We start from the raw sequence: 222,646 nt of genomic DNA, 5'->3' as shown, positions 1-222,646 counted from the left end.
CTCTGAGGCGGTCGCGATACTCGTCCGGTGCCACTTCGATGGGGGCTGCCAGCAGGGCGGCATCATCGGTCAGCAGCCGCTCGTACTCGCGGGCGAGCCGGCGAACCGACTCGATTTCGTCGGGAATCTCGCTCGCCCCGTCACGGCGGCGGTAGTAGAGCTTCCGCGGGCAGTAGGCGGCCGTTTCCAGTTCCCTGAACGTGTGGGTCGGCATGGCTCTGCGTGGTCGTGTTCCACTACAAGAAGGTTCGGCGCGCCGCTGGCTGTTGAAACAACTGCGCAGTTGGCTACCCCAGCCACGACTGGAGACGACTACAAAAGGTATCCGAGGGTCACATCGACACGTCAGCGCCGGAATCCAGCGAGTCGATGTCCTCGGTGGCCTCGTCAAGGCCGTCATTGCGGAGGGCGGCGGCGTGCTGTGTCGACAGCCCGGCGTCAGTAAGCACGTCCTCGAACTCGCTCTGGAACCGGTGGGAGACACGGCGGGCAGCGTCCTGTGCGGCGACGACGCGCCGGTAGTGGGCGGCCCAGGACTCGTCGATATCGAACTCGGCCGCGAGTTCGGCGACTGACGGGTCGTCGGCAGCGACGCGACGGCGGAACTCGGGCAGGTCAAACGGTGCCTCTGTGTCCGCCTCGCGGAGGAGATGCAAGTCCAGTCGCGCCTCGACCACGTCGGACCCGTCTACGCCGATTTCGGCTGCGATAGTTCCGTCGTCGCCGCCCTCGTAGAACAGTCGGACCACTGTTACCAGGGATTCGTCGTCGAGGTCAGTCCGGAACTCGTATCGCTCGCGCATCCGCGCGATGACATCACCGAGTCGATCCGCGACACCGGCCTCGTCAGTATCGGCCAGGGACCCTCTCGACGCCTCCTGAGACTCCGTCACAGCCTCCTCGTCGGAGACGTCCATGAAGATGTCACGGAGTTCTTCGGTCTTCTCGTCCATCGAACATGAGACTACTTCTGGGGAGTGATATATCTGTCGGATGGGTAACGTAACGTGAGGAAACTTTCAACAGTTGCCAAATTCTCGCAAGACTGCGACGGGGCGTGGCAAGATTTAAGCGGACACGCAGCACGTGTTAGCGTATGTCATCTATACTCCAGACGACCACGCGCCCGACGTTCTGGCGTATCGGCGACGTGGGGAAAGTGCTGTTCTACTATCTGGCAGCGCTCGCCGTCATCGTCTTTCTGTACGGTGTGTACAACCGTGTCACCCGCTATGCCCAGGGCAGCGAGGACCCTTTCGAGCGACTGGACGAACTGCCCCAGCGGACGGTTGCAGCGGCGCAGTTGGCGCTGTCAAATCGGAAGCAGTTGGACCGCGACACCGTCGCTGGCGTGATGCACGCGTTTGTCGTCTGGGGCTTTCTGACGCTGCTCATCGGAACGACGATTCTAGGTATCGATATCGACCTCTATCGACCGTTGACCGGTGAATCCTTCTTCGTCGGCCAGTTCTACCTCTCCTATTCGTTTGTCATGGACGCGATGGGGCTGCTGTTCGTCGTCGGCGTCGGTGTCGCGCTGTGGCGACGCTACGGCCGCAAGCTTGACCGCCTCCACGACCGCCACACCTCCCGCGAGGACGACCTGTTTCTGGGCGCGCTGTTCGTGCTGGGCGTCGGCGGCTACCTCACTGAGGGCATTCGGATTCTCGGCACCTCGACGGTCCGGGATGTCTCCTTCGAGACGGTGAGCTTCGTCGGCTGGTCAGTCAAGGAAGTACTCCTCACGGCTGGGATGACACCGGAGATGGCAGCGGGCGCGTACCCCTTTGTCTGGTGGAGCCACTCGCTCGTCGCGCTGTGGTTCGTCGCCTGGATCCCCTACGCGAAGCCGTTCCACATGCTCTCGTCGTTTGCCAACCTCGTCGCTCGCGACGAGAAGGCCGGGGTGCGACTACCCGGCGTGCCAAGCGACGCGAGTCCCGACGAGATCGGCCCTAGCGACATCGACGACTTCTCGTGGAAACAGTTGCTCGACCACGACGCCTGCACCAAGTGTGGCCGGTGTTCGTCCGTCTGTCCGGCGAAGGCATCCGGGCGGCCGCTGGACCCGCGGAACGTTATCCTCGACCTGAAACGCTACCGCGAGGAGCGCGATGCCGGTGGCGAGGACGTGCCGATCATCGCCGACGGCGGTACCTCGGTCATCGACGCCCACACGATGGAGTCCTGCATGTCCTGTATGGCCTGTATGGACGCCTGCCCGGTCGACATCGAACACGTCACGCAGTTCACCGAAATGAACCGTCGACTGACCGAGGCCGGTGAGATGGACGAACACGTGCAGGACGCGATGATGAACGTGTTCCAGCACGGCAACACCTTCGGCGATCCCGAGCGCGCCCGGCCGGACTGGACCGACGACCTCGATTTCGACGTTCCGGACGCTCGTGACGAATCGGTGGAATACCTCTGGTACGTCGGCGACTACCCCAGCTACGATGAGCGCAATCAGAAGATAGCACGCGCGCTGGCACGCGTCTTCGAGGCCGCCGACGTTGATTATGGCATCCTCTACGAGGCCGAACAGACCGACGGCAACGACGTGCGCCGCGTCGGCGAGGAGGGTCTCTACGAGATGCTCGTCGAGGACAACGCCGAAGCGATTCTGGACTGTGAGTTCCAGTCCATCGTCACGGCGGACCCCCACGCCTACAACACGTTCATGAACGAGTACCCCGAGTTCGAGGCCTGTGAGTGGGGCGAAGACGACGTGTTCCACTACACGCAGGTCGTCGCCGATCTCGCCAGTGCCGGCGCGCTCGGCCTCTCCGGGACTGAACTCGACTACACCGTCACATACCACGACCCGTGCCACCTCGGGCGGTACAACGGCGAGTTCGAGGCCCCGCGGGACCTCATCCGCGCGACCGGGGCCGACCTCCACGAGATGCCGCGCAACAGGGACGACTCCTTCTGCTGTGGCGGTGGCGGTGGCGGCCTCTGGATGGACCTCGAAGAGGAGTCGAAACCCAGCGAGGAGCGTCTGCGCGAGGCCCTCGAAGACACCGAGGCGGGCGCGGCCGTCGAGAAGTTCGTCGTCGCCTGCCCGATGTGCATGACGATGTACGAGGACGGGCGCAAGACCGGCGGGTACGAGGACGACATCGAAATCGTCGGTGTGACGGAGTTGCTCGCTGAAGCGGTCAGCGAAGAGAGAGTCTGATCGCTCGGATATAAATTTCCAAGTAGCTGAAATGAAAAGGCCCACCATGGCCTTCCTCCAGATCCCGGGATTGCCCGGCGCAACGGAACTTATCCTCATGGTAATCGTACTGGCGGTGTACATCGGACTGCCAGCCGCCGGCATGATACTCATCTACAACTTTCTCGACGGCAAACGCGGCTACGAGAAGCGCATTTCCGAACTCGAACGCCAGGTCGAGACACTCGAATCCGAGCTATCCGATGAGTAACGACTGACCCGGTATCTTCCATTTGTTGACTTCCTGAGACAGATACGAACGTCGAACTGATGCCATCGGCGTGACCGAACTGCTGACACAAGCGGGCAGCGAAACCTGAGTTACAGCCGTTCGCAGACCTGTTTCCCGCTCACCACCTCCGGGATTATCACCTCATCCGCCCCGACGCGGCGGGCCACGGTCTCGTCCTGCTGATCGCCGGCGCGAACGATGAGCCGGACCGTGGGTGCAAGCTGGCTCGCCAGCACCGCGATCTGGATGTTTGCGTTCGTGTCGTCGATTGCACCGATGACCGTGTCGGCTCGCTTGACACCCGCATCTGTCAGCGCGTCCTCGCGGCTCGCGTCGGCCTCAAGCGCGAGGTGACCGTCGTCGAGCGCCCGTTCGTACTGTTCCGACTGCTGCTCGATGACGACCACCCGGGTATCCGTATCGCCGATCTGCTCCGCGACGGTCTGTCCGAACGTCCCGTAGCCACAGACGACGACGTGATCGTGCAGGTCCTCGATTCGTTGAGCGATTTGCATGCGTGTGAGTTCCGTCTGAATCTGGCCGCCGAAGGCCGCCGACAGCGCTGTCTCACCAGTCCACAGACCGGCGACGACGAGACCGGTCAGCACTACGATGGCGTAGCCCTTGACCAGCCTCGCAGGCCCGTCGTGGTTCTGAAAGTGGAGTTCGATGCTCGTGGGGTCAAGCAGCCAGAACAGCGCGTTGACGACGCCAACCCCGCCGAACGTGACGAAACCGACCACGCCGGCGACGACGAGCGCGACGAACGCGAGAACCGGTTTCGAGAGTTGCCGGAGCAACGACCGGTCCGTGCCTGTACTGCTGTCGCTGCGTTCCATTGCTGTAGCTGTCTGTCAGATATCACGACACAGCGCCGCCAAACCCGGCGCTGACGTGGTTCGCCGCCGAGCTCAGTCTGTCAGTGTCTCGGCGGGGGATGTGTGTTGCTCCTCGACGGGCGCGGCGTCGCTGCGGTCCGTGTTCGCCGCGCGGTTCCGGTCCGGGTAGACCCGTTTGACACAGTCCGTACAATTGGTGACAAGTACCATACCCCGTGGTCAGGAGAGCTATCATATGTATGTTGCCGGAATATGGCTAGACTAAAATTAATGGCATAATATACCATTAAGATGTATCCAGGTTCAGGCTGGCGGTCGCGTCGATGACCCGATTCGTCGCTGCTTGCCAGCCAAACGCTTAACGCCACCAGACACCCACAGCGAAATAATGGAGGTCGCACTGGTCACTGTCGGTGACGAACTGCTCGCTGGCGACACGGAGAACACGAACGCGTCGTGGCTGGGCCGCCAGCTCACGGCCGCGGGAGCCACCGTCACCCGCGTCCTGACTGTTCCCGACGAGGAGGCGGTCATCGCCGACGCCGTGGCCCGATATCATGACGCCTTCGACGGGGTCATCGTCACCGGCGGTATCGGCGGAACGCCAGACGACATCACGAAAGCCGCCGTAGCACGAGCGTTCGACCGCGACCTCGTCGTTCCCGATGACGTGCGGGCACACCTCGAGGCGAAAGCCGAGCGCTTTGCCGACGATAACCCCGAGATGGTGGACCGGTACGACATGGACCTAGACCTCGATGCGTGGGCGTCGGTCCCCGAGGGTGGGCAGGCACTGCTGACCGACGAGAGCTTCGCCGCCGGCTGTGTCATCGACCGCGTCTACGTCCTGCCGGGTATCCCCGAGGAACTGAAGGCGATGTACGAGACCATCGCCGACGAGTTCGACGGTGACCGGACGACAGAGACGATCCACACACCTGCACCCGAAGGTGCGCTCGTCACCCACATCACGGCGGCCCGCGAGCAGTTCGCGGTTGCTGTCGGGAGCTACCCGCGCAAGGACGACGCACCGGGACGGGTGAAGATTACCGGCGACGACCCGGCGACCGTCGCCGACGCGGCGGCCTGGCTCCGCGAGCACATCGAGACGGAGTAGGTCGGTAAGCGGTGGGTTCATGCCGGCCACGGACTGAAGTGGCGGTATGAACCTGACACAGCGCCCGCGTCGCCTTCGAACCGATGGCGTACGACCGCTGGTGCGTGAAACGGAGGTCACAGCGTCGGACCTCATCGCCCCGGTGTTCGTCGACGCGACGACCGACGAGCGCGTCCCCATCGAGACGATGCCGGGCCACGAGCGCGTCCCCGTTGCGGACGCCGTGGATCGCGTCGAAGAAGTTCTCGAAACCGGCGTCGAAGCGGTGATGCTGTTCGGCGTCCCGGAGTCGAAAGACGAACGCGGGAGCCGGGCGTGGGCCGAGGACGGCGTCGTACAGGAGGCCACGCGCCGAATTACCGGCGAAACAGACGCCTACGTCATTACAGACGTGTGCCTCTGTGAGTACACCGACCACGGCCACTGCGGCGTCCTCGAAGACGATGCGGCCGAAGACCCGCGGCTGACGGTGCGCAACGACGAGACGCTCGACCTGCTGGGGAAAATCGCCGCGAGCCACGCCGCGGCCGGAGCCGACATGGTCGCGCCGTCGGGGATGATCGACGGCATGGTCGGCGCGATCCGGGAGGCACTGGACGCCCAGGGCGACACCGACGTGCCAATCATGAGCTACGCCGCCAAGTACGAGTCGGCCTTCTACGGCCCGTTCCGGGACGCCGCCGACGGCGCACCGGCCTTCGGCGACCGGCGGCACTACCAGATGGACCCCGCGAACGCACGCGAGGCCCGCCGTGAGGTCGACCTCGACGTCGAGCAGGGCGCGGACGTACTGATGATCAAGCCCGCGCTGCCGTATCTGGATATCGTCAAAGAGGTCCGAGAGTCCTACGACCACCCCGTCGCCGCCTACAACGTCTCCGGCGAGTACGCGATGTTACACGCCGCAGCCGAGAAGGGCTGGCTCGACCTCGAAGCGGTCGCTTACGAGTCGCTGCTGTCGATCAAGCGCGCCGGCGCGGACCTGATTCTGACCTACTTCGCCGAGGACCTCGCAGACGAACTATAGCTCGGTGACTTTCGAGTTAGTACGCTGTACACCCGGAAACCCCATCTGAAGCAGGCCGATCAATCTGGGATGGGTTGGACTGAAAGGGGCCGAGCGCTACGAGGGCGAACACAGTGAGCCCTCGCATCGCGTGAACGGGGGAACAAAGTGACCCGTGAACGGAGGGCGAGTCTGACGACAGTAGCACCGCAGCGAAGCAAGGAGCGCACCGAGTCAGACGAGTCGTCCGCGAGGGGGCTTTCTGGCTGTTCGATTCGGCGTTATCACGACCCGTGACAAGCGGCAGGTCCCTAACCTATTCATATGCCAGGGGCGGAGTGGCTGTATGCAGCGACAGTCCCTCCTCGTGGCGGTTGTCGCCGCGATTGCGCTGCTGTCGTTCAGCGTCGGGGCCGCGAGCCTCGACGCTGCCACCGGGTCCGATCAGGCGGAGATGACCCGGGACGACAGCGAGATCGACAACCCCGACGGACAGGGCCTCAGCGACCCGCCAGGTAGCATCGATCCGCCCGAGAGCGAGAACGGTGCCCGCGCGTTGCTGCCGAGTGTCCCCGCCCCGGCAGTCGGTGCGCTCGCCGTCGGCCTCGCGGTCGGGCTCGCGGTTCTGTGGCGACTGGCCGGCCAGAGCCGGACAATCGACGAAACGGGCGGCGAGACGCCGGCCGTCGCAACGGCGGAGTCCGCGAGGAGCCCGTCGCATAGCGCTGCCGAGATCGATATCCCGCTCACAAACGACGTGTACCGCGCATGGGCCACCCTCGAACACGCAGTAGCCCCGGACCGCAGTTCCTCCACACCGCAGGACATCGAGACAGCAGCAACGGGAGTCGGGGCCGACCCCGACGCTGTCGCCTCGCTACGGTCGGTGTTCGAGCGGGTCCGCTACGGCCGTGACCAGCCGGACGCAGATCTGGAATCACAGGCCCGCGAGGCGCTGGAACAGGCAACCGACGACGCGGACGACATCGCAGCGAATCCCGACGACCTCAGAGACGAGTCCGGAACGGAGGCCGAGACGTGACACTGCGGCGGGTTCCGCTGGCGCTCGGTCTCGTCGCGACAGCCGTCGGCGTCGGCCTCGCCGCTCTCGGCGCGCCGCTGTTGCCCGCCGGCGCTGTCTCGGACCTCCCGATACTCGCCGCCGCCGTCTTCGCCGGCGGTGTCGCGCTGCTGGCGCTCCTCGTTCGCTCTCTCGACAGCGAACGCGGGATGGCGCTGCCGGACACTGACAGCCAGTACGTCACCGTCCCCGGCGACGACATCGACGAAGCGCTTGCTGCTGGGGCTGGACAGGAAGCTATCCGACAACGTGTCGAGGGGGTCGCGGTCACCGTCCTCCAGCGCGACGGACTCTCGCCCGAGGAGGCAACGGATGCGCTCCGGGCCGGCGCGTGGACGGACAGGGAGCCGGCCCGGGAGCTGTTCGACGGGACGCCGATTTCCCTCCGTGCGCGGCTCTCCGGGTGGCTCTCGGGTACCCCTCCGTTCCAGCGGCGTGTCGCCCACGCAACGGCCGAACTCCGACAGCGCGACGAGGAGCGATGAGCGAGGTCCATCGCACCGGTCGCTGGTTCGGACTGGCCGGGGCCGCGCTGGTCGCCGTCGGCGTCGGGCTCGTGGGGCAGGTCCCAGCGCTCGTGTTGCTGGGCGGGCTCGGCGTCACGCTGAGCGCGTACGACCGCGTCGCCGTCCCGCCGGCGGCGGACGTATCGATACAGCGGTCAATCACACCGACCGAGCCAGCGCTCGGTGAGCGAGTGACTGTCGCGCTCACGGTCCGCAACGATGGGTCACAGACGATTCCGGACCTCCGGCTCGCCGACGGCGTGCCGGATTCCGTCCGCGTCGTCGAGGGGTCGGCGTCGCTGGGGACGGCGCTGCGCCCCGGCGCGTCGACGACGATCACCTACGAGATTACCGGCGGAACGGACCGCTGCGTGTTCGACCCGGCGACAGTCGTCGTCAGGGACGTGGTCGGCGTCGTCGCCCGACGAACGTCCGTCATGGCCGAACCCGACACCGTCACCTGGGAGCAGCCGGCCAGTTCGGCGCTGCTGCCGCTGGTCCCGGCGGTGGCCCGCCGACCCGGGACGGTGCCCGTCGATGAAGGTGGCGAAGGGGTCTCCTTCTACGCGGTCAGAGAGCACCGTTCGAACGACCCGCTCTCGCGCGTCGACTGGAATCAGTACGCCCGCACCGGCGACCTGCGGACCGTCGAGTTCCGCCGCGAACAGTCGGCGACGGTCGTCGTGGTCGTCGACGCCAGAGCAGCCGCCGCACTCGCGCCGCGTCCGGACGCCGAGACGGCAATCGAGCGGTCGACGATGGCCGCCGTTGCCCTCGTTGAGGGGCTCCCCGAGGACGGTCACGAGGTCGGCGTCGCGGCGTACTCGCCACATGGCGCGTGGCTCGCACCGGGCACGAGCGCCGCACACCAGCAACAGGCCCGTGACCTGCTCAGGACCGACCGCGCGTTCGCCGCGACATCAGTCACTCGAACGCCGGATACGACGAAGCTCATCGCGCAGTTGCCGACGGCGGCGAACGTCGTCTTCCTCGGCCCGCTGTGTGACGACGACAGCGAGGCGCTGGTCCGCCGACTCGCCGCCACCGGCCACCCGGTGACGGTCCTGAGTCCCGACCCGACCGCGACAGACACGGCTGGCCACCGGCTGGCGCGGCTCGAACGCCGCGAACGGCTCCGTCGACTGCGAGCCGCCGGCATCGCCGTCCACGACTGGCCCGCGGCGGAGCCGCTGGAACGAGTCACCGAACGAGTCCAGCGGGGTGGCCAATGATTACGCGAACTGGAGCCGTCTGCGGCGGTGCGGCGCTGGCGGCGGGCGTCGTGACGCTGTTCGTCGCCGGTATCAGCGCCGTCTCGACTGCCGCCGCCCTCGTCGGCGTGGTCCTGCTCGCTGGCGGCCAACTGATTCAGTCCGGACGGCTGGTCGACCTCGCCAGCGCGTCGCTGTTTCTGGCGCTGCTGGTGGCCGCCCTTCAGGGGGCAACGACGACGACGGTACTGGTCGCCGGGGGCGCGACGGTGCTGGCCTGGACGTTCGCACACGCGGCGATGGACCTCTATGCAGACCTCGGGACAGCGCCCGGGACACCAGTCGAACTCACCCACGTCGCGGGGACGACAGGGCTGGTCGGGGGAAGCGTCGTGGTGACGACGCTACTCTTTCAGCTCGACGTGCCGGCGCTGTCGCCGCTGGCGCTGGCAAGCGTCGTGCTGGGCGCAATCGCACTGACCGCGGCGCTCAGGCGATAATGTCCCGGGCTGCGTCGGGCTCGGCCGGCTGTGGCTACTGGAGGGACTTTTGAGGGCGTCGCAACGACTACCGCGTCGGCTCAACCGCTGATTCCGGGGCATCGACCACGGTAAGCACGTCCTCGGGATCGGCATCGGACAGCGGGAACCGGAGCGAGACGGTCGTCCACCCGTCGGTTCGGTCGTACTCGATGCCCCCGCCGGCCGTCTCGGCGACCCACCGGGCGAGCCAGATACCGAGGCCGCTCCCGTGCTGGAGGTTCGTGATGTCCGCGTCCTCGAACAGGACGGCCCGCTCGACGGCGGGAATACCGGGACCGTCGTCGAGAACACGGATGAACGCGTCGCCGTTGACCTGTTCGGCCGTGATCCGGACGGCCGTACCCGGTAGTGTGTGTTCGACTGCGTTCTCGACGAGATTGTCGATAGCGTCGTAGACGGCCGTCCCACCAGTGATGGGGAGTGTGCTCGGAAGTGCCGTTTCGACTGGTGCGTCGGGGCGGTAGCTGTCGGCGACAGACCGGGCCAGTGCCGCCGCATCGACCGACTGTTCGGCGTCCCCGTCGAGCGCAGTTTCTACGCTTCGGGCCTTTTCGCTGACAGCGGCAAGGCGGTCTGCCGCGTCGAGAGCGCGAGACGCAGCCAGCGAGACGGACGAGTCGGCTGCGTGGGCACGAACGTATTCGGACGTCCCGAACATGACAGAAAGCTCGTTCCGGAGATTGTGTCGCAGGACGCGATGGAGAACACTGAGTCGGCGCTTTTGCCGCCGGCTGTCCGTCACATCCGTGTACATCGCGAAGCCACAGCGACGGCCGTCGACCGTGTCGTACGGGACGCCGCGATAGATGAACTCGCGGCAACCGTCGGCTGTTTTCCGGGAGACGACAGCGTAGTTGACTTCCCCGGCGGCCGTTCGCTCGTCGTAGTTGACCGCCTCTTCGACGCGGTCGCCGGGAACGATGTACTCGTTGAGCGGTTCACCCACGATTTCCTCGCGGTCGTACCCGAAGGTCTCGACGAACGCGGGGTTGACTGTCCGCACAATCGGGACGAAATTGACGATTTCGAAGCCGACGACCGCGTCCTGAATGAGATCGAACAGGTGCTGAAACGGGTCGGCCGTTTCGGCCGTTCGGCAGCGCGAGCCGACCACGGACCCGTCGTCTGCGGTCGTGAGTTCAATCGTAACCGGGCGAGAGCGGTCGCTCTGGCGCAGTGTGACGTGGCAGGTCCGTGTCACCCGGTCTGAAGCACTGCTGACGGCCTGTCTGGCTTCGGTCAGTGTCTCGCGGTCCTCGGCCGCGACCAGCGCGTCGACGGGTGTGCCGACAAGTTCGGCAGGTGTTCGGTCGAGCAATGCAGCGAACTCCTCCGTCGCAAACGTAATCCGACCGGTGTCGTCGATACCGAACATCAGTTGTCTCTGAGCCGGAGGAAGGGTGGGCTCGACAGCCGTGAGACCGACTGTTTCGTCCCCACAGTGCCACGCGGCGAGGCCGTGAGCGTCAGGTACTCGCGGCCGTCAGTCTGTGTCAGCGTGAGTTCCTGATCGGCAGCACCCGAGTAGAACGCCGCAAGCGTGGCCGGGACCGTATCGTCGTCGATGACGTTGACCACGGTGTCGTGGGGTTCGAAGACGCCGTCGTCGTTCTCGTACCGGGCTTCTCTGGCGGCCTGTTCGCCCATCATCCGTATCTCGCCCTGAATGTTCCCGACGATAACCAGCGGGGCGTCCCGTCTGGTCGCCGTCGTCTCGTTGGCAGCACCGAGCGAGGTCCGGTCGAGGTCGAACACGTTGTACCGCGCGTCCCAGTGTCCGAACATATCGAGGACGAACAGGGCGTCGTCATCAAGCGCGTCTTCGAGCGAGTGGTTGGTTGCTGCGAACGCGGCGGCAAGCGTCGACCGGTCGAGGGACGGTGGTGGCGTCAGCGAGACCGCCCGGCCGGCGGCGACAGCCGTCGCGCACAGTTGCGCAACGACCCCGTCGACCTGCGCCCCGTCAGCGTACCGGAAGACAGCCTGGCCGCCCATGACGAGGCCACCGCCACAGAGGTCGTCGAGGCCGTCGATGCCGGTCGGGACCGTCGGCGCGTCCGCCAGTCGGTCCTGCCGGTCAGCCTCGGCAGCGGCGAGCACGTCGTCGATCTCGTCCAGCATCGCAGTCTGTTCGGAACGGGCGGCACGTATCTCCGAGAGGTCGTCTTCGATAGCAGCGGCGCGGTCCGACACCGTCTCACAACGCTGGGCGACCGCTTCGCTCGTCGTCGCCTGCTCGTCGGTCGCTGCCGAGACGGACGCGATGCCGTCGGCCGTTTCCGCGACAGTGTCGGCCACGTCGTCGAGGCGTGCCATCGCCGTGGTGACCTGCTCGGCCCCGGTGTCGATACCGTCGATAGCTTCGTTGAGTTGGGCAACGGTGTCGTCTGTTGCTTCCCGAACCGCCGTCAGGGTCGTATCGATTTCTTCGGCCTGCTGCTGTGATTCCTCAGCGAGCCCCTTGATTTCGTCTGCAACTACGGCGAACCCGTCCGTATCGGTGGTGCCGCTTGCCCGCGCTGCCTCTATCGAGGCGTTCAGCGCGAGCATGTTCGTCTGGTCGGCAATGCGGTCGATGCCGGCCAGCGCATCGGCAATACGGTCGACCTGGTCCTGCAGGGCGGCCACCTCTGTGGCGACCGCCTGGCCCAGTTCGCGGACCTCGTCCATCGACTCGATGGCGTCAGCCGCCGCTTTCCGCCCGTCGTTTGCCGCGTCCGTCGCCCGCTGGCTCTGCTCGCTGACCTCGGTTGCGGTCGCAGCGATCTCCTCGATTGTGGCTGAAAGCGACGACACCTCGTCGGCGATCCACTGTGCGTCGGTTGCCTGTGCCGTTGCACGGTCGTCAATCGCCGCAAGCTGCTCGCCGACGGTCACCGACGCCGCCTGAACGACATCGAGTGCGCCCTGTGCGTTCGCGACTGCGCGTTCCTCTGTCACGGCCGTCGACTGGTCCGGAATGGAGGGATAATGGTCCGAAGCCATAATCAGCTATGAACCCGCCGAAGCATAATCGACTTGTACAGTTTATCGGCACATTGTGCCACGTCTCCCCACTGTTTTCCGGACATTTATACTAAATCCGAATCTGTGGTCGCGAGGTATAACCCTGTTGTCGCTGGCAACACCCGCCAGCCGAGAGCGCGCGCAAGCAAAAACGGCCTATTTGGCCCCCTGTGGCCGGAACTGGGGTCGACAAACGTCCAAAATTCCAGTGTGCATATACGGACTTTCTTTACGGAGAACAACCTTATATCCATAATATCATACCCTAATCTGGACGGTCGTCTACCACATCCCCTCTAATTTCCGCATTCATAAAGGCAAACCTTATGTAGTGCTGTTACCAGAGCCTTTCTCGTGAAAGAGTTGAAGAAGTTGAGCCAGAATGGGGGAAAGTTGGACATGCAGACGGCAGTCGATAACAAAACGAAACAGGTGAACTAGAAATGAGCTACACTGCACTACAAGTAGATCCGACCGTACTCGCAGAGGGGGTTAACCTCCTGTGGGTCCTTACAGTATCGTTCCTGATTTTCTTCATGCACGCGGGCTTCGCCATGCTGGAGGCGGGCCAGGTGCGCTCGAAGAACGTCGCGAACCAGCTGACCAAGAACCTCCTGACCTGGTCGGTCGGTGTGACGGTGTTCTTCCTGATCGGCTCAGGAATCAGTGCGCTGGTCGGCGGTAGCGGGTTCTCTCCCGCCTTCGGTGCCGGGGCCGCAAACGATTACGTCGGCTGGCTGTTCGGTGCCGTCTTCGCGATGACGGCAGCGACCATCGTCTCCGGTGCGGTCGCCGGACGAGCCAAGCTCCGTGCCTACATCACGTACACGTTCCTGCTGGCGGCGGTCATCTACCCCGTCGTCACCGGGATCACGTGGGCCGGCGCGTACATTAGCTTCGGCGGCGAGGCGTTCCACGACTTCGCTGGCGGGATGATCGTCCACGGCATGGGTGGCATCGCGGGCCTCACGGCAGCGTACGTCCTCGGCCCACGCATGGGTCGGTACAACGAGGACGGCTCCGCGAACGTCATTCCCGGCCACTCCCTGACCTTTGCCGTTCTGGGAACGCTCATCCTCGCGTTCGGCTGGTACGGCTTCAACGTCGGTACGGCAGCGACCGTCTTCGTCGTCGAGGACGGATCGCTTGCCCTCGGCGCGTTCGCGACGGTCGGCCGTGTCGCGATGACGACGACTATCGCGATGGCCTGTGGCGCGATGGGTGCCGGACTGGTCGCGTGGCTGAAGACCGGGAAGGTCGACACCCTGTACGTGGCAAACGGGCTGCTGGCCGGGCTGGTCGGTATCACGGCGATCCCCGACACCACGACGTGGTGGGGCGCAATCATCGTCGGTGCCCTCGCAGGCGGACAGCTGCCGGTCGTGTTCAGCTTCATCGAGAACCGGATGAAAATCGACGACGTCTGTGCCGTCTTCCCGGTCCACGGGAGCGCCGGTGTGCTCGGCACGCTGCTGTTCCCGTTCGTCGCCACGCCCGGCACGGTCGGGTCGGTCGCTAACGCCTTCATCGCACAGCTGATCGGCGTCGTCGCCATCGCGGGCTGGACGATTGTCGCAACCGGGGTCGTCTGGTACGCGCTCAAACTGGCCGGTCAGGCCCGGGTTACGCCCGAGCACGAGCAGGAAGGGCTGGATGTCAGCGAACACGGCGTCGAGACCTACCCCGAGTTCGGTGGTGGCGAGAGCGTCGTCGCCGATGGTGGTAAAGTGAGCCCGAGCATGCGTACTGACGGAGGTTCCCAAGATGACTGAAACCGACGACTCAGAGATCAAGATGGTAGTGGCAATGGTTCGACCGGACAAACTCGGCGACGTAAAGAAGGCGCTGGCTGAGGTCGGCGCACCCTCGCTGACGGTGACGAACGTGTCCGGCCGCGGCTCACAGCCCGCAAAGAAGGGACAGTGGCGCGGCGAGGAGTACGTCGTCGACCTGCACCAGAAGGTCAAAGTCGAGACGGTGGTCGCCGACATCCCCGCAAAGGATGTCGTCGATGCCATCGCCGACGGTGCCCATACCGGCGAGAAAGGTGACGGCAAGATATTCGTCCTCCCCGTGGACAACGCCTATCAGGTCCGAACCGGCAAAGAAGGCCCAGAGGCAGTCTGAGCCGACGAAATGGTCGATGATACCGACAGACAGGTAGTGAACGCACTGCTCCAGGACGGCCGGGCCAGTGCCCGTGACGTCGCCGCCGCGACCGGAATCGCGGCGACCACGGTGTCGCGCCGGATAGACGACCTGGAGGCGACCGGTGTGATCGACGAATACACCGTCGACATCGATTACGGGGCGCTGGGCTACGACGTGACCGCCGTGTTCCAGCTCTCCGTCGAGGGCGACGGGCTCGGACGGGTGGTGGACCAGTTACGGGATCGACGCGAGATGATCGCGGTCTACGAAGTGACCGGCGACCACGACATCGTGGCCGTCGGGAAGTTCACCGACACGAAGTCGATGAACGAGCGGATAAAGACGCTGCTGACCGACGAGGATATCCGATCCGCCTCGACGTCAGTCGTACTGAACACGGTGTGTGAGCACGAACAGTTCCCGGTCGGCGGAACTGACGCCTGAGCCGACGCCATCTGTTTTCCGACTGCAATCACAGCAGTGAGTAGCGTCTCGTCTCGGTTTGGAGACCCATTGATCGATGAAGCAAGGCTTAATTACAGCAGTAGTAATATATTTTTCATCATGGATTGGGATGCTCGGGGGTCGACAGTGACGCGACGGGAGCTACTCGCAGCCGTCGGAGCGAGTTCGCTCGCCGGATTTGCCGGCTGCGGCGGGAGCAACCGTGCTGCGACACCGACAAGCAATGTCACAGGGTACGCGAATCAACCGGTCGACGACGACCAAGTGACGCTTGGCCTCACGATCCCGCAATCGGGATCGTTCTCGCCACTTGGTACCGGCCAGCAGCGTGGATTCGAACTGGCCATCGACCATCTTAACGAGGGCGGTGGCTGGGTCGACACCGACGCGTGGCAGGCGCTGTCCGGGGACGGCATTCTCGGCCGGACGGTCGAGAGCGTTATAGCTGACACGGAGTCCAGTTCGGAAACAGCCCGGGACGTGGCGGAGACGCTGGTTGAACAGGACGGGGCCGTAATGATCGCCGGTGGCGGGTCGACAAACACAGCCCGGGAGTTACTCAAGTACTGTCCGACCCGCGGCGTGGTCCATATGCTCGGGTTCGCTCCGGGGACGAACGTCACGGGGATCGACTGCTCTCGATACGGATTTCAGGAGATGCACAACGGTCGGATGGCCGCCAACGCGCTGGTCCCGGTGTTGACCGAGCGGTTCGAAGGACGAACGGAGTTCTACCAGTTGCACGCCAGTTCCGATTTCGGCTTCACGCAGTCCGAGCAGTTCAAGCGCCGGTTCCAGTCGGAGAACTGGAGTGAGATGGGCAAGACGAAGACACGGGTCGGAACGGAGAACTTCAGGCCGCAGTTGCGGGAGGCCGTGGACGCTGACGTCGACGCCATCGTGTTGTCCTACCGCGGGCGTGACGCAGTCACCGCGCTGAACCAAGCGACGGACATAGTCCCGGAAGAGATGGACATCGTCATGCCGATCGTGAGTCGGCAACTGGCCCGCGATGTCGGCGCCGACATGGCCGGAGTCGTCGGCACCATTTCGTGGGATTACAGCATCGATACACCGCTTTCAACGGCGTTTACCGAAGCGTTCGATGCGGCGTATGCCGCCGACGAGGTCCGGGTCCCATCGGACCAGGCCCGACTGGCCTACGCGCAGACGCTCCAGTACGCCGCAGCTGTCGAGCGCGCCGGCACGTTCGAACCGCCGGCCGTCATCCGTGAACTCGAAGGCACCACGTACCAGGCCGGACGCGGCGAGGCGACGTTACGGGCATGCGATCACCAGTCTATGGGGCCCGTTCCCGTCGTCGAAGGATCCAGTCAGGGCCCCGAGGTACTCGACGTCATCCAGATTTCGACTGACATCGCGTACGGCTGCGAGGAGTATCCGGCAAGCGAGTGTACCGATCTGGGACCGTACGAACCCGAGACGGCCGACAGTTGAAGGGCGGTGGCGTTAAGCCGCTTGCGCCGCTCCAGAAGATATGGGCTTGAAAGTCGACGTGCGGAAGCTGGACCTTTTCAACCAGATGGCGAAGGAGGGGTCCGGGACAGTCGCGGAGAACCTCGGTCAGTTGACCGGGCTCGACGCGACAGTTCGGACCTCACAGATCAATTTTCTCGACATCGAGGACGTCAAGACACACATCGGCGACGACAAGGGCGTCGGCATCTACGTCGAACTGAACGAACCGCCCTACGGCTACGTCCTGTTCCTGCTCGAACCAGAGGACAGCAAGCAGATGGCCAGCGCGATGATGGGCGGGATGGGCGAACCCAGCGAGGGCGAGGGGTTCTCCGACATGGAACGGTCGGCGATGCAGGAGATCGGCAACATCATGACCTCCGCGTTTATCGACGGGTGGGCCAACGTGCTGGAGACGACCATCGATATGGGGACCCCGAACTTCGTGTTCGGGCCGGCTGACGGCATCATCGACGAGATGGGCGGCTGGCCGGACTCGGATCTGGTGTTCGTCGTCGACTCGCGTATCACCGTCGACGACGGCGACCTTGGAATGACCGTGTACACGTTCCCCGAACTGGAGGACCTCGTTGCGCTTATTCAGGATATCGACCTCGACACCGACGTAGCGGTAGACACCGAAGCCAGCGACATTCTTGACTGACAGCGATACGCTGTCTCTGCTATCTCGTTCTATCGTACGGCCAGCGGTGCTGTAATCGGCGAGAAACCGATCAGAGGCTCGTTATCACCAGCTACTGTCATAGTCTGTCCCAATTAGCTGCATTATACTTGATAAAGTATTATATATATTTACCATCAAAAGAAGCGGTATGCGATTGGAAAGAGGGGGCGTGGCAGTTGACAGGCGGTCGCTACTACAGCTTGCCGGTGGGGTCGGTACCGCGGGGCTCGCCGGGCTGGCGGGGTGCCAGGGCGGGGGTTCGAAGGCCGAAAACACACCGGAGCACCCACCGCTCGGGAACTATCCGGTCAACGGCGACGCGGTCACGCTCGGCTTTAACGTCCCACAGTCCGGGACCTACGCCGCCGAAGGGCGCGACGAACTTCGGGGATATGAGCTCGCCGTCACGCATCTCAACGAGGGCGGTGGCTGGGTCGGCCAGGGCTCCTTTGACGTACTCAGTGGCGACGGCGTGCTCGGAAAGACCGTCGAGTACGTCACTGCAGACACGGAGACGAAGCCGGATGTCGCGACGGACAACGCCGAGGAGATGATCGAGCAGGACGACGTCGTCATGTTCTCCGGCGGCTCGTCCAGTTCCGTCGCCATCGCTCAGCAGGAGGTCGCACAGGCCCAGAAGGTCCCGTACATGTGCTGTCTGACCCACTCGAACGATACGACGGGAGCGGACTGTGTCCGGTACAGCTTCCGGGAGATGTTCAACGCATACATGACCGCACAGGCGCTGCTTCCGGTGCTCAAAGAACGGTTCGGCCGGGAGGCTCAGTACGTCCAGATCTACGCGGACTACAACTGGGGCAAGACCATGGAATCGTCGATCCGTGACTTCTTCACGTCGAGTGGCTGGGTCGAGCTCACGAGCATCCCGACGCGTCTCGGGACGACGGACTACGAGGAGCCACTCAAACAGGCCAGGGACGCCGGTGCGGAGGTCGTCTTCCTCGACCACTACGGACTCGACGCCGCGAACTCACTGACAACGGCGCAGGAAATTCTCCCTGACGAGGTGGGGATTGTGGTGCCGCTGTACAACCGCATCGTGGCACAGAACGCCTCGAAGGCGCTCGACGGTGTTGTCGGGACGGTTGCGTGGGACACCAGCGCCTCGTCCGACCTCTCGAACGAGTTCAAAAACGCCTTCACCGCCGAGTACGGGAACGCACAGCGGCCCTCCGGCGTGGCCCATCTGGCCTACGCACAGACGCTCCAGTACGCCGCGGCTGTCGAGCGCGCCGGTACGTTCTACCCGCCGGCGGTTATCCGAGCGCTGGAAGACCACGAATACTCGGTTGGGTTGGGCAGCCAGACGATGCGGCGCTGTGACCATCAGGCCCAGCGTGGCGTGCCAGTGGTCGAAGGGCTTCCCGAGTCCGAGCAGTCCCTCGGTCGGTTCTACGACCTGCTCAGTGTCACGAAAGCGGTCGGATACGACTGTGACGGTGGCCCGGCCGCCGAGTGCGATCTCGGAGACTACGGGGACTAGAGCCGGAGCTCGGCGACAACTATACACCCGAAAAATACGGCAAACGGAGAACCGAGTGGGGACATGGACACGAGCAGTCCCCGTCTGTCAGAGGCAGACGGACACGCCCTGAGAGAGGCGGGTCGCGTCGCCGAAACCGGCCGTTCGGAGCCGGGGCCGCGTTACTCCAGTAGCTCCGGTGCCGCGTCGTATGCCACCCCCGCAACCGCGGATTCCGACGAGTCGTCCCCGCCGTGGCCGGTCTGACGGTCTGTCTCAGCCATGGTCAGTCATCCGCCGAAATCGGCTGGCCTTCGGCGTCGGTCGGGGCCGGGCTGTCGCCGTCGTCGAAGGGATACCACGACTGCTTGCCGTCGGCCAGGCACGGGTCGGTGTACCCCTCGACCTCGTGGGGTTCGGCCAGTTCGACGATGGTCTCGTGGCCGGTGGCATCGACCCACTCCCGGAACGTCTGGCCCTCCGAGCGCAACGCGGCGTAGGCCTCGACGATGTTAGCGATCATGCCCGGCACTTCGTCGGCGGGGACCCGCTGGCGCACCCACTCGATGAACGTCGGCTCCTCGCCGATGCCGCCGCCGACGCCCACGTCGACGGCTTCGACCATCTGTCCGTCCTTGCGGGCGCGCATCCCCTGCAAGCCGATGTCGGCCGTCATCGCCTGGCCGCAGTCGGCCGTACAGCCCGAGAAGTGCATCTTGATGCGGTCTACGTCGTCGGGCACCTCGACGTTGTCGCCGAGCCAGCGGAGCAGGCGGGCCATCCGCGCCTTCGTCTCCGTGAGTGCCAGCGAGCAGAACTCCGTCCCCGTACAGGCCATCGCGCCCTGGACGAACGGGTTCGGCTCGGGCGAGTGCTTCTCCAGCAGCGGCTCGTTGAGGAGGTTCGAGAGGTTCCCGTCGGGTACGTCCATGATGATCGGGTTCTGCCGGCGGGTCAGCCGCACCTCGCCAGAGCCGTAGGCGTCGGCGAGGTCCGCGAGTTCGATGGCGTCCTCGGCGGAGAGTCGGCCGACCGGCACCGAGAGCCCGACGTAGTTCTTGTCGTCTTTCTGGTCGTACACCCCGACGTGGTCGTGGGCCCCGTGCTCGGCCGACTTGCCGGCGTTGTACGTGTACGCCCCGCGGAAGTCGGTGCCGGCGGTCTCGAACTCGAAATCAAGGCGCTCGTCGAGTTCCTCCCGGATAGCGTCGGTGCCGTGTTCGTCGACGAAAAAGCGCGCGCGGTTCTTCGAGCGGTTCTGACGGTTGCCTTCCTCGTGGTAGTACTCGACGAACGCCCGGACCGTCTCGACGGCGTGTTCGGGCCGAATGAACAGGTCGAGCGGACGGGCCTCGCGGGGTTCGCGGCCGCCGAGGCCGCCACCGACACGGACGTTGAACCCCTCGACTTCCTCGCCATCAATGATCTTGTGGGCTGGCTCCAGCCCGATATCGTTGATGCTGTCCTGGGCACACCCCTGCTTGCACCCCGTCACCGAGATGTTGAACTTCCGGGGCATATTGGAGAGGTCGTTGTCGTCGCGGATGGTCTCCTGAATCTCGTCGAGAATCGGGCGGGACGCGACGTACTCCTCGGCCTTGCCGGCGACCGGACAGCCGGAGATGTTGCGCATCGTATCCCCGCCGGCCGAGCGCGAGGAGACGCCGACGGCTTCGAGTTTCTCCCAGATCTCCGGGATGTCCTCGAGCTTGAGCCAGTGGAGTTGGATGGACTGGCGCGTCGTGAGGTCGATCCAGCCGTTCCCGAACTCGGGGTTCTCGGCCGGTCCCTTCGCGTAGTCGCGAGCGACCTCTCCAATGGCCCGGAGCTGGTCGGGCTCCAAGACACCGCCGCAGTTGGTCAGCCGCATCATGAAATACGACTCCTGCCCGCCGCGGTGGTGGAACACCCCCCAGAATTTGAACCGCGAGAACCACTTCTCGCGCTCGTCTTCAGGGATGGAATCCCACCCCTTCTCGGCAAACTCCTCTAGTTTCTCCCGTACTTCATCACCGTACAGCTCTGCCTTGTACTCCTCTTTCTTATGTGCCATCGTCAGTCATCCTCAATTATTAATGTATGTGCTGTTTTCTCGCTCATAGTTATCCGAACGTCCGCTAATTTACGCTTGAATACTGATGTTGGTTCCTTATAACCCTATTCGTTAAAGAAATAAAGAAGTGTGTCGCTTTCGACAACAGCCGTCCAGAATTATACCGTCTGAGAGGTGTTTAAGGAGGTAATACAGCAGGGCGGCGAGACGCAAGAAATCGCAAGCAGGCGACGTGATACGTCGGCAGACGACAGGGCTGTGACCTAGTTGTGGTGTGGGACCGTGATTCGGCTGCTGGGACGGCGGCTGCGGTTTTGCGGTGTCAGCAGCGCGCACCAGAGCAGCGTTTGTGCGCCCCGAGACATCGACTGTCGAGGGTCGGTCGAGCGGTTCGTGGGACGAGCCGGTTCCCACAGGAGTCGTATCACAGCCCCCGATACAGAGTCCGCGTGAGAAACCGACGGTCGTGGCTGCCATCTGACGGCCACGACCGTCCGAAGTTACAGACAGGGGGGTCAGTCGTCGCCGGAGGCGACGGTGGTGCCTTCTTGCGTGCTTCCGACGAAGCCGGCCGTGTTAGCGACTTTCGCGATTTCCGGCTGGAACACCCATGCGGACAGCAACACAATCGGAATCATGGTAACGCCAGCTACGGAGTACCCGATGTGAAGGTTCGCCAGCCACGGCGCGGAGTAAAACAGCGGGTAGACGATCCCGCCGACAGTGCCGACGCCGCCGACGACACCCGCGACCGAGCCCGAGTCGTCGGGGAACATCGCAGGTACCTGCGCGAATATTGCGCCTTCGGCCCACGCACAGCCCGTGCCCACCAAGAAGCCGATCACGACGGCGTTCAGCAACACCCCGGAAAGGCCGGCCAGCGTCATGGCGAACATCATCAGCACGATGAAACAGAGCCCGAGGAACGTCCACTGTTCGCGGTACTGGCCCTCGAAAAAGGGCAGGATGTTCTTCTCCTTGCGGGCCAGCAGGTCGCTGCCGTAGCCACCGAACGGCCGGAGCAGTCCCGCGGCAATCGAGAACGTTGCGGCGAAGGTGCTCGCGATGACGAGGTTGTCCTGATTGAACGCCTCGCGGTAGTAGGTGGCGAGCCACCCGTTCATCGACAGTTCGAGGCCGAAGGACATGATGTACGCAGCGGCGAGGACGACAGTGCCGTATCGCGTGGCCGTGTGCAGCCAGCCTTTGAAGTTGGTATCCTCCTTGGTCGCCTGACGTTTCGCCTCGGTCTTCGCGGCCTCGCCGAGCGTGTAGTAGGCGATTGCGAGGAGGATGGAGACGATGCCAGTGTAGAAGAACGCGGCTCGCCAGTTAGTCGAGAACAGCGGGCCGCTCCAGCCGGAGCCGAACACGCGGGGGAGAATCAGTGCGCCACCGGCGGCACCGGCGTTCCCGACGCCGGCGTAGATGCCCTCCGCGAGGCCGAGGTTCTCCTCCTCGAACCACTCGGCGACGTGCTGGATGCCGATGACGAACGTGATGCCGGCCGTCGCCACGATGAGTCGCAACACGAAGAACACGGAGTAGTCCTGTGCGAAGGCGCTCCCGATCGAGAACACGCCGACGTACGCCAGCACGATGGCGAAGATGGCCGGCGCGCCGAACTTATCGGAGAGCCAGCCGGTGAGCATCCGTCCGAACGGGGCCATCCAGATAGCCGAACTCGCCAGAATTCCGATCTCTGCAGTCGTGAGCCCGAACTCCTCGGCCATCGGGCCGGTAAACGGCGCAAAGGAGAACCAGATGAGAAACGAGAAATTGAACCCGATGGTCGCCAGCAGCAGCGTCCGGTACTTCGTCATCTTGATCAGTCCCATGCCGACACCTCGGTTACGGACTGACCATCATCCACGATTATTAACGAGTCTTTGTCCACCAATTCGATTTTATTTTGGATGTGTGCCCACATCAGTACATGAAGTCCGAAAGTCCCACCATTTAATAACAGTAACCCTTTACAGAACGGCTATTCCAGTCTGCCTGAGTGGATAGACCGCAAATATATCATCGGATATCCCCTGTTTAAGGACATTGAACGCCCAGCGGATGCGGGAATAACTGGACATATTTGGAGTGATTCGAGCGAGTTCCGAGAGCTGTGTGTTGGTTGCCCGTCAAGGCTGCGCCCGACAGACGCTCAGTCGGCCGTGGCCGGCGGCAGTTCGGCCTCTGGGGCGACGAGGCGAGCAGCACACTGCTTGAAGTTCGGCTCGTCGGACTGGGGGTCCCGGTCCGAAAGCGTCAGCCGGTTCGTCGCCGGATGGTGAATCGGGAGCCATACCATCCCGCGGGGGACGCCCTCATCGCGGTCGATGTCGATCGTCGCGGAGCCGCGGCGCGTTTCGATGGTCAGCGTCCCATCGGAGAGTTGTTCGCTGTGTTCCGCGACCGTTTCGGGGTGGATTCGGGCCACCAGCGGCCCAGCCTCGCCCCCACGGGACCGGACGCCGGTGTTGTACCCGTCGGCCTCGCGGGCGGTCGTCAGGGTCAGCGGGTAGTCCTCGTCGGTCGGTTCCGGGAGCGACCCTTGCCGGCCGGTCGAGAACTGTGCGCGGCCGGACGGGGTCGGGAACGACCACGACTCGTCGTCGTGGTAGCGGTAGCCACCGGCGCTTTCCTCGTCGGGCGAAGGCCACCGGACAGCGTGAACCTCGTCCAGTCGCTCGTAGGTGATGCCCGAGCAATCGGCGACCGTCCCCTCGGTGAGCGCGGTGAACTCGTCGAACACGGCCGACGGGTCCGGCGACGTGTGCTCGAACAGGCCGGGGAACAGCCGCGAACCGATGGTGGCGATGATGTCCAGATCCGGCCTGACGCCGCTTGGCAGGTCGGTCGCCGACCGGACCCGAGAGATGGTCCGCTCCATGTTCGTCGTCGTTCCGTCGCTTTCGCCCCACGTCGCGGCGGGCAGAACCACGTCGGCAATCTTGGTCGTTTCGGTGTGGAAAGCGTCCTGCACGACGACGAAGGCGTCTTCCAGTGTCTCGCGAACGCTCTCGGCCTCGGGCATCCCGGCGACGGGGTTCGTGGCAACGGCCCAGACGGCGTCTGGCTCGGCTTCGAGCATCCCGACCGGACCGGGACCGGTGTCGTCGGGGAGGCGGTCCACCGGCACATCCCAGTGGTCGGCGACGAGGCGGCGGTGGTCCGGGTCCTCGAAAGCCCGCTGGCCGGGCCAGGAGCCCTTCGAGGAGCAGATGCGGGTCCCCATCGAATTGGCCTGGCCGGTCAGCGAGAACGGGCCGCCGCCGGGCCGGAGGTTCCCCGTCGCCAGCGTCAGGTCGATGAGCGCCCGGGCGGTCTCGGTCCCTTGGACGTGCTGATTGATGCCCATGCCCCAGTAGATGAGTGCCCGCTGGTCGAGTGCGTCGGCCAGCAGGTCCACATCGGCCATCTCGACGCCGGCCTCGGCGGCCGCGTCCGTGGCGTCGGGCAGCGTCGCGAGCAGATCCTCGAACCCGTCGGTCGCCTCGTCGATGAACTCGCGGTCGACCCGGCCCGTTTCGACAATACGGGCGAGGACGGCCCGGGCCAGCGCGAGGTCCTTCCCCGGATCGGGCGCGACGTGGTGCTCGGAGTTCTCCGCCGTCTCGGAGCGGACGGGATCGACGACGATGATTTCGACGCCGTCTTCGTCAGCGGACTGCTGAATCCAGCAGAACATGACAGGATGGGCGACCGCCGGGTTCGCCCCCCAGACGACGTGGCGGTCGGCGTCGCTGATGTCGGCGTAGGTACACGGCGGCGCGTCGCTGCCGAATGCCTGGTAGTAGGCGGTGACGGCGCTGGCCATGCACAGCGTCGTGTTAGCATCGTAGTTGCGCGTGCCGAAGCCACCGCGGGCGACCTTCCCTAGCGCATAGGCAGCCTCATTTGTCTGCTGGCCGCTGCCCAGCACGGCGACGGAGTCTGGGTCCTGCTGGTGGGCGGCCTGGAGGCCCTCAACGGCGCGGGCCAGGGCCACGTCCCACTGGGTCTGGCGGAGTTCGCCATCACTGCGGACCATCGGCCGGGTGAGCCACTCCCCGTCGGGAGCCTTGCTCTCCCGGAGGCCGCGTGCACAGGCGAGACCCTGGCTGACTGGATGCGCGGCGTCGCCGCGAACAGCGTCGATACCGTACCCCTCGTCAGCGCCCTGATGCATGTGGCCACAGCCAACGGCACACCGCATACACGTCGTCGGCACCCAGTCGCTCACAGCCCCTCACGCGCCGTTCCGACGCCCGTCTGTCCACTGTGATATGATTTTTCGGTACGTTCGGATAGCATTATCGTATTTACGTAGATGAACACACACTGTATAACAGTGACTCTTTACGAAATACTTATTTCAACGGTAAGTCCGTGACGTACATCCACCAAGTCGATTGCACCGCCAGGTAACAACAGTTTCTTTCTGGCAGCGGTCAAACGGCAGCGTATGAACCACGAGCAGTCACGAGCGCTGTACGACCGCGCCCTGTCGGTGCTGTCGGGCGGCGTCAACTCCTCCGTGCGAGCGACGCGGCCCTATCCGTTCTTCGTCGAGAAGGGGGACGGCGGGCACGTCATCGACGCCGACGGGAACCGATACATCGACTTCGTCATGGGCTATGGTCCGCTGCTGCTGGGCCATAGTTTGCCCGAACAGGTCCAGTCAGCCATCCAGCAACACGCCGCCGAGGGGCCGATGTACGGCGCACCCACTGAAGTCGAGGTCGAACTGGCCGAGTTCGTCACCCGGCACGTCCCCAGCGTCGAGATGCTCCGATTCGTCAACAGCGGGACCGAGGCAACGGTCTCGGCGGTCCGACTTGCCCGTGGCTACACGGGACGGGACAAGATCGTCGTGATGCAGAGCGGCTACCACGGCGCACAGGAGTCCACGCTGGTCGAGGGCGAGGGGGACCACACCGCCCCATCCAGCCCCGGAATCCCCGAGAGCTTCGCCGAACACACGCTGACCGTGCCGTTCAACGACGAGGAGGCCGCCCACGAAGTGTTCGAGGAACACGGCGACGATATCGCGGCCGTCCTCACCGAACCCATCCTCGGGAACTACGGCATCGTCCACCCGATTGAGGGGTACCACGAGACCCTGCGCGAACTGTGTGACGACCACGGCTCCCTGCTGATCTTCGACGAGGTCATCACTGGCTTCCGAATCGGCGGTCTGCAGTGTGCGCAGGGCGCGTTCGACATCGACCCCGACATCACCACCTTCGGGAAGATCGTCGGTGGCGGCTTCCCGGTCGGGGCCATCGGCGGCAAAAGCGAGATCATCGAGCAGTTTACACCCGCCGGCGACGTGTTCCAGTCCGGGACGTTCTCGGGCCACCCCGTGACGATGGCGGCCGGCCTAGAGACGTTGCGGTATGCGGCTGAACACGACGTATACGACCACGTCAACGATCTCGGCGAACAGCTCCGAGCGGGCTTGCAGGACATTCTTGAAGACCAAGCTCCCGAGTACACCGTCGTCGGTCGGGATTCGATGTTCAAGGTCATCTTCACCCGTGACGGGCCGGATTCCTTCGACGGACATTGCGAGGCTGGCTGCCGGCAACAGGAGTCCTGTCCGCGCTTCGATTACTGTCCGAAGACTGGCCACGACGTGACACAGGCCGAGACCGAGCGGTGGGAGCGACTGTTCTGGCCCGCGATGAAAGACCAGGGCGTATTCCTCACGGCGAACCAGTTCGAGTCACAGTTCATCTGTGATGCCCACACAGGTGAAGACATAGAGAATGCGCTCGAAGCGTACAAAGAGGCGATATGAAGTGAGCGACGACGATATCGCGCTCTCGGAGAAGCGGATGTACGGGGCGAAACGTCCGGAGACCCACGCGTACGTCGCGTCGGGACTGGGCGTCACCCGCGTTGAGACGGCCGGTGGCCAGATCGGACGGTTCAGCCTGAGCGAACGGTGCAATGCCCGTGACGTGGCCGGCGCGAGCAGCGAAGTCGCGGTCGCCACCGACGAGGACGTACTCGTGTTGACCGACGACGGTTTCGTCCCGACCGGGTTCGGGCCAGCCACCGCGGTCGGCTACGACGGCGACGGACTGCTCGCAGCCGGCGACGGCCACATCGCTCGGTACGACGGTGAGTGGCGGGATATCGGCGCGGTCGCAGACGTCCGCGCCATCGACGGCGACCGCCTCGCTGCGGCCGAGGGCGTGTACGCCCTCCCGTCACTCGACCGACTCGGCCTCGTGGACGTGGCCGACGTGGCGGGCGACTACGCCGCGACCGAGAGCGGGCTGTACCGCTACGAAGGCGAGAGCGGCGAGTGGACCGAGGTCCGGTCGGGCCAACATCTGGCGGTTGCAAGCGACGGCGAGCAAGTCCACGCCGCCGCGGCGGACGGCTTGTACGAACTGGCAAACGGTGCGTGGGAGCCCTGTTCGTTGCCGGCCACCGAACGTGTCGTCGACGTGACGTACGGCGACGACACCTACGCTATCACCGAGAACGGGACCTTCCTCGTCGCGACCGCCGCCGAGGCGACCGCCGACGGACAGGGCGGCTGGCGACAGCGCTCGCTGGGCGTCCCCGATGTCGTCGGCGTCGCTGTAGCCTGAGTCGATCAGTAGTATCTAAGTGGGATGTCGCAGTTCTATCCGGCCTTCATAGTATCGACCGGCGTCCATGCCCTCTTACTGCGGTATTTGCTGTCTGTCGGCTTCTTTCAAGATGATCCCGTAGCCCCGGAGTGCTCCGGACTCGTCAAAGCTCGCAGAGAGCGTCATGTCTGTCCAGCAGCGCGTGCCGTCCTGGCGGATCTGTAACCCTTCATGGGAGACGGTCCCGTCTGTTTTCGCGGTATCGAGGAGTCGCTCGGGAAGGCTGTTCGCCGGATCAGACTCCTCGAAGAACGTCGAAACGTGCGCTCCGAGGATCTCGTCCACATCGTAGCCCGTGAATCGTCGGGCACCGTCGTTCCAGCGAGTGACGTAGCCCTCGTGGTCGAGGGTGAAGAAGGCGTGGTCGTCCATGGCATCGATAAGAACGTCGAACGGAGTGCTCTGTCCCGTCAACTGCGTCCGTTCGGGGGTGATGTCCCGCGCCGTACACACGATTACCCCGTCGTCAGCGTGAGCCAGGCGATGGTTCGTAACGAGCCTGTTTCCGTCTTTCATCAGTCGAACTGTTTCGCCCGACCAGTACTCGTTTTCTTTGACCGCTGGGATGATGTCGTTCTCTAGCCGGTCCGCTTCATCGTCGTGGTACAGAATTGTCCAGTGCTTGCCGGCCAGTTCATCCTGCTCGTAGCCAAATAGGTCCGCAAAGGCAGGGTTCACATACGAAAACGTCCCGTCCGGGTCGATGAGGCTGATCCCTTCGCTGGCAGTCTTCATTGCCCTATAGCTACGGTCGATTGTACGGACAGCACGGTACCGTTCGACAAGGTTCGTAATTCGATTGGCCAGGATTGCGTACTGTTCAGTCCCGTGCTCTTTCTGGAAGTACTCCGTCACGCCGGCAGTAATAGCTTCGCTCGCGATCTCTTCGCTCCCTTTGCCAGTAAAAAGGATGAACGGCAGGTCAGGATACTCTTCGCGGACTGCAGCCAAGAACTCCAGTCCGTCCATTACTGGCATATCATAGTCCGAGACGATACAATCGATGTCCTCTGCCCGAAGAATCGCAAGGCCGTCAGTTCCGCTGGTTGCCGTTTGAACTTCGAACCGTTCGTTTTCCTGTTCGAGAAACTGGGCAGTCAAATCCGCAAAATCGGGTTCGTCATCCAGATGTAATACCTTCATTATTTTGGAGGGACTGCTCTGTTCGTGCTTTGGAATCGGACAGAGATAAATACCTCATCTAGTTGTAAATAATATTATGGTAAGAGATCCTTGTGTCCCAGAATTGGCATGATCACACAAGCTACATGAATGTTGTAGCGATATATGTCAATTACAATATATTTGTCTGAGGGGGAGAGTCAGCCCCGGTGTCGGGGAATCGAAAAGAGGTTTAGCCCGGACAGCCACCCACCGCACATGATTATCCCCGGGGCGGACACGCAGGCGTTCGCGGCGACCCTCGCCGAGGCGACCGGCGAGCGGCTGGGACGGGTCGAGTACGAACGGTTCCCCGACGGTGAACACGTCGTCCGGGTCCCCGACGCGGTCGCCGGCGAGCGGGCGATCGTCGTCGCGTCGACCGTCGACAGCGACGCGCACCTCCAGTTGCTCCAGTTGCAGGACGCGGCCCGCGAAAGCGGCGCGAGCGAGGTCATCACCGTCATTCCGTACATGGGTTACGCCCGCCAGGACGAGGCGTTCAAGCCCGGTGAGCCGGTGTCCTCGCGGGCGATGGCCCGCGCCATCTCGACGGGAACCGACCGGGTGCTGACCGTGAATCCCCACGAGCCGGCCGTCTGCGACTTCTTCGACGTGCCAGCTACCAACCTCGACGCCGCAAGCGTCCTCGCGGACCCGCTGCCGGACACGCTCGACGACCCGCTCTTTCTCTCGCCCGACGAAGGCGCAATCGCCCTCGCGACGACGGTCCGGGACGCCTACGGCGAGGGCGAGACGGACTTCTTCGAGAAGGACCGGGACTACGACACCGGCGACATCGAGATCAGCCCCAGCGACGCGCCGGTCAAGGGCCGGGACGTGGTGCTTGTCGACGACATCATCGCCACCGGATCGACGATGAGCGAGTCCGTCGGTGTCCTCGACGACCGCGACGCCCAGCGTGTGTTCGTCACCTGCGTCCACCCGATGCTCGCCAGCAACGCCCTGACGAAGCTCAACAGTGCCGGTGTCGAAGCCGTCTACGGGACGGACACGCTCGAACGCGCCGTCAGCGAAGTCAGTGCCGCGCCGGTCGTCGCAGACCAGCTGTAATCACTCCTTGTTTTGTTTCAAGCGAGAGAAGTACTCCGACACTTCCGCAGCGGTCATAGCTCGTGGCTCCGCTTAGTCGTCGCTCGCCTGTTTTGAGGGTGTCCGCTGGTCGCGTGCCGGGCTAGTCCGACGCTTCGGCGGCCGCGACCGGAGCAATCGCAATCTCCATATCAGTTCCTTCGACGTCCCACGTTTTGCGGTGGCCGTCTTCAACGCCGTCTAACTCGTCAGCGCGGACCTCCTCTTTAATCAGTGCTTCGTGCTCTCTGACGAGCGAATCGACGCGCTCGTCGTCGATAGCCAGATCCACGACAATCCGCTCCTCGATGTCCAGTTCGAGGTCTTTACGCATCTCCTGGACCCGACGGATGACTTCGCGGGCGTATCCCTCGCTCTCGATGTCCTCGGTGAGCGTGGTGTCGACGTAGACGACGCCGCCGCCGTCGAGTGCGGTGAACTCCGTTCCGGTGACGCCCTCGGGCGTCTCGCGCCGGAATTCGACCATCTCTTCGGTGAGGTCAATATCCTCGTCGAGCGCGTCGTTCACTGTGTCTTCGAGGGTATCGAGTGACTGCTCGGTGACGCGGGCCTCGTTGAGCGCGTTCATGACGCGGCCGGCGTCATCGCCGAAGGCCGGACCGAGTTCGCTCATGTCGGCCTCGGCGGAGTACTGGAGTTCGCCCCACTCGTTGTCAGCGCCGACGACCTCGACGACGCGGGCATTGAGTCGGTCGGCGATGATTGCTTCTTGGGCGCGAACGGCGTCGGCCACGTCGTCGCTGTCCACGTCGACGACGACGCGGGTGACAGGCCAGCGGAGCTTGCGTTCGGCCTGCTGGCGGGCGTTCGAGCCCGCTTCCTCGACCTCACGGACGACCTCGATTTCCCGTTCGAGCGCGGGGTCGTGCAGGTCGGCGTCGACCTCGGGCCAGTCGCACATGTGGACCGTCGGGTGGCCGGCGTCGCCGGTGAGCGCACCGTACACCTGCTCTGCGACGAACGGCGTGAACGGGGCGAACAGCGCGGCCACGGATTCGAGCACGCGGTAGAGTGTGGCGTAGGCGGCCTGCTTCGAGGCACTGTCTTCCTCCTCCCACATCCGCTCGCGGACGACCTGAATGTAGAAGCGGGAGACATCCTCGACGACGAACTCGAGCAGTTCGTCGACCGCCTTGTCGTTCTCGAAGTCGTCCATCGAGTCCGTCATCGCCTCGGTCACGCTCTGGAGCCGGGAAAGCACCCACTCGTCGACGAGTTCGAGGTCGTCGCGGACGTCCTCGACGGTCGTTTCCTCGGGGTCGAAGTCGTCGGCCCGCATGTACGGCAGCGGGAACCGGGCGACGTTCCAGAGGATGTTCAGCCGGCGCTGCATCTCGGCGGTCTCCTCCCACGAGAAGTTCATGTCCTCGCCTTGGGCGGTCACCGACAACAGGAACAGCCGCATCGGGTCGCGGCCGTGTTTTTCAATGACCTCATGCGGGTCGATGAGGACGCCCTTCGATTTGGACATGCCGCGGCCGTCGGGCATGTTGGCGTAGCCGTGCATCAGCACCTGCTTGTACGGGATTTCGCCGGTCGCGGCGGTGCTCATACCCAGCTGGGACCAGAACCACCCGCGGGTCTGGTCGTGGGCCTCCATGATGAGGTCAGCGGGCCACAGTTCATCGAAGTCCTCGGTCTGCTCGGGGTAGTTGACGGTCCCCCACGTCGCGACGGAGGAGTCAAGCCAGACGTCGAACACGTCGCCGACGCGGGTGTAGGTCGTGCCGTCTTCGGTGATAGTGAGGTCGTCGACCGTGCCCTTGTGCAGGTCAACGCTCTCGGGGTCGATTTCCTGATCGACCCGTTCGGTGAGTTCCTCGCGGTCGCCGACGACGATGGCATCGTCCATGTCGCCGCTCCAGTCTTCAGGGAGCCAGATGGGGATCGGAATGCCCCAGTAGCGCTGCCGCGAGACGTTCCAGTCCGGTGCGTCCTCGACGAAGTCACGGAAGCGGTTGTCGCGGGCCCACTGCGGGTACCACTCGCTGTCCTCGATGTTCGCCAGCAGTTCATCCTTGATGTCGGTCACTGTGATGAACCACTGGTCGGTGACGATGCGGACGATGTCGGTGTCACAGCGCCAGCACTGCCCCTCGCGGACGGTGTGGCCCGCCTCGCTGGACAGCAGGAAGTCCTTGTCGTCGAGGTCGTCGATGACCTCGTCGTTGGCGTCGCGGACGAACGTCCCAGCGTACTTGCCCGCGTCGTTGGTGTAGACGCCATCACTGCCGACCGGACAGAAGATTTCGAGGTCGAGTTCCTGGCCGCGCTCGAAGTCCTCCTCACCGTGGCCGGGCGCGGAGTGGACAAGGCCGGTGCGGTCGGCCTCGACGTAGTCGGCGGTGTACACCTGCCCGGAGCCCTTGCCCTGTGCGTGGTCCGGCACTTCCTCAGCGAGCGGGTGGTCGTACGCCCAGCCGACCATCTCCTCGCCGGACAGTTGCTCGACGACCTCGTAGTCATCGTAGCGGCCGGCCTTCAGCACGTCCTCGACGCAGGCCTCGGCGAGATAGAGCCGTTCCGTCTCGCCGTCTTTCTCGGCGTCGACGCCCACGTATTCGAGGTCGCCGTCGGCGGCGACGAAGGTGTTGGCGACGATAGTCCACGGGGTCGTCGTCCAGATGACCAAACTGCCCTCCTGTTCCGCCAGCGGGAATTTCACGTAGATCGACGGCTTGCCGACATCGTGATACTCGACCTCGTTGTTGGCGATACCGGTCTCACACCGCGGGCACTGATTGATGGAGCGCTGGCCCTGCTCGACGAGGCCGCGCTCGTGAGCCTGCTGGAAACCCCACCAAGCGGCCTCCATGTACTCGGGGTTGACCGTCTTGTACGGGTCGTCCCAGTCCATCCAGACGCCGAAGTCCTGAAAGTCCGACTGGAGGCCGTCGAGTTGCTCCTCGGCGAAGGCCTTGCACTCCTCGATGAAGTTCTCCTCGCCGAACTGCTCGATGTCTTTCTTGTTCTCGAAGTCAAGGCGCTCCTCGACTTTCGTTTCGATGGGGAGGCCGTGCATATCGTAGCCCGGCCGGTCGGTGACATCGTAGCCCTGCATCCGCAGGTAGCGGATGTAACAGTCCTTCAGGGTCTTGTTCCACGTCGTCCCCATGTGGGCCGCGCCAGAGGTGTAGGGCGGCCCGTCAACGAAGAAGTAGTCCTCGCCGTCGGCCCGGTGGGCCTTCGTCTGCTCGTAGGCGTCGACATCGTCCCAGTACTCGAAGACGCCCTCCTCGACGGCGTCGGGGTCGTACTGGTCGTCGACAGCGGCGAAACGTTCCATACCGGCACATTCGCCGCCTCCAATAAAGGACAATCGGTTGTATGTGTGCGATTCAGATGGCACGGCACCAGTGTGGCGCTGGTCAGCGCTCGCGCTGGAGGAGCAACCCGGCTGTCTGGCCGCTATTTTCGGTTATCGGTGCGACGACTTCCCAGCCGTCGGCTCCGAGGGCGTTCAGTTCGTCCACGGGAACGCTGCTACCGCCGAACATCCCGGTGTCAACATCGAGCGCCTTGTACTCATAAGAGGGCATACATGCGTCGTGATAAGGGGCTGCCGGCAAACGCTTTGTGCTGCGCAGCGGCCGAGGCGTGTACTGACCGCCACCGATTTGCCACACACAGCCCTCAGGTTGCATGTGCCAACGTTTCCGGACGAAGCGGAGCGAAACGGCCTCGCTGAGGACTGCCAGCGCTGCCCGGAACTCGCCGACAGTCGGACCTGTATCTCGTGGGGCAACGGCCCGCTGTCAGCCGACCTCGTCGTCGTTGGCGAAGCCCCTGCCGAGGGGGACCCCGAGGCCGAGCACTGGCAGGGCGGCAACCTGACGGGAATGGCCTACACCTCGAAACGTTCCGGTCGGAAAATCCGCCAGGTGCTCGCCGACGCCGGGTTCGGCCACGACGACTCCTACTACACCAACGCCGTGAAGTGCCATCCGCCGGGGAACCGCGACCCGACCGATACGGAACTGGCAAACTGCCGGCCCTACCTCGTCGAGGAAGTCAGCGCGGTCGAGCCGGCGGCGGTCGTGACGACCGGAAAACACGCGACGAAGACAGTACTGGCACTGGACGACGCAGCCCCCGACAGCTTCCTCGACAGCGTGCTCGACCGCCGTCGGAGCGACGCGCTCGGCGTTCCTGTGGTCCCGCTGCTCCACCCGTCGTATCAGGAGGTCTGGCTCTCACGGCTGGGCTACGACTACGGGGGGTACGTCGCCGCGATCACAGACGCGGTCGCCGGTGTCAGCGACACCTAGAACCTTCTTGTGACCGCCGGACGCAGGGACGACTATGAGCGAGGACTGCATCTTCTGTCAGATCGTTGCCGGCGACATCCCCGGCCGCACCGTCTACGAAGACGACACCGTGCTGGCGTTTCTGGACGCCAATCCCCTCTCGCCGGGCCACACGCTCGTCATCCCGAAAGACCACCACGAACGGCTGAACAACACGCCTGCCGACGTGGCGGGCGAGGTGCTGTCGACCCTGCACGAACTCGTCCCCGCCGTCGAATCAGCGGTCGACGCCCCCGCTAGCACAGTCGCATTCAACAACGGTGAGGTGGCCGGCCAGGAGGTCCCCCACGTCCACGGCCACATTATCCCACGGTTCGAGGACGACGGCGGCCGTCCGATCCACGCGCTGGTCAACGACCGGCCCGACCTCTCTGAGGACGAACTGGACGCCATCGAGTCGGACATCGTGGCCGAGCAGGCGTAAAATTCCGCATCTTTTTACCGAAAGATACGCCAACAGCGACGCATGGGGGTTTCGACGCTTGCGTTTGTCGGGTGTACCGGTGGGGCTGGAACGACCAGATTGACAGTCGAGACGGCGGCGACGCTGGCCCGGAGTGGGCGGTCCGTCGCTGTCGTCGACGCGGCCTTTGGTACACAGGGGCTGGCAACGTACGTCGACGGGCGACTCGATGCCGACGTGACTGCGGTGGCCGTCGGCGACGCGTCGGTCGACGACGCGCTGTTCGAGTGGGGTATCGACGCCGACGGACGGGTCGCGATCTGTCCGTCCCACGCGCCGTTCGAGCGCCTCGCCCGGGCGAAGTCAGCCGAGAGCGCACAGACGCTCGAACAGGCTATCGAGGAGTTAGCCGGCCGGTTCGACCACGTCCTGCTCGATGTGCCACCAATTGCGTCGAATCAGGCCGTCGCCGCTGCCACGACCGCACAGCGGCGGGCGCTCGTAGTGCCGGCCAGCCAGCGCGGTAGCGACCTGCTTCCGCGACAGCAGGGCCGCCTCCGTGACATCGGAGCGCCGGCATCGGCCGTCATTGCGACCCGCGTCCACCGCGATACCGACGAATCCGTCGAGGATGCAGCGCATACGGTCCCACACATCGAACCGGGTGCGCCCAGACCACTTGCGACGGACCCAGATACCGATGTTGCGCCGACCGTCGCCGCGATGACTGAGGACCTACTCGATGTCGACCTCGGTCTGACCTTCGAGGACGACGGCCTGTTCTCCCGCTAGGGAAGCGGGAGGACGACGACGGGGCGGTCAACACGGGCGAGTAGGTTCCTGGCCGTCGGCCCGACGCCGTCGCCGTCGTCGGAACCGCGGTGGGGGCCAACGAGAAGCTCGTCCGGGTCGTGCTCGTCAAGCGCCGCCAGTATCTCCGTTACGGGCTCTCCCTCTCGCGTCTCCGTCGCGGGCATGAACGCTGCGAGCCGTGAGCGGGCGACGTTGACGGCGTCACCCGCGTCGCGGGACGGCGTATCGGGGTCGCGGACGGCGACCACGACGATGTCATCGTCGCCTGCCGGGTCAAGTCGGTCCTGCAGGTAGTCAGCGGCGGCCGCGGTGACGTGTACGGAACCGGTCGCAAGCAGAAACGTCGTCATGAGTGACTGTGTGGCGTGGCCCGGCTTCGGGCTTTCGTTCGCCTCAGACAGCCGCCAGCAAGAGCTGGATGGCTTTGGGGAGCATGACACCGACGACGAGCTGGGTCCACATCGTGAACGTCGCCGGGTACTCCTTCGTCCCAGTGACGAACTCGACCTGCTTGCGGTAGCGGCGGTACTCCGACGGCGGGTTCAGCGCGTCGAACGACTGGATGTCCCACGGCGCGTCGACCTGTTCTCTGGCCTGCCGGTCGAGGTCGTAGAGGCGCTCGCGCTTCTGTCGTGCCATGTGCTGGTGGAGGACGTAGATGCCGTAGGCCATGATTCCGACCGAGAGTATCCAGACGGCCGTGAACGCGATGTTGACGGCCAGGCCGGGCGCATCCAGCGCGCTGTAGCCGAGGGCACCGCTGAGGATGTGCGGTCCGTACGTCGCGATCGCGTACGCGACGAGCCCGACCATCAGGTAGTAGTACGCCAGTTTGACCAGTTCACCGATGGGGCGCATCCCGCCGAGCTGTTCCGGATCGAGGTAATCGAGTTCGATGTCCACGGCCGCGATTCGCCGCGGCAGCATCACCTCGACGGCGACATACGTCGCGAGAAACGTCGCCAGAATCGGGACGTATCCGAACGGCGTCACGACGAGAAAACGAAACACCCGCGTCGCGCCTCCCGCGGCGTAGAGCTGTTGAATCGTGAGAATGGCAACAGCGTTGACGAGTGTGAATCCGATGCCGAGCCCGACGAGCAGCCAGACGAGCCAGTCCGGAACGAGTCTGTCGAACCGCTCCGGCTTCTCGACGCGGTCCCCGATATTGCTCCGGGTGAGTGCCCTGTCGTAACGCCGGTACAGCGATTCAGTCCCGAGCGCAGCGCCGAGCAACACCAGCGGCCTGATGAGCCACAGCGGGTTCTGGACGAATGTCAACACCTGGCCCGTCAGAAGGCGATATCCCTGCAGCCCCACCAGCTCCACGGCGATGACGGCGACGGCGAACCACGCGAGCGGTCCCCAAGTGGTCGGTGTCCTGTTTGAGGCGTCGCCGTCCGCGGTCAAGCGACCGACCAGCCTGGCAATCGGGGATCGGCCGGCATGCGGCTGCTGGACTGAATTGTTACCATGTGTCATGCATCTACTGTCATGGTGAACGTTTAATCAAAGTGACGACGAACCCCACCCCGCCCATCTCGTCGAACACCCTATACAGATAGCGGCAGCACTACGGCCGTCGTATGCACATAGCGGACGAGTATTCGACGGCAGGTCACATTGTGTCGGTATGTCCAAACTTCACCCCCGCGGCACCTCTCAATTCGTCTGCCCGTTCTGTGAGCAGACCTTCGACCAGTCGCGAGCGGCGTGTGACAACTGCGACAGCACGGTCGTCGTGTCGCTGGAGAGTCGTTCCGTGTACGACACTATCCTTCCGATGTGTGGGCGGTAGGACAGGCGGGACGTGACTCACTGACTACCTGTCACTGGCACCGACGGGCTTACATATAACCCACCCTCTACCCGAGAGCGTGCGCGTCGAGAACAGTTTCATCGGAACCGACGGCGTCGGAGAGAAGACCGAGCGGTCCATCTGGGAACAGGGTGTCACCCACTGGGACGAGTTCGAACCGGCCGTCGTCGGCGGCCAGCGTGGCGACCGCATCCAGCAATTCATCGACGAAGGGCGCGAACGGATCGCTGAGACCGACGTTACATACTTCGATCACACGTTCCCCAACAGCGAGCGCTGGCGGCTATATGAAACCTTCCGCGAGCGGGCCTGTTTCTTCGACATCGAGACGACTGGACTCGACCAGGACCGCAATCAGGTCACAACGGTAAGCCTCCATCAGGACGGCGAAACACAGACGCTCATCGCCGACGACGACCTGACCACAGAGAACCTTCGAGCCGCGTTCGACGGCGCGGACCTGCTGGTGACGTTTAACGGCAAGCGCTTCGACGTCCCCTTCCTCGAAGCGAACTTCGATGTCGACCTCGACCGCCCGCATCTGGACCTGATGTACACCTGCAAGAAGATCGGACTCTCCGGCGGGCTCAAGCAGGTCGAGCAAGATATCGGTATCGAGCGGGATCGGCCGGACATTTCGGGCCGGGACGCGGTGCGACTCTGGCGGGAACACGAGCAAGGGCGAGACGGTGCACTCGAAACACTGGTGTCGTACAACCGAGAGGACACAGTGAACCTCAAGACGCTGGCCGAGACAGCCACCGAGCGGCTTGATGAACAGATTTTCGTTAGCTGATTCTAGGGACGAGAACCGTCACCACACCCCCATTGTTTCAAGTGGAACTGTGACAGGGGTGGATATCCCTAGAGTGTGAGCGGGAGGATCGCCGAGCTATCGACTCCAGAATGGCGTGTGCCCGTGTCCGAGGACGATAGAAGCCATGTGCCAAGCGACGAGGTCGAGGAACAGCGCCGTATCCTGCCCCGTCCCGACGCCGTAGAGCGAGGGCAGATACACCAACGGCAATATGACCGCTGCCCAGAACGCAAACGGTCGGACACTGGTGAGCGTCACGGTCCAGATCCCGCGAACCGCAAACACGAGCGTATCGAGATATCGACTGAGGTCCGTTGGTCGCAGTCTGTCAGCGTCGCTCTGGTGCGGAAGCGGCGGGCTATCGCTGTTCGATGACCCCACCGTCACTCCCCCTATCTGGCCTCGGTATCATTGGTTGAATCAACAGTATACCGCACCTAATCCGTGGTCGCTACACAGATAGGCGACTGCGCCAGCGTGTCTATGTGTATTCACGTTCTCAGATATTGTCATGTCTGTTCCGAGAGGCATCACACTGGGTTCACGGCGTCCTCACAATCCGGACACGTAGCGAGCATCCGCGGCCAGTCACCGACCATGTCGTACGCGATAACGAGGTTCGCTGCGGGAATCGTCACGTCACAGGCCGGACACTTCCCCAACGGTGGGTCTGCCGTTTCTATGTTACTCTCCCACATACACGGAGCTACACACTCAGGACATATTGTTACCAACCACCTACGGAGTGTGCAGCAGTCTCAGGTGTCGTCGTCGTCCTGCGGCGGCCGCTTCGATAACCGGTCGAACCGGCGCTGGGCCTCGCTCGCCCGATCGGCGGTTTCCTCCGGTTCAGGGCTTACATCCGCGAGCGCCGAGTCCGCAACGGTGATCTCCAGAACCACGTCGGCCGTCCGCGCATTGGCCGGCAGTTCGGCGGCCGCAATGTCGAGAGCGGACAGTCCATCCTCGGTGCGTACTTCCAGCGTGGCGATCCCGTCCTCGATTCGATCGACGATAGCGGTGTAGGTTCCGTCAGGTAGCATCAGTAACTCCGTTCCAGTACGGTCTCGTTGTTGGCATCGATCACGGTCACAGTGTCGCCGCCGTTGTTCCATATCGGACGCTCCGACCCCCAGTAAAGATCGGTGTCCGTGTCGGTACCGCTGCCGGTGTGGAGGGTCACGGTCTCGTCCGGGTCGAGCGTGAATCCGTCGGGGACGGTGTAGGTGTGGTCGGCTTCGTCGCTGACCGTCCAGCCGCCCATGTCCAGCGGCTCCGCGCCCGCGTTCCGGAACACGACGTACTCGTCGTTGAGGTTGTCCCAATCGTCGCCCGCCGCATCGGCGTGGACCCGGTCGATGATCAGGTCGCCACTCGTGTTCTCAGTGGGCGTTCCACCGTCGGTCACGGCTGGCGTGTCGGTCGCGGCCGGCGTATCAGTCCGTGGGGACGAGCGGGGCAGGTAGGTCGCTCGCTGGGTAACCGGTTCGGTCGTACCCGGCTCGATCGGGTCGCCGGATCGCAGTGACAGCGGGTCCGTCGGCGCTGCCCGCTGCGTGCCGACAGTCACGGCGGTCCCGTTGCTGGTCAGGACGGTATCCCCGTGGGTGGCGGTCCAGTACGTCGGAACCGAGCGCGCCGCGAGCCGCTGAAGGGTCTCGTTGTTCGGGTGGCCGTACTGTGAGTCGTAGGCGCTTGATACCACGACCGTCCGGGGGCTGGCGGCGTCCAGCAGCGACCTGCTCGTGCTCGACGCGCTGCCGTGGTGCCCGGCTTTTAGTACAGTGGACCTGAGCGCCGCGCCGTAGGTATCGACGAGATATGCCTCCTGATCGTCCTCCGCATCGCCGGTAAAGAGGAAGCTCGTTTCGCCGTGCTCAATCCGGAGGACGATGCTGTTCTCGTTTCGGGCCCTGTTTTCGAGGTACGGCTCCGGCGGGCCGAGTACGGTCGTCTCGACACCGGAGAACCTGATCCGGTCGCCCTCGCGCGTCTCGTACAGCGTCACGTTGTGGACTTCGACGGCGTCGAGGTATCGCTCGTAGGTCTGCGTGCTCGCGGCGATACCAGGGTCGTAGACCACACCAACACCGTTTTCCTCGGACTCGTAGTGCCTGATGACGGCCGCGTTACCGCCGATGTGGTCGGCATCGTTGTGCGAGACGACGAAGTGGTCGATGCGGTCGATGCCCTGTCGGTCGAGATACTGCAGGACGTACTCGCCGTCGTCGGTGAAGTCCCCAGAGTCGATGAGCATCGTCTCGTTGTCGGGACTGACCAACAGGGTCGCCACCGACTGGCCGACGTTGATGAAGTGGACCTCTAGCGTCCCGTTCGCTGCGTCCGGCGAGGGGGTGTCCGCCGCCGTCCCAGTGGCGGTCGGTTGATCCGCACTGCTGTCCACCCCGTTCGCCACGAAGCCGCCACAGCCAGCGAGTACCAGTAACGCCGCGACTGCTAAGGACTCGACGCTGCGACTCCGTCCCATCTTCCCTACTTACACGCTCAAGCCATTTGGTACCACTTACCAGTTACGTGCCATTGAGAGACGACGGAGCTATTTTCGAGAAGGAGCGACGCTCAGTAGTTCGTGGCCTCAGGCGTCTGCGGCGAGTCCGTCGGCCGCAGCAGGTGGACGCGGCCGGCAAGAAACCCCAACAGAAGGCCGGTAAAGTGTGCGATAAGCGCGACACCAGGGTTCGCGGTGGCAAGCGTGATCACGGCGGCGACGACGCCGGCGAGAACCAGCTGGACGCGCGGCGCGAGTTCGAACCCGCCGATGACGGTGTCGGTCAGACGGTTGGCGGCAAGCAGATACCCGAAAAGGGAAAACACCGCGCCGCTGGCTCCGAGCACGGAGACGTGGCTGACCATTCCAGGCACGAACGGGCCGACGAGGCTGGCTATCGAAACCTGCGAAACCCCGGCAAGTGCGCCGGTCGAGATGAAGAAGGCGTGGAACCGGAGCGGCGACGTCTGGCGCTCGAGGACGACGCCAGCGAGCGCCAGCCCGATGGCGTTTGCGAGGAGGTGGGGCAGGCCAGCATGTGCGTACACGTTGGTGACGAGCGTCCAGGGGCGACTGAACAGCGGCGGGGAGAGGGCGAACAGGCTCCGCGAGGCAGTCACCACGCCGACGGCCTGCTGTGCGAGGAACACAGCACCGATGACGGCCAGCGTGACCACGGTCGGGCTTTGTCGCAACGGCTTCATCGTGCCGATATTGTCGCCCTCGATACAAGAAACGCTCGGACACCCCGAACCGTTGCAGAACGCATACGTGGCAGCGTGGCGTTGCGTCGCATATGTCCGAACTGACCAACGCCCTCACCGCGGCGTTCGCCGACGAGACCGACGACGAAATCGCACAGGCAGCCGCCGAGAACATCGCCGACTTTTCCGAGGAGTACGACGAGGACCTGACAAGCGACCGCATCACCGACCTGCTCGCGGCCGCGCCCTACGACGGATTTCAGCGCCGGTTCAACTGGCTCGTCGGCGAACTCGCCGCCGAGAACGAGGACTGCACCGACTCCCGAGCGTTCCGTATAGACGGGTTCGGCGAACTTGCCGCCGACCCGGACATCGGGACCTGAATGGGCGTATGCCCGGCGGAACCTATACGCTGGTACTTGAACGGGACACCAGCGGACCGATTACGGTCGGCGCGCTTGGTGAAATCACGTTCCCGGCAGGCTGGTACGCCTACACCGGGAGCGCGCTGGGTAGCGGCGGCTTCGGCCGTATCGACCGCCACCGCGCGGTCGCCGCCGGCGATAACGACACCCGGCACTGGCACATCGACTACCTGCTCGGCGACGCAGCGACGACCGTCGACCGGGTTGTCACGACTGAGGCTGACATCGAATGCGCTGTCGCCAAGCGGATCGACGGGCCGACAGCGGCGGGGTTCGAGGGTATCGACGCCTTCGGCTGCTCGGACTGTGACTGTCGCTCACACCTGATACACCACGAACAGCGGGAGAAACTGGTCGGTGCGGTGACCGATGCCCACGAGGCTGCCCGAGAGGGGACAGCAGCCGCGACCGAGTAGTCAGGAGATGTGAATCGCGGGCTTGTTCGGTCGGGCTTTGGCCGCGAGGTCGTCGTCGGGTGCGGCCCGCCGGACGACGACGTCACAGCCGAACTCGTCTTCGAACAGCCACGCGGCCTGCTGGAGTGTGTCGAGTTCGCGCTCGCCGGCGATAATCGGTTCGAGTCCTGCCCCGCGGTCGGCCAGTCGGTCGGCGAACTCGGCGGCTGTATCACCGTGCTGCTTGATTTCTTCGTCAGCCATGATCTCGCCGACGATGGCGTCGTCAGGGTCCGACTCGCGGGCGATCTCGTAGGCCCGGTACTTCCAGTCGGCGGCGACGACGAGTTCGATCTCGTTCGGTTCGTCGATGTCGACGACCTCCGTGATCTCGCGCACGTCGTCGAGCGTCCGCCGGACGACCTGCCGCTCAATGCGATAGTCATCCACGTCCCGGAGCGGCTCCGGCCACCGGCTCTCGGCGACGAGGCCATCCTCGTCGAGCAGTTGCCACATCTCCTCGGCGAGGAACGGCGCGATAGGTGCGACTAAGCCGGCGAGCACCCGCAGACCCCGGCCGTAGGCGAACTGGTAGGGTTGGTCGTAGCCCGCATAACGCCCCAGTAGCCGGGCGAAGCGCTGTATCTCGCCGATGACGCGATGGAAGCGAAAGCGGTCGTACTCCTCGGTGACAGCCGCGATTGTCCGGTCGATTTCCCGCTCCAAGTACGCGTCGTGATCGGTGCTCTCGGTCCGTGTCTCCGTTCGGTCGGTGTATTCCGTGACAAGGCGATACAGCGTCTGCTGGAAGTCGTAGGCTGTCGAGACATCCTTCACGGTCCACTCGAAGTCCTGCGAGGGGTGGGCCGCCGAGAGGACGAACAGCCGCGTCGTCTCGGCCCCGTACTCGTGGGGCGCGATATCGTTGCCTTTCGATTTGGACATCTTCTCGCCGCTGTGAAGCACCGTCCCCTGATTGATGAGCCGCTCGACCGGTTCTTCCCGGTCCAGCAGACCGATGTCCGACAAGGCACGGGTGAAGAAGCGTATATAAAGGAGGTGGAGGACGGCGTGTTCCTCGCCGCCGACGTACACGTCCACCGGGAGCCACTCGTCGGCGGTCGCCTGATCGAAGGGCGCTGATTCGAAGTGCGGCGACAGGTAGCGCAGGAAGTACCACGAGGAATCCACGAAGGTGTCCATCGTGTCCGTTTCGCGGACGGCGTCGGCCCCACAGTCAGGACAGGTTGTCTGCTTCCACTCGTCGGCCGCATCGAGGGGATTGCCGGTCGTCTGGACGTAGTCGGGCAGTTCCACCGGGAGCTCTTCCTCGGGAACCGGGACGTGACCGCAGTCGTCGCAGTGGACAATGGGGATCGGCGTCCCCCAGTAGCGCTGCCGCGAGATGAGCCAGTCCCGCAGGCGGTAGGTCACCGCGGATTCGGCGGCCTCGTGCTCGCGCAGGCGCTCGCGGGCGGCGGAACTGGCGAGGCCGTCGTACTCGCCGCTGTCCGTGAGCATCCCGTCGCCGGTGTAGGGTGCGTGTGGCAGGTCCGTTCCGCTGCCGTCGACCGGTTCGACAGCCTGCTCGACGGGCAGGTCGTGTTCGTCGGCGAAGGCGTGGTCCTGTTCGTTGTGGGCCGGCACGCCCATCACCGCGCCCGTGCCCACGTCGTCCAGAACGTACGCGGCAACGTACACCGGCAGTTCCTCGCCGGTGTACGGGTGGGTCGCGGTGAGGTCCGTCTCGATTCCGCTCATCCCGGCATCGTCAGTATTCGCCACTGACTCCACGTACTCGGCGATATCATCGTCCTCGTCGGCCAGTGTTCGCGCGAGGTCGTGGCCCGGCGACAGCGCCAGATACGTCGCACCGTACACCGTGTCGAGTCGCGTCGTGAACGCCTCGACGACGTCGTGGTCGTCGTAGCCGATCGTAAACGAGACGCGAGCGCCCTCTTGTCGACCGATCCAGTTTCGCTGGCTGTCCCGAACGCCGTCGGGCCACTCCTCCAGGTCGTCCAGCCCGTGATACAGCTCCTCGGCGTAGTCGGTGATGGCCAAAAACCACTGGTCGAGGTCGCGCTGCTCGACAGCTGTTCCACAGCGCCAGCAGACGCCGCCGCCGTGGGTATGGCTATGGCCGGTGTTGGCGGTCGTCTCGGCTTCGTCGGCCTCCGGCGGCGTTTCGACCTGTGCGTCAGCAAGCACTGTCTCACAGTCAGGACACCAGTTCACCGTCGCCGCGCCGTAGTCGACCAGTCCCTCGTCGTAGAACTGGGTGAACAGCCACTGGTTCCACTGATAGTATTCGGGGTCACAGGTGGTGATTTCCCGGGACCAGTCGTACCCAAAGCCCATCTCCCGGAGGTCGTCTTTCATCTGGTCGATACACGTCCGGGTCCAAGACTCGGGGTCCGTGTCCCGCTCGTAGGCCGCGTTCTCCGCCGGCAGGCCGAAGGCGTCCCAGCCCATCGGGTGGAGCACATCGTCGCCAGCCATCCGCCGATATCGGGCATACGCATCAGTGATGGCGTAGTTCCGGATGTGTCCCATGTGCAACGAGCCGGAGGTATAGGGGAACATCCCCAGCACGTACGTCGGATCGTCGGCGTCAGTGGGGCATTCGAAGACTCCGTCTCGCTCCCAGGCCTGCTGCCAGTACTCTTGAACCCGGGCGTGGTCATATCGGCGCGACATTTGCTACCTCGTCCTGTGCTTGCCGCGCACATGAGTGTTCGGCTAGGGAGGTCGGCTGGTCCCGATTGGACTGCTCCTGTTCGCATTCGATCAAGTGCTGCGGGCAGAAACAAGTCCAGAGAAAGTTGTTCCTAGTTCATTCCTCGCCGGACTCGTAGTGCTCGCCGGCGGCTTCGGGCAGTCGGGTCTTGCCCACCAGCGCGAGCACGACGATGACGGCGACGAACGGAATCGTCTGGACCAGCGAATCGGGGACGGCGATGACATCGGCCGTCTGGAGACGCAGCTGGACGGCATCAAGGCCGGCAAACAGCGTGGTCGACAGCAACGCGCCGACCGGGTTGTAGTTGCCGAACAGGTAGGCGACGATGGCGATGAACCCCTTTCCGTTGACCATCGTCGGCCCGTTGCCGGTGAACTGGCCGATGTTGATCGCCAGCGCGGCCCCGCCCATCCCCGAGAGGACGCCGGAGAGGAGCACGGCGGCGTAGCGGACGCGGGACACGTCAACGCCGGCGGTGTCCAGCGCCTTCGGGTTCTCGCCGGCGGCCCGGACCCAGCGGCCGAAGGTGGTGCGGTTCAGCACGTACCACGACGCCGCCACGGCGAGGAACATGATGTACACCGCGGGCGAGGCGTCGAACAGCGCGCCGAAGAACGGGATGTCGGCCAGCGCCGGGACTGTTATCGTATCGAAGGTGCCGACGTTACTGGTGTTTGGCCCGCCGTAGAACACCTGTGAGGCGAACGGCGCGAGGCCGAGCGCGATGAGCCAGACGGCCAGACCGGCGATGATCTGGTCGGCGCGGAACTCGATACAGACGACGGCGAACACGGCAGCGAGCAGCGTCGACGCGACGATGCCGATGAGGAACCCGAGCCACAGCGAACCGGTGGCGTCGGCTCCGAAGATAGCTGCGAAGGCCGAGATGATGAGCAGGCCCTCGAGTCCGATGTTGATGATGCCGCTTTTTTCGGCAAAGATGCCACCCAGCGCGGCCAGCACGATCGGGACCGAGAGCCGCAGCGTCGAGGACAGCGTCGATTTCGAGGCCAGCACCCAGAATATCTGTCCGGGGGTCGATGCCGGTGCGAGAAGTCCGAATCCGGCAAGGACGGCCAGTGTGAGAAACGCCGCGGCGGCGATGAACAGCCGGCCTGACGCCGATAAGAGTCGATCCATAGCGCTGTCGTTAGTCATCAGCACCACCTCCCGCGGTCGCGGCGGCCGGACTGTCCGGCTCGCGTGCTGCGAGCCGCCGGCCGATGATACGGAAGAACTCCGGCATCGCGACGAACAGAATGATCAGGCCACGGAGGACGCCGACCAGCTGTGGCGGCACGTTGGTCGCGAACGCCACCACGTTCGAGCCGGACTTGAGGACGCCAAAGAGCAGCGCGGCGAAGACAGCCCCGATCGGGTTGTTGCCGGCGAGGATGGAGACGGTGATCCCGTCGAAGCCGTAGCTCGGAATGCCAGTCTGGAACTTCCCGAGCGTCATCATCACGAACACGGCCCCGCCGATACCGCCGAGCGCGCCCGACAGCGTCAGCGACTTCAGGATGGTCCGGGCTGAGTCGACACCGCCGTACTCCGCGGCCGCGGGCTGGATACCGGCGGTCCGCAGGTCGTAGCCGAAGGCCGTGTGTTCGAGCAAGTAGTAGACGCCGCCGACGAACACGAGCGCAATCAGGAGTGCGAGCAGGGAGAAGTCCGTCCGCGGGTCGAACAGTATCGAGGGGAACTGCCCCTCAACGGGCAGTGTTCGGGTCTGTGTCGCCTGGCTCGTCGGGTCAGCGAAGTGGTTTCGGACGAGATACAGCGTTACCCGAACAGCGACAAAGTTGAGCATGATAGTTGTAATGACCTCATTCGCGTCGGCGTAGGCTTTCAACGCACCGGGTATCGCACCGTAGAGGCCGCCGCCGATCGCGCCAGCGAGCAGCCCGAGCGGAATAAACAGGACGAGTGCGATCGTCCCAGAGACTAGCGAGCCGGCCCATAGCACCGTCAATGCGGCCGCCAGCGCACCGATGATGAGCTGGCCCTGTGTCCCAATGTTGAAGATGCCAGCACGGAACGCTAAGGCTACCGAAAGCCCGGTAAACACCAGTATCGTCGTCTCGCGTAGCGTCGCCGCGAACTGCGCGTTCAGCGGCGACCAGCCGCCGGCGAATGGATCGCCCAGCGCGCCGAGGAACAGCCGGTTAAACACGTAGAACGGGTCGTAACACAGCGTTGTGGAACCGAAAGTGAGTACCGGTGACCGACACGTCGCCATCAGTCCCGCGGCGGTGACGATGACCGTTCCGACGACGATAGAGAGCAACAGCGCCGAGACGGCGATGAGAATCCGCTCGCCGACCGAGGTCTGACCCAGTCTGATGAGTCGCTGTCGATACTGTGACCACCGGTCGTCCGAGTCCGGTGCCGGCGGATCGTCGCCGTTCCGCGACGGGTCGCTATCGCTCATTGGTGGCCCTCCCCGTCCGCCGCAATGGTCGGGACGGCGTCAGGTTGCTGCCCGGCCATCAGCAGTCCGAGCTGTTCCTCGGTCACGCGCTCGGGGTCGACGATGTCGACGATCTCGCCCTCGTAGACGACAGCGAGACGGTCCGAGAGCGACTGGACCTCGTCGAGGTTCGAGGAGATGAGCAACACGGCCCGGCCCGCTTCGCGGAGCGCGTTGATCTGATCGTGGATGAACTCCATCGACCCGACGTCCACGCCGCGGGTGGGGTGGGAGGCGACGACGAGACGCGGGTCCCGGGCGAACTCCCGGCCGACGACGAACTTCTGCTGGTTCCCCCCGGAGAGGGACTTGGCGTGGGCGTCGGCATCCGGCGGCCGAACGTCGTACTCTTCGATTATCTCTTCCGCGTGGTCGCGCGTGTGGTTCCAGTCGATACGCCCCTTCGAGGTGTAGTCGGCCGCGTGCTGGCTCCCCAGCAGGCCGTTCTCGACGAGGTCGAAGTCCATCACCAGTCCCCGCTCCTGTCGGTCTTCCGGGATGTAGGCCAGCCCGGCCTCGATGCGTTCCCGGCGGCTGTCGGTGGTCCGGTCGACATCGTCGTACGTGATCGTTCCCTCGTCAGGCATCTGGAGCCCGGTGATTGCCTCGACCAGTTCCGACTGTCCGTTCCCATCGACGCCAGCGATGCCGAGTACCTCGCCGGCCCGGACCTCGAGCGAAATCCCGTCGACCGCACGGACGCCCCGGTCGTCCTCCACGACGAGATCCTCGACGTCGAGGATAGATCGGCCCGGCTCGGCTGGGTCCCGGTCGAGGTCCAGTAGTACCTCCCGACCGACCATCATCTCGGCCAGTTCTTCCCGAGTGATGTCGTCGGCTGGCACCGTCCCGACGTTTTTCCCCTCGCGCAGGACCGTGATTTCGTCGGCAGCTTCCATCGCCTCGCCGAGCTTGTGCGTGATGAAGATAATCGTCTTGCCCTGGTCGGTCAGCTCTTCGAGGACGCGAAAGAGGTCCTCGACTTCCTGTGGCGTGAGCACTGCTGTCGGTTCGTCCAGAATCAGGACATCCGCGCCGCGGTAGAGCGCTTTGAGGATCTCGACTCGCTGCTGGACGCCGACACCGACGTCTTCGATGCGGGCGTCGGGGTCCACGTCGAACCCGTACCGCTCGGACAGTTCACGGACCTGTTTGCGGGACTGTTCGCTGTCGACTGTGAGTCCAAGCCACTTGCGGGGCTCGTTCCCAAGCGTGATGTTTTCGGTGACGGTCATCGGATCGACCAGCATGAAGTGCTGGTGGATCATACCGACACCCTCGTCGATGGCGTCGCGCGGCGAGTCGAACTGCTGTGTCTCGCCGTGCACGTTGACCGTCCCCTCGGTGGGCTGGTAGAGCCCGTAGAGGACGTTCATCAGGGTGGTTTTGCCCGCACCGTTCTCGCCGAGCAGTGCGTGAACCGTCCCCTTCTCGACCGCCAGATCGACGTCGTCATTCGCGACTACCCCCGGAAACCGCTTTGTAATACCATCGAGGTGGACGGCCTGTTCCATACTCTGAGCCGTTACCGTCCCGGTGTTTTAACTTCACGGTTCCACATGTCTGGCAAAAATATGCGGCAACTGCGTGTGTGGTCGCGGTGACTCAGACGGATTGTTGATATTATTTTCGGATAGTTCCGACCGCGGGGGCGGAACAGACGGCAAATCGCTCTAACAACCGGTCTCAGACGTTGTCAGGGTCAGTCGGCACGCTGATGTCGCCGTCGATGATGCTCTGGCGGATCTCGGACACCTCGTCTTTGACGCCCTGTGGGATCTCCGAGCCAAGCTGCTGGCCGTACACCGCTTCAACACCGTTCTGTTCGAGGCCGAGCGTGTTCACAGCACCGCCCTCGAAGTTGTCGTTGACGACCGATTCGACCGACGTGTACACCGCGTTGTCGACGCGTTTGACCATACTCGCGAGGATGACATCGCTGAAGTCCGATTTCGTGACCGACTGGTCGCGGTCGACGCCGACTGCGAAGCGCTCCGCCTCCTGAGCCGCACGGAACACGCCAGTCCCGGTGTTACCGGCCGCGTGGTAGACGATATCCGCACCCGATTCGTACATCGAGAGGGCCGCCTCCTGCCCTCCGGAGGGATCGTTGAAGTCGCCAACGTAGGCTGTCTGGACATCAACGTCTTCCTCCGCGTGCTTGACGCCAGCTTTGTAGCCGGCTTCGAAGCGGCCGATGAGGTCGCCCTCGACGCCGCCGACGAAGCCGACGCTCGTGGAGTCACTTTGCGTGGAGCCGGTGCCAGCCGAGAAGTCCTGACTGGTCAGCTTCGCGGCCATCAATCCAATGAGGAACGAGCCCTGATGCTCACCGAACACGTAGGAGCCGACGTTGTCCGCCTCGACGACGGAGTCAACGATCATGAAGTCCTGCTCGGGGTATTGGCTGGCGGTCTCCGTGAGGGCGTCCGCCTGCAGGAAGCCGATACAACAGACGAGGTCGTAGTCCGGGTTCGAGGACTGCGCGTACTGCTGTTGGAGGCTGCCGAAGTCCTGTACTGCTTCCGGCTGAGACTCGTCGTATTCGATGTTTAGCTCGTCCGCTGATCGGATAGCGCCGGTCTGGGCCTGGTCGTTGAACGACCCGTCACCGAGTCCGCCCGTCGCGTACACCATTCCGACACGGGCGGCCGGACCGCTGTCGCCGTCGCCACCATCGCTGTCGGTGTCCCCACCGTCACCGCCGCTGCCATCGCCGCCATCGCCACCGAGGCATCCAGCTAACCCGATTGCAGTTGCGGTACCAACACTACTGATGAACGTGCGTCTGCGCTGTGACATGTCCCACCAGCGGTGTCGATAGGCGTTAAAGACTTCGGTGTCGCACATTCGCCACATCGGCGACAAATCACGGCAAGGCGGGCCGATCGACTTTCGATACCGACGCCGCGGGCATTTTATGTACTGGGTGTGAACGGCTGGCAATGACAGTCTGGTCGCGTTCACACAGCAGCAACTGGCAGGCCCTGACGGGACCCAACACGCGGTGACCACCGTCGTCTTCTGGGCGCTGGTCGCCCTCGCGACGGTTACTGGGCTGGTGACAGCCTGGACACTCGGTGCGAACAGCAACTCACCGCCGTTCGCCCCGGCTATCGGTGCGAACGCTATCTCGACGATGCGCGCCGCCTTCCTTATCGGAATTCTCGCCGCAATGGGCGCACTGACTCAGGGGGGCAGTATCTCGGAAACGGTCGGCGCTGGCCTCATCGATGGCGTCGCGATCACCTCGCTCGCAGCCGTCGCCGGGCTGTTGACTGCGACCGGATTCATGGCCTTTGGTATCTACTCAGGCTATCCCGTTCCAGCGGCGTTCGCGACGACGGGCGCGATGGTCGGCGTCGGCCTCTCGCTCGGGGGCGACCCAGTGTTCGACACCTACCGCCGTATCGCCACGTTCTGGCTGCTCGTCCCGCCTGTCTCGGGGAGCCTGGCCTATCTCACCGCGACTGTGTTGCGTCGGGATGACATCCCCGAGACGGTCGGCGTCCCGCTGCTCGCCGGCGTCGTCGGTGGTATCGTCGCCAACGTCCAGTTGAGCATCATCCCGTCACCGGCCGGCACCGAACAGGGCTCACTGGCCGGTTTTGCTGCGATGGTCGCCGGCACGGATATCGCGGCTGTCGGCGCGACACTGCTGGTCGCCGCCGGGAGCTTTTACTACATCCGCCTGCAGACGCAGGCCTCGGTCGACAAGGGCATCAAGACCTTTCTCGTCGTTCTCGGCAGTGTCGTCGCCTTCTCCAGTGGCGGCAGTCAGGTCGGCCTCGCGACCGGGCCACTCGAAAACCTCTACCGCGCCGAACTCGGTCTGCCCGGGTTCGTGTTGCTGGCGCTCGGCGCAGTGGGTATCCTCGGCGGTGCGTGGATGGGCGCGCCCCGCCTGCTACAGGCGACCTCCCGCGAATACGCGCAACTCGGCGTCCGCCGCTCCATCGCGGCGCTGGTCCCCGGCTTCATCATCGCGCAGGCCGCTATCGCGCTGGGGATCCCCATCTCGTTCAACAACATCATCATCTCCGGCGTCATCGGCGGCGGCCTGGTCGGCGGTTCTGCCGGCGTCTCTCGCCGGAAAATAGGTGTGACTGTCGGATTCTGGCTCATCACGCTCGTCACCAGCGTCGTGATCGGCTTCGGCCTGTATCAGGTGCTGGAAGCGGTCCTCGGCAGCCAAGCCTGAAGAGTGCCCGCGTGCTGCGTCCGGGTCGTCGACGTCCGTGACTACCGGACGACCGTCACCGTCACCGGCGCTTCACTGACGACCGCCGTCGCCACCGTTCCGAGCAATCGGCGGGCGATCTCGTTTCGCGTCCCGCCGTGACCACCCATCGCCACCTGATCTACGTCGGTCGCCTCAACGTAGTCCAGAATCGTCTCGGCCGGGTCACCGGTCTCGACGGCCGTCTCGACCTGTTGGCCGGCCTCGCTAGCCTGCTGTGACGCCCGGTCGACAAGCTTCGCGGCCCGCTCGTCGGCTGCCGCCCGGCGATCCGCATCCGGCTCGAGCATGCCACCCTCGCTCATCCCCGTATCGAGTGGCGCGACGACGTTCAGGACTGTAATCCGGCAGTCGAACGTCTCCAGCGCGTACGTCAGCGCCTCGTCAGCCAGCGGTGACCCGTCCAGCGGGACGAGGACGTGTGTCGGTGCCATATGTTTTCTCTGGGAGGTAGCTACAAGTAGCCAGTGGCAAGCGAGTGCTTGCCAGACCCGTGTCACACCTGTTCCGCATGGATTCGAACCAGAGGAAGACTCGCTTCGTTCGCCTTCCAAGGCTCGAATCCAGCAATTACGACGCTATCGCTCACGAGTTTGCTCGCCACAGAAATAGTCCATCCTGGATTCGAACCAGGGTCGAAGCCCCCAGAAGGCTTCAGGATTGGCCACTACCCCAATGGACTGTGCGCACTCTACAGTATCGGGTGCCCCTTTGTAAGCGTTGCGCGATTCGGTCGGACATGAAGCGTGTCAGCAGCCCACACAACACCGCCAGGAGAACAATAGCGTCATGGCTACGCCAGACGGCCAGACATCGACAGCGCTTTTTCGGGGTGCTGTGCACACTCGCGTATGTACGTTGGACGATTCGTCGTCGTCAGTCCCGAAGTCGGTGCGTACCGCGTCTCTTCGCGCTCATTCCCCAACCGCCAAGCAGTCAAGCGCGACGGGACAGTGACCGTCGAACCGACGCCGGACGCGCCGGAGACGGACAACCCATATATCTCCTACAACGGCGTCCGCGTCACCGAGCGCGGCGCGGTCGTCGGTAACGGCTCTCACGTCGACCCAATCGCCGAAAAGCTCGAACTGGGCTATCCGGCGCGGGACGCCATCGCGGAGCCGCTCCTCTCGCTCGACTTCGAGAAGGACGACTACGACACGCCGCGGGTCGCCGGTATCGTCGGTGTCGACGCGCCGGACCCGACGACGAACGCTGACGGACCGGGCGCAGTCATCGGGACCGTCCGCCGGGACGCGCTGCTCGTCGAGGAGGTCACCGAGCCGACGCTTGTGGCGACATACGAGGAGAACAGCCCGACGGCGTTCGACCTGGGCGCGACTGACGCCAGCGAGGTAGCCCGCGAGGTGTACGACCACAAGTACGAACACGCCGTCTGTTCGGCCGGCGTCACGGGGTCAGCGGGCGAGTTTGACGTGGCAGTGTACAACGGGGAGTGAGCGGATGGCAGCAAACGCACCACGGACACAGATACTGAGCCAGGACCGACACTCAAGACCCCACAGGGGATAGACACTAGCAATGAAACTCGGTGTACTCTCTGATATTCATGGCAATCGGGTGGCGCTCGCGGCAGTGCTTGCGGATATGCCGTCGGTTGACGGACTGGTCTGTGCCGGCGACGTGGTCGGCTACAACCCCTGGCACGCCGATTGTGTCGACGCGATGCGTGGGCACACCGACGCGCTCCCCGCGGACGGTCCCTGGCCGACCGACGAAGTCCCGACAGTGATGGGTAACCACGACAGGGCGGTCGCCGCCGAGACACCGTTCGCGTTCAACGGGATGGCGCAGGCCGGCGTCGAACACGCCACGGAACAGTTGTCCGACGAGCAGATCGAGTGGTTGGCGGCGCTGCCCGACGAGCGCCGCGTCTGTGACGGTCGGGTGAAACTCGTCCACGGACACCCTGACGACCCGGACCACTATACCTATCCCGAGGAGTTCGGGCCGGATCTGCTGGGCAGCGAGGACGTGCTCGTGATGGGCCACACGCACCATCAACACCACGAGGTGTACGAGGACGGTATCGTGATGAACCCCGGCAGCGTGGGCCAGCCCCGCGACAAGGACCACCGGGCTGCATACGCCGTGCTCGACCTCGATGATTTGACTGTCGAGGAGCACCGCGTGGCCTATGACACGAGCGCGGTCATCGACGCGGTAGAGGACGCCGACTTGCCGCGGCAAATCGGTTTCCGGCTGACGCAGGGCCGGTAGCCATAGGAACTGCGCGTCGCCCGTCGCCGGCAGCCTGCAGAAACTGCAGCTGGAGGAGGGAATTTATGTCCGTGACCGCTATCGTGTGGTGTGGAGTCCCCATTTGAGGTCCTCGGAATTCCGCCGGACGCGGACGACGGGGAGATCGTCGACGCGTACCGCGAGCGGGTGAAGGAAGCCCACCCGGATCAGGGCGGCTCGACGGCCGAGTTCCAGACGGTCAAAGACGCCTACGAGCGACTACAGAACGGCTACGAGCCCGGGGACCCGCTGCCGGACAAGTCACCGACGGCCGAATCCGGGTCCGAGACCGAGGAAGCCCCGCCAGAACCGGACGACCCGATGGTGGAGTTTCTCAACTTCGAGGTGCTGGAGGACCACGGCTGGGCACTCGAAGACGAGGACCTGTTCGCGAAAGCCGCCGACGCGAACCTGCAGTCGTCTGATTTCGGACGGTTCTACGTCGACCCAAACGACACGTTGCTGGAAGCGGCCGAAAAGAACGGCTTTGCGTGGCCGTTTGCCTGCCGCGGCGGCGCGTGTACGAACTGTGCGGTGGCAGTCGTCGACGGCGAGATGCCGTCGCCGGCGAGCCACATCCTGCCGCCAGAACTCACAGAGAAGGGGATTCGCCTGTCGTGTATCGCCGCACCGGTGTCTGACGACGCGAAGATCGTCTACAACCTGAAACACCTTCCCGAAGTCAGCGAACTCCTGCTGCCCGCGAGCCGGTTCGAGCAGGCCTCCTCGACCGATTAAAAAGAACCCAGCGTTCAGAACACGTCCTGCACGAGCGAGAGGGCCTGTTCGCGGTCCTCCCACGGAACGAACACGGAGACCGACGTGGCGGACGTAATCACGTCGTAGAGGTGGATGTGGGCGTCGGCCAGCGGTTCGACGACCTGATGCGCGAGCGCCGACTGGCTCGGGTCGCCACCGGTGACGCGGATGACGGCGATATCATCCTCGACGGTGACCGACGAGAGCGTCTCGTCGTCGACGATGCGGGCGTGCAGCAGCGCCTCGGCTTCCTCGGCGTCGTCTTCGTCGACGTAGAACGTCAGCGAGTCCATCCCCGAGGAGTTGGCCTCGATGTTGATGTCCTCATCCGCGATAGCGCCCGACAGGTCCGCGAGGATGCCCGGGCTGTTCCGGATGGCCCGGCCGGCGACGGTCACACAGGCGATTGGCTGTTCCTGCAGGTCGATGAGGTTCTGGAACTCACCCTCGATAGAGGTGCCACCGGAGAGCAAGTCGCCGTGCTGGTAGTGGACGACCCGAACGCCGAGGTCGTCGCTCTTGTACGACAGCGCTGACGGCGCGACCACCTCGGCCCCGCGGAACGACAGCGAACGGAGTTCGTCGACGGAGATTTTGCCGACGTTCCGAGCACCTTCGACGACGCGGGGGTCACCGGTCATGACGCCCTCGACGTCGGTGACGATGACGACTTCGTCGGCGTCCATGTAGTCGCCCATCATCACGGCGCTCGTGTCGGAGCCACCACGACCGAGCGTCGTCACGTTGCCCTGGTAGTCCTCCGCGAGGAAGCCTGTGATGACCGGGACGACGTCCTTGAGCTGGCCGGCCAGCGCGTGGGCACGCTTCTGTGTCTCCTCGACGTCGACCTCGCCGTACTCGTCAGTGATGATCGGCCAGTCCTCGCTGCCGGGTTCAAGAAAGACCGCCTCGATACCGCGGGCGGCAAGTGCACCCTTGAGCATCCGAACGGAGGTCCGTTCGCCCATCGAGACGATTTCGGCGCGGTCCGCGGAGTCGGCGTCGTAGTTGATCTCGTCGAGCAGTTCGTCGGTCGTGTTGCCCATCGCCGAGGCGACGACCGCGACCTCGTGGCCCTGCTGGACAGCAGCGGCAATCGAGTCCGCGGCCCGGTTGATGCGGTCGCCGCTGCCGAGGCTCGTCCCACCGAATTTGGCGACTACGCGCATGCTACCACCGTGCCCGTGTGTACGTGAACCATTGCCCTCGCGTTATCCGTCGCTCGGGATAACTGTGTTCATCTGTGACCGCGTCTCACTGTCGACAGCGACCGGCAGATTCCGTCGTGCGAAGCCCTGTTGCCGCGAAGGTGGACGCAGTCCGGAGCGTCCGACACACCGTTTATTTGCGTGGGGTTCCCACGCACATGTATGGATATCCGCGACGCTATCGAGGACGACGCCGAACGACTGGCCGCCCTCGCTGACGGGCCGCCGGACGTGATGCGAAACCTCGTCCACGACCGTACCGTCCGCGTGGCCGAGGAAGACGACACCATTGTGGGGTTCGTGAGTTTCGACGCCGAGCGTGGGACCGTCCACGTGACGCAACTGGCTGGGTCAAGCGACGCCTGCAAAGAACTCCTGACCGACCCGATCGAGTTCGCACGCCGGGAACACATGACCGTCGAACTACTGCTCCCAGAGGACGAATCAGAGGTCCGCGACGCTGTCGAGGCGGTCGGGTTCATCTCCACCGGAAACGGTCCCCGGTTCGACGGGCAGGAGACGACGCGGTACCGATTAGAGCCGGAACGAGCGGAGCACTGACTACCGTCAGGGGACCGAAAGCCGCCAGCCGAGCGTCGCACACAGCCCGAACCCGAAGGCGTTGAGCGAGCCGTGGAGCGCAACCATCGTCGAAATTGTCAGCCCCGGCGAGCGGCCAGTGAAAGTCGACACCCCGTAGCCGAGCGCGAGCGCCATCGAAATCGGGAGCGCCACAGCCGCGATGCCGAGCAGGACCCCCTGTGGCCGGGGACAAGAAGGGACGACACGGCGTAAGACGACAGCGCCGAAGGCCGCGACGGCGACGGTAAAGAGGCTCACTGCGACGACCTCCACCATCGGTGAGAAGGCGATTCCGACCGCGATGAGCGCCGGACCGACGAGGACGACACCGACGATAGTGCGGAATCCCCACGAGTGGTCACCGAGGTATCGGCCGGTCAGTCCTGCTGCGACTGGAAGGACGAACCCGGCGTAGTGGAAGTGGACCGCTGTGAGTCGGATGATGACGCGGTCGAACCAGAGCGTCAGGTCGAGATGGGCCAGCAGGAGCGCGACCGCGCCAACCGAGACGTAGGCGAAGCCAGCGTCGATAGCGGTCTCTGGGAACACTAGGCCGCCCCGAGCCCAAGTCCGAACGAACGCTGCGAGTCCGAGAAGGCCGGTGACAGCCAGCCACGGCGTTGCGAGCGCGACGGCCAGCGGTGCTGGTGACGGAACGACCAGCGAGACCGCGAGCAGGAGCGCGCCGACCGGCTGGAGCCAGATGGCAGCGGTCGTGAGCCGACTGACAGGTGCCTCGAACGCTCCAGTCACCGCCGTTCGGAGGGCGAGCGGGACCAACACGAGCGGCGCGAGAGCGAGCGCCCGTTCGATAACGTCCAGTTCGCCTGTGACTATCATCGCCAGCCAGACCACCGCACCAAGCACCGCGCTCAGGTCTGTCACAGCGATGCCGGTAAAAAACGGCTGGGCAACGCTGTCGAGTGCTGGCTCCCGAGACCCAGCGGCGCGGTCGCTCATCGCGGGGGGAGTCGGTCGAGTCCGCGGACGATTCGGAGGTCATCGGGCATCCCGTCGCTGGCAGTCTGGTCTTGCGTGAACGTCCCGCGATAGCCGAGCATGTGGCCCACGAGGTCGTTCTCGACGGTCGCGGTGACGTGGTAGCGTTCGTCGGTTTCGTCGTAGCGGTCACGTACCTCGACATCGGCGGCCAGCGGCCCCGGCAGGGGAACGTAGCGGTCTCCCAGACGAGCCCACTGGCGGCCGCCGGCGACCACGAGTGCCCCGTCCTCGACCCTCGGGTGGAGTTCGCTGGCGACCCGGCCGTGTGTTCCGAGAAAGTCCAGCAGTCGCTCTGACTCGGCGTCCCAGACGGTCAGCGAGTCGAACAGCCGGGTGGTGTCGCCGAAGTCGAATGCGCGGCGAGTCGTCATCGCCTCGTGCCCCCCAGCCGTCGTGTAGGCCACCGTCGTCACTGAGAACGGCACGTCCTCGCCACCTTCGGGGAACAGCATGTTCTGGGTCGTCATCGCGTACAGCGCCGGCAGTACCAGCGTTCCACGGGTGATATCCATCTCACCGCGGCCGACACAGACCATCCCGTCGTCTGGGGCGAGGCTATACCGGTCGCGGACCTTCGGGTGGAGGTCGGCAGCGGCCTCGCCCAGCGCCCGCTCGTAGACGCCCGTCACAGCCCCACCCGTACCGGTGGCATCCACGGCACAGGCGACAGCCCGACGGCAGCCCTCATTCGTGCCGCAGTTCGCGTCTGTGTGTCCATTGGCTGGCTGTTCCCGGGGGAGATGGATATTTCTACTGGGTAAAAGACGGAAAATACCGAGCGCAGAGCCGATACAATCAGTTTTCGACCAGAAGGTCGGACAGGGCCTCGCTGTTGGCGGCCCGTTCGCTAACGTTACTTCGAGCGGAATTTGCGGTACAGATACGCGACACCGAGGCCGCTGGCGACCAGCGCCGGGACCAGCGGCGCGTCGGCAGCCTTCGATACCTGTCGCCGAACCGTCCCGGTGATCGACGACGGCTCTTCGATGAGATCAAGCACGGCCTCGGTGCTGTTTGCGACTGGCTCCGGCTCGTTCCCGGCCTCTGCGGCCGCTCCGGGGTCTTTGAGCAGGTGGCCCGTGGTCAGACAGACGACCGACTCATCGCTATCGACCTCGCCCTCACGTCGGAGCTTCCGGAGGCCGGCAACCGAGGCGGCAGAGGCTGGTTCGACGCCGACGCCTTCCCCGGCGATGTCGCGCTGTGCTTCGGTGATTTCCTCGTCGGAGACGGCGACGGCGGTGCCGCCGGTCTCCCGGATGCCCGGCAGCGCCTTCGGCGCGTTGACCGGATTGCCGATGCGGATGGCGGTCGCGCGGGTCTCGACGTCCTCCCAGCGGCGGGTGTCCTCGTATTCGTTCTCGATGGCTTCGACCATCGGAGCGGCTCCCTCGGCCTGCACACCGGTGAGTTTGGGCACCTGCTCCTCGGTTATCGCGCCGGCCTTGACGAGTTCGCGGAAGCACTTGTACAGCGCCGCGGTGTTGCCGGCGTTGCCGACCGGCAGGACGATGCGGTCCGGGTACTCGCCGTTGTCGGCGTAGAACTCCTCCATGATCTCCAGCCCGATAGTCTTCTGACCCTCCAGCCGGAAGGGGTTCAGCGAATTGAGGAGGTACGCCTCGCCACGCTGTGCGAGGTCCTGCACGATGTCGAGACACTGGTCGAAGTTGCCGTCGACTTCGAGGATGCGCGCGCGGTGGAGGCTCGCCTGAGCGATTTTGCCAGCCGCGACCTTCCCAGCCGGCAGGAGGACGAGCGTCTCCATCCCGCCGCGAGCGCCGTAGGCCGCAAGTGCCGCGGATGTGTTGCCCGTCGAGGCACAGGCCAGTCGGTCGACACCGACCTCTTGGGCGACCCGGACACCGACGGTCATGCCGCGGTCCTTGAACGAGCCGGTGGGGTTCATCCCCTCGTGTTTCACGCGGAGCGCGTCGACGCCGATGTCGTCCTTCAGGCGCGGCATCTCGTGTAGCGGCGTGTCACCCTCGGGGAGCGTGACGCCCTCCTCGAAGGGCAGGGCGGCATTGTACCGCCAGACGCCCGACCCCTCGAACTCGTCGAAGGTCGGCAGGTCGTCGTAGCGGACCTCAAGCAGGCCGTCGCAATGGTCGCAGGTGTAGCGAATCTCGTCGAAGGGAGCGAACGTCTCACCACACTCGATGCAGGCCAGCCAGACGCCGTCGTCGGCAACCGGCGGCACGTCATCGGTGAGTTGCAGGTCAGCCATTGTCGGGACCATGCCCCCAGTGGGCAAAAGTCGGACGGTTGTCGGCCATACCGTCAGCGCTCACGGCGCGGCAGCTATCACTCACCGTGGCTAGCGTCGAACTCGTCGATACGGTGATGGACCGCGGCAGTCCATTCGTCGAGGGTCTCGTGCATCAGCTCGCGGGCCTCCGACAGCGGTGTCGCAGTGTACTGGTAGACGTGGCCGCCACCGTCGAGGAGTCGCCGTTTGCGCGTCGCGAGCCCTTTCTCGCGGAGCGTCGACAGCGATCGGTTGATGTTCGAGCGGTCCCGACCGAGTTCGTCAGCGAGTTCCTCGACAGTGCTTGCAGGAGTCTCAAGCAATGTCTGATACGTCCGTACCTCGTGTTCTTGAACGCCGAAAACACAGGCCATCACGTCCGAGAGGGTCGGTTCGTCGTCCACCATCAGGTCGTGAAACTGGTCCGGAGATGGGTTGACAGACATACCCCTCTGTATTATTCCGACCCGGATAAACTGGGTCGTTACCTCAACCTCACCGCGACGGAGTCGTCACTGTCCGCGTCCATCCGATTCCGAACCGCCGACGGTGTCCTGAAAGGCTGATTACGAAACCCGCTCCAGGATATATCAAAAAGTCCACTTTTTCAGCCGGACGCGCCAGCTCTCAAGCCCGACGGTTGCGAGTACTGTAGGAGATATTGACAACCCCATGGGAAAGGGTACTGTTTCAGGTGGAAATATCCCCGGAACGGAATGGGACTTGACGAACGGACGTTCTCTTCTAAAATAATATCTCAACGAGTTACAAATCAAAAGCATTAATACTCGCTGACTAGTGTCACTTAAAAAGAAGTAAGCGTATTTCTCATCGTGGTGTCCGAGCTACGATGAGGATGCTAATACTTCCCGATCCCAGAAACCAATGAATTACAGGAGTTTCGACCACCTCAGTGCTGATACGCAGGAGTGGATCGTCGATCTACCAGACGACTTGGATCTGATCGTCGGAATACCCAGAAGCGGAATGCTAGTGTCAAACTTACTTTCGCTGCATCTCAATCTCCCGATGACGGATATCGACGGATTGCGGGATGGCAGACTCCTACAGACGGGTGAGCGGTACGACGGTGAGTTCGACCTCTCGGAGTTCTCGACGATACTCGTCGTCGACGACACCGTCTACACCGGCAGCGAAATGACCACCGCGCAGTCGACGATCGACGGCCTGGATCTGTCCGCGGACGTGTACTACGGCGCTGTGTACGTTGACGAGGGTTCCGAGCGGTTCGTCGATACGTACGCCCAGACCCTGGCGTTCCCGAGGGTGTTCGAGTGGAACATGATGCACCACGACTTCCTCGTGGATTCCTGTGTTGACCTAGACGGCATCCTCTGTCGCGACCCGACGCCGGAAGAGAACGACGACGGGCCGAAATACCGGGAGTTTATTTCGACTGTCGATCCGATCTGTGTTCCCTCGGTGGAGATCGGGAAGATCGTTACCTGTCGGCTGGAGAAGTACCGTAGCGAGACTGTCGCCTGGCTTGACGAACACGGGATCGAGTACGACGAACTGGTGATGATGCAGTACCCAGACAAGGCCACGCGGGTCGCTGCGGGTAACCACGGCCAGTACAAGGCCGAGGTGTACCAGTCCTCAGACGCTAAGCTGTTCATCGAAAGCTCCCACTCCCAAGCGCGGACGATCGCCATGCAGACGAGCAAACCCGTCTACAGCAAGGAGCAAAACCGGATGCTCCAGCAAGGGTATCTGAACCGCGTCGCCAGAAACGGTCGGATGTCCATCGAGGCCGTCAAATCCGACCCGCTAAGGTACGTCGATCAGCTCAGGTCAGACCCCGTCGACTTCGTCAAGCGGGCCTCGTCGGTCTTCCTCTGACTCGCGGTGGTCGCCCACCACCACGGCGTTACACGCTCGGCCCAAACGCTAATCACGAGACGCCCGTAGGTCCGACCATGGATTCGGGACCACTCTCAGAGACAGCCGTGCTTGTCACTGGAGCGAGTTCGGGTATCGGCGCGGCGACCGTCAGAAAGCTGGCACGGGACGGGGCCGATGTGGCACTGGTCGCCCGCCGGGAAGACCGCCTCACCGAACTGGCAGACGAGATTGCCGCCGAGCACACCGTCGGCACCCACGTCGTGCCAGCCGATGTCAGCGACCCGGCACAGGTCACGGCCGCCGTCGAGTCCACCGTCGACACACTCGGCTCGCTCAACGGCGTCGTCGTCAACGCCGGCGTCGGCCGCGGCTCGGACGTTGAGACGCTGTCCGACGAGCAGTACCGGACGATGATGAATGTCAACGTCGACGGCGCGTTCTACACCGCCCGCGAGTCACTGCCGCATCTCCGAGAGGGGGCGGGCTCGCTGGTGTTCGTCGGTAGCTTCGCTGGACAATATCCCCGGCCATTCAACCCCGTCTACGCCGCGACGAAGTGGTGGCTCCGTGGCTTCGCCCACAGCCTCGCTGGTCAGGTCGGCGACGACGACATCGGCGTCACCGTGGTCAATCCTTCAGAGGTTCGGTCGGAGTTTGGCTCCGAGGACGGAACGGCGTTCAACGAGCGGTTCGAACCGGGCGAAGTGACCGAACCCGAAGAGGTAGCCGACGCCATCGCTTTCGCTATTCAACAGGAGCCTCCGACCACTATCAACAGCATCGACGTGTTCCGCCGGGACAAGTTCGAGCACTTCTAGCCCACCACCTTTTTCCACGGGGGTTCGGGCGCTACGCGCCCTCAACCCCCGCCGAAAAACGTGGGCGAAAAAGGCGGAATCGCCGCATTGCGGCGATTCCGGGAACCGCGGCCGAAGGCTGCGGATATGTCGACCGCCAGACGATCTACGCCTGCTCAGCCAGCCACACGAGCAGCCCCTTCTGGGCGTGCAGGCGGTTCTCCGCCTGGTCCGGCAGCCACTTTTTCCGCGTCGGGTCGTTCACTACGTTCACGACCACTCGCGCAAAAACGTGGGGAAAAAGGCGTCCCTCACTCCGCTCGGGACGGGCCTACGCCTGCTCGGACAACCACACGAGCAGCCCTTTCTGGGCGTGCAGGCGGTTCTCCGCCTGGTCCCAGACAACGGCGTTCTCCGATTCGATGGCGTCGTCGGTGACCTCCTCGCCGCGGTGGGCGGGGAGGCAGTGCATGAACGGACGGTCTCCGAGAAGATTCGTCGTGATCTGGAAGCCCTCGAAATCTTCGAGTTTCTGGCCGCGCTGGTCCTCCTGCCCCATGCTGACCCACACATCGGAGTACACCACGTCGGCGTCGGCGACGGCGGCTTCGGGATCGTGGGTCGTCTCAGGCGCGTTGCCGAAAGCGGCGGCGCGGTCGGCCACGTCGTCGGCGATGCCGTAGCCTTCCGGCGTGGCGACAGTGAGGTCCAGCCCGACCATCGCTGCGCCGATGACGAAGGACTGGCAGACGTTGTTACCGTCGCCGACCCACGCCACGGAAACGTCCTCAAAGTCGCCGAACTGCTCACGGATGGTCAGTAGGTCGGCGAGCGTCTGGCAGGGGTGAGCGTCGTCGGTCAGGCCGTTAATGACTGGGACTTCGGCGTATTCGGCCAGCTCCTCCGCGTCGGCGTGGTCGAACACGCGGGCCATGATGAAATCGACGTACCGGCCGAGCGCGCGGGCGGTGTCCTTGACCGGTTCGCCATGGCCCAGATGGATGTCGTCGGGGCCGAGGAACACGGCGTGGCCGCCCAGTTGCGTCATCCCCGTTTCGAAGGAGACCCGGGTCCGTGTCGACGGCTTCTCGAATATCATGCCGAGCGTCTGCTGATCGAGCAGGTCACTCTGACTCCCCTCGCCGTGGTCGGCTTTGATGGCCGCGGCGCGGTCGAGGACGGTCGTCAGTTCGTCGGTCGTGAGGTCGTCGACATCGAGTATGTCCATGTCAGTCCTCCAGCAGGCGTTCGGTCGCGGTTTCGAGCACCGCAACGGCGCGATCGTACTCGTCGAGCGGGAGGTGCTCGTTCGGTGCGTGGTCGAGGTCCGAGTCGCCGGGACCGTAGGTCACCATCGGACAGTCCCACGTCTTCGCGTAGACGTTCATGTCGCTGGTGCCGGTCTTGCGAAGCAGTGTGGGCTCGCCGCCCTGCTGCCGGATTGCGGCCCGGAACGCCCGGGCGGCGCTGGTTCGGGGGCTCTGCATCACTGGCTCGACCTTGTCGTCCCAGTTGACCGTGCCGTTCTCCAAGAACCCGTCTGCGATTTCCCGGATCTCGTCGGTGCTGTACTCCGGCGGGACTCGCAGCTGGACGTTCATCGTCGCCTCGACGGATAGCCCGTCGCTCGACGTGCCGCCCTTGAAGTCGACCGGCTTGCAGGTGACGCGCTCGAAGACGGGGTGCCACTCATCGGTGGCGAACTCGTCGTCAACCGACGACCACCAGTCGATCGCGTCCTGAATGGCGTTGTTCTCCGGGCGCGAGGAGTGGCCGGACTCGCTGGTGGCGACGTAGGTTCCAGCCAGCAGGCCACGATAGCCCAGCGTGATGCCCTCCCAGCCGGAGGGCTCGCCGTTGATGACGGCACCAGGTTCCGACTCGCGGTCCTCGACGAGGAATCGAGCGCCTTTCGAGTCGACTTCCTCGCCGACGACGCCGACGAAGGAGGCTCCGGTGCGGACGGCCGCGACGGCCATCGCACACAGCGGCCCCTTCGCGTCGACGCTGCCGCGGCCCCAGAGCACGTCACCCTCATCGTCCTCCTCGACGCGAACCGGGATGTCGCCCGGGACGGTGTCGATGTGAGAGGTGAGCAGGACGCCGTCATCTGCGGGCGCGCGGACGTTGCCGACCTCGTCGAGCCACGCCTCGCGGCCGTGTGCCTCGAAGAACTCGACCAGCCGCTGGGCCGCCTCCGCCTCGTTCCGCGAGACCGACGGGATACGGACGACAGCTTCGAGCAGGTCACGTGCCTCGGTGTCGGCCTCAGGCGTTGCGGCTTCGCTCATCTCACCACCTCCGTCATTGCGTCGACGACGGCGTCGGCGTGGTCCTTGTCAATTGTCAGGGGCGGGAGCAGGCGGATAACCGTGCGGCCGGCCGGCAGCGCGAGCACCTGATGGTTCAACGCGAGCTTTTTCAGCGCCGCGTTCGCGCCGCGGCCGACCTCGACGCCGATCATCAGCCCCTCACCACGGATGTCCCGCACGTCATCACCGATAGCCGCTTCCAGTTCGGTCAGGAGGTAGTCGCCGATGACAGCGGCGTTCCCGGGTACTGAGTCCTCGATGATGGTCGAGACTGTTGCGCCGGCGGCTGCTGAGATGACCGGCCCGCCGGAGAACGTCGAGGCGTGGGAGCCGTAGTTCTCAGCGATCCAGTCCCGGCACAGCGTCGCCCCGATGGGGAGGCCGTTACCGAGCCCCTTCGCCGCGGTTATCATGTCCGGCGCGACGGCGGCGCGCTGGGAGTTCCACAGCGCACCGGTCCGGCCCATTCCGGTCTGGACCTCATCGAAGATGAGCGCGGCCCCGGCGTCCTCGGTGATCTCACGGGCGTCTTCGAGGTAGCTGTCCGAGGTTGGGTTGATGCCGCCCTCGCCCTGAACGGGTTCGACGATGAACGCGGCGGTATCCTCGTCGACGGCCTCGTCGAGCGCCTCGCTGTCGTCGTAGGGGACGAACTCCACGTCGCCGATGAGCGGCTCGTAGGGTTTCTTGTACTTGTTCTTCCACGTGGTCGCCAGCGCGCCCATCGTCCGGCCGTGAAAGCCCTGCATCGTCGCGACGATCTTGGAGTTGCCCGTCGCCGACCGGGCGAACTTCAGCGCGGCCTCGTTGGCCTCGGTCCCGGAGTTACAGAGCCAGGTCTTGTCGATCGGGTCCGGGGCAGTTTCGGCGAGCAGGTCGTACAGAGCCGTCCGTTCGGCGTTCGGGTACGACGCCTGGACGTACGTGATCTTCTCTAGCTGGTCGCTGACGGCGCTCTGGACCGCCGCGTGCTTGTGGCCCAGCGGGACACAGGCGTAGGACGCGCCCATGTCTAGGTACTCTGTGCCGTCGTCGTCGTAGACGTAGGCACCGTCGCCACGTTCGATCTGGATGGGTTTCTCGTTGAAGACGAATCCGCTCATTGTTCCTCCGTCGCTGTCTGGTCTGTGTCCTGTTCGAGTGCGCTCGCGTGGACGTGGGTGCCGCCGCCGTCAAGCGCCGATAGAATCGGTGACTCGGCGTTAGCGTCGGCCACCACGACCTCGGATGCGCCACCGTCGAGCGCCTCCTCGGCGGCCATGATCTTCCGGCCCATGAATCCCTCGGCGGCGTCTTCGAGCGCATCCCAGTCGCTTGCCGTTTCGACCGATTCGATGAGCGTCGATGGGTCGTCGGGGTCCGCGTAGACGCCTTCGACATCAGTGAGTAGCACCAACTGGGCGTCGAGTTCGCCGGCGATGGCCGCCGCCGAGCGGTCGGCGTCGGTATTGACGGGAATTACGTCACCATCGTCGTCCCCGGCCATCGGCGGCGCGGCGACGGGCGTGTAGCCGTCCGCAAGCAGCGTCTCCAGCAGGTCGCCGTTGACCTGCTTGATCGTGCCCGAATGGTCGCCCCGGCGGATCTTCTTCTTCCCGTCCTCGACGACCCGCACTGCGGACTTCCGCGGTCCGTAGAGCAGTTTGCCGTCGACGCCGGTGAGGCCGACCGCGTCGACGCCCTCGCTCTGGAGGCCGGCGACGAGCTGAGTGTTGAGATGCCCGAAGGCCATCTCGAACACCTCCATCGTGGTCTCGTCGGTGAACCGGCCGACGACGCCCGACGGTGTTTCGACGTATTCGGGCTCGACGCCGAGTCGTTCGAGCGTCTCGTCGACTTTGGTGGAGCCGCCGTGTACCACGACGACTTGCTCACCATCGGCCACTAACGATGCCACGTCCGCAAGCGCCCCCGCGGGGTCGACCGCGCGAGCGCCACCGACTTTGATAACGACTGTCATAAGAACTCAGGTCAGGGGTTACGGTGCGCCGACGGGGTGGAGCCCCTGGAACTCCAAGCCCGCCGTCTCTTCGATGCCGAGGGCGACGTTGGCCGCGTGGACGGCCTGCCCCGCCGACCCCTTCATCATGTTGTCGATGGCCGAGAACACGACCAGTCGCTTGTTGCCGGGGTCGAGTTCGAAGCCGACCTCGGCGCGGTTCGTCCCCGCGACCGACTTTGGCTCGGGGTAGCGGTAGACGCCACCGCCGCCGGCGACGAGTTCGACAAAGGGTTCGTCCTCGTACTCACCGCGGTAGGCTCCCCAAAGGTCACCTTTCGAGACAGGCCCCTCGGGGAAGACGTGGCAGGTCGCGCTCGCGCCGCGGATCATGTCCACCGCGTGGACGGTAAAGGACACGTCGATGCCGAGGAACTGCTGTATCTCGGCCTCGTGGCGGTGTCCCGTCGGCGCGTACGGGCGGACGACGCCCGAGCGCTCGGGGTGGCTGGACGCCTCGCCGCCACCGGCCCCGCCTTCGCTGGAGCCGACCTTCACATCGACGACAATCTGCTCGTCGCCGGAGAGGATGTCGGCCTCGAACAGCGGGAGCAGGCCAAGGATCGTCGCCGTGGCGTTACAGCCGCCAGAGGCGATGAGGTCCGCGCCTTCGAGGTTGTGGCGGTTGAGTTCCGGCAGGGCGTACTCACTCTGTTCGAGCAGCTCCGGGCGTGTATGTCCGTCGTACCACTCGTCGTACTGGGCCTCGCTATCGAGGCGGAAGTCCGCCGAGAGGTCGACGACCGTACCGGCGGCCTCCTGGAACGCGTCGATCTGTTCCATCGAGACGCCGTGGGGCGTCGCGGCGAACAGCACGTCGACCGACTCCAGGTCTTCCGGCGAGGAAAACCGCAAGTCCGAGTGGCGAAGGTTCGGGTGCGAGTGCCCGATAGTCTTGTTCTCCTTCGAGCGGCTGGTCGCCTGTGCCAGTTCGAACTCGGGGTGGCCGTCAAGGATACGAAGCAGTTCTCCGCCGGTAAAGCCGGAGCCGCCGACGACGCTTGCGGTGTACGTCATGCTGTCACCTCGGCGTCGGCTTCTGTCGCCGCTTTCTGTTCGAGCCAGTCGACGACCTTCGCAGGCACGTCCACGTCGGTGACCTCGTTCAGCGCCTTGAACTCGACGGTGTGGTTGACCTCGTGGACCGTGTAGTCCTCGAACTCGCCGCTTTCCTCGTCGACACCGATTTCCATCAGGTCGATACCGAGCAGCCCGCCACCGACCGCGTCGGAGGCCTTCTCGACCAGTTCCAGCGCTCGGTCGTCAAGTTCAAACTCGTTGGTCTCTGCGCCCTTGGCAGCGTTGGTGAGCCAGTGGTCTGAGGAGCGGACCATCGCCGCAATGGGCTCGCCGTCGACGGCCAGCACACGCATGTCGCGGCCGGGCTTTTCCACGAACTCCTGTACGTAGAAGATCTTGTGCTCGTAGTGGCCAAGTGTCTCCTTGTGTTCGAGGATAGCCTCGGCGGCCGAGCGGGAGTCGATCTTCGCCATCAGGCGACCCCAGGAGCCGACGACGGGCTTGAGGACGCAGGGGTAGCCGAACTTCTCGATGGATTCCAGCGCGGCGTCCTTCGTAAACGCCACGTCGGTGTTGGGCGTCGGCACGCCCGCGGCCTCTAACGCGAGGCTGTTGTTGACCTTGTCCGCACAGGTGTCGGCGACCTCGGGACCGTTGACGACCGGCACGCCGTAGGCCTCCGCGAACTTCGTCGCGTACACGCTACGACTGGTCGCCAGACAGCGGTCGACGACGATGTCCAGATCCTCGAAGGCCTCGGGGGCCTCGTGGATATTGAACTGCTGTTTGCGAACGTCTATTTTCTCGATCTCGTGGTCGCGCTCGCGCAGTTCCGACAGGAGCAGCTTCTCGTCCCGGCGGATGCGCGAGTAGAGGAGTCCGACTTTCATACTGAGTCCTCCGTGGGTTCGCGGCTCGCAGCGTCGAGCGCCACGGTCACGTACGGCGCCGAGCGCCGCGCCACCGCGAACACCTCACTCACCCCAGTCCTCTTCGAGCTCGGGTGCGCTGTCGAGCTCGACAGGGTCGGCGCCAACGACTTCCAGTTCGGCACCGCAGGTGGCACAGTCAACGATCTCTCCGACTTCGAGGTTGTCGTGCAGGGACACGTCCGCCCCACACTCGATGCATTCTGCCATTGTAGTTCATCCTGTGACAGGGATCCACTTAAAGCCTTCGAACATATCAGAATAGTTTAACAAGATATACTGCCCTCTAATCGTATCAAAGCTCCAAATCCGCCACGTTTCCGAATCGTGTATCAGAATTATGGTATAATTGTCCCACGAGGGGACGGTGGTCGCTCAGACATATCGGTCCACCTCCGTCTGGCGGCGGTCAGCCGCCTGTGAAACCGCCTGCCGGCGGGCAGTCAGTGCCTCGCTGTCGGCGGCGAGTGCGTCTTCGGCTACCGACACCTGGTCGGCGACGGCGTCGGGGGCCGGGCCACCGCGAGAGTCCCGCATGGCGACACTTTCCGTCGGGTCGAGTGCGGCCGCCAGCGCCTCGCGGTCGACGTAGGTCGACAGGGGCTCGCCCAGCACGTCCTCGGCGACGGCCGACAGCGCCTCGTAGTCTGGCGCGTCTTCCTCGGGACCCAACTGCGCGGCTGTCTCGGCGACGACCTCGTGGGCTGTCCTGAAGGGGACGCCGGCCATCGCCAGCAGGTCCGCCACGCCGGTCGCCGTCGCGAACCCGTCAGTGGCCGCTTCCGCTAACGTCTCGGCGGGCCAGTCGGCCGTCGCGACCGCGCCGGCGGCGACTGCCACGCTCTCGGTGACGCTGTCGATTGCGTCCCAGGCGTGGTGGCTGGCGCGCTGGAGATCGCGATTGTACGCACGGGGCTGGCCTTTCAGGTTGGTCAGCAGGCCGTTTAGCCCGCCGACGGCGTCGCCGGTACGCCCGCGGACGAGTTCCAGCGTGTCGGGGTTCTTCTTTTGGGGCATGATCGAGGACGTCGAGGCGTAGTCGTCGTCGAGGTCGGCGTGGCCCTTGCTCGCCATTACGACCACGTCCTCGGCCAGCCCCGACAGATTCGTCGCCAGCGTGGCGACGGCGCTGGTCGTCTCGACGAGGAAATCACGCGTCGCCGAGGCGTCCATCGAATTCTCGGCGACGCCCTCGAACCCGAGCAGTTCCGCCGTGCGCTCGCGGTCCACGTCGAAGGGCGTCCCCGCGAACGCGGCCGACCCCAGCGGGTTCTGGTTAACCCGTTCGTAGGCATCCAGCAGCCGCGCGGTGTCGCGTTGGAGCGCCTGTTCGTAGGACAGTACCCAGTGGGCGACCGTCGTCGGTTGGGCGGGCTGGAGATGCGTGTAGCCCGGCATCACCGTTTCGCGCTCGGCGCGAGCCACCTCGATGAGTTGCTCGCGGGCACCGATGACAGTCTCGACGAGGGCCAGTATGTCTTCGCGCAGGCGGTAGCGGATACAGGCCGCCACCTCGTCGTTGCGCGAGCGGGCGGTGTGCATCTTCCCGCCGTCCGGGCCAACGCGGTCGATGACAGCGCTTTCGATGGCCTCGTGCACGTCTTCGCCGTCGGGGAGCGCCCCGTGTCCCGCGTCTTCCACGTCCGCCAGCGCGGCCAGCACCTCGCCGGCCGTCTCGCGGTCGATGATCTCCTGTTCGGCCAGCATCACGACGTGGGCGCGGTCAACCGCGAGGTCAGCTGCGAAGATGCGTTCGTCGTCGGACAGCGAGGAGAGGAACGACCGGGCGGGCCCGCCCGCGAAGCGGTCACGGCGGACGACCGTTTCACTGTCGTCGGTCGCGTCCACGGTCTCGTGGTCCTCGCTGTCGCTCATTCGCTTACTCCTCCGTATCCTCGGTCGCGGCGTGGTCACCGCTGCCGTCCGTCACGGCGGCCCCTTTTTTCGCGTCGTCCAGAATCTTGTTCGCGAGGCGAGACTGGAAGCCGTGGTACTTCGCGACACCGGTCGCGTCCTGCTGGGTGATGCCGCCGGAGACGTCCTCCTCGTTGAACGAGGCCGCTGACTCGCTGTAGACGGCGTACTCCGATTCGCGCGAGACCGGGCGGCAGTGGCCGCCTTCGAGTTTGACCGTGACAGTCCCGGTGACGCGCTCATTGGTGTCGTCGATGAACGCTTCGAGGGCGCCCGTCAGCGGCGCGTCGACGAGCCCCTGGTAGGCCTTCTGTGACCACTCTTGATCGACCTGGGCCTTGAACTGGCGCTCCTCCTGCGTGAGGACGAGCCCTTCGAGCGCCTCGTGGGCCGTCAGCAGGACCGTCGCTGCGGGGTGTTCGTAGTTCTCGCGGACTTTCAGCCCGAGCATACGGTCCTCCATCATGTCCGTGCGACCGATGCCGTGGGCCCCCGCCTGCTCGTTGAGTTGTTCAATGAGTTCGACGCCGCCGAGTTCCTCGCCATCGACGGCAACGGGAATACCTTCCTCAAATTCGACCTCGACGAGTTCGGCGTCCTTGTCCGAGGGGTTCTCGGTCCACTTGTAGATGTCGTCGGCTGGGATGGTGCTCGGGTCTTCAAGTTCGGAGCCCTCGATGGAGCGGCTCCAGAGGTTCGTATCGATTGAGTAGCGGCCGCCGTCGCCGCCCTCAACGGGCAGGCCCTTTTCCGCAGCGTACTCGTTTTCCCACTCGCGGGTGAGCCCGAGTTCACGCACCGGCGCGATGACATCGAGGTCAGAGTCGCGCCAGACGGACTCGAAGCGGAGCTGGTCGTTGCCCTTGCCGGTACAGCCGTGCGCGACGGCCGAACAGCCCTGCTCCTCGGCGACCGAGAGGATGGCTTTGGCGATGACCGGGCGCGCGAGGGCGGTCCCGAGCGGGTAACCCTGGTAGTCGGCGTTGGCCTTGACGGCCTCCATACAGAGGTCCGCGAACTCCTCGGTTGCGTCGACGACGTGCTGTTCAACGCCCAGCGCTTCGGCTGTTTCCTCGGCCTCCTCGAACTCGTAGTTGGGCTGGCCGACGTCGACGGTGACGCCGATGACTTCGTCGTAGCCGTATTCTTCTTTCAGCAGCGATACGCAAACTGTCGTGTCGAGCCCGCCCGAGAAAGCGAGCGCGACGGTTCCGTTTCCTTCTGGCATGGATGTGTTCTGAATTGGTTCCGTGGTGTGCCTGTCGGTTTCTCGATCAAACAACAGATCGAGTATCCCATCGAACCGACGACGACGGCGTCTAGCGACGAAACGAACCTGTCGAGTGAAGAGTAAGTAGTAGTGGGCCTAGAAACGGCCCGGTCGTCGTCGTCGTGGGGAGAAACGGAGGGACCCCTCGCTGTCCGCAGCGAGCATCGTGGAGAGGGGGGTCCGCGTCATGTACTTTCTGCTGTGTGACTCGGGTACTAATAGCTTCCGTGTTCACAGTAGCGTGTGTATAGACAACAAACACCAGACATCAGCAGCCATCGCGTCGCCCATAGCGACCAGCACCGGCAACAAACTGACGTGTGATGAGGTTAAACGGTGTATTCGTCTTCGCTCTGGCTATTGGCCAGCATCGACAGTATCAGACCCGCCACCCAGCGACTCGGTTTCCTCGCCATTGGTAGCCGTCTCGTTGGCTGGCGTAGCATCGGTATCGTCCGTCCGCTCACCCGCCGGGGTCCGCTCCGGCCCGGCCACCGGACGGTCACCCGCTTCGGTTCGGTTTGCTGCATCGCCGCCACGGTCACCGGCAACGTCAGGTCGAGCCTGCTTCCCGACGTTCGGCCCGGCGATACCCTGTGCGACAGCGGCGACTTCCGGACCGCTCAGTTCGTTTGCACGCTGTGAGAGGGTTTTGATCGCCGCCGCGTCGATGCCCTTCTTCTCCAGCGCTTCGGCAGGGAGCTGGCTGGCGGTTTCGTTCGTCTCGTCTGCCAGTCGCTGGACGTTCTTCGTTTCAGCGTGGAGCTGTGCGGCCTTCGCCCGGTACTCGCCCTCGCTCATCGAGCCGTTCTCGCGGGCTTGCTCCAATGCCTGCTTGCGCTGTTGGAGTTCTTCGAGTCGGGCCTCGGAGTCGTTCACCTGCTCGGCGACAACGGACGCCTTCGCAGCATCAGTGTTCGCCTTCGCAACGCGGATCCCAAACGTCCGAGACTGGACCTCCCCGTCCAGTTCAGCCTCCTGCACGCTGACGACGCCCGCCAGCTGTGCGCCGGGGGTCGTCGGGTTCTCGTTGGCCTGTTCGGTCACCGCTTCCGTTTCCTGTGCCATCGTTGCGGCAGGTACCGCGGCGAGCGTGCTCGCCACGAGCAGCAGCGCCAGCAATACCGGAGTAGCTCGTCTCATTCTATCCAGTACTTGTCCACCCAAGAGCCTATAAATAGGCGTCAGTGATGCCGGGTTAGCGCCGATTAAGCCGGATTAAAACTGCAATACTGCGCTCGAACCAACTGACAGGTTCCGGTGAACGGTCGGTGGCTTTATTACCGTGTTTCGTCACCGCTGTCGGTTCCGTCGACCCCGCCGCCGTCGCCACCAGCCACATCAGTGTCCGGCAGCGTCACCACGTTTTCTCGGCCGATACGGAACGTCTCGACCTTGTCCTCGTCACGGAGGCCGCCGATGACCTGACTCGTCTTGGCGTCGGTCCAGTCGAGTTCGCCGGCCACCTGCTGTTGTTTGAGCCGCCCGCCGTTCGATTCGAGCAGTTGCAGGACCTGCTCCTCGTTGCTCAGGAGTTCAGCCGGCGGCGTGCCAGCGTCGGCGTCGGTGCCGGCGGCGGCTTCCGCCTCTGAATCGTCCGAGTCGACCATCGACGCCGGCGGCTCGGCCGGCTCACCGCCGCCGAGGATGCCGTATCGTCGAAGGGCGTATGCCCCGGCGACGATGCCGGCCAGCGCGAGAAGTCCGCCGACGAGGAGGCCGTTCGATCCGCTGTCACCACCGGCGCTGTCCTCTGGGCTGACGACCACTCGCGGCTCGCTTTCCCCGAACGTCTGTTGGCCGCGCCAGGTGACAGAGGCGTTCTCCCGCTCGTCAGGCTGCGGCGCGACGGAGGTGGCCTGATAGCCTGCCGGCCAGCGGACAGTCAGTGAGGTTTCGCTGTCCAGAAATAGCCCAGAGAGCGCGTCACCGATTTCGAGGCGGTTGTCGGAGACGCCAGCGAAGTTCGTCCACTGGAACCGGTAGGTGATGACGCCGTACGTCTGGCCGAACGTCTCCTCGTGTGCGCTCACAGAGACGTTCTCGATGGCCATCTCGCGGCCGGTCGCGTTCTCCGCGGCCCCGGCAGTGCGTTGCATCCGACTCTCGAAGCGGTCCGTGTACGCTGCAGGGTTTGTCTGGATATCGGCACGCAGGTCCTCGAAGGCCTGCGTGGCGTTGTCGTCGTCCAGTCGGATACGGTAGGCAACCGTCCAGTCAGCGGTCCCGTCAGTGTCTACGTCAGCGGTCATGACGACCACGTCCGCGTCGACGGACTGCTGGCCGAGGCTACCGAACCCGACGCCGGTCGCTGTCGGGACAAGCAGTGCTATTGCGACGAATACGACTACCAGCGTTCCAGCGCTCCGGCCCATCCTACCGCGGCTACCCCCTCAGCAGGTATATCGTTTATTGCCGATTGTGTGAACTGATACGCTGCGACCTTACATCACATGCCGCATCTCTGCCGGGGCCTGAATCACCGGTCGCTGTGGCCACAAGGGGTTTGCCCCGTGAGGGAGTCCGGTTGAGCATGGACAGAGCGAAACTCGACGTGGACACCCTGCTGAAGATTGTCCTCGTTCTCATTGTCGTCTGGTTGGTGCTCGAGGTACTCGATACGGCACTCGGACTGTTGACTGGCCTGCTCGGCATACTTCAGCCGTTCCTCGGCGTGATTCTGGTCGTTCTCATCGTCCTGTGGCTGGTCGACCGGCTGTAGGACCGCGCTCTTTTTGCCCGCAGCGAGCGACCCGCTCACTGTGTACAGCATCAACGTCCCGCTTCCGTCAGCAGTCACGTCGCTAGCGGCCGACCTCGCGACGGACCTGCCGCTCGCACAGCGACGGGGACGGGGCGAGCACACGTTAGTCGCCAAACGGCTGGGAAACGGCGACCACGCGGCCTACGCGCGACTGGAAGCGCAGGGGCGCGAGGCGCTTCGCGGCCAGCCGGCGTTCGAGGCCCAGATTGCGGGCGTCGAGCAGTTCGAAACGGCTGTGACTGGTCCCTCGCCGGTGGTGTATCTCGCCGTCGAGAGCCCCGGACTGGTCGACCTGCACGAGCGGCTCTGTGATCGGTTCGACCCCGTCGACGAGATGGAAGGAGCGGAGTACATCCCGCACGTGACCGTCGCCCGCGGCGGGGACCGCAACGCGGCCGCGCGGCTGGTCGAACGGGACATCGAACCGATCCGGTGGACCGTCGACGAACTCACGTTCTACGACGCCGACCGGAACCAGCCGGTCAGCCGGGTGTCGTTGCCGGCGTAGCGCTGGTCGGTCGTCTGTCCCGGCGCAATGGCGAACAGGCGGCACGGGTCGGTCCCGGCGCGGTGTGCCGCACAACCCCTAAGCGCGCCGGGCTGTGGTCATGTCACAGCGGCCGTGGCCTCGGCTTCGGATATAAACGGTTGGACCGAAAGCAACGCTTTTGGAGCGGCCTGCCATCCACTACAGATATGGATTACCGCGAAGTCGACAGTACGTCCGAGTTCGTCTGCCGACTGGAGCACGGTGGGGACTGGCGCGCGCAGATCGAGGCCTTCGCGGACGAACAGGGCATCGACGCCGGCTTCTTCTACGGGCTTGGGGCAGTGCAGGACGCGGAACTCATGTTCTACGACCAGGACCGGACCGAGTACGATTCGCTGACCTTCGACGAACCGCTGGAAGTCGCCGCCTGCATGGGCAACATCTCGCATCTCGACGAGGAGCGGTTCGCCCACACCCACGCCGTCCTCTCGCGGCCCGACGGCGAGGCGATCGCGGGCCACCTGAACGCCGGCACCGTCTGGGCGGGCGAGCTGTATGTCCGCGGATTCGATACGGAACTCCGGCGGGAGCACGACGAACCAACCGACCTGGACCTCTGGAACACCTAAGATGCGGGAGGCCGACGAACAGTACTTCGAAACGCTCGAAACCCAGCTCGAAGCCGCCTTCGATGTCGCCGAGCGGGCCAAAGAGCGCGGCGGCGACCCGAAGCCCGAAGTCGAGATTCCGACCGCCCGTGACATGGCCGATCGGGTCGAGAACATCCTCGGCATCGACGGGGTGGCCGAGCGAGTGCGGGAGCTGGAGGGGCAGATGTCTCGCGAGGAGGCCGCCTTAGAACTGGTTGAGGACTTCGTCGAAGGGACTGTCGGCGACTACGACAGCCGCGAAGGGAAAGTCGAGGGCGCGGTCCGGACTGCCGTCGCGCTGCTGACTGAAGGCGTCGTCGCCGCCCCTATCGAGGGCATCGACCGCGTGGAACTGCTGGAAAACGACGACGGCACGGAGTTCATCAACGTCTACTACGCCGGGCCGATCCGCTCGGCCGGCGGAACCGCACAGGCGCTGTCCGTGCTGGTCGCGGACTACGCCCGCGCGCTGCTCGGTATCGACCAGTACAAGGCCCGCGACGATGAGATCGGCCGCTACGCCGAGGAGATTGACCTCTACGACAAGGACACCGGTCTCCAGTACTCGCCAAAGGAGAAGGAGACGAAGTTCATCGCCGAGAACATGCCTATTATGCTCGACGGGGAGGCGACCGGCGACGAGGAGGTGTCAGGCTACCGGGATCTCGAACGCGTCGACTCGAACTCCCCGCGGGGCGGGATGTGTCTGGTACTGGCCGAAGGGATCGCGCTGAAAGCTCCGAAGATACAGCGCTACACCCGGAACCTGGACGAGGTCGACTGGCCGTGGCTACAGGACCTCATCGACGGGACCATCGGCAAGGACGAAGCCGACGAGGAGAACGGCGCAGCAGACGCGAACGGCGACGACGGTGGCGACGGCGCGGACGACGACGGCGGGGACGAGGCTGACGGGCAGGCAGGACCGCCGCGGGTCGACCCCGCCGACAAATACCTCCGGGACCTCATCGCCGGCCGGCCGGTGTTCTCTCACCCGTCGAAAGCGGGCGGGTTCCGGCTTCGCTACGGCCGATCACGTAACCACGGCTTCGCGACCGCCGGCGTCCACCCAGCGACGATGCATCTCGTCGATGACTTCCTCGCGACTGGGACCCAGATCAAGACCGAGCGGCCGGGGAAAGCCGCCGGCGTCGTGCCGGTCGACACCATCGAGGGGCCGACCGTTCGTCTGGCCAACGGCGACGTCCGCCGCATCGACGACGCCGAGGAGGCGCTGGCAGTCCGCAACGGCGTCGAGAAGATACTCGACCTGGGCGAGTATCTGGTCAACTACGGCGAGTTCGTCGAGAACAACCACCCGCTCGCGCCGGCCTCCTACACCGTCGAGTGGTGGGAGCAGGACCTCGCGGCCGCCGACGCGGACGTACAGGCCATGCAGGATTCGCCCCACATCGACCTCGCCGACCCGAGCGCCGAGGAAGCTATCGAGTGGGCAACCGAGTACGACGCCCCGTTGCACCCGAAATACACCTACCTCTGGCACGACGTGAGCGTCGACCAGATGTGTGCGCTCGCCGACGCCGTCGAGGACGCACAGGTCGCACAGGCCGACGGCGCGTACGCCGATCCGGAGATGGACGGCACGGCGGGCAACGCACACAGCGACGACGGCGCACTTATTCTTCCACGGAGCGACGCCGTTCAGCAGACGCTCGAACACCTGCTCGTCGAGCACACGCAGGACGAGGAGACGATTACGGTCACCGACTGGGTACCGCTGGTTCGGACGCTGGGGTTCTCCCGGTCGCTAGAGCGGGACTGGACACCGTCGGACCTCTCTGAGCACGCCCGGACCTACGGCGACAGCGAGTCGCTCGACGCAATCGGGGTTGCCGAGGACGCTGAGCGCGAAGACGGCCAGAACGCTATCAAAGCAATAAACGAGATCGCGCCGTTCCAGGTCCGGGAGCGCGCCCCGACCCGCATCGGCAACCGGATGGGTCGCCCCGAGAAATCCGAGCGACGAGACCTCTCGCCGGCCGTCCACACGCTCAGCCCCATCGGCGAGGCCGGCGGCGCACAGCGGGACGTGGCAAAGGCGACGAAACACGCCGACGGGATGAGCGACACGCCCGGCCGCATAGAAGTGGAAGTCGCCCGGCGGCGCTGTCCCGACTGCGGGACCGAGACCCACCAGGCGAACTGTGCCGAATGCAGCGGGACTACCGAACCGGTGTACGTCTGTCCCGACTGTGAAGCCGAGGTCGAGCGCGACGAGTCCGGCCGCGCGGAGTGTGGACGCTGTGAGACGCTCGCCTCGCCGACCCAGTACAAAGTGCTCGACCTGCAGGAAGCGTATCGGGACGCCCTGCAAACCGTCGGGGAGCGTGAGACGGCCTTCGAGCAACTGAAAGCGGTCAAGGGGCTCACATCCGAGGAGAAAGTCCCGGAACCGATGGAGAAGGGCATCCTCCGGGCGAAACACGACGTGTCGGCGTTCAAGGACGGCACGGTCCGCTACGATATGACGGACCTGCCGGTGACCGCAGTCCGAGCCGCGGAACTGGATGTCTCCGCCGAACGACTCCGAGGCTTGGGCTACGAAGAAGACATCCACGGCGACCCGCTGACCCACGACGACCAGCTCGTGGAACTGAAGGTCCAGGACATCGTCCTCTCCGACGGCGCGGCCGAACACATGCTCCAGACCGCCCGGTTCGTCGACGACCTCCTGGAGCAGTACTACGGGCTGGAACGGTTCTACGAGTTCGACGACCGCGAGGACCTCGTCGGCGAACTCGTGTTCGGGATGGCCCCTCACACCAGCGCGGCGACGGTCGGCCGCGTGGTCGGTTTCACCTCCGCCGCCGTCGGCTACGCGCACCCGTACTTCCACGCCGCCAAGCGCCGGAACTGCTTCCACCCGGACACCCGGCTGTGGTACGAGGATGAGGGCGGCAACTGGGAATACGGTACCATCGAGGAACTGGTCGAAAGCCGACTGGACGACCCCGAAGAGGACGACTTCGGAACGCTCGTTCAGGAACTAGACGGCGATCTTACCGTGTCGTCGCTTGGCGAGAACGGCCCCTGTCGACAGCCCGTCGACGCCGTCTCGAAACACCCCGCGCCGGACCACCTCGTCGAAGTAACCGTTGGCGACCGAACACTCCGGGTGACGCCCGACCACACGATGCTCCGGGCTGGCTCCGATGGAATCGAAGAGGTTCCGGCCAGCGATTTAGCCGCCGGCGACGACCTCCCTGCCTACGACGGCGGCGAGACGACGACGATGACAGCACGCGGCGAAGCTTCGACGGCAGCTACCGACGGCGCAGCCCCGACAGACACCGTCGAGGCTGTCGAGTACGTCGAAAGCGACGTCGACCACGTCTACTGTCTCACGGTCGCTGACACGCACCGGGTGGCCGTCGAAGGCACCTACGTCGGGCAGTGCGACGGCGACGAGGACTGCGTGATGCTCCTGATGGACGGCCTGCTGAACTTCTCGAAGTCGTATCTCCCGAACCAGCGTGGCGGCCAGATGGACGCTCCACTGGTGATGTCCTCCCGTATCGACCCGAGCGAGATCGACGACGAGGCCCACAATATGGACATCATGGAGACCTATCCCCGGGAGTTCTACGAGGCCACCCGCGAAATGAAGGACCCGACCGAGGTCGAGGACGTGATGAAGATCGCCGAGGAGACGCTGGGGACCGACCGCGAGTACACCGAGTTCCGCCACACCCACGACACGACCAACATCGCCGCCGGGCCGGATCTCTCGGCGTACAAGACGCTCGGCTCGATGGAGGACAAGATGGACGCCCAGCTTGAGATCTCCCGGAAGCTCCGGGCCGTCGTCGAAAGTGACGTGGCCGAACGAATCATCGAGTACCACTTCCTGCCGGACCTCATCGGCAACCTCCGGGCGTTCTCCAGACAGGAGGTCCGATGTCTCGACTGCGGCGAGTCGTTCCGCCGTGCGCCCCTGACCGGTGACTGTCGAGAGTGTGGCGGCCGCGTCAACCTCACCGTCCACGAGGGGTCGGTCAACAAGTACATCGACACGGCCATCCGCGTCGCCGACGAGTTCGGCGCACGGGACTACACGAAACAGCGGCTCAAGATACTGGAGCGGAAAATCGAGTCGGTGTTCGAGAACGATCACAACAAGCAGTCAGGTATTGCGGACTTCATGTGAACGACAACGCCACCCGGACTTCTCAAGGTGACAGACGGGCGCGTGACAGCCGTCCGACGGGTGTTTTTGCCCGTGGCGGTCCTGTCACGGGTATGGCCTCGTCCCGCGATTCAGCGCCGTCGTTCGACTCCGGGGACCGGTCGGGTTCCCCGTCACCATCGCCCCGGCAGACACCAAGTACGATCTATCAGATACAGATCGCGCTGTTGCGCTCACAGGTAGCCACGCTGGAAACCGCGCTCGAACAGGAGCGCGAACATCGGCAGGCCGTCGTCGACCGGTACGAGCGCCTTCTCCACGGGGAATAACCCGTACCCGGCTGTCGGAAAATTCTGCTGTGTTACTCGTCGCCGAGTTCGACGTAGGTCGTCTCGATGATGCGGCTGTCGCCGTTGAGTCGCTCGATGATGTCCTGTGGCGGCTGTTCGTCGAGATTGTAGACGGACAGGGCCTCCCCACCGATGGTCTCGCGGCCGTTGAACATCCCGGCGATGTTGATGTCGGCCTCGCCCAGCACGGTCCCGATGAACCCGATAGTGCCGGGCTCGTCGCGGTTGCGGACGACCAGCATGTGCCCGTGGGGCACCGCCTCGATGCGGTGGTCGTCGATGCGGACGATGCGGGGTTCCTCGCCGCCGAACTGGGTCCCACAGACGGAGACGGATTCCTCGCCGTCCGAGACGGTGACGGTGATGAGGCTCTGGTAGTCTTCGGAGGTTCGGGTCTTGGACTCAGTTACGTCGATGCCACGGTCCTTGGCTATCTGCGGAGCGTTGACGGCGTTGACCTGCAGGTCCGAGGGCGCGAACACGCCCTTCAGTGCGCTGGCGGTGACGTACTCCACGTCCTCCTCGGCGATGTCACCAGCGTAGGTGACCTGCACTTCGGACATGTGGCCGCCGAACAGCTGGACCGCAATGCGGCCGGCGGTGTCGGCGAGGTCGAGATACGGCCCGACCTGTTTGAACGTCGCCTCGTCAAGCGACGGCGCGTTCAGGGCGTTGGCGACGGGCTGGCCGTTGGCCGCGGCGATGATCTGGTCGGCTGTGGAGGTAGCGACGTTCTCCTGTGCGGCCTCCGTCGACGCGCCCAGGTGTGGCGTGACGATGATGTCGTCGACAGCGAGGAGCGGGCTGTCCTCGGGCAGGGGTTCCTCGCCGAACACGTCGAGCGCCGCGCCCTTCAGGACGCCGTCTTCGACCGCTTCGGCAAGGGCCGGCTCGTCGATGATGCCGCCGCGGGCACAGTTGACGACGTAGCCGCCTTCGAGTTCGGCGAGTTCGTCCTCGCCGATCATGTTCTCGGTCTCGGGGGTCAGCGGCGTGTGGATCGTGATGAAGTCGGACTTGGCGAGGCAGTCGTCGAGGTCGTCGACCAGCTCCGCGCCGAACTGGTCGGCGCGCTCCTGACTGATGTAGGGGTCGAACGTGACGATGTCCATGCCGAGGCTGCCGAGGCGCTTGGCGACCTGCTGGCCGACGCGGCCGAAGCCGACGACGCCCAGCGTCTTGTTGTTGACTTCCGTGCCAAGGAACTCGCCTTTGGCCCACTCGCCGTTCTTGAGGCGGTCGTGGGCCTGTGGGATGGAGCGAGCGGTTGCAAACGCCATCGCGACGGAGTGTTCGGCGGCGGCGCGGACGTTGCCTTCGGGGGCGTTGGCGACGATGACGCCGTGATCCGTGGCGGCGTCGATGTCGATGTTGTCGACACCGATACCGGCCCGACCGACGATGATGAGGTCAGGCGCGGCCGCGAACACTTCCTCGGTGACCTCGGTGCCCGAGCGGACGATGAGCGCGTTCGCGTCGGCCACTGCGTCGAGGAGCGCGTCGCCCTCGACCTCGTAGGCAGTTTCGACGTCGTGGCCCGCCTCACGGAGTCGCGTGAGACCGGCATCAGCGATAGGGTCCGTAACGAGTACCTTCATACCGAATCGAACTTACTGGGACGGCATAACGCTTGTTTTCTCGGTCCGGACGACTGCGTTCGGATACTCTGGGCGGGGTGACCGCGCCGCTAATGGGGGACCCTGAGTGGTGGGACCGTCAGCAAAAAATGAAACGACAGACAGCGACCTATCGCCAGGCCGGGAGCGAGGCAGCGTCCGGGAGTGGGGTTGTGAGATAGGCGTCGTCTTGGGTCACGTCGGCGACAATAAACTGGTCCGTTGGGCCCTCTTCGACGGACGCCATGATGTCTCCATCCGCGGCCATCTCGACCGGAGCAACAGGTTCCGACTCCATGCATGATAATATGTAACAACCATATAAAAACTTAGCGAAACCCGTAGAGGGGTAGAGTATGATCCAAAGCCAACTGTCTGACAATAGTTCCACTCCTGTCAATACTGGGACAGAGTGGTCCGTAGGACAGTACGCATAGAGCCTTATATTTCAACCATCAGTACCTGTATCCGGGTTTCTATTCAAATTCAGATACGAGAGTTCGATATGGCAGAAGACGTAGTTGTTTCCGAGGCGGCACGGTCCCTGGGTCTCCGAGATAGTGTCTGCACGGTCGTCGGCGATAGCCGCTGGTCGCCCAGCGTGCGACCTGAATGTCGAAAACGGACGGATGTTAAGGACTTAGTAGATGCGGGCAGGAAGTTCTGGCAGTATGAACGTCGCAGACGCTATGACGCCACGCTCGGAGGTTGTCACGGTTACTATTCCGGGTACCCGTGATGACGCACTGGAGTACCTCCAGGAGCAGGCTTTCTCGTCGGTCCCGGTTATCAAGGAAACCGACGATGGCGAGGAGTTCAGAGGGATTATTTCACGCGATGCGCTTATCGAGAGCCCCGACGAGGACCAGCTAGCCCTGCTCGTTGAGGAAGTCCCGGCGATCAGCGGGGACACGTCTATCGAGGCTGCCGCACAGGTGATGGTCGAGGACGGCGAGCGACGCCTCCCCATCGTCGACGGCCAGCTCAAAGGGATCATCACAGTGACCGACGTGATCCGGTCTATCGCCAACGGCGACGTCGATGGTGACAAGGTCGTCGACGAACTCGCCAACCGCGACATCAACTGCGTGTACGAAGGCACGCCGCTGACCGTTGCCGAACGGGAACTCTCCCACGCGAACGTCCCGTACGGCGTCGTCCTCGGCGACGACGGCGACATGTCGGGGATGCTCACTGAGGTCGACATCATCGCGGTCGCCCGCGTCGTCGAGGGCGAGGACGACACCGGCGACTCCATCGCCAACCAGGACGACGACTGGGCCTGGGAAGGCATCAAAGCCGTCGGCGGTCGGTACATGCCTACCCGCAACGTCGAGCTTCCGGCCGAGCCCGTCCGCGAGTTCATGACCAGTGACGTCGTGACGGTGAACAAGCGCCGCACCGCCGAGGAGGCGGCCCAGCTAATGATCGAGCACGACATCGAACAAATCCCGCTGCTGTCCGGTGACGAACTCACCGGCATCGTACGGGACATCGATCTGCTGCGAGGCCTATGAGCGAAGGCGAACGACTTACCGAGCTGGCCAAGCGTCGCGGCTTCTACTTCCCCTCTTCGAGCGCCTACGGCGGGGCGGCGGGCTTCTGGACCTACGGACCACAGGGCGCTGCGCTGAAATCAAACATCGAAGACGCCTGGCGGGACCGCTACGTCGTCAAGGAGGGCCATCAAGAGATCTCCGCACCCGACGTGATGCCGGAACCCGTCTTCGAAGCATCTGGGCATCTCGACGGCTTCGACGACATGATCGTCGAATGTGGCGAGTGTGGTGCGACCCACCGTGCCGACCACCTCGTCGAGGACAACACGGACATCGAGGAGGCGGAATCGCTCCCCAACGAGGAGGTGATGGACCTCATCGCCGAGCACGGCATCGAATGTCCCTCCTGTCAGACGTCCCTGGCCGATCAGCCGGTCGATAACTTCAACCTGATGTTCGAGACCAACATCGGCCCGGGCTCGTCGTCGCCGGGGTATCTCCGGCCGGAGACCGCACAGGGCATCTTCGTGGAGTTCCCGCAGCTCTCCGAGTACGCCCGGAATCAGCTCCCTTTCGGCGTCGCCCAGATCGGGAAGGCCTACCGGAACGAGATCTCCCCGCGGAAATCCCTCGTCCGCGTCCGGGAGTTCACGCAGGCCGAACTCGAACACTTCATCGACCCCGAGGAAGACGAACCGCCGCTGGCCGAGGTCGAGGACGTGGTGCTCCCACTGTACTCCGCCACCGAACAGCAGGCTGAGGACGGCGGCCAGCGCGAACTCACTGTTCGCGAGGCCGTCGACGATGGCGTCGTCGAAAGTGAGTGGGTCGCCTACTACCTGGGCGTCTCCAAGGAGTGGTACGAGCGCATCGGCGTCGACATGGACCGCTTCCGGTACCGCCAGCACCTCGCGGGCGAGCGCGCTCACTACGCCTCTGATTGCTGGGACGCAGAGAGCGAGGTCGACGGCGACTGGATCGAGATTACGGGCTTCGCCTACCGGGGCGACTACGACCTCTCGAAACACGCCAAGCACTCCGGCGAGGACTACACCGTGTTCAAGCAGTACGACGAGCCGATTACCGTCGAGCGTGCGACTGTCGACCCCGACATGAGCTATCTCGGGCCGGAGTTCGGCGGGTCGGCCGGCGCAGTCGCCGACGCACTCGAAGCGCTGGCCGAGCGGAACCCGGACGCCTTCGACGACGACGAGGTCACCGTCGAGGTCGATGGCGAGTCCCACACCGTCCCCGTCGAGGAAACGAACTTCAGCGTCGACGAAGTCACCGAGAACGGCGAACACATCCGCCCACACGTCGTCGAGCCGTCGTTCGGCGTCGGCCGGATTATCTACACTGTCCTCGCACATTCCTACGAGACCGACGAGGTCGACGGCGAGGAGCGGACCTACCTCGACCTCCCGCCGGAACAGGCTCCGACGACGGTCGGTGTCTTCCCGCTGATGGACAAGGACGGAATGGCCGACCTCGCGACGGATATCGCCGACGACCTCCGGGCCGCCGGCCTCTCGGTCACCTACGACGATTCCGGGGCTATCGGCCGCCGGTACCGCCGACAGGACGAGGTCGGCACGCCCTACTGCGTGACGGTTGACTACGAGAGTCTGGAAGACGGCGAGGTCACCGTCCGCGAACGGGACACGACCGAACAGAAACGGCTCCCCATCGACGGGCTCGCCGACCAGCTCGAACGGCTCGCGAGCGGCGAGCTAACCTTCGACGACCTGTAGATGGCCGACGAGGTATCCCGGCGGCTCGTCCACGTCACCGGCGCGGCGGTCCCGCTCGCGCATCTGCTCCGGCCGGAGCTGATTACGTGGCGCGTCGTCCAGGGATTCCTGGCCGTGGCGCTGGTCGTCGTGTGTGTGCTCGAAGCGGTGCGGCTGACGACCGGACTGGACTGGGTGGTGTACGACCGGCTCACCCGCGAGTACGAGCAGGACAACCCCGCCGGCTACGCGCTGTACATCGTCGGGATAGCCATCGTCGCCTTCGCCGTCGAACTCCCGAGTATGAGCGTGACGGTCGCCGTCCCGGCGATGTTGATGCTCGCTATCGGCGACCCTATCAGCGGCCTGCTGGGATCCAGCGACGCCAGCAACATCAAACAGGCCTGGGTCCTGCTGGTGATGTTCGGCGTCTGCACGCTGCTCGCCGCGCCGTTTGTTCCCCCCGCCGCCGCCATCCTTGGTGGCGTCGCGGCGACGTTCGCCGACGGCGTCAAGCCCCGCATCGCCGGCTACGTCGTCGACGACAACTTCTCGATTCCGGTGCTTGGCGCACTGGCGATGTGGGTCGGCGTCCAGTACCTGCCCGGGATCGGCCTGTAACTCCCGCTGTTTACTTTCACCTCGGTATCTGAACGCTTAACCACCGCCGGGACAAACGCGTGGGTAATGGCGACCACCGACGCCGGTGGCGAACACGTCGAACGCCCACTGGTGACGTCGGAGTTTCTGGAGAACCGCCGCTACCAGACCGAACTGGCGGAGACGGCGAGCGCTGGCCACACGCTCGTCTGTCTACCGACCGGACTGGGCAAGACGACCGTCTCGCTGCTGGTGACCGCTGAGCGGCTCAACGCCGTCGGCGGAAAATCCCTCATGCTGGCCCCGACGAAGCCGCTGGTGCAGCAACACGCCGAGTTCTACCGTGAGGCACTCGAACTGGATGATGAGGACGTCGTCGTGTTCACCGGCGAGGTCCGACCCGACGACCGAGCCGAACTCTGGGAGGACGCCCGCATCGTCATCGCAACGCCGCAGGTCGTCGAGAACGACCTCGTGGGCAACCGCATCTCCCTAGCTGACGTGACCCACTGTACCTTCGACGAGTGCCACCGGGCGACCGGCGACTACGCCTACAACTACATCGCTGACCGCTACCACGCCGACGCCGAGAACCCGCTGGTGACGGGGATGAGCGCCTCCCCCGGCGACGAGGAAGAAGCCATCCTCGAAGTGTGTGAGAACCTCGGCCTGTCTGATGTCGCGGTGATGACCGAAGACGACGCTGACGTGGCCGAGTACACCCACGACACCAGAGTCGACTGGAACCGCATCGAACTCCCGGAAGTCGTCGTCGAGATCCGTGACGCCATCAACGAAGTCATCAAAGACCGCCTGTCGCAGTTGAAAGAACTCGGGGTGACGAACAAGTCCTCGGCGGACATCTCCGAGCGCGAAATCCAGCAGATTCAGGGGCAGCTCCGGGACCTGATGAACAACGACCAGAGCGAGGGGTATCAGGGGATGAGCCTGCTCGCGGAGGTCCGGAAGCTCCGGACCGCCGTCACGTACGTCGAGACACAGAGCGTCGAGTCCCTGCGACGGTACTTCGAGCGCCTGAAGGAAGCCGCCCGCTCTTCCGGGGCGTCGAAGGCCGACCAGCGCCTGGTCAGCGAGCCGAAGGTCCGCGAAGCGATGCGGAAAGCCGAGTCCTACGACGACCTCCACCCGAAGTTCCGCCAGACCCGGATGTTGCTCGCGGAGACGCTCGGTATCGAGAACGGTGAGCGTGTCATCGTGTTCACGGAGTCGCGCGATACGGCTGAGACGCTCGTCGACTTCCTCTCGGACCACTTCACGACGCAGAAGTTCGTCGGCCAGAGCGACACCGACGGCAGCGAGGGGATGACACAGACCCAGCAACAGGAGACGCTGGACCGGTTCCGCAACGGCGAGTTCGAGGTGCTCGTCTCGACATCCGTCGCCGAGGAGGGGCTGGACGTGCCAGAGGTCGACCTCGTGCTGTTCTACGAGCCGGTCCCGACCGCGATTCGAGCCATCCAGCGGAAGGGGCGGACCGGACGACAGGCCGAGGGCCGCGTCGTCGTCCTGCTGGCCGAGGACACCCGTGACGAGGCGTATTTCTGGAAGGCTCGGAACGACCAGAAGCGGATGAAACGTGAGCTGAACGAACTCAAAAGCGTCGCCGGCGAACTGGAGGCCCGTCTCGACCAGACCGGTCTCGACGAGTACGAGGACGCCGAGGGGGACGCTTCGGGTGGAACCGACGAAGCGGAAACCGCCACACGGCAGTCGGGTTCCACTGGAAACGGGAGGGGTAGCACAGCTAACACGTCTGCCGATGAGAACGGCGACGGGGACGGCCAAGCCGGGCTGGACGCCTTCGCGGCGGAGTCGTCTGCGCCAGACGACGAGGAGGGTGGTGGCGAGGGAGACGGAGGGGCTGGCGACGAGGGAGACGGGGAGACCGACGACGAAGGAACGGTCGCCACCGCCGGCCGCGACGACGAGGACGATCCCGTCGAAATCGTCGCCGACCAGCGGGAACTCGACTCGAACATCGCCCGAGACCTCTCGACACGGGACGGGATCGAGACCCGACTTGAAACGCTGGCCGTCGGCGATTACGTCCTCTCGGACCGCGTGGTCGTCGAGCGAAAGACCGTCGCTGACTTCATGGACACGCTGACTGGCGGGGACCGGTCGATGTTCGAGCAGGTCGGAGACGCCACGCGCAACTACGGCCGGCCCGTCGTCATCATCGAAGGCGAGGACCTCTTCGGCGCACGAAACGTCCATCACAAGGCGATTCAGGGGGCGCTCGCGTCGCTGGCGGTCGATTTCGGCGCGAGCGTCCTCCGGACCAGCGACGAGGACGAGACCGCCGACCTGCTGGAAGTCATCGCCGGACGGGAACAGGAGGTGGCCGACCGCGAGGTGAGTGTCCACGGCGAGAAACAGTCGAAGACACTCCCCGAACAACAGGAGTACGTCGTCGCCTCCATCGCCGAAGTCGGACCGGTGACCGCCCGCACGCTGCTGGAAGCCTTCGGCAGCGTCGAGGCGGTGATGACCGCCGACAAAGACGACCTGCTGGAGGTGTCCGGCATCGGCGACGTGACCGCCGACCGGATTCGGAAAGTCATCGCCAGCGACTACGAGCCTTAGAACCGTACCGCACCGAGCGCTTCCGCCGCTTCTCGTGCTGCCTGCAGATGTTCGCGAGCCTCGCGTGGGTTCTCGGTCGCCGCGGCGCGCTCGGCGAAGCGGCGAGCGGTTTCGGCCAGTGACGCCGATGCCGCATCCATGTTCGCCGAGATATCGTCCGTGTGACTATCGGTCGACTGAGTCTGTCGAGCGGAAACAGGGGGGTTCTGTGTCGGTGTCCCACGCGGCTGGTTGTTTGGAGTTCGGCCGCTAGGCTCCGACGAAGCACCCGTTCGAGCAGTCTGTGGCGCTGGTTCCGAGTGATCGGACGGCTGGGTAGACTGGTCACCCCCCGCTTCGGGTGGAACGGCCGAGTCGGGTGTCGACGCCGCCGCTTCAGAGGGCGACTGTGAAGCGGTGTCGTCCTGAGTGTGTGCGGTCGCCTGGTCTGTGGGTTCGTCTAGCGTGTCCGCCGCACTCTCGGCTGGCTCCTCGTCAGCATCGCCGAACTGAACGCGGGCTTCGTCGCTGGGGTCGGCAACCTCGATCTGGTCACCGTCTTCGGCCTGGCCCCCCTGTTCGTCGGTAGCCGACGGATCAGCGCCGTTTGCCTGCGTGTCGCGAGCGACCGGCTTCTGGCAGGTCGGGCAGAACTCCTGGCCGTCGTAGCGGAAGATGGGGTCGCCACAGTCGCTGCAGTGGGCGTTCGTCATCGTCGCGCCCTTCAACAGGAGTTCGCTCATCTGCTCGGTCGCCGCCCGGTTGTCCTCCTCTTGCTCGAACTTCTCGCGGAGTTTCTCGCGTTCGGCTTCCTTGTCGAAGTCGCTCATACGTGTCACAACGCCACGGGGCTGAAAACAGTTTACGGGTGCGAGACGTCGATACTGCCTGAACGATACGCGGCGGAATCGGGGTTTCGACACGTTTAACGTTCGCGCCCGAGCCTTTTCGAATGGTATGACAAAGGTAAGCGTAGTCGGCGCAGCCGGTACGGTCGGCGCAGCCGCAGGGTACAACATCGCGCTCCGTGACATCGCTGACGAGGTCGTCTTCGTCGATATCCCGGACAAGGAAGACGACACTGTCGGGCAGGCGGCCGACACGAACCACGGCATCGCCTACGATTCGAACACGCGCGTCCGCCAGGGCGGCTACGAGGACACCGCCGGCTCGGACGTGGTCGTCATTACGGCTGGGATTCCCCGCCAGCCGGGCCAGACACGAATCGACCTCGCTGGCGACAACGCACCTATCATGGAGGACATCCAGTCCTCGCTGGACGAACACAACGACGACTACATTTCGCTGACCACCTCGAACCCCGTCGACCTGCTCAACCGCCACCTCTACGAGGCCGGCGACCGCTCGCGCGAGCAAGTCATCGGCTTCGGCGGCCGGCTGGACTCCGCGCGGTTCCGCTACGTCCTGAGCGAGGAGTTCGACGCCCCGGTCCAGAACGTCGAAGGAACGATTCTCGGGGAACACGGCGACGCACAGGTCCCCGTGTTCTCGAAGGTCCGCGTCGACGGCACTGACCCCGAGTTCAGCGACGATGAGAAGGAACAGTTGCTGGGCGACCTGCAGGAATCGGCGATGGACGTCATCGAGCGCAAGGGCGCGACCGAGTGGGGCCCGGCACGCGGCGTCGCACACATGGTCGAAGCCATCCTCCACGATACCGGCGAAGTGCTGCCGGCCTCGGTCAAGCTAGAGGGCGAGTTCGGGCACGAGGATACTGCCTTCGGTGTCCCAGTCCGTCTCGGGAGCAACGGCGTCGAAGAGATCGTCGAGTGGGACCTCGACGACTACGAGCAGGACCTGATGGCCGACGCCGCCGAGAAGCTCTCCGACCAGTACGACAAGATCTCGTAACCCGGTTGATCGATGCTGCCAGGGTTCGAGGTGGCGTCGGTCCCGAACTGCCTTTTTACTCCGCTATCGGGGTGAGAGACGTAGCTGTAACTGCGAGTCGCACTCACGACGAACCGCGCCCGTTATGCGGGTTCGTCCTGGTCGTCAAGCAGATCGCTGTCGCGCCCGTCGTCATCGATATCAGCACCGAGGAGTGACGCCCACTCTTCGAGGTGTGAGTCCGATGTCGTGAGTTCTCGGTGGCTCATGGCGTTATCCGAAGCATCCACGGCATATTATATAATGGTTGTGCCCGCGTTGATACTCAATGGTGTGTGCAGCCGTTCTACAGGGTAATTCGGGATCAGCGGATCAATAAAACGAGAGGCCCGCGTCGATCACTCGGAACGGATGGTTTCTGGGACCTGAATCGAGTAGTGGCCGTCTTCCTGCAGTGCGATGATGTACTCCTCGCGGTCGTACAGTTCCATCAGGTTCAGTTCGTACTGGCCCGGTTCCAGTACCTTGATCGACTCGAACTGGTCGTTGAGTTCAGCACGCAGTTCCTCCAGATCGGGACGGTCCTCCCGGTCTGGTTCCGCTGGTGGGTCAGGGTCTGCACCGACAGGGCGGAACTGGTGTTCAGATTCGGACGCGGACGGCACGTCGGATGGGAGTTCGTCCGGCTCGACGACATCGCCGCGGGCACTTGCCTGGGCCGAATCCTCAGTCGGCGACGTGCGGTCGGGTTCGGTCGACGGCGAGTCGGGAGTTCGGGATGGATCACTCGGCTGTGAGTCAGCGGCCCGGTCGGCGTCAAGGTGGGACTGCTCGGCGGGACGGTCGCCGTCCGCAGCGGAGCCACTGACAAAGTCACGTACCGAAGCGGCGGTCTTGCCGACGGTACGAGCGACAGTGCTGTCAGGTCCCGGTGGTTCCGGTGGCTCCGCATCCGGCGTCTCGGAGATGTCGGCCCCCTCGGGCTGATACTGGAACTTGTTCCCGCCGCAGTTGGGACAGCCCGAGAGCATCTCCTTCGACCCGTCGTCGAAGCCACGGCCACACTCCGTACACTGGTGGGGCATTATTTCCGGGAGACGAGGGCGCTGATGAGCGTTTCGTCCTTGTGGAGCGTCTCTATCTGGTTCGCCGGCCCGATGACTGTCAGCTTCTGGGTCGACTGTTTGCCCATCAGCCGGTCGAGGATGCTAGCGTCGGCAGCCTCGGACTTGGGGTAGGTCTCGATTTCGATGCCGTTGAACTCGTCGGGGCTGATCTCCGTCATCGTCACTTCGATCAGGCGGGACTCCTCGTCGGGTGAGAGTCCCTCTTCGAGGATGACGATGTTGCCGTCACGAACCCCGTCAAGAATCATCCGTATCTTCTCCATCGAGGCCAGTCCGGCCATGCGTTCGCCACTGATGAGGTCGATCTGGACGCCGTCGTCTGGGTCTTTGACTTCTGCCATTATATCACCCGAAGTACTCCGCGATTTTGTCGTAGACTTCGTCCATGTTGTCGCCCTCGAGCGCCGACAGCGGAATCGTCTCGTGCTGGGGGTAGGCGTTTCGGATGCGCTGGACGGAGGATTCCTCCAGATCGATCTTGTTTGCGAGGATCAACACAGGAAGGTCCTGACTCTCGATGATCCCGATGAGCATGGTGTTGACCTGCGTGAACGGATCAGTCGCGGAGTCAAGGACGTAGATAACGCCGTCGACGTCCTCGCGGAGCCAGTGCATCGCTTCGGCGACACCCTCGGTCGCTTCGCGGGAGCGACGGACGGCGTCGTCTTTCTCCATGTCATGTTCAAGGAATTCGGTGTAGTCGACCTTCGTCGTCACGCCCGGGGTGTCGACGATGTCGATTGTCACTTTCTTCCCGTCGCGTTCGATTTCGACGTTCTCCTTTCGGCGCGCACGACGAGTCTCGTGTGGAACGTGACTCTCCGGACCGACAGCGTCGCCAGTCCAGTCCCGTGCGATGCGATTTGCCAGCGTCGTCTTGCCGGCGTTCGGCGGGCCGTAGATGCCGATTCGCTTTGGATCCTCTTCGGAGAACAGCGTCGATGCCGCGCGTGAGATACTATCTTTGAGGTTTGTTAACAATCCCATCCTATCCTCCCGCCGCCCGGAGTCGTCCGGTATGGCGGCTCTGACCGTAAAAGATAGGCGAATTCACTTAAGCCTACGTCAGACATTAGTCTTTTTTCTGACATGGTGAAGCATAGCATAGATCAGCGTGCAGGCGTTGCTACGGGTCCGGTACGGTTGGGGGGAGTTGTTCGGGTGGAGTCTGATCATCCGAAACCAGACGATTCGGATTGGGGTGTACCATCCTAGCCCCCCACCCCTTCGTTTCAGGTGGAACGACGCACACCCCTGGGGAGGGGTTGGAGAATTACCGGTCAAATCGGGAGCGGACCAACTATTCAGATCGGCGCGACTCGTGATACTACTAGTTAGAACGGTCTATACACTAGAAAACTGTACACTAACCCCTGTTAGACATTTGTTTGACGTAGTACGGGTTTGGTTTATGAGATAGTATATTAAATCTTTCTCTTCGCTAGAGAACATTCTCGGTCCCCTCACCCCCTCCCCCCGGGCCTGTTTCCCGTTCCACCGGAAACGAAGGGGTGGGGGGGTTGGCCCGTTACGGTCGCTTTGTCTTGCGAGTCCGTTCTTCCGTGGTATCACTCATGTTCACATAGCGTACCAGCACTCGGAATCACTCCATGGCTTCCTTCCGCCCCCCCTCACTGTCCTGCCGTTCCATGTCCGTCCGGCCCCAGTGAGACTGAAGCTATAGTCCTCTTTAGGACAACAGTACTCATGCGGCAGAATTATAAAATTATAAACATATATGTTTCATGGGTAGTGTACCGAAATATTTAATATCGAATCACGGTACGGTTCATGTGGTTCAACTGGACGCACCGGAGAGCGCTGATGCTCACTAACAACGGTACTGACGCACTCCTCGCTCCCTCTGTTCCGGTGTCTCCAACTCGCTCCACACGAAACGAAGGGGACCCTCTTGATCGACTATGACTGACGAAAGCAACAATCCGGCCCCGGCATCCGATCCGTCGACAACAGAGACGTCGAACGATGCTGACGGGTCCGACGGACAACTCGACGCCGAAACGGACCCTGGGACATCGACCGGGCCGTCAGATCTCGATGATGTTATTCTTGACAATCTTGATGCTGGGTCTGACGACCCCTCCGACGAGGCGTCCCGTGGCCTGTTCGATGACCTTCTCGAAGGAGAACCCATTTTCGAGAACAAGGAGGTCCTTCGCCCCTCGTACACGCCGCACAAACTTCCCCACCGCGAGGAGCAGATCAACAACATGGCGACGATTCTCGTCACTGCCTTGCGCGGTGATACGCCGTCGAACATCCTCATTTACGGCAAGACGGGAACGGGGAAAACCGCGTCCGCGAAGTTCGTCAGCGAGGAACTCGAAACGACTTCACAGAAGTACGAGGTCCCCTGTGAGGTCGAGTACATCAACTGCGAGGTGACCGACACCCAGTACCGCGTGCTAGCCCAGCTCGCGAACAAGTTCATCGACAAGAACGCCCAGCTCATCGACGACCGCATTGCCGAACTCGAAGACATCCGGTCACGCGCACGCGAGAACACGGCTGCACTCGAAGAGACGGCGTTCGACTCTCTCGATGCTGTCGAAACTGAAATCGAGTCGCTGGAAGCGGATAAGTCGGAGTTCGAGGAAGTTCCGATGACGGGGTGGCCAACAGATCGGGTTTATAGTTCTTTTTTCGATGCTGTCGACTACCACGAGCGCGTGGTCGTCATCATGCTCGACGAGATCGACAAGCTCGTCGAAAAAAGCGGCGACGATACCCTGTACAACCTCTCCCGGATGAACTCCGAACTGGAGAACTCCCGGGTCTCGATTATGGGTATCTCGAACGATCTGAAGTTCACCGATTTCCTCGACCCCCGGGTCAAATCAAGTCTCGGCGAGGAGGAGATCGTCTTCCCCCCCTACGACGCGAACCAGCTCCGGGACATCCTGCAGGCACGCTCGGACGTGGCGTTCAAAGGCGACGCGCTCACTGAGGACGTCATCCCGCTGTGTGCGGCCTTTGCCGCACAGGAACATGGGGACGCACGTCGGGCGCTCGACCTCCTCCGGACTGCTGGCGAACTCGCCGAGCGTGACCAGACGGACAACGTCCTCGAAGACCACGTTCGGCAGGCTCAGGAGAAGATCGAACTCGACCGTGTTGTGGAAGTCGTTCGGACACTGCCCACGCAGTCGAAAATTGTCCTCTTTGCGATCATTCTCTTGGAAAAGAACGGCGTCCACAACATCAACACCGGCGAGGTGTTCAACATCTACAAGAACCTCTGTGAGGAGATCGACGCCGATATCCTGACCCAGCGCCGCGTCACTGATCTCATCTCGGAACTAGATATGCTCGGCATCGTCAACGCTGTCGTCGTCTCGAAGGGCCGCTACGGCCGGACGAAAGAAATCTCGCTGTCCGTTCCAACAGAAGAGACGGAGGCAGTGCTTCTGTCTGATTCGCGACTCGGCGACATCGACGACGTCCAGCCGTTCGTTCAGGCCCGGTTCGACAACTGAGCTGCCGATTGTATTAGCATTCGACGGTCTCCGCCGTTCCAGGTGAAACGATCCCATTCGAGAGAGACGAGCTATTCGGCTGCGGTTCCGTTCGCCGCTGTGGGTCCTGTTTCGTTCGTCACCGTCGGGCCCGCCTCGTCCGTTACCACATCAGTTGCTCCGGCCTTGTTCCACTGGAGTCGAACCTGGCCCAGCAACGGGACCCGTATCTCTGCGGTCCCGACGACCCAGCCGGGTTTGACCGGTTCGCTGATGGGGTTGGAGCCGACCTGGTCATACCGGCCGTTGTTGTCGCCTTTGGTGACGAAGCCGGCGTGGTCGGCCGGACAGGAGCTGAGCTCGTCACAGCTGTCGGCACTGCCGATGTAGTCCTTGTTCGCCCGGTCGTACCAGTTCTCCCCGGCATCGACCCACAGCATCGCTCGGTGAATGATCGGCGTTTGTCGGCTGTTACCGTCAGGCTCGTACACGATAACGTCGCCCGGTTGCTGGAACGTCCGATAGCTCTCGTCATTCGCGGCGGTAACGACACCCCCGTGATCGCCTGGGCCGGAGAACCGCTTCTCTTCCATCACGAACACGAGGTCGCCTTCCTTAATATGGGGGTCCATGCTCGGGCTTTCGATAGCGACGAGCGGGGGCCACACACCGCTGACAGCGAACAGCAACACCCCGACAAGCAGGACTGAGCCGGCGCTACTGACGATATCGGCCACGTACATCATCCCTCCCGGTCCCTCGGTTTCGTCTCCATCCGACGACCGACGGTCTGACCCGGCCATTCGTACCACGAATACTCGGAGGCGGCCAATCAACTTTCTGTTGTTGGACCGAACGCTCCCGTCCGGTTTGCTCAGCTCGCTGCCGGTACTGAAGCTTCTCCCATCGGTATCGACACTGAGGTGTGCCATAGTTGGGACGGCTGGACCCGAACGTACCCGAGACGTGGGATTCGGAAGGTCCCGGTTCCGATGACCCACTCCGGCCGGACAACGGTACTCGCTCCGGTGACCTGATCGTATTTAGTGTTAGTCACTTTGTTGTCACCTTTCGTGATGAATCCGGAGTGGGGAGCTGGACAGTTCCGAAGTTCGTCGCAACTGTCCGCGTTCCCGATGTATGTCTGGTTTGCCCGGTCGTACCAGTTCTCGCCAGCATCGACCCACAGCATTGAGCGGTGGATGATCGGCGTTCGCTCCTCGTTACCGTTGGGTGCGAAGACGATGACGTCTCCGTACTGCTGAAAGGTCCGATATCCGGTCTTTGACCCCTCCGCTGCCGTTACAACGCCGTGACGGCCCTCCTGTTCGGAGAAGCGCTCTGCGTCCATGACAAACACCATATCACCGGTGTCGATGTGTGGCTCCATGCTCCCGCTTTCGATAGCGACAAGCGGAGGCCACACCCCGCTGACGGCAAACAGGAGCGCGCCGACGAGCATGACCGCCCCGACACTCGTACCGATGTCACGGACGTACAGGCTGAGACGAAACGTCGGGCTGGCGTCCACAGACTCCTCTGTCTCGTCTGGTGGCGTGCTACGTGACGATTCGTCCCGGCCCATTCTATCTCGGATTGCCCATAGTGGCGTATCAATCTTGTGACGGCCGTCGGTCCGCTATCCTTTTGCCCTTAGACACGGAGTGTGGAACGTGCCTCTGGAGACGCCGGCACGCATCGTCAGCGAACTCGCGAGCCGCGGCTACAACGCGGAACGGGAGGCAGTGACCCGCATCGCCGACACTCGAGATCCATCGGCGACACTGGAACGCGCACTCGAAACGCTCCCCGACGAAGCGCTGAAGCTGACGACCGACCACGTCGAGTCTGTCGTTAAAGCGACAGAAAGTGCCAAAAGCGAGCCGGATACTAAACCGAACTCAGAAACCGAAACGCCCGGCGCTCCGACGCAGCCACACCCCTCCGTTTCAACTGGAACAGACGCACCCACGTCGACCGAACCGGGTACGCCCGCTCCACCTGAAACGGGGGGGTCACGAGACGTGGACACATCCCTCCGGGCAATCGAGGTCGCGAACGACATGACCGGCCAGTCAACTGGGACTGGGGAGTACTCGGACTTCGTCTCGGTGTTCCGGGACCGCTACGAGAAACTGGCGAGCAAACTGCGCGGCAGAGTGAACCACCGACCGACCGACGCTATCGAGAACATGGGTGGCGGCAGCGACGCGGCGCTGATCGGGATGGTCTCGGACATCCGTTCGACTGCCAGCGGGCACTGGCTCGTCGAACTGGAGGACACGAACGGAACCTTCCCCTGTCTGGTAATGAAAGACCGCCCCATCGCCGATCTCGTCCAGCAGTTGCTCATGGACGAGGTCATCGCCGTCGAGGGGACGCTAGCCGACGACGCCGGCATCCTGTTCGTGGACTCGCTGTACTTCCCGGACGTGCCCCGAACGCACAGCCCTTCGACCGCTGACCGTCACGTTCAGGCGGCGCTCATCTCAGATGTCCACGTCGGGAGCCAGGAGTTCATGGAGGACGCCTGGCATCGCTTTACCGACTGGCTCCACACCGCCGAAGCCGAAACTGTCGAGTACCTGCTTATCGCCGGCGATATGGTCGAGGGCGTCGGCATCTATCCCGAGCAGGACGAGGAGCTGGACATCATCGACATCTACGACCAGTACCGCGCGTTCTCGGAGTACCTCAAGGAAGTCCCGGGCGACATGGAGATCCGGATGATCCCGGGCAACCACGACGCCGTTCGGCTGGCCGAACCACAGCCGGGCTTCGACGAGGAGCTCCGGGACATCATGAGTGCCCACGACGCGCAGGTCCACTCCAATCCCTCGCTGGTCACTGTCGAAGGCGTCACGGTGCTGATGTACCACGGCGTCTCGCTCGACGAAGTTATCGCCGAACTCCCGGACGAGGAAGCCAGCTACGAGGAGCCACACAAGGCGATGTACCAGCTCCTGAAGAAGCGCCACGTCGCGCCGCAGTACGGGGGCCACACCCGACTCGCTCCCGAGGACCGCGACTATCTGGTGATGGAGGAGGTCCCCGACGTGTTCCACACCGGCCACGTCCACAAGCTCGGCTGGGGCGAGTACCACAACGTGGTTGCGCTGAACTCCGGCTGCTGGCAGGCTCAGACCGAGTTCCAGAAGAGCGTCAATATCGACCCTGACGCTGGCTTCGCGCCGATTCTGGATCTGGATACGCTGGATATGACGGTCCGGAAGTTCAGCTAAACCACCTTTTTCCACGGGGGCCTCGCGCTCGCCAGTGCCGAGCGCTCGACCCCCGTACAAAAACGTGGGCGAAAAAGGCGCGAATCGCCCACGGCGATTCGCGTGAAACCGGTCGCCTGCGGCGACCGGTATGCTTGCCAATTGTGCCTCTCTGTGACTGACGCAGGCCTGCCCTTCCCCGGGTCGCTTCGGGTGCGACAGTCGTCGCACCACTCGCTCCCGGCCGGAAGACTCGTTTGTGTGTTCTCTCGCGGCGCGACGGCGACTCCGTCGGCCGTCCAGCCACGAATCCTGTGGAAACGGCGCGAAGAATCACCGGTATCTCGTAGCAGTGGCGGGCCTCACCGATTGAGGCGCAATTAAGACCCGTCCGGTAAAAGGAGAGAGTATGAGTGACGACCAAGACCACGGATTCGAAACCGACGCGCTGCACGTCGGGCAGGAAGAGCCGGACGCTGAGGCTCGCTCTCGCGCGCCGCCGCTGTACCAGACCACCTCGTACGTCTTCGAGGATGCCGAAGACGCGGCCAAGCAGTTCGCACTGGAAAAGCCGGGCCACATCTATTCGCGGCTGATGAACCCCACCGTCGGCATGCTACAGGAGCGGCTGGCGGCGCTGGAGGGCGGCGTCGGCGCGGTCGCCACGGCCTCCGGGATGGCGTCGCTGAACCTCGCAACCTTCCTGCTCGCGGATGTCGGCGACAACGTCGTCACGGCGTCGTCGCTGTACGGCGGCACCTACACCTACTACACCCACACCGCGCCGCGCAACGGTGTCGAGACCCGCTTTGTCGACACGCTCGACTACGACGCCTACGCCGAGGCCATCGACGAAAACACGGCCTACGTCCACTGTGAGACCATCGGGAATCCGTCGCTCGTGACGCCCGACTTCGAGCGCCTCGCCGAAATCGCCCACGACCACGGCGTCCCCTTCTTCGTCGACAACACCTTCGCAACACCGTACCTCTGCAACCCAATCGAACACGGGGCCGACCTCGTCTGGAACTCCACGACGAAGTGGATTCACGGGCACGGCACCACTGTCGGCGGCGTTCTTGTCGACGGCGGCTCCTTCCCGTGGGAGGAACACGCCGACAAGTACCCCGAAATCGCCGGCGACAACCCCGCGTACCACGGCGTCAACTTCCGGGAGCGGTTCGAGGACGCGGCCTTCACCTACGCCGCCATCGCCCGCGGCCTCCGTGATCTGGGCTGTCAGCAGTCGCCCTTCGACGCCTGGCAGACTATGCAGGGTCTAGAGACCCTGCCCGCGCGGATGGACCGCCACTGCGACAACGCGATGGGTGTCGCCGAGTTCCTCGCCGACCATCCCGAGGTCTCGTGGGTCACCTACCCCGGCCTCGAAGACCACGAAACGCACGACACCGCGAGCAAGTACCTCGACGGTGGCTACGGTGGTATGATAACGTTTGGCCTCGAAGCGGGCTACGACGCCGCCCGAACGACCGTCGAATCGACGGAAATCGCCTCCCTCCTGGCAAACGTCGGCGACGCGAAGACGCTCATCATCCACCCGGCCTCGACCACCCACCAGCAACTCACGGACGAAGAAAAGGCCGCCGCCGGCGTCACCGACGACATGGTTCGTCTCTCTGTCGGCACCGAGTCCGTCGAGGACATCAAGGCCGACCTTGACCAGGCAATCGGACAGGAAACTCACTAACTGATACGTAATATTCTATCGGATTTCTATGGACACACGCTCTGGAAAAGTGTAATAATTCACCCGTTCGACAAGGTTATTACGGTAGGAGTTTATGTGTTAAACGAACCGTCGCCGATTGCGAGCACGCGTCGGTTCACGCTCAACCATACTCTGTCATTGGTCCGACAACGATTGCTCGCATCCGTGGGGAGCGTGCCACTCCCCGTTTGTTCTCCGTCTACAGTGTAGCGTACAGACCGGACCAGTGACCGACAAAAACGACGGCGTTGCTACAGGATTTCCTCGGCTTCCAGCAGGTCGTACAGTTCGTCCATCGTCTCGACCGACGTGTCACACGACGGCGCGACGGCCGGTTTCGGGTCGAAGCCGATAGCCAGGTTCGCGACTTCGAGCATCGGCAGGTCGTTAGCCCCGTCGCCGATGGCGACGGTCGTGTCTCGGTCTTCGCCAGTGACCGCCGTCACGACCTCCATTGCGTCGTCCTTGGTGCCGGAGATGAGCGGCCCGCGGACCTCGCCGGTCAGCGTTCCATCTTCAACGGGGAGTCGGTTGGCGACGATGGCGTCGACCTCGACCCCCTCTGTTTCGAGTGCAGCCTCGACCCCGCGCTCGAACCCACCGGTGAGTATCGCGACGTAGACGCCGGCGTTCCGCAGGGCTTCGATGACCTCTGCCGCGCCGGGGCGCAGAGCGACCTCATCGAAGGCCGCCTGTGCCTGCTCGTCCGGGAGGTCCTCCAACAACGCACACCGCTGGCGGAGGCTCTCGGCGTACTCGATTTCGTTGTTCATCGCGCGCTCGGTGATGTCGGCCATGTCCTCGGCCGTCCCGTTCTGGCTCCCGAGTAGGACCGTCATCTCCGAATCGGAGAGCGTCCCGTCGAAGTCGAAGGCGACTAGCATTGCCCGCGAGTTTCGCGTGGAGGCTTTCAAAACATCCGGTTTCCAGTCGAACGATGGGCTCTCTATTTTTGTGCGTCCCCTGCTACTGTCCCTCTATGGAGCACGTCTCTGCCGACGAAATCGAACCACAGGCGATGGGTGGCGACGTTGATCGCCGCGGGCTTGCAGACCCGCTGGGTACGACTGATGTTGCAATCAACCGATATGTTCTGGACCCCGGTGAGGCCTTCTCGGGCGGATTGCACGCACACCTCGATCAAGAAGAGGTGTTCTACGTTGTCGAGGGCACTGCTACCTTTGAACACCGGCCTGACCCCGCCGGCGAGAGTGAGACGGTCACCGTCGGTCCCGACGAAGCCGTCCGGTTCGCGCCCGGAGAGTATCAGCAGGGCCGGAACGAAAGCGACGACCGGGTAGTCGCGCTGGCACTCGGTGCGCCCAGGAATTCGACCGAGAGCCGCGTTGCACAGCCCTGCCCTGACTGTGACAGCGATGTCCTCACGCTGGAACCGGCTGACGAGGGGTTCCTACTTATCTGCCCTGACTGTGGCACCGAACTCGAACCAGATCTCTAGTCCCGCAGTCGTACCCGGGCGACAGGACCGAACTGCAACAGTCGGTGCCACCTGGACACAGGGCTTCGGTGGCGGGCTGTCGTAGGCATCCATATCCTGATAGAAATTCAGCATTGCGAATTTGAGCCTTTTGGGGCCGATATCCACCATCTCGTAGCGTTCTCCGGCCGAAAATACCGCAGGCGACGTAGACGTACACCTTCATCCCAGCGTACTCGATGTCGTTGTTCACCGCACACTCGGTGCTGTCAGCTATGTCATCAGCCGTGTACATAGGCCCCCAGCAGGACTGTCATCTCCGAATTGGAACGGGTGCCGTGAAAAGTGAAGACAGCTACTATTCTTCCGAATTTAGTGTGGTGAGTTCCAGACTATCCAGTTTCGGCTGGTCAGCCAACAACACCGAGCGGCATCCCGACAGCCCAGTACAGCAAGAGCGCGTACAGTGCGTCGATCCACAGGAACTCAAGCAGGCTAAACAGCATTGATACCAACGCCAGTGGGTAGCCGACGAGCCGTAGCAGGCTGCTGGTCTCGCGAGATCGATCCCATAGTGCGTTTGTCGGGTCCTGGTTCGGGAAGGCGTGAGCGGCTACCACGAACCCGGGGTATATTGATGCGAACCAGAGCAATCCATTCTCATCACTGACAGCACCCATCATCTCCAGCCCGACTGCACCGGTGAACAACACTAGCGCCAGGATCGAGGTGGCAACAAACGGGCCAAGGATGACACCGAACAGTGTCCGGTATTCCGTGACCGCATGATAATTGATGAACTCTTCTAATCGTTCGCCTTCACCGGGCTCCTCCCCGTCAGCGAGGACCCGCGAAACTCGCGCCATTGCCTCCTCGGTCTTTTCTATCTCGTCTAGATTTACGTTCTCGTCGACCGCTAACCTCGCTGATGGGACCCTGTACTCCTGGTTGAATACGTCCTGGATGATACCGTTCACGAGTATGCCTGGAAACGTGACGATGTTGAACAGCAGTCCGATAAGCCCAAATACCATTTGTACTCTCCTATATTTTAGAAAAATGGTCTTTGTATTAAACTCTCTTCCAATATCGACTACCGATAGACAGATGACTTTGCAGTTACGCTGACACCATAGCAGATTATCCTGTACCTCCGGGACAAGCTACCTCTGGGCGGTCTGAAGATCAGGGCTTGGGCGGCGGCCCGTCGTAAGCGTCCATGTCCTGATAGAAGTTCAGCATCGCGAACTTGAGCTTCTCGGGGCCGATGTCGACCATCTCGCGGCGTTCCTCCGGCGGGAAGGTCCCGCGGACGGCGTAGTCGTGCATCTCCATCTCGGCGGCCTCCGTGTAGCGCTTGTCGAGTAGGATGCGTGCGCCGAAGTCGTCCGGCGAGCGGACCACGCGGCCGAGGGCCTGTCTCGTTTTCCGGACTGTCGGAATCTCGACGGCGTAGCGCCAGCCCGCGTCGCCCTCACTATCGCCGAAGGCCACGTCGTAGGCGTCCTGAACGGCGTCCATGCGGTCGTCGAGGTGCGGGTAGGGGACGCCCACGACCACGACGGTCCGGGCGTCGTCGCCGTCGTAGCTCACGCCCTCCCCCAGTGTCCCCCACAGCGAGGTGTAGAGAACGCCGTCGTCGCCGTCGGTAAAGGCTTCCCGGAGGTCACGCGCCTGGGTGCCCGGCTTGTCCAGATACCGGGTTGCGCTCACAGCGGTCATGTCGTGGTAGCGCTCGGCCTCGCTGTAGGACGGGCAGAACACGAGCGTGTTCCCGGGCGTGAAGCGGACAATGTCTTCGAGTGTGCGCGCGATGCGCTGCTGGGTCTGTGGGTCGTCCCGTTCGCTGGAAAACAGCGCCGGGCCGTCGACGGCGTAGGTCCGGCGTCGGTCCTCGGGGAACTGCGCGCCGTAGGCCATCGTCACGGGGTCCTCGACGCCGACGACGTTCTCGGTCACGTCGAAGGGGCGGAGCGTGGCGCTCATCAGTACCGCCGCGTGCAGGTCGGAAAACAGGTCGCGGGTGACCTGTTCGGGGATACAGGTGTACAGCTCCGCGCGGCCGTACACCTCGTCGGTCGATTCGTCGCGACGGACGCTGACGACGGGGTACTGGCCAGTCTCGTCCGTCTCATCGAGCCAGTCGGAGATGAAGCCGGCGGCCTGCAGCGTCTGGCACTCTTTTCTGGTGTCGAGGTCCCCTTCTTTGAACGCTTCCTGGTAGCGGGCGTCGAGGTCCCGGCCGAGGTCCAGTGCGTGGTCCAATTCCTCGTGGAAGCCGGGGCCGGTGTACCCCTGCAGGAAGGCAAGCGTCAGGTTGTCCTTCCGGTCGTCGTTGGCGATGGTGACGTCGTCCCAGTGCTCGTCGACGGCCGCCCGAGCCCCGAACTCGAAGGAATCCTCGTATGCTTCGACGAGGGCGTCCCGGAACGTCTCGATGACGTTGGCCGCGGCGTCGGTCCGGGCGTCTTCCTCGCCGTCAAGTTCGTCGAGTGCCTGGTCGAGCGTGTTCTCGGTCAGCGTCCGCCGGGCGTGGTCGCGGGCGGCCGACTCGACGTTGTGGGCCTCGTCGAAGACGGCGATGATGTCCTCGGGGTCGCGGCCGATCCAGTGGAAGAACTGCTCACGGATCGTTGGGTCCAGCAGGTGGTGGTAGTTACACACCACGAGGTCGACGCCGTCCATCCCCTCTTTCAGCAGTTCGTAGCCGCACAGCCCCTGCTGGTGGGCGTACTCGTACACGTCGTCGGGCGTCCGAACGTCGTCGAACAGCCAGGAATAGAACTCGCTGGTGTCGACGGTGAGGTTCCGGTAGTAGTGGTCACAGGTCGACCGCTCGGTTTCGATCTCCTCGCGCTCGTCCTGCAGTTCCCGGAGTTCCTCGACGACGGCGTTCCGGGCCTCCATCGCCTCGCTGCTGCCAGCCTGCCCGTCAGAAAGGAGTTCTCCCTCGCGCTGTTCGAGTTCGGCAATATCGCTCTCGACCTCCACCAGATCACGGGTCGTGTCCCGAAGCGCCTGACACTCCTCGTAGTCCACGTCGATGTGACACATCGACCCTTTCCCCCGGAAGACGACCGCTCGCAGGCGTTCCTGATCGGTAATCGCTCTGGCGTCCTCGACGAACTGCCGCATCTGCTGGTGGACGTTCGTCGTGATGACGACGGTCTTGCCCGTCTCGCGGGCGTGTTCCAGCGCGGGGACCAGCGACGCGAGCGTCTTCCCGGTCCCGCAGGCCCCTTCGAACAGCACGTCGCGGCCCTCATCGAGGGCGTCGTATATCGTTCCCATCGCCTCCTGCTGATGGTCGTACGGCTCCTCGAAGGGGAAAAATCGCATGTAGCCGTCGTCCGTCGTTGCCACGTGCCCTGATTGGCCGTTCACCGGCAAAAGGGTTCGCCCCCACAGCTACTTGCCGCGAGCGCCCCTCCAGAACCATATGTGGCGCGTCACGCTCGCCGTCGGTATCGCGCTTCTCGCGGGCTGTTCCGGCGTCTTTCCGGCTGGCCCAACGGCGGACGACAGCGACCCGGTGACGCCAGCGCCCGTCTCCACTAACACGCCGGAGGCGACAGTCTCAGTCCCGATCAGCGACGGGACGGTCGACATGAACCGACTACTGGACCGTCACGAGCAGGCGCTGGCGACTCGGAGCTTCCACCGCCACGTCGAACAGGCGGGGCCACAGAACACGCTCGACGTCTGGATCGACCATGAGCGAGAGGTAACGCGCGTCAGACGGCGGTTCGGTCCGATCTCGGATGACGTGGTCCGCGCCAACGGGACAGTGTACACGAACGTCCGCGACGACCCCGATACGCCGTACGCCACCAGGGACGCGACGCCGAACACGTCGCTGGTCGCCTCCCCGGCCGGAGTTGACCTGCTCCGACAGCTGCTGTCGGATACTGCGTATCGGCAGGTGGATTCTCTCCGGTGGAACGGAAGACCTGTCGCTGTTCTGGCCGCGACGGATACGGTCGAGACACCGACTACCGAGAACGAGTCCGAAATCGGACGGTCGCGGCTGTACGTCGATCGGCAGGGGGTAATCAGATACGTCGAACACACTGAGCGACGACCGGATCGGCCAGATCTCGACACGACAGTGACAGTCACGACCGATATTGAGCGCGTCCCGATTCCGTGGTGGCTTGCAGAGAGCGACCACTACAGCTCTGGCTCAATGTAGACTTTCCTGATATCGCCGTTGGTGTCCTGCATCGCAGATTCGAGGGTCGTTATCTCGTCATCCATCGCTTCCGTATCCAGTGCCGGGTCGAACTGCAGATCTGCGAAGACGATAACCTCATTCGGCCCGAAATAGACCGTTCGGAAGCCGATGATATCGGTTACGTGCTCGTTTTGCATGATGACATCACGGAGGCGCTGTTCCTCGTCCGCCGGGAGGCTCTCCCCGAGCAGGAGGCGCTTGTTCTCCCAGGCCAGCGCTAGGGCAAATCCCATCAGCATAATCCCGATGAGCAGCGCGGAGATCCGGTCGAAAAAGGGGTTGCCGGTCATCTGTTCGAGAACCAACCCGGTCAGCGCGATGACGATCCCCGTGAGCGCGATGGTGTCCTCAGTCAGCGCGGTCAGCGTTGTCACGTCGCTGGTCTTGCGGAAGGCCTCGCGGTAGCCCGACCAGTCGTTCCGGTCGATCTGCTTTTTCATCTCTGCGCGGGCCTTTACCAGCGCGTACGTTTCGAACACGAACGCGCCGATGAGGACCGTGTAGTTGACCCACAGCGGGTCCAGCCAAGCCGGGGGCTGGAAGGAGAAAAACAGGAACTCGACCGCCTCGCCGGCATGTCCACCGCCGCCGTGGCCGCCGGCCGTAAGCTCGTTCCAGCCGTGTTTCGCGCTCTCCCACCCAGCGATGCCGAACAGGAACACGGAGACGAGAAAGCTGTAGAAGAACTGCGCTTTGCCGTAGCCAAAGGGATGGCGCCGGTCGCGCTCCCGCTCGCTGAACCGAATCCCGATGAGCAGAAACACCTGATTCCCGGTGTCTGAGATGCTGTGGTACGTCTCCGACAGCATCGCAGCACTCCCTGTCAGGAGGAAGCCGAAGAACTTCAGGATCGCAATCGCGCCGTTGGCTATCAGTGCGGCGATGACGACTGATTTGCTCCCTGCCATTATTTTTCCGTCACAATCGTGACGCAAAATGCTTCTGGATTTATATCTGGCTCCACTACTGCCGGTATGCTCACTGCTATCTCGGACACGCACGGGACCGACGACCATCGACTGTCAGGTCGGACGCTCGATGCTGTCCGCGAGGCCGACCACGTTCTTCACGCGGGTGACTTCACGACCGAGCGAGTCCTCGATGCCATCGGAGCTGAATGCAACGAACTGACGGGCGTTATTGGGAACAACGACAGACCGGCAGTTCGTGACCGACTCTCGGACGTTGCGACCGTCTCCTGGGAAGGACTCACCATCGTCATCGTTCACGGGCACGAGCACACCGAAACCGCCCTCGGGATGCTGGCTCGGCAGGAAAACGCCGATATCGTCGTTGTCGGTCACTCACACAAACCCGTACTGGCCGACTTCGGCGGCTGGACGCTGGTCAACCCGGGGAGCTACGCCGACCCGCGGCGCTACCAGCCGGCCCACGCGGAACTGGACGTGATGGCTGGTGACGTTCGCGTCCGTCTCCGCTCCCCGGACGGGACACCGATCTCGACGGCTATCGTCGAGCGGTAAGACAGTAACACAGTAATTTCCGTCAAAACTCACGTCACAGTGAATCGAATCCGCGGCTACTGCCGCATATACCACAGCGCCGCCATGCCAGCGATGACAAATGCACCGCCGGCGAAGAACGCTAACCCCGGCGGAATCACAGCAGCAGCGGCTTCGGCACCGCCCTGTGCGGCGGTATCGAGTGCGCCCGCAGTAGCCTCGAAGCCCCCGTCGGTCACAGTCGCGTTCTCGGCGTAGAAACTCGGGTCCCGGGCTCCAGTGTCCGCACTCCCGGTCGACACTGTCGGGCCGCCGAACAGCGACCCAAGCCCGCTCCCGAATATCTGCTGGACCAGCAGGCTGGCGAAGCCGATAATCGCGAGACCGCCGATGATGTTCGCCAGCGCTGCCCGGAGTCCCGACGTCTCCTGTTCGTCACCGGCACAGATCACGAGTGGCTGGTTGGCCGGTGCGAACACGTCCATCTCACGGCCCTTCTCGGAGTACGCCGTGTCGACGACCTCGACCGCACCGGCGTTCTTGAGTTTCTTCAGGTGGTACTGGGCGTTTTGTAGCGACGTATCCACCCGGTCGGCTAGCTCTGACGGCGGTGCTGGCTCCTTGTTTAGCTCTGACAGTAAGTTACGCGCTGTTTCTGCCGAGAGTGCCGACAGCACGTCGTCCGCGTCATCACTGTCGACACCGATAACTCGGGGTTCGGCGTCCGGGGTCGCCGGGTCCCGAGAGGGCAGCAACGACATGACTATCTGTATGTTCTATGGGATTATGAGTCTTTGCCAAAGCACAGTGGTTGTTGTAGCTATCGGTCAAACCCGTATTTTACCCTCCAATATCGCACAGTAGACGCCCGAAGGCACGACTCCCGAAAGGACTTTGATGGCGGCTCGACAACCGCCGGTATGGCTGACCTGCTCACGTACGCGCTCCTCGCTGCTGTGCTCCTGTTTTTCTTTTTCATGTATCTGATGCTCCGGCGGACCTTCCAGGGATTCAAAGAAGGGCTCCAGCAGAGCAAGAAGAAGTAGCCGGGAGGGTAACGATTAGGGGCCGTCGGTGGTGCCTATCTGTATGGACCCACGTATTCGGGAACACGCGGAAGTCATTGTTGATCATTCTATCGACCTGAGCGAAGGCGACAACCTCGTTATCGACGCCCACCCGCAGGCTGCGGATCTCGTGACCGCGCTACACGAGTTTGCCGCCGACCGCGGCGCAAATCCGCTTGTCGTGCAGGATCGCCTCGGCGAGCGGTTCCGCCGCGCCTACCTCCGCAACCGGGACGAGTTCGAGACGCCGAGCCACATCGAGGCGCTGTACGAGGAGATGGACGCGTACATCGCTATCAAGGGCAGCGACAACGTCACCGAGACCAGCGACGTCGACCCCGAAACGACGGCCGCCTATCAGCAGTCCCAGCAGCCGCTCCTGAACGAACGGCTCTCGAAGACCTGGTGTCTCACACAGTATCCCGCGCCCGCTAACGCCCAGCTCGCCCAGACCTCCACGGAGGGGTACGAGAATTTCGTCTGGGACGCCGTCCTCAAAGACTGGGACGCCGTCCGCGAGCACCAGTCGCAGATGGTCGAGATTCTGGACCCCGCGGAGGAGGTCCGCATCGTCTCTGGGGAGACGACAGACGTGACGATGTCTATCGCCGGCAACGAGACGCTCAACGACTACGGCAAAAAGAACCTCCCCGGTGGTGAGGTGTTCACTGCGCCAGTCCCCGACAGCGTCGAGGGCGAGGTGCTGTTCGACAAGCCGCTGTACCACCAAGGCCGGGAAGTGACTGATGTCTTCCTCCGCTTCGAGAACGGCGAAGTCGTCGAGCACAGCGCCGCCAAGAACGAGGACCTCCTGAGTGAAGTGCTGTCAACTGATGACGGTGCGAGCCGACTCGGCGAACTGGGTATCGGGATGAACCGCGATATCGACCAGTTCTCCTACAATATGCTGTTCGATGAAAAGATGGGCGATACCGTTCATATGGCGGTAGGGCGAGCATACGACGAGACAGTTGGCGAGGACAACGAGCAAAACGAGTCGGCAGTTCACGTCGACATGATTGTCGACATGAGCGAGGACTCGTTCATCGAAGTCGACGGCGAAATCGTCCAGCGGAACGGGACGTTCGTCTTCGAGGACGGGTTCGAGGACTGACTACCGACCGCGAACGGAGTGAGCGGCCGGCCTTTTCGTCGACGTTTTTCAGGGAGCGGTCGCCAGAGACGACCCGACGCTGAAAAAGGTCGGTGCAGGTCGTCCAGCGGAACGGGACGTTCGTCTTCGAGGACGGGTTCGAAGCGTAACGCCGGACCCACACTGTGTGGCTGGCTCGATTTCTGACCTCACACCCCGGACAGGAAGCTTATCATGCCGGACGGGGTAGGTCCAGGTATGAGTGAACAGCGGTCCCTCCTCGTTCGGGCGGTGTGGTTCCTGCTTGTCGGCTGGTGGGTGACCGGTATCTGGCTCTCGGTCGCGTGGTTCTTGAACGTCACAATCATCGGCCTGCCGCTGGGCATCAAAATGATAAACAGGGTACCGCTGGTGCTGACGCTCAAGCGACGCGACCGACTCGTCACGGAGAGTGACGGTGGCTCGCAGCACTCACTGCTCGTCCGCGCGGTCTGGTTCGTCTTCGTCGGCTGGTGGGCCAGTGGCGTCTGGACCGGCGTCGCGTACGCGGTTTCTCTAACAATCGTCGGCCTGCCGCTGGCGATCTGGATGTACAACAGGCTCCCCTTTGTCGTTTCGCTGTACCAGTACTGACGGTCAGTCCAGATACGGCTTCTCGATGTCGGTTTCGACGGGAATGAGGGCGTTCATGCGACTGGTGATCTCGTCGAACAACGTGATAAGCGGGGAAAGCACGCGCTCGACGACCCGGACCGGCGGTGCGACGGTCAGGGCCCACTCCTGTGCGTTGCCGAGGCCGAACGCCTTTGGCACGATCTCGCCGAAAATCAGGATGAGAAAGCTGGTGACGACTGTGGTTGCGACGACCGCCGGCCCCGGTGAGAGATAGCTCGCCACGAGGACGGTGATGATGCTTGAAATTGCGATGTTGACGATGTTGTTGCCGACCAGCAGCGTCACCAGCAGGCGGTGTGGATTGTCGTACAGCTCCTGCAGCACCTGCGCCCGTCGCTCCCCCGCTGACGCCTGTTGTGCGATCCAGTCTTTCTGTAGCGAGAACACCGCTATCTCCGAACTGGAAAAGAACGCACTCAATCCGAGAAGCACGACCACCGCGAGTCCGCCACCGACTGCTACGATAGGGCCACTCATACCCCGTCTTCAGCGAGACGAGGCAAGAAGGCGTCGACGCGGCCTGTCGGCCCGCAAGCCGGCAGATGCGGCGAAGGATACTCTACGTTCCAGCCCATTGTTATCGTATGCCACTTGGCCAGGTGGAACTGGCGTTGCGCGTCATCGCCGGCCTGTTCGTTATCATCGCGCCGACGCTACTGTTTCTGGGGCTGTGGCGCGGCCTCGAAGCGATGCGTGACGACGAACTCATCCAGCAGGCCCACCAGCGCGCCGAGATGCGGGACCAGCCGTCCGCTGGTCCTGACTGGTCGACCGATACGCTCCTTGCTGATGAGTCGTCACCGCTGTCTGAAACAAAGATGTCGGTCGTGACCTGTAGCACCTGTGGCACGCCGAACGTACAGGACGCCAGCTACTGTCAGTCGTGTCTCACAGAACTAGATGAGTCAGTCTAACGAGTCGTCTTCGTCGATCTGAATCGCTATCGTTGGCTCGGACCGCACGACGCTGCAGTCGCTGCCTCGCTCGATGGCGAACGTTACCTGTCCAGTGCGGTTCGTGTCCAGTCTGAACTCGCCCGTAATTGCGTAGGACTTCGTGGTCGACCCGGCGAGCGTATCTTCGTCCCAGTCTCTATCCACATCCACCCACACGTCCTCCCGGGGGTTCTCGGCAGGTCCGACGAGACAGCTTGAGACGCTCGGGGGGTTGAGTGCCCGCAGGAACGGTGACGGGTTCGAAGCGGTAACCGTTCCGATCTGCCTGCTGACGGGTGGGTACCCGCCACCTCCCTGCCTTGTTTCCGGGACCGACACGGTGACAGACTCGTTTGTCTGCACATCGTAGGTCACCCCGCCACTGAGCGCGTCGGCTCCCACGAGGACGGCGCTCACGATGAGGAGGCCGCCGAGGGCGGCTGCCGCCGTTCGCCGCGACGGTGTCGGAATCCCTGCCCGGAGCGCGTAACCGAGCCCGACGAACAGCCCCGCGGACGTGGCGAGCAACAGGAACGTCCCCGTCTCGCCCGGCGAATACCGGACGACGACGTAGCCGACGAACACGACGTAGGTCACGCCACTGAGAGCGAAAGCGACGACATCTAGCACGTCCCGCTCGAGGGCCACACCCGCAACGAACAGCATAATAAACCCCAGCAACAGTAGCGCCGCTTTCACCGTGATCGAGAGATTGAACACGACATCGCGGACGAAATACAGGAGCGCCGCCGCGGCGAACAGGACACCGAGTACGTACAGGAGCTTGCCGCTGTCGATAGCAAAGCGCATGGAGGGTCACCGGCACTTCTCTTAGCTGACAAATAAAGCCACGGCTGGACAGTGCAGGCCTGGGACTTGCAGTAATCGAGAAGCCGAACCGAAGGGTCCCTAGTCGTCGGCCGTCGCTCGGCCGGCGTCAGCACCGTTCGACAGCGGTGTCCGTTCAACGACTGTCCCGTCGTAGGTCGGGTACTGCTCGACGATTTCGCCCTTCTCCACGTCGCCCTCCTCGACCATCTCTTCGAGCAGCCACCAGGCGAGTTCGACGTGGTCGGATTTGACGGTGTAGTACTCTTCGGGAACGCCGAGAGTTTCGAGTCGGGCCTCGGAAGTCCACGCCTTCCCATAGACGAGCGTCCCGTCGTCGGTCACGTCGTCGAACGGGCGGCGGATATTTCGGGCCATCCGCTTGAGCCGCGAGCGGTGCTGGGCGGCGTCTTTGAACACGCTCGTACAGAAGTACACCTTCTCGTGGTCTCCCATCGTCTCCAGAATGTCGTGGGAGCCCTCGACTGCGCTCATGTGGTCCTCTTTCAGCTCGAAGCCCTCTTCCTGCATCCGGCGGTAGTTCCCGTCGGACATCTCGAACTCGTTGATGTTACAGAAGTCGGCTGCGCCCTCGTCGAGGAATTCGAGGAACTCCTCCTCGGCGCGAATGCCGGGGATCTCGAAGGCCGGCGTCAGTCCTTCTTCGCGGGCGATGTAGAGGATGTCCTCCCACTCGGTGCCGTGGAGGTCGCCCCACTGCTCCAGGGGTGGGTGGAAGCGGATCTCGTCGAGCCCCGCTTCCGAGAGGCGGCGCATATTCTCGCGGCCGCCGGGGATACCGGTGTAGAGGTGCGTGTGGTGATCCTCGCCAAACTCGTCTTTCAGCAGTTCCAAATAGTGACAGGTCCGGTCGAGCACTTCCTGGGGTTCGCCACCCGTGATTGAGGTGCCCAGCGCGCTCATGCGCTTGGCTTCCTCGATAACGTCCGAGTCGTCCTCGATGGGACGCTCGTTGGCGTACATCTGGGTGACGTTCTTCCGGTTTTCCCCGAGGGGACAGTAGAAGCAGTCTCGCTGGTCGCAGTAGCCGTAGACGAACAGCACCATCTTGCCGCCTTTGGCGCACTGTTCGCAGCCCTCGGAAATCATTGTCTCTAGCCACCGCTCCCAGCGGGAAAAAGCGTGCGCATCGCGTTCGGCATGTGACTTGGCGACACGGGCTACTGCAGGCCGTGTCGCCCTGGGTGCTTATCGGGCTCCCAGACACAGGGGCTGGTATGACAGACACTGGGACCGGGATTACCGGGTCCCGCCGCCGTCGCGGCCTCGCGGTCGTCTTCTTCGTCGTCTTTCTAGACCTGCTGGGCTTCGGTATCATCATCCCCATCCTCCCGTATTACACCCGTTCGTTCCCGGGCGGGACGGAGTTCGTCATCGGGCTGCTGGCGGCCTCGTACTCCGCGATGCAGTTCGTGTTCGCACCGCTTCTGGGGTCGCTGTCGGACCGCGTCGGCCGCCGTCCGGTGCTGGTCGTGTCGCTGTGTGGCTCCGTCGTTGCGTGGACGGTGTTCGGGCTGGCCGACGCGCTGTGGCTCCTGTTCCTGTCCCGGTTGCTCGCCGGTGCGATGGGCGGCAACCTCTCGACGGCCCAGGCTTACGTCGCCGACGTAACACCGCCGGAGCGCCGGGCTGCAGCTTTGGGGTTCATCGGAGCCGCCTTCGGCCTTGGCTTCATTTTCGGCCCCGGAATCGGCGCGGTGTTGAGCTTCGACGCCACGGTGGCTGCGGTCGACAGTATTTTGCCGGCGGCTGTGCCTATCACCTGGTTCTCGCTCCCGAGCTTCGCCGCCGCGGCCGCAAGTCTTGCCGGTGTGCTCGTCGCCCTGCTCTTTCTCCCCGAGTCTAGAACCGTCTCCGAGTCCACGGGCGCGACCACCTCCGAACGCACCTCGTCGATCACCCAGCTCCGCACGGCAGTGGCGACTCCCGGCCTCCGACCGCTGCTTCTGGCCTTCTTCCTCGTCTCCTTCGCCTTCTCCGGCGTTCAGGTGATGTTCGTCCCCTACGTCGCCGACATCTACGGCTACACGGCCGCCCAGAGCGCGCTCCTGCTGACCTACATCGGCGTCCTCGCGGTCATCACGCAGGGGGTGCTGGTCGGCCGGCTCTCGGCCCGCTACAGCCCGGTTCGGCTCTCGCTGTTCGGGACCGGGCTGCTCGTCGTCGGCGTCGGGGCTATTCCGGCATCGCGGCTCCTCGGTTCGGCCCTGCCCGACCTGACCGCACTCGCCCCGTTCCTCACCGCTGACCTGCTCGGCCTCTTGCTCGTGTTGACGTTGCTGCCGCTTGGCAACGGTATCCTCTCGGTGACGCTGACGGCGCTCGTCTCCCAGCGAGCCAGCGCCGCTCTCCAGGGGAGCGCCTTCGGTATCACGCAGGGCGCTGGCAGCCTGGCCCGGACCGTCGGTCCGCCGGTCATGGGCGGGCTGTACTTCGCCGTCGGCTACTGGTCGCCCTTCGTTGTCGGGAGCGTACTGCTGCTCCCGGTTCTGTGGCTCGTCTCCCGACTGGGCGTGACACAGGAGGTGTACGAGCCCCGGCCGGCGGACCCGGGCCACGCTAGATAGGGACCGCTTTGAATGGGCTGGCGTTCGTTTCATGTGTATGGATGACGAGGAGACCGACCCCGTAGGCGGGCCGCTGCCGGCCGCAGAGTCGTTCGACGATAGAGTCCTGGGGGTCAGCGAGTCGCTCATCCGATACGTCGAAGTCATCGCAGCACTGGTGCTGGTTCTCCTCTTTGCTATCGGTGTCTTTGATCTGACCCTCCAGATATTCCAGAGCGCGCTTCGTGGCGATATCACCGACCCGCTGGTCGTCGTCGGCTTCATCGACACGGCCCTCCTCCTCTTCATCATCGTTGAGGTGTACCAGACTGTCGTCGCGTACACGCAGGAAAGCGAGACGCGCCGCATCGTCCGCCTGGTCATCTACACGGGCGTCATCGCGATGGTCCGGAAGGCCATCATCTTCCGCACCGGCGAGTACAGCTCCGAACAGGCCGCGCTCACCGCTGCCGCAGCCTACACGCTCATTATTCTTGGACTCGCGGCGCTGTTGCTCGTCGAGCGTCGGACCCGCGGGACGCTGCCGGAATCAGGGTGAGGTGGTCCCGAAAGAAGTTAAACACAGACGGCGTATCGCCGGTAGATGCTGCTGGTGCTGTGTATCGACCTCGACGACGACCTCGGCCGCAAGACCGGCATCGACACGCCCGTCATCGGGCGCGATGCCGTCGTAGACGCAGCGGTGGCGCTGGCTTCCAACGATCCGGAGGACTCCGACGTGAACGTCCTGTTCGAGGGCGTCCACATCTACGACGACATCACCGACGAACCGGTCGAAGTCGCGGCCGTCACCGGTGTCGACGGGAGCGATGTCGCCGCCAACCGCGCGGTTGGCGAGGAGGTCGATACTGTTCTCGCGTCGCTGGCGGCCAGTGAGGACGTTCGGGCGCTCATCGTCACTGACGGCGCACAGGACGAGTCGGTGGTCCCTGTCATCCGCTCTCGGGTCCGGATTGACGGCGTCCGCCGCGTCGTCGTCCGACAGGCACAGAACCTCGAATCGATGTACTACACCATCAAGCAGGTGCTCGATGACCCGGAGACCCGCGGGACGATTCTGGTTCCGTTGGGCATCCTCCTGCTCATCTACCCCCTGACAATCGCCATCGAGGCGCTGGGCTACCCCGGCTCTGCGCTGGGTGTCATCTCCGGCCTGCTTGGCCTGTACATCCTCGCACGGGGCCTCGGTGCTGAGAAGATACTGGACGAGGCCGTCGAGCGAACGACCGCCGGGCTGTACGCCGGGCGCGTGACCATTATCACCTACGTCGTCGCGGCCGCACTGCTTGCCATCGGCGGCGTCAGCGGCGTCCAGGAACTCGAACGCCGAACGGACCCGGACGCGCTGAAAGTCATCGCGTCGCTGGTCTACGGTGCGATTCAGTGGTTTGCCGCCGCGGGCATTACCTCCAGCCTCGGCCGCGTGACCGACGAGTATCTCGACGGGAGCTTCCGCTGGCGGTATCTCAACGCCCCGTTCTACGTCCTTTCGATCGCCGCTGTCCTGCACGCTGTCAGCGCGTTCTTCCTCGAGATCCACGAGTTGGAGTACCTAGCGGTGATGCTCACCGGCGGGACGCTACTCGGACTGGTCAGTACGCTCGCCTTTGCTGTCGCCGAGGCACGCTTCGACCGCCCCGAACAGCACAATCAAGACCCCGGCGGTCCCTCATCCGAGTGATGTACGTCTCCCGTGCCGTCGAGAGTCTGCGTGCGGACCCCATCGACGGCGAGCCCGTCGAGCTGGTTCTCGAAACGGCCGACGATGCTGCCCCCGAGCGTGTCGCCGCGGCCGCGGAGGCCACCGGCGCGACCGTCGAGCGCCACCTCCAGTTCGACGACCTGTTAGTCTCGACCACACAGGACGAAATCGACGCCCTCTGTGAGCTGGACGGACTGACGGCGATTCAGACCGGCAACGTGAACGCCATTACGACGGCTGATGACGTCGAAGAAGACCTTGACCACGGTGACTGACCGGCGACTGCGTTCCGCATTTCTTTTGTCACCACCGGAAGTACACGACAGCGAGGGCACGTAGCTCAGTCCGGATAGAGCGTCGGACTTCTATCCCCACTGGCTGTGCCACTGGGGGAAGATATCCGACGGTCGTGGGTTCGAATCCCACCGTGCCCGTGAAGCCGCTGAACGATAGTGAAGCGTGCTGAATCGCAGCACGCAGGCGATTCGAACTACGCGATACGAGCGTAGCGAGTCTCGCTGTCGAGTGAGAATCCCACTGTGCCCGTTATCTGCGACCGACAACGAGAAGCGCCAACACCACCTGCTGTCTGTTCTAACGGAGCCAGTCGTCTCCGAGACCACCCTTGCAGTATTACAGTGAAGGGAACACTACTACCAGTACCGCGTCGGTTTGCATGACCTGTCAGAGGCACGGCAACCCGACTTGGGGGAATGGTACCTGTTTCGTCCCCTTCACACGCATAGGTTTTCCCGGCAACACGCATGTAATCACGACATTTTCACACCCAGCTCCTGTTTTGAATATCTGGGTGAATTGCCTGAGATTTCATGGTTTGAATTTGCTGGGGCGGGGCGATAGCGACACCGTTTCGCTGCATAATCAGTTTCAGCCCCGGCTCCGGTATTGCGGTGGGTGGTTGTCTGACTCACGGCGGCCGGCTACGCCTCTACGATGTCGTCTTCCATGGCAGCGACCTCAGTGAGAATCGCTTCGACGTCGTCGTCGGGGACGCCGTTTTCCCGGAGCGCGGCTTCGAGATGGGTCGCGACGTTGGCGAACGCGTCTTCGGTGATTCCCATGCCCTCGTGGGCGGTCTGCATGTCATCGCCGTCGTAGTCGACCGGCCCGCCGGCGACGGCACTGATGAACTGCGCTTGGTGGCTGCGGAGCTGGTCCATGTCGGTCGCTTCGAAGTACGGTTCGAGCACTGGGTCGTCGAGTACTCGGTCGTAGAAGTCCGAGACCACCGCGTCGACCGCGTCGCGACCGCCGATCCGCTCGAAGATGGACTGTGATGCCATTGTCGCGTGACAGGTAAGCGGCCGGCATGACAGTTGTGGAAAAACATATTCGGCACAGAACGCCGCGCTGGCACTCGGACACGATGCTCGGTCAGCGGCACTCTCAAAGCAGGCGAGCGATTATCGAAGCGCTATAGCCGTTTGCGCCGTCGCTGCCGATCGACCAGTACCACCGACAGTATGCCGAGCGTCCCGAGTACGGTCCACTCCCCGTGACGGTCGGTGACGGGCCGTGCGGTACCGTGCTTGCCCTCGTCGTCGGTGCTAGTCGCTGTGGCCGAGCTGTTATCGACCGACAGTGCGGCGTTTGCGCGCCGGTCGGTCGTATCCGCTGTGCCGCTTCGCCGCAGGTTGCGGTCACTGAGTGTGTCGGTCTGGACCGACGGCGCGGTGCCAGTGACAGCCTGTCGAACGAACGCGTCGAGGTCGTCCCCGGCGACAGCCGACACCGTCTCGGCGAACAGCCTGAGTGTCATTCGCTCGCCTCGCCGGGTCAGCCTGTCGAGGATAGTTTCGAACGTTTGGTTACCGTCCGTCGCCTGCCGGACACGGGCGTCGATGGCTGCGACGACACGCGTTCCCTTGTGGTACTGCGCGCCTGGCCCGTCCCAGCTATCGGGCTGTGTCAGATCCGCGGTTTCGTGGCGCTCGGTCGTAATCCTGTCACGGAACTGGTCTTCATCGATGCCGCCCGCGCTGTAGGTGAGCGCCGCGGTGTGATAGTCCGCGCTCCCCTCACTGAGCCAGTCCATCGCCGGTGTCGTCTCGAACGTCTGCCGGGTGTGGCGGTACTCGTGGACCCAGACGTTGACCGGAGTCCGGACGCGCTCGCCGGCGTTGACGATGACATCTGACGCGCCGTTCGACGGGGTGTACCCGCCCGGTGCGAGTTCGTTCGGCGCGACAAACACGCGGATGTGGTCGTGGTCCGTTCCGGCGGTCGAGGCACGCTTCGCGTGGCTGATAGAGTCCAAGACGGCAGTTCGGTTGGGTCGCAGGTCCGAAGCTGCTGGGACGATGAGCGTGATTCGGTCGCCATCGACCGTTCTGGTTTCTGTCTCGTGGGGACCGATGTAGGCGGCCGTACGACCGGCGACACCGCTTTGCCCGGGCGCGAGTGCGAGCGACTCGTTCCACGTGGGCCGCGGCCCGACGTGCCAGCGCCAGCGAGCACGCAGTGACACTTCCTGTCGGGCAAGCAGCGTCCAGTTGTGTGTGTCAGCGGTCCGCTGGCCGAACGTCGTCGAGAGCCCGACCGGCACAGTGTAGGTCAACTGTGCTGTCCTGGCATCACCGCTGAGACGCCAGCGATCGCCATCGGACTGGAGGCCGTCGGCTCGGTGGACTGTCGTCCCCGCCGGCGTCCGTACTGACAGTCCGGTGACGTGCCGTGGTCGCTCGATCGTCGCGGTCACCCGGACGTGCCCGGTCTGGTTCGGCTCCCTATCAATTGTGTATTGGACGGCAATCGAGCGGTCGTCGTCGGCACTGGCCCGCTCTGGTGGCCCCGACTCGACACCAAGGGCGACCGGAGACGTACAAACCAGAAGGAGGCAAACCAGTCCTGCAAACAGCTGCGTTCTCATAGCTCTGGGTGTTGCCGAGTGCTACGCGACACCCAGCGAGTGGCGGTAAAGTGTGTGCCGGTGAAAATCTCAAGCGTAATAACAGGCTGTATGCCTCGGAAACGGGGTCGCAAGCGTTTTGCCAGCGGCCACGTTATCCCCTGATATGGCCGATTGTCCGCTCGCAGACGACTGTCCCGAATTCACCGAACGAATTCAGGGGATGGGCTGTACCCACTACGGCAACCGTGGCGGCGCCGAGTGGTGCAATCACTACAACCAGCCGATCTCGGAACTCAAGAGCCAGCCGGTCAAAATGGGCGAGGAAGTCACTGTCGACGTCGAGGACATCCACGAGAGCGGTGCCGGTGTCGGTCGGACCGAGGACGGCTTCATCATCATGGTCGACGGCGTCCTCCCGCCGGCCCGCTCGCTGGTCAAAGTGACGAACGTCCACTCGAACCACGCCCGGGCTGAGGAGGTCGAGCGACTGGAGATGGACGAGGACCTCTCTGAGTCCGAGAGCGAAGCGAACGACGGCGACACCGACGAGACGGACGACGATGCTGACGATGACGACCGGCGTCTCGGGAGTCGGGACAACTTCTGGGGCAGCTAGGTTAGCCCATACCAGTTGGACAATTTGCGAGCGGGACTTCTTTGAGCCAGTCGGCCCTTCCTGTGGATATGGACCTCGAACTCGATGGCAACGCAGCGCTGTGTACCGCCGCGACGAGCGGACTCGGACTTGCAAGCGCCGAAGCCCTCGCTGCGGACGGTGCCAACGTAGCGGTCTGTGGCCGGACGCCGGAACACGTCGACGAGGCACGGGACCGGCTCGAATCGATCGGCGACGGCGACGTACTGGCTGTCGAGGCCGACATCACCGACCCCGATCAAATAGAGGCGCTCGTCGAGGAGACCGTCGACAGCTTCGGCGGCCTCGACCACGTCGTCACCAGCGCCGGCGGTCCGGCTCCCGGACCGTTCATGGAGACGACCGAGCGAGAGTGGTACAGCGCCTACGACCTGCTCGTGATGAGCGTCGTCTGGACCACTCGGACCGCCTACCCCTACCTCCGGGATTCCGAGGCCGGTACGATCGTCAACATTACTTCCCGCTCCGTCCGGGAGGTCATCGACGATCTGGTGCTCTCGAACGCCGTCCGCCGCGCTGTTATCGGCCTGATGAAGACACAGGCTAGCGAGTTCGCGCCGGAAGTCCGCGTCAACGCCGTCCTCCCCGGCGCACACGAGACGCCCCGCATCGAGGAACTCGTCGAAGCGGCCGTCGAGCGTGGCGAGTACGACTCCTACGAGGACGGTATCGAATCCTGGGCCGACGCCCCGCTACAGCGTGTCGGCCAGCCGGAGGAACTCGGCGACGTGGTGGCGTTCCTCTCGTCGGCCCGCTCTTCCTACGTCACTGGGACGGCCCTGCCCGTCGACGGCGGGGCGATGCAGAGCTAACAGTTCCAGCCGCCGGGCCGCTCAGAACCGCCCGTCGTCCCGCAACTCCGCGACCACTTCTCGGACCCGCTGGGCCTCGTCTTTCGGGACGACCAGCGTCCGGTCACCGAATGACGCTACGACGAGGTCTTCGACGCCGACGGCGCTGACGTGCCCGTCGCTCGCCAGCACGTTCCCGGCAGCGTCGATGGTAACTGTCTCACCCAGCACCGCGTTTCCGTCCTGGCTGTCGAGGACGCGCTCGAAGGCATCCCACGACCCCAGGTCGTCCCAGTCCAGCGCCGCCGGAACGACGAAGGCGTTTTCGGCGTCTTCGAGCACAGCGTAATCGATGCTCACCGGGTCAACAGCGGCAAAGGCGGCGTCGTGGTCTCCGTCGTCGAGTCGCTCGACCATCGGTGCGAGCGGCGAGGACGCCGCGGCGGACAGGAGAGCCGTCGGCGTCCACGCGAACAGGCCGGCGTTCCAGTAGAACCCCTCCCGGACGTACTCCGTCGCCGTATTCCGGTCTGGTTTCTCGTGGAATGTCTCGACTGGCGCGAAACCGTTATCGGACGGCCCGGGCTTGATGTAGCCGTAGCCGGTCGCCGGCCGGTCCGGTTCGATGCCGACAGTGACGAGCCCCTCCGTTTCCACTGCGACTCGCGCGGCCGTCCGTGCGACTGTCTCGAACGGCCCCGAAATCCGGTGGTCACTCGGCAGACAGAGCAGAACACAGTCGCCGACCTGCTCGCGGATGCGGTTGGCCGCGTACACGAGCGCCGGCCCGGTGTCTTTGGGTTCTGGCTCGGTCAGCACTGCCGCATTCGGGACACGCTCCCGAACCCCGTCGGCGAACGACTCCCGAGTCAGCACGTAGGTCTCATCGGCGAACCCGACCCGACTGACAGTCTCGGCGAGTAGTGACTCGTCTTCTCCGAAGGAGAGAAACTGTTTGGGGCGGTCGCTCCGACTCGCCGGATACAGACGCGTGCCGGTGCCCCCGGCCAGGACGAGTGCGACGATTGGTCGCTCCATACCCGGGCTTCACTCGGACGGTGCTAAAGTGTTGTACTGGCGACCAAGGTGCGGACCGGTCGGACCAACTGCTGTCAGCCACTTACCACGTCTCTATCGTACCGCCTCTGATGTCCTCGACGCAGCCCTGACAGTCCGGGTTCTCCGCATCGTAACAGACTGGCCGCCGCTGTTCGTCCATCGACACCGCGCGGTACTCGGCGTGGCGACGACAGACGATTCGGGCCCGTCCTTCCTCATCTCTGGGCAGGCCGGCCTCTGCCGACCGCTTGCCGTTCTTGTAGGCCTTCTTCGCATCGGAGAGTTGCTGCTCGGCCGACCGCAAGGTATCCCGGATGAACCGTGCGAGTCGGTCGTCGTCGGCCATACTGACCGTTGTGCCCGGCCACAAATCAATCTTCTCGCGTAACTCGCTTGAACGCGCGCTGCTTGCTCTGAAACGACGACAACACGCTCTGTTTCACTTTCTCTGCCAGCCGAGTATTTATAACCAAAGGCGACCAACCGTCGACTGTCTCCCAACGAAAACCAGGCGGAGACAGTGAAAGCCAATGACTGAGTCAGATTTGCGTACCCACGCGACAGAGATACACGAGCAGTTTTCCGACCAGCTAGAGATAGACGTCGACGACGTCGTCGAGCGTCTCGATACGCTGGTGAACGATTATCAGGTCCCCATCAGCGAGGCCCGGCGGAGTGTCGTCAACACGTACCTCGACGAGGCCGGTATGGACCGCGACCAGCTAGGTGGCGGCGACGGCGGCGGCAACGAGCAGGTAAACGTCGCCGACGTCGACGCCCCCGAGGAGTGGGTCGACGTCCGCGCGACGGTCGTCGAACTCTGGGACCCGCGCGCCGACGCCGTGGCCCAGGTCGGCCTGCTGGGCGACGAGACGGGCACGATCAAGTTCACGAAGTGGTCGAAGTCCGATCTTCCGTCGCTCGAAGAAGGCAAGTCCTACGCCCTGCGCAACGTCGTCACCGACGAGTATCAGGGTCGCTTCTCCGTGAAGCTCAACCGGACAACCACCATCGAGGAACTCGACGAAGCAATCGAGGTCGGCGACGACAGCGTCGAGGCCGAGGGCGCACTGGTCGACATCCAGTCCGGGTCCGGGCTGATCAAACGCTGTCCAGAGGACGATTGCACGCGCGTTCTCCAGAACGGCCGCTGCAACGAACACGGCGAGGTCGAAGGCGAGTTCGACCTCCGAATCAAGGGCGTCCTCGACGACGGCGAGGAGGTCACCGAGGTCATCTTCGACGAGGACGCGACCGAGGAACTGACCGGTATCACCCTCGAAGAAGCGAAGGAGATGGCGATGGACGCGCTCGATACCACCGTCGTCGCCGACGAGATGCGACAGAAAATCCTCGGCCGGTACTACCGCGTCCAAGGCCCGACCTTCGGCCGCTACTTGCTCGCCGACGAGCAGGAGCGACTGACCGGGGCCGTGGATGCAGACGAGATTCTCATCAAAGCGAGGTCGATCTAAATGGCGAGTACACCCACCCGCGAGGTCGCACGGCGCGTCTTCGCACGCGAGTTCAACGACGCGAGCTACACGTTCAAGGAATCCGACGACGACCGCGCGCCGGTGTACGTCCTCCTGCCGACCGGCCAGCGCGCTAACCGCGTGTTCCTGGTCGGCACCCTCACCGAGACCGAGGACGTCGGCGAGGACAGCGAGTACTGGCAGGGCCGGGTCGTCGACCCTAACGGCGACACGTTCTTCATGTACGCCGGGCAGTACCAGCCCGACGCGGCGTCGATGCTGCGCGAACTGGAACCGCCGGCCTACGTCGCCGTCGTCGGCAAGCCACGTACCTACGAGACCGACGAGGGCGAGGTGAACGTCTCGATCCGCCCCGAGTCCATCTCGGAGGTCGACGAGGCGACCCGGGACCGCTGGGTCGTCGAGACGGCCGAGCGAACGCTCGACCGGGTCAAGCGGTACAAGGAAGCCGATCTGGAGGACCCGGCCACCGACGAGTACATCACGATGGCCGACGAGGAATACGAACAGCTATCGATCGAGAACTACCGGCAGTCGGTCGTCGGCGCGCTGGAGAGTCTGCAGGACGAGCAGGCCGAAGCCAGCGCCGACTGAATCCGGCACTGTCCCCGACTTTTTGCTGCTGGTGACGTTTCCGTCGCTACGGCTCCAGTAGCTCGATGCGGTTCCCCTCAGGGTCGACGACGAACATGATAGTCGTCCCGCTCTCAGTCGTCTGAGGGCCGCTGAGTGTTTCGACATCTTTGGGCAGTCGGTCGGCGACAGCGTCGAGGTCGTCGACCTCTAGCCCGGGATGGGTCGCCCCCGCCCGATTGAGGTCGGGATCGGGCATTGCCTTGCCCTCCGGCTCGTATGTCGCCAGTTCTAGACGGACGGTGCCGGCATCGAGGTGGACCAGTTCGGCGCTGGCCCCCTCGATGTCGACGGCGGTTCCGAACGCCTCGTCACCAACCGAAAAGCGGGTCAGTACGTCGAGTCCGAGCACGTCACGGTAGAATTCGACGGCGCGGTCCAGGTCGCTGACGATGATGCCGAAGTGGTGGCCAGTTGCGTCGATATCTGTCGCCATCTCTGCCGGAATCGAGGTCGGCCGGCGGTTAAATCACAGCGGTTCAACTGTCGACAGCGACGGCCACCGAGGAACAGGTCCGGTAGCGTCTGACAAACGATTAAATACGTTGCTGCTAAAACAGTACGTAACTATGGGCAACAAAAACAAGACTATCTCCTTTCGCGTCAGCGAGGACAAATTCGAAACCCTCCGCGAAATCGCCGAGGAGCGCGATATCTCGCTGTCCGCAGTTTTTCGTGACTACGTCGACACGCTCGTTTCCCACGACGGCCAGGTGAAGGTCGCGCCCGAACACGAGTTTGAGGACGACGCGACCGAGACCAGCACCGAGAGCTTCCCGCCGAAGGTCGAAGTCCCGAAGAGCTTCGTCCGCGAACACGAACGGCTCGAACTCGAAGCCGAGCACCTCCGCGAGCAACTGGAAGAACACAAGCGCTACGTCACGAAGCTCCGCCAGCAGCTCGACGAGATGGATCAGGACGAGGTCATTCATCTCGAAGATCTCGATCAGGGCGAAGAGGAAGACGCCTCCTACCGCATCGGCAGTTTCGACGACCTAGAGTAATCGCTGGCGTTTCTGCTGTACGTCTTCGGCCACGTCGTCGCGCCCATCGACGTCGGCCAGGGTTTCTACGGCTTCTAACGTTCTGACGGAGTTATCGAGGAAGGACAGCACGTCGCCCGGATACGCATACAGCATGTAGTCGTCGCTCATCACGTCTACGACGGCGTCGGGCCCCATCCCCTGCTCGCGCAGTTCCAGCAGGTACGAGATGAACTTCCGTTCGGCACAGCCACAGTGGGGGTTGGCCTCACAGTCACAGTCCAGAAAGTCCTCGGCGAAATCGAGGACTCGCTCTCTGGAGGCTTCGTCGAGCTTTGCCAGCCCCTCGCCCTGAAAGAGAATATCCAGCGTCGCGCCCTTGAACGCTCCCTTTGGGAAACTCGTCTCTAACTGGGAGGCGAGTTGCTGGTGGTTCTTGACGTAGATTTTGTCCGTGATGGCCACGCGTGCTTATCTGTACGCGTCGGCAGTGTAAAAGCATCCCGAAGCGGCCGATGGACTGGACAGCGTCGGATATACCACCGCTGTCACGCGCTCTCACGACCCACTGGTTTCCAGATTCGTAACGTATTTCTGTTCCAGCGGAATATCTATGTATGCTTCAGCAAGCGTGTCCGGGCTGGGGTAGTGGCATCCTTTAGCCTTGTGGTGGCTAAGAGGCGGGTTCAATTCCCGCGCCCGGACTCAGACTTTCTACGCGGCGATTTCGCCACTCTCAGAATTCCGCAAATTTACATTTCCATTCTGCATCCATTTCTTTATGAAGTGTAAATAAATAGTACTTATCGATGGGAAACAACGATTGCCCCTCCTGTGACCGAACGTTTGACTCGAAGCGTGGACTTCGCGTTCACCACAGCAGCACTCACGGCGAACGTCTGCCAAACAGGGAGTGTGACCTCTGTTCGGACCGATTTCATTCTGAATACGAGAAACGCTACTGCTCTGACGAGTGTCGCGATGCCGCGGTATCCTTTTCTGGGGCTGACAACCCAAATTACTCCGGCGCGAAAGCAGAAACGACCTGTGACAATTGCGGCACGGTTTTCGAGTACTATCCATCAGAAAAGAAGGGCTGTTACTGCCCGGAGTGTGTCGAGAACGCTGAGTGGCGGCACAGCCGAGAGATTTCCGGTGCGGCAAATCCAAACTGGAACGGCGGAAAGCTCAGATTTGGCTGCTCTGTCTGTGACAGCCCCGTTGAGCGATACCCGAGCGATGTGACTGGCGAAGTCGTCCTTTGCAGTCGCAACTGCCACGCCGAGTGGCTCTCGGCGGCGTTCACCGGCGACGGCCATCCGAACTGGCGCGGCGGTGGCGTCGGCGACTACGGACCGGGATGGCGGGCAGTCCGCAAGCAGGCGCTGGAGCGGGACGACCACGCCTGTGTACTCTGTGGCACTGATGCAGACGAACTAGGGCGGAACCCGGACGTACACCACATCGTGCCGGTCCGACTGTTCGCTGCGATGCCAGCCCTTGCTGTCCGGGATGCGCATACGCTGGACAACGTCGTCTCGCTGTGTCCGGGCTGTCACCGTCGGGCGGAGTTCGGTCACGTCTCGCGGGCAGAATTGCGCTGGCGGGCTGGCATCCAGCGGCGGGACCCGTCTGCTGTCGGTGGTGTGACGGTGTAGTCGGACCGGAATCTACACAATCGGGCCCGCCGCCAGTATGCGTATGTCACCGACTGTCGACGAACTGCGGAACGAGATTCGCGAGGCTGTCGGACGGTACGAACGCCCGGTCTCGACTGCTTTTACCAAGGAAGCGCTGGCGGCGATCTGCGAGGCCGTCGGATACGACATCGACACGGATCGGCTGCCGTCGAAGCCACAAATGCGGGCTGGGATTCTCTGGAAAATTGGAGAACGGGAGGACGACGACCCGGCAGACGCGGAGCAGCCCTTCCGGAAGGGCGAACTCGAAGCGGTTGCCGCGGCACTGGCTGAGAAGTAACGCAGGGCTTCGCTGGTACTGGCTTGTTTGACTACCCCGAAGCTGGCAGCATGCGGAAATATTTGCGTCTCGACAGCGAACTAACTAGTATGAGACGCAACCGCTCCCCGACGTTCGAGAACAGACAGGCGGCTGGGAAACGGCTGGGAGAGGCGTTGCGCGAGCGGGATATCGAAGTCAACATCGTCCTCGCAATTCCCCGTGGTGGACTGCCGGTGGGTCGTCCCGTCGCCGACACGCTGGGTGTTCCGCTCGACATCGCGGTCGCAAAGAAGATCGGCGCACCGAACAACCCCGAGTACGCCATCGGCGCTGTCGCCGCTGATGGGACTGTGTGGCTCAACAGTGATGTCATTGATCGACGAGAGATTCCTCGTGACTACGTTGCGAACACGCGAGCGGAGATGGCCGACGCCGCCAAGCAGAAAGCCCAGCGCTACCGCGACTCGGAGTCATCGCCGTCGCTTACGGGCAAGCGGGTGTGCCTCGTCGACGACGGTGTGGCGACGGGCGCGACGGCGCGGGCCTGCATCGAGCAGATCCGACAGGCCGACCCCGAACGACTGGTGCTCGCGGTACCGGTCGCCTCGCCGCGGGCGATGTCGGACCTCGAAGCGCTGGTCGACGAGGTGGTCTGTCTGGAGGTTCCGTCGGAGTTCCGCGCTGTCGGCCAGTACTACGAGCAGTTCGAGCAGGTCTCCGACGAGGCCGCGATGTCGTATCTGGCTGAGGAGTGATTCAGCGCTCTATTCTGGATTCGGGTCGGACGGTTTCGGTTTCCGTCTCGCCGATGGGGGTAAAGTCGCCACTGGACTTGATAATCGAGAGCGCCGTCATGATATCTGTCCGGGTGAGCAGCCCCTCGAAGGAGTCGTCCTCGTCAGTGACGAGCAAGCGACCGACGGAGTTCTGCTGAAGTGAAGTCAGCGCGTCCATCACGTCGGTGTCCGGGCTGATCGTGATGATCTCCGTCGTCATCACGTCGCCGACGGTGTAGGCCTCGCGCTCGACCTCTTGAACGGCGCGGGCGTCTTCGAGCGTCACGAGGCCGACGACCTCGCCGCCACGTTCGACCGGGTAACCGGTGTGGCGCTCCTTGAACATCGTCTGGATGAGCTCACGGACAGACATATCTTCGGGGACCGTCGTTACGTGGTCCGCCGGCGTCATCACGTCCGCGACGGTGACGCCCTCGAACGCGGCCCGCATTGAGGTCTGGCGGGACTCGCCCGCCGCGCCGATGTAGATGAAGAAGGCCAGGCCGGCGAGGAAGATATTTCCGAGGACGAAGATGCCAAAGAGGCCGAGAAAGACGGCGAACACCTTCCCGACCTCGGCGGCGATGGTGGTGGCTCTGGCGTACGACCGCCGGCGGGCGAGCAACGCGCGAAGGACCCGGCCGCCGTCCATCGGGAACCCCGGGAGCATGTTGAACGCCGCCAGCGCGATATTCATCAGCGCGAGATAGCCGAGGATGAACCGGGCCGATTCGATAGGCGTCGCCGCGCCGCTCGGGAGAATCTGGAACGCGACAAAACAGACAGCGCCGACGGCGATACTGACGATGGGGCCGGCGATAGCGATGACCAGCTCTTGCTTCCAGTCTTCAGGCATCTCGCTGAGCTGGGCGATGCCGCCGAACAGCCAGAGCGTGATGGAGTCGATGGGAAAGCCATAGCGGATGGCCACCAGGGAGTGGCCGAGTTCGTGGAGGACGACGCCGGTGAACAGGCCGACGGCCGCACCGATGCCGAGCACCCAGACGAGCGCGCCGTCTGTGAGGACGGCCGCATCCAGCCCGGCGTTCAGTGTCCCATTCAACAGCTCGGTCGTCTGTTCGATCTGTGTCCCGATAATCCAGGCGAACAGCGGTAGCACGAGGAGAAACGTCAGGTCCAACTGGATGGGGATTCCGAACGCGCTTCCGATGCGAAACCGGCGCATACTCCTCGCTTATCGGGGGACGGTCTTAAGCCCCCTTGGCAGGACTGTCGCAGTCACCGCCGCCGGTACGCCTTTGCGCCGAGCCCGTGACGGTCCACTCATGAGTGACCCACTGATTCGGCGGACCGAAGACATCGAGTACGACCCTGTCGACGCAGCTGACGGGCTGGAAAAGGGCGTTCTCATCGGCGAGGAGAACGGCGGCGGTAACCTCGCAATCCGTCGCTTCACGTTCGCCCCCGGCGGCAACGTGCCGAAACACACCAACGAAATCGAACATGAGCAGTACGTCCTTGCCGGACAGTACACCGTCGGCATTGAGGGCGATGAGTACGATGTCGAAGCCGGCGATAGCCTCCATATCCCCGCTGGCGCTGTCCACTGGTACCGTAACGACGGCGACGAACCGGGCGCGTTCCTCTGTGCGGTTCCCACCGGCGACGACGAAATTACGCTACAAGGCTAATTCGTAGTAGTGGCGTCGCATCTTAGCGCCGTAAGGCACCTGAGGTCAGATACATCGCTAGTGGGGCACTTGCTCCACAAGCATACGTCCCGGTGAACGTCTTGTAAGAAAATAACCGAATTCGATCAATTACCGTTCAAAGACCCCGGACAGATACGTCTGAGAATAATCGGCTGGCCCCATTCGGACGCGGCGCAGAATCAAGTACAGCGGCGCGGTGAACACAGTGCTAATAATAACCGACCCGATGACCCATAGCGGCCATAGCGGCTGATAGTATGCGTTGGCTCCTTTCAGCGACTGAGCATCGTCGTAGAACGCCTTTATTGAACCGATGGCGGTCAGGAGCGCCGCAAACGAGACAGCCAGCAAAAAAACAACTGTCACTTCTCTGAGGCCGGGTAGTTTCAGTCCACCCAGCTTTACGATAAGTCCGGCTACTGGCGCTACGACCCACACAATTAGTGTGTGATACATATGCCACCGATACGCCGGCTTCTTCCGACCACGTTGTTCATGCGGACTCATACTGCCGTCGTCGTATTCTTCCATCCATTCACAACTTGAAGAATACAATTACTTAGACTTACGGAAATAAAAATTCTATTCATTTTATAATTTGAAAGATAAAATTTGGGAGACTGAATCCAACTAATAATTCGATAGCGCGCCGCTCAAAAGATGCTCGGTGGCGACGAACCGTACACAGTGTGTGCGAGCAGAGTCCGGCACAACTGCGGCGGACTGATGCAATAGTCGCCAACATTCTGAAGTCACTGGTACGCTCCCTCGAAACAAGTCCGAACCGCTCAAGTAGCGCAGTCGCCACTAGACGACTGTGTCACAGCAGGCCGCACAGGTAGAGACGCTGTTCCTCCACGAACACGGCGAGGAGTTCCGCGTCGCCGCCCACCGGGACGGCGAGCGGCTCTTCCACGGCATCCTCGAGCTCAAAGAGACCGACGCCGGTCCCCGCCCGCGTCGCCTCCGCGTCAAGGACGGGACCAGCGAGGAGCTTCGCTCACCCGACCAGTTCGTCGACCTCGCCCGCCGTGCGGCCCGCATTCGAATTTCAGAGCAGACCGCCCCGCTCGCACGCGAGCGTGTCCGCGAGATGCTCGACGCGTACCAGATCGAGGCCAAGGTCGTCCGGACCTGTCGGCTGTGTGCCTCTGACGGGCGCTACTCGCCGATCACGAGCGAGACGGCCATCGAGACCGACGACGAAACCATCTGTCCGGAGTGCGCTCGCCAGCAACTCGACCGCGAACTCGCGTTCAAAGGAAGTATCAGCAGCGACGCCCGCGACCGCCTCGAAGAGCTACTGCTTGAGGTGCAGGATCTCGACCGGGTGACGAACCTCCTGTCGGGCCAGCTGGACCCGGACCTGACGAAGTTCGACGAGATTTCAGCCACCGTCGACGAGGTCGACCCCGTCCGCGTCGACTCGCTTGACCTCCATCCCGGGATGCAAGACCATCTCGAATCGCGGTTCGATACACTGCTGCCGGTCCAGAGCCTCGCCGTCGAGCACGGGGCCACAGAGGGCCGTGACCAGCTGGTCGTGAGCGCGACAGCGACGGGGAAGACGCTCATCGGCGAGATGGCCGGTATCGACCGCGTCCTGAACAACAAGGGGACGATGCTGTTTCTCGTCCCGCTGGTCGCGCTTGCGAACCAGAAATACGAGCAGTTTCAGGGCCGCTACGGCGACATGGTCGACGTGTCGCTCCGCGTGGGTGCGAGTCGCATCGCCGACGAGGGCGGCCGCTTCGACCCCGAGGCCGACGTCATCGTCGGGACCTACGAGGGGATCGACCACGCGCTCCGGACCGGCAAGGACCTCGGCACTGTCGGCACAGTCGTCATCGACGAGGTCCACACGCTCGGGGAGGACGAGCGAGGCCACCGGCTCGACGGCCTGATCTCGCGGCTGAAGTACTACTGTGAGTCCGGGGGTGCGCCCGACAGCGGCGACACGCAGTGGGTCTACCTCTCGGCGACGGTCGGTAACCCCGGCCAGCTGGCCGACCAGCTCCGGGCGACACTCATCGAGTTCGAGGAGCGGCCGGTCCCAATCGAGCGCCACGTTACGTTCGCCGACGGCCGCGAGAAGATCGAGACCGAAAAGAAGCTCGTCAAGCGAGCATTCGACAACAAATCCAGCAAGGGCTACCGCGGCCAGACGATTATCTTCACCAACTCCCGACGGCGCTGTCACCAGATTTCTCGCAAACTGGAGTACAGCTCCGCGCCGTACCACGCCGGGCTGGACAACCGGAAGCGCCAGCGGGTCGAGCGGCAGTTCGCCGATCAGGACCTGGCGGCGGTCGTGACGACGGCGGCCCTCGCGGCGGGGGTGGACTTCCCGGCCTCGCAGGTCATCTTCGACTCGCTGGCGATGGGTATCGAGTGGCTCACCGTCCAGGAGTTCAGCCAGATGCTCGGCCGTGCCGGCCGCCCGGACTACCACGACAAGGGCACCGTCTACATGCTGGTCGAGCCGGACTGTTCGTACCACAACAGCATGGAGATGACCGAGGACGAAGTGGCGTTCAAGCTCCTGAAAGGCGAGATGGAGCCGGTCATCACCCGCTACGACGAGGGCGCAGCCGTCGAGGAGACGCTGGCGAACGTCACCGTCGCCGGCAAGCAGGCCAAGCGGCTCAACGACCGGATGGTCGGCGAGGTGCCGACGAAGCACGCGCTGGGGAAACTGCTCGAATACGAGTTCATCGACGGCCTCTCACCGACGCCGCTCGGCCGGGCCGTGACGCGGCACTTCCTCGCGCCCGACGAGGCGTTCCAGTTGCTCGACGGCATCCGCAAGGGACAGCATCCCTACGAAATCGTCGCCGACATGGAATTACGCGACGAGCACTGAGCGGTCCGCGCCCGTCCAACCTGTCGGCTGAATATCCTTTCGGCGTACATTCTTGTAGCGGCACGTACTTCCGGTGTCCATGGGCCTGTTCGATACGATCCGTCGCGCCGTCGGTGGCGATGACTCGTCGACCGACGGGGACGAGCAGGCGGCCGGGGGCGACCCGCCGTCCGACGATGGGCCGGGACTCTTGGACACGGCGACGCTCGACCCGACGACGTTCCGGGAGTACGCCGAGCACGTCGTCGACGGCGCGGACCCGCTGACGTTCGACCCCGACGCGCTCGCGCGCCTCGATACGGCTATCGAGGAGAGCTACGACGGCAGAACCGCGGGCGATGACGCGAGTGTGACGACCTACACTGAGAACACGGTTCGGTTCGGGAGCTATCTCGGTGACCTCCTCGTGCGAGCCTACGACGGCGAGTGGGTCCAGTCCGACGGTCGATGGGGCGTCGCCGTTGCCGGGCCGGACGACGAGGTGGCGGTCGCGGTGTTCGATGTGGCCGCCCGCTCGTTCGGCGACGAGCCGGTGTTCGCGGCTGTCGTGACGCGACTGGAATCCGAACTGGCGCTCGATACTATCCGGAGTACCGGAGACGACGGACCGAAAGACCCGGAGACGGACGAAACCGATACCGACAGTGTCGTCTCCGAACCGACGCGGGTCGTTAGCCGCGTCGACGACGGACAGACTGACGAGCGAGGTGAGACAACTGCCGCCGATACCGCTGATTCCGATTCGTCCCAGACCATCGAGACGGAGCCGACCCGGGTCGAACCCGAATCGGAAACGGGCGACCGGTCGGGCGACACTGACCCCACGCCTGTCGTCAGTGAGGGTACTGACGAGCCAGCGAACGAGGCTCCACCGGACAACGAAGCTGACGGCTCGACTGCCGACATCGGCGGGAACGCAGTTCCCGATACGATCGATTCAGCGTCAGATGATGCCGACAGCGAGCCGCCGGCCGCTGAAACCACTGAAGAGGAACCGACTATCGACTCAACCGACGCAGGGTCGGCAACCGACACCGCTGTCGAGCAGCCGGCGGATGACACAGATGCTGATCAACCAACGGCTGAAACACCGGTGACGGAGCCACCGCTCGACGCCTCTGGGGATGAGCCGACTGCCGACACGACTGCTGCTGGCGAGACGACGGCCGAAAATACAGTCACAGCCGACGAAGCGGCCACCTACATCGACGAAGCGGAGCCGACGGTTGGCAGTGCCCCAGTGGACCCTTCAGACGATGCGCCAGCGACCGAGATACCGTCCGAGGACTCGGTTGCCGATTCCCGCGACGAAGACGGAACCGGCGACAACACACCCGCGGGGGCGGCAACTGACACACCCGCTGACGAAGGAGCGACGGACACAGCCGACGCCGAGGAGGTCGATGAATCGATGGACGACGAACCGGCCCTCGATAGCTCGCCGGATACATCGGCAGACGCCGGTCCAGACGCGGTGGGTTCCGAAACCGCGGTCGACGAGCCACTTGCAGACACAGCTGATGCCGAGGCGGTCGATGACGAGCCGGCAGCCGGTACAGAATCCGACGCTGGGGAACTGTTTGATGACAGTGACACATCGGTTCCTGTCGGGGATGTCGAGGCGTCTGGTGCCACTGGTAATGCACCGTCACAGGACGTGACCACTGACGAGACGGCTGCGACAGCGGCCACCGACGAGAGTGAACTGTCCGCGTCCACTGATAGCGACCCGACCGCTGGCTCGATGACTCGCTCGTGGGAACCCGACACGGTCCGTGCGGACCACGCCGATACCGCTGTCGAGTTCGCCGACTTCTGGGGCGAACACGACCTCGATTTCTCGCCGGCCTCGCTTTCGCGGCTCGACGATCTGGTTGACGCGGAGTGGGACGACGAGCGCTTCGCCGAAACGACGTTCGGGAGCGACGCGTCGTTCGACGACCGCGCGTTCACCAGTGTCGTGCGGGAACTCGGCGGCTATTTCGGCGAGGTCCTCGTTCGGCAACTCGACGGCGAATGGAGCGATGAAACGGACCACGAAGCGGCCGTCGTCGTCGGCGGACCGGCCGGGCAGTTCGCCGTCCCCGTTTTCCAGGTCGCGATAACCTCGCTCAGAAAACAGGCGGTGTTCGGCCGGAGCTACGACGCCCTGCTCGAAGACCTGGGTCGTGACGGCCCGACGCGGTGAGCGACGCGACTCCGGCCGGGTTCCTCGCTGTTGCTAGTCAGACAGGGGTATGACCGACGTGCTCCCACATTCGGGACACTCGTCGTGGTCTGTGTAGAGGAGCGTATCACACTCGATACACCGGTGGGTGGCTTCGTCGTCGGTCGCGTTTCCGACCTCCTGTTTCAGCTCCTCGACTTTTCGACCGAGATCGTTGAAAAGGCTCATTGTGACCAATTCGGCCCGGACAGGGATAAACGTCGGCCGCCGGAGCAGGGTGTGAGCGGACGCCTGCGCTCGCAAACGACCCATCCTTTTGTCACTGGCTCCGCAGGGGACAGACGTGTCGCTGCCACCTGTCACGCCGGGGATGTTGTTCGTGTTCGCGGTCATCGTCGCCGCGCTGGTGCTGTTTGCGACGGAGGCGCTGCCAGTCGACGTGACCGCTATCGCCGTCATGGTCGCGCTGATGCTGGCCGAACCGGTGACGGTATTTGCGGCCGATGCCGGGCTGCTCGCCGAACCGGTGTACGTGTTACATCAGGCCGGCGATGGGATTTCGCCGCTGGATCGCGGGCTCTCAGGCTTTGCCTCGACAGCGACGATAACGGTGCTGGCGATGTTCATTCTCTCAGACGGCGTCCAGCGGACCGGTATCGTCCAGATTCTCGGCGCGAAAATCGCCTCGCTGACCGGAGACAGCGAAACGAAACAGCTTGGTGCGACCGTCGGGCTGGTCGCACCTATCTCCGGGTTCATCAACAACACCGCTGCCGTCGCTATCCTCCTGCCGATGGTCACCGATATCGCGCACAAGGGGAAACTCTCACCATCGAAGCTACTGCTGCCGCTGTCCTACGCCTCGATGTTCGGCGGCATGTTGACGCTCATCGGCACCTCGACGAACATCCTCGCATCGCAGCTCTCGTCCGAACTCATCGGCCGCCCGTTCAGCATGTTCGAGTTCACCCAGCTCGGCATCATCGTGACCATCGTCGGGACGATCTATCTGCTCACTGTCGGGCGCTATCTGGTCCCCTCGCGTATCCCGGTCGAAGAGGACCTCACTCAAGAGTTCGAGATGGGTGAGTACCTGACCGAAGTTGTCGTCCGCGAAGATTCCCCGCTGATCGGCCAGACTGTCGAGGAGGCGCTCAGAGTCTCGAAGTTCGACGTGGACATCGTCCAGCTGGTCCGCGAGAAACGCACGTTCCTCGAACCGTTCGGCCAGAAAGCGATTCGGGCCGGTGACGTTTTCGCCATTCGGACGGGCCGGGACACGCTCGTCGATCTCCTCGATGTCGAAGGGCTGGACGTGATTCCCGAGGTCGAGGTCGACGACGCGGAACTGGAAACCGCAACCGAGCGAAAGAACCTCGTCGAGGTCGTCGTTGCCCCCGGCTCCTCGCTCATCGGCGAGACGCTTGTCTCCACCAACTTCCGCCAGCGCTACGACGCGACCGTGCTGGCACTTCGCCACGGGCAGGAACTGTACCGCCAGCGGATGGACCACGTCAAACTCCGCATCGGCGATACGCTTCTGGTGCAGGCCACCCCAGACAGTATCGACCGTCTCAACCGCAACAACGACTTCATTGTCGCCCAGGAGGTCGAACGACCGGACTTCCGCCAGTCGAAGATCCCTGTCGCAATCGGCATCGTGGCCGCCGTCGTCGGTGTCGCGGCGCTGACCCCGATTCACATCGTCATCTCGGCGCTCGGGGGTGCGCTGGCGATGGTCCTCACCGGCTGTCTCCGCCCGCCGGAGCTGTACGACGCTGTCCAGTGGGACGTCGTCTTCCTGCTCGCCGGCGTCATTCCGCTGGGCATCGCCCTGCAGGAAACTGGCGGCGCTGATCTGCTCGCAGAGCTGTTCGTCATGGGTGCCGGCAGCATCCTCACCGCCGGTGGCGGCCTCGCCGTCGTCCTCGGTCTGATGTATCTCGTCACGGCGCTGCTGACGAACATCATCTCGAACAACGCCTCCGTCGTCCTGATGATCCCGGTGGCTATCGAAACTGCCCAGCAACTGAACGCCAACGCCTTCGCCTTCGTCCTCGCCGTCACGTTCGCCGCATCGACGGCGTTCATGACGCCGGTCGGCTACCAGACGAACCTCCTCGTCTACGGCCCCGGTGGGTACCAATTCACCGACTATCTGAAGGTCGGTGCGCCGCTACAGGCCGTATTCGCCATCGCGACGACCCTTGGTATCGCGTATTTCTGGGGCCTCGCTCCCGCGTGACACGGCCGGCTTGCAACGAAACGCTTTACACGCTGTCGAATTGAGAGGGTAGTACGGGATCGTGGGGTAGCTTGGTAACCTTCGGGCCTTGGGTGCCCGCGCCCCTAGTTCAAATCTGGGCGATCCCATACCTGCGATACCGAAAGCGACCTTTTTGTCGCCTCTACCGCTAACCTTCCAGCGCCCTGTTCTGCCAGTCCCTTACTGCCATCGCTGCTCAGACTCGTAGCCACGGCCAGGCATCGCCACCATCTCCGTAGCGACTCCTCGGGCGACAGTGCAAAAAGAACCCATCGCGAGATCGCATCGCGCTAGTCGCCAGTCCGATCAGGGGCGAACGCGCGGTGTGTTTATCGCTGGCTGTCGGTATCGCTGTGGTCGTCCGCGCCGCCGCTGGTGTCGAACTGATCGACGGTCGCAGCCAGCGAGTCGGCACGGTCCCGTAGTTCGTCCGCGCTCTGTGCGATTTCGGCGACGGACGCGGACTGCTCTTCGGCGGCCGCCGATACCTGCTCTGCGTCTTCCGTCACGTTCTGGCTGATCTCGGACACTCCGTCGACGCGGTGGACGACGCTTTGCGTCGCGTCGGCTTGGTCCTCGGTCGCGTCCGCAATCTCTTGGATACCGTCGTTGGCGTTCTCGATCGCGTCGACGGTATCCTCGATCGCGTCGGCAGCCTCGCGGACAGTCTCGACACCGGTGTCGATGTGGTCGCTGGTCGCGCGGATGTCCGTGACAGTCTCGTCGGTCTCCGTCTGTACGGCGGCGATTTCGGCTTCGATCTCTGCTGCCGCCTGTTTCGTCTCTTCTGCGAGGCTCTTGACCTCGTCGGCGACAACAGCGAAGCCCTCGCCGTCCTTGTCTGCGCGGGCGGCTTCGATGTTGGCGTTCAGGGCGAGCATGTTCGTCTGCTCGGCGATATCCGAGATGAAGTCGACGATCTCGCCGATGTCGTCCATGCGCTCCTGCAGCGCGAGAATCTGGTCGACCGCGTCTGCCGACCGGGACTCGATTTCCGCCATGTCGTCAATGGCCGACTCGGCGGCCTCCCGGCCCGTTTCGCCACGGTCGACGGCTTCTCTGGCCGTCTCTGCGACCGTCGTCGACGACGCTGCGACCTCCTCGATGCTCGCCGATAGCTCGTCCATCTCGGCGGCGGCCTCCTCGAGATCGTCGTGCTGTCTGATAGCGCCGTCCGCGATCTCCTGTATGCGGTCACTGACGGTCTGGCTCGTCGTCTCGATTTCTTCGGCCCCAGTCGCGACTTCGATCGTGGCATTCGCGACTTCGTCGGCGAACGCCGCGACTTCGCTGACGGTGGCTTCGAGCCCGTCGAGCATCGCGTTGAACTCGACTGCGACTTCCCGCATCGCCGTCTCCTCCGCGTCCTCGTCGAGTCGCTTCGTGAGGTCACCGTCAGCGATTTCCTGCATCACCGCACTGTACTCGGTGGCGCGCTCCTGCAGGCGCTGGCTGGCTTCCTCTGCCTCTGCCCGTGCGTCCTCCGCTTCTGTACGCAGTTCTTCGGCTTCCGACCGCGCCGTCTTCGCTTCCTCGACTGCCTCCTCCGCTTCCTGAATGCGGTTCTGGAGTGAGATCCGCATATCGTCGAACGTCCCGTAGAGGCGGCCGATTTCGTCGGCGCGGTTCGTCGAGAGGTCGACATCGAAGTCGCCGGCCTCGATGCGTTCAGCACGGTCCCGCAACTGCTTCAGCGGGTCGACCGTGCGTTTCCCGAGTACGAGGCCGACAGCCGACAACGAAACGAGCGCCAGCAGGACAAGCAGTCCGACCGTCTGTCCGACCGTGTCACGGACACTGAACGCCTGCGCCGTGTCCAGGCTCGTCACCGTGACCCAGTTCGTGGTCGGGACGGGCGCGAACGCGTACACGCGACCATCCGAAACCGCTGTCACCGGTGCTGCAGTACCGTTCGCATCGCGGATTGCCGCGAGGCTCTCGCTGTGGGTGTCAGCATCGAACTCGCGGTCGATGTTCAGTACCGTCTCGTCGTTGGTGTTCAGAATCGTGGTTTCCTTCGTCGAATTAGTATCGCTGAGCCGGTCGACCTGACTCTGGATGCGTGTGACGACGACGAGGTGCGAGCCGTCGCGCTTCGGGACCGAGCTAGCGAACGCCATCACGGGTTCGTCGTTGAGGACCGGTGAGCGGTACGACCGACTACTCGACCAGACCTGTGTGTTGTTCCCGGGTCCCTCCGGCACTTCGGCGGCCGTCCACGGCGCGTCAAGTTCGGACAGCGACCGCCCCTCCAGTGGGAGTTCCGTACTGGCGACCACTTCGCCACGAGTATCGTTTACGAGGTGCATACTGACAACATCGTCAGGCAGTAGCTGGTCCTGCAGCAGGATGTACGCCGCAGCGCGCCGGTCGCTCCGGAGCGGTTCACCTTGCGAAATGGATCGTGTGTGCGTGCGTTGCTGTTCAACCCACGAGCCGATAGAGTCCCCCTCCAGCTGACTGGTCTCGGCGAGCTGTTCGGTCGTCTGTTGTTCGACTGCCGTGGATGTCGCCTGAAACGTGAACGCGCCAGCGCCTGCGATGACGAGCAACACGGCGAGGAACGCAACAGCGAACTTCGCAGCGAACCGCTGCCGGACGAACTCGGGGGCGACCCGATCAAGTGCACTCGCCAGTCCATCGAGTGGACCGCCCGCCATCAGGCACCACCCGTGTTAGAGCGCTCAGTGGGTACGACGATGTCGCCGGCGGCGACCTGCTCCCGCGACGTCGACAGCGCTTCCCTGACATCGTCGGGAATCGCCGGTTCGAGGGAGGTCCCATAGACGATGCCGACGCCGTCACTGTCAAGCCCGAGAGAAACGACCTCACCAGCGGGGAGGTTGTCCGCGACCGTCGCTGTCGCCGCGTCGTAGACTGCGACGTTTACTCGCTTGACCATGCTCGCGAGCACGACGTCCGCGTACCGGGGATTACTCCGGGACTGGTCTGAATCCACTCCGATCGCGTACCGCCCATGGGCCTGCGCGGCCTGGAAGATGCCAACACCTGCGCCACCCGCCGCGTGGTAGACGATGTCCGCTCCATCGTTGTACATCCCGGCTGCGATGTCCCGGGCGCCCTGCACGTCGTCGAAGTTCCCGAGATACTCCGTGAGGACATCAACGTCCCCGTTGGCGTACTCGACGCCGGCTCTGAAGCCGGCTTCGAACTTGTGGATGAGTGGCTGGTCGAGGCCGCCAATAAACCCGACTGTCGTCTCTTCCGGGTTCGTTGCACCCGCACCGAGGTCGACATCCCTGGTCGTGAGCAGCCCAGCGAGGTTCCCGGCCTGAAACGACCCCTCGTGTTCGCGGAACACGTAACTCGCCACATTGTCGGCCTCCACGACGGAGTCGACGATCATGAACTGCTGGTCCGTGTACTCCGATGCAGCCTCAGATAGCCCTTCAGCCTGCAGAAATCCGATACAACAGATCAGGTCGTATGACGGGTTCGCCGAACTCGCCAGCTCGGCCTGTATTTCGCCGAACCCGGCGACACTGGTCGGTTCGTGGTTCGTGTACTCGACCCCGTCATCGAGGCGTGCGCGCTGAATGCCGCGGTTCGCCGCATCGTTGAACGAGCGGTCATCGAGCCCACCTAGCGCGTATACCATCCCGACAGTCGCCGCGGCATCGCTCTCGTCGATGCCGCTGGCGGTCGCTTGCTGGCTCTCGCTGGAACCCTCGTCCCCTGCTCCGCTCCCTCCGAAATTCTCGAAGCGGCTCGCACAGCCAGCGAACGCTGCGGTTGCGGCCGCGCTACCGCTGGCGAGGAGTCGACGCCTTGTGATTTTTTGATCGCGCACGGTTATTCTACTCTGAGTGAACCAGGTATACCAGCAAAAACTACTGGCCCCGATTCTCGACACTGATACTGATACTGATACTGATACTGATACTGATTCCCCCTCGTGCCGCATCATTTCAGTTCCACCCCGGTTTGCGAACCTTCTTAGGCCAGTGGGCATAACCACTGTCCACTCAAATGGCGACCGCCGAGAACACCGAACTCATCGACCGCTTCGAGGAGTTCTACCGCAACTACTACCGCAACGAGATCGGTGAGCTCGCCCAGAAATACCCGAACGACCAGAAATCGCTGTATATCGACTGGGACGACCTCTATCGCTTCGATCCGGACCTGGCCGACGACTACCGGACCAAGCCCGAGCAGATCCAAGAGTACGCCGAGGAGGCCCTTCGACTGTACGACCTCCCGGTCGATGTCTCGCTCGGACAGGCTCACGTCCGCGTCCGGAACCTCCCCGAATCCGAGGACATCCGCGACCTGCGCCACGAACACCACGGCAACCTCGTCGCCGTCCGTGGTATCATCCGGAAAGCGACCGATGTCCGCCCGAAAGTCATCGAGGCAGCCTTCGAGTGCCAGCGCTGTGGAACACTCACGCGTATTCCACAGACCGCCGGCGACTTTCAGGAACCCCACGACTGCCAGGGCTGTGAGCGCCAGGGGCCGTTCCGGCTCAACACCGACCAGTCCCAGTTCATCGACGCCCAGAAGCTCCGCGTGCAGGAATCCCCTGAGGGACTGCGCGGCGGAGAGACGCCCCAGTCAATCGATATCAACATCGAGGACGACATCACGGGCCACGTCACCGCCGGCGACCACGTCCGCGTAACCGGCATCCTCAAACTCGACCAGCGGGGCAACGACAACGAGAAGTCCCCGATGTTCGACATCTACATGGAGGGCGTCAGCGTCGAAATCGAGGACGAGCAGTTCGAGGACATGGAGATCACCGACGCCGACAAGAAGGAGATCGTCGAACTCTCCAACGAATCCGATATCTACGACAAGATGGTCGGGGCCATTGCCCCCTCTATCTACGGCTACGAGAAAGAGAAGCTCGCGATGATGCTCCAGCTCTTCTCCGGCGTGACGAAGGAGCTACCTGACGGCTCTCGAATACGTGGGGACCTCCATATGTTGCTGATAGGAGACCCGGGAACGGGTAAATCGCAGATGCTATCATATATCGAGAATATCGCGCCACGCTCTGTCTACACCTCCGGCAAAGGGTCATCGAGCGCGGGGCTCACCGCGGCCGCCGTTCGCGACGACTTCGGCGATGGCCAGCAGTGGACGCTGGAAGCGGGCGCGCTCGTGCTCGCTGATCAGGGTATCGCCGCTATCGACGAACTCGATAAGATGTCTCCCGAAGATCGTTCGGCAATGCACGAGGCGCTGGAACAGCAGCGTATCAGCGTCTCCAAGGCCGGTATTAACGCGACACTCAAATCCCGCTGTTCGCTGCTGGGCGCAGCCAACCCCAAGTACGGCCGCTTCGACCAGTACGAACCCATCGGTGAGCAGATAGACCTCGAACCGGCGCTCATCTCGCGGTTCGACCTCATCTTCACCGTGACGGACAAGCCCGACGAGGAGAAGGACCGCAACCTCGCCGAGCACATCATCCAGACCAACTACGCCGGCGAACTTCACACCCACCGGACGGAGAACCCGACCTCGAACTTCAGCGAGGAGGAGGTCGGCACCGTCACTGAGGAGGTCGCACCGACAATCGAACCGGACCTCCTCCGGAAGTACGTCGCCTACGCCAAGCGCAACTGCTTCCCGACGATGACCGAGGAGGCAAAGAGCCGTATCGAGGATTTCTACGTCGATCTGCGGATGAAGGGCCAGGACGAGGACGCGCCGGTGCCCGTTACCGCCCGGAAGCTGGAGGCGCTGGTCCGGCTTGCTGAAGCCTCTGCACGTATACGCCTCTCCGACACCGTCGACGAAGCCGACGCCGACCGGGCGGTCGACATCGCCCACTACTGCCTGAAGGAGATCGGTGTCGATCCTGAGACCGGCGAGTTCGACGCCGACGTGGTCGAGACCGGCCAGTCGAAGACCCAGCGCGACCGTATCCAGAACATCAAAGGCATCATTTCCGACATCGAGGACGAGTACGATGAGGGTGCACCCGCCGACGTGGTCATCGAACGCGCTGAGGAGGTCGGTATCGACGAGTCGAAGGCCGAACACGAGATTGACAAGCTGAAACAGAAAGGTGAGGTGTACGAGCCTCGGACGGATCACCTTCGGACAACCTGATATGGACCGCATTTCCGCACTCCGCAATATCGAGGAGGCGCTGGCCGAGTTCGAGGCCGGGTCGCGGTCGCTCAGTGACCTCGAACGGGACGTTCGCGGGACGCTCCGGACCTATGCGACTGAGTTCGAGGGAGACCTGCAAGCCTACCGGGCAAACGGCGGGGCCGCCGTGGATGGCCTCGTCGTCCTCGCGCCATCCGAGACAGCGGCCCGCGAGCGGGTTCGTGACCTCGTCGCAGATGCCGGCGAATTTACCGTTACAGTCGTCGAGTAAGGAATTTTCCAGCACCGTAGCCGCTGTCGGTGTAGCAGATATCTCGTGCCAGTGCTGACTCTCGAACGCGACTGTCTCCCCCCTATATTTCTTTCCGATTTCTCTATGTATTCAGACTAAACTACATTCAATTCAGTAAAATTTTATAGTAATTATAACAATGTCTACCCAGTGCTACTCGTCGTCACGTACTCCCGGGCAGCACGTAGAGACCTGCGGAACGTCTGTCGTGCCCACGAAGACTGTGTCGTTCGGCAGTTCGGGAGAGCAGCGTTGTTCTCCGGAACCGAGTTCGGGGCCTTTCAGGCGCTCCGACTCCACGAGAAACACGGGCTCGACATACAGATCGAGCACGTCGAGCCGTTCGAACCGACAGATGTCCCGAAGCACGTCCGCGAGGCGGCCAAGCGGTACGAGGCACGTGAGGAACCGGCAACGCCCTACGAGCGGTTCGCGTCGGGACGTGACCTCCCGGACCCGGACCAACTCCGAGGCGTCGACCTGTGAAGCTCCGCGTCGCTGGAACCACGTACACGGGCGCTGTCGTCGACCTCCGAACTGGAAACGTCGGCGGTCGAACCATCGCCACAAGCATCCGTGGACAGCGGCGTTTTCCGGTCGTGTCCTGCCCGGAGCCACCGGCCGTGTACGCGTACGTCGGACACGTCCACCCGTCGATGGGACTCCGAACGCGGACTGCACTCGCGGCCGCCGCCCGGTCACGGGAATACGAGACGCCACAGGACGACGCTATCGCCGAGTGTCGCGCCCAGCTGGCCGAGCTTGAATCCTCGCCGCCGGAGCTACCGGACCCTGTCGACCCCGTCCCGGAGTCGACCATCGACGGCCTGCAGGAAGCGGTCGCCACCCACCGCGGTCGTCTCACCGCTCGGCAGGCAGTCGGTGCGGACGACGAAGCGGCACGGGCCGCTCTCCGGGACGCGGCGACGGAATTGAGCGAACGGGAGACTCGACGGACTGCCGCCAGAGAGACTCGCGAACTCCGCCGGGAGCGGGCACGCGCCTACCGGGACACGCTGGAGAAACAACGCCGACTTGCCGACGAACTGGCCAACCTCCGGCGGAGCGCTCGGGCGACCCTCGTCGACCGATGCGCCGAGACGTTCGCTCAGGCCATCGAAGCCGTTCCGGGGCCAGTTCCGGACAGCCCGTTCGACGCTGATCCAGTAACGGCCGCGCTGGGTGTACTCCGAGTCGCCAGAACGCCCGCACCGGTCGTCCTCGAAACGGATCGGTTCAGATCGCCGACGGCTGCATCTGACTGTCTCGACGCCCCTATCGTCCGTTGCTGACTTTTAAATCGGAAGGTCAGGCCACCACCCATATGGTTACCTTCGACTGTCGCGCCGAGCGAGTCGACGGCGTGACGCTCGTCACGGCCACTGTCGGCGACATCCCCGAACTGACTCGAATTACTGTCCGGAACCGTCTCGATGGCCCGCTCTGGCCGCCGAGAACGCAGGGCGTTCCCGAGACCGGCTGGTCGGAGGACGGGTTTGAGGGGGTCGTCAGGCCGGGGACACACGCGCTTGGGTACGCGACGCCGGCTCCACCGTCTGACCAGCCGGCGGAGCTGGTGCGCGCCGATCCGGCGCCCGATACGACCTCAGCGGACGAGCGACTCGACTCCGCAGATGCCGTCCTCAGGGAACTGGGCGACCCGTCACCACCTGCTGACGCTGTCCCAACAGCCGAGTCGGTACGAGCGGCCGAGACCGCGAGCACTTGGCCGGCCAGCCCTGCATCCGAGCGGGATATCGAACCGCAGCCAGAGGGACGCCAACCGTCAGCCGAGTCGAGGACTTCAATCGGCCAGCGACCGGGTCAGCACCTTCCAGACGCTGTCTCGCAGTGGCTCGAAACCGTTGCTCGACGGGTCGACCGTGCCGAGCGGCTGGCCGAGGCGGACTCGCTGTCGGCAGCGACAGCCGCAGTTCGTGCGGCGGACGGGCTGTCCGGTGTCCGGACAGTTGCGGCACGCGGCGACACTGACGAGCAAATGCTCCGGGCGCTGGCGCGGCGGGCTGAACGGCTCGCCGACCGACGATCGGCTGCTACGGTGCCCACCGAGACTCTGTCCAGCTTGGCATGATCTTGGCTGTCACCGGCGGCAAGGGCGGCGTCGGCAAGTCCACTATTGCGTACAATCTCGCGGCGGAACTCGACGCGCTTGAACGGACTGACAGCGGGGACTCGTTCGCAAACGCGAACGCGGGCAGCATCGTCGTCGACGGCGACCTCGGGATGGCGGACCTTCCGTCCAGTCACGGCCCCGACCTACACGACGTTCTTGCCGACCGCGCCGACCCGCACGAGGCTGTCCGAGAGGACGGCCCCGTGACTCTCGTCCCATGCGGACGAACGCTGGCCGGCGCTCGAAGTGCCGACTTGCAGGGCCTCACAGACATGTTCGCCGCGCTGGAGCGGACCTATCGCTGGGTCATCGTCGACTCGCCGGCGGGGATGCACGCCGACGTGGGGCTCCCCCTCGCAGCCGCCGACGCCGCGGTACTCGTCACGACGCCGGAAGGCGCGGCGCTCGCTGACGCGCTCCGGGTCCGGGCGCTGGCCCGCGAACTCGACGCCGGACTCTGTCGGGTCGCCCTCAACCGCGCTGGTCCAGCTCCCGCGACTGTGGCCGTCGCAGACCGGTTCGGTGCGCCAGCCGTCGCTATCCCGGAGAGTGAGCCGCTAGCGACGGCACAAGCGCATGGACAGCCGATTCGAGACACAGCGCCAGACACGCTGGCCCGGCGCTCGATTGAAGCGCTCGCCGACGCCGTCTACTCCTGTAGCTCGGCGTAGGTCCCACGCAGCGTGACCGGCGTTACGTCCGCCGTTTCTGCCGCCTCGGCCTGCGTGAGCGCCACGTCCTGCTCTTGGGCCGCGGTGTAGAGACACGCTGCCGCGACGCCGGCCGGATTGCGTCCGCTGACTAGGCCACGGTCCTGTGCCTCGTCGACGAGCCGTTCCGCGCGCTGGCGGACTGCCGTCGGCAGGTCCAGCGTTGTCGCGAACCGGGGGACGTACTCACGGGGATCAATCGGACCGGTCGGTAGCCCCAGTTCCCTGTTTAGAGCGTCGTACGCCGCGCGAAGCTCCGCCGGGGTCGCCTTGGCGACGGTACAGATCTCGTCGACGGTCCGGGCGACGCCTTCGGTCCGGCAGGTAGCGTAGATGGCCGCGGCCGCGAACCCTTCTAGCGTTCGGCCCTGCAGCAGGGCCTCGTTCTGTGCGGATTCGAACAGCACGCAGGCCCGGTCCCGTATCGCGTCCGAGAGGGCCATCGAACTGATGATGCGCCGGATCTCGGTGAAGGCGTACACCTTGTTTCGCTCCCGTTTCGAGCTTATCTGGGCGCGGTTGTGTTCGCGGCGGAGGCGAGCGAACTGACGGCGCTTGCGCCCTTTCAACCGTGTCGACCGCCCGATCTTCGTCGAGAGCCCGCGGTCGTGGCGTGACCGCGTCAGCGGCGCGCCTGTGCGTGCCCGGTCCGTGTCATCATCGTCGAACGACCGCCACTCCGGCCCGGGATCGATAGCGTCCTCGCCGACGACCAGCCCGCAACTGCGACAGACCGATTCGACGCCCTGCTGTTTGACTGATCCGTTACACTCTGGACATTGCGTTACCGTCGTGCTCATGTTTCCACCTACGGCTGGATGGAGGGTTAAAAAACCGATGCAAAGGCGGGTTTCCGGGCGTTTTTCGGTGAAATTGCCTACCGGTAACCGGTAGGTTGACACTGGGATTGACAGCAGCGCCTATCGATGTTCCGACAGTATTAAATTTCGGTGTAGCGTAGGAAATTTTAATGACGTTGTCGGATATCGCCGCCGGTGTCGAGGTCACGACCCACCAGCGTGACCGCGGCATCGCTGCCGTTGACGAGACAGACGCGTCCCTCCCGGAACGACTGGCCCCGGTGGCCGACGACCTCCCGTGCTCGGCGGCGACAGCGGCGACCGTGGTCGAGGTCTACGCAGCCGGCAAGAGCGTCGGCGATGCGGGCCGCGCCGCCGGTGTTGCGCCTGTGATGGCCGCCAAGACGCTCCATCTCGTCGGCGAGCAAGTGTCACCGGTCGGCCCACAGGGACGTGAGATGATCGCCGATTGGCTTGCCGGGGACCTCTCCCGCAGCGACGCTATCGCACTCGCCGATGTGACTGAACAGGAGTTTGCCCTGGCTGTGTACATCGAGACGCACGAGCCGCTGCCAGCGGCCCGCGATGCGGTCGAGGGGGCACTTACAACTGAAGATCGAGACCCGTTAGGAGAGACGATGAGCGACGTCGGCGAGCTGCTGTGAGGATGTGTGATCTGCTTTTTCGGCGAGGTCGGGAGTGAGCAGCGGTCGCCTCGTGCGTGTGGAATCCACGCGCTCGCTACTTGTCCGCTCTCTGGGGCATGCTTAACACCCATGGCTGCAAACCCGGAGATATGTCGGCTTCGGAACTGGCAGACCGGGTAGTCGAGGTGCTTGCAGCGGACAGCGAGTCGTTCGACGAACGAGCCCGCGAGGAAGCCGAAGCGCTCAAATCCGCCGTTCGCGACGGAACGTTCGACAACACGGAAGCGATCGTCGGCATGGAACTGGAGCTGTATGCCGTCGATGAGCAGACCGACGCGCTCCAGCGGGTTCCCCGCCAGTTGCTCGAACTCATCGGGTTCGAGAAGGAGCTTGGCCTGCACAACGCCGAGATGCAGACGAGCCCGCAGCCGTTGAACACCCACGGGCTGGCGGCCCAGCGAAACGAACTGAAGGCGTCGCTGATGCCGGCCCAGCAACGGGTGCGCAACGAGGGCATTCGCCTCGTCTCCGACGGTATGTGGACCGTTCCACCCGCCGGCGAGACGGCCCGGGAGTACCTCTGTGACTGCGTCGAACAGAGCGGCGTCCGCATCGGGACGAACATGTCGGACTCCGTCCGCTATCACACGATGGCCAACACAGATTACCCCTCAGCGTTTGAAATCGACGCGCCACACGCCTCGCTACAGGCCGAGACGGTGATGCCGGAATCGCTCATCACCTCGATTCAACCCCACTACCAGATTCCTCACGCTCCGGATCTGCCGGAGTATTTCAGCTACGCACTCCGTATCGCCGCGCCGCTGCTGGCGCTTGGCGTCAACTCGCCGTTTTTCCCGCCGGACCTGTACGACGACGCGCCCGACCCGGAGATCGTCGCCGGAGCGAACATGGAGAACCGTATCGGCGTCTTCGAGTCGGTGCTCAATCCACCCGACGACGACTCGACGCCGCCGAAGGTCTGCTTCCCGCCGGATTTTGACTCAGTCGAGGAGGCCATCGACGACATCGTCGAGGACGACACCATCGTCCCGGTCGACCTGCAGTCGGGGACCCGCTTCGACGACGACTTCGTCCACTTCCGGCACAAGCACGGCACGTACTGGCGGTGGGTCAGGCCGGTGTTCGAGGGGCCGACCCGGTCGGCGGCCAACGCTCGCATCGAGTTCCGCCCGCTGGCCGCACAGCCGACCGTCGACGACGCAATCGGATTCACGGCGGTCTTCGCCGGCCTGATGGAGAGCCTGCCACAGCTGGAACACCCCATCCGGACGCTGGACTGGGACACCGCGAAGCAGAACTTCTATGCCGCCGCTCGGAGCGGCCTCCGAGCGAAAATCGAGTGGATAACCGCCGACGGGGCGACGACGACCAGCACCGAGGAAATATACGGCGAACTGTTCGAGCACGCCCGCGCTGGCCTCGAACAGCGCGGTCTCTCGGCCGAGGAGGCCCACAGCTACATCCGGCCGCTACACGAGCGCGTCGACCGCCGGCTCACGCCCGCGCGCTGGAAACACGACTACGTCCGCCGCCGCGTCGAGGAGAACGTCCCGCTGGCCGAAGCGATCTGGGGGATGCAGGCCACCTACATCCGCCATCAGGAGGAGAGTCTGCTGGAAGGGAGCTTCGTCGACTGGTTCGAGTAATTTCAGTCCCCGGTCGTCAGTTCCGACTGTTCCGTTTCTCCGTGTCGGTCCGCAACACCTGCGTACGCGACGACAGTTGCGCCCAGGTCCTCGATGCGCTCTGCGATCTCTCCATCGGCGATACTGTCGTCCTCGAAGGCGGCCCACGAGTTGGGGATGGCGACATCTTGCGGGAGCGGCCAGCCTTTCAGCTCAAGAACGGCGGCGCGAAGGTGTTGGAGTGTCGGTGTCGGGAACCCACCGCCGGCCACTGCGAGGATGCCGACGGTCGTCCCCTCGACATCGTCGATACCGCAGTAGTCGAGCGCCGTCTTCAGCGGTGAGGCGATTGTGCCGTGGTACACGGGCGTTCCGAGGACCATCGCGTCGGCCTCGCGGACACGGGCAGCGAGTTCCGGCCCGTCACCGGATTCTGCCGCACTCGTGTCGGGGTCAAACAGTGGTAGGTCCCACTCCCGCAGGTCGATGTGTTCACTCGTTGTGCCAGCCTCCGCTGCTGCATCGAGGGCGTGCTGGACGGCGATTCTGGTTCCGCTGTCGTCACGAAGGCTGCCGCTGATACCGATAACGTGTGGCGGGTCGTGCATCGTATGCCTGTTCGTAGCTGGGGCTGATTAGTAAGCATTCTGAGAAACCTGTTTCAGTGCGAGTTTTGACAGGAGGTTGCGCGGCCAGCGGGTCCTAGCGGCATCGGGAATCAGGCGCTACGGCTGCCGTCGATGAACATTGCTCGGGTCCACTCGGCCACAGCGCTGGCAAGACTACTCGCTGAGACCGATGCACACCTGTGATTGTGACAGCAGTTCCCCCGCAGTCACAAGGGGTGCCCTGCGACCCGTCTCTGTTGCTGCCCGCGACTACTCCTGTTCTTCGTCGCTGTCCGCAGCCTCATCCATCTCGCCGGCTTCTGTCTCAGTATCGACCTCGGAGCCGTCCGTTTCATCTTCCCGCTCGTCCGTTTCCTCGTGTTCGCCCATCTCCTCGTGCTCGGCGAACTCGACTTCGGCTTCCAGTTCGATCTCTATTCCTTTGCCCTCCAGTTCCGCCTCGAACTCCGCCATGTCTTCGACTTCAGCTTCCAGTTCTGCTGTGTCTACCGCTACCTCGACCTCCACTTCGACGGAAACGTCGTCTCGATCCATACTGACCTTCCGAGGGGCTGACATAACTCCGTTTTGCAACCGGCACGCCGCGACCGACTTCGACATCGCTATGTGCGTCAGTCACAGACAAGTTTGTATGAGCGACCCCGTGGACGTGACCGTCGACACCGACGACGAGTCGGAATCGGTCCGCATCCACGACGACGGCGGCGAGGTCGAAGCCGGCGACGCGACCGTCCGATTCAGTTTTTCCAGCACTAGCGACGATGGGCAGGCGGCTGACGGCAACGACGAACAGTCGCCTGACGGCAACGACGACGGTGAGGACCCGTGCCGCATCGCCGAACTCGACTCGGTACCCACCGATAGCACGCTCGTGTTCGAGGCTCGTAACGGCCGGCGCGGCGTCAACTGCATCCTGCACCGCTCGGGCGACGCCGTCGCCGCCTGGCGCAACTCCTGTCCCCACCAGCCCGAGGTCCCGCTGGATCCGGGCCGGGGCGCGATTGTGCGGGGTGACCAACTCGTGTGTCACAAACACGGCGCACAGTTCGAGCCCGACGATGGGGTCTGCACGCATGGCCCCTGTGCCGGCGACGCTCTCGACAGTATCGAAGTCTCGGTTCGGGACGGCGACGTGTACCTGACCGACGAGCGCTTTGAGCGGGCTGAACGGCGCTGACACGCACTTTCAGAACGTTCTGCGGCACTCTCTCAGCGACCAGCGCCGTTAGTCGTCGGCGACGGCCGGTTCGCTGTTGCTCCGGGGGTCGGCCTCGCGCCACGTTCCCCGGAGGAACCAGGCCGCTGCGAGGCCGGCCGCGAGGACGTTCGAGACGGCGAAGGCCAGCCAGATACCCTGTTCGGCCAGCGAGTACGCGAAGAGGTCGACGACCTGCGGGCCGAGCCACGCCGGGACCGCGACTGGGCGGGAGGCGACCCAGGCGACCGGCAGGCGGATGATTCCCAGCATGGTAACCGCCAGCGCCGCTGCGGTGAGTGTCTTGCCAGCTCCACGGAACCCGCCGGAGTAGGCCCGGACGATGCCGATGAACCCGAAGGTCGGGGCGACCCACTGGAGGAACTCGGCCCCGATGCGAACGACTTCGGGGTCGTCGCTGAACACGCTGACAACGGTCGGCGCGGCGAAGATGGTGACCGCACCGAGGACGGTGAGGATCGCGAACGACACCTTTGCGGCGAAGTGGTTGGCCGTCGCCGCGCGGTCCGGACGCTCAGCACCGAGATTCTGGCCGGTCATCGTCTCGACGCCGCGGTCCATCGCGATGGCCGGCATGAAAACCAGCGAGAACACGCGGATGCCGACGCCGAAGGCTGCCACGACAGTCACGGAGAACGTCCCGACGATGAACAACATGGCATTGACTGACACGGCGCGCCCGGTTCCCTCAACGGAGGCCGGGATGCCCAGCCTGAGCAGTTTCTGGAGGTACTCCAGATCGGGAGCCATATCGCTGAGATGGATCCGCACGCCGCGCCGGCCCGACAGCAGGATACCGATGCCGACGATCAGCGCTACGGCACGCGAGAAGATCGTCGCGACGGCCGCGCCGACGACGCCCATCTCGGGGAACATCCACCAGCCGAAGATGAGGAACGGGTCGATGACGATGTTCAGCACGACAGTCCCGAACATCACTAGCATCGGCGTGATGGTGTCACCGGCCCCACGCATCAGCGAAATGAACACGAAGAAGCCGAACATCGCCGTCAGTCCGAGCGAGACGACCTGCAGGTAGCCCGTTGCGCCCGGAAGCACTTCGCTGGATGCGCCCAGCAGCGACAGGAAGTCCTCGACGAAGAAGTAGCCAGTCGTACCGAGCAGCACGGAGGCCAGCAACGCGAACGTCACAGTCTGGGAGGCGGCGTACTCGGCCTCGCGGTGCTCCTCGGCCCCAGTGTGCTGGGCGACCAGTACGCTCCCGGCCACTGACAGCCCCATCCCGAGCGAGATGAGCAGGAAGATCATCGGGAACGCGAAGCTGATTGCCGCAAGCGCTGTCGTAGAGTACTGCCCCAGCCAGAACGTGTCTGCGAGGTTGTACGCCACCTGTAGCAGGTTCGTGATGACGATGGGGAACGAGAGGAACAGCAGCGGCTTGCCGATGTCGCCGCTGGTCAGGTCTAGTTCCTCCTGGCCCTTGAATAGGTCCCCGAGCCGCGCACCCAGACGGCCCAGTTTCTGCCGGACGCTCACGCTGTGACCTCCTGCTGTCCGTCCAGAAGATGCGTCTCGACGTACTCGGCGAGCATCCGTCGGGTACACTCGACCGGGCGACCGGTCGTGACACGCTCGGTCGCAGCCCCGGTCAGGACGGTGACGATGAACCGGGCGGTCTCCTCGGCGTCGAGGTCCGATTTGAACGTCCCATCAGTGATGCCGTCTTCGAGGATTACTTCGAGTTCGTCGACGAGGTAGTCGTCGAATTCGGTGAGTCGCTCGCGAAAGCCGGGTTCGTAGGGTGCGTGGGCACGGATTTCGAGAATCGCCGTCCCGAACTCCTCGCTCCCGTCGTCCGGCTTGTCCAGCACGGAATCGATGAGCGAAAGCAGGCGCTCGTGTGGGGTCTCGCCGTCGGGGTCTTCGATCCGGTCGACGAACCCGTCATAGAGGTAGTCGAGGAACGCACAGAGGAGGTCGTGCTTGCTGTCGTAGTGGTAGTGGAGGGCAGCTTTGCTCTTGTCCGACTCGTCGGCGATGTCCTGCATCGTCAGATCCGCATAGCCGTGCGTACACAGCGCACGGTAGGTCGCGTCCATAATATCGTCAGCCGTATCGCCGTCGTTCATTACGCGTAACTAACTGACTGGTCAGTCAAGTATGCGTCGGTACCATTCGTGGGTGGGTTCGCGTGCCATGCCACCCGGGGATCAGACTCGCGGGAGCCGCCGCTCTGAGAGCGTTCGGAACGGCGGTAGAAGGACGATCGCTACTCCTTCAGGTCGAGGTCGAACTGCTCGTGTTCGCTTGCAGCGTTGAGCACGACGGAGGTGTTCGATTCTCTGATGTCTGGGTCGGTGAGGAGTTCCTTTATCTGGGCGTTCATGCCGTCGGTGTCGGTGAACTTCCCGACCGCGATGACGTCGTAGTCGCCGGTGACCTCGTACACCGAGATCATCTGCTTGTGCTCTTCGAGATCTTCAGTGACTGCCGGGAGCGACGACCCTTCCACCTTGAGCTGGATGATGGCCGTCACGTCGTAACCGAGCTTGTCGTAGTCGACTTTGGGCGTGTACCCGTTGATGATTCCCTCGTCCTCGAGATCGGAGAGGTGGTTTGAGACGGTCGTTACCGACACGTCGAGGTCTTCTCCGAGGCTTCGGAGGCTGGCACGGCCATCACCCAGAAGTGCATTCACTAGCTCACGGTCGAGATTTTCGTACGTCATTACATTGGGGGACGCCCCCCAGGGATTAGAATTTTACGAATGTCCAAATGTAAGCGAAAGCGTCGAAACCTTTGCGCAAATCAGCAGGGTTTTAGTAGTAGCACCGTTCCTATCGGGTGTCCAAAGATGACAAGCGAACTTTCAGAGGCGGCACAGGAGGTACTCGACGAAATCGAAGAGAAGAACGTCGACTTCCTCCGGCTCCAGTTTACCGACATCCTCGGTACCATCAAGAACGTCTCGATCACAGCCGATCAGGCAGAGAAAGCGTTCACAGAGGGGATTTACTTCGACGGCTCCTCGATCAACGGCTTCGTCCGGATTCAGGAGTCCGACATGCGTCTGGACCCGGACCCATCGACGTTCTCGGTGCTTCCGTGGAGAGAAAACGTCGAAGGCGGTTCCAGTGCCCGTCTCATCTGTGACGTCATCGACACCTCGACCGGCGAGCCGTTCTCCGGCGACCCGCGTGGCGTCCTGAAGCGTGCTATCGAGCGCGCCGAGGACATGGGCTATACGGTCAATGCCGCCCCTGAGCCCGAGTTCTTCCTGTTCGAGGAAGACGAAGAGGGTCGTGCGACGACCAAGACCAACGACGCCGGTGGCTACTTCGACCTCGCGCCGAAGGACCTCGCCTCCGATGTGCGCCGTGACATCATCTACGGCCTCGAAGACATGGGCTTCGACATCGAAGCCTCCCACCACGAGGTCGCACAGGGTCAGCACGAGATCAACTTCACCTACGACGACGCGCTCTCGACGGCCGACAACGTCGCGACCTTCCGCTCCGTCGTCCGCGCCATCGCGGCCGAGCACGACCTGCACGCGACGTTCATGCCGAAACCCATTCCGAAGATCAATGGCTCCGGGATGCACACGCACCTCTCGCTGTTCACCGAGGACGGCGAGAACGCGTTCCACGACGAGGACGACGAGTTCAACCTCTCCGAGACGGCAAAGAGCTTCACCGCCGGCATCCTCAAGCACGCACCGGCTATCACGGCCGTCTCGAACCCGACCGTGAACTCCTACAAGCGTCTGGTCCCGGGCTACGAGGCACCTGTCTACGTCGCCTGGTCCGACCGTAACCGCTCGGCGCTCATCCGCAAGCCGGCCGCCCGCACGCCGGCCGCAAGCCGTATCGAGGCTCGCTTCCCTGACCCGTCGTGTAACCCGTACCTCGCCTTCGCCGCACTCATCCACGCCGGTCTCGACGGCGTTGAGCAGGACCTCGAGTGCGACGACCCTGTCCGCGAGAACATCTACGACTTCGACGAAGAGAAACGCGAGGAGTACGGCATCACCACGCTCCCATCGAACCTCGGCGAGGCCGTCGAAGCGCTTGAAGACGACGAAGTGATTCAGGACGCACTCGGCGAGCACGTCTACGAGAACTTCGTTGAGGCCAAAACGCAGGAGCACAAGGAGTACCTTGTCGACGTCTCCGACTGGGAACTCGACCGCTACCTCGAGAAGTTCTAAACGGCTCCCTATTCACACTTTTTCGCGAGGCGCTCACCGGCCAGCGGTAGCGTTAGCAGCGCTCCAGTCCCAAGCCCCGCAAGCACCGTGACGACGCCCGGCGTCGGATCTAACCCGAACGTCACGCCGAGCAACGTTCCGACTGAGACAACGCCCAGCAGCGCTGTGATGCCGACACCGTGCCGGGTCGGCTCCGGTATCGACTCTCCCAGTAGCGACCAGACCACGGCACCTGCGACAGCGACGCCCAGTGCACCGGCCGAATTACGGGAGACACCGGTGACGAGCAGCCCAACCACGGCGATGACGGCCGCGAGGCCGAACACCCGTTCGGGCGTTTTGAGTGCGCCGAGGGCGAGTACGAGGGCCGCACCGGCGATGGTAAAGCCCGCGAGGATGTCGGCGAGGTAGTGGACACCGAGTACCAGCCGCGAGATCCCGATGAGGGTGATGATCGTCGCGGCGACGGCGGTGCGCTGTCGACGCGTGCCGACTCGGAGCGCCCAGGCGATGCCGCCCCAGACGAGCAGCGAAAGGGTGGCGTGGCCGCTGGGGAAGCCGAATCCCTCTCCGGTCGCCATCGACTCGTAGACGCCCCGCAGCGCCGCCGGAAGCAGTTCGGCGTGGGTGGCTGTGCCCGCGCCGGGCGGCCGCGGTAGCGCGAACACGCCCTTCAGTGACACGACGAGCGCGACACCGACGGCGAGTAGCGCGACCAGCATTGCCGTCCGGTCGCGAGTGAGCTCCTGCCCAAGTTTCGGCGTCCACGGGCCGAGCCAGTACAGCAGGCCACAGGCCAGAAACGTGAACCAGAAATCCCCAAGCTGGGTGATCAGCGCGAACAGCACGACGACCGCGCCGGGCAGCGCTGACAGCACCTCGGTGACCCCGACACCCCGTATCACTGTCGCCAGTCACGCACGCGGTCGACGAGCCGTCCGGGGAGGCCGGTGGCAGTAAGCGTCACACCGACCGCAATCATGATCGCATAGAGGCCCAGCGTTGACAGCCAGATGACCAGCATCGCCAGCACGGCATAGAGCCCCTCCAGATAGTAGAACGCGCCAAGGGTCATGATCGTGCCGTACAGCAAGACGATGTAGGGGCCCCACTGTCGGGCGTGGCCGCGACGCATCCGGCGGCGGACGTACTGCTTGAGGTCCGACCGCACCTCGTCACGGTGGAGCGTCCGGCCCTCGATGTCCTCGCGGAACGACTCGAACTCCTCGCGGAGTTCCTGTAGTTCCTCATCTGTCAACTCGTCGGCGTCTCGGCCGGGCGTATCGGCGCCGGCCGGCGGGGGCGTATCGGTCTCGTCAGCGTCCTCACTCATCGCTTTGCCGGACCGTCGGCGCGATACCTGTTGTAGTTGCCGGTCCGCGAGCGCCGCGTTGACCGCTGCCCCCACGAGGAGCACCTGTCCGGCGAAGTAAAACCACGTCACGAGCAACAGGACCCCGCCGATGACGCCGTACACCTGATAGGAGTCGGCTTGTGCCGCGTAGACGTTGAATCCCGTCCCGAGCAGTGTCCACCCAACGCCGGCGAACACCGCGCCGGGGATGGCCTCCCGCAGTGTGATCTCCTGGTCGGGAAACAGGTAGTACAGCGGGAGGAAGGCGACTGCCAGCACGGGAACGAGCGCGAGCCCGCCGAGCGCGACCTGCACGCCCAGCACCGTCCCGAACGCGCCGATGATACCGAGCCCGACCAGTGCGATGCCGATGCCGCCCAGTGCGGCCAGTCCGTCGACGACTTCCCCAACAATTGAGTCGGGGCCGTCCGTCCCATAGACGCGACTGAAGGCCGTATCCAGTCCGCGGAACACCTTGAGCGCGCTCCACAGCGTCACGCCGACACCGAGCACGGTTGCGCCCCCGCGACCGGCCCCGCTGGTCAGCGCGTCTTCGAGCAGTGTCGACGCCGCCGGTGTGAGCACGTCACCGGCGGCGCTGACGACTCGCTCGGCGAATGCCTCTCCGCCCGCAAGCGTGCCGACGACCAGCGTCAGCAACAACAGCGGCAGCAGGGAGACGAACATGTAGTAGGCGATGCCGGCCGCGAGAAAGGAGACCTCCTCCTCTCGTACCGTACGGACGACGTCTCGGCCGACGGAGACAGCGCGTGTGCGGTCCACGCGAGCATGTCAGGGTGGGGCCACAAATATACTGTCGACTGACTGATGTCAGTCGCTTTTGAGGACACGCGTCAGTCGTCGAGCGCCGCGTCAGGCCGGTAAGCGCGGCTCACGACCCGCCACGTCCCCGAGCGGAATCGATAGTACGTCACCGCTGCGGGAACCGCCGTCTCGACGACGAGTGAGGCGTACAGCGCGAGTTCGCCGAGCGGCGTGACGTAGCCGAGATACGCCAGTGGGAGGGCGAACAGGTACATCCCGGCCAGCTGGGAGTAAAACGGCCAGCGCGTGTCGCCGCTGGCCCGGAGCGGCCCGGTCGAGCCGCCGTCGACACCTCGGAACACGACACTGGCACAGGCGACGGTGACGAACACTGTCACCAGCGGGAGGACTGTGGGGTCCGAGACGAACAGGCGGGCGATGCCCCGCGAGAACGGGAGCAGCGTCGCTGCGACGACGATGTACACGCCGATACTCAGCCGGAGTACCGTCTGCGCCCAGACGGTCGCCTCGGCCTCGTCATCGTCGCCCAGGGCCTGTCCGACGAGGCTGCTCGACGCGAGGCTCAGCCCCCAGTTCGGCGTGTCGAGCAGCGCCCGGACGCGAAGCGCCACGACATAGGCCGAGACGACGCCGGGTCCGAACAGGCCGACGATGAACAGCCGGGGGAACTGTGCCCCGGTCCGCGCGAGGTTGGCCCCCACCAGCGGTGTCCCGGTTTCCGCGAGGTCTCGCCCCAGTCTCCGGTCGAGTAACGGTCGCGACACCGGAACCCGGACCGGAAACGCACCGATTATCGGCAGGCCACCGCGAGCCAGTCCGACGGCGAACCCAGCCGTGACCAGCACGTTCGCAATGACCGTGCCTAGGGCCGCACCGACGACGCCGAGGCCGAATCCGAAGATGAAGACGGCGTTCAATGCGATGTTGACGACCGCGCCGCCGGCCCGCAACAGCATCGGTGTCCAGGCGTCGTCGGCTCCCACGAGCGTCCGACTGGCGATGAGGTTCAGTGCGGCGAAGGGGACGCCGAGGGCGGCGACGCGCAGGTACTGGACCCCGTATCCGACGGCCTCGGATCCCGTTCCGACGAGGTTGACGAGCAGTCCGGGGACGACCCAGTACGCCGCAGTCAGCGGAAGTGTCAGCCCGAGTACGACAGTGGCGCTAGTCGTGACGGTGACCGCCAACTCTTCGTCGGCGTCGGCCCCGTACCGCTGGGACACCATGCCGATAGTCCCGCCGGCGACGCCGCCGCCCAGCGCGAACACCAGTTCCCAGAACGGCGCGGCGAAGCCGACGCCGGCGATGGCGGTCGGTCCGAGCGCCAGCCCCACCATCGCCACGTCGACGGTCGACTTCGACATCCGCGCGAGTCCGGTGACGATGCGGGGCCAGGACAGGTCCGTCGCCCGGCGGACCCGCTCGCGCTCGACGAGGCCGAACCGCGCGAGCAGACTGCCGACGAGCAGCAGGACGCCACGGACCGGATTGTACGTGGAGGGCACGTGTTCGCCACTGCTTTGCGGTCAAACCCGAAAGGTGTTAAGAAAGGGGAGCCGCCCTCATAGGGTTTATACAGCGCCGCTGCAACGACCGGATATGGATATGGAAGCGGCTATCCGGCACGGGACGATGCAGGTGACCGTCCTGTTGCTCGTCGCGGCCGCACTAGCTATCGGCTTCGGTGTCGCCGGGGTCGGCGCGTCCCTGCCGATTGTCGTTGGCCTGCTGGTACTGGCGGCTGTTCTATTCGTTGCCCGTCCGGACGAGGACCGATTCGGTCCCGTCGCTGGTGTCGATATGGACGGCATTGTCCAGTCGCTGTGGCTCGCGCCGCTCATCACGGCGCTGCCGCTGCTCGTCCGCCTGTCGGCCACGCCCGGCGAGATGCAGGCCATCGGCGGGCTGCTCGGTCTCGCGGGGATGGCGAACTACTTCCTGCGCCCGGTGTACCTGCTGGGCTACGACCTCGTCACCGCGGTTCGAGAGAGCGTCGGCCGGGCGAACGGGCGGTAAGAATCAGTTCGATTCACACTCCGTTCGCAATCCTCGGTCCTGTCTGGACTCCCGTAGTCGGTTACTCCGCTGTCGCTTCGCGGATCTCCACCACGTCGGCGTCCGTCTTGAACGTCGTGCCGCCGTAGTGCGTTCGGGAGGCCGCGTAGCCAGCGTCGCGGAGCTTCTCGATGAACTCGTCCATGGCCTCTGCGCCGCGCCCCCAGCGCTTGCAGAGGCGGTGCTGGTCGTAGTGGGTCGGTGTATCGATTTCGGCCCCGAGCGTTGCCAACAGCTCCGTCGCCTCGTCGGCGGTGCCCATCTCTTCGGTCACCTGCTCGGAAACGGCGCTGACGAACTCGGGGTCACAGGTCCGACCGAGCCAGATGGGACCGGCCGTCTGAAGATGCTCGTCGCAGACCGGACAGTCGTCCGGTGGGTCGGCGATGAGACCGTAGTCGTGGTCGCGCCAGAGGCAGTGCTGGCAGTGGTGGACGTAGCCGAGTTCGTCGATGCAGTCGTTAGCGACCTTCGCGCCGTGGTCGAACGCCAGATAGGTCCGGGCGTAGTGCTTGGTCGCGTGGCTGAGAATCGGCCGGGCGGCGATGTCGTAGCGGGCCGCCGTCCGGACCATGGCCGACAGGAGGACGCGCATTCCCATCTCGGCGTGGAACTCCGTGTTTCGCGGCACCGCGCCGTACGAGCGGACGCCGCTCTCGAAGTGCGCCCCACACAGCGGCGCGGTGTCAGTGGCCGTCACACAGAGGAGGTGTTTGGTCCCCTGAACCGCCGCGTCGGCGAAGGGGATTGGCGTCCCGAAGGGGTCCACGTCCACTACGTCGAACGCTTCCGAGTGCATGAGCACGTTCGCGTCCGACCGCCGGACAGAGGCGGCGAGGTCGTTGCGTTCGAGGTTCTGTTCACACAGCGCCGTCGCGTCGTCGTCGATATCACACAGCGTCGTCTCCCAGTCGTTGGCCGCCGCACGGACGCCGCGAATGCCGCTAGCGGCAGTGGCGTCCAGATACGTCGACACGCGGGGGGTTCGCTCTCGGTAGGCCCGCAGCGCTGCCACGGTGATGTCGCGGTTCAGCTCCTGAACGGGGTTGAAGAATACGTCCGCTCCCTTCCCCGCTTCCGGCTGTTCCGGCACCGTGACCGTCACCTGGCCCTCACTGACGCGCATACTCTCCGGTCCGTGCGGGCGCCGTTAAGTCGTTCGAACCTGCCTGTTGGATCTGGCGGTCAGGATGTCATACAGCTCTTCACAAGGTATTGATTTCAGTCAATATGTCCTGAATTGAACGCACAATCGAGCGTGCGTAGATACCGCTATGTGTCCTAACAGATCCGTTAGAGGTTATCGAAGGCGTGCAAGATACAGAACGCATATCCTGCATCTTACATGACTTACTTGAATCATTTGTGGCAAACGTTAACAGGAGAAACTCAAGTATTTTCTTTCGTGAGTTTGCTTATTGAATTGTGCCTGGGTATATCCGAGGGTTCGTCGAGCGGGAATTTGCGGAAGGTTGGGAATTCGTCTGTCGTGTTGACCCTTTCACCGGAAATCAGGGAGATTTCAAATACGTGTTTTTTGGGACCGGCTGGGCATCGGCTCTGGATCCCGTCGTCCACACTCATGGCCTCCCGGACGACCTTGCACCGAATACAAAACTGGCAATGATGGGACGAGGATCGAACGCCATTGATCGCCTCTCGAACAAAGACCTCTACGACCAGTTCCAAGCATTCCGTGAACGGCTGAGAGATCACACCCCACCCCGGCATATGTATCTAGAAGAACTGCTGGAGTTCGACTGGGAAAGTGGCATTAGCGACGCGAATCGGGCTAGTTTAGCTGAGCACGGCCCGAATATGGCACTTCACATGGTGCTTCGCCTGTTTGACCTCATTGACTCCACCGGCACGAAGTACTCGGAGTGGGAATCAGAAGCGGAAGAGGGGTGGCGACATAAGTTTGTAGATCGGGATGACATCGAGACACTGCTTCGCGGTGACTTGGTCGAGTTTGAGGACCGGTGGGTGTCACTGCAGGCTAGGAGCCGTCATGAACTCCTCCCCGAAGACTGGTTCGACCTGCTTCGTCTCCTATACCTGGATGACTACCGGGACGTGCGATTCATTTTTTATTGGCACCATTGAACACGCTCCATCCCGTTTGATAAACGCATCCTCTGTATTTCGAACGCCGTTCCTACTTAGTAACCGATAGGTCTTCGACCGAGGTGTTCCTTCGCTTCTCTGCATTGAGCGAATCGGGTAGCGAAGAACGGCCATATGAGCCGTTGTATGACTCCCTCTCTGGCGGTACCTGACTTACTGCGAACGGCCAGAAAGCCCCCGGGCGCTCGACCGCTACGACTCGCTGCGCCCTTCACTCGCGTCGCTCGCTCCAGTGCTTACGCCGTCTCGCATGTCGAGCGCCCGGCCCCTTTCAGTCCCATCCGATGTCGGCTGTGCAATGGCACTGCGTCTGGTCGGCCGTGTAATCGCAGGCGGCTCGGTCGGTTGTCTCGGCTGTCTACGCCGATGCCACACTCACCCTGCTTCTGCCGCTGCCCGCTCCGTAGGCAGTCGAACAGTCACCGTCGTCCCGTCGCTCGTGTCGAAATCGAGGTCGCCCTCCAGCGTCGTCGCGGTCCAGCGGACGAGCCAGAGGCCGATGCCGCTGCCGTGGTTCAGGTCCGTCTCGCGGCCCCGCTCCAGCACGCCGAGTTCGTGGTCGGGCACCCCGGGCCCGTTGTCGCTGACGGTCAGCACGACATCGTCACCCTCGGCTGTGGCGGTGACAGTGACGACGGCGTCCGGAACGTGCTGGAGAGCGTTCTCGATGAGATTGGTAAGCAGGATTTCTAGCAGGGCGGGCTGGGTTGTGAGTTGGAGGTCGTCGGATATCTCCACGGCGGCCGAGCCGCCGTATTCCTCGCGGGCGGTCGCTACGACTTCGGCGGTGAGGTCGGCCAGTGCGACGGATTCGAGGGCTGCGTCGCCAGCACCCGCTTCGGCGAGGGTCCGGGCCTTCTGGCCGGAGTCGACCAGGCGACTGACCGACTGCTCGATGGTTGACGCGTAGTCGGCGTGGTCGCCGTCGAGTTCCGCCGCCAGCAGCTCCGCCCGGGCCTGGATGACGACGCTCTCGTTGCGGACGTTGTGTCTGAGAAAGCGATTGAGCACTTCGAGGCGGCGCTCGCGGCGGATCTCGTCGGTGATGTCCTGAAAGACGACCGTATACCCCAGTTGCGTGCCCGCCTCGTCGCGGAGCGCCGTCTGTCGGATCTTGAACTCGCGATGTCGACCACCGGCCTCGATAGACACCCGTGAACTCCCGCCGTCGGTCGCGATATCGTCGTCGCCCAGAAAATCGTTCAGCGGCTCGGTCAGTGCTTCGTACTTGTCGATGGCGAGCATCCCCTCGGCGGCGGGGTTGAGGTTCACGACCCGGCCCTGTTCGTCGACGATGGCGACGGGCGTGGCGATGTCGTGAATGGCCGCCCGCTCGCCGGCCCGCCGGGTCGCCGGGTGGAACTCGAACATGTCGCTGCGGACGAACGCGTACAGGTCCAGCGCGACGTGTGGTAGGAACAGGAGCGTCGTCAGATTCACCGCCGGCACTGGCCCGACCCCACCGGCCCACAGCAACACGGCGGCTCCGGGCGGTATCGGACTCAGGCCGACCGCCAGCGCCTCGCGCCGATACAGCGGGCCGTAGCTGACGACCGTATCGAACACCAGTAGGGTCCCGAAGCTAACGAACAGCATTGCGACGATGATCGTGAGCAGTCCTACCGGCAGGACGGCGTACTCGGCCCCCGCGCTGCCGGCAGCCGGTACGACCCGGAAGCCCTGCCAGACCACAGTGTGGAGCGGGTTCGTGACGACGAGTGCCGTTTCGACGAGCGGCAGCACCGCCACACCACGGTACCAGCCGCTTTCGAGGACGTTCGTCCGACCCGTGTATCCCAGCGCGAACGAGAGGAAACAGAAGCCGATCCAGATGATGCCCAGCCAGGACACCATCTCTAGGGCGAGGCGCAGTGTCGGGTCGAACACCAGCAGCGCCGCGCCGTAGCTGAAACACCAGCCCGTCTGTGTGACGATGGTCGCGACGAACCACCGCGCACCGGGCTTGTCCCAGTGTGTCCGAAGCTGTGCCAGCAGATACAGCGACCCGATCCCCGAGGCGAACGAGCCCAGCGCCAGCCACGGGAGGTCGAGGTTCATGCCAGAACAAATCTGTACTCCGTGTTTATGCTTCTGGGCACAGTACAAGCATTGATAACTCCCCCGTCGCCTGCCAGGCAGCCGGGACTTTGCTGCTGAAGCCGACGCCGTTTTGTCACCCCTTTCCGTAGCATAGCTGTGACCGGAGTCGAGGAGTGGGTGGCCGACCTCGAAGCCGCCGGGGAGCTGACCCCCGACGCAGTGTCGGCTATCGTCGACGTTCACGGTGACCGCGGCCACCAGGCTATCGAAGCTGTCGGCGAGAGCCGCGTCAAGCAGTACCGTGATTTCACGGTCGTCGTCGGCCACGACGACGAGTACATCGTCGAGGACGGCGGCTGTACCTGCGCCGACAGCGAGTACAACCTCGACGCCGACGACCCCGACCAGCTCTGCTGGCACGCTATCGCCGTTCGCATCGCCGAGGCTATCGATGCCGTCGACGAGCACGACATGTGGTACTCTGAGGTCCGCGAATTCCTCTAGTACCTTTTTACTTCGTCGCCCTTCCTCGCGGCGCGAAGCGCCGCTGCGGGAGGGCTCTCTGCTCACGGGCGCAGAGCGCCCGTTCGCACGGCCAGCGGGACCGGGGGTCCCGCTCGGCTCGCAAAAATCTACGCTAAAAACGCCCTTCTCGCTCCCGCTGGTCGCGAGAAGTGAAACCGCGCGCCTGGCGGCGCGCGGTATGCCTGTTGCACGGCTTTTACCTGCTACTGCACCGCCCCGCTACCGCTCTACTGGTCGCCCAGCCCCGTACGTGATCTGCCCTTCCAGTGAGAACCGAAGGACGGATCGAGAGCCGAGGTCGAGCGCGCGGAGCGTGTCGGCGCGCTCGTGATTGCCGAGGTCAACGTGGACGCGCCCGCTCAGCGGTGCGGCCCCCAGTTCCCCCTGGAATTCGACCGGTGTTCGTTCCAGTCGTCCCTCTCGAACTGCGTAGCTCTCTATCTGCTCCCGGCGTTCCCAGGTCCGGGGCCAGTCGATGCTGACCGTCGCCACGCGGTCGCCGTCCTCGACGACCGTCGTCTCGTGGCGGGTCTCGTCATCGTGGTGGGTGATGTCGGCGACCGTTTTCGGATAGCCCCAGATTTCGTCGCCGAGGGCGCGAGCGGGCTCGGTCGTCACCGGGAGCGACCAGATGTAGCCGCCGACATTGCGTGTCAACAGTGGAAGCAGCGGTGGCCGCTGCCCGTCCGGTGTCGCCGCGACTATCACCGCGAATTCGTCGTAGGGCGTCATCGCATCGTCGCCGATACGGTGGTATTCGACACAGAGGACCACGACTGCAGCCCGTCGTGCCGTCGCCCGGACCGGCGTCAGCCCGTCGGGCAGCAACGACGCCGCACCGTCGTATCGCGCCGGGAGCACTGCCCCGGCGGCCGTCGCCTCGGTGACAAGTGGGAGCGTCACCTCGTGACCCGTCGAGAGCCGAACCCGGTCGCCGTCAGCCAGTTTTGTCACCGCAGCCACCGTCCCAGAAACGCGCTCGCACGACCGAACCCGCGGTGAATCGGGTCCTGCAACCGCGCCGGGAGCCAGTGGGTCCACCGGACAAACGTAGCGAAGGCTCCGACCGGATAGCGGGCTTTCGGCTGGGTGTCGGTCGCTGCGGCGAGCACCCTCGCGGCGACGGCCTCCGGCGTCGTCGTCAGTGGCCCGCCGGTGAGAACCCAGCCGTCTTCCAGCGCGTCGTACGTCCGGTCGTAGGTCGGCGTCCGGTCCTCGTCGGGCAGGCTCCCCAGCGCGCCGTCGGCGAACCCGGTCTCGACCCACGCTGGCTCGACGAGCGAGACGTGGACGTCGTCCGCGCCAGCCACCTCTATCCGTAGTGCGTCGGTCAGCGACTCGACGGCGGCTTTGCCGGCCGAATACGCGCCGAGTCCGGGCGAGGCGGTGTGGCCCAGCACGCTAGAGACGGTGATGATGCGCCCGCCGTGTTCGCGCAACTCGGGGAGCACTGCCTGTGCGAGTCGGTGTGGGCCGTGGACCAGCACGTCGAACTGCTCGCGGGTGGCGTCGATCGACACGTCCTCGACCGGGCCGGCGACCCCGTACCCGGCGTTGTTCACCAGACCGTCGAGGCGGCCGGTCTCCGCGACGATTTGGTCGACGACAGCCGCTATCTGTGCGTCGTCGGTCACGTCGAGTTCAAGACACCGACAGCGCTCGCCGATATCGTCGGGAAATTCGCTTTCGATGTCCGTCGCGTAGACGGTCCAGCCGTTATCAGCGAACGCCCGCGCCGTCGCCGCTCCGATACCCGATGCTGCCCCGGTGAGCAGGACGACAGAATCCCCTGTAGACATACGAACCAATCCCGAGCCCAGAACTCAGTGGTCGAGGCAGTAGTCGACGTAGTTCCGGAGGATGCGCAGCCCGGTCTCACCAGACTTCTCCGGGTGGAACTGCGTGCCGAAGACGTTGCCGGCGTCGTTGGCGACAATCGAGGCGAAGTCCGCCCCGTAGTCCGTCGTCGCCACCGTCGCGCTCTCGTCGTCGGGAACGGCGTAGTAGGAGTGGACGAAGTAGGCGTGTTCGCCATCGACGCCCTCGACGAGCGGGTGGTCCCGCGTCACGTCAAGCTCGTTCCAGCCCATATGTGGCACGGTCTGGTCGCGGCTGAACCTGACGTTCTTGCCCGGAATGAGGTCCAGCCCCTCGGCGTCGCCCTGGCCTTCGTGGTCGGCCTCCTCGCTCGTCGTCAGGAGCATCTGCATCCCGAGACAGATCCCGAACAGGGGCTTGCCGGCTTCGGCCTGTTCGACCAGCGCCTCGCGGAACGGCCCGGCGTTGTCCATCCCTTCGGAGAACGCCCCGACGCCGGGCAGGACGATGCCGTCGGCCGCATCGAACTCCGCCGGGTCCTCCGAGAGCGAAACGTCCGCGCCGGCGCGTTCGAGCCCGCGCGTGACGCTCCGGAGGTTCCCCAGTCCGTAATCGACGACGACCACGTCCGCGGTCGTCTGTCTGACACTCATGCGAGGTTGTAGGCGAACAGGGGCTAAGTGACTTCCTGTTCGAACAAGCCTTCGGCACGACCACTGTCCGGCGGGAGGTGTCGCTTACAGCCAGACACCCGGAGCTGGTGAGGATATCAACTATGAAAACAGGCCATCCCTGTTTTATTGATCTACCACATACGGTCGCTGATGGTTGGTATTACAGACGTTCTGTACGTCGACGGTAACGTTCTCATCGCTGAGTTTCCCGAAGAAATGGAGATGACAGACGAGACGTTCGCGAAAGTCAATGAACGGTTCGAGGAACTCGCCTCACAACCGGCGGTCGATACGCACATCTCAAATCTCCAGATGGAGGCGTCACTGAACGACGACGTATTCACGCGAGCACAGGAGGCCGCTGAGGCGGGCAAGGAGTTCGGTATCACGAACTGGGTCATCGTCTCCGAGGGGATCAAGAAGATGGCGCTCAAGAGCCGGGTCGGCGAAATCTCGGGTGTCGACATTTCGCTGGTCGACACGAAGGCAGAGGCGATGGACATCGCAGCGAACTAGCGCTTTCGAGCGCACTATCCGACTTTCTAAAACTCGCCGAGTCGCGACTGACCGCTCTGGGCGTCGGTAAACTCCGCGGCAGTCGTCAGTGCGGCCTCGAACGTCTCCTTCTGGCTGGGGTCGTACAGCGTCGCTGCCGGGTGGACGGAGACGAGAACGCGACGCGGCTGGCCGGCGATAGCCACGTCGAACACGTCGCCCGCTTCGCCGGTGACCGCAACGTCACGCTCCAGCAGGTGCTCCGCCGGCACTTTCCCGAGCGTCACGACGACTTCGGGGTCGACGCGGTCGATTTCCGTCTCCAGATAGTCGCGGCAGTTCGCGAGTTCGCCTGTTCGCGGGTCGCGGTTGTCCGGCGGGCGACAGCGCACGCAGTTGGTGATGCGCACGTCGCCGCGGTCGAGGCCGGCATCACGCAACCCATCGTCGAGCACGTCGCCGCTCCGCCCGACGAACGGCTCGCCCTGTTCGTCCTCGTTCGCGCCGGGGGCCTCCCCGACGAACAGCAGGTCCGCGTCCGCGGGACCGACGCCGTTGACGATGCGCGAGCGCGAGCCACAGAGGTCGTCACAGCGCTCACAGCCAACGACGTCAAGGCCGTCCATCTGCTCCATGCACCGTCGTTTGCACCGGGGACTCTCAAACGCAGCGGTCCGCCGGCAGGCATTCGACCGCAGACGCTGGCCGCGACTACCGCTTTACACCGGTTGCTTCGATCTGCACCGCCGCGTCGTTCGGCAGGCTTGCAACGCCGACGACGCTTCGTGACGGTCGCTGCCCGTCGAAAAACGCCGCGTACGCTTGCTTGACCGCTGGTAGCTGGTCCATCTCCGTGAGGTACACTGTCGTCCGCATCAGGTCCCGCGGTTCGAGACCGGAGTCGGCAGCCATGGCACGAATCTGGTCGAGCGCGGCCAGCGTCTGTTCCTGCACGTCGCCGTTGCGAGCCGTGTCCGCGTCCGGAACCTGCCCATCGAAGAACAGGAGCTGGCTGTCCTGCTGGCGCGTGCCGTACACGCTGTGCTCTGTCGACTGGTCGCCCTCGTACCGGGTCACGCTACTGTTGATGTTCGTCTGTTCGTTCGTTTCTGCGGCCTCTACAGCATTCCTCGCCTGTGTCTTGCTCTCTACCATTGTATGCATACAAACACAGTGCCAGCTAATCAGGATGTGTTTAGCTATTACTAACTGTAGGCAATGATGAGGCAGTAATCGCTATCGAGATGTTTTTCGGTCACAGATCTAGCTTAGCAATAGATAACTTTCGCTGTGGCACCTGACAGAATCGACTCTGGTTTGCTCAACTCTCTTGGTGGACTGTGTCATCCGTCGTCGGGCGGTCGCTACCGCATCTGACTCACTCCATTTCGACCAGTCCACGCGCCGCCAGTCGGGCGACTCGGAGTGGTTCCGGACGGCCGCCCTCCGGCGTGAACGCCCGGACGACATCTGCGGCGGCGCTGTCGTCGATACCGACACTCCGAACGTACACTGTCTCGTCGTTCACCGACACCGGTCGGCGCTCCGGCTGGGCACGGTAGGTCGCCAGCCGGTCCTGCACGACAGCGCGGTCGTCGAACGCCTCGCGGATGGCCCCTTCGAGCCCCGGCGAGGATTCGAAGGTGACCGAGAGGACCGGCAGGTCGGTGTGGTCGTGAATTCGCTGGAGGTCGAGGACGTTGAACCACGCCGGTGCGAGACCCGCCACCAGCAGGTAGCGGATGTCCTCGCGGTCCAGTCGGTCGACCATCGCACACACTGTCTCGGTTGCGTCGCTCCCGCCGACCGTGGCAGTACTGAAAACAAAGCCGTCGGCGACTCTACTGGCGCGGACGACAGCGCCAGCGAACTGACTGGTTTCCGCTCGGTACGACTCCGCCACGCCGAGGGCCCGCGCCCCTGATTTCACGTGTTCTGGTTGTCTTTGATGTCTTCCAGTCTGTCGAGTAGTTCGTCGTTCGACGCGGTGAACTCGTATTCGATGTCGCCCTCGTGGGCGTTTTCTTCAGCATCGAGGCCGTCCTCGTCCTCGAAGTCTGTGTCGTACTCCTGATTGTCTTGTTCCGATTCGTCGTAGCTCCCGAACCCCATGGTACGTGTACAACTATGACGTTCACAGTAAAAAATCACTCGCCGACTCCAGCGTGTTAGCGCGTTGACACGGCGGTTCTCGGAACCGCTGTGGCGACCGACGGTCAGGAGGGCGTCCACGACGGGGACTGGAAGAATCTGATCGAACTATATCCAGTCGCAAAACCGGAAACAAAACCTCCGTGGATAGCTGGCAAAAAAGCAACTCTGCTAGTCCAATTACTGCTCGCTCCCCACCAGCCACATCATACTCAAATCAGCTACTAAAACAAGCAATATACGTAAAATTCGTCACTCAACTTCCCGTCTGATTTTTGAGATCGGTTCCAAATACATTATCTTCCGGCTCAAGAACATATTGAACGCCTCTACTGTCTACATCATCAAATGGCATAACTCCAATTTCAAACCCTCCAGTAGTTTCAATATACAGCCATGGATAATCACCAAGAGAATCAACATCATTTCCAAAATTAGCAAAACCATCAACATATGCTGCTTGGATCGACGGAGAGTTATTAAATGCATCTGGGTATTCCTCAGGGAAATCAGATTCCATAACGTCCTTAGGAATAGGAATTCCAACACCAACATGGTTTGCAATTCCTTGTCCTGAACGGTTGAGATACACAGTTCCACAAGTGTACCCCAGATGATATAACAACCAAGCTAGATTATAACTGTGTCCGACACAGTTTTCTGTTCTATCTACCCAATACGGACCCGGTAGATGAACTGATGCTTGAGTAACACTTACTCCACCACGTCGCTTGTCATATGTCCCAGATTGAATTGTTCCAGCTGCCCATCGGATCAGTCCATAATGATTTTTTACACTATATTGTTCCTGAGATTTAATAATTCCGTCAGCGTGCTGTTGACACACTGGACTATCTAATACATTATCTTGTCCATCATTATAATTGAGCGTATTGTATCCTGCTCTAAGATTACGATTTTCCATCTTCTGTTCTTGTCTCTCCACAAGACTCACTGGAATCTCAAGTTTCTCATAACAGTATGGACTACACCTAGGATTTATACCCTCTTGATATGAGTCATTTTCTACTTTGAATGCTTCCCTTGTGAATGGAATCTCTGCAATTCTTGGATCTTCCCAACCATATGCAAATATGCTTCCCTTTATATACTTATCTCCTCTTTTTACAAACCCACTTTGTACATCGTTTTCTTGTTCAGTTATTGAGTAGAGATTTGGGCCACTTTGAATGTATTCACGAGGACCATATGATGACTTGGTACGAACTAGTGTTCTTTTATCCATTATAAACTCTGATTCACCTGTGTTATTATTTGTTGCTTTTATCCGATGTCTAACACGTTGATTTGCAGGTATATTTTTATATGAATACTTGAATGAAATATCTCTATCACCATAGGGGGATTTAGTCTTCTCAGCGATTTTCTTCAGGTTTACGTCATTTTCAACAGGATAGGTCGTATATGAAAACAATTCAAATGTGATTTCATCTTTGATAAACAACCGGGAGTCTCCGGGCGTAGTTACTGGCTCATAAATTGCTTCTATTACAGCATTTTCATTTTCAATACCTGTACATTTCATATCTGCTACTGGAGGTATTGTGTACTGCTGCTCTTTTGTCTCAGTTTTTTCTTCTTCAGAGTCAGTTGACCCACTTGGATTGTCTAAATCAGTCAGACCGCCACAGCCAGCGAGGGTTGTAGTCAGAGCAGCACCCCCAATCTGGAGGAAACGACGACGGTTAGCACGATCACTTGCCATACTATGACACACTCAGAATCGCTTTTTCAGCACTCATACGAGCGGCGGCAGATAGAGCCTCTCTATATGGCTCCCACCTGACCTGTTGTTGCATCGGGAAAACGGGGCTGACCCGTGCTTTTTGAATGTCGCCACCGGACCTAGTCATACACTACCGATGACTCTCAACACAAAAGTAACACACGTTACATATCAGGCCGAGACGTTCACCTGTAACGCCTATCTCGCAACCGGCGAACAGACGACGCTGGTCGATGCCGGCGCGATGCGTGGCGTCGTCGACGTCATCCGCGAGCATACTGACACGCTCGACGCCGTCGTGTTGACCCACCAGCACGGCGACCACGTCCAGCGACTCGATGCCGTCCTCGACGCCTTCGACGCGCCGCTGTACGCCTACGGGTCCCACCCGCGCCGGGACCACGCACTCGCCGACGGCGACACGCTCACCGTCGGCGACGAGGAGTGCGAGGTCGTGTACACGCCGGGCCACGCCGACGACCACGTCTCGCTCGTCTCCGAATCGGCCCTGTTCTCCGGCGATGTGGTCGTCCACGACGACGGCGCGTTCGACGACGGCTCCTTCGGCCGCACGGACCGCCCCGGCCAGTCCCGCGAGCGCCTCATCGAGAGCATCGAGCGCATTCTCGACCGTATGCCGGCAGGCGTCGAACACATGTACTCGGGTCACGGCGACGCCTTCCACGGTGACGTTCGTGAGGTCGTCGAGCGCGCCCTCGAACGGGCCGAGCGCCGCGAGCCGAAGTATCCCGACGACTGACCACTCGAAACCGGCGCAACGCTCTAGTGACAGGGCTGACATTCGACGCTATGAACCAGCGACTTCTGACGGGGACGGCCCTGGCGCTCTCCGGCGTCGTACTGGCCGCGATGCAGGTGCTTCACGCGGTCCAGCAGACCCGGATTCCGGTGGCGGTGGCGGTCGATGCGCTCCCCTTTGCGGCGATGGGCCTCGCGGTAGCGTACGCGGGCGTCTGGCTCGCCCGTGATACGGCATTCGAGGGGGCCACGTCCCGAGTGGCCGCGTGGGCCGCTGGCGGAACCGTTACGTTCGCCGCCGTGGCGGCGCTCCTGTTGTTCAGCCAGCGTGTGACTTCTGGCTCACTTGCCCGAGCGTCGTACCTGACGGTGGACCTCGTTACTGTCGGCGCGCTGGCGGGTGTTCTGGTCGGCCTGTACGACGCCCGGAGCCGCAGCCGGCTCCGCGAACTGGCGGCCGAACGCGACCGCGTCGAGGCTTTCGCCGGGAAGGCGGCCGACGTGAACAACTACGGACGCGCCATCGCCAGCGCCCCCAGCGTCGACGGTGTCGCCGCCTTCGTCGTTGAGGCCTTCGGCACGATGACCGGTATGGAGGAGACGGCCGTCATCCGGCTCAGGGACGGCGATGCGGTGGCGCTCGCGAACACGATCCGAACCGTGCCGGTCGACGTCGTCGGGTCGCTCGCACAGGAAATCCGGGCACAGGAACAGGGAGCGGTCACCGTTCACGACCGACCGTTCCCCGTCGACATCCCCGAGTCAGTCACCGATTGCGTGTCGGCGGTGGTTCTGGACGACGAGGCCACGACGACAGTCGTCATCTCGGTCACGACGGACGAGACGACTGTCGGCGAAGAAGATCAGAAGCTGCTGGAACTCATCGTCTCACACGCGTCGGTTCGGATGGCAACGCTCGACCGCCAGTCAGCGGACAAAGAACCTACTGGGCAGTAGTGGATTGGTGACGAACTGCCACCGGATGCCGGCGGCAACTGACCCGAAAATCAGGCGCTGCGGGTTTCTTTCGCCTTCGGACGCAGGTTGCCGTAGCCGCACTTCCGGCACTGTTGGGCGCGCTCTGGGTTCCGAGCGTTACACCGCATGCAGATCTGCTTGTTGAGGAGTCGGTCGGACGCTGTCTCGAAGCTAGCCATGCGCGGTCATTCCCGGTGCGCGCGTTTAAGCTTTGAGTTTCGGCCTGGGTCTGTGTCTGGCGAATCGCCTCTGACTAGCAGTAGCCAGAAAGCCCCGACGCGCTACGGTTCCGCGGTTCGCTATGCTCCTCGGTCGTTCCGCTCCCTGTGGTGCTTGCTTCGCCGGGGTTCCCGTAGCGCGTCGGCCCCTTTCAGTCCCACCCGTGTCGGCTGGCTAAACGGCGACGGGGCTTTCTGGTTTTAAAATAGGAATACACCGCCAGCCGTCGCCGGCTTTAGATGCCCGAGCGGCGAAGCCGGAGTATGTACGATCAGGTCGCAGACCTCCCGGTCACTGTCGAGAGCTGTGTGTTCGAGCGTCGAGAACGGGCGACCTCCAGTGGATTCGACCGGGTGACGACCGTTATCCGGCTCTCCGGCGTGGGCGAGACCGGCAGCGGCGAGGACGTGACGTACACGGCCGAGGCCCACGACGCGCTGCAGGACAGCGAGGCGTTGCAGGGCGAGGGCACCCCGCTGGCCGGCGAGTACACCGTCGATTCGTTCTCGGCGACGCTAGACGCGGCCGATCTGTGGCCCGAACCCCCGGACAAGGACCGGTTCCGTCACTACCGCCGCTGGGGGTTCGAGAGCGCGGCGCTTGACCTGGCGCTGCAGCAGGCCGACACGGACCTCGGGACGGCGCTCGACCGGCAATACGACCCAGTGAACTTCGTCGTCTCGACGCGGCTCTCCAACGCGGACGACGATACGCCGCCGACGGCTGACAGACTGGCGATGCTGCGTGAGCGCTACGGCGACCTTTCGTTCAAACTCGACCCCACACCGACCTGGAGCGATACCCTCGTCGACGAGCTGATGGACTACGACGTTCGGGTACTGGATCTGAAAGGGTTGTACGAGGGGACAGACGTTGATGTCGAGGCCGACCCCGAGTTCTACCGCCGTGTCGTCGACGGCCTCCCGGACGCGCTGGTTGAGGACCCCGACCTGACCGACGCGACGCGGCCGGTTTTCGACGGTCAGGAGGCCCGTGTCACCTGGGACGTACCCATCACTGGCGTCGAGAGCATCGAGTCGCTGCCGTTCAAGCCGTCGTGGCTCAATATGAAACCGTCCCGCTGCGGGACCGTCGAGTCAGTGCTTGCGACCATCGACTACTGCGAGGAACATGGCATCGACCTGTACGGTGGCGGCCAGTTCGAACTCGGCGTCGGCCGCGACCACATTCAGGCGCTGGCGTCGCTGTGCTATCCTGATGGCCCAAACGACGTTGCGCCCGGTGGATACAACGACCCCGAACCGGACGCGGACCTGCCGACGAGCCCGCTCAGCCCACCTGACGCGCCGACCGGAATCGGGACCGGCTTCTGGTAAGCGGCCTTAGAAACCAAGCCGAAGCTACATTATTGTACGGATACTAATTATTGTCATGCGGTGTCAAGCCTGTGGAGAACGCATCGACGACGTGCTGGAGGCACACGCGCGGCAGGCCTGCCCACACTGTGATGCGCCGCTCCTCGAAAAGCCAGCAACGCCCCAGTGACTACTCCTCGGCGAGATAGTCGTCCTGTACGTCGATAACGTCGCTCGAATCCTCGCAGTTCGCGTACCGTTCCAGCGGTTCCTCGTTCAGTTCCAGGAAGGTGTGGCCCCAGGAGAACGTCGAGAGAAGTCGCTCGGCGTGATCGCGCTCCCCGAGAATGGCGAGCGCACCGGCGAAGGCTTCGACGGTATTAAGTTGAAATGCCGTTCCGTAGTTGACCGGATTGCCGGCGACGAGAAAGGGGAGCGAGCGGTGCACCCCTTCGAGGTCGAACGCTTCCCGTTCGGCAGTTTCCCAGGAGCAATCGAGCGCGACCAGCCGGCTGTGACGAGCGCCATCGCCGGGGGTCGGTCGGTCCGCCGGGGACAGCGCCTGCTCTGCAAAGGGATTGAGCACGATGCCGGGCGGCGTCGACCGCGTCGCGCGGTGGAGTTCGGCCTCGTCCATCCGGGCCAGCTTCCGCGCGCTACATTTGTCGGGGTCGTCGTCGCCCTCGTACCGGACGTGCAGTTCCACATCAGCGCTACTACGCTGGCGAATAAAAGCAACTCGTTCGGCGACTCTGTGCAAACACTGTTATAGCCGGGCTTGGTTGTACAACGTGTGCTTTCAGAGGGGACGGCGGCACCACTGTTCGAACTGCCGGCGCTCGTCGATGGCGACTGCCAGCGAGTCGAGCTATCCGACTATCTCGGCGAGGACGTAGTCATCCTTGCGTTCTATCCGGCGGATTTCAATCCAGCCTGTGACGACACGTCCTGTGATCTGGACGAACTCGACCTCTTTACCATGCAGAAGGACGTGACGATTCTGGGCATCAGCCCGGATTCGGTGTACAGCCACCGGGCTTTCGCCGACCGCTATGGCCTGAAAATCCCGCTGTTGTCCGACACCGACCACGATGTCGCCCGCGAGTACGGTCTCGACTTTATCGACGATATCGGCCAGCAGCTCATCGAGCGTGCTGTCGTCGTCATCGACCACGACGGCGACGTACAGTACGCCTGGAGTACCGACGACCTTCAGGCACTTCCTCGTGTCGGAGAGATCAAGGACGCCATCGCCGACACCGGTGGTGACGACACCGCCTTCGCCCGCTACCGCGTCGGCCACGCCCACTACACCGAGGGGCGGCGCGCGTTCACGTCGGCGATGAGCGCTTTCGGCGAGTCGGAGTGGATGGTCGCACAGGGCGATTTCCAGCAGGCACGCGACGAGTTCGCCGACGCCGAAGACCACTTCGACACCGCTGTGCGGTTCGTCGACGACGAGTCCCTGAAACCGATCTACGAGGACGCAAAGACGAAGGCGAACTCGCTGTGGCAGGCCAGCGACTGGCTCACACAGGCCGCCCGCGCCTACTCTAGCGGGAACGGAGCCGAGGGCCAGCAGCTCCGCGACGACGCAGAGCGGCCGCTTGAAACCGCCCGGGGCTACGAGGAGCCCCCCGACCCTGACGGTCCGTGGCCACCGGATATGGAGACGCTGGAAAAGGACACGGACGACGACCGACCGGCGTTCCTCACACAGGACGAGACAGCGGTGGATACATCGCTCGACGTAGACATCGACGAGGAAGCCGAACGGACGGCCGGCGAACTGTCGGAGACGGCGTCGTCGGCTACCGAGTCAACGCTAGATTCGGCGGCCTCAGGCGACGCCGCCGATGCGGCCGATGGAATGCGAGACACAGCCGACGACCCGACGGCAGAATCAGCCGGGGAGACGACGGCGGAAGCAGCAGCGAATCCAACGACCTCGCCCGACGAAACGCCCGCTCCTGTGGACCAGTCGACAGCGGCAGTGGCTGATGCATCGTCGGCCGACGACGCGCCGTCGGAGTCGGTATCGGTGCCTGACGGCGACGGTGAGCTTTCGGATGTCGACGACACCGATATTGAGGAGATCCAGGCCGAACTGGCCGCCAGTGAAGCCGAGAACGAGCCGACGGACCCGTTGGAAGAGACTCCGACTGCGATGGTCGAAGAGCCGCCCGACACGGTCGGCAGCGCGGACGATGACGCTTCCGCACAGGACGCGCCGGACGGCGAGCAGTCGACCGCCGACGCGACATCGGACACTGCTCCCGACTCCGAGACGGGGACCGACGACGCAGCCGAACTGGACCTGGCCGACCCGACAGCCGACGACGGCGGCATGGGGGAACCAGCCGAACCCGACCGAGCTGACGATTTGGTCCCGGAAGCTACTGACGAGCCATCCGACGCCGAGAGCGACAGAGACACATCTGACGAACCCGAATCAGATCCGTGACGCGACCTGCCCTCCGTCAGCGGACACGGGCCTACTATGACGCCATCGACGGCGACGACTACGACCAGTTGGCATCGCTGCTCGCCCCGTCGTTCGTCCACGACCGTCCCGACCGGACCATCGACGGCCGGGACCGGTTCGTACAGTTCATGCGCGAGGAACGGCCCCAGACAGACACCACCCATCCGCTGGACGGCCTCTTCTGTCGCCAGAACGACAGTGCGGGGAGGTCACCAGACAGTGACGACACGGCGACGGCTGAAGTCGTCGCCCGCGGCAGCCTGCTCGATGCCGACGGCGAGTGCATCGTTGGCTTCGTCGACGTGTTCACGTTCGCCGGGGATGACATCGAGCGCATCGAGACGTACACGCGCTGATGCCTGCCCGCTTGCGGAGTTGCTGTTTTATTGTTCTGGCAGCGACAGCCGAACACCGTACATCGACCCGTCGGTTTCGGTCCCGACGAGCGCGTCCACGGTCCATGGCGTCTCGCTGACCGCGTCGCGGAACCGTGACGGCGTGACCAGCAACAGGTCGGTCCACGGACCGGCCAGCCCGTCGTACTCGACGCGGAAGGTCCGGTAGGCGACACCGTGCTGGGTGCGGTGGGCCGCGTCAGTCTCCGGGTCTGCGCGGTCGAGCGTGTCCATGTCGGCGACGAGTCGGCCACCCGGCTGCGTCACTGCCGCCAGTTCGGTGAGCGTCGTCCGGAGGTCGGCCAGCGAACTGCCGAGGCCGAGTTGTTTGCCCAGCGCAACGACCGTCTCAAACCCGTCGCCCGGCGGTCGTCGGAGGTCGCCGACCACGCGACGCGTAACGCCGCGCTCGCGGGCGACTGCGACGGCTCCCGGACTCCGGTCGACCGCCAGCACGCTGTGGCCGCGCTCCTGCAGCGCAAGTGCGTGTCGGCCGACGCCACAGCCGGTGTCGAGGACGCGGCCTCTCACCGTCGAGAACAGGTCCCGCTCGATGGGATGCCACGCCGATGGCGGCTCGAAGTAGCCCGAAAGATGTGCTTCGGTCAAATCGTCGTCATCGCGGCGGTAGCGGGGTTGCTCGGCGAGGTCGTCGCGATGAAAGTCCAGTACCATCCGGCCGAAGGCGTCGTCAGCCATATCTCGACGGTGCTGGCGAACGAATGTAATAGTGTAATGAAATATGATTTCGTGTAACACACCGCATGCAGACGACTGGACGCCGGCCGTGCGTAACGGACCGCGGTCGGATTAGTCCTTTTCGCCGGCTCCGACGGCGCTCTCGCCGATCTTCTCAGAGCCTTCGATGACTTCCTGGCCGCCCATGTACGGACGGAGCGGTTCGGGCACGGTGATGGTCCCGTCGTCATTCTGGTAGTACTCCATGATCGCGACGAGGACCCGCGGGACAGCGAGTCCGGAGCCGTTCAGCGTGTGGAGGTAGTCGGCGGACTCGTGCCGTTCGGGCCGGAACCGCAGGCCGGCACGGCGCGCCTGGAAGTCCTCGAAGTTAGACACCGAGGAGACTTCGAGCCAGCGGCCGCCGCGGTCGGGACCGTCCGCCATGTCGTCACCGGGGGCCCACACCTCGATGTCGTACTTCTTGGCCTGCGTAAAGCCCATATCGCCGGTACACATGTCGAGCACGCGGTAGGGGAGTTCGAGGCGGTCGAGCACTTCGGCGGCCTCGTCAAGCAGGCTCTCAAGCCGGTCGTAGCTGTTCTCGGGCCGGACGAAGTTGACGAGTTCGACCTTGTGGAACTGGTGGACTCGGACGTACCCTCTCGTTTCGGTCCCGTGCTCGCCGGCCTCGCGGCGGAAGTTCGGCGAAAACGCCTGATGTTTGACCGGCAGGTCGTCGTCAAGCAGAATCTCGCCGCGATACATGTTGGTGACTGGCACTTCCGCCGTCGGGAGCAGCCACAGATCGTCGCTGTCGTAGTCGTCGTCCTGTCTGGCCCCGACGCGGTAGGCGTCCTCGTCGAACTTCGGTAGCTGGCCCGTCCCTTCCATCGAATCGGAGTTGACCGGAATCGGCGGGAGCACGTCGACGTACTCCTGCTCGCGGTGGACATCGAGCATGAACTGGATGAGTGCGTGCTCTAGGCGCGCCCCTTCGCCCTTGACGAACTGGTAGCCGCCGCCGGACACCTTGGCACCGCGCTCGAAATCAAGCAGGTCCAGATCTTCGCCAAGGTCGTAGTGGGGCACCACTTCGTCGGGCAGGTCCCGCAGGTCGTCGAACCCCTCGCGGTAGCGCTCGACGTTGTCGGCCTCGCCCTCGCCGGTCGGGACCGATTCGTGGGGGATGTTCGGCAGTTCGAGCAGGGCGTCTTCCAGCTGGGACTCCAGTTCGTCGGCTAAGGTCTCCACCTCCTCGAGTTCCGATTTCAGTTTGGCGGATTTCTTGATCGCCTCTTGAGCCGCTTCCTCGTCGCCATCCCGTTTGTACTCGCCAATCTTGTTGGAAATCTCGTTGCGCTCCTGCCGGAGGCCGTCGCCTTCGGCCTTCAGTTCCCGCCACTCCTCGTCGATTTCGAGGATTTCGTCGAGGTCGACGCCCGTGACGCCCTTCCGCTCGATAGCGTCACGGACCGTCTCGGGGTGCTCCCGGACGAACTGTCTCGATAACATGGCCGACGGTTCTCGACGGCAGAAATTAGTCGTGTCGGTCCTGCGGCAGGGCTACCCCGGCCGTCGACCTGTCGGCCCGCTATGCTCCGCCGCCGACCTTGACCGCAAGCACCGGGACCGGTGAGGCCCGAACGACTGACTCGGTGACGCTACCGATGAGTTCCCGCGACGGCCCGGTCCGTCCCTCTGTCGCCATCACGATGACATCGATGTCGTGGCGCTCGACGTACTCCACGACTTCCTCGTGGGGGACGCCCTGCTCAACCGCCGTTGTCACTGCGTCGATACCGGCGTCTTCGGCCTGCGCCTGCAGGTCGTCGACAGCCTGCTGGCCAGCGTCGGCGAGGCGATCGAAGATGCTGCTGTCCTCGAAATCGGGAATCTGGTCGACGACCTGCTCGGTTTCGAGGACGTGCAGGGCGTGTAGACTCGCATCGTGGCGCTGTGCGAGGTCGATAGCGTGCTCGGCCGCGGTTGCGGACCCCTCTGAGCCGTCGGTCGGAACGAGTACGGCGTCGTACATACAGTGGTGTTTCTGAGTGCGGGTAAATGGCTTTGCCCTTCCTCATGAATGGTTGTCACGATAGCCATGGCACAACGGTTTTGCCCCCGCCGGTCACGAGAGAGTGTATGGGAATCGGTGACGTTTACGAGGTGACGGTCGGGGACTGCACAGATGTCCACTACGTCGACGTCGGGATGTACGGCGTCGCCGAGTACGGGCCCGTCTACATAATCGACGCCGAGCGACCGGCGCTGGTCGACACCGGTACCGGTGCGCGACACGAAACCATCCTCTCGGCGATGGAGTCGGTCGGGATCGCACCCGAGGAGCTGGAAGTCATCGCGGCGACCCACGTCCATCTGGACCACGCCGGCGGGGCCGGCTACCTCGCCGAGGACTGCCCGAACGCGACGGTGTACGTCCACGAGTCCGGTAAGCGCCACCTCGTCGACCCCGAGCGGCTCTGGGAGGGGACCAAACACGCTGTCGGCGACCAGATCGAGTTCTACGGGAAGCCGATCCCGGTCGCCGAAGACCGCATCGAGACGCTAACCGACGGCGACGTGATCGACCTGGGCGACCACTCCCTCGAAGTCCTACACGCACCGGGCCATGCCCCACATCAGGTCGTCTTCTACGACCCCGTCGTCGACGGTGTGTTCACCGCCGACGCCGCCGGTATCTACTCGCCGTCGACCGACGAGATGCACGTCACGACCCCGCCGGTCAACTTCACCCTCGATCAGGCGCTCGACGACGTGGCGATGTTACAGGACCTCGACCCCGAGATCCTCATGTTCGGCCACTTCGGTGCCGCCGAAACCGGCGACAAACTGGAGGTATACACCGAGATACTACCTGAATGGGTCGCCGAAGTCGAACGCAAACGCGAGGAACTGGATGACGACGAGGCAGTCATCGACTACTTCGTCGAGCGGGCCGATACCGACACCTGGGGTGAGCGTAAAGGCCGCGCCGAGATGCGTCTGAACGTCCGCGGCGTGCTCGTGGCCCTCGATAACCGCGAGGAATAGGAGCCTTTCTCACGGCCGGGCCACAGTGTCGTGATATGCGTCGAACTGGTTCCGTGTCGCTACTCTGTGCAGTTGTCCTGTACGCCGGCTCGCGGTTCGTCCGCCGGTTCGGCTTCGACGAGCGACTGTTCGGGGTGGAACTCGAACCGCTCACGCTGCTGGGCCTGACGCTGGCGTCGCTTTTCCTCGCGTTCTACGGAAGCTACACTATCTGTCAGTCGTACCTCCTCGCCCACACGCAGAACAAACGCCGCCGACACGACGTGCGGAACGTCCTCCGGCTGACCTTCGGCATTCTCGGGATGATTGCGATGTTCGGCGTCGTCACCCGGGAGTGGGTGAGCGTGCTGTTCTCGCTTGGCGTGCTCGGGTTCGCGGTCACGTTCGCCCTCCAGCAACCGCTGTTCTCGCTCATCGGCTGGCTGTACATCGTGATCAAACGGCCCTATCAGGTGGGCGACCGCATCGCTATCGAGGAGATGCGCGGCGACGTTGTCGCGGTCGATTTCTTCGTGACGGAGGTGTGGGAGATCGACGGCGACCTCGTCTCCTCGAACCAGCCGTCGGGCCGCATCGTCACCGTGCCTAACAGCACGGTGCTGTCCTCGCGCGTCGTCAACTTCTACGGCGAGGGTGTCCAGTACGTCTGGAACGAACTCTCGATACAGGTCGCCTACGAGACTGACCTGCAGTTCGCCTCCGAGCTAATGACCGACGTGGCGACCGACCACCTCGGCGACGAGATGGCCGAACAGGTCCGTGAGTATCGCGACCGCCTCGCCGAGACGCCGGTCGAACTCGACGTGAACGAACAGCCGACGGTCAACGTCACACAGGGCGAGTCGTGGGTGGAGCTTCGGCTCCGGTATCTCGTCCACCCGCGCCGCGGCACCCGGATGCGGAACGCGCTGTACGAGGATATTCTGGAGCGGTTCAACGAGCATCCCGACCGCGTGAAGTTCCCGGTGAGCCGGAACCGGTGAACGCAGGCGTGGTTCACATCGGTCGAGTAGCTTCTGATCGACCTCTCGTCTGCCGGTGAGTGAATGCGTTTATACGAGGGCGATGCGTTAGGCTGGACAGATGGAGGCTAACTGTGGCTGGTAGTTCGGGGCTATTGATTCCGCTCGTCGCCGGTATCATTGGGCTCGGCGTCCTTGCACAGGTCCTCGCAGCACGCCTACGCGTGCCCAGCATTATCTTCTACCTGCTGGTGGGTGTCATCATCGGCCAGCCCGGACTGGGCATCATCGGTGACGGCACCTTCGGCGGGGCGCTGTCGGCAATCGTCGGCTTAGCGGTCGCAATCATCGTTTTTGAGGGGGCCTATCACCTCCGATTCGACCGTCTACGCGAGGCTCCGGCTGCGACGTTCCGACTCGTTACCGTCGGTGCGGCTATCGCGCTCGTGGGCACCGCTATCGCCGTCAAGTTCGCGTTCAGCTCCGCGGCCGTCTCCTGGAACCTCGCGTTCCTGATCGGTGCGCTGCTGGTCGCGACCGGGCCGACGGTTATCACCCCGATCCTCGATGTGGTCCCGGTTCGAGACCGCGTCGCCGCTGCACTGGAGACGGAAGGGATTGTCAACGATGTGACCGCGGCTATCATCGCTGTCGTCATCTTCGAGACGGTTAACCCAGCCGTTGCCAGTGAGAGCCTACTACGAGGATTTGCGCTCCGACTGGGGACGGGGCTACTCGTCGGCCTCATCGTCGCCGGCGTGGTGTACTACCTTCTCCAGTATGTCGACCTCTCGCCCGGTGACGCACCGCGGAACTCCCGACTGCTTGTGCTCGCCGGGGCGCTCATCGCCTACGCTGGCGCGAACACGATAGCGACCGAGGCCGGCGTCGCCGCCGCTGCCACAGCGGGGATGGCGCTGGGCAACGTCGACCACCCGTACGAGGAGGACATCGAGGAGTTCAAAGGCGACATCACGCTGTTGGTGCTTTCGTTCGTGTTCATCGCACTGGCGGCGCAACTGGAACTCGCCTCGCTCATTGATGTTGGGCTAGCGGGCATCATCGTCGTCCTCGCGGTCGCCCTGCTTATCAGACCGCTGCTGGTGTTCGTCTCGGCCGTTGGTGACCGATTTACCACCAACGAGAAGCTGTTCGTCAGCTTCGTCGGGCCGCGCGGTATTATTCCGGCGTCCGTCGCGACGCTGTTTGCCGTCGAACTGAACGCCGCGGCCGAGGAGGTCACCGGGGCGCAGGCTGAACTGCTGGGGACGCAGGCCGATATTCTGCTTGGCACTGTCTTTCTCGTTATCTTTGCGACCGCCCTGTTCGAGGGTGGACTGGCGCGATTCATCGCGGAAAAACTGGATGTGATACCAATGCGAGTCATCATCGTTGGCGGCGGACAGGTGGGCCGAGCGCTCGCCGCACGCCTCGAAGACCGGGGCGAAAACGTCGTCATCATCGAGGAGGAGGAAGAGAGCGTCGAACGAGCCCGCAACGAGGGATACGCCGTCGAAATCGGTGACGGCACCGACACCGACGTGTTGCGGTCGGCCGGGGCTGAAAACGCCAAGACTGTCGTCGCGGCGACCGGTGACGACGACGCGAACCTGCTGGTGTCACAGCTAGCGAGTTCGAAGTTCGGCGTCGACCGGGTCATCGCCCGCGCGAACAACCCGGACAACGTCGAGGCCTTCGAGGACCTCGGCGTTCGGACCATCTCCTCGGCGATGGCGACGGCCTGGGCCATCGACAACCAGATCGAGCGCCCGGCTATTGCCCACTGGATGACCGATGTCGGTCGCAGTGGGGATGTTCAGGAAGTCGAGGTCACCAATCCGGAACTCATCGGGAAGTCGATCCGCGATGTCGGTCCGATGCTGCCCGACGCCTGTCTGGTCGCGCTCGTCAGCGGCGAACTCCACGAGAACGCCGAAGTACCCACAGCAGACTACATCCTCGAAGAGGGCGATATGGTGACCCTGCTGGGCCGTCGAGAGTCCGTGCGCGACGGGATGAAGATGGTCAGTGGCGACTAGTCGTCGGTAAGCTGTGTGACGTCTGACCCGTCGACGCCTTCTGTCCACGGCGACTCACCGCGGTCGCCATCAGTTTTGTACGTCCCACGAGCGCTCGCGATGTGGTGGCCGTCAGTGTCGTACACTTCTGCGTCGACGACTGAGACGCTCCCGCCGCTCCGGATCACTTCCGCCTCAGTCCGAAGATCGGCGGTTGCCGGCGCGAGATAATCGATCCGCATATCCACTGTTGGCGAGACGGTGCCGGATTGCGAGATGACGGCCGCCCCGCCGACGGTGTCGACGAGCGAGTACGTGACGCCACCGTGTGCGATTATCGATTCCGGGTTCGAGGAGTGGCCGTCCTCCAGCGGGAGTTCGCCTGCCGCATAGCCGTCATCGACGGCCGTGATCTCCATCCCTAACTGCTTGACAAACGGGATGTCGTTGAACATCGATTTGAGACTCATGGCTATCTTCACGGAACCGAGTCTGATAAGCCTCCGAGAACAGATAACAACGGGTCAGGTGTGGTCGTTCTTCAGGACACGCCCGTCGTCAGTCGCCTGCTACTGCTCCGTCTGCAGCCTCGTCGCCCTCCGTGGCTTCTTCCGGGAGCAGATGCTCCGGGCGACGCAGGTAGCTCGGTTTCTGTGCGAATGCTTCGATTCGCTCCCACTCCTCGGGTGTGATGTGACCGTCCATACACAGTATGTGCGATTGACAGCATTTTAATCCTTGTAATAAAACACAAAATTAATTCATAGTATCTAAGTATATACTATCCTGGGCTGCCACTACCGCCGTACTCCTTTGCCACCGAGACTGAGACAACCGGTGTACTGTGTCGGTCTGGCTTCTAGCGTCCTGCGTCCACTCGCCACCCTTCTTTGCCCCCTGTTGACCTAATATGATTTTAGGCAGATATGTGGGTACTACTATATGTTGGCCGTCGCTACCAGATCCTATGCAACCACAGCGGGCAACGTACGTAAAGAAAGCCTGTGCCTACATCACCAGAAACGGGTCGGAGCTTCTGGTGTTCAACGGGCCGGGTCATGACGGGCTACAGATACCGAAGGGAACCGTAGAGGCCGGAGAAAAACCGCGGGTCGCCGTACAGCGAGAGGCTGTCGAGGAGAGTGGTCTTGCCTCCTTCGAGCGCCTGCAACACATCGCCACCGACGTCTGGACGCGCCGTCAGTCACCCCCGAAGCGGTACGTGCGGTCGTTCTATCACCTCCCCGTCCACGAGTCCCGGGATCACTGGGTCCACACCGTCACTGGCACGGGCGAGGAACGCGGCGCGGAGTTCGAGTTCTCGTGGGTCGACCTCCCGACCGACGCCACCTTCGCACTCGATCTCGACGACTATCTCCATTCCCTGACGAGTCCCGCCGAGGCGACGACAGCCGGCGATGTGGCTGCCGATTAACGACTTCTTCTCTCACATATCGCTTGTGCGAGCGCCACAACGGTCGCAAATGGCGGACTCGCAAACGACGTACTGCGGCAGAATACTGAAACCGCGCCGACAGCGGCTGCTCAGGGCAGTCGGAACTCGATAGCCGCGCCCTGACCGAAGCCGACACACTCCGTCGCCAGGCCCAGCTCCGCATCGCGTCGGTTCATCTCGTGGACGAGTGTCACCGGAAGGCGCGCGCCGGAGGCCCCGAGCGGATGGCCGATGGCAATTGCGCCGCCGTTGACGTTGTAGATGTCGTCGTCGAAGCCGAGTTCGCGCTGGCAGTACAGACACTGGGAGGCGAAGGCTTCGTTGAGTTCCACGAGGTCGTAGTCGTCCGTTTCGCGGTCAGTTCGCTCGGTGAGCTTGCGGACGGCGGGCACTGGGCCGATACCCATCACAGTCGGGTCGACGCCGGCGACTTCGTGGGAGCCAATCTCCGCCAGGATGTCGAGTCCGCGGTCCTCAGCGAACTCGCGGGAGGTGACCATCAACCCCGCCGCGCCGTCGGAAACCTGCGAGGCGTTGCCGGGTGTGACTGACCCGTCCGACTTGAACACTGTCGGTAGCTGGGACAGCTTTTCCAGCGTGGTGTCGGGGCGGATACCCTCGTCCGCGTCGAGCTGACCGTCCTCGGTATCGATCGGGACGATTTCGTCGTCGAAGCGACCGGATTCCGTCGCGTCGGCGGCGCGCTGGTGACTCCGGAGCGCGTACTCGTCCTGTTCCTGCCGGGCAACCTCCATCTCGCTGGCGACCTTTTCCGCAGTCATTCCCATCTGGAGCTCGCCGATATTGTAGTGTTCAGCCAGTCGCGGGTGGACGTTGTGGGTGTTTTCGTCCATCTGCACGCGGGACATCGACTCCACGCCACCGGCGATGAGTACGTCGCGCTGGCCAGCCGCGATGGCATCGGCCGCCCGCATCAGCGCTTCGGCGGAGGACGCACACCAGCGGTTGATCGTCGATGCGGGGACGCTCTCGCCGAGATCCGACAACAGCGCGATAACCCGGGCCATGTTGTTGCCCTGTTCCCCTCGCTGCTGGGCGCACCCCCACAACAGGTCGTCGACCTCGTCGGACTCGACGCCGGTCGACGCGAGCAACTGGTTGATAAGCGGCACCGAGAGGTCTTCGCTCCGGACGCCGGCGAGTGCGCCGTCCTCCTTTCCTTGTGGCGTTCTGACTGCGTCCACGATGACAGGTGTGGGCATGGACAACGGAACGTCTCGACCTATGTTAAATCCTGACAAACTCTACACAGTGGGGGAACCGTTGTCTCCGACCGCTCCCCGCAACAGTCGGGCAGGGGGCTCACTCCTGTTCGAACCCCGGCGGCAGACCGGCGTGTCTGAGCCCTTCCTTCTCGTCGATACGGAACCGATAGACTGCGATGTCGCCGTCCTCGATAGCGTCCTCGAACAGCTCCGGCCGCCACGCCGTATCGAGCACGTCCGCGAGGTCGTCCCACTCGGACTCGGGAACGGCCTCGATACCGCCCTGTAACAGGACGCTCTCCCAGTGGAACATCGACTCGACTTTGTACACGAGCACGGCCGCATCCGCTGCCGCCTCGGTCAACTGTTGTTTGCGACTTGCCGATCCACCGATAAAGGTGAAATACAGCGAGCGGTCACCATCGTACCCGAACGACAGGGGAATCATGTACGGTCCGTTCTCAGTTGGCAGGCCCAGCACGCCGACCCGCTGGTTCGACAGAAACGCCGCGATGTTGCTGTCGTCCATGCGCGTGAGTCCGGCCGCTTCGAGAGTGTCTATTGTCATATGGGTGTAACTTCGGCCGAAACTTGTATAATTAATTCGGCTATTCTCCGCTACGGAGAACTGCCCGCTGGGCCGTCTCTGACCGGCGCTACTCCGCCTGTGTTGCACCGGGAGCGTGGCGCTTGATCCGCTCGATGGCGGCGACGGCCTTGTTGCGCTCGGCGTACCCCTCGCCGGAGTCGGCAATGATCTCGCCGTTGCGGTGGCGGAGCCGCCAGCGCCACTCCTCGCCCCTGTCCTCGTACACTTCGAACGCCGCGCTCCCGATTTCCAGCAGATCGGCGTCGGCGGCGTAGGACTGGACCCGCTCGATGGCGTCCATAGCTTTCGACCGATTTGCGTACCCCTCGCCGCTGTCGGCGACGAGTTCGCCGTTGTCGGCCCGCAGCCGCCAGCGCCACTCCTCGCCCTTGTCCTCGTACACCTCGAAACGGTCATCGACCGCGGAATCGGGTGCGAGTTCGCTGACCCGACGGGCCGCTCGCCGGGCGTTCGACCGGGAACTGTACCCCTCGCCGCTGTCGGCGAGGATGTTGCCGTTGCGGTGGAGCAAGCGCCAGCGGAACTCCCCGGCGGCGTCGGCGTACACTTCGTATGCTACGGGATCGATCTTGAGATACGCCGCACCGGGGACGTACGCACGGACGCTCTGCAGCGCCCGGCGGACGTTCGACTTCGAGGCGTACCCCTCGCCGCTGTCGGCGAGGATGTTGCCGTTGTCGTGGCGCAAGCGCCAGCGGAACTCCCCGGCCGAGTCCTCGAACAGCTCGAACGCGGCGTCGCTTTCGGGGGCCGGCACGACCGGCACGTCCTCGGCGGTGTCATCCTCAGTCGCGTCCTCGAAGAAGACCACGGCCCCGCCGGCGGCGTTGGACTGCACACTACGGAGCCCCTGCATCGCCTTCTGGCGCGAGGAATAGCCCTGAGCGCTATCGGCGATGACATTGGAGTTCCGGTGGCGGAGCCGCCAGCGGTACTTGCCCGCCGCGTCCTCGTACAGTTCGAACGTCGCCTTGCTGTCCATCGCAGCTGCGATAGTGGCGTGGGCCGCGGCGAGCTCCGCTTCGGTAGCCTCGGTTACGGTCGCCAGTTCCTCGCGGGCGTCCTCGCTGGTCGCCAGCTGCTCGGCCAGCGTGTCCCGCTCGCGGCTCGCCTGCTCGGCGACCTGTGACTGCTGTGTCGCTTCCCGCGAGGCTGTCTCGGCCTCCTGGGTGGCTTGCTCGCCCACTTCAGTCGCTTCCTGTGCCGTCCGCACGGCCTCGTCGTACGCCTCTTTCCGGCCGGTCAGCAGCGGGGAGACGACCGCACCGACCGCCATCAGGCCGAGGCCGACGATGTACAGCGTCACCGCCGGGTTCCCTTCGGGGCCGGCCCAGTTCGAGGGGTAGAACGTGGTGAACCACACCATCGCGACCAGTCCGACCACGGCCCCGAGGTATGTGAGTATCAGACCACGTCGTGTCAGCGGCAGTCTGATCGTCGGCCCGGCAAACAGCGAGATGAGACCGATCGCACCGAGGAGATAGCCGAACTGCCGCGGTGTACTCCGTGATGCTGTCAAGTAAAACAATAGTAAGCCGACGATACCGAGCACGATGCCGATGACGAACAGCCAGTACCCGTAGACCTCGTCGTCGGTCGTCGGCTCGCCGATGCGGTTCCGATACACCGAAATTAATGCGTTATCAGTTGCCACGCGAAAAATACACAGCCGTGGTATATTACCTTGGTGTCGGCCATCGGGGCTTCGAGTGACTTATACCGGTTGCGTGGTAACATCAGTGGGAATGAGCAATCCGGAACTGGATGTCGTTGAGTTTCTGCTGACGGCCACTATCTACAGCGAGCGGCGGGACCTCGAACCGGACGACCTGCCGGCTTCGTACCGGTCGGTCTTCTGGAGCGACGGCGAGATCGAACGGCCCCTGTCGATCACCAACACAACTGCGAGCGAGGCCACCGGCATCGAGCGGCCGTGGGCAGCCATCTCCGGTCTGATGTTCACCGACCGCGATGACTTCTCGGGGAGTATCTCCATGACGGACCGCGACCTCGCCGAGGAGTGGTTCCTCGAACGGGTCGACGCCGCGGATCTCGAAGACAACCCGGTCCTGGCGAAAGCCTTCGAGGACCAGGCCGAGGGCGCTGACTACGAGCGGGCCCGCGAACAGAACCGACCGTCGCGCGCCGACCGCGCGTTCATCGACGCAAAGCTGGAGGAGGCGTTCGACACCGACGACGAGGACGACGAGGAGATGCTCGACCTCGTGGACGTGCGCGCTCCCGAGGAGGTCGAGATGACACTGGCCGACCTGGTGTTGACCACCGATCAGGAAGACGAGATACAGAAGATCGTCAAGGCCATCGAACACCGCGACTACCTCGCTCGCATCGGCCTGCGGGAGATCGGGAAACTCCTCTTTGTCGGCCCGCCGGGGACCGGCAAGACCAGCGTCGCCCGCGCGCTCGCTCACGACCTCGACCTTCCGTTCGTTGAGGTGAAGCTCTCGATGATCACCAGCCAGTACCTCGGCGAGACGGCCAAGAACGTCGAGAAGGTGTTCGAGGTCGCAAAGCGGCTCTCGCCGTGTATCCTCTTCATGGACGAGTTCGACTTCGTCGCCAAGACGCGCTCCTCCGACGAACACGCCGCCATCAAGCGCGCTGTCAACACTCTTCTCAAGAGCATCGACGAGATTTCGCTTATTCAGGACGAGGTGTTGCTCATCGGCGCGACGAACCACCCCGACCAGCTCGACGCCGCCGCCTGGCGGCGCTTCGACGAGATCGTCAACTTCCCGAAGCCGGATAGCGGCATGCGCGCTGACATCCTTCGTATCGTCACCCAGCAGATGGAGATCGACGACTTCGACCCGGAGACACTGGCGGACCTCACCGAGGGCCTGACCGGCAGCGACCTCCGGCTCGTGCTCCGTGAGGCTGTCCTCAATGCTCTGACTGAGGAGCGGACCACGCTCACCCAGCAGGACCTTGAAGACGCTATCATCGACTTCGAGGAGCGGGACAACCTCAAGAACATGGACATGATGGACGGCGACGCCGACGCGTTGGTCGCCGGGAGCGGCGGCTTCTCCGGTGACGGCGGCAGTGATCACGACCACGATCACGACCACTGAGCGACGACTTACCCGCTTAGACACCTGTTCTGGCTGTCGGTATGAGCGATTTACTTATCAATGCAGGAACCATTCGGTAGCCATGGCTGACAACGACGTGTTCACCGAGACAGACGAGCCGGCCGAGTCGTGGGTTGACGTTCGGATGACTGATCCCGATGAAGGCGAGTGGGACGTAGACGTGGTTATCGCGGAAAAGCAGGTCGAGTACATCGACCTGCGCATCCGACCGGCGCTGCTCGAAGGGTTTCTCGACTGCCTGTTCGACGACCTCTCCGACGAGCGCGCCCAGTCCCTGCTGGCGGCGACGATGGAGCGACAGGGGATCGACCCGGCGAACCTGACCGATAGCCAGTAACGAAAGCGAGGGGCTTAGGCGGGTCCCCTTCTGAAGTGACAGTAATGGAGGTCACGCTGCTTGGGACCGGCGACACGACGGGGACGCCGACTGTCCAGTGCGACTGTGACACGTGCGAACGGGCGCGCGACCCCGACGAGGAACTCCGGGCCCGCGTCCGCGAGCGCGGCATCGACCCGACCGGGGGCGTCGAGCGGTCGCGCTTCTCCGTTGCCGTGTCGAACGACGACACTGGAGAGTCGCTGCTGATCGACCTGAGTCCGGACTTCCGTCACCAGTTCCTCCGCGAGTCGGTCCCGCTGCCGGACGCGGCGATCATCACGCACGTTCACTTCGACCACCTCGATGGCCTCGGCAACGCCTACCGTCTGTTCGACGAGCTGCCGGTCCACGCCGCCGACGAGACCGATCCGGTGACCGGTGAAAGTGTTGCACAGGGCGTCCGGAGCCGCTACGACTATCTCGATACGGTCTCGGTCCATGCACAGACGCCGTTCGAGCCGTTCATCGTCGCCGGCTTCGAGGTGACGCTCGTCCCGGTCACCCACCCGCCGCTGCTGTGCTACGGCCTGCGAATCGAGGAACCACAGACCGGCGCAGTGCTGTCGATTTCCGGGGACACCTGCTACGACGTGCCCGACCGCTCGAAATCCGTGCTGACCGGCGCTGACCTCGCACTCGTCGAGGGCATCATCCACGCGGAGGCCTGCGAATACCACCCGAAAGGCGGCACGCACCACGACGAGGACGGCGTGCCGCGGACCTTCGGCACGAAACACATGACCCTTCTCGGCGCGCGGGACTTCGCCAAAGACATTGCGGCCGACGACTACCGTATCGTCCACACTGGACACTACGTCCCCGCGGACAGGGCCTTCGCCGACGATATCGGACTCGACGGCGAGCGGTTCACGCTCTGACCCCGGATTCGGCTCCGCGAAACAGACCGTAGCTTATAGGACATGGCGGATAATGCCGTTGTATGGACAGGCGCGGAATCGCGGAGATTGGTGGGCTGTCGCTGGCTGGCGGCGTTCTCGCAATCGCCGTCCAGCAGGTCCTCGTGGGCGGTATCGACTGGGTGCTGGTGGTGGGACTGGTGGCCTGTGTCGGGATAGCGGCGGCAGCGAACTACCAGGCCAGAACGAAACATGCGGCGCAGGTCGCCACTGAAGCACCGGCGGTGACCGAAGACAACTACGAACAGCACGGCCGCCCGACCGCCGGTGACGGCGGCGTCCCGCCTGATGACACACGTTCAGGTGACGACGACCGGTAGGGGAACGGCTTCTCGCGGCTATCCGAACCGATCCAGTCCCGACTGGCGACGCTTGCGCCCGTCGGGGTCTGCCCGCCACGGTGTCCGCTCGGCCCGGAGCGAGTCGCCGTCGACGGCCGGTGGGTCGGCTGCCTCGTACCCGCCGCAGTCCGGACCGCAGTCGTCGCTCTCGCGGACAGCGCGGTCCTTCCACTGACAGTACGGAATCCCGTCACTGCCGGGTGAACAGCGCTCACACGCCGGGTAGTCGAAACTCCGCCACCCCTTGCCATAGGCCCGCTCGGCCAGTCGCCGGCGCGCGCGAGCCTTCTCCGAAGCGCTGACTATCCGCACGTCTGTCCGGACCGGTCGCTCCTCGATGAGTTCGACGCCGGCATCGTCTGTCGGCAGCGGTGTCGCCTCCCGACGGACGTCTATCGTTCCGCTGTCGGTGTCGAACCGCCAGATACCGACTTCATCTGGAATCCGGTTGAGATGCGCCCCGGTCACGTAGGAGGCCGTCGCCAGCACGACGCGGTCGGCGAGCCCGAGCGACACGTCGGTCCGCAACTGTGATTCTAGGTCGCCGGGGCGGTCCAGATCTGGCTTGTTCTCGATGGCGACGATGTCGCCGAACCAGTCTGGGTACCGCGTCGTCTGCCGGACGTATGTCCGGCCGCCACGACGCTCGCGCTCGAAGAAGCCCCGCTCGACGGCCAGCTCGACGGCGCGCTCGGCGCGGTCGGGATGGCAGTCGAAAGCGTCCTTCCAGTACCGGGCGCGGCCCGGCCCGACACTGCTTTCGATGGCCGCCGTCGGTAGTCGTTCGGGAGTGATGGCCGCCCGCTCGTCGAACTCGGGCCCCGGTTCGACAACGACGGTGTCGAGGACGCGCCGGCCGTGGACAGCGCCGCCGAGCTGACGGCTCACCAGGCGGCCCTCGCGCTCAAGATGGGCACACAGCGCCAGTTCGAAGTCGAACTCCCGCACGACCGGAGGCAGGGCTGGGACGGGCAAAAGCCCCGCGCCCGGTTACCGGGTAGCGACAAAGAAACAGGCCAGCGTCGCCAGTACGAGAACCGGACTCTGGGAGAGTATCGTCAGCAAGCCGAGGTAGACCGTCAGAACGCCGAGGAGGGACCGAACGGTCAGCGGTGGATACGTCGGCCGGTACAGTTCGGGGTCGGCGTAGGGTGCGGGTTGGTACATTACAGTGAAACGATGGTCCCGAACGCCGATAAGTATAATCTGAATGATATTTCTGTAACAGACGCGGACCGAGACTCTCCTGAAGACGATTTCGGTCAGTGGAAAACAGTTCGCCGCCGCAGTACCGATAGCCCGGCTCAGTGTCCGCAGTCCTGTCGCTCGAACTCGACCGGCTGGAGGTCGCCGTCCAGATAGGCGGTCAGTTCCGCTTCGGCCAGCGGAATCTGGACCGCGAGCCGCCACGGGTCGGTGGCTTCGACACTGGTGTACTGGTCGTCGACACACCAGGGCAGCGTCCAGTAAGGTCGACTCGACAGGTCGACGCCGTGGTCGTCGTAGAACGCCGCGACGCGGGAGTTATCGAGTAGCGTCAGCCCGACGGGCGAACAGAGTTCGTGACGACACTGTTTGCAGACGAACTCGGCGCGGACCGACACGTCGAGACAGCAGTCGCCATCACGAGAGATCTCAGTTCCCATTCGGCCGGCACAGTCGGGGCAGACGCCGTCGGCGGCCAGACAGTGGAGGTGTCGCACCCGCTCGGCGAAGGCCGTCGCGACTTCCGCCGGCGTCCGGTCGACCAGGCCGCCCGGCGGGAACGGGTACTCGCCGTGGGCCTTCCCACAGTCCTCGCAGTCGATGGCGAACTGCTCGTCGGCGTACTCTGCCAGTAGACCGCCGCCACACCGTGTGCAGGCGCCGGTCACCGGGAACGGGTCGATATCGGGCGTCCGCGTGAACGTTCCTGCCCGCACCGCGCGGATGACCTGCGATCCGGCGTACCGGAGGTCGTACCCGTCCGGCCCCTGGCTGACGAACTGGCCGGTGAGTTCCTGTAGGTGATAGTTGAACTGCCCGCTGTCGGCTAGTTCTACGGCGTCGAACAACTCCGAGAAGCGAACTGGTCGGTCATCTGCGCGCCACAGTGCCTCCAGAATGTCCAGGCGCGTCTCGCTCGCGATGACCGAGAACGCTGTCGCCGGATCGATGTCGGCATCCGTTTCGGGGGACTCCTCGACTCGCATCGTACATGAACCTGTCCCCGCATAAACAAAAGCGTTCACAGAAACACAGTTACGTAACAGTACCGACAAGAACTGGCCACGATCTACGCTTCAGGATTCCTGTCCCGCCACCGAGTAGGGTTCGACCGGTTCGTCACGGATGGTGGAATGACTGATTGATGACTCCAATGCTCTCAACGGCGATCCGGCGTAGCACCCGACTCGCACAGTCCGCTGCTCGCGGTCAGCGACGGGGCCGCGTCGCTATATCGGGGCCAATACCGAGCAATCCGGTGACGTTGCCGCGGTCAGCAGGGACCAAATCGGCGATTGAACCGCGGTCGGCGGGGCGCAAACAGTAGGTTTATCAGTTGCACGCGGCGAAACTCCACCAAGATTACTCTCGAAATGACATCGAACAAACAACCGGAGGTGAACATCGGACTCGTCGGGCACGTCGACCACGGAAAGACGACGCTCGTACAGGCGCTGTCCGGCGAATGGACCGACCAGCACTCCGAGGAGATGAAACGCGGTATCTCTATCCGACTCGGCTACGCCGACGCGACGTTCCGTCGCTGCCCGGAGGCCGAGGAGCCGGAGGCCTTTACCGTCGACGAGCACTGCGACGACCACGACGTCGACACCGACCACCTCCGGACGGTGTCGTTCGTGGACGCGCCCGGCCACGAGACGCTGATGGCCACCATGCTGTCCGGCGCGGCTATCATGGACGGGGCCGTCCTCGTCATCTCGGCGACCGAGCCTGTCCCGCAGGCCCAGACCGAGGAGCACCTGAGCGCGCTCGACATCATCGGCATCGACAACATCGTCATCGCCCAGAACAAGGTCGACCTCGTCGACGAGGAGCGGGCGATGCAGAACTACGAGCAGATTCAGGAGTTCGTCGAAGGCACCGTCGCCGAAGGCGCACCCGTTGTCCCCATCAGCGCGGGTCAGGAGGCCAACATCGATCTGCTCATCGAGGCCGTCCAGTCCGAGATTCCGACGCCGGAACGGGACCCCGACGAGGACGCCCGCATGATGGTCGCACGCTCGTTCGACATCAACCGTCCCGGCACGACCTGGGACGACCTGATGGGCGGCGTGCTCGGCGGCTCGCTCGTGGGTGGCCAACTCGACGTCGACGACGAGATCGAACTCCGCCCCGGCCGTGAGGTCGAGGAAGGCGGCAAGACGGAGTGGCAGCCCGTGACGACGACGGTCCGCTCGCTGCAGTCCGGCGGCGACTTCGTGGACACGGTCACGCCGGGCGGCCTGCTCGGCGTCGGGACCGGACTTGACCCCGCGATCACGAAAGGTGACGCGCTCGCCGGACAGGTCGCCGGGCCGCCCGGTAGCCTCCCGCCGGTCCACGAGACGTTCACGATGGACGTGGACCTGCTGGAACGCATCGTCGGCGACGACGGCGGCGAGGTTGACGAAATCTCCACCGGCGAACCGCTCATGCTGACTATCGGCACCGCCACCACGGTCGGTTCAGTCACGAGCGCGCGAGACGACGAATGTGAAGTCGCGCTCAAGCGCCCGGTCTGTGCGGCGTCGGGCTCGAAGATCGCCATCAACCGCCGTGTCGGCGCTCGGTGGCGGCTCATCGGTGTCGGCACGCTGCGGTGATGATCGTGCTGGATACGAACGCGCTGATGATGCCGGTCGAATGCAACGTACGCCTGTTCGAGGAACTCGACAGAGTGTTGCCGGACGCGACGGACTACGTCGCGCCTGCCGCCGTCCGCGACGAGCTGGCGAAACTGGCCGACGGCGCTGGCGCGGAAGCGACCGCCGCCTCCGTCGGGCAGGACCTGCTCGACCGGTGTACAGTTCGGCAGACGACGGCGGACTACGCGGACGACGCCGTCCTCGAACTGGCACAGGCAGACGAAGCGACACACGCGGTCACGAACGACAACCCCCTCAAACGACGCCTGCTGGACGCGGGCGTTCCAGTAATTAGTTTAAGGGGCCGGAACAAACTGGGTATCACTCAACCATAACACATGTATAAACGGGTACGCCTACGCGATACGGTCGAAGTCCCGCCACGCTTTCTGGCGGAGGTCAGTCCGGGGCTGGTCAAACGGCTCCTGCAAGAGAAGCTCGAAGGACGGATGGACGAGGACGTCGGCAGCGTCGTCTCCGTCATCGAGGTCCACGACATCGGTACCGGTGCCGTGCTGCCGAACAAGCCCGGCGTCTACTACGAGGCCGAGTTCGACGCCCTCACGTTCGACCCACAGATGCAGGAAGTGGTCGACGGGGAGGTCGTCGAGGTCGTCAACTTCGGGGCCTTCATCGGCATCGGGCCGGTCGACGGCCTGCTCCACGTCTCCCAGATATCCGATGAGTATCTGGCCTACGACGAGGAGAACCAGCAACTCGCCTCCCGCGAGTCCAACCGGACGCTCACCGTCGGTGACGCTGTCCGGGCGCGCATCGTCACCAAGAGCATCGACGAGCGCAATCCGCGCGACTCCAAGATCGGCCTGACAGCGAAACAGGTTGGCTTGGGCAAGCACGGCTGGCTCCAGGAAGAGCGCGAGCGCCGTGAAGGCACGGCGGAAGCCGGTGATAGCTGATGGCGGACCGACTCGTCTGTCGCGACTGTCACCGCGTCCAGAGCGCGGAGATCGAAAGCCAGTGTGAGGCCTGCGGCGGCACCGCACTGACCGAGGATTGGGCCGGCTACGTCGTCATCGCGCACCCGGAGCGCTCCGACATCGCCGAGGAGATGGAAGTGACCGAACCGGGCAAGTACGCGCTGAAAGTCCGCTAACGTGTCCGACGTCGTTCTCGAACTCCCGAGCGACCTGCGAACGGAACTGAAAGAGCCGCTCGGACGGATTTATACTGATACAGCGGCGCTGCTGGCCGACGCCGGTAACCCAATCATCGCTGTCGGTGATATGGTCACGTACCATCTCATCGAGGCCGGGCGGACGCCCGACCTCGCGCTAGTCGACGAACGGACCAAGCGCTCGGCCGTCGACGCGGACGTGGCAGCGGCGATCGATGGCTTCGACCGGACGCTCTCGGTCGACAACCCGGCCGCGACGCTCACCGCTGAACTGCTTGCTGCGCTTCGTGATGGTATCGATAGTGACGGGACGACACTTCTCGATGTCGACGGCGAGGAGGACCTCGCTACGCTCCCTGCAGTACTCGCCGCGCCCGCCGGGGCCAGCGTCGTCTACGGCCAACCGGACGAGGGGATGGTGCTGGCCGACTGCGACGACACAGCCCGGGACCGGGTCCGGTCGCTGCTGAAGCGGATGGACGGTGACGCCGAGCGAGCGATTGCACTCGTGTCGAACTAGCTGGAAAAACGCGGACTGATTTTATTCCGGCCGTGGGACGCTGAGGTTCTGCATTTCTGTCTTACAGCGGCCACAGGAGACCGTTGAGCGTTCGCTACAGAGGCGCTTCCCGCAGTCTGGGCATTCAAACAACTGTTCGTCGTCGTCGCATGGGGCAGGGTCTGACCACGTTGGCATGCTTGGGACTAATTAGCATTTGTCACGGCATAAACTTTGCTCATACCCAAATAAAAGACAACAGCTGTCCAGAGAAAGTGAACGTATGGTCACTCAAGAACGTGGACGTGCCTGACCAGCGAGCGGTGAACGCGTCGCTTGAAGTAGTCAGTGACGGCCCAGCCCGCGCCGGTCGCGGCCTCGCGCCAGTCGCGGTCGGCGACGAGGACGCACCGCCCTGCGACGCGGGCGGCTTCACCGAGCGCATCGGAAACGAGGGGTGCCAGTTCGCCCTCGATGCGGGACTGGCGGCCGTAGGGGGCGTCGAAGACGACGGCGTCGACGGCGTTGTCGGCAATCGGCAGTGTGGACGCGTCGGACCGGAACACCCCCCACTCGCCCGGTTCGGGATAGGCGTCCCTGTTGGGGTGGCCGTCGCCGTCGAGTGCGTAGCCCAGATTCTCGCGCGTCCCCGAGACCATCTTTTCCTGTGCGTCGCCGCCGACCACGTCGGCCCCGACCAGCCCCGCTTCCAGCAGGAGGCCGCCAGTGCCACACATCGGGTCCAGTATCGTCGCGTCCGGGCCGGCCCCGGCGATGTTGACCAGCGCCCGGGCTTCGAGCGGGTCCATGCTGCCGGGCTGGAAGAACGGACGGTCGGTCGGCTGGCGGCTGCCGAAGTCCCGCACGCTCTCGGCGTCAAGCCAGCCCAGCGCACAGCAAGCCTCACCGGTCCCGCCCTCCTCGTCGCCAGCCGGGTCCGAAAAGTAGGCGTAGAGGACCTGGTCCGGATCGTCGAGATCGACCGCGAAGCCACGTTCGGTGAGCACGCCGCCCAGCGTCCGCTCGGCCTGTTGGGTGTCGATACCGGTGCTCGCTCGCACGTCGACCGCACGCACGGCGACGCTTCCCTCGCGGTCGATGGGCGCGGCCGACAGCAACGCGGCGGCGCTTTCGATGTCCGGGTCCGAGGTTCCGAGCAGGTCACAGACCCGGTGGGTGAACGCGAGGTGGCGAACGCGGTCGCTGATGCCCCGTGCCGTCGCCAGTCCGGGGGCGAGCACGTCGACGGCGCTCGCTGCGCTTGCGGCCTCTCGCCGCGCGAACGCGTCGTCCTGCCCGCCGAGTTCGAGGACGTACACGCCCGAGCGGTGTGGGCGAGCGGCTATGAGCGTGCCGGTCGCGCCCGGGAACAAAACGCACAAGCGAGCGGCCGCCGAACCCCGAGTATGCTCCAGTCCGGGTTCTCCAGCCTGACCGGCGGTGGTCTCCTCGCGGTCCTCGTGACCGTCCTCGTCACTTGGCTCTTCTACGCCCTGACGCTCCACTTGGCTGCGACGTTCTTTATCGGCGACGTGCCGAGCCAACTCGCCGCTAAGGCTGCCCTCGCGCCGGCAATCGTCTCGCTCATCCTCCAGCGCTGGGGCGTCGAGTCCGGCGTCGTCTCGGCCGACCTCGGTGTCGCGGTCGTCCTGTTGCTCACCCTCGTCGCCGACGGGATCGCCATTAGCCTCTCCTATCGGCTGTCGACCCGCTCGACGGCCCCGCTCGTGGCGCTGCATCTGGCGTTCGCGGCGGTGCTCGGGTTTGCCCTGAACAACATTTTCATGTTCTTCTGACCCTCCGACCCAGGAATGTGGTGGTAGTGTCTGTCGAATTTGGGTGCGGAGCGCGGCTTGCATACCGCGCCTTCGGCGCGGTTTCGCTCCGAGCGTGGCCGCAGGCCGCGACTCGGAGGTCGTTTTTAGCGTAGATTTTTGCGAACCCACTCCCTGCAGCGCGCTCGTAGAGCGCGCGAGGAGAGGGGGTGACGTAAAAAGGTACTATTCCACCAGCCGCTCTATCTCCGTCACGAGGATGTCACTCGCACCCACGTCTTTGAGTGAGCTGATCGTCTCGAAGACGGCGCGCTCCTCGACGACGGCGTGGACGGCGAGCTGGTCGGAGCCGGCGATGTCCATCACAGTCGGACCACCCATGCCCGGAAGCACGTCTTCCACGTCGTTGAGGGCGTCCTCCGGGGCGTTCATCATCAGATAGCGTTTGTCTTCGGCGGCAAGGACGGAGCCAAGCGCGGTGTCGACCTGCTGGACCTTCTCGTCGGCAGCGGTGTCCTCGCGAGCGAACAGGCGGACGGAGCTTTCGAGTACCTCGTCGACGACGGCCAACCGGTTCATCCGAAGCGTGGTCCCGGTCGAGGTGATGTCGACGATGCCGTCGGCGATGTCCACGTGTGGGGTCAGTTCCGTTGCGCCGGACACTTCGGTCACGTCGACGTCGACGTCGACTCGGTCGAAGTACCGGCGGGTGATCTTGGGGAACTCTGTAGCGATGCGGCCGTCCTCGAAGTCGTAGACGGTCTCGATATCGCTCTCTTCCGGCGCGGCGAGGACGAGGCGACAGCGGCCGAAATCGAGGTCACGGAGTTCGACGAGGTCGTCGGCGTCGGACTCTCGAACCTGGTCGAGGCCGGTGATACCCACGTCGGCAGCGCCGTCCGCGACGTACTCGGGGATGTCGGCGGCACGGGCGTACAGGACGGTCACGTCCGGGTCGACGGTGTCGGCGTGCAGTTGGCGGTCGGCTCCGTCGACCAGATGGAGGCCGGCCCGTTCGAGCAGTTCCTCGCTTGGTTCGTGCAGGCGGCCCTTGTTGGGGACGGCGATTCGCATACGCCTACTGGCAGGCCGCGGGGCAACTGTCTTTCCCCTCGGGCTGGCCGGGCCTGTGGGCGGAACCGTCACAGGCGGTCCCGGCGGGGGAGGACAACGAATGTAGCCGCAGCCAGCAGTGTCAGGCCAGCGAGACCGTAGAACGCGAGGGCGAACAGGCCGCGGTCGGCGAGCAGGCCGACGGCTGTCGAGCCCAGCGAACTGATCGCGAAGAAGCCAGTCCGGAGCAGGCCCCAACCGGTGCCTTCGGCGGCATCAGGCAGTGTGTCGACGATGTAGGCGTTGGCCAGCGGACCGACACTCATCCGAACCCCGATGACGGCGGAGACGATGGCCAGCGGCACTAGGCCGCGGACGGACGGAATGAGTGCGAGCGGAACGGTACTGACGAGGGCGACAGCGGTCAGAACCCTGGGCGTTCCGTATCGGTCGGCGAGCCGGCCGGTGATCGTCTGCGAGAGCGCGCCACCGACGAACAGCACCGAGAGGAGCGCCCCCGCGGTCCCCTGTGAGAGGTCCCTGACTGTGACCAGATATGTCGTGAGAAACGCTGTCACGGCCTGAAAGGCAAACAGCATCAGTGTCTTGCCCGAAACCGACAGCACGAGCCGGCGGTTGCGAAAGCCGGTGAGGACTATTCGGAGGTCCTGCCGGAGGCTCCGTTCGGACTCACCGGTCGGGCGGTCCGAGACTGAGAGCCAGAGCGCGCCGGCGACAAGAATGAACAGCGGAGCGGCGCTGGCAAGCGCCAGCCGCCAGCCGTACCGTGTAGTGACGAACGCGGCGACGGCAGGCAGTGTGGCCGCGCCGAGAGAACCGGCCGCCATCACGATGCCGAAGGCGGTCCCCTCGCGGGCATCGAACGTCCGCGAGAGCGCGGTCCCGCGGGTCGGGCCGTACACCCCAGTTCCGAGCCCGAATGCGCCCGTTGCAATGAGGAACAGCGAGAACACCGGCGCGAAGAAGTAGCCCAGCAGCCCGATGCCCGACAGCAACGCTGCCGCCACCAGCAGCGTCCGCTCGCCGATCCGGTCGATCAACACCCCGGCCGGGAACTGCACTGCCGCGTACGTGAGCCAGAGCACCGTGACCGCGAGCCCTGCCTGTGCGTTCGAGATGACGAACTCCTCGCGTATCGTCGGCAACACCGCAGGGACGACAAACCGCATCCCGAGAACGAGGAACCAGCCGGCAGCAACGGCAAGCAGCATTCGGCCTGGGCTTCCGTGCCGCATCGCACTGACCCGCTGTCGGAGTTGCTCTGCCGCCGCCATTCTCTTGCTCACTCGAACGCGCCGGAGCCGAAAGACCCCTGCGGAACAGGCACTGCTGTCACTGCTACATCGCCGATAGACATGGCAACACGCCACACAATGGCGGCGTGGACCCGGCGAACTAAGGTCCGCGGTTGCGAAGCCACCGCCATGAGCGAACTTCTCGTTACCGGCGGGCAGGTCCTCCGGCCGGACATGACCATTGAGCGTGCGGACGTACTGGTTTCACAGGACAGCGGCGACATCGTGGCCGTTGACCAACCGGGCACACTGGACGGCGACGACGAACTCGACGCCAGCGACGGCCTGGTCATCCCCGGTCTGGTCAACGCCCACACCCACGTCGCGATGACGCTGCTGCGTGGCCTTGCGGACGACAAGCCCCTCGACGCCTGGCTACAGGAAGACGTCTGGCCTGTCGAGGCGGAACTGACTGCTGAAGACATCCGCGCCGGGGCAGAACTCGGGCTAGTCGAGATGATCCGGTCGGGAACCACAGCGCTGTCGGACATGTACTTCGAGGTCGAGGAAATCGCAGATACAGTCGATCAGGCCGGGATGCGAGCAGTCCTGGGTTTCACCGCGGTCACTGTCGGCAAGGACGACGAGGCCGCGCGGTCTGACCTTCGGGAGAGTCTCGACGTAGCTCGGAAACTCGACGGTGCGGCTGATGGCCGAGTTCGGACGACGTTCCAGCCGCACTCGCTCACGACCGTCGGCGAGGAGTACCTCAGTGAGTTCGTCCCGAAGGCCCTCGACGACGACCTATCGATCCACTTGCACGCCAACGAGACTCGCGACGAGGTGACGCCTATCGTCGACGAACACGGACAGCGCCCGCTCGCCTACGCCGACGATATCGGCCTGCTCGACGGCGACACGTACGTGGCCCACGGCGTCCACGTCGACGACAGCGAAATCGACCTGCTGGCTGAGACTGGCACCGGCGTCGCTCACTGCCCGGCCTCGAACATGAAACTCGCCAGCGGGATGGCCCCGGTACAGGACCTGCTGGACGCTGGCGTTACCGTGGGTATCGGCACCGACGGCGCGGCCTCGAACAACGACCTCGACATGTTCGACGAGATGCGCGACGCGGCAATGATCGGCAAGCTCGCGGCTGATGACGCCAGCGCGGTCGACGCCAGCACTGTCGTCGAAATGGCGACCGCAAACGGCGCGGCCCTGCTTGGCTTCGACAGTGGCCGCATCGAAACCGGCGCGAACGCTGATCTGGCTGTCATCGACCTCGACGCCCCACACCTGACGCCGGCCCACGACCTCGTCTCGCACCTGGCCTACGCCGTCCACGGGAGCGACGTGCGCCATACGGTCTGTGACGGCGAGGTACTCATGCGGGACCGCACTGTCGAGGTGTTCGACGAGCAGGCCGTCCGCGAACGAGCCAGCGATCACGCGGCCGCGCTGGTCGAACGAGCCGGCGACTGAACAGACGGAATAAACGCTGAGAGGAAGTTTTAAACGGTATAAATGTGTTTCAGCCGGTATTTTTGAACATGCAAACGACCTGAACGGGATGAACGGGAGGGGGTGTTTATCGCTCTCTCGGAGAAGGTATCGGCTACGATGCGCACCAAACTCTTTGCACTGTACGCCGCTGTCGGACTGATCCTGTTGGCCGTCGGTCCGGGTCTGGCGGCCGCTGCGGACTCGGCCGGCAACACTGACGCGGGGAATACCCTCGCAGTCGGTGTCTCACAGGCTGACGACGGCAGCGCGACGGTATCGGTCACACAGAACGAGACTGGCGTCGGGAACGCCTCAGTTGCCGTGGAGACGGCTGACAATACCTCCTACGCTGGGACCGGCAACTACACCACCGACAGCAATGGGACGGTTGGACTGCCCGCCCCCGAGCAGAACGTGACGGTCGACGTGACGGCGACGGCTGACAATCACACCGCGACGACGACGGCGAACCTGACTGTCGCGCCGACGAACGCCACCAACATGACCGAGTTCGACACCTTCGGACTCGAAGTGTCGGCCTACGTGAGCGACCTGCTGAGCGACGAGAACCGGACCGGCGGTATCGGCCCGACCGTCGCCAGCTTCGTGACCGCGAACAACCCCGGCAACGCGCCGGACCATGCCGGTCCGCCCGCACACGTCACCGGTGAAAACGAGTCCGACGACAACGAAACCCACCCCAGCGAACGACAGGGTCCGCCGGCGGACATCTTCGGTGACGACGAGAGCGAGACCGAGAACGACCGTCGTGGCCCGCCCGAAGACCGCGGTCCGGACAGTGATGACGCGGAGAACGAAACTGACGACGAAAACGAGACGGACGACGACCGTCGTGGTCCGCCCGAAGACGCTGGGCCGCCCGAGGACCGCGATGACGACGACGTGGAGAACGAGACTGAAGACGACGAGAACGAAACCGAGGAACCGGAAGACGAGACGGAAGATGCGGTAGAAGAAGACGAGACCGAAGAGCAAGATGAGGACGACGATGCTGACGACGACAACGATAGCGACGACGATGACGACGGCGACCGCGGCCGTCCGGACGACGCCGGCCCGCCGGACGACCGCGGTAACTGAGCGGCTTCGGTAGCGTTTTAGGAACTCTCTTCCTCTGTTGTGGCATGACGACGCCTATTTCGGAGCGACTCGACGACCTCGACGAGGCTCGCGACTCCGGCCGCCGAAAGATGGACTGGGCCATCCAGCACATGCCCATCTGCGGCGCGCTCCGCGAGGAGTTCGAGGCCGAGCAGCCCTTCGCCGGTGAACGCATCGGCATGGCGATGCACGTCGAAGCCAAGACCGCTGTCCTCGCGGAAATCCTCGCTATCGGTGGCGCGGAAGTCGCCATCACCGGCTGTAACCCACTCTCGACGCACGACGACGTGAGCGCCGCACTTGATGCCGTCGACGGCATCACCTCTTACGCCGAGCGCGGCGTCGACGACGAGGAGTACTACGAGGCTATCGAGGCTGTCATCGGCCACAAGCCGACCATCACCGTTGACGACGGGATGGACCTCGTCGCCGCCATCCACGAGGACTATCCGGAACTCATCGACACTATCATCGGTGGGGCGGAGGAGACGACGACCGGCGTCCACCGACTGCGCGCAATGGACGATGACGGCGAACTCGACTACCCCGTGTTCGCGGTCAACGACACGCCGATGAAGCGCCTGTTCGACAACGTCCACGGCACCGGCGAATCCTCGCTGGCCTCGATTGCGATGACGACGAACCTCTCGTGGGCCGGCAAGACCGTTGTCGTCTCCGGGTACGGTGACTGCGGCAAAGGTGTCGCGAAGAAAGCCAGCGGCCAGAACGCCGACGTGATCGTCACCGAAGTCGAGCCCCGCCGCGCGCTCGAAGCGCACATGGAGGGCTACGAGGTCAAGCCGATGGCCGAGGCTGCCGCCGAGGGCGACGTGTTCATCACGACGACCGGCAACCGCGACGTCATCGTCGAGGAGCATTTCGAGGCGATGCAGGACGGCGTCCTGCTCGCCAACGCCGGCCACTTCGACGTGGAGGTCGACCTCGACGCACTGTCGGACCTCGCCGCCGACACCTACGAGGCCCGCGACGGCGTCCAGACCTACGAGATGGCCGACGGGCGCCGCCTGAACGTGCTGGCCGAGGGCCGTCTGGTCAACCTCGCGACGCCAATCGCACTGGGCCACCCCGTCGAGGTGATGGACCAGAGCTTCGGCGTGCAGGCCGTCTGCGTCCGCGAACTGGTCGAGAATGGCGACGACTACGAGGCCGGTGTCCACGCTGTTCCGGACCGACTCGACAAGGAGGTCGCGGAGATCAAACTCGACGCCGAGGGCGTCGAATTCGATTCGCTGACCGAGACGCAGGCCGAGTACATGGATTCCTGGCAGCACGGGACGTAGGGCGGGGCGCGACCGCAGGAAGCGGCCCGCCAGACGCGCAGCGGTGACCGAAGGGAACCGCGAGCAGTAGCGAGATTCTGAGCGGAGCGAGGATATCGAACCGGAACGGGGAGCGAAGCGACCCGTGGCGGACATAGAGTGATTCGAGCGGAGCGAGAACGACTAACAGGTCGAACGGCGAAGCCGTGAGACGTAGGGTGGCCCCCGAGCGTAGCGAGCGGTCGCCAAACTGCGAGCGGCGACCGACGGAATTGACACGGAACAACCGAGCGGGTGGGTTTCCTGAGTCGGGGCGCAAACACCAGCTTTCGACACCACGATAATTACCATCGGCGCTGATGTGCGAGTATGGCTGTTCACGAGACCGCGAAGATTGAGAATGCGACGCTGGGAACCGTCGAGATTCGAGAATACGTGACGATCCACGATGCCGAGATAGACGACGGCGTCCAGATTTACGAGGGCACCTCGATCAAGAAGGCGACCATCCACGGGCCGACTGATATCAACGCAAACGTCTACGTCGAGAACGCAACGGTCGGCGAGTCCGTCCAGATCGGGCCCAATGCCTCTATTGTCGGCGTAACGCACGACCTCACCGACGCCGGCATGGAGTTCCAGAACGACACGTTCGACGAGATAGTCATCGAGAACGGGGCTTTCGTCGGCGCTGGCGCGGTGGTCCTCCCGGGCGTCACGGTCGGCGAAAACGCCGTCGTCGGGGCCGGAACCACTGTAACCGAAGATGTTCCGTCTGAGACTGTGGTCCGGAGCGCCACGGAAACGGTACAGCATTCCCTCTGAGTCGGCACAAAACACCGGTCGATACTTCCCGACAACGGGGTGTCCACCGCGACCGATTGAACGAGCGGGCGTTACACCGCTGTCCCCTCGTCTTCGGCCGCTGATTCGGTGTCCGATGCTGCGTCGGCTTCGGCTGCGACCGGTTCTTCCTCGTCGGTCGCCAGTGAGTCGCCCAGCCAGCCGCCGTGCAGGAAGCAGATGGTCGCAGCTAGCGTCGAGACGGCGTTCGAGGCGGCGATGCCGTACCATGCGCCGACCGCACCGAGGCCGGCGACAGTGATGAGGACGCCTGCCAGCGCGGCGCGGAAGCCCCACAGTGTCGTCAGCCCCAGAACCATGGAGAGCCGGGTCGCGCCAGCGCCGTGGAACGCGCCGTTCATCATGTGGAAGACGCCCATCACGGCGTAGGTGGGTGCGACGATGTGAATGAACGTCACCACGTGGTCGGCGACGGGACCGCTGCTCGTGCCGACAAACAGGCCGACGATGGGGCGGGCATACAGCGTCGCGACGACGCTGACGACCAGGAACGCCCCGACGAGGATCGCGCTTGCGTGATAGACGACCCGCTTGGCACGGTCACGGCATCCCGCGCCGAGGTTCTGCCCGACGACGGTTTCGACGGCCATTGCCATGCCGACCATCGGAAGCCAGACGATGGTGGTGAACCGGCTCCCGACGCCGTAGGCGGCGACGGCGTTGTCGCCGACCAGCGCGACCAGTACGGTCATCAGCGTCACCGACAGGGCCTGCGTGCTCCGCTCGACGCTGACCGGTGCGCCGATACGGACGATTTTCCGCACGGGTGCCAGCTGTGGTCGCAGCGCCGATAGCGATGGCGTGATGCCGACCCGGCCGCTGAACAGGAGCCAGAAGCCCGCCAGTGCGGCGAGACCGCGGGAACCAACCGTCGCGACCGCCGCCCCGGCGACGCCCATCCCCTCGAAGCCAGTGTGAGCGTAGAGCCACGCAGCCAGTGATTCCAGGCCGAGCCAGCCGAACAGAGGGTTGTCGGTGAACCCGAGGATGAACACCGGGTCGATGACGACATTGAGAGCGACGCTGCCGGTCATCAGGTACATCGGCGTCTTCGTATCGCCCCAGCCCCGGAGCAGTGCCTGGAAGACGAAGAAGCCGAACATGAACCACAGGCCGAGGAAGACGATGCGGGTGTACGACACTGCCATCACGTGTACCTCGGTCCCGGGCTGGCTGCCCAGCAGTGAGAGGAGCGTCGGTGTCAGCAGGAAACCGGCTATCGAGAGGACGACCGACAGCAGGGTCACGAAGCCAAGCGTCTGACCGGCAACGAAGTTCACGCGCCCCTCGTTCTCTGCGCCAGTGTTCTGCGAGACGAGGATGGTCCCCGCTGCGGTCATGCCGCCGCCGACACTGATGAGCAGAAAGACGACGGGCCAGGAGTACGACAGCGCGGCCATCGCGTCGTTACCCAGCCGGAGGACCCAGAACGTGTCTGTGAGGTTGTACACCGTCTGCAGGAGCTGGGTTGTGACGAGCGGCGCGGCAAGCGTCAGGAGTGGCCACAGCAGCGCGCCCTCGGTGAACCGTTCGGACTGGGCGGCGGCGTCACTCATCGCGCAAACACCTCCACACGGGGACCATACCGACACGGTCGCTCTCCGTGGTGTAAATGTTGTCGTAGCTTTGACAGAAAATCACATGCCCGTAGCGGGCAGGGTAACCGCTTCACACAGACGCAGAACCGCTTGCTTCGTTGGTGTCGCCGACCGACCGTTGATTAGTCCTACTCGTTTACGTCGACGAAAACTGTCGACTGAATCCACGCAGACGGGTTCTCCGGGTCGCCGATGTGGGCGACCGTATCCACGCCAACATCGTACTCTTCGAACGTCGCTCTGATGCCCTCTTGTGAATCGGTGTCGTGCTCGTGCGTCATCGGTGTGTTCCGTGTGTCGTTTGGCAGTTCCCTCGTCGCGAATGACTGCACTGGTCCAGTTGCCCGACCGGACCTGGTGCCGTCGCCGACCCGCGCGTCCTTACCACACTTCACCAATAGCGAGTGACGGGCATCCGTCTGTCTACTAGCTGTATTCACTCGCCGCCGGGCCACCTCTATATGTATAGCCCCACAGTCTGGCCGCCCTCGTTGTCGGGAATCCGACACCGATCGTCTCGGTGACGGCAATTTTATTCGCTCCCATCCGAAAGGTGGTTGCAATGGAACCGCTCCACGCACGCTACCCCTTTCTGGCGCGGTCGCGGGAGGCCGTCGAAGCCGCGGCGGTGGACTTGGGCGAAATCGTCGCCACGGACGAGACGGTCACGGCGCGCGCGCTGGAGCGAGTCGAGTCGGCAATCACGGACGGGACTGTCGGGGAGCCACACCGGCGGACCCGCGTCGAACTGCTTTCGTACCCGGTCGCCCGCGTGCTGGTGTCGCTCGTCGACGTCCACATCTGCACCCGGAAGTACGCGCAGGCGGAGGCCGAGGCGGCCTACGACCGGTTCACCGAGGAGTTCGAAACGACGACGGAACTGAAATCGACGCAGCGCGAGACGCTGGACCGCACGGAACTGCTCGCGGAGTTCGACCTCGCCAGCGCTGTCAGCGACGCCGGCGATGGGTACCGCGTCGAGGTCGGCGCGTATCTCGACCTGGCGGCCGATCAGCGGGGCGATTCTTGGCGGCTGGTCAATCGGCCACTGGCCGACGGCGAGGTCAGGGTCACTGCCGAGGAACTGAACGTCCTGTTGAAGCAGGCGATCCGTCACCGAGTCACCGACGGCCTGCCGTTCACCGTCCCCGACGCTATCGCCGACGAACTGACGGAGGAGGTCGACCGTCTAGAGGAAGTGCTCTCGGAACTGGAACTCACCCGCGAGATCGACACCGTCGTCCCGGAACTGTTTCCGCCCTGCATGAAGTCGCTCCTCGATCAGGTGCAGAAGGGCGAACACCTCGAACACCACTCCCGGTTTGCTATTGCGACCTTCCTCGTCGGCATCGGAATGACGACGGACGAAATTGTCGACCTGTTCCAGGTCAACCCCGGTTTCGGCGAGGAAGCGACCCGCTATCAGGTCGACCACATCCGCGGGGATACCAGCCCGACGGAATACTCGACGCCGGCGTGTTCGACCATGCAGTCCTACGGTGACTGTGTCAACATGGACGACCTCTGTGAGGCGATTTCTCACCCGATGGGCTACTACGAGCAGAAGTTAGACGACACCGACGAGGAGGAACTGGTCGACTGGCGCGAAGACGAGGGCGACGAAGAGGCCGACGCTTAGAACTGCTGGCGTTCGAGCCAGAGGCCGGCAGCGGTCATGAAGACGACGAACAGCCCGATTGCGCCGATGAGTGCATAGCCGCCCGTTGCCTCTACGGTTGACCCACTCAGATACATCTGTGAGGCCGTAACAGTTGCGCCGACGAACAGCACGACGGCGACCGCCGAGATGACGATTTGCAGGAGCGTCTCCCGCTCGATATCCATGCTCTGCGATTTCACAGGGCCGGCAAAAAGGGTATCGAAGCGCTGGAGCCCACTGGCCGAGCCATTTAGGACCGTGTAGCACCTACGTTTCGACTGGACGCATTGGAAAATACAGCCGCGTCCACACCTATGACGCTCATCGAGCCAACAGCCGACCGGCAGAGTACCGCACTTGCACCGGACCTCCGTTCCCTCCCGGACCGGGCCGCCCGCGCCTGGACCGAGCGCATGGCCGTTCGCCCACGAGCGGACAGCACGTACACCGTGACGACGGAGAGCGACAGCACGTATCTCGTCGATATCGGGCAGCACGCCTGCTCCTGTCCCGACAACCGCATCCGCGGCGAGCACTGCAAACACCTCCGGCGCGTCGCCATCGAAATCACTGCCAAGCGGATCGCACCACCGGGCAAGGATCGGGCGACCTGTGACGCCTGTGGGACCGTCACCTTCGTCGCCGCGGACGCACGGACGCCACACCTCTGTGGGCACTGCCGACTGGAGAGCGGCGACATCGTGCGTGATCGCGAGACGGGCGACAGACTCGTCGTCACAGGGATCACCGACACGCCGGCCGACGACTGGACCATCGAGGCGACCGACGAGACGGTTGCCGACTACGACACCAACGACGGTTACCCGGCGAATGACCTCGTGGTGCTGGCGACGTATCTCTCGGATGCTGTCAGCGCGACCGAGCCGCGAGAATACGCCTTTCCCCTGTCGCGACTCCGTCGTGTCGAGGACGCCGAACTCGTCGACAGTAAGAACCAGTAATCGAGCGCCTGCGAACCGCTATTCCAGCATCGCCGCGGCTTCCTCCTTGTCGAGGTCGCCGCGCTCGAAGGCCGACAGCACGTCCAGCACGCTCTGGTCGGGGCCGTCGTCGCCCACTTCATCCAGTGTGACCTTCTCGGAGTTACCCACGAACTCATCGAAGTCAGTCCCGTCGGAAAGGGCCGTCTCCTTCTTGACGCGGTAGTTACCGCCGTCGGTCGTGTGGAGGTCCGCCGGGTGGAAGAAGTACCAGTCTTCGCGGTCGAACCGGACGCCGATACGCGGTTTCGCGCCGAAGTTCCGGGCGAAAAACAGCAGCGCCTCGACCTCCTCACCGGTGAGATAGATCGGGTCACCGGCGCTGGATTTCGCCTCGATGGCGTAGAACGTCTCGCTATCGCCCGAGAGCACGTCCGGCAGTTCCCGCTCGGTCGCGCTGCCGCTCGCTGGCGCGCGCATCACCGCAAAGCCCGCCTCGTCGAGTGCGTTGACCAGTTCGCGCTCGCGGCGGTCGCCCTTCGCGTTCGAGTTTGCCATTAGCAGGACGTGGAGCGACGGGGGTAAAACCGTTCAGATACAGCCAGACCGTTCATTCCGTTCAAACAGGCGCACATCGATTTGACCTATCGCGGGGCATATACGCGCCAGTGCCATCCCACGTCATGGAATGAGTACGTACGTACCAGCCAAGACAGTATCGACGGCGACCCGCAGTACGGGGCAACGCCAATGAGACGGCGACGGTTCATCGCGACAGGCGCTGGCGTCAGTGTCGGTCTCCTCGCCGGCTGTTCCGGGTCGAGCGATTCCGGCGAATCTGACGGAACCAGCGGCGGCGAAACCAGTGACGGCGGCTCCACCGATGCGGACACGATGACGAATGACGGCGGAACCGTCGGGACGTTCCGGCTACTGATCAGCGACCAGCCCGCGGCTATCGGTGACTTCGACTCACTCGACGTGTCGTTCTCCAGCGCTCGCATCTTCCATGCGGGCGGGGAGGATACAGAAAGTGAGACCGAAGCCACGGAGACGGCCGAGGCAACCGAGACGAACGAGACTGCAACGGCTGAACCGACCGAGACGGCGGAGATGGACGACGTAGACCAGACGGAGGACGAAGCCGACGAAGATGAGACGGAAGACGAGGAGGGCGACGACAACAACGGCTTCGTCGTCCGCGAACTCGACGGCGCGACCGTCGATCTCACCGAAGTCGTCGGGGACAAGGCCATCGGCGTCCTCGACGGCGAACTCGAAGCGGGCCGATACAGCAAGATCGAACTGTACGCCGAATCCATTGATGGGGTCGTCGACGGCGAGTCGGTCGACGTGAAGATCCCGAGCGAGAAGCTCCAGCTGACCAAGCCGTTCGAAGTCGTTGCTGGTGAATCGGTCGACTTCGTCTTCGATATCAACGTCGTCAAGAAGGGCAACGGCGGCTACAACCTCCTGCCGGTCATCTCGGAAAGCGGAGTCGCTGGCAAGGACGTTGCTGTAGAGGAGGTCGGCAGCGACGGTGGGGGAGACGAGACTGACGATGCGGAGGAGGACAGCAACGAGAGCGACGACGACGAAGAGACCGAAGTCGAGACGACAGAAATCGGGGAGACGGACCGCGACTCGATGACGGACTCGGACCGGAGCGGCAACGAAACGACGACTGCCGAGTAGTGATTAGTCTTCGATTCGTGACTCCAGTTCCTGAATGACCTCGTCGGTCGTGCCGCCGTCGCCACGAACCGCCTGCGTGTAGCGCTTGTATTCTTTCGGAGACACTTCGACGGTCTTGGTTTCGCCTTTGTGTGAAATCTCGAGTTTCACCGTGCCCTGAGGGTTGTTCCGTCGTCGGAAGCTCGCCATGGCAGTGAAGACGAACCAGAACGCCACGCAGGTCCCGATGAAGTACGCCATCGTCGTCTCGAACGCCAGCGTCTGCGCACCGACGGTCCAGTTGTAGGGATACGCCGTTTGAAACAGCCCAACACCGACCAGACAGAGGAACGCGCCGACGCCGACACCGCCCTGTTCCCGGCGGCTCGACGGGAGGACGGCGACGACGCTCAGGAACATCGCAGGGATGCCGAGGCCGCCCAGCGTCCCGCCGAGTTTCTCGGCCGCGTGGGGTTCAGTTGCGCCGACGACGGCCGACAGCGGCGTCGTCACCAGCAGTATCGCGACGACCACCGTCAGCGCGCCGACACCACCCAGGGTCGCGCCGGCAACGACGCGGCGGGGGTCACGGCCCTCCCACCGCCGGTCGCTGTACGCGTCCCCGAGGTTCTCCATACCGGCCCGTTGGCACCCGACCCACAAAACGCTACGTCAGACGCGCGTGCGACGCTGTACGGCGGTCAGCGCGTCGCCGCCAGCAGCTGTCAACGTACCTAGGTGGTCGCTATCGACGAGTTCGAGCGAGGCGTCTGGGAGCCGCTTGGCAAGGGCGTTCCCTGTCGATGGGGCAACGTTGGCGTCGTTTTGCCCCTGGAACACGCTAACCGGCACCGAAATGTCTTCGAGGGCAAACGGCCACGGCTCTGAGAGCAGTCGCTGCTCGCGGATGATCTCGCTCGGGCCGCGTGCCATCGACGTGAGCATATCGGCGCGGACGATTCGCGCCACCTCGCTGGCTGCCAGATCGTCAGTCTCCGGTGTCTCCTCGGCAACGAACCCGACAGCGTAGGACGGGTCCTTGCGGACAGCGAACCACCGCTGCAGCCGGAAAAGTCGCCCGAGCGCCCACGGAGTGTGCCGGGAGAGTGCCCCGACGAACTGCTGGACGCGCCCTGTTGCGCCGACTGACGGCGGGCCGCTGCCGCCCAGCAGTGCGATTCGCTCTACCTCCGGCAGTCGGTGACAGGCCAGCGCGAACGGGCCGCCGCCGGAGAAGCCAACGGTACCGGCTGCGTCGATGTCGAGATGGGACAGAAGGTGCGCGGCGTCCTCCGGCCAATCTTCGAGCGTGACGGAAGCATCTTCCGAGTTTCCGATGCCCGGTCGATCCGGTGCGATGAGATTGACGCCGCGTTCGCGGGCCGGTGTGGCGAGCAGCCGTGCGATGACGTGTGATCCGGGGGTACCGTGACAGAAGAAAACCGGATAGCCGTCGGCGTCGCCGTAGGTGGCGTACGCCAGCCGTCGACCGTCTGGGAGCGAGAGCGTCTCCGTCTCGGAGTCGTCTGGCAGCCAGTCGGTGGCCGGAACCGGCGGCGCGGACGGCATCTGTCGTTATTCGCTCTGGATGCGCGGCGCGAGCATGTACGTGACCCGGCCCTGGCCTTCAGCGAAGCTGAAGTGCATCTTGACGGGGAACTCCTCGCCGAGTTCCATCTCGACTTCGGCGTCTTTCGGGATGGCCTTGTTCATGTTCTTCAGGTAATCCAGCGAGAACAGCGAGTGGGCGTCCCCGGGGGTGAGGTCGATGAGGTCGTCGCGGGTGAGTTCGAGGTGGACATCGTCTGTGTCGCCCTCGGCGTCGACGTAGAACAGCTCCTCGGTGGCGTCGACGCCCAGCGCGATGTGGTCGCTGACCATGTCCGCGGCGGTGACCGACCGGTCGATGTCTTTCCCCTCGATAACGATATTCGCCGAGAGGTCCAGATCCGGGAGGTCGGGCTCCTGACGGATCGAATCGGGGTCGATCAGCGCGAGGGTGTATTCGAGGCCGTCGATAGAGATGTGGAGTTTCCGCGTCTCCTCGTCGAGATCGAGGTGGACGAGCTGGCCAGCGTCGGCCATGCCGGCGATGTCTTCGAGGCGGGAGAGATTGACGCCGATGAGCCCACCGTCAGTCTCGTAGGACTCGAACGCCGCCGCGTCGAGCCGTAGGTCGACCATTCCAACGTTTGCCGGGTCAACTGCCCGGATTTCCAGCCCGTCTTCTTCGAGGTGGATCTTGCACTCGTCCACCAGCACGCTCACAGAGTCGAGAGTCGCCTGGAGCGTGTCTGCGCTCACGATGGCGTTGAACATCTTGAACCGGACTATGCCCCCATCCATTAAAAAGTCCCTCATTGAAACCGCGTGCGCGCGAGCGACCGCGGACGGGGCAGCGCTCGTGAGCGGACTCTATCGAGTGACCGATCAGAACACGAAGCGGCAGTGCACAGCGTTACTCCGGCGACGCGGTCAGGCCTCCGGTTCGAACACGTCGGGGTTTGCCGCCCCTTCGCGGTTGATGACGGCCATCATGCCCTTGCGCGCGACTCGCGAGAGTGCGTGATCGACCAGCTTGATGGGACCGGGCACCTCGGCGTGGAGGGTCGCGATGGCACAGGACCCCGGCTTGACCGGCGTGGTCTGGACGTACTTGTTCGGCGGTCCGGCGATAGCACCCTGCTGCCAGACCTCGTCCCAGACGGAGCCGATGGGGTGGAAACTGGAGTCGAGGCTCGGCCCGCCGGTCACGAAGTACACGCGAGCGGTGTCGCCGACCGACATGCTCGGCGAACCGTGTCGGTCCGGGGTGATGGCGTACTTTTCGCCGTTCACCAGGACGTACGTCGGCTCTTCGGCCGCCATCGCCTCCATGTCGAAGTCGTGGTGCCCCTTCTCGCCGGTGTCGCCGGTAGTGTACAGTTCGTGCTGGCCGAAGTAGAACTCGTGGTCCACTTCGGGGAGCCCCTCCTTCGGTTCGACGAGTATCATCCCGAACATCCCCGAGGAGATGTGCATATCGAGGTTCGGGACGGCGCAGTGGTAGATGAACGCGCCGGGGTAGGTGGCCTTGAAGCGGAACGTCTTGGTCTGGCCCGGCGTGACCATCGACGCCTCAGCCCCGCCCCCGGGGCCGCGGACGGCGTGGAGGTCGATGTTGTGGGGCATCGAGTTCCCCTCCTCGTTCGTGATGGTGAGTTCGACGGTGTCGCCCCGGCGAACCCGGATCATCGGGCCGGGGATCTGGTCGCCAAACGTCATGTATGTGTAGGTGACGCCCGGCTCGACCTCTGCGACCTGCTCTTTGGTGGTCATCTCGACCGATACAGTCTTTGGCTCCGACCGGTCGATGGGGTCCGGGATTGCGGTCGGGTCCGCGGCGATACGGTCGATGTCAGTCTGTTGTGCGCCGTTCATAGCTGGCTCCTGTGGGGTCGTCTCCGCTTCGGTCGCTTGCTCTTTTGCGCCCGGTGCGCTGGCACAGCCCGCAAGTGCGGCCGTGCCGACGCCCAGGGCTTCTAACACCCGCCTCCGCGTCGCCGTCGGAATGGTTGACATTGGGAGGTCACTTCCTACAGATGGGACTCAGCGCGTGACCTGTATATATGGGGCCGGCGAATCTCAGCCGCTGAGACGCGTTCTTGTGCGGTAAGAACGACACTGATCATGTTCGGGCCGGTGGTAATGTAGTCCCGGAAACTGTCGATATCCATCGGAACAACCGACCGGTGACTGTCGTGCAGCAGCTCGACCGGAAACTCCGAGTCGGCATCCATTTCAGCGCTGACCGCCTTCCTCTCATTATGACTGCGATTTCGCCGCCCTTGGGCGTTCGAGACAGACGCGGTGTGAGGTAACTATGTCGGGCAAAGACGACTACTACAACAGAGCGAAGCAGGAGGGGTATCGCGCGCGGTCGGCCTACAAGCTCCAGCAGCTGGACGACACGGCCGGCCTCCTCGGCGAGGGACGGACCGTCGTCGACCTCGGCGCGGCACCCGGCGGCTGGATGCAGGTCACGGCCGAGCGCATCGGCGAACGCGGCACGCTCGTCGGTGTCGACCGCCAGACAATCGATGACCTAGAAGATCCCGAGCCGACCGTTGAGTACGTCCGTGGCGACATGACTGAGGACGGCACGAAAGACGAGATCCGCGAAATCGTCGGTGAGAGCGACGGCAGTGGGGGTCCGGTCGACGTTGTGATCTCCGACATGGCCCCGAACATGACTGGCCAGTACGATCTCGATCACGCCCGGTCGGTTCATCTGGTCCGGCAAGCCTTCGAAGTGGCCACGGACCTGCTCGATGCCGGCGGGGACTTCTGTGCGAAGGTGTTCGACGGGCAGGACCTCGACGACCTCATCGCCGACATCGAACCGGAGTTCGAGTACGTCCGCGAGGTCCGTCCCGACGCCTCCCGTGACTCCTCCTCGGAGCTATATTTGGTGGCGAAACACCGCCTGACTGGGCCGGTCCGCGAGGGTGACATCGTCGAAGTCACTATCGAGGACATCGGCGAGGAGGGGGACGGCATCGCAAAGGTCGAGAACTTCACCGTGTTCGTCAGCGGCGTCGAAGATGGCCAGACCGTCGAGGTCCGAATCGACGACGTGAAACCGCGGTACGCGTTCGCCGAACCGGTCGAATAAGCCGCTCGCAGTCGTTTTTCAGTCGGCGCTCGCCGGGGACGTAACGACGTCGTTTCGCCGGGCGAAGCCGACGACGGCGTAAACAAAGGGCGTATCCACGACGGCGATAGCGAGTTTCAGCAGGTACTGTCCCACGATGAGCACCAGCGCCTCGGCCGGCGGGACGCCCTGAAACAGGACGAAGCCGACGCCGACGAAAATGATCGTATCGATGAGCTGGCTGGTGGCTGTCGAGCCGATATTTCGGAGCCAGAGCTTCTCACCGTCCGTTCGGTCCCTGAGCCAGTGGAAGATGAACACGTCCCAGTTCTGGCTCACGACGTAGGCCGACAGGCTGGCGACGACGATGGCCGTGCTGGCCCCGAGCACGTTCTGGAAAGCCGCAAGGTCAACCGGCTGATCTGCCTGCGGAAGTCCGGGGGCGAGAATCGTGCTCCAGATCAGCGCCAGCAGAATGAAGTTCATGACGAAGCCAACGTTGACGACGACCGTTGCGGCCCGACGGCCGTACAGCTCTGCGTAGCAGTCGGAGGCGAAGAACGTCAGCGCGTAGGCCAGCGCGGCCCCGGGCAGGACGAGCATCGACCCAGCAAGCGGAAGGGAAAACGGCAGCGAGAACGCGAGCAGCTTCGAAGCGGTCACTTGCGAGGTGACCAGCGCCGTCACGAACAGCGCGACGAGGCCGACGCGCACCGACTCCGACCGCTCACTGCTCATCGTCGAGTCGTCCCTGCCGTTCATCGATGTCGTCGAGCATGTCAAGCGTCTTTCGTACTGAGGCGCGGATGGCCTCGCTTCGGTTGACGAACTTCCCGTCCTCGCCGACGTGCTTGTCGATGTCGTTCAGCAGTTCGGCCGGGACTTCGACGCTTATCTTGGGCATATCTGGGGAATATATCGAGCATATGCTTAGCCACTGCGGTTTGCCGACCGGACGTATCGGCTCGCAGGCGGTCTCCGGGCATCACGAGAGTACTGCACTCACGACAGGCCGGATGGAGGAAAATCCCAGATTTCGGCCAGTAGAGGAGCATCTTGCGGGACTGCTATCGGGGTTTCTGGTTGTTATGAGTATCACTGCGCGTTCCGCGACCGGGACGGTGGCGCGATCATCGTCGAATAACACTCCCCGACTTGTCTCCGCGAACAGCTATCAGTCGGCCGGTTCGCTGCGCCGGTTCGTCGTCCGCCGGCCGCCGAGCGTGTACACCCAGAGGATGCCGAGACCGAGCATGTACGAAAACGCCGTCGGAATGCCGACGATAAACATGGTGAAGATACCGCTTGGTGAGAGAATCGCCGATAGCGCCACGATGGCGATGACGACCTCCCGCCAGCGCTCGTACATCAGGCGGAACGGGATGATTCCGCCCTTGTGGAACAGGAACATCGTCACCGGAATCTCCGCCAGCAGGCCGATCCCGATGGTGAGGAAGAACACGAGCCAGCCGAACTTGCTTACTCGGTAGGCGATGACCATGTTCGAGTTCAGCTGGTCGTAGGCGATCCAGGAGATGGTCATCGGGGCCACGTAGAGGAATCCGAGCAGGCTTCCGCCGATGAGTGCGGCGAACAGCGTCCCGCCCCAGACGCCGAGGATGTTGCGGTTCCCGATGACGAGGCCGCGCTCGCGCATCGCCGGCCATGCGAAGTACAGCACCACGGGGATGATGGAGACGGCTCCGAGTATCGTCGAGAACTTGACGATGAACACGAGGTGCTCCACAGGGTGGAGCGTGACGATGCTCACGTCGGCGGCCATCTCCGGCGGAAGCCGGCTGACGAACGTCCGCTGTATCGACCCGATACCGCCCTGATAGAGGAACAGGAACGCGGCGGCGAGCACCGCGCCGAAGATGCCCAGAATCACGAACGCCCGGGACGCCAGCGCACTGAGGATGAACTGGATGTCGTAGTAGTAGCCGCCGATCTCGTCTTCAGTGGTCTCGTCCTCGGTGAAGGCGTCGACCATGCCGGCGGTCGTCGAGGTGAACACGCCTGCGTCTTCCTCGTCCGCTTCGGCGGTCCCGTCCACTCCTTCTGCGGCGTCACCCTCGCCCTCCGGGTCGTCCTCGTGGGCCATGTCCCAGCGGTCGAGGACGGCCTGTGCTTTCTTCTTGTTGTCGTCCGCAAGAGCGCGGTCGGCGTGGGCAAGCGCCTCGTCCTCGGTCATCTCCTCGAACACTTCGGGGGGCGCGACCTCGACGGCTGAAGCGTTGAGTTCGCCGATATCGATTGCCGTCGGGTCGCCGACCTGACCGGGGCCGGCCTTCTCGGACAGTGCGGTCAGAACGTGGTAGTACAGAACAGCAACAGCACCGATGACGCCGAAGACGGCAGCAATGAGCAGTGCCGTACTTTCGACGGGGAGCCCGAACAGTGCCGGCGGCTGAATGTCGCCAGTGAGCCGGTCGGACGGGAATACTTCGGCGAACTGCTGGATGTACTGAAATGCCGGCGTCGCCAGGACGTAGTACACCACACCGCCGCTCAGCACTGCACCGCCGAGAATCGTGTTCCAGTGCCCACGGGCGACGGTACTGGTACTGACGAGGTCACCAGAGCGCCTGATCAGCATCGCAAGCTTCGCCAGCGCGAGACTGATCCCGTAGAGGCCACACAGCGGCGCGGCCCACATGATCTGCGTAAAGGGGTCCGGCGGCGAGAACAGCGCACCGAAGGCGAAAATCCCCATCACCGCGTAGCGCCACTTGTCCCGGAACGTCTCGTAGGGGACGATTTCGGTGTAGGAAAGCACCGTCATCACGAGCGGCAACTGGGCGGCGAGTCCGAAGGAGACGGCCAGCAGGAAGACGAACTGGAACCACTTGACGATGGAGTACTGCGGCGTGAAGCCGGCCTTGAATGCGTCCCCGGCGAGGAAGTTGAACATCAGCGGGAAGAACAGTTCGTAGGCGTAGGCGACACCGCCGAAAAACAGGCCCAGGCTTATGCTGACGAACAGCGCGCCCTTCCAGGTCGGGATGTGCTCGGCCGGCCACCAGCCGCGCTGTCGGAGTCCGTCGCGGCCGAAGTAGATCAGCAGCGGCAGCGACATGAGAATCCCGATGACGGCCCCGATTTTCACCTGCAGGAGGATGACGTCGAACGGCGTGACCGCGACGATGCTCGTGGCCTCCTGTGTGGTGAGGTCCATCTGCGAGTACAGGAGATCGGCACGCAGCGTGTCCCAGACGCCGTACTGCAGTCCCATAATCGTGCCGATCATCCCGATGACGAAGACGATGAACACCTTCTGGAGGTGCACCTGCGCTGAGCGGAGCATCGCGCCGAGCGTGGCGCGTCCACTCTGGACCGTCTGGACGGTGTCCTCGTCGATAGCACTCGCCATCTTCTCTGTGCCTAGCCCAGTGGGCGTTATCAATTTATTCATCCCGGTGACAGCCACTGCTCGAAAAGAAAGTTTACAACACCCACCGTCTAAGCCCGGGACAGATGGAGGACGGTGACGCAGACGACGAGCGGCGCGGGCCCGATGAGCCGCCACTACCGTCCGATACCGAATCCGACGATTCGTCACTCCCGACCGACCCCGTGGCCGAAGCCGATGCCAATCGGGAGGCGGACGACGTGACGGGTCCCGGACCCGCACCGGCCGGCGGCAACGAGAGTACTATCGGCTCACACGCCGCGCCGACTGAAGGCGAAGCCAGCGACGGGCTGTTCGACCGCGACGCGTCAGACGTTGCCGCCGCTGTGCCGGCGGACGTTCCGACCGACTGGGGCAAGTCGACGCCGTCACCGGCCGGTGCCGGTGGTGCTGCACCGACGACCGGCGGCGGGAACGCACCCACCTACGACCCGGATGACGACATCGTCGACGAGGGCGCACCCGACGACGAGGAGATGCCCCTGGCCGACCACGTCGAGGAGATGGCGATGCGGCTGTTCGTCGTCGTCGGCGTAATGGCCGTGGTTGCCGTCATCGCCTTGCCGTACTCCGACGAGCTCATCAACTTCTTGTGGTACTCGTTCCTCGACGGGCCGGCCGAGGCCTGCGGCCGGGTCGCGACGAACGCCGACGGCAGCGTCGTCGATGGCGCTGACTGTCCGAACGTGTACAACCCGCTCGCGCTCATTCTGGCACGGCTGAAAGTGTCCTCGCTGGTCGGCTTTATCGCCGCCTTGCCGGTGTTCGTCTACGAGACGTACCTGTTCATGCGACCGGGGCTGTACCCCCGCGAGCGACGCTACTACCTGGCCGCGGTTCCGACGAGCCTCGTGCTCGCAGCTGTCGGCGTCAGCTTCGCGTACTTCGCCGTGCTGCGGGCGATGTTCGATTACTTCATTACCTACTCCGACCGCGCAGCCGACCTCGCGTTCGGCCTGAGCGAGACGTTCAACCTCATCATTCTGATGCTCGGGCTGTTCGCGCTCATCTTCCAGATCCCGCTGTTCGTGATGCTCGCAGTGATGATGGGCGTGACGACCCGCCAGTGGCTGCAGGACCGGCGACTGTACTTCTGGGGTGGCTTTGCTGCCGTGGCGTTCCTGTTCAGCCCGGACCCGACCGGGATGGCCCCGCTCATGGTCGCCGTGACGATGATCGGCCTATTCGAGGGCACCCTGTTGCTCCTTCGCTGGACCGGCAGCACGTCGCCAGTCCCGACGGCGGACGACCTCGCCGCGCGCCGTCCGGTCGCGTGGCTGACCGCCGGTATTGCCGGCTACGTCCTCAGCCCCGCACCGGTCCCGACAGGCTATTACGAGCAATTGCCAGCCACAGTCACTGAGACGCTGGCGGCCGTCGGCCTCGGGACCGCCACGCCGATGCTCGTCGGCGGCGGGATGATCGCCTTGTTCGAGGCGCTGGCGTACGTGAACAAGAACTACTACGGCTCGGTCAAACTCTGGCGCGGGTTCCGGGCCGCCCGCCTGCCGGTGTGGGCCGTCGCAATCGTCGTCGGCTACCTCGGCAGCCCCGACCCGACGCTGTTCCGCCTCGTGAACCAGTTCAGCCTCCCGAGAAATGCCGCAATCGCCGTCGCTGGCGGCCTCGTCCTCCTCTACGAGGGGACTATCGCCGTCGCACGCTGGCGAAACCGGGGTGAATAAGATGGGAACCCTACTTGTCGCCCGACACGGTGAGACGACGTGGAACCGCGACGGGCGCATCCAGGGATGGGCCCCGAGTCGGCTGACCGAACAGGGACAGAAGCAGGCCACAGCGCTCGGAACATGGCTCGACGAGCGCTACGGCGTCGACCGCGTCTTCGCCTCGGATCTCCGGCGGACCCGCGAGACGGCCGCCGCAGCCAACGACGGCTACGGTGGGTTACCCAACCCCGAGTTCGACACCGACTGGCGCGAGCGCGGGTTCGGCATCGTACAGGGCCTGTACGCCGAGGAACTGTTCGGGGAGTTCCCTGACCACGACCGGGACGCGAGCGTCATCTCGCTCGATGCGGCCCCGGAGGGCGGCGAAAGCATCCCGGCCTTCCGCGGGCGGGTCGAATCCGGGTGGGACCGGGCGATTGCGACCACCGACGCCGACGAAACGACGCTTGTGGTCACCCACGGCGGCGTCATCAAGGTCCTGCTGGCGAAACTCACCGACAGCGACCCGGACGCGGCGCTGGCGAAGAGTTCACAGCCGAACTGCGCGGTCAACGAAATCCGACTGGACGAGGACGGTCCTGCACTGGTCAGCGAGGAGATGACCGGCTGGCGGACGCTGCTGGACTGAGTGCGTACTGTTGCTTGATGCGATACGACCTAGAAATCGCCCTGTACTCTCGCCGGTGATCCCTGACGTACGAGCGACTGCGGGTGGTCGCCGCACTGTGGTGCTGGCTATCTGATGAACATGAAATAGACACCGATGACAAGGAGTACAAGTGTTAGCGTCCCGACAGCGCTCTCCACGCCCGGGGATACCGTAACGAACCGACCCGGAACGAGCTTCGAGAGTACGTACGAGAGGCTGAGAAGCAACGGTGCGACACGTTCTAACCTGGACTCAGCGTCCGTGTTTTCGATCGATTGCGCGAAAACTACCGGAATGGCAACCAACGAGAAGATGCCGAGTACGAGAAGCGCCGAATCAAGAAATAGGTCAACGAGCATATATAACGTGGTATTCCTGCCGTGTTTCGAGGCTGGCCGCGCATATCACTGAACTCAGCCCGACCGCGGTCCACTGTGGTCTATATTTGTCCCGACTGTCCCGCTACACTTGTACTTTATCTCATACTTTCCATGACGACGAAAGCGCTACTTTGCGTGTCTGATCGCCCAACGTAGAAGCGATGGCTGACGTGACGCACTGGTTTGAGAAGGGGTACGTCGTCAATCGACGGACGGATAGTCGGCGTCGAAAACGTTGCTGACCACGTCCTCTGCCTCTTCTTCGGCTGACTCCTCCGTTTCTGGGCTCACACTGCCGGTTTCGTACCCGTGGAGGTCGAGGGTAACGTGATCGAAGCCACAGTCCTCAATGTGGTCGCGGGCAGTACGGACGAAGTCGGGATCGAGCGCGGTTTCGAGTTCTTCCTCGCCGACCTCAATCCGGGCGAGGCCGTCGTGGTCGCGCACGCGGAACTGCTCGAAGCCCCACGTCCGCAGGAGGCGCTCGGCCTTCTCGACGCGGGAGAGGCGTTCTTCGGTCACTTCGAGGCCGGTCGGAATCCGCGAGGAAAGACACGCCATCGAGGGCTTGTCGGCGACCGAGAGGTCGTACTCGCGGGCGATTTCCCGGACCTCGGATTTCTCGATGTTGTGTTCCAGCAGCGGCGAGTAAGCGTCCAGTTCCTCGACGGCGCGCAGGCCGGGGCGGTGGCCCTCGCCCACGTCGGAGGCGTTCGTCCCATCACACACTACGTCGATTCCGAGTTCGCGGGCGCGGTCGTACATCTGTCTCTTATACACATCTCTGAGCGGGCTGGC

At 63.7% G+C, this 222,646-nt stretch carries 228 protein-coding genes and 3 tRNA genes (1 of these 231 cut by a window edge); 112 read left to right on the top strand and 119 right to left on the bottom strand.

The window, feature by feature from the left end; genetic code table 11:
• Positions 1-214: the beginning of a CRISPR-associated protein Cas4 gene (locus tag C443_RS12995; RefSeq protein WP_005536908.1), read on the bottom strand. It extends 449 nt beyond the left edge of the window; 214 of the gene's 663 nt are visible here — the first part of the coding sequence; its start codon is at positions 212-214; its stop codon lies off the left edge, out of view.
• A 118-nt stretch (positions 215-332) separates the two neighbouring features.
• Positions 333-953 carry a hypothetical protein gene (locus tag C443_RS12990; protein ID WP_005536907.1) on the bottom strand — a complete coding sequence of 207 codons (621 nt, stop codon included), beginning with the start codon at positions 951-953 and terminating at the stop codon, positions 333-335.
• Positions 954-1,096: 143 nt separating this feature from the next.
• On the opposite strand from C443_RS12990, the gene C443_RS12985 reads away from it, so the two are divergent.
• Both C443_RS12985 and C443_RS12980 read left to right on the top strand, forming a co-directional pair.
• Complete coding sequence (locus tag C443_RS12985) at positions 1,097-3,184, top strand: (Fe-S)-binding protein (protein WP_005536906.1); 2,088 nt, start codon at positions 1,097-1,099, stop codon at positions 3,182-3,184.
• Between the two features lie 46 nt (positions 3,185-3,230).
• Entirely contained in the window at positions 3,231-3,434 is a 204-nt protein-coding gene (locus C443_RS12980) for a hypothetical protein (RefSeq protein ID WP_005536905.1), read from the top strand.
• Between the two features lie 110 nt (positions 3,435-3,544).
• On the opposite strand, the gene C443_RS12975 is transcribed toward C443_RS12980, so the two are convergent.
• Together C443_RS12975 and C443_RS21760 are read right to left on the bottom strand one after the other, a co-directional pair.
• Complete coding sequence (locus tag C443_RS12975) at positions 3,545-4,294, bottom strand: potassium channel family protein (RefSeq protein ID WP_005536904.1); 750 nt, start codon at positions 4,292-4,294, stop codon at positions 3,545-3,547.
• Positions 4,295-4,366: 72 nt separating this feature from the next.
• A complete protein-coding gene (locus tag C443_RS21760; RefSeq protein WP_005536903.1) occupies positions 4,367-4,504 on the bottom strand; it encodes a hypothetical protein in 138 nt (45 codons plus the stop codon).
• Positions 4,505-4,682: 178 nt separating this feature from the next.
• Between C443_RS21760 and C443_RS12970 the strand changes: the two genes are divergently transcribed.
• From C443_RS12970 to C443_RS12945, 6 genes are all read left to right on the top strand, one after another.
• Entirely contained in the window at positions 4,683-5,411 is a 729-nt protein-coding gene (locus C443_RS12970; RefSeq protein WP_005536902.1) for a competence/damage-inducible protein A, read from the top strand.
• Between the two features lie 46 nt (positions 5,412-5,457).
• Positions 5,458-6,438 (top strand): porphobilinogen synthase, encoded by a 981-nt coding sequence (hemB, locus tag C443_RS12965; protein WP_005536900.1) that lies wholly within the window; start codon positions 5,458-5,460, stop codon positions 6,436-6,438.
• A gap of 325 nt (positions 6,439-6,763) precedes the next feature.
• Positions 6,764-7,459 (top strand): DUF4129 domain-containing protein, encoded by a 696-nt coding sequence (locus C443_RS12960; RefSeq protein WP_005536899.1) that lies wholly within the window; start codon positions 6,764-6,766, stop codon positions 7,457-7,459.
• On the top strand, positions 7,456-7,983 hold the full coding sequence (locus C443_RS12955) for a DUF7269 family protein (protein ID WP_005536898.1): 528 nt from the start codon (positions 7,456-7,458) through the stop codon (positions 7,981-7,983). Before C443_RS12960 ends, C443_RS12955 begins: the two co-directional genes overlap by 4 nt.
• Positions 7,980-9,236, top strand: coding sequence for a DUF58 domain-containing protein (locus tag C443_RS12950; RefSeq protein ID WP_005536897.1), 1,257 nt, complete (start codon positions 7,980-7,982; stop codon positions 9,234-9,236). Before C443_RS12955 ends, C443_RS12950 begins: the two co-directional genes overlap by 4 nt.
• The gene (locus tag C443_RS12945) at positions 9,233-9,715 is read left to right on the top strand and encodes a DUF7519 family protein (RefSeq protein WP_005536895.1); all 483 of its coding nucleotides are present in this window, start codon (positions 9,233-9,235) and stop codon (positions 9,713-9,715) included. The genes C443_RS12950 and C443_RS12945 overlap by 4 nt, the downstream gene beginning before the upstream one ends.
• A gap of 67 nt (positions 9,716-9,782) precedes the next feature.
• On the opposite strand, the gene C443_RS12940 is transcribed toward C443_RS12945, so the two are convergent.
• The gene (locus C443_RS12940) at positions 9,783-11,132 is read right to left on the bottom strand and encodes an ATP-binding protein (protein ID WP_005536893.1); all 1,350 of its coding nucleotides are present in this window, start codon (positions 11,130-11,132) and stop codon (positions 9,783-9,785) included.
• Positions 11,132-12,742, bottom strand: coding sequence for a methyl-accepting chemotaxis protein (locus C443_RS12935; RefSeq protein ID WP_005536892.1), 1,611 nt, complete (start codon positions 12,740-12,742; stop codon positions 11,132-11,134). Before C443_RS12935 ends, C443_RS12940 begins: the two co-directional genes overlap by 1 nt.
• A 464-nt stretch (positions 12,743-13,206) precedes the next feature.
• Here C443_RS12935 and C443_RS12930 point away from each other — a divergent pair, with 464 nt between their 5' ends.
• The 6 genes from C443_RS12930 (at position 13,207) to C443_RS12905 (ending at position 19,047) form a co-directional block, all read left to right on the top strand.
• Positions 13,207-14,535 carry an ammonium transporter gene (locus C443_RS12930; RefSeq protein WP_049944049.1) on the top strand — a complete coding sequence of 443 codons (1,329 nt, stop codon included), beginning with the start codon at positions 13,207-13,209 and terminating at the stop codon, positions 14,533-14,535.
• The gene (locus tag C443_RS12925) at positions 14,528-14,890 is read left to right on the top strand and encodes a P-II family nitrogen regulator (RefSeq protein ID WP_005536890.1); all 363 of its coding nucleotides are present in this window, start codon (positions 14,528-14,530) and stop codon (positions 14,888-14,890) included. The genes C443_RS12930 and C443_RS12925 overlap by 8 nt, the downstream gene beginning before the upstream one ends.
• 9 nt (positions 14,891-14,899) lie before the next feature.
• The gene (gene lrp, locus C443_RS12920) at positions 14,900-15,358 is read left to right on the top strand and encodes an HTH-type transcriptional regulator Lrp (RefSeq protein ID WP_005536889.1); all 459 of its coding nucleotides are present in this window, start codon (positions 14,900-14,902) and stop codon (positions 15,356-15,358) included.
• A gap of 120 nt (positions 15,359-15,478) precedes the next feature.
• Positions 15,479-16,837 carry a substrate-binding protein gene (locus tag C443_RS12915; RefSeq protein ID WP_005536888.1) on the top strand — a complete coding sequence of 453 codons (1,359 nt, stop codon included), beginning with the start codon at positions 15,479-15,481 and terminating at the stop codon, positions 16,835-16,837.
• 40 nt (positions 16,838-16,877) lie between these two features.
• Positions 16,878-17,522: a chemotaxis protein CheC gene (locus C443_RS12910; protein WP_005536887.1), complete on the top strand. Its 645-nt coding sequence runs from the start codon at positions 16,878-16,880 to the stop codon at positions 17,520-17,522.
• A 169-nt stretch (positions 17,523-17,691) separates the two neighbouring features.
• Entirely contained in the window at positions 17,692-19,047 is a 1,356-nt protein-coding gene (locus C443_RS12905) for a substrate-binding protein (RefSeq protein WP_049944048.1), read from the top strand.
• 265 nt (positions 19,048-19,312) lie between these two features.
• On the opposite strand, the gene C443_RS12900 is transcribed toward C443_RS12905, so the two are convergent.
• From C443_RS12900 to nasA, 3 genes are all read right to left on the bottom strand, one after another.
• A complete protein-coding gene (locus tag C443_RS12900) occupies positions 19,313-21,079 on the bottom strand; it encodes a nitrite/sulfite reductase (RefSeq protein ID WP_005536885.1) in 1,767 nt (588 codons plus the stop codon).
• Between the two features lie 515 nt (positions 21,080-21,594).
• The gene (locus C443_RS12895; RefSeq protein ID WP_005536884.1) at positions 21,595-22,917 is read right to left on the bottom strand and encodes an MFS transporter; all 1,323 of its coding nucleotides are present in this window, start codon (positions 22,915-22,917) and stop codon (positions 21,595-21,597) included.
• 320 nt (positions 22,918-23,237) lie between these two features.
• Positions 23,238-25,298: an assimilatory nitrate reductase NasA gene (nasA, locus tag C443_RS12890; RefSeq protein WP_080505480.1), complete on the bottom strand. Its 2,061-nt coding sequence runs from the start codon at positions 25,296-25,298 to the stop codon at positions 23,238-23,240.
• A gap of 222 nt (positions 25,299-25,520) precedes the next feature.
• On the opposite strand from nasA, the gene hemL reads away from it, so the two are divergent.
• Entirely contained in the window at positions 25,521-26,858 is a 1,338-nt protein-coding gene (gene hemL, locus C443_RS12885; protein WP_005536882.1) for a glutamate-1-semialdehyde 2,1-aminomutase, read from the top strand.
• 1 nt (position 26,859) lies between these two features.
• Positions 26,860-27,663 carry an HVO_0234 family beta-propeller protein gene (locus tag C443_RS12880; RefSeq protein ID WP_005536880.1) on the top strand — a complete coding sequence of 268 codons (804 nt, stop codon included), beginning with the start codon at positions 26,860-26,862 and terminating at the stop codon, positions 27,661-27,663.
• A 75-nt stretch (positions 27,664-27,738) separates the two neighbouring features.
• Here the strand turns inward: C443_RS12880 and C443_RS12875 are convergent, their stop codons facing one another.
• Positions 27,739-28,848, bottom strand: a complete 1,110-nt coding sequence (locus C443_RS12875; protein WP_005536878.1) for a PAS domain-containing response regulator — start codon at positions 28,846-28,848, stop codon at positions 27,739-27,741.
• A 237-nt stretch (positions 28,849-29,085) separates the two neighbouring features.
• On the opposite strand from C443_RS12875, the gene C443_RS12870 reads away from it, so the two are divergent.
• Positions 29,086-29,940 (top strand): ribose-phosphate diphosphokinase, encoded by an 855-nt coding sequence (locus C443_RS12870; protein WP_005536876.1) that lies wholly within the window; start codon positions 29,086-29,088, stop codon positions 29,938-29,940.
• A gap of 121 nt (positions 29,941-30,061) precedes the next feature.
• Here C443_RS12870 and ileS read toward each other — a convergent pair whose 3' ends face one another.
• Positions 30,062-33,265 carry an isoleucine--tRNA ligase gene (ileS, locus tag C443_RS12865; RefSeq protein WP_005536874.1) on the bottom strand — a complete coding sequence of 1,068 codons (3,204 nt, stop codon included), beginning with the start codon at positions 33,263-33,265 and terminating at the stop codon, positions 30,062-30,064.
• A gap of 82 nt (positions 33,266-33,347) precedes the next feature.
• Positions 33,348-33,518: a DUF4177 domain-containing protein gene (locus tag C443_RS20810; protein WP_005536873.1), complete on the bottom strand. Its 171-nt coding sequence runs from the start codon at positions 33,516-33,518 to the stop codon at positions 33,348-33,350.
• Between the two features lie 105 nt (positions 33,519-33,623).
• Here C443_RS20810 and C443_RS12860 point away from each other — a divergent pair, with 105 nt between their 5' ends.
• From C443_RS12860 to C443_RS12850, 3 genes are read left to right on the top strand one after another with little or no spacing between them, the layout of a single operon-like run.
• A complete protein-coding gene (locus C443_RS12860) occupies positions 33,624-34,247 on the top strand; it encodes a uracil-DNA glycosylase (protein ID WP_005536871.1) in 624 nt (207 codons plus the stop codon).
• A gap of 34 nt (positions 34,248-34,281) precedes the next feature.
• Positions 34,282-34,710 (top strand): HIT family protein, encoded by a 429-nt coding sequence (locus C443_RS12855; RefSeq protein ID WP_005536870.1) that lies wholly within the window; start codon positions 34,282-34,284, stop codon positions 34,708-34,710.
• 42 nt (positions 34,711-34,752) lie between these two features.
• A complete protein-coding gene (locus tag C443_RS12850) occupies positions 34,753-35,481 on the top strand; it encodes an AAA family ATPase (protein WP_005536869.1) in 729 nt (242 codons plus the stop codon).
• On the opposite strand, the gene C443_RS12845 is transcribed toward C443_RS12850, so the two are convergent.
• On the bottom strand, positions 35,478-35,852 hold the full coding sequence (locus C443_RS12845) for a universal stress protein (protein WP_005536868.1): 375 nt from the start codon (positions 35,850-35,852) through the stop codon (positions 35,478-35,480). The genes C443_RS12850 and C443_RS12845 overlap by 4 nt on opposite strands.
• Positions 35,853-35,895: 43 nt before the next feature.
• Positions 35,896-36,984, bottom strand: coding sequence for a hypothetical protein (locus tag C443_RS12840; protein WP_152423040.1), 1,089 nt, complete (start codon positions 36,982-36,984; stop codon positions 35,896-35,898).
• Between the two features lie 151 nt (positions 36,985-37,135).
• Between C443_RS12840 and C443_RS21480 the strand changes: the two genes are divergently transcribed.
• Positions 37,136-37,300 (top strand): hypothetical protein, encoded by a 165-nt coding sequence (locus C443_RS21480; RefSeq protein WP_160163353.1) that lies wholly within the window; start codon positions 37,136-37,138, stop codon positions 37,298-37,300.
• A gap of 79 nt (positions 37,301-37,379) precedes the next feature.
• Positions 37,380-38,117 carry a ribonuclease H-like domain-containing protein gene (locus C443_RS12835; protein ID WP_005536866.1) on the top strand — a complete coding sequence of 246 codons (738 nt, stop codon included), beginning with the start codon at positions 37,380-37,382 and terminating at the stop codon, positions 38,115-38,117.
• Between the two features lie 96 nt (positions 38,118-38,213).
• On the opposite strand, the gene C443_RS12830 is transcribed toward C443_RS12835, so the two are convergent.
• The 5 genes from C443_RS12830 to C443_RS12815 form a co-directional block, all read right to left on the bottom strand.
• A complete protein-coding gene (locus C443_RS12830; RefSeq protein ID WP_311241322.1) occupies positions 38,214-38,519 on the bottom strand; it encodes a hypothetical protein in 306 nt (101 codons plus the stop codon).
• A 149-nt stretch (positions 38,520-38,668) separates the two neighbouring features.
• A complete protein-coding gene (locus C443_RS21755) occupies positions 38,669-38,836 on the bottom strand; it encodes a DUF7837 family putative zinc-binding protein (protein ID WP_005536864.1) in 168 nt (55 codons plus the stop codon).
• A 60-nt stretch (positions 38,837-38,896) separates the two neighbouring features.
• Entirely contained in the window at positions 38,897-39,181 is a 285-nt protein-coding gene (locus C443_RS12825) for a DUF3006 domain-containing protein (protein WP_005536863.1), read from the bottom strand.
• A complete protein-coding gene (locus tag C443_RS12820) occupies positions 39,181-40,626 on the bottom strand; it encodes a lamin tail domain-containing protein (RefSeq protein WP_005536862.1) in 1,446 nt (481 codons plus the stop codon). The genes C443_RS12825 and C443_RS12820 overlap by 1 nt, the downstream gene beginning before the upstream one ends.
• 92 nt (positions 40,627-40,718) lie before the next feature.
• A complete protein-coding gene (locus C443_RS12815) occupies positions 40,719-41,351 on the bottom strand; it encodes a rhomboid family intramembrane serine protease (RefSeq protein WP_005536861.1) in 633 nt (210 codons plus the stop codon).
• 92 nt (positions 41,352-41,443) lie between these two features.
• On the opposite strand from C443_RS12815, the gene C443_RS12810 reads away from it, so the two are divergent.
• Complete coding sequence (locus C443_RS12810) at positions 41,444-41,734, top strand: hypothetical protein (protein WP_005536860.1); 291 nt, start codon at positions 41,444-41,446, stop codon at positions 41,732-41,734.
• Positions 41,735-41,742: 8 nt separating this feature from the next.
• On the top strand, positions 41,743-42,192 hold the full coding sequence (locus tag C443_RS12805; RefSeq protein WP_005536858.1) for a GIY-YIG nuclease family protein: 450 nt from the start codon (positions 41,743-41,745) through the stop codon (positions 42,190-42,192).
• On the opposite strand, the gene leuS is transcribed toward C443_RS12805, so the two are convergent.
• From leuS to C443_RS12780, 5 genes are all read right to left on the bottom strand, one after another.
• On the bottom strand, positions 42,193-44,871 hold the full coding sequence (gene leuS, locus C443_RS12800) for a leucine--tRNA ligase (RefSeq protein ID WP_005536856.1): 2,679 nt from the start codon (positions 44,869-44,871) through the stop codon (positions 42,193-42,195).
• A 136-nt stretch (positions 44,872-45,007) separates the two neighbouring features.
• Positions 45,008-46,054, bottom strand: coding sequence for an ABC transporter permease (locus C443_RS12795; protein ID WP_005536855.1), 1,047 nt, complete (start codon positions 46,052-46,054; stop codon positions 45,008-45,010).
• 10 nt (positions 46,055-46,064) lie between these two features.
• Complete coding sequence (locus C443_RS12790) at positions 46,065-47,345, bottom strand: ABC transporter permease (protein WP_005536853.1); 1,281 nt, start codon at positions 47,343-47,345, stop codon at positions 46,065-46,067.
• On the bottom strand, positions 47,342-48,898 hold the full coding sequence (locus C443_RS12785) for an ABC transporter ATP-binding protein (protein ID WP_005536851.1): 1,557 nt from the start codon (positions 48,896-48,898) through the stop codon (positions 47,342-47,344). Before C443_RS12785 ends, C443_RS12790 begins: the two co-directional genes overlap by 4 nt.
• A 172-nt stretch (positions 48,899-49,070) precedes the next feature.
• On the bottom strand, positions 49,071-50,234 hold the full coding sequence (locus tag C443_RS12780; protein ID WP_005536850.1) for a BMP family lipoprotein: 1,164 nt from the start codon (positions 50,232-50,234) through the stop codon (positions 49,071-49,073).
• A 157-nt stretch (positions 50,235-50,391) separates the two neighbouring features.
• Between C443_RS12780 and C443_RS12775 the strand changes: the two genes are divergently transcribed.
• Complete coding sequence (locus C443_RS12775) at positions 50,392-51,585, top strand: inorganic phosphate transporter (protein WP_005536848.1); 1,194 nt, start codon at positions 50,392-50,394, stop codon at positions 51,583-51,585.
• Between the two features lie 41 nt (positions 51,586-51,626).
• On the opposite strand, the gene C443_RS12770 is transcribed toward C443_RS12775, so the two are convergent.
• Together C443_RS12770 and C443_RS12765 are read right to left on the bottom strand one after the other, a co-directional pair.
• Entirely contained in the window at positions 51,627-52,058 is a 432-nt protein-coding gene (locus C443_RS12770; protein ID WP_005536845.1) for a universal stress protein, read from the bottom strand.
• A gap of 175 nt (positions 52,059-52,233) precedes the next feature.
• Positions 52,234-52,306: transfer RNA gene (locus tag C443_RS12765), tRNA-Gln, on the bottom strand.
• Positions 52,307-52,475: 169 nt separating this feature from the next.
• Between C443_RS12765 and C443_RS12760 the strand changes: the two genes are divergently transcribed.
• The 3 genes from C443_RS12760 (at position 52,476) to fer (ending at position 54,624) form a co-directional block, all read left to right on the top strand.
• Positions 52,476-53,084, top strand: a complete 609-nt coding sequence (locus tag C443_RS12760) for an IMP cyclohydrolase (protein ID WP_005536843.1) — start codon at positions 52,476-52,478, stop codon at positions 53,082-53,084.
• 82 nt (positions 53,085-53,166) lie between these two features.
• Positions 53,167-53,865 (top strand): metallophosphoesterase family protein, encoded by a 699-nt coding sequence (locus C443_RS12755; protein WP_005536842.1) that lies wholly within the window; start codon positions 53,167-53,169, stop codon positions 53,863-53,865.
• 90 nt (positions 53,866-53,955) lie between these two features.
• Positions 53,956-54,624: a ferredoxin Fer gene (gene fer / locus C443_RS12750; protein ID WP_005536840.1), complete on the top strand. Its 669-nt coding sequence runs from the start codon at positions 53,956-53,958 to the stop codon at positions 54,622-54,624.
• A gap of 14 nt (positions 54,625-54,638) precedes the next feature.
• Here the strand turns inward: fer and C443_RS12745 are convergent, their stop codons facing one another.
• On the bottom strand, positions 54,639-55,814 hold the full coding sequence (locus C443_RS12745; protein WP_005536839.1) for an aspartate kinase: 1,176 nt from the start codon (positions 55,812-55,814) through the stop codon (positions 54,639-54,641).
• A 201-nt stretch (positions 55,815-56,015) separates the two neighbouring features.
• On the opposite strand from C443_RS12745, the gene C443_RS12740 reads away from it, so the two are divergent.
• Entirely contained in the window at positions 56,016-56,414 is a 399-nt protein-coding gene (locus tag C443_RS12740) for a hypothetical protein (RefSeq protein ID WP_005536838.1), read from the top strand.
• Positions 56,415-56,420: 6 nt separating this feature from the next.
• Here C443_RS12740 and C443_RS12735 read toward each other — a convergent pair whose 3' ends face one another.
• From C443_RS12735 to C443_RS12720, 4 genes are all read right to left on the bottom strand, one after another.
• Positions 56,421-57,395, bottom strand: a complete 975-nt coding sequence (locus tag C443_RS12735) for a YndJ family protein (protein WP_005536837.1) — start codon at positions 57,393-57,395, stop codon at positions 56,421-56,423.
• Positions 57,392-58,066 carry a DUF4166 domain-containing protein gene (locus tag C443_RS12730; RefSeq protein ID WP_049944053.1) on the bottom strand — a complete coding sequence of 225 codons (675 nt, stop codon included), beginning with the start codon at positions 58,064-58,066 and terminating at the stop codon, positions 57,392-57,394. The genes C443_RS12735 and C443_RS12730 overlap by 4 nt, the downstream gene beginning before the upstream one ends.
• 224 nt (positions 58,067-58,290) lie before the next feature.
• Positions 58,291-59,679: a threonine synthase gene (gene thrC, locus C443_RS12725; protein WP_005536835.1), complete on the bottom strand. Its 1,389-nt coding sequence runs from the start codon at positions 59,677-59,679 to the stop codon at positions 58,291-58,293.
• A gap of 65 nt (positions 59,680-59,744) precedes the next feature.
• On the bottom strand, positions 59,745-60,134 hold the full coding sequence (locus C443_RS12720; protein ID WP_005536834.1) for a helix-turn-helix domain-containing protein: 390 nt from the start codon (positions 60,132-60,134) through the stop codon (positions 59,745-59,747).
• 439 nt (positions 60,135-60,573) lie between these two features.
• Between C443_RS12720 and C443_RS12715 the strand changes: the two genes are divergently transcribed.
• Both C443_RS12715 and C443_RS12710 read left to right on the top strand, forming a co-directional pair.
• The gene (locus C443_RS12715; RefSeq protein WP_005536833.1) at positions 60,574-61,551 is read left to right on the top strand and encodes an orotate phosphoribosyltransferase; all 978 of its coding nucleotides are present in this window, start codon (positions 60,574-60,576) and stop codon (positions 61,549-61,551) included.
• 77 nt (positions 61,552-61,628) lie between these two features.
• Positions 61,629-62,372 (top strand): SDR family oxidoreductase, encoded by a 744-nt coding sequence (locus tag C443_RS12710; RefSeq protein ID WP_005536832.1) that lies wholly within the window; start codon positions 61,629-61,631, stop codon positions 62,370-62,372.
• A 310-nt stretch (positions 62,373-62,682) separates the two neighbouring features.
• On the opposite strand, the gene argF is transcribed toward C443_RS12710, so the two are convergent.
• The 11 genes from argF to C443_RS12655 all read right to left on the bottom strand — a co-directional run bounded on the left by argF (position 62,683) and on the right by C443_RS12655 (position 74,170).
• Positions 62,683-63,579 (bottom strand): ornithine carbamoyltransferase, encoded by an 897-nt coding sequence (argF, locus tag C443_RS12705; RefSeq protein WP_005536830.1) that lies wholly within the window; start codon positions 63,577-63,579, stop codon positions 62,683-62,685.
• Position 63,580: 1 nt separating this feature from the next.
• On the bottom strand, positions 63,581-64,642 hold the full coding sequence (locus C443_RS12700; protein WP_005536828.1) for a [LysW]-lysine hydrolase: 1,062 nt from the start codon (positions 64,640-64,642) through the stop codon (positions 63,581-63,583).
• Positions 64,639-65,766 (bottom strand): aspartate aminotransferase family protein, encoded by a 1,128-nt coding sequence (locus tag C443_RS12695; RefSeq protein ID WP_005536826.1) that lies wholly within the window; start codon positions 65,764-65,766, stop codon positions 64,639-64,641. Before C443_RS12695 ends, C443_RS12700 begins: the two co-directional genes overlap by 4 nt.
• The gene (locus C443_RS12690) at positions 65,763-66,623 is read right to left on the bottom strand and encodes an acetylglutamate/acetylaminoadipate kinase (RefSeq protein WP_005536825.1); all 861 of its coding nucleotides are present in this window, start codon (positions 66,621-66,623) and stop codon (positions 65,763-65,765) included. Before C443_RS12690 ends, C443_RS12695 begins: the two co-directional genes overlap by 4 nt.
• An 18-nt stretch (positions 66,624-66,641) precedes the next feature.
• Positions 66,642-67,679, bottom strand: coding sequence for an N-acetyl-gamma-glutamyl-phosphate reductase (argC, locus tag C443_RS12685; RefSeq protein WP_005536823.1), 1,038 nt, complete (start codon positions 67,677-67,679; stop codon positions 66,642-66,644).
• Positions 67,676-68,572: a lysine biosynthesis protein LysX gene (gene lysX / locus C443_RS12680; RefSeq protein ID WP_005536821.1), complete on the bottom strand. Its 897-nt coding sequence runs from the start codon at positions 68,570-68,572 to the stop codon at positions 67,676-67,678. Before lysX ends, argC begins: the two co-directional genes overlap by 4 nt.
• Before the next feature lie 84 nt (positions 68,573-68,656).
• Entirely contained in the window at positions 68,657-68,821 is a 165-nt protein-coding gene (gene lysW, locus C443_RS12675) for a lysine biosynthesis protein LysW (RefSeq protein ID WP_004959888.1), read from the bottom strand.
• Between the two features lie 165 nt (positions 68,822-68,986).
• A complete protein-coding gene (gene argH / locus C443_RS12670) occupies positions 68,987-70,486 on the bottom strand; it encodes an argininosuccinate lyase (protein WP_005536819.1) in 1,500 nt (499 codons plus the stop codon).
• Between the two features lie 4 nt (positions 70,487-70,490).
• Positions 70,491-71,753 carry an argininosuccinate synthase gene (locus C443_RS12665; protein WP_005536818.1) on the bottom strand — a complete coding sequence of 421 codons (1,263 nt, stop codon included), beginning with the start codon at positions 71,751-71,753 and terminating at the stop codon, positions 70,491-70,493.
• A gap of 399 nt (positions 71,754-72,152) precedes the next feature.
• Positions 72,153-72,938 (bottom strand): hypothetical protein, encoded by a 786-nt coding sequence (locus tag C443_RS12660; RefSeq protein WP_193363481.1) that lies wholly within the window; start codon positions 72,936-72,938, stop codon positions 72,153-72,155.
• A 137-nt stretch (positions 72,939-73,075) separates the two neighbouring features.
• Positions 73,076-74,170 carry a helix-turn-helix transcriptional regulator gene (locus C443_RS12655; RefSeq protein ID WP_005536816.1) on the bottom strand — a complete coding sequence of 365 codons (1,095 nt, stop codon included), beginning with the start codon at positions 74,168-74,170 and terminating at the stop codon, positions 73,076-73,078.
• A gap of 158 nt (positions 74,171-74,328) precedes the next feature.
• On the opposite strand from C443_RS12655, the gene C443_RS12650 reads away from it, so the two are divergent.
• From C443_RS12650 to C443_RS12630, 5 genes are all read left to right on the top strand, one after another.
• A complete protein-coding gene (locus C443_RS12650) occupies positions 74,329-74,517 on the top strand; it encodes a DUF7554 family protein (RefSeq protein WP_005536815.1) in 189 nt (62 codons plus the stop codon).
• A 40-nt stretch (positions 74,518-74,557) separates the two neighbouring features.
• Complete coding sequence (locus C443_RS12645; RefSeq protein ID WP_049944047.1) at positions 74,558-75,067, top strand: 2'-5' RNA ligase family protein; 510 nt, start codon at positions 74,558-74,560, stop codon at positions 75,065-75,067.
• A gap of 188 nt (positions 75,068-75,255) precedes the next feature.
• On the top strand, positions 75,256-75,678 hold the full coding sequence (locus C443_RS12640) for a PPC domain-containing DNA-binding protein (protein WP_005536813.1): 423 nt from the start codon (positions 75,256-75,258) through the stop codon (positions 75,676-75,678).
• A gap of 1 nt (position 75,679) precedes the next feature.
• The gene (locus C443_RS12635) at positions 75,680-79,867 is read left to right on the top strand and encodes a DNA-directed DNA polymerase II large subunit (protein WP_005536812.1); all 4,188 of its coding nucleotides are present in this window, start codon (positions 75,680-75,682) and stop codon (positions 79,865-79,867) included.
• A 92-nt stretch (positions 79,868-79,959) separates the two neighbouring features.
• Positions 79,960-80,175, top strand: a complete 216-nt coding sequence (locus C443_RS12630; RefSeq protein WP_005536811.1) for a hypothetical protein — start codon at positions 79,960-79,962, stop codon at positions 80,173-80,175.
• 32 nt (positions 80,176-80,207) lie between these two features.
• Here C443_RS12630 and serA read toward each other — a convergent pair whose 3' ends face one another.
• Together serA and C443_RS21750 are read right to left on the bottom strand one after the other, a co-directional pair.
• Complete coding sequence (gene serA, locus C443_RS12625) at positions 80,208-81,794, bottom strand: phosphoglycerate dehydrogenase (RefSeq protein WP_005536810.1); 1,587 nt, start codon at positions 81,792-81,794, stop codon at positions 80,208-80,210.
• 148 nt (positions 81,795-81,942) lie between these two features.
• Positions 81,943-82,110, bottom strand: a complete 168-nt coding sequence (locus C443_RS21750) for a DUF7556 family protein (protein ID WP_005536808.1) — start codon at positions 82,108-82,110, stop codon at positions 81,943-81,945.
• Positions 82,111-82,483: 373 nt separating this feature from the next.
• Between C443_RS21750 and C443_RS12620 the strand changes: the two genes are divergently transcribed.
• The 4 genes from C443_RS12620 to C443_RS12605 all read left to right on the top strand — a co-directional run bounded on the left by C443_RS12620 (position 82,484) and on the right by C443_RS12605 (position 88,248).
• On the top strand, positions 82,484-83,329 hold the full coding sequence (locus C443_RS12620) for a CBS domain-containing protein (protein WP_005536806.1): 846 nt from the start codon (positions 82,484-82,486) through the stop codon (positions 83,327-83,329).
• Positions 83,326-85,062, top strand: a complete 1,737-nt coding sequence (glyS, locus tag C443_RS12615; protein ID WP_005536805.1) for a glycine--tRNA ligase — start codon at positions 83,326-83,328, stop codon at positions 85,060-85,062. Before C443_RS12620 ends, glyS begins: the two co-directional genes overlap by 4 nt.
• Positions 85,063-85,662, top strand: coding sequence for a hypothetical protein (locus tag C443_RS12610; protein WP_005536804.1), 600 nt, complete (start codon positions 85,063-85,065; stop codon positions 85,660-85,662). It begins immediately after the preceding gene.
• 66 nt (positions 85,663-85,728) lie between these two features.
• The gene (locus C443_RS12605) at positions 85,729-88,248 is read left to right on the top strand and encodes a DEAD/DEAH box helicase (protein ID WP_005536802.1); all 2,520 of its coding nucleotides are present in this window, start codon (positions 85,729-85,731) and stop codon (positions 88,246-88,248) included.
• Here the strand turns inward: C443_RS12605 and C443_RS12600 are convergent.
• Positions 88,245-89,057, bottom strand: a complete 813-nt coding sequence (locus tag C443_RS12600) for an Sjogren's syndrome/scleroderma autoantigen 1 family protein (RefSeq protein WP_005536801.1) — start codon at positions 89,055-89,057, stop codon at positions 88,245-88,247. The two genes, C443_RS12605 and C443_RS12600, sit on opposite strands and share 4 nt — an antisense overlap.
• 127 nt (positions 89,058-89,184) lie before the next feature.
• Here C443_RS12600 and mdh point away from each other — a divergent pair, with 127 nt between their 5' ends.
• Positions 89,185-90,099, top strand: a complete 915-nt coding sequence (gene mdh / locus C443_RS12595) for a malate dehydrogenase (RefSeq protein WP_005536799.1) — start codon at positions 89,185-89,187, stop codon at positions 90,097-90,099.
• Positions 90,100-90,221: 122 nt separating this feature from the next.
• Here the strand turns inward: mdh and C443_RS22155 are convergent, their stop codons facing one another.
• The 4 genes from C443_RS22155 to C443_RS12580 form a co-directional block, all read right to left on the bottom strand.
• Positions 90,222-90,347 (bottom strand): hypothetical protein, encoded by a 126-nt coding sequence (locus C443_RS22155; protein WP_005536798.1) that lies wholly within the window; start codon positions 90,345-90,347, stop codon positions 90,222-90,224.
• A gap of 129 nt (positions 90,348-90,476) precedes the next feature.
• Positions 90,477-91,163 (bottom strand): OapC/ArvC family zinc-ribbon domain-containing protein, encoded by a 687-nt coding sequence (locus C443_RS12590; protein ID WP_005536797.1) that lies wholly within the window; start codon positions 91,161-91,163, stop codon positions 90,477-90,479.
• A complete protein-coding gene (locus C443_RS12585) occupies positions 91,163-91,546 on the bottom strand; it encodes a DUF2073 domain-containing protein (protein WP_004517591.1) in 384 nt (127 codons plus the stop codon). The genes C443_RS12590 and C443_RS12585 overlap by 1 nt, the downstream gene beginning before the upstream one ends.
• A 4-nt stretch (positions 91,547-91,550) precedes the next feature.
• Positions 91,551-92,192 carry an Era-like GTP-binding protein gene (locus C443_RS12580; RefSeq protein WP_004590329.1) on the bottom strand — a complete coding sequence of 214 codons (642 nt, stop codon included), beginning with the start codon at positions 92,190-92,192 and terminating at the stop codon, positions 91,551-91,553.
• Positions 92,193-93,127: 935 nt separating this feature from the next.
• On the opposite strand from C443_RS12580, the gene C443_RS12575 reads away from it, so the two are divergent.
• The gene (locus tag C443_RS12575; protein ID WP_005536796.1) at positions 93,128-94,702 is read left to right on the top strand and encodes a Cdc6/Cdc18 family protein; all 1,575 of its coding nucleotides are present in this window, start codon (positions 93,128-93,130) and stop codon (positions 94,700-94,702) included.
• A gap of 71 nt (positions 94,703-94,773) precedes the next feature.
• On the opposite strand, the gene C443_RS12570 is transcribed toward C443_RS12575, so the two are convergent.
• Positions 94,774-95,427 (bottom strand): S26 family signal peptidase, encoded by a 654-nt coding sequence (locus C443_RS12570; protein WP_005536794.1) that lies wholly within the window; start codon positions 95,425-95,427, stop codon positions 94,774-94,776.
• 128 nt (positions 95,428-95,555) lie between these two features.
• A complete protein-coding gene (locus tag C443_RS12565; protein ID WP_005536792.1) occupies positions 95,556-96,266 on the bottom strand; it encodes a S26 family signal peptidase in 711 nt (236 codons plus the stop codon).
• An 88-nt stretch (positions 96,267-96,354) separates the two neighbouring features.
• Between C443_RS12565 and C443_RS12560 the strand changes: the two genes are divergently transcribed.
• Positions 96,355-97,923 (top strand): DNA-directed DNA polymerase II small subunit, encoded by a 1,569-nt coding sequence (locus tag C443_RS12560; RefSeq protein WP_005536790.1) that lies wholly within the window; start codon positions 96,355-96,357, stop codon positions 97,921-97,923.
• 388 nt (positions 97,924-98,311) lie between these two features.
• Complete coding sequence (locus C443_RS12555) at positions 98,312-99,610, top strand: O-acetylhomoserine aminocarboxypropyltransferase/cysteine synthase family protein (RefSeq protein WP_005536789.1); 1,299 nt, start codon at positions 98,312-98,314, stop codon at positions 99,608-99,610.
• A gap of 272 nt (positions 99,611-99,882) precedes the next feature.
• Here the strand turns inward: C443_RS12555 and serB are convergent, their stop codons facing one another.
• Positions 99,883-100,545, bottom strand: coding sequence for a phosphoserine phosphatase SerB (serB, locus tag C443_RS12550; RefSeq protein WP_268237865.1), 663 nt, complete (start codon positions 100,543-100,545; stop codon positions 99,883-99,885).
• Between the two features lie 65 nt (positions 100,546-100,610).
• Between serB and C443_RS12545 the strand changes: the two genes are divergently transcribed.
• On the top strand, positions 100,611-101,090 hold the full coding sequence (locus C443_RS12545) for a cupin domain-containing protein (protein ID WP_005536787.1): 480 nt from the start codon (positions 100,611-100,613) through the stop codon (positions 101,088-101,090).
• 389 nt (positions 101,091-101,479) lie between these two features.
• Here the strand turns inward: C443_RS12545 and C443_RS12540 are convergent, their stop codons facing one another.
• Together C443_RS12540 and C443_RS12535 are read right to left on the bottom strand one after the other, a co-directional pair.
• Positions 101,480-102,103 (bottom strand): hypothetical protein, encoded by a 624-nt coding sequence (locus C443_RS12540; RefSeq protein WP_005536786.1) that lies wholly within the window; start codon positions 102,101-102,103, stop codon positions 101,480-101,482.
• 151 nt (positions 102,104-102,254) lie between these two features.
• Complete coding sequence (locus C443_RS12535; RefSeq protein WP_005536785.1) at positions 102,255-104,432, bottom strand: ATP-dependent DNA helicase; 2,178 nt, start codon at positions 104,430-104,432, stop codon at positions 102,255-102,257.
• A gap of 76 nt (positions 104,433-104,508) precedes the next feature.
• On the opposite strand from C443_RS12535, the gene C443_RS12530 reads away from it, so the two are divergent.
• Positions 104,509-105,261: a hypothetical protein gene (locus tag C443_RS12530; RefSeq protein WP_005536784.1), complete on the top strand. Its 753-nt coding sequence runs from the start codon at positions 104,509-104,511 to the stop codon at positions 105,259-105,261.
• Here the strand turns inward: C443_RS12530 and C443_RS12525 are convergent.
• Positions 105,240-106,211, bottom strand: a complete 972-nt coding sequence (locus C443_RS12525; RefSeq protein WP_005536783.1) for a cation diffusion facilitator family transporter — start codon at positions 106,209-106,211, stop codon at positions 105,240-105,242. The two genes, C443_RS12530 and C443_RS12525, sit on opposite strands and share 22 nt — an antisense overlap.
• Positions 106,212-106,277: 66 nt before the next feature.
• Between C443_RS12525 and C443_RS12520 the strand changes: the two genes are divergently transcribed.
• Entirely contained in the window at positions 106,278-106,787 is a 510-nt protein-coding gene (locus C443_RS12520) for a metallophosphoesterase (protein ID WP_005536782.1), read from the top strand.
• 56 nt (positions 106,788-106,843) lie between these two features.
• On the opposite strand, the gene C443_RS12515 is transcribed toward C443_RS12520, so the two are convergent.
• Entirely contained in the window at positions 106,844-107,527 is a 684-nt protein-coding gene (locus C443_RS12515; protein WP_005536781.1) for an ArsR/SmtB family transcription factor, read from the bottom strand.
• 159 nt (positions 107,528-107,686) lie between these two features.
• Between C443_RS12515 and C443_RS22150 the strand changes: the two genes are divergently transcribed.
• The 3 genes from C443_RS22150 (at position 107,687) to C443_RS12505 (ending at position 109,559) form a co-directional block, all read left to right on the top strand.
• Entirely contained in the window at positions 107,687-107,812 is a 126-nt protein-coding gene (locus tag C443_RS22150) for a DUF7859 family protein (protein WP_004590316.1), read from the top strand.
• Positions 107,813-107,855: 43 nt separating this feature from the next.
• Positions 107,856-108,947, top strand: coding sequence for an aminopeptidase (locus tag C443_RS12510; protein WP_005536777.1), 1,092 nt, complete (start codon positions 107,856-107,858; stop codon positions 108,945-108,947).
• A 237-nt stretch (positions 108,948-109,184) separates the two neighbouring features.
• Positions 109,185-109,559: a YccF domain-containing protein gene (locus tag C443_RS12505; RefSeq protein ID WP_005536775.1), complete on the top strand. Its 375-nt coding sequence runs from the start codon at positions 109,185-109,187 to the stop codon at positions 109,557-109,559.
• 3 nt (positions 109,560-109,562) lie between these two features.
• On the opposite strand, the gene C443_RS12500 is transcribed toward C443_RS12505, so the two are convergent.
• Positions 109,563-110,078, bottom strand: a complete 516-nt coding sequence (locus C443_RS12500) for a CNNM domain-containing protein (protein WP_005536773.1) — start codon at positions 110,076-110,078, stop codon at positions 109,563-109,565.
• Between the two features lie 107 nt (positions 110,079-110,185).
• On the opposite strand from C443_RS12500, the gene C443_RS12495 reads away from it, so the two are divergent.
• Entirely contained in the window at positions 110,186-110,515 is a 330-nt protein-coding gene (locus C443_RS12495) for a zinc ribbon domain-containing protein (RefSeq protein WP_005536772.1), read from the top strand.
• Here the strand turns inward: C443_RS12495 and C443_RS12490 are convergent.
• The gene (locus C443_RS12490) at positions 110,507-111,346 is read right to left on the bottom strand and encodes a hypothetical protein (protein WP_005536770.1); all 840 of its coding nucleotides are present in this window, start codon (positions 111,344-111,346) and stop codon (positions 110,507-110,509) included. The genes C443_RS12495 and C443_RS12490 overlap by 9 nt on opposite strands.
• Positions 111,347-111,445: 99 nt before the next feature.
• Positions 111,446-112,474: a radical SAM protein gene (locus C443_RS12485; RefSeq protein WP_005536768.1), complete on the bottom strand. Its 1,029-nt coding sequence runs from the start codon at positions 112,472-112,474 to the stop codon at positions 111,446-111,448.
• 128 nt (positions 112,475-112,602) lie between these two features.
• Here C443_RS12485 and C443_RS12480 point away from each other — a divergent pair, with 128 nt between their 5' ends.
• The 5 genes from C443_RS12480 to C443_RS12460 all read left to right on the top strand — a co-directional run bounded on the left by C443_RS12480 (position 112,603) and on the right by C443_RS12460 (position 116,088).
• Positions 112,603-113,952, top strand: a complete 1,350-nt coding sequence (locus C443_RS12480) for an MFS transporter (RefSeq protein WP_005536766.1) — start codon at positions 112,603-112,605, stop codon at positions 113,950-113,952.
• Positions 113,953-113,989: 37 nt separating this feature from the next.
• Positions 113,990-114,490 (top strand): phosphate-starvation-inducible PsiE family protein, encoded by a 501-nt coding sequence (locus tag C443_RS12475; protein WP_005536765.1) that lies wholly within the window; start codon positions 113,990-113,992, stop codon positions 114,488-114,490.
• 45 nt (positions 114,491-114,535) lie between these two features.
• Complete coding sequence (locus C443_RS12470; protein WP_005536764.1) at positions 114,536-115,633, top strand: DUF373 family protein; 1,098 nt, start codon at positions 114,536-114,538, stop codon at positions 115,631-115,633.
• Positions 115,633-115,929 carry a hypothetical protein gene (locus C443_RS12465; protein WP_005536763.1) on the top strand — a complete coding sequence of 99 codons (297 nt, stop codon included), beginning with the start codon at positions 115,633-115,635 and terminating at the stop codon, positions 115,927-115,929. Before C443_RS12470 ends, C443_RS12465 begins: the two co-directional genes overlap by 1 nt.
• A 54-nt stretch (positions 115,930-115,983) precedes the next feature.
• A tRNA-Arg gene (locus tag C443_RS12460) sits at positions 115,984-116,088 on the top strand.
• 507 nt (positions 116,089-116,595) lie between these two features.
• Here the strand turns inward: C443_RS12460 and C443_RS12455 are convergent.
• Positions 116,596-116,958, bottom strand: coding sequence for a group I truncated hemoglobin (locus C443_RS12455; protein ID WP_005536762.1), 363 nt, complete (start codon positions 116,956-116,958; stop codon positions 116,596-116,598).
• Between the two features lie 131 nt (positions 116,959-117,089).
• The gene (locus C443_RS12450) at positions 117,090-118,544 is read right to left on the bottom strand and encodes a hypothetical protein (protein ID WP_005536761.1); all 1,455 of its coding nucleotides are present in this window, start codon (positions 118,542-118,544) and stop codon (positions 117,090-117,092) included.
• A 145-nt stretch (positions 118,545-118,689) separates the two neighbouring features.
• Here C443_RS12450 and C443_RS12445 point away from each other — a divergent pair, with 145 nt between their 5' ends.
• Both C443_RS12445 and C443_RS12440 read left to right on the top strand, forming a co-directional pair.
• Positions 118,690-119,142: a TRAM domain-containing protein gene (locus tag C443_RS12445; RefSeq protein ID WP_005536760.1), complete on the top strand. Its 453-nt coding sequence runs from the start codon at positions 118,690-118,692 to the stop codon at positions 119,140-119,142.
• Between the two features lie 68 nt (positions 119,143-119,210).
• Complete coding sequence (locus tag C443_RS12440) at positions 119,211-119,993, top strand: SDR family oxidoreductase (protein WP_005536759.1); 783 nt, start codon at positions 119,211-119,213, stop codon at positions 119,991-119,993.
• 21 nt (positions 119,994-120,014) lie between these two features.
• Here the strand turns inward: C443_RS12440 and C443_RS12435 are convergent, their stop codons facing one another.
• Both C443_RS12435 and C443_RS12430 read right to left on the bottom strand, forming a co-directional pair.
• Positions 120,015-121,010: a mannose-1-phosphate guanylyltransferase gene (locus C443_RS12435; protein WP_005536758.1), complete on the bottom strand. Its 996-nt coding sequence runs from the start codon at positions 121,008-121,010 to the stop codon at positions 120,015-120,017.
• Between the two features lie 82 nt (positions 121,011-121,092).
• Entirely contained in the window at positions 121,093-121,377 is a 285-nt protein-coding gene (locus C443_RS12430) for a DUF7091 family protein (RefSeq protein WP_005536757.1), read from the bottom strand.
• A gap of 184 nt (positions 121,378-121,561) precedes the next feature.
• Between C443_RS12430 and C443_RS12425 the strand changes: the two genes are divergently transcribed.
• Together C443_RS12425 and C443_RS12420 are read left to right on the top strand one after the other, a co-directional pair.
• A complete protein-coding gene (locus tag C443_RS12425; RefSeq protein ID WP_005536756.1) occupies positions 121,562-122,506 on the top strand; it encodes a replication factor A in 945 nt (314 codons plus the stop codon).
• Positions 122,507-123,121 carry an RPA family protein gene (locus C443_RS12420; protein WP_005536755.1) on the top strand — a complete coding sequence of 205 codons (615 nt, stop codon included), beginning with the start codon at positions 122,507-122,509 and terminating at the stop codon, positions 123,119-123,121.
• A gap of 46 nt (positions 123,122-123,167) precedes the next feature.
• Here C443_RS12420 and C443_RS12415 read toward each other — a convergent pair whose 3' ends face one another.
• Positions 123,168-123,596 carry a VOC family protein gene (locus C443_RS12415; RefSeq protein WP_005536754.1) on the bottom strand — a complete coding sequence of 143 codons (429 nt, stop codon included), beginning with the start codon at positions 123,594-123,596 and terminating at the stop codon, positions 123,168-123,170.
• Between the two features lie 133 nt (positions 123,597-123,729).
• Between C443_RS12415 and C443_RS12410 the strand changes: the two genes are divergently transcribed.
• Positions 123,730-124,164, top strand: coding sequence for a CopG family transcriptional regulator (locus C443_RS12410; protein WP_004515935.1), 435 nt, complete (start codon positions 123,730-123,732; stop codon positions 124,162-124,164).
• On the opposite strand, the gene C443_RS12405 is transcribed toward C443_RS12410, so the two are convergent.
• Positions 124,156-124,608 carry a DUF5814 domain-containing protein gene (locus tag C443_RS12405; RefSeq protein ID WP_005536751.1) on the bottom strand — a complete coding sequence of 151 codons (453 nt, stop codon included), beginning with the start codon at positions 124,606-124,608 and terminating at the stop codon, positions 124,156-124,158. The two genes, C443_RS12410 and C443_RS12405, sit on opposite strands and share 9 nt — an antisense overlap.
• Positions 124,609-124,952: 344 nt before the next feature.
• Here C443_RS12405 and C443_RS12395 point away from each other — a divergent pair, with 344 nt between their 5' ends.
• The 3 genes from C443_RS12395 (at position 124,953) to C443_RS12385 (ending at position 126,860) form a co-directional block, all read left to right on the top strand.
• Entirely contained in the window at positions 124,953-125,801 is an 849-nt protein-coding gene (locus C443_RS12395; protein WP_049944046.1) for an HNH endonuclease, read from the top strand.
• A gap of 43 nt (positions 125,802-125,844) precedes the next feature.
• Positions 125,845-126,123 (top strand): hypothetical protein, encoded by a 279-nt coding sequence (locus C443_RS12390; RefSeq protein ID WP_005536747.1) that lies wholly within the window; start codon positions 125,845-125,847, stop codon positions 126,121-126,123.
• An 89-nt stretch (positions 126,124-126,212) separates the two neighbouring features.
• Entirely contained in the window at positions 126,213-126,860 is a 648-nt protein-coding gene (locus C443_RS12385) for a phosphoribosyltransferase (protein ID WP_005536745.1), read from the top strand.
• Between the two features lies 1 nt (position 126,861).
• On the opposite strand, the gene C443_RS12380 is transcribed toward C443_RS12385, so the two are convergent.
• Positions 126,862-128,067: a CBS domain-containing protein gene (locus C443_RS12380; RefSeq protein ID WP_005536743.1), complete on the bottom strand. Its 1,206-nt coding sequence runs from the start codon at positions 128,065-128,067 to the stop codon at positions 126,862-126,864.
• Between the two features lie 100 nt (positions 128,068-128,167).
• On the opposite strand from C443_RS12380, the gene C443_RS12375 reads away from it, so the two are divergent.
• Complete coding sequence (locus tag C443_RS12375; protein ID WP_005536742.1) at positions 128,168-128,533, top strand: cupin domain-containing protein; 366 nt, start codon at positions 128,168-128,170, stop codon at positions 128,531-128,533.
• 129 nt (positions 128,534-128,662) lie between these two features.
• Here C443_RS12375 and C443_RS12370 read toward each other — a convergent pair whose 3' ends face one another.
• Complete coding sequence (locus tag C443_RS12370; RefSeq protein WP_049944045.1) at positions 128,663-129,085, bottom strand: hypothetical protein; 423 nt, start codon at positions 129,083-129,085, stop codon at positions 128,663-128,665.
• 286 nt (positions 129,086-129,371) lie between these two features.
• On the opposite strand from C443_RS12370, the gene C443_RS12365 reads away from it, so the two are divergent.
• Positions 129,372-131,417, top strand: coding sequence for a DEAD/DEAH box helicase (locus tag C443_RS12365; RefSeq protein WP_005536740.1), 2,046 nt, complete (start codon positions 129,372-129,374; stop codon positions 131,415-131,417).
• Positions 131,418-131,496: 79 nt separating this feature from the next.
• Complete coding sequence (locus tag C443_RS12360; protein ID WP_005536739.1) at positions 131,497-133,605, top strand: hypothetical protein; 2,109 nt, start codon at positions 131,497-131,499, stop codon at positions 133,603-133,605.
• 33 nt (positions 133,606-133,638) lie between these two features.
• Here the strand turns inward: C443_RS12360 and C443_RS21745 are convergent, their stop codons facing one another.
• Positions 133,639-133,812, bottom strand: a complete 174-nt coding sequence (locus C443_RS21745) for a hypothetical protein (protein ID WP_005536738.1) — start codon at positions 133,810-133,812, stop codon at positions 133,639-133,641.
• Positions 133,813-133,954: 142 nt separating this feature from the next.
• On the opposite strand from C443_RS21745, the gene C443_RS12355 reads away from it, so the two are divergent.
• Both C443_RS12355 and C443_RS12350 read left to right on the top strand, forming a co-directional pair.
• Positions 133,955-135,829: an SLC13 family permease gene (locus C443_RS12355; protein WP_005536737.1), complete on the top strand. Its 1,875-nt coding sequence runs from the start codon at positions 133,955-133,957 to the stop codon at positions 135,827-135,829.
• A gap of 55 nt (positions 135,830-135,884) precedes the next feature.
• A tRNA-Pro gene (locus C443_RS12350) sits at positions 135,885-135,957 on the top strand.
• A gap of 222 nt (positions 135,958-136,179) precedes the next feature.
• Here the strand turns inward: C443_RS12350 and C443_RS12345 are convergent.
• Positions 136,180-138,510, bottom strand: coding sequence for a methyl-accepting chemotaxis protein (locus tag C443_RS12345; protein ID WP_005536736.1), 2,331 nt, complete (start codon positions 138,508-138,510; stop codon positions 136,180-136,182).
• Entirely contained in the window at positions 138,510-139,661 is a 1,152-nt protein-coding gene (locus C443_RS12340; protein ID WP_005536735.1) for a BMP family lipoprotein, read from the bottom strand. Before C443_RS12340 ends, C443_RS12345 begins: the two co-directional genes overlap by 1 nt.
• A 179-nt stretch (positions 139,662-139,840) precedes the next feature.
• Here C443_RS12340 and C443_RS12335 point away from each other — a divergent pair, with 179 nt between their 5' ends.
• The 6 genes from C443_RS12335 (at position 139,841) to C443_RS12310 (ending at position 145,037) form a co-directional block, all read left to right on the top strand.
• Positions 139,841-141,937, top strand: coding sequence for a minichromosome maintenance protein MCM (locus C443_RS12335; RefSeq protein ID WP_005536734.1), 2,097 nt, complete (start codon positions 139,841-139,843; stop codon positions 141,935-141,937).
• Between the two features lies 1 nt (position 141,938).
• On the top strand, positions 141,939-142,211 hold the full coding sequence (locus C443_RS12330) for a DUF7854 family protein (protein WP_005536733.1): 273 nt from the start codon (positions 141,939-141,941) through the stop codon (positions 142,209-142,211).
• Positions 142,212-142,382: 171 nt separating this feature from the next.
• Positions 142,383-142,718, top strand: coding sequence for a DUF7855 family protein (locus C443_RS12325; RefSeq protein ID WP_005536732.1), 336 nt, complete (start codon positions 142,383-142,385; stop codon positions 142,716-142,718).
• The gene (locus tag C443_RS12320; protein WP_005536730.1) at positions 142,715-143,524 is read left to right on the top strand and encodes a DUF7856 family protein; all 810 of its coding nucleotides are present in this window, start codon (positions 142,715-142,717) and stop codon (positions 143,522-143,524) included. The genes C443_RS12325 and C443_RS12320 overlap by 4 nt, the downstream gene beginning before the upstream one ends.
• A gap of 32 nt (positions 143,525-143,556) precedes the next feature.
• Positions 143,557-144,324 carry a DUF7857 domain-containing protein gene (locus C443_RS12315; RefSeq protein ID WP_005536728.1) on the top strand — a complete coding sequence of 256 codons (768 nt, stop codon included), beginning with the start codon at positions 143,557-143,559 and terminating at the stop codon, positions 144,322-144,324.
• Positions 144,321-145,037, top strand: a complete 717-nt coding sequence (locus tag C443_RS12310) for a MinD/ParA family ATP-binding protein (protein ID WP_005536726.1) — start codon at positions 144,321-144,323, stop codon at positions 145,035-145,037. The genes C443_RS12315 and C443_RS12310 overlap by 4 nt, the downstream gene beginning before the upstream one ends.
• On the opposite strand, the gene C443_RS12305 is transcribed toward C443_RS12310, so the two are convergent.
• Positions 145,016-145,876, bottom strand: a complete 861-nt coding sequence (locus C443_RS12305) for a transcription initiation factor IIB (protein ID WP_005536724.1) — start codon at positions 145,874-145,876, stop codon at positions 145,016-145,018. The two genes, C443_RS12310 and C443_RS12305, sit on opposite strands and share 22 nt — an antisense overlap.
• A 170-nt stretch (positions 145,877-146,046) precedes the next feature.
• Here C443_RS12305 and C443_RS12300 point away from each other — a divergent pair, with 170 nt between their 5' ends.
• Entirely contained in the window at positions 146,047-146,541 is a 495-nt protein-coding gene (locus tag C443_RS12300) for a DUF7858 family protein (RefSeq protein WP_005536723.1), read from the top strand.
• A 131-nt stretch (positions 146,542-146,672) separates the two neighbouring features.
• Positions 146,673-148,193, top strand: coding sequence for a hypothetical protein (locus C443_RS12295; RefSeq protein WP_005536722.1), 1,521 nt, complete (start codon positions 146,673-146,675; stop codon positions 148,191-148,193).
• Positions 148,194-148,195: 2 nt separating this feature from the next.
• On the opposite strand, the gene C443_RS12290 is transcribed toward C443_RS12295, so the two are convergent.
• Positions 148,196-148,780 carry an NADPH-dependent FMN reductase gene (locus C443_RS12290; protein ID WP_005536721.1) on the bottom strand — a complete coding sequence of 195 codons (585 nt, stop codon included), beginning with the start codon at positions 148,778-148,780 and terminating at the stop codon, positions 148,196-148,198.
• Between the two features lie 270 nt (positions 148,781-149,050).
• Positions 149,051-149,335, bottom strand: coding sequence for a hypothetical protein (locus C443_RS12285; RefSeq protein ID WP_005536720.1), 285 nt, complete (start codon positions 149,333-149,335; stop codon positions 149,051-149,053).
• Positions 149,336-149,432: 97 nt separating this feature from the next.
• Here C443_RS12285 and C443_RS12280 point away from each other — a divergent pair, with 97 nt between their 5' ends.
• Complete coding sequence (locus C443_RS12280; RefSeq protein WP_005536719.1) at positions 149,433-149,978, top strand: Rieske (2Fe-2S) protein; 546 nt, start codon at positions 149,433-149,435, stop codon at positions 149,976-149,978.
• Positions 149,979-150,026: 48 nt separating this feature from the next.
• Here C443_RS12280 and C443_RS12275 read toward each other — a convergent pair whose 3' ends face one another.
• From C443_RS12275 to lrp (C443_RS12265), 3 genes are all read right to left on the bottom strand, one after another.
• Positions 150,027-151,514 (bottom strand): MATE family efflux transporter, encoded by a 1,488-nt coding sequence (locus tag C443_RS12275; RefSeq protein ID WP_005536718.1) that lies wholly within the window; start codon positions 151,512-151,514, stop codon positions 150,027-150,029.
• Positions 151,511-152,107: a TetR/AcrR family transcriptional regulator gene (locus C443_RS12270; RefSeq protein ID WP_005536717.1), complete on the bottom strand. Its 597-nt coding sequence runs from the start codon at positions 152,105-152,107 to the stop codon at positions 151,511-151,513. Before C443_RS12270 ends, C443_RS12275 begins: the two co-directional genes overlap by 4 nt.
• Before the next feature lie 140 nt (positions 152,108-152,247).
• The gene (gene lrp, locus C443_RS12265; RefSeq protein WP_005536716.1) at positions 152,248-152,706 is read right to left on the bottom strand and encodes an HTH-type transcriptional regulator Lrp; all 459 of its coding nucleotides are present in this window, start codon (positions 152,704-152,706) and stop codon (positions 152,248-152,250) included.
• Positions 152,707-152,832: 126 nt separating this feature from the next.
• On the opposite strand from lrp (C443_RS12265), the gene glnA reads away from it, so the two are divergent.
• Positions 152,833-154,188 carry a type I glutamate--ammonia ligase gene (gene glnA, locus C443_RS12260; protein ID WP_005536715.1) on the top strand — a complete coding sequence of 452 codons (1,356 nt, stop codon included), beginning with the start codon at positions 152,833-152,835 and terminating at the stop codon, positions 154,186-154,188.
• Positions 154,189-154,196: 8 nt separating this feature from the next.
• Here glnA and C443_RS12255 read toward each other — a convergent pair whose 3' ends face one another.
• The 3 genes from C443_RS12255 to C443_RS12245 all read right to left on the bottom strand — a co-directional run bounded on the left by C443_RS12255 (position 154,197) and on the right by C443_RS12245 (position 157,833).
• A complete protein-coding gene (locus C443_RS12255) occupies positions 154,197-155,093 on the bottom strand; it encodes a phosphatase PAP2 family protein (RefSeq protein ID WP_005536713.1) in 897 nt (298 codons plus the stop codon).
• Positions 155,090-156,325, bottom strand: a complete 1,236-nt coding sequence (locus C443_RS12250; protein ID WP_005536712.1) for a YihY/virulence factor BrkB family protein — start codon at positions 156,323-156,325, stop codon at positions 155,090-155,092. Before C443_RS12250 ends, C443_RS12255 begins: the two co-directional genes overlap by 4 nt.
• Before the next feature lie 71 nt (positions 156,326-156,396).
• Entirely contained in the window at positions 156,397-157,833 is a 1,437-nt protein-coding gene (locus C443_RS12245; protein ID WP_005536710.1) for an MATE family efflux transporter, read from the bottom strand.
• A gap of 94 nt (positions 157,834-157,927) precedes the next feature.
• Between C443_RS12245 and C443_RS12240 the strand changes: the two genes are divergently transcribed.
• Positions 157,928-158,344, top strand: a complete 417-nt coding sequence (locus tag C443_RS12240; protein WP_049944043.1) for a hypothetical protein — start codon at positions 157,928-157,930, stop codon at positions 158,342-158,344.
• Between the two features lie 61 nt (positions 158,345-158,405).
• On the opposite strand, the gene C443_RS12235 is transcribed toward C443_RS12240, so the two are convergent.
• Entirely contained in the window at positions 158,406-159,509 is a 1,104-nt protein-coding gene (locus C443_RS12235; RefSeq protein ID WP_005536707.1) for a tRNA (guanine(26)-N(2))-dimethyltransferase, read from the bottom strand.
• Between the two features lie 299 nt (positions 159,510-159,808).
• On the opposite strand from C443_RS12235, the gene C443_RS12230 reads away from it, so the two are divergent.
• Positions 159,809-160,489: a hypothetical protein gene (locus C443_RS12230; protein WP_005536706.1), complete on the top strand. Its 681-nt coding sequence runs from the start codon at positions 159,809-159,811 to the stop codon at positions 160,487-160,489.
• A 396-nt stretch (positions 160,490-160,885) separates the two neighbouring features.
• On the opposite strand, the gene C443_RS12225 is transcribed toward C443_RS12230, so the two are convergent.
• Positions 160,886-162,568, bottom strand: coding sequence for a histidine kinase N-terminal 7TM domain-containing protein (locus tag C443_RS12225; protein WP_005536705.1), 1,683 nt, complete (start codon positions 162,566-162,568; stop codon positions 160,886-160,888).
• A 138-nt stretch (positions 162,569-162,706) separates the two neighbouring features.
• Here C443_RS12225 and C443_RS12220 point away from each other — a divergent pair, with 138 nt between their 5' ends.
• Positions 162,707-163,054 carry a hypothetical protein gene (locus tag C443_RS12220; RefSeq protein ID WP_005536704.1) on the top strand — a complete coding sequence of 116 codons (348 nt, stop codon included), beginning with the start codon at positions 162,707-162,709 and terminating at the stop codon, positions 163,052-163,054.
• A 240-nt stretch (positions 163,055-163,294) separates the two neighbouring features.
• Here the strand turns inward: C443_RS12220 and C443_RS12215 are convergent, their stop codons facing one another.
• From C443_RS12215 to hisH, 3 genes are read right to left on the bottom strand one after another with little or no spacing between them, the layout of a single operon-like run.
• Positions 163,295-164,029 carry an acetoacetate decarboxylase family protein gene (locus tag C443_RS12215; RefSeq protein WP_085944912.1) on the bottom strand — a complete coding sequence of 245 codons (735 nt, stop codon included), beginning with the start codon at positions 164,027-164,029 and terminating at the stop codon, positions 163,295-163,297.
• On the bottom strand, positions 164,026-164,874 hold the full coding sequence (locus C443_RS12210; protein ID WP_005536702.1) for an SDR family oxidoreductase: 849 nt from the start codon (positions 164,872-164,874) through the stop codon (positions 164,026-164,028). Before C443_RS12210 ends, C443_RS12215 begins: the two co-directional genes overlap by 4 nt.
• A gap of 24 nt (positions 164,875-164,898) precedes the next feature.
• The gene (gene hisH, locus C443_RS12205) at positions 164,899-165,546 is read right to left on the bottom strand and encodes an imidazole glycerol phosphate synthase subunit HisH (RefSeq protein ID WP_005536701.1); all 648 of its coding nucleotides are present in this window, start codon (positions 165,544-165,546) and stop codon (positions 164,899-164,901) included.
• Between the two features lie 171 nt (positions 165,547-165,717).
• Here hisH and C443_RS12200 point away from each other — a divergent pair, with 171 nt between their 5' ends.
• The gene (locus C443_RS12200; protein ID WP_005536700.1) at positions 165,718-166,083 is read left to right on the top strand and encodes a hypothetical protein; all 366 of its coding nucleotides are present in this window, start codon (positions 165,718-165,720) and stop codon (positions 166,081-166,083) included.
• Positions 166,084-166,109: 26 nt separating this feature from the next.
• Here the strand turns inward: C443_RS12200 and C443_RS12195 are convergent, their stop codons facing one another.
• The 5 genes from C443_RS12195 to C443_RS21215 form a co-directional block, all read right to left on the bottom strand.
• On the bottom strand, positions 166,110-166,697 hold the full coding sequence (locus C443_RS12195; RefSeq protein ID WP_005536699.1) for a uracil-DNA glycosylase: 588 nt from the start codon (positions 166,695-166,697) through the stop codon (positions 166,110-166,112).
• Positions 166,698-166,773: 76 nt separating this feature from the next.
• Positions 166,774-167,217 carry a RidA family protein gene (locus C443_RS12190; RefSeq protein WP_005536698.1) on the bottom strand — a complete coding sequence of 148 codons (444 nt, stop codon included), beginning with the start codon at positions 167,215-167,217 and terminating at the stop codon, positions 166,774-166,776.
• A 223-nt stretch (positions 167,218-167,440) separates the two neighbouring features.
• Complete coding sequence (locus tag C443_RS12185) at positions 167,441-167,992, bottom strand: endonuclease dU (protein WP_005536697.1); 552 nt, start codon at positions 167,990-167,992, stop codon at positions 167,441-167,443.
• The gene (locus C443_RS12180) at positions 167,989-168,174 is read right to left on the bottom strand and encodes a DUF5786 family protein (RefSeq protein WP_004515979.1); all 186 of its coding nucleotides are present in this window, start codon (positions 168,172-168,174) and stop codon (positions 167,989-167,991) included. The genes C443_RS12185 and C443_RS12180 overlap by 4 nt, the downstream gene beginning before the upstream one ends.
• Before the next feature lie 295 nt (positions 168,175-168,469).
• The gene (locus tag C443_RS21215) at positions 168,470-169,939 is read right to left on the bottom strand and encodes a hypothetical protein (protein WP_152423039.1); all 1,470 of its coding nucleotides are present in this window, start codon (positions 169,937-169,939) and stop codon (positions 168,470-168,472) included.
• Positions 169,940-170,096: 157 nt separating this feature from the next.
• On the opposite strand from C443_RS21215, the gene C443_RS12165 reads away from it, so the two are divergent.
• Together C443_RS12165 and C443_RS12160 are read left to right on the top strand one after the other, a co-directional pair.
• On the top strand, positions 170,097-170,720 hold the full coding sequence (locus C443_RS12165) for an MBL fold metallo-hydrolase (RefSeq protein ID WP_005536695.1): 624 nt from the start codon (positions 170,097-170,099) through the stop codon (positions 170,718-170,720).
• 50 nt (positions 170,721-170,770) lie between these two features.
• A complete protein-coding gene (locus tag C443_RS12160) occupies positions 170,771-171,676 on the top strand; it encodes a hypothetical protein (RefSeq protein ID WP_005536693.1) in 906 nt (301 codons plus the stop codon).
• A 50-nt stretch (positions 171,677-171,726) separates the two neighbouring features.
• On the opposite strand, the gene C443_RS20805 is transcribed toward C443_RS12160, so the two are convergent.
• Positions 171,727-171,876 carry a 50S ribosomal protein L40e gene (locus tag C443_RS20805; RefSeq protein WP_004515982.1) on the bottom strand — a complete coding sequence of 50 codons (150 nt, stop codon included), beginning with the start codon at positions 171,874-171,876 and terminating at the stop codon, positions 171,727-171,729.
• 303 nt (positions 171,877-172,179) lie between these two features.
• On the opposite strand from C443_RS20805, the gene C443_RS12155 reads away from it, so the two are divergent.
• The gene (locus C443_RS12155) at positions 172,180-173,253 is read left to right on the top strand and encodes a hypothetical protein (protein WP_005536689.1); all 1,074 of its coding nucleotides are present in this window, start codon (positions 172,180-172,182) and stop codon (positions 173,251-173,253) included.
• A 169-nt stretch (positions 173,254-173,422) separates the two neighbouring features.
• Here the strand turns inward: C443_RS12155 and C443_RS12150 are convergent, their stop codons facing one another.
• Positions 173,423-173,938, bottom strand: a complete 516-nt coding sequence (locus tag C443_RS12150; RefSeq protein WP_005536688.1) for a DUF367 family protein — start codon at positions 173,936-173,938, stop codon at positions 173,423-173,425.
• A gap of 87 nt (positions 173,939-174,025) precedes the next feature.
• Between C443_RS12150 and C443_RS12145 the strand changes: the two genes are divergently transcribed.
• Positions 174,026-175,696, top strand: coding sequence for a peroxiredoxin family protein (locus C443_RS12145; protein ID WP_005536687.1), 1,671 nt, complete (start codon positions 174,026-174,028; stop codon positions 175,694-175,696).
• Complete coding sequence (locus C443_RS12140) at positions 175,693-176,073, top strand: nuclear transport factor 2 family protein (RefSeq protein ID WP_005536686.1); 381 nt, start codon at positions 175,693-175,695, stop codon at positions 176,071-176,073. The genes C443_RS12145 and C443_RS12140 overlap by 4 nt, the downstream gene beginning before the upstream one ends.
• A gap of 27 nt (positions 176,074-176,100) precedes the next feature.
• Here C443_RS12140 and C443_RS12135 read toward each other — a convergent pair whose 3' ends face one another.
• The 3 genes from C443_RS12135 to C443_RS12125 all read right to left on the bottom strand — a co-directional run bounded on the left by C443_RS12135 (position 176,101) and on the right by C443_RS12125 (position 178,828).
• A complete protein-coding gene (locus tag C443_RS12135; protein ID WP_005536685.1) occupies positions 176,101-176,811 on the bottom strand; it encodes a class I SAM-dependent DNA methyltransferase in 711 nt (236 codons plus the stop codon).
• A 111-nt stretch (positions 176,812-176,922) separates the two neighbouring features.
• The gene (serS, locus tag C443_RS12130) at positions 176,923-178,305 is read right to left on the bottom strand and encodes a serine--tRNA ligase (RefSeq protein WP_005536684.1); all 1,383 of its coding nucleotides are present in this window, start codon (positions 178,303-178,305) and stop codon (positions 176,923-176,925) included.
• Between the two features lie 79 nt (positions 178,306-178,384).
• Positions 178,385-178,828, bottom strand: coding sequence for a universal stress protein (locus tag C443_RS12125; RefSeq protein WP_005536683.1), 444 nt, complete (start codon positions 178,826-178,828; stop codon positions 178,385-178,387).
• A 107-nt stretch (positions 178,829-178,935) separates the two neighbouring features.
• Here C443_RS12125 and C443_RS12120 point away from each other — a divergent pair, with 107 nt between their 5' ends.
• From C443_RS12120 to C443_RS12110, 3 genes are all read left to right on the top strand, one after another.
• Positions 178,936-179,844 (top strand): MBL fold metallo-hydrolase, encoded by a 909-nt coding sequence (locus C443_RS12120; protein WP_005536682.1) that lies wholly within the window; start codon positions 178,936-178,938, stop codon positions 179,842-179,844.
• Between the two features lie 35 nt (positions 179,845-179,879).
• Positions 179,880-180,827, top strand: a complete 948-nt coding sequence (locus C443_RS12115; RefSeq protein ID WP_005536681.1) for a mechanosensitive ion channel family protein — start codon at positions 179,880-179,882, stop codon at positions 180,825-180,827.
• A 113-nt stretch (positions 180,828-180,940) separates the two neighbouring features.
• Entirely contained in the window at positions 180,941-182,845 is a 1,905-nt protein-coding gene (locus C443_RS12110; protein ID WP_049944040.1) for a cation:proton antiporter domain-containing protein, read from the top strand.
• On the opposite strand, the gene C443_RS12105 is transcribed toward C443_RS12110, so the two are convergent.
• Positions 182,842-183,294 (bottom strand): PaaI family thioesterase, encoded by a 453-nt coding sequence (locus C443_RS12105; RefSeq protein ID WP_005536679.1) that lies wholly within the window; start codon positions 183,292-183,294, stop codon positions 182,842-182,844. The two genes, C443_RS12110 and C443_RS12105, sit on opposite strands and share 4 nt — an antisense overlap.
• An 88-nt stretch (positions 183,295-183,382) precedes the next feature.
• A complete protein-coding gene (locus C443_RS21740; RefSeq protein ID WP_005536678.1) occupies positions 183,383-183,529 on the bottom strand; it encodes a hypothetical protein in 147 nt (48 codons plus the stop codon).
• Between the two features lie 262 nt (positions 183,530-183,791).
• On the opposite strand from C443_RS21740, the gene C443_RS12100 reads away from it, so the two are divergent.
• Positions 183,792-184,259 carry an NUDIX hydrolase gene (locus C443_RS12100; protein WP_005536677.1) on the top strand — a complete coding sequence of 156 codons (468 nt, stop codon included), beginning with the start codon at positions 183,792-183,794 and terminating at the stop codon, positions 184,257-184,259.
• 110 nt (positions 184,260-184,369) lie between these two features.
• On the opposite strand, the gene C443_RS12095 is transcribed toward C443_RS12100, so the two are convergent.
• The 3 genes from C443_RS12095 to C443_RS12085 all read right to left on the bottom strand — a co-directional run bounded on the left by C443_RS12095 (position 184,370) and on the right by C443_RS12085 (position 187,743).
• Positions 184,370-185,503 (bottom strand): thiolase family protein, encoded by a 1,134-nt coding sequence (locus tag C443_RS12095; protein ID WP_005536674.1) that lies wholly within the window; start codon positions 185,501-185,503, stop codon positions 184,370-184,372.
• Between the two features lie 100 nt (positions 185,504-185,603).
• On the bottom strand, positions 185,604-186,074 hold the full coding sequence (locus C443_RS12090) for a pyridoxamine 5'-phosphate oxidase family protein (RefSeq protein WP_005536672.1): 471 nt from the start codon (positions 186,072-186,074) through the stop codon (positions 185,604-185,606).
• 88 nt (positions 186,075-186,162) lie between these two features.
• Positions 186,163-187,743: a YegP family protein gene (locus tag C443_RS12085; protein WP_005536671.1), complete on the bottom strand. Its 1,581-nt coding sequence runs from the start codon at positions 187,741-187,743 to the stop codon at positions 186,163-186,165.
• Between the two features lie 118 nt (positions 187,744-187,861).
• Between C443_RS12085 and C443_RS12080 the strand changes: the two genes are divergently transcribed.
• The 4 genes from C443_RS12080 (at position 187,862) to C443_RS12065 (ending at position 190,848) form a co-directional block, all read left to right on the top strand.
• Positions 187,862-189,211, top strand: coding sequence for an ATP-binding protein (locus C443_RS12080; protein ID WP_005536670.1), 1,350 nt, complete (start codon positions 187,862-187,864; stop codon positions 189,209-189,211).
• An 82-nt stretch (positions 189,212-189,293) separates the two neighbouring features.
• On the top strand, positions 189,294-189,569 hold the full coding sequence (locus tag C443_RS12075) for a hypothetical protein (RefSeq protein WP_005536669.1): 276 nt from the start codon (positions 189,294-189,296) through the stop codon (positions 189,567-189,569).
• Between the two features lie 44 nt (positions 189,570-189,613).
• On the top strand, positions 189,614-190,489 hold the full coding sequence (locus C443_RS12070; RefSeq protein WP_005536667.1) for an MBL fold metallo-hydrolase: 876 nt from the start codon (positions 189,614-189,616) through the stop codon (positions 190,487-190,489).
• Between the two features lie 62 nt (positions 190,490-190,551).
• Positions 190,552-190,848 carry a hypothetical protein gene (locus tag C443_RS12065; protein ID WP_005536666.1) on the top strand — a complete coding sequence of 99 codons (297 nt, stop codon included), beginning with the start codon at positions 190,552-190,554 and terminating at the stop codon, positions 190,846-190,848.
• An 18-nt stretch (positions 190,849-190,866) separates the two neighbouring features.
• Here the strand turns inward: C443_RS12065 and C443_RS12060 are convergent, their stop codons facing one another.
• The 3 genes from C443_RS12060 to C443_RS12055 form a co-directional block, all read right to left on the bottom strand.
• The gene (locus C443_RS12060; RefSeq protein ID WP_005536665.1) at positions 190,867-191,817 is read right to left on the bottom strand and encodes a DUF5787 family protein; all 951 of its coding nucleotides are present in this window, start codon (positions 191,815-191,817) and stop codon (positions 190,867-190,869) included.
• A 42-nt stretch (positions 191,818-191,859) separates the two neighbouring features.
• Complete coding sequence (locus tag C443_RS21730) at positions 191,860-192,036, bottom strand: hypothetical protein (protein ID WP_005536662.1); 177 nt, start codon at positions 192,034-192,036, stop codon at positions 191,860-191,862.
• 137 nt (positions 192,037-192,173) lie between these two features.
• Positions 192,174-193,061: a DUF7351 domain-containing protein gene (locus C443_RS12055; RefSeq protein ID WP_005536661.1), complete on the bottom strand. Its 888-nt coding sequence runs from the start codon at positions 193,059-193,061 to the stop codon at positions 192,174-192,176.
• Positions 193,062-193,448: 387 nt separating this feature from the next.
• On the opposite strand from C443_RS12055, the gene C443_RS12050 reads away from it, so the two are divergent.
• From C443_RS12050 to C443_RS12030, 5 genes are read left to right on the top strand one after another with little or no spacing between them, the layout of a single operon-like run.
• Positions 193,449-194,678, top strand: coding sequence for a translation initiation factor IF-2 subunit gamma (locus tag C443_RS12050; RefSeq protein ID WP_005536660.1), 1,230 nt, complete (start codon positions 193,449-193,451; stop codon positions 194,676-194,678).
• Positions 194,678-195,055, top strand: coding sequence for a hypothetical protein (locus C443_RS12045; RefSeq protein ID WP_005536659.1), 378 nt, complete (start codon positions 194,678-194,680; stop codon positions 195,053-195,055). Before C443_RS12050 ends, C443_RS12045 begins: the two co-directional genes overlap by 1 nt.
• 3 nt (positions 195,056-195,058) lie before the next feature.
• Positions 195,059-195,637, top strand: a complete 579-nt coding sequence (locus C443_RS12040) for a DNA-directed RNA polymerase (protein WP_004516007.1) — start codon at positions 195,059-195,061, stop codon at positions 195,635-195,637.
• Entirely contained in the window at positions 195,637-195,834 is a 198-nt protein-coding gene (gene spt4 / locus C443_RS12035) for a transcription elongation factor subunit Spt4 (protein WP_004960449.1), read from the top strand. The genes C443_RS12040 and spt4 overlap by 1 nt, the downstream gene beginning before the upstream one ends.
• 1 nt (position 195,835) lies before the next feature.
• A complete protein-coding gene (locus C443_RS12030; protein WP_005536658.1) occupies positions 195,836-196,375 on the top strand; it encodes a GTP-dependent dephospho-CoA kinase family protein in 540 nt (179 codons plus the stop codon).
• A 21-nt stretch (positions 196,376-196,396) separates the two neighbouring features.
• Here C443_RS12030 and C443_RS21210 read toward each other — a convergent pair whose 3' ends face one another.
• Both C443_RS21210 and C443_RS12025 read right to left on the bottom strand, forming a co-directional pair.
• Positions 196,397-196,552, bottom strand: coding sequence for a rubrerythrin-like domain-containing protein (locus C443_RS21210; protein WP_152423038.1), 156 nt, complete (start codon positions 196,550-196,552; stop codon positions 196,397-196,399).
• An 89-nt stretch (positions 196,553-196,641) separates the two neighbouring features.
• On the bottom strand, positions 196,642-197,673 hold the full coding sequence (locus tag C443_RS12025; protein WP_049944039.1) for an RNA methyltransferase: 1,032 nt from the start codon (positions 197,671-197,673) through the stop codon (positions 196,642-196,644).
• An 87-nt stretch (positions 197,674-197,760) separates the two neighbouring features.
• Here C443_RS12025 and C443_RS12020 point away from each other — a divergent pair, with 87 nt between their 5' ends.
• Positions 197,761-198,150, top strand: a complete 390-nt coding sequence (locus C443_RS12020; RefSeq protein ID WP_005536656.1) for a DUF7473 family protein — start codon at positions 197,761-197,763, stop codon at positions 198,148-198,150.
• Between the two features lie 204 nt (positions 198,151-198,354).
• On the opposite strand, the gene hisG is transcribed toward C443_RS12020, so the two are convergent.
• Both hisG and C443_RS12010 read right to left on the bottom strand, forming a co-directional pair.
• Positions 198,355-199,203 (bottom strand): ATP phosphoribosyltransferase, encoded by an 849-nt coding sequence (hisG, locus tag C443_RS12015; RefSeq protein WP_005536655.1) that lies wholly within the window; start codon positions 199,201-199,203, stop codon positions 198,355-198,357.
• A 68-nt stretch (positions 199,204-199,271) separates the two neighbouring features.
• Positions 199,272-200,414, bottom strand: coding sequence for an MFS transporter (locus C443_RS12010; RefSeq protein WP_005536654.1), 1,143 nt, complete (start codon positions 200,412-200,414; stop codon positions 199,272-199,274).
• A gap of 213 nt (positions 200,415-200,627) precedes the next feature.
• On the opposite strand from C443_RS12010, the gene C443_RS12005 reads away from it, so the two are divergent.
• The 4 genes from C443_RS12005 to C443_RS11990 all read left to right on the top strand — a co-directional run bounded on the left by C443_RS12005 (position 200,628) and on the right by C443_RS11990 (position 205,174).
• Positions 200,628-201,926 (top strand): amidohydrolase, encoded by a 1,299-nt coding sequence (locus C443_RS12005; RefSeq protein ID WP_005536653.1) that lies wholly within the window; start codon positions 200,628-200,630, stop codon positions 201,924-201,926.
• Positions 201,927-202,064: 138 nt separating this feature from the next.
• Positions 202,065-203,048 (top strand): hypothetical protein, encoded by a 984-nt coding sequence (locus C443_RS12000; protein ID WP_005536651.1) that lies wholly within the window; start codon positions 202,065-202,067, stop codon positions 203,046-203,048.
• A 44-nt stretch (positions 203,049-203,092) separates the two neighbouring features.
• The gene (locus C443_RS11995) at positions 203,093-204,370 is read left to right on the top strand and encodes an adenosylhomocysteinase (protein WP_005536650.1); all 1,278 of its coding nucleotides are present in this window, start codon (positions 203,093-203,095) and stop codon (positions 204,368-204,370) included.
• A gap of 348 nt (positions 204,371-204,718) precedes the next feature.
• Complete coding sequence (locus tag C443_RS11990) at positions 204,719-205,174, top strand: acyltransferase (protein WP_005536648.1); 456 nt, start codon at positions 204,719-204,721, stop codon at positions 205,172-205,174.
• Between the two features lie 71 nt (positions 205,175-205,245).
• Here C443_RS11990 and C443_RS11985 read toward each other — a convergent pair whose 3' ends face one another.
• Entirely contained in the window at positions 205,246-206,769 is a 1,524-nt protein-coding gene (locus tag C443_RS11985; protein WP_005536646.1) for an MATE family efflux transporter, read from the bottom strand.
• A gap of 170 nt (positions 206,770-206,939) precedes the next feature.
• Positions 206,940-207,092: a hypothetical protein gene (locus C443_RS21725; RefSeq protein WP_167321080.1), complete on the bottom strand. Its 153-nt coding sequence runs from the start codon at positions 207,090-207,092 to the stop codon at positions 206,940-206,942.
• 281 nt (positions 207,093-207,373) lie between these two features.
• On the opposite strand from C443_RS21725, the gene priL reads away from it, so the two are divergent.
• A complete protein-coding gene (gene priL / locus C443_RS11980) occupies positions 207,374-208,450 on the top strand; it encodes a DNA primase regulatory subunit PriL (RefSeq protein ID WP_005536643.1) in 1,077 nt (358 codons plus the stop codon).
• On the opposite strand, the gene C443_RS11975 is transcribed toward priL, so the two are convergent.
• Positions 208,447-208,656, bottom strand: a complete 210-nt coding sequence (locus C443_RS11975) for a DUF7472 family protein (protein WP_004590143.1) — start codon at positions 208,654-208,656, stop codon at positions 208,447-208,449. The two genes, priL and C443_RS11975, sit on opposite strands and share 4 nt — an antisense overlap.
• Positions 208,657-208,785: 129 nt before the next feature.
• Here C443_RS11975 and C443_RS11970 point away from each other — a divergent pair, with 129 nt between their 5' ends.
• The gene (locus C443_RS11970; RefSeq protein ID WP_005536641.1) at positions 208,786-209,433 is read left to right on the top strand and encodes an SWIM zinc finger family protein; all 648 of its coding nucleotides are present in this window, start codon (positions 208,786-208,788) and stop codon (positions 209,431-209,433) included.
• A gap of 18 nt (positions 209,434-209,451) precedes the next feature.
• Here C443_RS11970 and hjc read toward each other — a convergent pair whose 3' ends face one another.
• Complete coding sequence (hjc, locus tag C443_RS11965) at positions 209,452-209,970, bottom strand: Holliday junction resolvase Hjc (RefSeq protein ID WP_005536640.1); 519 nt, start codon at positions 209,968-209,970, stop codon at positions 209,452-209,454.
• A gap of 192 nt (positions 209,971-210,162) precedes the next feature.
• Between hjc and C443_RS11960 the strand changes: the two genes are divergently transcribed.
• Positions 210,163-211,107 (top strand): DUF4382 domain-containing protein, encoded by a 945-nt coding sequence (locus C443_RS11960; RefSeq protein WP_005536639.1) that lies wholly within the window; start codon positions 210,163-210,165, stop codon positions 211,105-211,107.
• A 3-nt stretch (positions 211,108-211,110) separates the two neighbouring features.
• Here the strand turns inward: C443_RS11960 and C443_RS11955 are convergent, their stop codons facing one another.
• The 4 genes from C443_RS11955 to nirK all read right to left on the bottom strand — a co-directional run bounded on the left by C443_RS11955 (position 211,111) and on the right by nirK (position 214,647).
• The gene (locus tag C443_RS11955) at positions 211,111-211,722 is read right to left on the bottom strand and encodes a DUF7139 domain-containing protein (RefSeq protein WP_005536638.1); all 612 of its coding nucleotides are present in this window, start codon (positions 211,720-211,722) and stop codon (positions 211,111-211,113) included.
• 36 nt (positions 211,723-211,758) lie between these two features.
• Positions 211,759-212,655, bottom strand: a complete 897-nt coding sequence (locus tag C443_RS11950; protein ID WP_005536637.1) for an alpha/beta fold hydrolase — start codon at positions 212,653-212,655, stop codon at positions 211,759-211,761.
• A gap of 6 nt (positions 212,656-212,661) precedes the next feature.
• Positions 212,662-213,405 carry a DNA polymerase sliding clamp gene (locus C443_RS11945; RefSeq protein WP_004516027.1) on the bottom strand — a complete coding sequence of 248 codons (744 nt, stop codon included), beginning with the start codon at positions 213,403-213,405 and terminating at the stop codon, positions 212,662-212,664.
• 156 nt (positions 213,406-213,561) lie between these two features.
• Positions 213,562-214,647, bottom strand: a complete 1,086-nt coding sequence (gene nirK / locus C443_RS11940; protein WP_005536634.1) for a copper-containing nitrite reductase — start codon at positions 214,645-214,647, stop codon at positions 213,562-213,564.
• 301 nt (positions 214,648-214,948) lie between these two features.
• Here nirK and C443_RS11930 point away from each other — a divergent pair, with 301 nt between their 5' ends.
• Positions 214,949-215,740, top strand: a complete 792-nt coding sequence (locus tag C443_RS11930) for a 23S rRNA (uridine(2552)-2'-O)-methyltransferase (protein ID WP_005536630.1) — start codon at positions 214,949-214,951, stop codon at positions 215,738-215,740.
• Between the two features lie 18 nt (positions 215,741-215,758).
• On the opposite strand, the gene C443_RS11925 is transcribed toward C443_RS11930, so the two are convergent.
• The 3 genes from C443_RS11925 to C443_RS11915 form a co-directional block, all read right to left on the bottom strand.
• Positions 215,759-216,457, bottom strand: a complete 699-nt coding sequence (locus C443_RS11925; RefSeq protein WP_005536628.1) for a queuosine precursor transporter — start codon at positions 216,455-216,457, stop codon at positions 215,759-215,761.
• Positions 216,447-216,623: a ribbon-helix-helix domain-containing protein gene (locus tag C443_RS11920; RefSeq protein ID WP_004516031.1), complete on the bottom strand. Its 177-nt coding sequence runs from the start codon at positions 216,621-216,623 to the stop codon at positions 216,447-216,449. Before C443_RS11920 ends, C443_RS11925 begins: the two co-directional genes overlap by 11 nt.
• 270 nt (positions 216,624-216,893) lie before the next feature.
• Entirely contained in the window at positions 216,894-219,092 is a 2,199-nt protein-coding gene (locus C443_RS11915; protein ID WP_005536627.1) for a twin-arginine translocase subunit TatC, read from the bottom strand.
• A gap of 104 nt (positions 219,093-219,196) precedes the next feature.
• Here C443_RS11915 and tatC point away from each other — a divergent pair, with 104 nt between their 5' ends.
• Both tatC and C443_RS11905 read left to right on the top strand, forming a co-directional pair.
• Positions 219,197-220,816 carry a twin-arginine translocase subunit TatC gene (tatC, locus tag C443_RS11910; protein ID WP_005536626.1) on the top strand — a complete coding sequence of 540 codons (1,620 nt, stop codon included), beginning with the start codon at positions 219,197-219,199 and terminating at the stop codon, positions 220,814-220,816.
• 1 nt (position 220,817) lies between these two features.
• Positions 220,818-221,447, top strand: a complete 630-nt coding sequence (locus C443_RS11905) for a histidine phosphatase family protein (protein WP_005536625.1) — start codon at positions 220,818-220,820, stop codon at positions 221,445-221,447.
• Between the two features lie 107 nt (positions 221,448-221,554).
• Here C443_RS11905 and C443_RS11900 read toward each other — a convergent pair whose 3' ends face one another.
• Both C443_RS11900 and larE read right to left on the bottom strand, forming a co-directional pair.
• On the bottom strand, positions 221,555-221,827 hold the full coding sequence (locus tag C443_RS11900) for a hypothetical protein (RefSeq protein ID WP_005536624.1): 273 nt from the start codon (positions 221,825-221,827) through the stop codon (positions 221,555-221,557).
• Positions 221,828-222,049: 222 nt separating this feature from the next.
• Positions 222,050-222,646, bottom strand: a 597-nt coding sequence (gene larE / locus C443_RS11895) for an ATP-dependent sacrificial sulfur transferase LarE (protein WP_005536623.1), incomplete at its 5' end; no start/stop codon positions are given.

This window comes from Haloarcula argentinensis DSM 12282 (assembly GCA_000336895.1).
Lineage (GTDB): Archaea > Halobacteriota > Halobacteria > Halobacteriales > Haloarculaceae > Haloarcula > Haloarcula argentinensis.
Note: the sequence above shows the minus strand (reverse complement) of the source record. Positions and strands in the feature narration are given on the sequence as shown.

Excerpts from the sequence above, each read along its gene's own strand:
- C443_RS12240 (WP_049944043.1), top strand. The coding sequence starts at position 157,928 with ATGGATATGGAAGCGGCTATCCGGCACGGGACGATGCAGGTGACCGTC.
- C443_RS12580 (WP_004590329.1), bottom strand. The coding sequence starts at position 92,192 with ATGGGATTGTTAACAAACCTCAAAGATAGTATCTCACGCGCGGCATCG.
- C443_RS12180 (WP_004515979.1), bottom strand. The coding sequence starts at position 168,174 with ATGGGGTTCGGGAGCTACGACGAATCGGAACAAGACAATCAGGAGTAC.
- C443_RS12495 (WP_005536772.1), top strand. The coding sequence starts at position 110,186 with ATGCCACTTGGCCAGGTGGAACTGGCGTTGCGCGTCATCGCCGGCCTG.
- lrp (WP_005536889.1), top strand. The coding sequence starts at position 14,900 with ATGGTCGATGATACCGACAGACAGGTAGTGAACGCACTGCTCCAGGAC.
- C443_RS12430 (WP_005536757.1), bottom strand. The coding sequence starts at position 121,377 with ATGGCCGACGACGACCGACTCGCACGGTTCATCCGGGATACCTTGCGG.
- C443_RS21760 (WP_005536903.1), bottom strand. The coding sequence starts at position 4,504 with ATGGTACTTGTCACCAATTGTACGGACTGTGTCAAACGGGTCTACCCG.
- C443_RS12010 (WP_005536654.1), bottom strand. The coding sequence starts at position 200,414 with ATGCTGCTTGCCGTTGCTGCCGGCTGGTTCCTCGTTCTCGGGATGCGG.
- C443_RS12200 (WP_005536700.1), top strand. The coding sequence starts at position 165,718 with ATGGTTGGTATTACAGACGTTCTGTACGTCGACGGTAACGTTCTCATC.
- C443_RS12555 (WP_005536789.1), top strand. The coding sequence starts at position 98,312 with ATGAGTGACGACCAAGACCACGGATTCGAAACCGACGCGCTGCACGTC.
- C443_RS12075 (WP_005536669.1), top strand. The coding sequence starts at position 189,294 with ATGGCTGACAACGACGTGTTCACCGAGACAGACGAGCCGGCCGAGTCG.
- C443_RS12585 (WP_004517591.1), bottom strand. The coding sequence starts at position 91,546 with ATGGCAGAAGTCAAAGACCCAGACGACGGCGTCCAGATCGACCTCATC.
- C443_RS12895 (WP_005536884.1), bottom strand. The coding sequence starts at position 22,917 with ATGGGACTGATCAAGATGACGAAGTACCGGACGCTGCTGCTGGCGACC.
- C443_RS12855 (WP_005536870.1), top strand. The coding sequence starts at position 34,282 with ATGAGCGAGGACTGCATCTTCTGTCAGATCGTTGCCGGCGACATCCCC.
- C443_RS12600 (WP_005536801.1), bottom strand. The coding sequence starts at position 89,057 with ATGAGCGACTTCGACAAGGAAGCCGAACGCGAGAAACTCCGCGAGAAG.
- C443_RS12125 (WP_005536683.1), bottom strand. The coding sequence starts at position 178,828 with ATGTACGACGCCGTACTCGTTCCGACCGACGGCTCAGAGGGGTCCGCA.
- lysW (WP_004959888.1), bottom strand. The coding sequence starts at position 68,821 with ATGGCAGAATGCATCGAGTGTGGGGCGGACGTGTCCCTGCACGACAAC.
- C443_RS12805 (WP_005536858.1), top strand. The coding sequence starts at position 41,743 with ATGCCCGGCGGAACCTATACGCTGGTACTTGAACGGGACACCAGCGGA.
- C443_RS12975 (WP_005536904.1), bottom strand. The coding sequence starts at position 4,294 with ATGGAACGCAGCGACAGCAGTACAGGCACGGACCGGTCGTTGCTCCGG.
- C443_RS21210 (WP_152423038.1), bottom strand. The coding sequence starts at position 196,552 with ATGCCAACGTGGTCAGACCCTGCCCCATGCGACGACGACGAACAGTTG.
- C443_RS12455 (WP_005536762.1), bottom strand. The coding sequence starts at position 116,958 with ATGGCATCACAGTCCATCTTCGAGCGGATCGGCGGTCGCGACGCGGTC.
- C443_RS12565 (WP_005536792.1), bottom strand. The coding sequence starts at position 96,266 with ATGGGCCGGGACGAATCGTCACGTAGCACGCCACCAGACGAGACAGAG.
- C443_RS12285 (WP_005536720.1), bottom strand. The coding sequence starts at position 149,335 with ATGGATCGAGACGACGTTTCCGTCGAAGTGGAGGTCGAGGTAGCGGTA.
- C443_RS12710 (WP_005536832.1), top strand. The coding sequence starts at position 61,629 with ATGGATTCGGGACCACTCTCAGAGACAGCCGTGCTTGTCACTGGAGCG.
- hjc (WP_005536640.1), bottom strand. The coding sequence starts at position 209,970 with ATGGCAAACTCGAACGCGAAGGGCGACCGCCGCGAGCGCGAACTGGTC.
- C443_RS12055 (WP_005536661.1), bottom strand. The coding sequence starts at position 193,061 with ATGCGAGTCGAGGAGTCCCCCGAAACGGATGCCGACATCGATCCGGCG.
- C443_RS12000 (WP_005536651.1), top strand. The coding sequence starts at position 202,065 with ATGCGCACCAAACTCTTTGCACTGTACGCCGCTGTCGGACTGATCCTG.
- C443_RS12695 (WP_005536826.1), bottom strand. The coding sequence starts at position 65,766 with ATGAGCGGATTCGTCTTCAACGAGAAACCCATCCAGATCGAACGTGGC.
- C443_RS12870 (WP_005536876.1), top strand. The coding sequence starts at position 29,086 with ATGATTATCCCCGGGGCGGACACGCAGGCGTTCGCGGCGACCCTCGCC.
- C443_RS11960 (WP_005536639.1), top strand. The coding sequence starts at position 210,163 with ATGAGACGGCGACGGTTCATCGCGACAGGCGCTGGCGTCAGTGTCGGT.
- C443_RS11975 (WP_004590143.1), bottom strand. The coding sequence starts at position 208,656 with ATGGATATCGAGCGGGAGACGCTCCTGCAAATCGTCATCTCGGCGGTC.
- spt4 (WP_004960449.1), top strand. The coding sequence starts at position 195,637 with ATGGCGGACCGACTCGTCTGTCGCGACTGTCACCGCGTCCAGAGCGCG.
- C443_RS11950 (WP_005536637.1), bottom strand. The coding sequence starts at position 212,655 with ATGCCGTCCGCGCCGCCGGTTCCGGCCACCGACTGGCTGCCAGACGAC.
- C443_RS12985 (WP_005536906.1), top strand. The coding sequence starts at position 1,097 with ATGTCATCTATACTCCAGACGACCACGCGCCCGACGTTCTGGCGTATC.
- C443_RS12295 (WP_005536722.1), top strand. The coding sequence starts at position 146,673 with ATGTCGGCTTCGGAACTGGCAGACCGGGTAGTCGAGGTGCTTGCAGCG.
- C443_RS12690 (WP_005536825.1), bottom strand. The coding sequence starts at position 66,623 with ATGACAGTCGTTATCAAAGTCGGTGGCGCTCGCGCGGTCGACCCCGCG.
- C443_RS12970 (WP_005536902.1), top strand. The coding sequence starts at position 4,683 with ATGGAGGTCGCACTGGTCACTGTCGGTGACGAACTGCTCGCTGGCGAC.
- C443_RS12100 (WP_005536677.1), top strand. The coding sequence starts at position 183,792 with ATGCAACCACAGCGGGCAACGTACGTAAAGAAAGCCTGTGCCTACATC.
- C443_RS12570 (WP_005536794.1), bottom strand. The coding sequence starts at position 95,427 with ATGATGTACGTGGCCGATATCGTCAGTAGCGCCGGCTCAGTCCTGCTT.
- C443_RS12500 (WP_005536773.1), bottom strand. The coding sequence starts at position 110,078 with ATGAGTGGCCCTATCGTAGCAGTCGGTGGCGGACTCGCGGTGGTCGTG.
- C443_RS12050 (WP_005536660.1), top strand. The coding sequence starts at position 193,449 with ATGACATCGAACAAACAACCGGAGGTGAACATCGGACTCGTCGGGCAC.
- nirK (WP_005536634.1), bottom strand. The coding sequence starts at position 214,647 with ATGTCAACCATTCCGACGGCGACGCGGAGGCGGGTGTTAGAAGCCCTG.
- C443_RS12915 (WP_005536888.1), top strand. The coding sequence starts at position 15,479 with ATGGATTGGGATGCTCGGGGGTCGACAGTGACGCGACGGGAGCTACTC.
- C443_RS12095 (WP_005536674.1), bottom strand. The coding sequence starts at position 185,503 with ATGCCCACACCTGTCATCGTGGACGCAGTCAGAACGCCACAAGGAAAG.
- C443_RS12760 (WP_005536843.1), top strand. The coding sequence starts at position 52,476 with ATGTACGTTGGACGATTCGTCGTCGTCAGTCCCGAAGTCGGTGCGTAC.
- C443_RS12300 (WP_005536723.1), top strand. The coding sequence starts at position 146,047 with ATGACGTTGTCGGATATCGCCGCCGGTGTCGAGGTCACGACCCACCAG.
- C443_RS12720 (WP_005536834.1), bottom strand. The coding sequence starts at position 60,134 with ATGTCTGTCAACCCATCTCCGGACCAGTTTCACGACCTGATGGTGGAC.
- C443_RS12280 (WP_005536719.1), top strand. The coding sequence starts at position 149,433 with ATGAGCGACCCCGTGGACGTGACCGTCGACACCGACGACGAGTCGGAA.
- C443_RS11985 (WP_005536646.1), bottom strand. The coding sequence starts at position 206,769 with ATGAGTGACGCCGCCGCCCAGTCCGAACGGTTCACCGAGGGCGCGCTG.
- C443_RS12415 (WP_005536754.1), bottom strand. The coding sequence starts at position 123,596 with ATGGCGACAGATATCGACGCAACTGGCCACCACTTCGGCATCATCGTC.
- C443_RS12810 (WP_005536860.1), top strand. The coding sequence starts at position 41,444 with ATGTCCGAACTGACCAACGCCCTCACCGCGGCGTTCGCCGACGAGACC.
- C443_RS12315 (WP_005536728.1), top strand. The coding sequence starts at position 143,557 with ATGGTTACCTTCGACTGTCGCGCCGAGCGAGTCGACGGCGTGACGCTC.
- C443_RS11900 (WP_005536624.1), bottom strand. The coding sequence starts at position 221,827 with ATGCTCGTTGACCTATTTCTTGATTCGGCGCTTCTCGTACTCGGCATC.
- C443_RS11990 (WP_005536648.1), top strand. The coding sequence starts at position 204,719 with ATGGCTGTTCACGAGACCGCGAAGATTGAGAATGCGACGCTGGGAACC.
- argH (WP_005536819.1), bottom strand. The coding sequence starts at position 70,486 with ATGAGCGACAGCGAGGACCACGAGACCGTGGACGCGACCGACGACAGT.
- serA (WP_005536810.1), bottom strand. The coding sequence starts at position 81,794 with ATGAAGGTACTCGTTACGGACCCTATCGCTGATGCCGGTCTCACGCGA.
- C443_RS12545 (WP_005536787.1), top strand. The coding sequence starts at position 100,611 with ATGGAGCACGTCTCTGCCGACGAAATCGAACCACAGGCGATGGGTGGC.
- C443_RS12235 (WP_005536707.1), bottom strand. The coding sequence starts at position 159,509 with ATGCGCGTCAGTGAGGGCCAGGTGACGGTCACGGTGCCGGAACAGCCG.
- C443_RS12490 (WP_005536770.1), bottom strand. The coding sequence starts at position 111,346 with ATGCGCTTTGCTATCGACAGCGGCAAGCTCCTGTACGTACTCGGTGTC.
- C443_RS12605 (WP_005536802.1), top strand. The coding sequence starts at position 85,729 with ATGGCGACCACCGACGCCGGTGGCGAACACGTCGAACGCCCACTGGTG.
- C443_RS22155 (WP_005536798.1), bottom strand. The coding sequence starts at position 90,347 with ATGAGCCACCGAGAACTCACGACATCGGACTCACACCTCGAAGAGTGG.
- C443_RS12755 (WP_005536842.1), top strand. The coding sequence starts at position 53,167 with ATGAAACTCGGTGTACTCTCTGATATTCATGGCAATCGGGTGGCGCTC.
- C443_RS12540 (WP_005536786.1), bottom strand. The coding sequence starts at position 102,103 with ATGGTATTTGGGCTTATCGGACTGCTGTTCAACATCGTCACGTTTCCA.
- C443_RS12045 (WP_005536659.1), top strand. The coding sequence starts at position 194,678 with ATGATCGTGCTGGATACGAACGCGCTGATGATGCCGGTCGAATGCAAC.
- C443_RS11905 (WP_005536625.1), top strand. The coding sequence starts at position 220,818 with ATGGGAACCCTACTTGTCGCCCGACACGGTGAGACGACGTGGAACCGC.
- C443_RS12900 (WP_005536885.1), bottom strand. The coding sequence starts at position 21,079 with ATGGCACATAAGAAAGAGGAGTACAAGGCAGAGCTGTACGGTGATGAA.
- mdh (WP_005536799.1), top strand. The coding sequence starts at position 89,185 with ATGACAAAGGTAAGCGTAGTCGGCGCAGCCGGTACGGTCGGCGCAGCC.
- C443_RS12225 (WP_005536705.1), bottom strand. The coding sequence starts at position 162,568 with ATGAACCTCGACCTCCCGTGGCTGGCGCTGGGCTCGTTCGCCTCGGGG.
- hisH (WP_005536701.1), bottom strand. The coding sequence starts at position 165,546 with ATGAGTGTCAGACAGACGACCGCGGACGTGGTCGTCGTCGATTACGGA.
- C443_RS12510 (WP_005536777.1), top strand. The coding sequence starts at position 107,856 with ATGGACCCACGTATTCGGGAACACGCGGAAGTCATTGTTGATCATTCT.
- C443_RS12335 (WP_005536734.1), top strand. The coding sequence starts at position 139,841 with ATGGCGACCGCCGAGAACACCGAACTCATCGACCGCTTCGAGGAGTTC.
- C443_RS12080 (WP_005536670.1), top strand. The coding sequence starts at position 187,862 with ATGAGCAATCCGGAACTGGATGTCGTTGAGTTTCTGCTGACGGCCACT.
- C443_RS12385 (WP_005536745.1), top strand. The coding sequence starts at position 126,213 with ATGAGACGCAACCGCTCCCCGACGTTCGAGAACAGACAGGCGGCTGGG.
- C443_RS12395 (WP_049944046.1), top strand. The coding sequence starts at position 124,953 with ATGGGAAACAACGATTGCCCCTCCTGTGACCGAACGTTTGACTCGAAG.
- C443_RS12135 (WP_005536685.1), bottom strand. The coding sequence starts at position 176,811 with ATGGCTGACGACGCCTTCGGCCGGATGGTACTGGACTTTCATCGCGAC.
- C443_RS12445 (WP_005536760.1), top strand. The coding sequence starts at position 118,690 with ATGGCCGATTGTCCGCTCGCAGACGACTGTCCCGAATTCACCGAACGA.
- C443_RS12640 (WP_005536813.1), top strand. The coding sequence starts at position 75,256 with ATGGATTACCGCGAAGTCGACAGTACGTCCGAGTTCGTCTGCCGACTG.
- C443_RS12620 (WP_005536806.1), top strand. The coding sequence starts at position 82,484 with ATGAACGTCGCAGACGCTATGACGCCACGCTCGGAGGTTGTCACGGTT.
- C443_RS11995 (WP_005536650.1), top strand. The coding sequence starts at position 203,093 with ATGACGACGCCTATTTCGGAGCGACTCGACGACCTCGACGAGGCTCGC.
- C443_RS12520 (WP_005536782.1), top strand. The coding sequence starts at position 106,278 with ATGCTCACTGCTATCTCGGACACGCACGGGACCGACGACCATCGACTG.
- C443_RS12450 (WP_005536761.1), bottom strand. The coding sequence starts at position 118,544 with ATGAGAACGCAGCTGTTTGCAGGACTGGTTTGCCTCCTTCTGGTTTGT.
- C443_RS21480 (WP_160163353.1), top strand. The coding sequence starts at position 37,136 with ATGTCCAAACTTCACCCCCGCGGCACCTCTCAATTCGTCTGCCCGTTC.
- C443_RS12925 (WP_005536890.1), top strand. The coding sequence starts at position 14,528 with ATGACTGAAACCGACGACTCAGAGATCAAGATGGTAGTGGCAATGGTT.
- C443_RS12610 (WP_005536804.1), top strand. The coding sequence starts at position 85,063 with ATGGCCGACGAGGTATCCCGGCGGCTCGTCCACGTCACCGGCGCGGCG.
- C443_RS11930 (WP_005536630.1), top strand. The coding sequence starts at position 214,949 with ATGTCGGGCAAAGACGACTACTACAACAGAGCGAAGCAGGAGGGGTAT.
- C443_RS12795 (WP_005536855.1), bottom strand. The coding sequence starts at position 46,054 with ATGGATCGACTCTTATCGGCGTCAGGCCGGCTGTTCATCGCCGCCGCG.
- C443_RS12700 (WP_005536828.1), bottom strand. The coding sequence starts at position 64,642 with ATGAGCGAAGCCGCAACGCCTGAGGCCGACACCGAGGCACGTGACCTG.
- C443_RS12005 (WP_005536653.1), top strand. The coding sequence starts at position 200,628 with ATGAGCGAACTTCTCGTTACCGGCGGGCAGGTCCTCCGGCCGGACATG.
- C443_RS12525 (WP_005536783.1), bottom strand. The coding sequence starts at position 106,211 with ATGGCAGGGAGCAAATCAGTCGTCATCGCCGCACTGATAGCCAACGGC.
- C443_RS12660 (WP_193363481.1), bottom strand. The coding sequence starts at position 72,938 with ATGAGACGAGCTACTCCGGTATTGCTGGCGCTGCTGCTCGTGGCGAGC.
- C443_RS12935 (WP_005536892.1), bottom strand. The coding sequence starts at position 12,742 with ATGGCTTCGGACCATTATCCCTCCATTCCGGACCAGTCGACGGCCGTG.
- C443_RS21755 (WP_005536864.1), bottom strand. The coding sequence starts at position 38,836 with ATGTGGGAGAGTAACATAGAAACGGCAGACCCACCGTTGGGGAAGTGT.
- C443_RS12375 (WP_005536742.1), top strand. The coding sequence starts at position 128,168 with ATGAGTGACCCACTGATTCGGCGGACCGAAGACATCGAGTACGACCCT.
- C443_RS11945 (WP_004516027.1), bottom strand. The coding sequence starts at position 213,405 with ATGTTCAACGCCATCGTGAGCGCAGACACGCTCCAGGCGACTCTCGAC.
- hemL (WP_005536882.1), top strand. The coding sequence starts at position 25,521 with ATGAACCACGAGCAGTCACGAGCGCTGTACGACCGCGCCCTGTCGGTG.
- C443_RS21725 (WP_167321080.1), bottom strand. The coding sequence starts at position 207,092 with ATGACGCACGAGCACGACACCGATTCACAAGAGGGCATCAGAGCGACG.
- C443_RS12785 (WP_005536851.1), bottom strand. The coding sequence starts at position 48,898 with ATGGAACAGGCCGTCCACCTCGATGGTATTACAAAGCGGTTTCCGGGG.
- tatC (WP_005536626.1), top strand. The coding sequence starts at position 219,197 with ATGGAGGACGGTGACGCAGACGACGAGCGGCGCGGGCCCGATGAGCCG.
- hisG (WP_005536655.1), bottom strand. The coding sequence starts at position 199,203 with ATGCGAATCGCCGTCCCCAACAAGGGCCGCCTGCACGAACCAAGCGAG.
- C443_RS12360 (WP_005536739.1), top strand. The coding sequence starts at position 131,497 with ATGGGCCTGTTCGATACGATCCGTCGCGCCGTCGGTGGCGATGACTCG.
- C443_RS11915 (WP_005536627.1), bottom strand. The coding sequence starts at position 219,092 with ATGGCGAGTGCTATCGACGAGGACACCGTCCAGACGGTCCAGAGTGGA.
- C443_RS12770 (WP_005536845.1), bottom strand. The coding sequence starts at position 52,058 with ATGGCACCGACACACGTCCTCGTCCCGCTGGACGGGTCACCGCTGGCT.
- C443_RS12465 (WP_005536763.1), top strand. The coding sequence starts at position 115,633 with ATGTACGTCTCCCGTGCCGTCGAGAGTCTGCGTGCGGACCCCATCGAC.
- C443_RS12270 (WP_005536717.1), bottom strand. The coding sequence starts at position 152,107 with ATGAACGACGGCGATACGGCTGACGATATTATGGACGCGACCTACCGT.
- C443_RS12875 (WP_005536878.1), bottom strand. The coding sequence starts at position 28,848 with ATGAAGGTATTACATCTGGATGACGAACCCGATTTTGCGGATTTGACT.
- C443_RS12440 (WP_005536759.1), top strand. The coding sequence starts at position 119,211 with ATGGACCTCGAACTCGATGGCAACGCAGCGCTGTGTACCGCCGCGACG.
- C443_RS12530 (WP_005536784.1), top strand. The coding sequence starts at position 104,509 with ATGTGGCGCGTCACGCTCGCCGTCGGTATCGCGCTTCTCGCGGGCTGT.
- C443_RS12210 (WP_005536702.1), bottom strand. The coding sequence starts at position 164,874 with ATGTCTACAGGGGATTCTGTCGTCCTGCTCACCGGGGCAGCATCGGGT.
- C443_RS12980 (WP_005536905.1), top strand. The coding sequence starts at position 3,231 with ATGGCCTTCCTCCAGATCCCGGGATTGCCCGGCGCAACGGAACTTATC.
- C443_RS20810 (WP_005536873.1), bottom strand. The coding sequence starts at position 33,518 with ATGCCCTCTTATGAGTACAAGGCGCTCGATGTTGACACCGGGATGTTC.
- C443_RS12330 (WP_005536733.1), top strand. The coding sequence starts at position 141,939 with ATGGACCGCATTTCCGCACTCCGCAATATCGAGGAGGCGCTGGCCGAG.
- C443_RS12820 (WP_005536862.1), bottom strand. The coding sequence starts at position 40,626 with ATGGGACGGAGTCGCAGCGTCGAGTCCTTAGCAGTCGCGGCGTTACTG.
- C443_RS12190 (WP_005536698.1), bottom strand. The coding sequence starts at position 167,217 with ATGGTAGAGAGCAAGACACAGGCGAGGAATGCTGTAGAGGCCGCAGAA.
- lysX (WP_005536821.1), bottom strand. The coding sequence starts at position 68,572 with ATGAAAGTCGGACTCCTCTACTCGCGCATCCGCCGGGACGAGAAGCTG.
- C443_RS12960 (WP_005536899.1), top strand. The coding sequence starts at position 6,764 with ATGCAGCGACAGTCCCTCCTCGTGGCGGTTGTCGCCGCGATTGCGCTG.
- C443_RS12745 (WP_005536839.1), bottom strand. The coding sequence starts at position 55,814 with ATGCGCGTAGTCGCCAAATTCGGTGGGACGAGCCTCGGCAGCGGCGAC.
- C443_RS12780 (WP_005536850.1), bottom strand. The coding sequence starts at position 50,234 with ATGTGCGACACCGAAGTCTTTAACGCCTATCGACACCGCTGGTGGGAC.
- C443_RS12485 (WP_005536768.1), bottom strand. The coding sequence starts at position 112,474 with ATGATTTCCGAGGGCTGCGAACAGTGCGCCAAAGGCGGCAAGATGGTG.
- C443_RS12355 (WP_005536737.1), top strand. The coding sequence starts at position 133,955 with ATGTTGTTCGTGTTCGCGGTCATCGTCGCCGCGCTGGTGCTGTTTGCG.
- priL (WP_005536643.1), top strand. The coding sequence starts at position 207,374 with ATGGAACCGCTCCACGCACGCTACCCCTTTCTGGCGCGGTCGCGGGAG.
- glyS (WP_005536805.1), top strand. The coding sequence starts at position 83,326 with ATGAGCGAAGGCGAACGACTTACCGAGCTGGCCAAGCGTCGCGGCTTC.
- C443_RS21215 (WP_152423039.1), bottom strand. The coding sequence starts at position 169,939 with ATGGCAAGTGATCGTGCTAACCGTCGTCGTTTCCTCCAGATTGGGGGT.
- C443_RS21740 (WP_005536678.1), bottom strand. The coding sequence starts at position 183,529 with ATGGACGGTCACATCACACCCGAGGAGTGGGAGCGAATCGAAGCATTC.
- C443_RS12040 (WP_004516007.1), top strand. The coding sequence starts at position 195,059 with ATGTATAAACGGGTACGCCTACGCGATACGGTCGAAGTCCCGCCACGC.
- glnA (WP_005536715.1), top strand. The coding sequence starts at position 152,833 with ATGACAAGCGAACTTTCAGAGGCGGCACAGGAGGTACTCGACGAAATC.
- C443_RS12740 (WP_005536838.1), top strand. The coding sequence starts at position 56,016 with ATGGATATCCGCGACGCTATCGAGGACGACGCCGAACGACTGGCCGCC.
- C443_RS12790 (WP_005536853.1), bottom strand. The coding sequence starts at position 47,345 with ATGAGCGATAGCGACCCGTCGCGGAACGGCGACGATCCGCCGGCACCG.
- C443_RS12630 (WP_005536811.1), top strand. The coding sequence starts at position 79,960 with ATGGCCTCGTCCCGCGATTCAGCGCCGTCGTTCGACTCCGGGGACCGG.
- C443_RS21745 (WP_005536738.1), bottom strand. The coding sequence starts at position 133,812 with ATGAGCCTTTTCAACGATCTCGGTCGAAAAGTCGAGGAGCTGAAACAG.
- argF (WP_005536830.1), bottom strand. The coding sequence starts at position 63,579 with ATGGACATACTCGATGTCGACGACCTCACGACCGACGAACTGACGACC.
- C443_RS12940 (WP_005536893.1), bottom strand. The coding sequence starts at position 11,132 with ATGTTCGGTATCGACGACACCGGTCGGATTACGTTTGCGACGGAGGAG.
- C443_RS12665 (WP_005536818.1), bottom strand. The coding sequence starts at position 71,753 with ATGCCAGAAGGAAACGGAACCGTCGCGCTCGCTTTCTCGGGCGGGCTC.
- C443_RS12070 (WP_005536667.1), top strand. The coding sequence starts at position 189,614 with ATGGAGGTCACGCTGCTTGGGACCGGCGACACGACGGGGACGCCGACT.
- C443_RS12635 (WP_005536812.1), top strand. The coding sequence starts at position 75,680 with ATGCGGGAGGCCGACGAACAGTACTTCGAAACGCTCGAAACCCAGCTC.
- C443_RS12945 (WP_005536895.1), top strand. The coding sequence starts at position 9,233 with ATGATTACGCGAACTGGAGCCGTCTGCGGCGGTGCGGCGCTGGCGGCG.
- C443_RS12815 (WP_005536861.1), bottom strand. The coding sequence starts at position 41,351 with ATGAAGCCGTTGCGACAAAGCCCGACCGTGGTCACGCTGGCCGTCATC.
- C443_RS12165 (WP_005536695.1), top strand. The coding sequence starts at position 170,097 with ATGACTCTCAACACAAAAGTAACACACGTTACATATCAGGCCGAGACG.
- C443_RS12505 (WP_005536775.1), top strand. The coding sequence starts at position 109,185 with ATGAGTGAACAGCGGTCCCTCCTCGTTCGGGCGGTGTGGTTCCTGCTT.
- C443_RS21730 (WP_005536662.1), bottom strand. The coding sequence starts at position 192,036 with ATGTACCAACCCGCACCCTACGCCGACCCCGAACTGTACCGGCCGACG.
- C443_RS12515 (WP_005536781.1), bottom strand. The coding sequence starts at position 107,527 with ATGTCGTTGCTGCCCTCTCGGGACCCGGCGACCCCGGACGCCGAACCC.
- C443_RS11920 (WP_004516031.1), bottom strand. The coding sequence starts at position 216,623 with ATGCCCAAGATAAGCGTCGAAGTCCCGGCCGAACTGCTGAACGACATC.
- C443_RS11955 (WP_005536638.1), bottom strand. The coding sequence starts at position 211,722 with ATGGAGAACCTCGGGGACGCGTACAGCGACCGGCGGTGGGAGGGCCGT.
- C443_RS12305 (WP_005536724.1), bottom strand. The coding sequence starts at position 145,876 with ATGAGCACGACGGTAACGCAATGTCCAGAGTGTAACGGATCAGTCAAA.
- C443_RS12370 (WP_049944045.1), bottom strand. The coding sequence starts at position 129,085 with ATGGAAGAATACGACGACGGCAGTATGAGTCCGCATGAACAACGTGGT.
- C443_RS12435 (WP_005536758.1), bottom strand. The coding sequence starts at position 121,010 with ATGGAGCGACCAATCGTCGCACTCGTCCTGGCCGGGGGCACCGGCACG.
- C443_RS12290 (WP_005536721.1), bottom strand. The coding sequence starts at position 148,780 with ATGCACGACCCGCCACACGTTATCGGTATCAGCGGCAGCCTTCGTGAC.
- hemB (WP_005536900.1), top strand. The coding sequence starts at position 5,458 with ATGAACCTGACACAGCGCCCGCGTCGCCTTCGAACCGATGGCGTACGA.
- C443_RS12845 (WP_005536868.1), bottom strand. The coding sequence starts at position 35,852 with ATGACGACGTTTCTGCTTGCGACCGGTTCCGTACACGTCACCGCGGCC.
- C443_RS12155 (WP_005536689.1), top strand. The coding sequence starts at position 172,180 with ATGTACGATCAGGTCGCAGACCTCCCGGTCACTGTCGAGAGCTGTGTG.
- C443_RS12480 (WP_005536766.1), top strand. The coding sequence starts at position 112,603 with ATGACAGACACTGGGACCGGGATTACCGGGTCCCGCCGCCGTCGCGGC.
- lrp (WP_005536716.1), bottom strand. The coding sequence starts at position 152,706 with ATGACGTACGAAAATCTCGACCGTGAGCTAGTGAATGCACTTCTGGGT.
- C443_RS12195 (WP_005536699.1), bottom strand. The coding sequence starts at position 166,697 with ATGGAGCAGATGGACGGCCTTGACGTCGTTGGCTGTGAGCGCTGTGAC.
- C443_RS12735 (WP_005536837.1), bottom strand. The coding sequence starts at position 57,395 with ATGAGCGACCGCGCCGCTGGGTCTCGGGAGCCAGCACTCGACAGCGTT.
- C443_RS21750 (WP_005536808.1), bottom strand. The coding sequence starts at position 82,110 with ATGGAGTCGGAACCTGTTGCTCCGGTCGAGATGGCCGCGGATGGAGAC.
- C443_RS12065 (WP_005536666.1), top strand. The coding sequence starts at position 190,552 with ATGGACAGGCGCGGAATCGCGGAGATTGGTGGGCTGTCGCTGGCTGGC.
- C443_RS12840 (WP_152423040.1), bottom strand. The coding sequence starts at position 36,984 with ATGACACATGGTAACAATTCAGTCCAGCAGCCGCATGCCGGCCGATCC.
- C443_RS12420 (WP_005536755.1), top strand. The coding sequence starts at position 122,507 with ATGGCGAGTACACCCACCCGCGAGGTCGCACGGCGCGTCTTCGCACGC.
- C443_RS12850 (WP_005536869.1), top strand. The coding sequence starts at position 34,753 with ATGGGGGTTTCGACGCTTGCGTTTGTCGGGTGTACCGGTGGGGCTGGA.
- C443_RS12020 (WP_005536656.1), top strand. The coding sequence starts at position 197,761 with ATGCTCCAGTCCGGGTTCTCCAGCCTGACCGGCGGTGGTCTCCTCGCG.
- C443_RS12905 (WP_049944048.1), top strand. The coding sequence starts at position 17,692 with ATGCGATTGGAAAGAGGGGGCGTGGCAGTTGACAGGCGGTCGCTACTA.
- leuS (WP_005536856.1), bottom strand. The coding sequence starts at position 44,871 with ATGTCGCGCCGATATGACCACGCCCGGGTTCAAGAGTACTGGCAGCAG.
- C443_RS12105 (WP_005536679.1), bottom strand. The coding sequence starts at position 183,294 with ATGAGTCTCAAATCGATGTTCAACGACATCCCGTTTGTCAAGCAGTTA.
- C443_RS12650 (WP_005536815.1), top strand. The coding sequence starts at position 74,329 with ATGGACAGAGCGAAACTCGACGTGGACACCCTGCTGAAGATTGTCCTC.
- C443_RS12115 (WP_005536681.1), top strand. The coding sequence starts at position 179,880 with ATGCGTCGAACTGGTTCCGTGTCGCTACTCTGTGCAGTTGTCCTGTAC.
- C443_RS12990 (WP_005536907.1), bottom strand. The coding sequence starts at position 953 with ATGGACGAGAAGACCGAAGAACTCCGTGACATCTTCATGGACGTCTCC.
- C443_RS12825 (WP_005536863.1), bottom strand. The coding sequence starts at position 39,181 with ATGCTACCTGACGGAACCTACACCGCTATCGTCGATCGAATCGAGGAC.
- C443_RS12345 (WP_005536736.1), bottom strand. The coding sequence starts at position 138,510 with ATGGCGGGCGGTCCACTCGATGGACTGGCGAGTGCACTTGATCGGGTC.
- C443_RS12575 (WP_005536796.1), top strand. The coding sequence starts at position 93,128 with ATGACTGACGAAAGCAACAATCCGGCCCCGGCATCCGATCCGTCGACA.
- C443_RS11925 (WP_005536628.1), bottom strand. The coding sequence starts at position 216,457 with ATGAGCAGTGAGCGGTCGGAGTCGGTGCGCGTCGGCCTCGTCGCGCTG.
- C443_RS12310 (WP_005536726.1), top strand. The coding sequence starts at position 144,321 with ATGATCTTGGCTGTCACCGGCGGCAAGGGCGGCGTCGGCAAGTCCACT.
- C443_RS12715 (WP_005536833.1), top strand. The coding sequence starts at position 60,574 with ATGAATTACAGGAGTTTCGACCACCTCAGTGCTGATACGCAGGAGTGG.
- thrC (WP_005536835.1), bottom strand. The coding sequence starts at position 59,679 with ATGGTCCCGACAATGGCTGACCTGCAACTCACCGATGACGTGCCGCCG.
- C443_RS12470 (WP_005536764.1), top strand. The coding sequence starts at position 114,536 with ATGCTGCTGGTGCTGTGTATCGACCTCGACGACGACCTCGGCCGCAAG.
- C443_RS12160 (WP_005536693.1), top strand. The coding sequence starts at position 170,771 with ATGAACCAGCGACTTCTGACGGGGACGGCCCTGGCGCTCTCCGGCGTC.
- C443_RS12930 (WP_049944049.1), top strand. The coding sequence starts at position 13,207 with ATGAGCTACACTGCACTACAAGTAGATCCGACCGTACTCGCAGAGGGG.
- C443_RS12390 (WP_005536747.1), top strand. The coding sequence starts at position 125,845 with ATGTCACCGACTGTCGACGAACTGCGGAACGAGATTCGCGAGGCTGTC.
- C443_RS12475 (WP_005536765.1), top strand. The coding sequence starts at position 113,990 with ATGGATGACGAGGAGACCGACCCCGTAGGCGGGCCGCTGCCGGCCGCA.
- C443_RS11970 (WP_005536641.1), top strand. The coding sequence starts at position 208,786 with ATGACGCTCATCGAGCCAACAGCCGACCGGCAGAGTACCGCACTTGCA.
- C443_RS12590 (WP_005536797.1), bottom strand. The coding sequence starts at position 91,163 with ATGCCCCACCAGTGTACGGAGTGTGGCCGTGGCTTCGACGACGGGTCG.
- ileS (WP_005536874.1), bottom strand. The coding sequence starts at position 33,265 with ATGGAACGTTTCGCCGCTGTCGACGACCAGTACGACCCCGACGCCGTC.
- serS (WP_005536684.1), bottom strand. The coding sequence starts at position 178,305 with ATGTTATCGAGACAGTTCGTCCGGGAGCACCCCGAGACGGTCCGTGAC.
- C443_RS12655 (WP_005536816.1), bottom strand. The coding sequence starts at position 74,170 with ATGGGCCGGAGCGCTGGAACGCTGGTAGTCGTATTCGTCGCAATAGCA.
- C443_RS12910 (WP_005536887.1), top strand. The coding sequence starts at position 16,878 with ATGGGCTTGAAAGTCGACGTGCGGAAGCTGGACCTTTTCAACCAGATG.
- C443_RS12380 (WP_005536743.1), bottom strand. The coding sequence starts at position 128,067 with ATGCGCCGGTTTCGCATCGGAAGCGCGTTCGGAATCCCCATCCAGTTG.
- C443_RS12120 (WP_005536682.1), top strand. The coding sequence starts at position 178,936 with ATGGGAATCGGTGACGTTTACGAGGTGACGGTCGGGGACTGCACAGAT.
- C443_RS12410 (WP_004515935.1), top strand. The coding sequence starts at position 123,730 with ATGGGCAACAAAAACAAGACTATCTCCTTTCGCGTCAGCGAGGACAAA.
- C443_RS20805 (WP_004515982.1), bottom strand. The coding sequence starts at position 171,876 with ATGGCTAGCTTCGAGACAGCGTCCGACCGACTCCTCAACAAGCAGATC.
- argC (WP_005536823.1), bottom strand. The coding sequence starts at position 67,679 with ATGACGTACACCGCAAGCGTCGTCGGCGGCTCCGGCTTTACCGGCGGA.
- C443_RS12425 (WP_005536756.1), top strand. The coding sequence starts at position 121,562 with ATGACTGAGTCAGATTTGCGTACCCACGCGACAGAGATACACGAGCAG.
- C443_RS12950 (WP_005536897.1), top strand. The coding sequence starts at position 7,980 with ATGAGCGAGGTCCATCGCACCGGTCGCTGGTTCGGACTGGCCGGGGCC.
- C443_RS12090 (WP_005536672.1), bottom strand. The coding sequence starts at position 186,074 with ATGACAATAGACACTCTCGAAGCGGCCGGACTCACGCGCATGGACGAC.
- C443_RS22150 (WP_004590316.1), top strand. The coding sequence starts at position 107,687 with ATGGCTGACCTGCTCACGTACGCGCTCCTCGCTGCTGTGCTCCTGTTT.